Below are 230,686 nucleotides of genomic sequence, written 5' to 3'. Positions count from 1 at the left end.
AACAAGAGCGATCTGGAGCTGCCGGGCGGCTGATGACCTGCGGCTTTCCCAGAAGTCATCCGTTCGGGTGACGGAGTTTTCCACAACCGCCGAGTAGTCCCCCAAGATCAACAGCGGGGGCCGGAACGCGTGACGGTTGGCGCCGGAGGAGGTGCCGACATGAACGCACGAGAGGCAATCGGCAAATACGGCGAGGACCTGGCCGCCCGGCGGCTCGCCGAGGCCGGGATGACGATCCTGGAGCGCAACTGGCGCAGCGGGCGGTCCGGCGAGATCGACATCGTGGCGCGGGACGGGGACGCGCTCGTCGTCTGCGAGGTGAAGACCCGCAGGGGCGGTGCGTACGAGCATCCGATGGCCGCGGTGACCGCCGAGAAGGCGGCCAGGCTGCGGGCCCTCGCCGAACACTGGGTCCAGGCCCACGGAGGAGCCCCGCCGGGCGGTGTCCGCATCGACGTCGTCGGCGTTCTCCTGCCCCGCCGGGGCGCCGCCTCGGTCGAGCACGTGCGGGGGGTGGCCTGAATGGCGTTCGCCCGCACCTGCTCCGTCGCCCTGGTGGGCGTCGAGGGCGTGGTCGTCGAGGTCCAGGCCGACCTGGAACCCGGAGTGGCGGCCTTCACCCTGGTCGGCCTCCCGGACAAGAGCCTGACAGAAAGCCGCGACCGGGTACGCGCGGCGGTGGTGAACTCGGGTGCCGAGTGGCCGCAGAAGAAGCTCACCGTCGGACTCAGCCCGGCGTCCGTTCCCAAGGCCGGCTCGGGCTTCGACCTGGCCGTGGCCTGCGCGGTGCTCGGCGCCGCCGAACGGATCGATCCCCGCGTCCTCGCCGACATCGTCATGATCGGAGAGCTGGGGCTGGACGGCCGGGTGCGACCGGTACGGGGCATCCTGCCGGCCGTCCTCGCGGCGGCCGACGCGGGGTACGAACAGGTGGTCGTGCCCGAGTGCGCCGCCGCCGAGGCCGCACTCGTCCCCGGTGTGTCCGTACTCGGGGTCCGCAGCCTGCGCCAGCTCATCGCGGTCCTCGCCGAGGAGCCCGTACCCGAGGAGGAACCGGACGGGCCGGGGCGGCCCGACCCCCTGCTGGCCGGGCTGCGCGTGCCGGGCACGGGCGCGGCCACCGGCATGCACAGCGTCGGCGCCGCACAGCACGACCACGATCACGACCTGGCGGACGTCGTGGGCCAGACCGCCGCCCGTACGGCCGTGGAGGTGGCCGCCGCGGGCGGACACCACCTGTTCCTGGAGGGGCCGCCGGGCGCGGGCAAGACCATGCTCGCCGAACGGCTGCCCGCGGTGCTTCCCCGGCTCACCCGGGAGGACTCGCTGGAGGTCACGGCGGTGCACTCGGTCGCCGGGCTGCTGCCACCGGGCAAGCCGCTCATCGACGTCGCTCCCTACTGCGCGCCCCACCACTCGGCCACGATGCAGTCACTCGTCGGCGGCGGCCCCGGCATCGCCCGGCCCGGGGCGGTGTCCCTGGCCCACCGAGGCGTGCTCTTCCTGGACGAGGCCCCCGAGTTCCACAGCCAGACCCTGGACGCCTTGCGGCAGCCACTGGAGTCGGGGCACGTCGTCATCGCGCGCAGCGCCGGTGTGGTCCGCTTCCCGGCGAGGTTCCTGATGGTGCTGGCGGCCAACCCCTGCCCCTGCGGCCGGTTCTCGCCGCGCGACTCGCTGTGCGAGTGCCCGCCGTCGGCGATCCGCCGCTACCAGTCCCGGCTGTCCGGACCGCTGCTGGACCGGGTCGACCTCCGTGTGGAGGTCGATCCGGTCACCCGGGCCCAGCTCACCGATCCCGGCGCCCGGGGGGAGCCCACCGCGATCGTGGCCGCCCGGGTACGGCAGGCCCGGGAGCGGGCGGCGGCCCGCCTCGCCGGCTCGCCGTGGCGCACCAACAGCGAAGTGCCCGGCCGTGAACTGCGCAGCCGGTACCACGCCGCCCCCGGGGCGATGGACGAGGCCGAACGCGGCCTGGAGCGCGGCGTGCTCACCGCCCGCGGCATCGACCGGGTGCTGCGCGTCGCCTGGACGATCGCCGACCTCGTCGGGCACGACCGCCCGGACGCCACCGATGTCGCCCTGGCCCTGCATCTGCGCACCGGCGTCCCGCGAGGGGTGCCGATGGCCATCGGGGCGCTCACATGACCGGCGGTGCGGAGGACCCCGGAGACGCACTGCTCGGCCGGGTCTTTCTGGCGCGGGTCATCGAGCCGGGGGACGAGGTCGCGGGGCGGTGGGTGCGGGAGTTCGGGGTGGGGGAGGTGGTGCGGCGGCTGCGCCGTGGGGGCGAGACCCTGCCGGGGGTGACCGCCACCCGGTGGGCGGGGCTGCTCGCGCGGGCCGGGCGGGCCGAGCCGGAGCGGGACCTCGCGCTCGCCCGGGCCGCCGGGGCGCGGTTCGTGTGCCCGGGGGACGCCGAGTGGCCCCGCCAGCTCGACGACCTCGGCGACGGCCGGCCCCTCGGACTGTGGGTGCGCGGCCGGCCCAGCCTGCGGATGTGGGCGCTGCGCTCCGTCGCCGTGGTCGGCGCCCGCGCCTGCACCGAGTACGGCACCCACACGGCGGCCACCCTCGCCGCCGGCCTCGCCGAGCGCGGCTGGGTGGTGGTGTCGGGCGGCGCCTACGGCATCGACGGCGCCGCCCACCGGGGCGCCCTCGCCGCCCGCGGCGCCACCGTCGCCGTCCTGGCCTGCGGGGTCGACCAGCCCTACCCCCGCGGCCACGCCGCGCTGATCGGCCGGATCGCCCACCAGGGACTGGTGGTCGGCGAGCTGCCACCCGGCGATCACCCGACCCCCAGCCGGTTCATCCTCCGCAACCGCGTCATCGCCGCGCTGACCCGGGGCACCGTCGTCGTGGAGGCCGCCCGCCGCAGCGGCTCGCTGGCCACCGCGCGGGCCGCACAGCGCCTCGGCCGGTTCACCATGGGCGTGCCCGGCCCGGTCACCAGCGCCCTCTCCGCGGGCGTGCACGACCTGCTGCGCGGCGAGGCCACCCTGGTCACCGACGCCACCGAGATCATCGAACTCGTCGGCGCCATGGGCGATCTCGCACCCGTCCGGCGCGGCCCGGTGCTCCCGCGCGACCTGCTGGAACCGCCCGCCCGCGGGGTGCTCGCCGCCCTGCCCGCGGGCCGCGCCGCACCCGTGGAGGAGATCGCGCTCGGCGCGCGCACCACCCGGGAGGACGCGATCGCGAGGCTGTACGAGCTCCGAGCGCTTGGCTATGTCGAACGACACGGCGATGGCTGGAAGTTGACACGCCAGGCGGTGATCTCGGTCCGCGATGGTCACCCGCTGTGCTGACCGACCGTGTTCGGCTGTCCGGGGGAACCCCCTACAGCCTTGGCGTTTCCCGGAGTTGACGCCTCCGGCCGGTCACGGAGAGCGAGCCGCGCCCCGGGGTCACCCGCCGGGCGTGAGCCCCCGCGCACGGGTGGAGCCGTCTTGTTCGCACACCGCGACTCCGCAGTCACGCTACGCTCACGAAGGAGCGACGCAGACCGCGTCAACCCGACATCAGACCGACACCTCACCCAGTCAGCCCCCTTCTCCGCACCGACCCCACTCCCTCCCACTTCACAGCACATCACGGCACTTCACGGCAGAACGGCACAAGGCGACGAATGCCCCAGCACACCTCCGGGTCCGACCGGGCGGCGATCCCCCCAGCCGCCCGCGACGGTGGCAGCGCCCGACCGCCCGCACCCTCGACGCTCGACGAGCTGTGGCGGTCGTACAAGGCGACGGGGGACGACCGGCTGCGGGAGCAGCTGATCCTGCACTACTCGCCGCTGGTCAAGTACGTGGCGGGCCGGGTCAGCGTCGGCCTGCCGCCCAATGTGGAGCAGGCCGACTTCGTCTCCTCGGGGGTGTTCGGGCTGATCGACGCGATCGAGAAGTTCGACATCGACCGCGAGATCAAGTTCGAGACGTACGCGATCACTCGGATCCGCGGCGCCATGATCGACGAGCTGCGGGCGCTGGACTGGATCCCCCGCTCGGTGCGGCAGAAGGCGCGCAACGTCGAGCGCGCCTACGCCACCCTGGAGGCGCGGCTGCGGCGGACGCCGACGGAGGGCGAGGTCGCCGCCGAGCTGGGCATGGAGGTCGACGAACTGCACGCCGTGTTCAGCCAGCTGTCACTGGCCAACGTGGTCGCCCTGGAGGAGCTGCTGCACGTCGGCGGCGAGGGCGGGGACCGGCTCAGCCTGATGGACACGCTGGAGGACACCGCCGCCGACAACCCGGTGGAGGTGGCCGAGGACCGCGAACTGCGCCGCTTCCTGGCCCGGGCGATCAACACCCTGCCCGAGCGGGAGAAGACGGTCGTCACGCTCTACTACTACGAGGGGCTCACCCTCGCCGAGATCGGCAACGTCCTCGGCGTCACCGAGAGCCGGGTCAGCCAGATCCACACCAAGTCCGTGCTCCAGCTGCGGGCCAAGCTGGCCGCCTTCGGCCGCTGAGCCTCCCGTTCCCCGGGGCCTGTCCGTAAAGTGGTCGGCGTGCCAAGGATTCGAGCGGCCTCCGTGGCCGAACACCGGTCGATGCAGCGAGCCGCCCTGCTGGACGCGGCGCGGACCCTGCTGTCCGAGGGCGGGACGGAGGCGCTGACCTTTCCCGCGCTGGCCGAGCGGACGGGACTGGCGCGATCGTCCGTGTACGAGTACTTCCGCTCCCGGGCCGCGGTGGTCGAGGAGCTGTGCGCGGTCGACTTCCCGGTGTGGGCGGCGGAGGTCGAGGCGGCGATGGAGCGGGCCGACTCGGCCGCGGGCAAGGTCGAGGCGTATGTACGCCGGCAGCTCGCGCTGGTCGGCGACCGGCGGCACCGGGCCGTGGTGGCCATCTCCGCGAGCGAACTGGACGCCGGGGCGCGGGAGAAGATCCGGGCCGCCCACGGGGGCCTGATCGCGATGATCGTCGAGGCGCTCGGGGAACTGGGGCACGAGCAGCCCCGACTGGCGGCGATGCTGGTGCAGGGCGTGGTGGACGCGGCCGTGCGGCGCATCGAGCTGGGCGCCGCCGAGGATCCCGCAGTGGTGACGGAGGCGGCCGTGAGCATGGCCCTGCGGGGCGTCCAGGGCTGACCCCGGCCGAGCCGGCCGGACGCGCGGCGGCCGCACCGGCCCGACAGGGCCTACGCGGTCGGCGGGGCGGGCAGCAGTCTCGACGGCCCCCCGTTCAGCAGCCACGGGGGCAGCAGCGACAGCGGGTCCAGATAGGTCCCGCCCCGCAGCAGGCCCCAGTGGAGACAGGGCGCCGGGCCGCAGTGGGCGCCCGGCTCCAGCGTCCCGACCACCTCGCCGGCGTCCACCTCGTCGCCCACGCCCACCGAGGCCCGTACCGGCTCGTACGTCGTGCGCAGGTCCGTTCCCCGCAGCTCCAGCGAGACCACGCCCCGGCCCGCCACCCGGCCCGCGAACAGCACCCGGCCGGGGGCCACCGCGCGCACGGGCGAGCCCGGCGGGGCCGCCAGGTCCACTCCCCGGTGCCCGGGGCCGTAGTCCGTCGGCGGCGGCTGCCAGCCGCGCAGCACGGGGGGACGGGTGCCGACCGGCCAGGCGCGGGCCAGGGCCGGAACCCGGGGCAGGGAGGCCGCCGGCGGGGCCGGGGGCGGGGCGCCGGCCCAGGCCGAAGGGGTGAGCAGGGCCGCCGCCAGCACCAGCGGCAGGGCCGTCCACAACGTCACGTAGCGCATGCCGTACACCGTCCCGCGCCCCGCCGCCCGCCGCCGGAGCCTGTGGACTACTCGCCGGTTGTGGACAGTGCCGTCACCCGGCGCCCCGTCGGTCCCGTACACTTCTTCTGGCGATCCGGGTCACCGGGTCGACTTCGCACGCCCCGGTACGGCGGCCGGCAACGGTTCCTACCAAGCGCCCCTCGGTCCTTAGCGGCACGGCGCGTCGCGGGCGTCAGGCGCGACCGCCGTCCGGCGGACGCGGCACAACCGAGAACACCAAGGAGAAACGGCCATGGCCGTCGTCACGATGCGGGAGCTGCTGGAGAGCGGCGTCCACTTCGGTCACCAGACCCGTCGCTGGAACCCGAAGATGAAGCGCTTCATCTTCACCGAGCGCAACGGCATCTACATCATCGACCTGCTCCAGTCGCTGTCGTACATCGACCGCGCCTACGAGTTCGTCAAGGAGACCGTCGCCCACGGCGGCACGGTCATGTTCGTCGGCACGAAGAAGCAGGCGCAGGAGGCCATCGCCGAGCAGGCCACCCGCGTCGGCATGCCCTACGTCAACCAGCGCTGGCTGGGCGGCATGCTCACCAACTTCTCGACCGTCTACAAGCGTCTGCAGCGCCTCAAGGAGCTGGAGCAGATCGACTTCGAGGACGTCGCGGCCTCCGGTCTGACCAAGAAGGAGCTGCTGGTCCTCTCCCGCGAGAAGGCCAAGCTGGAGAAGACCCTCGGCGGTATCCGCGAGATGCAGAAGGTGCCCAGCGCCGTCTGGATCGTGGACACCAAGAAGGAGCACATCGCCGTTGGTGAGGCCCGGAAGCTGAACATCCCGGTCGTCGCGATCCTCGACACCAACTGCGACCCCGACGAGGTCGACTACAAGATCCCGGGCAACGACGACGCGATCCGCTCCGTCACCCTGCTCACCCGTGTGATCGCCGACGCCGTCGCCGAGGGCCTCATCGCCCGTTCCGGCGTGGCCGCCGGTGACAAGGGCGAGAAGGCCGCGGGCGAGCCGCTCGCCGAGTGGGAGCGCGACCTGCTGGAGGGTGAGAAGAAGGCCGAGGAGGCTCCGGCCGCCGACGCCGCCGCCGAGGCCCCTGCCGCCGAGGCCCCCGCGGCTGAGGCCCCCGCCGCCGAGGCGCCGGCCGCCGAGGGCGAGCAGGCCTGACGCCGGTCCGTCAGCGTTCGACAGTGGGGGCGGTAGCGCTTCCGGCGCGTTGAAAACCGCCCCCGCTGCTCACCCGTAGGTCAGCCCGTACGCGGGCCGCGACTAGAGCTAGGTCGCGACCGTGCGGATCTCAACGAGAAAGACTCACAGACTCATGGCGAACTACACCGCCGCCGACGTCAAGAAGCTCCGTGAGCTCACCGGCGCCGGCATGATGGACTGCAAGAAGGCGCTGGACGAGGCCGAGGGCAACGTCGAGAAGGCCGTCGAGGCGCTGCGTATCAAGGGCCAGAAGGGCGTCGCCAAGCGCGAGGGCCGCTCCGCCGAGAACGGCGCCGTGGTCTCCATCATCGCCGACGACAACTCCTCCGGTGTCCTGGTCGAGCTGAAGTGCGAGACGGACTTCGTCGCCAAGGGCGAGAAGTTCCAGGCCGTGGCCAAGGCCATCGCCGAGCACGTCGCCAAGACGAACCCGGCCGACATCGAGGCCCTGCTCGCCTCCGAGATCGAGGCCGGCAAGACCGTCCAGGCGTTCGTGGACGAGGCCAACGCCAACCTCGGCGAGAAGATCGTCCTGGACCGCTTCGCGCAGTTCTCCGACGGCTACGTCTCCGCGTACATGCACCGCACCATGCCCGACCTGCCCCCGCAGATCGGTGTCCTCGTCGAGTTCGACAAGCCGAACGCCGAGGTCGCCAAGGGCATCGCGCAGCACATCGCCGCCTTCGCGCCGAAGTACCTGGCCAAGGAGGACGTGCCGGCGGACGTCGTGGAGTCCGAGCGCCGCATCGCCGAGGAGACCACCCGCGCCGAGGGCAAGCCCGAGGCCGCGATCGCCAAGATCGTCGAGGGTCGTCTGAACGGCTTCTTCAAGGACGCCACGCTGCTCGGCCAGCCGTACGCGCTGGACAACAAGAAGTCGGTCCAGAAGGTTCTGGACGAGGCCGGTGTCACCCTGAAGCGCTTCTCGCGCATCAAGGTCGGCATCTGAGTCCGTACCACGATCGACGCGCGGCCCCAGGAGGAATTCCGTGAGGAAATCCCGATAGGGTCGACCGCAGTCGTCCGTGCTCATCGCCACACCCCGGCGTGCGGCGGACGGCAGCAGATCTGACGAGGAGGCCATTGCCGCGTATGGGAGCGAAAAGCGACCCCATCGGCAATGGCCTTCTTCGTATGTGCAACACGTGAAAGAGGCGGGATCCCCCATGACCACCAAGGCCCAGAAGAGCGACGACGGCAAAGTACGCGGCCGGTTTCTGCTGAAGCTGTCCGGAGAGGCCTTCTCCGGTGGCGGGGGCCTGGGCGTCGACCCGGACGTGGTGCACAAGATCGCCCGTGAGATCGCGGCCGTCGTGCGCGACGGCGCCCAGATCGCGGTCGTCATCGGCGGCGGCAACTTCTTCCGCGGCGCCGAACTCCAGCAGCGCGGCATGGACCGCGCCCGCTCCGACTACATGGGCATGCTCGGCACCGTGATGAACTGCCTCGCCCTCCAGGACTTCCTGGAGAAGGAGGGCATCCAGTCCCGCGTGCAGACCGCCATCACCATGGGCCAGGTCGCCGAGCCGTACATCCCGCTGCGCGCCGTGCGCCACCTGGAGAAGGGCCGCGTGGTCATCTTCGGCGCCGGCATGGGCATGCCCTACTTCTCCACCGACACCACCGCCGCCCAGCGCGCCCTGGAGATCGACGCCGAGGCGCTGCTCATGGGCAAGAACGGCGTGGACGGGGTCTACGACTCCGACCCCAAGACCAACCCCGACGCCGTCAAGTTCGACGCGCTCGGCTACGGCGAGGTCATCACCCGGGACCTCAAGGTCGCCGACGCCACCGCCATCACGCTGTGCCGTGACAACAGGCTCCCGATCCTCGTCTTCGAGCTTCTCGCGGAGGGCAATATCGCCCGCGCCGTCAAGGGTGAGAAGATCGGCACGCTGGTGGGTGACCAGGGCAGCCGGGACTGACCCGGCATCAACCCGGCCGGTGAGGTGCGGCCCCGTGAGGGGACCGGACTCCGGCCGGGGGATGGACAATGTCCTGCCGGTCGGGAACCGTGCAGGAAGAAGACGCGACGCAGCCGGCCGCCGACCGACGCAGGAACCGCAGCCGGGCCTTACTCAAGACACGCAGGAGCAAGTGGTGATCGAAGAGACCCTCCTCGAGGCCGAGGAGAAGATGGAGAAGGCCGTCGTGGTCGCCAAGGAGGACTTCGCCGCGATCCGCACCGGCCGTGCGCACCCGGCGATGTTCAACAAGATCGTGGCCGACTACTACGGTGCCCCGACGCCGATCAACCAGCTGGCCTCGTTCTCCGTGCCGGAGCCGCGCATGGCGGTCGTGACCCCGTTCGACAAGAGCGCGCTGCGCAACATCGAGCAGGCGATCCGCGACTCCGACCTGGGCGTCAACCCCAGCAACGACGGCAACATCATCCGGGTGACGTTCCCCGAGCTGACCGAGGAGCGCCGCCGCGAGTACATCAAGGTCGCCAAGGGCAAGGGCGAGGACGCGAAGGTCTCGATCCGCTCGGTGCGCCGCAAGGCCAAGGACGCCATCGACAAGCTCGTCAAGGACGGCGAGATCGGTGAGGACGAGGGCCGCCGTGCGGAGAAGGACCTCGACGACCTGACGGCGAAGTACGTCGCTCAGGTGGACGAGCTCCTGAAGCACAAGGAAGCGGAGCTGCTCGAAGTCTGATGAGCGACTCTTCCTGGGGGGCGCCGCCACCGGCGGGGCAGACCGGCTACTGGGGGTCCACCGTGGGTGGGCCTGTCCAGGGGGCTGCCCCGGCGGGTCCCACGTACGATGCGCCTGAGGCGCAGCAGACTCGCCCCATGCCCATCGTGCCCGACGGCCCCGCGTACGGCGGAGACCAGGACGACGACCGGGGGGCCGCTCGGCTGAGCGGCCCCCTGTTCCGAGACGAGACGTTCCAGGCCCGGGAGCTCCCGGCCGAGACCCAGAACCCGGAGCCCATGTCCGACGCCCCGCAGCCGCCGCCGGCACCGGCGCCGCAGAAGAAGAGCGCGGGCCGGGACCTGAGCGCGGCCATAGGGGTCGGCGTCGGACTCGGTGTGGTGATCGTCGCGTCCCTGTTCGTCGTCAAGGCCGTGTTCGTCGGCGTGATAGCGATCGCCGTCGTGGTCGGGCTGTGGGAGCTGACCAGCAGGCTCAAGGAGCGCAAGGAGATCAGGGCGCCGCTCGTGCCGCTCGCGATGGGTGGCGCGGCCATGGTCGTCGCCGGCTATGTGCGCGGTGCCGAGGGCGCGTGGGTGGCCATGGCCCTCACCGCCCTGGCCACGCTGGTCTGGCGCATGACGGAACGGCCGGAGGGCTATCTCAAGGACGTCACGGCCGGTGTCTTCGCCGCGTTCTACGTGCCCTTCCTGGCCACGTTCGTCGCGCTGATGCTCGCCGCCGACGACGGTCCCTGGCGGGTGCTGACCTTCCTGTTGCTGACGGTCGTCAGCGACACCGGTGCCTACGCGGTCGGCTGGCGCTTCGGCAAGCACAAGCTCGCCCCGCGCATCAGCCCCGGCAAGACCCGCGAGGGCCTGCTGGGCGCGGTGCTGTTCGCGATGGTGGCGGGCGCGCTGTGCATGCAGTTCCTGATCGACGGCGGAGCCTGGTGGCAGGGCCTGCTGCTGGGCCTGGCGGTCGCGGCCAGCGCCACGCTGGGCGACCTCGGCGAATCCATGATCAAGCGCGACCTGGGCATCAAGGACATGGGCACCTTGCTCCCCGGTCACGGAGGCATCATGGACCGCCTGGACTCGCTGCTGCCCACGGCCCCGGTGGTGTGGCTGCTCCTGGTGATCTTCGTCGGCTCGGCGTGACTCCGCTCTTCGCCCGCTCCGCGTGAGCGGTACGGCCTCCCGGCCCCCGTCCTGTGCCGCAGCAGGGCGGGGGCCGTCGTCGTGGCCACGGGCCCCTGGCCCACCGGGCGTGGCCGTCGGTCCGTACCCGGATGCCGCAGCAGGAACGGCGGCCCGGTGCCGCGCCCGGCAGACTCCTGACAGGACGGCGGTCGCGCCGCCGCCCGGCGCCGCAGCAGGGAGTGTGCCCGATGCCCCTCGACCCCGCCCCCGCCCCCGCCTCCGCGTCCGTGTGCCCGGCCCACACCTCCGTGTGCCCGGCCTCCGTCTCCAGGTGCCCCTCGTCCGGTTCGGCGTCCCCCGCCACCCCCGCGCCTCCGTCCCCCGCCGGCCCTGAGCCGCCTGCCCCCGCCCCACCCGTGCGGTCCTGGCCCGTGGACGATCTGCCCGGGCTCGACCCCGACCCGTTCCTGGACGACCTGCTGCGCGACGAGCCGGTCGCCCGGATCAGGCTCCCGTACGGCGAGGGCTGGGCCTGGCTGGTCACCCGGTACGAGGACGTCCGCCTCGTCACCTCCGACCCGCGCTTCTCCCGGGCACGGGTCGTCGGCCGCGAGGTCACCACCATGCGCCCGGTGCCGGTCGCCTCGCAGACGGCCGGCCTGCAGTACGTCGACCCGCCCCGGCACACCCGGTTGCGCCGGGTCGTCGCCCGCGCGTTCACCGGGCGGAGCATGCGGCGGCTGCGTCCGCTCGCCGAGCGCCGGGCCGCCGACCTGCTCGACGGGATGGCCCGCGGCGGCGCCCCGGCCGACCTCATGGAGCACCTGCACGGCCCGTTCCCACTCGCCGTGCTCCGCGACTTCCTCGGCGTGGCCGAGGAGGACCGGCAGGACTGGGCCGCGACCGGCGAGGCCCTGCTGTCGGCGGGCGCCGAGTCCGAGGAGCGGGCCCGGGAGGCGGCGCGGGCGACCCGGGAGCGGATCGCCGGACTGCTCCGGCGCCGCCGCGAAAAGCCCCGCGAGGACCTGGCCGGGGTGCTGGCGCGGGCCGCCGCCGAGGGCGAGATCACCGACGACGAGGCGGTCTCGCTCGCGATCGCCGTCCAGGTCAGCGGCGGCCACGCGGTCCGCAACAACAGCGGCTCGATGATGTACGCGCTGCTCACCCACCCCGCGCACCTGGACCGGCTGCGCCGCGAGCCGGAACTGCTGCCCCGGGCCGTGGAGGAGCTGTTCCGCTACGTCCCGCACCGCAACGGCGTCGGCATCCCCCGGATCGCCACCGAGGACGTGGAGGTCGGGGGCCGGCTGATCCGCGCCGGTGACGTGGTCTACAACGCCTATCTGGCCGCCAACCGCGATCCCCGCGTGTTCCCTGGCCCGGACGCCCTGGACTTCGACCGGGACCACCTCGCCCACCTGGCCTTCGGCCACGGCCCGCACCACTGCCTGGCCGCCGTGATGGCCCGCATGGAGGCCGAGGTCATGATCGGCGCCGTCCTCACCCGCTTCCCCGCCCTCCGGCTGGCCGTACCGCCCGAGGAGGTCGAGTTCCAGCGCCGGGGCCTGATCCGCGGCCCGCGGACCCTGCCGGTGACCTGGTGAGGACGGGCTTTCCGGGCCACCGCAGTGGATCTGCGACACTGGAACCACCATGCCCAAGCCCGGAGAACTCACTTTTGTCGCGCCGCGCGGAGCCAAGAAGCCGCCGCGGCATCTCGCCGACCTCACGCCCGCCGAGCGCAAGGACGCGGTGGCCGGGATCGGCGAGAAGCCGTTCCGTGCCAAGCAGCTCTCGCAGCACTACTTCGCGCGGTACGCGCACGACCCGGAGCAGTGGACCGACATCCCCGCCGGTTCGCGTGCCAAGCTCCAGGAAGCGCTGTTCCCGGAGCTGATGACCGTCGTCCGCCACCTGTCCACCGACGAGGGCGCCACCCGCAAGACGCTGTGGCGGCTGTTCGACGGCACGCTGGTCGAGTCCGTGCTGATGCGCTACCCGGACCGGGTGACCATGTGCATCAGCTCGCAGGCCGGCTGCGGCATGAACTGCCCGTTCTGCGCGACCGGGCAGGCGGGGCTGGACCGGAACCTGTCCACCGCGGAGATCGTCCACCAGATCGTGGACGGCATGCGGGCGCTGCGCGACGGCGAGGTGCCCGGGGGGCCCGCGCGGCTGTCCAACATCGTCTTCATGGGGATGGGCGAGCCGCTCGCCAACTACAACCGGGTCGTCGGGGCCATCCGGGCGCTGACCGACCCCGCACCGGACGGGCTCGGGCTCTCCCAGCGCGGGATCACCGTCTCCACCGTCGGCCTGGTGCCGGCCATCCACCGGTTCGCCGACGAGGGCTTCAAGTGCCGGCTGGCGATCTCCCTGCACGCCCCCGACGACGAGCTGCGCGACACCCTCGTCCCCGTGAACACGCGGTGGAAGGTGCGCGAGGTGCTGGACGCGGGCTTCGAGTACACCGAGAAGTCGGGCCGCCGGCTGTCCATCGAGTACGCGCTGATCCGGGACATCAACGACCAGGCGTGGCGCGGCGACCGGCTCGGCCGGCTGCTCAAGGGCAAGCCCGTGCACGTCAACCTCATCCCGCTGAACCCCACGCCGGGGTCGAAGTGGACGGCGTCCCGGCCGGAGGACGAGAAGGCGTTCGTGGAGGCCATCGCCGCCCATGGTGTGGCCGTCACGATCCGGGACACCCGTGGTCAGGAGATCGACGGAGCCTGTGGTCAGCTCGCGGCCACCGAGCGGTAATCTGACCAGGTCCACATATCTTCATATTCCGACAGGGGAGCGCCACAGCGCTGAGAGTGCGGCAACCGGGCCGCAGACCCTCTGAACCTCGCCCAGGTCATTCTGGGTAGGAAGTTCGGTCATCACTCAAGCTGTTGCGCCCTGCCCGGGCCGCCCGCGCGGCGGCCCGGGCAGGGCCGCGTCTCTTCCTGGCCAACCCCCAGGAGGACATCCAGTGCACAACAAGACCCTCGTGGCCGTGGCGGCGGGGCTCGGCCTGCTCGCGCTGTCCGCGTGCGGGGCGACGGACTCCGGGGCGTCCTCGGACCCCAAGACCGTCACCCTCGTCAGCCACGACTCGTGGAACGTCTCCAAGAGCGTCGTCAAGGACTTCGAGAAGCGCTCCGGGTACAAGCTCCGGGTCCTCAAGGACGGCGACGCCGGGCAGGCTGTCAACAAGGCGATCCTGACCAAGGACAACCCGCAGGGCGACGTCTTCTTCGGCGTGGACAACACCCTGCTCTCCCGCGCCCTGGACAACGGGCTGTTCCAGCCCTACGAGCCGAAGGGCGCCGGCTCCGTCCGGCCGGAGAACCGCGTCGACCAGGACAAGCACCGCGTCACCCCCGTCGACACCGGCGACATCTGCGTCAACTACGACAAGGCCTGGTTCAGCGCGCACAAGCTGACCCCGCCGCAGACCTTCGCCGACCTGGCCGAGCCCGCGTACAAGAACCTCCTCGTCACCGAGGACGCGGCCACCTCCTCGCCGGGCCTCGGCTTCCTGCTCGGCAGCGCCGCGGAGTTCGGCGACCAGGGCTGGCCGGAGTACTGGAAGAAGCTCAAGGCCAACGGCGTCAAGGTGGTCGACGGCTGGGAGCAGGCGTACTACCAGGAGTTCTCCGGTTCCTCCGAGGGCAGGAAGGCCGGCGGCGACCGGCCGCTGGTGGTGTCGTACGCCTCCTCCCCGCCCGCCGAGGTGATCTACGCCAAGAAGCGGCCCGCCACCGCCCCGACCGGGGTGGCGCACGGCACCTGCTTCCGGCAGACCGAGTACGCCGGGCTGCTGAGCAACGCGAAGAACCCCGAGGGCGGCAAGGCGCTCCTCGACTTCCTGCTCACCCGGGAGTTCCAGCAGGACATGCCGCTGAACATGTTCGTCTACCCGGTCGTGGAGGGGGCCGCCGTGCCCGCCGACTTCACCGAGTACGGTCCGGCCGCCAAGGACCCCGAGACCCTGGCCCCCGGCAAGATCGCCGCCAACCGCGACCAGTGGGTCTCCGCGTGGAAGTCGCTCGTACTGAAGTGACGGCCAAGGCGCGAGGCCGCCGCGGGAGCGCGACCCGGCTCGGGCTGATGGCCCTGCCCGTCGCGTTCTTCGCGCTGTTCTTCGCCTGGCCCGTCGCCGCGATCGTCACCCGCGGGCTGAGGACGGACGGCACCTGGCACCTGGGGCGGATCGCGGACGTCGTCACCCGCCCCGACATCCGGCACGTGCTGTGGTTCACCACCTGGCAGGCGCTCGCCTCCACCGCGCTCACCCTGCTGCTCGCCCTGCCCGCCGCCTACGTCTTCGCCCGCCTCGACTTCCCCGGCAGACACGTGCTGCGGGCCGTCGTCACCGTGCCGTTCGTGCTGCCGACCGTCGTCGCCGGCAGCGCCTTCCTGGCCCTGGTCGGGCGGAACGGCCTGCTGGACGAGCTGTGGGGGATACGGCTGGACACCACGGTGTGGGCGATCCTGCTCGCCCACGTCTTCTTCAACTACGCGGTCGTCGTCCGCACCGTCGGCGGGCTGTGGGCCCAGCTCGACCCCCGCCAGGAGGAGGCCGCGCGCATGCTGGGCGCCTCGCCGTTCACGGCCTGGCGCCGGGTCACCCTCCCGGCGCTCGGGCCCGCCGTGGCCGCCGCCGCCCTGATGGTGTTCCTGTTCACCTTCACCTCCTTCGGCGTGGTCCAGATCCTCGGCGGCCCCACCTTCTCCACCATCGAGGTGGAGATCTACCGGCAGACCTCCGAGCTGTTCGACCTGAGCACGGCCGCCGTCCTCACCCTCGTCCAGTTCGCCGCCGTCGGCGCGATCCTCGCCGTGCACGCCTGGACGGTACGGCGGCGGGAGACCGCGCTGCGCCTGGTCGACGCCTCCGTCACCGCCCGCCGGCCGCGCGGGGCCGGGCAGTGGGCGCTGCTCGCAGCCGTCCTCGCCACCGTCGCCCTGCTGCTGGTGCTGCCGCTCGGCGTCCTCGTCCGCCGCTCCCTCGACGCACCCGGCTTCGGCTACTACCGGGCGCTGACCGACCCCGACGGCGGTACGTTCCTGGTGGCGCCGGTGCAGGCGGTGTGGACCTCGCTCCAGTACGCCGTCGCCGCCACCGCCATCGCCGTCGTGATCGGCGGCCTCGCCGCCGCCGCGCTGGCCCGCCGGGACGCCGGACGGCTGGTACGGGGCTTCGACGCGCTGCTGATGCTGCCGCTCGGCGTGTCCGCCGTCACCGTCGGCTTCGGCTTCCTGATCGCCCTCGACGAACCGCCGCTGAACCTGCGCCAGTCCTGGATCCTGGTGCCGCTCGCCCAGGCCCTCGTCGGCGCCCCCTTCGTCGTACGCACCATGCTGCCCGTGCTGCGCGCGGTGGACGTACGCCTGCGGGAGGCCGCCGCCGTGCTCGGGGCCTCGCCCTGGCGGGTGTGGCGGGAGGTGGACCTGCCGCTGGTGCGGCGGGCGCTGCTGGTCGCGGCCGGCTTCGCGTTCGCCGTGTCGCTCGGCGAGTTCGGGGCGACCGTGTTCATCGCCCGGCCCGACAATCCCACGCTGCCGGTCGCCGTGGCCCGGCTGCTCGGCCGCCCCGGCGACCTCAACTACGGCCAGGCGATGGCCCTTTCGACCATTCTGATGGTGGTGTGCGCCGTCGCGCTGCTCGTCCTGGAGCGGCTGCGCACCGACCGGACGGGGGAGTTCTAGATGCTGCTGAGCCTGGATGCCGCGACCGTGCGCTTCGGCGGGCGGGCCGTCCTGGACGGGGTCGGCCTGGAGGTCGCCGAGCACGAGGTGGTGTGCGTGCTCGGGCCCAGCGGCAGCGGGAAGTCGACCATGCTGCGGGCGGTCGCCGGGCTGCAACCCCTGGACTCCGGGCGGGTGTTTCTCGACGGCCGGGACCAGGACGGGGTGCCCGCGCACCGGCGCGACGTCGGCCTGATGTTCCAGGACCATCAGTTGTTCCCGCAGCGGGACGTCGGCGCCAACGTGGCCTTCGGGCTGCGCATGCACGGTGTCGCCCGGCGCGAACGGGACGCCGAGGTGGGCCGGTTGCTGGACCTGGTCGGACTGCCGGGGGCCGCCCGGCGGGCCGTGGCCGCGCTGTCCGGCGGGGAGCAGCAGCGCGTGGCCCTCGCCCGGGCGCTCGCCCCCCGGCCCCGGCTGCTCATGCTGGACGAGCCGCTCGGCCAGCTCGACCGCTCGCTGCGCGAACGCCTCGTGGTGGAACTGCGGGAGCTGTTCGGCCGGCTGGGCACGACCGTGCTCGCCGTGACCCACGACCAGGGCGAGGCGTTCGCGCTGGCCGACCGGGTGGTGGTGATGCGGGACGGGCGGATCGCGCAGTCCGGGACGCCCGTCGAGGTGTGGCAGCGGCCCGCCGACGCGTTCGTGGCCCGCTTCCTCGGCTTCGAGAACGTGGTCCCGGCGACCGTCGCCGGCACGGCCGCCGACAGCCCCTGGGGCAAACTGCCGGTGCCCGACGGCTCGGCACAGGGCAGCCGTACGGTCCTGGTCCGCCCGGCCGGGGTCCGGCTGGTCCCCGCCGACCAGGGCCTGCCCTGCACGGTGACCGCCCGCACGTTCAAGGGCTCCCATGTGGCCGTCCACCTCCAGCCGGCGGACGGCCCGCGACTGGAGGCGGCCTGCGCGCTGCGGGACGCGCCCGAGCCCGGCGCCCCGGTCGGCGTGGAGTTCGACGCGGCGGAAATCGCCGTACTGGACTGATCGTTCGCCCTAGGGTGAGGTCATGCCCGAACTCACCCATGACCGCTACTGCGACGAAATAGCCGACCAGGTCGACCGGTTGAGGGCCGTGGTGACCTCCGGCGCCGACCTGTCCGCGACCGTGCCGACCTGCCCCGACTGGTCGCTGGAGGACCTCCTGCGGCACGTGGGCGGCGCCCTGCGCTGGGTGGACGCCCTGGTGCGCGGCCGGGCGCGGGAGAACATCCCCGACGAGCGGGTCCCGCTGTTCGGCGGGCCGGCGCGGCGCGGGGACGCGGCGGCGCTGGACGCCTGGCTCGCGGACGCCGGGGAGCGGGTCGTCGGCGCGCTGCGCGAGGCCGGCCCGGACGCCGAGGTGTGGTCCTGGGCCTGGGCGCCGACCGCCGGTTTCTGGGCCCGCCGGGTGACGCACGAGATCACCGTGCACCGCGCCGACGCCACGCTCGCCGCCGGACTGCCCTACGAGGTCGCGCCGGACATCGCGGCGGACGCGCTGGACGAGTGGCTCCAGCTCGTGGAGTGGGTGCAGCGCAACACGGCCGACGAGCGGGCGCGCGAGCTGCGCGGGCCGGGCCGCTCCCTCCATCTGCACGCCACCGACGCCGACCCGGCCCTGAACGCCGAATGGCTGATCGAGCTGGGCCCGGACGGTGTGCGCTGGCGGCGCGGGCACGAGAAGGCCACGGTCGCCCTGCGCGGACCGCTCACCTCCGTGCTGCTCGCCTTCTACCGCAGGCTGCCGCCGGACGGCCCCGGCCTGGAGGTGCTGGGCGACCGGGAGCTGCTGGAGTTCTGGCTGGAGCGGGCCACGTTCGGCTGAGCCGGGGCCCGGCCGCGCACGCCGGGCCGGTTCGCGCCCCCGCCCCGCTGCCCGCCCCGGTTTCGCGGCGGTCAGCGGCTCAGGGGCAGGGCCGACAGCGCGGCGATCGCCAGGACGAGCGGGCCGAACAGGGCCGGCAGGGCGGCGGCGCGCAGCGCGGCGGCCCCGCGCAGCAGGGCGGGACGCGCGCCCAGGCGGAGCAGCGCGGCGGTGGTGCCCGCGCGGTACTGGCGGGCCTCCACGGCAGCGGTCAGCAGGGTGGCGAGCGTGGAGCCGCCGACGACGAGCGCGCCGAGGGCGGACAGCGGCCCGAAGGCCGGTTCCGGGCCGCCGGACAGCTCGGTCAGCGCGGTCAGGGCGCACCCGGCGGACGCCACCGCGCAGACCACGCCGAGGGGACGGCCGATCCGGGCGGCCTCCGCCATCAGGCCCCGGCCGGCCAGCAACCGCAGCGCACCCGGCCGCCGGGCCTGGAGGAGCCTGCCGCACAGGTGGGTGAGGCCGGGGCCGGCCAGCACCAGGCCGGTGCCGGTGAGGAGCCAGCCGAGGAGGACGGCGAGGGCGGGGACGGGGACGGACCGGCCGGCGTAGGCCTGCGCGGCCAGCCCGGCGGTGACGAGGGCGACGCCCCAGGGCAGACCGGCGGGGGCCCCGGCTCCGGTGTCCGGGACCGGCGGCTCCGGCGCGTCGTCCGGCACCGGACGGTCGCCGCCGTCCGCCTCCAGGACGACGGCCGTCACGGCACGCCCGTCTCCGGCCGCCGCCATACGCCCGTCCCCGGCCGTCGCGGTGCGCCCGCTCCCGGCCGCCACGCCGCGGCCGTCCCCGGCCGCCACCGCCCGGCCGTCACCGGGTGCCGAGGGGAGCCGGGTCCCGAACCTGCCGTAGGCCCCGAACGTCTCCGGTCCGGCCGGGCCGCCCGGGGCACCGAACCGGCCGAACCGCCGCGCGGCCCGGGCCGGTGGGCGGGGGTCGCGCGGCCGGAGCGCCACGGCCACCGCCACCGTCGCCGTGACCGGGGGCACGGTCAGCAGGGTGGCGGCCGCCGGGACCGGGAGGGGGTGCCCGGCGGCCAGGAGCCCGGCCGCCGCGCCGTCGAACGGCAGGCCGGTGAGGTCGCCGCGAAGATGCAGGAAGAACAGCAGGGCCAGCATCGACCCCAGCGAGCAGGACAGGGCCGTCGTCAGCGCCGAGACGGCCATGAGCCGGGCCGGGCCGAGACCCACGGCGGACAGGCCGGGGCGCGGCCGGGTGCCGGGGTCGGTGCGGGCCACCGCGAGCGCCAGGTACACCGTGGCGGCGAGCGGCGCCGCGCACCAGGCCAGCCGCAGCGCGGCGGCGTCGGCGGCCTCCGGGTGGGCCACGGCGCGGCCGAGGCTGGACAGCAGCAGCAGGCCGGTGCCCGCCGAGGCCGCGGCCACCAGCAGGCGGCGCAGCTGGACGGCGGGCCGGGCGGCGCGGGTCAGGCGGAGAGCGAGCACGCGGCCCGGCCTTCCGCGTCGGGGGCGTCCGGCAGGTGCACGGTGTGCACGCGGCGCCCGTCCAGCAGGGCCACCGTGCGGTCGGCGAGGGCGGCGGTGTCGGGGTCGTGGGTGGCGAGGACGACCGTGATGCCGTGCGAGCGGGCGGCCGTGGCCAGGGTGCGCAGCACATGGGTGCGGTCGGCGTGGTGCAGGGGCGCGGTCGGCTCGTCGGCGAACAGCACGTCGGGGCCGGGAGCGAGCGCGCGGGCGATGGCGACGCGCTGGCGCTCGGCGTGCCGCAGCGCGCGCGGGCGGCAGCGTGCCTTGTCGCCGACATCCAGCCGCTCCAGCCACTCCAGCGCGCACACCTTGGCCCGGCGGCGGCCGGCGCCGCGCAGCATCAGGGGTAGGGCGGCGTTCTCCCAGACGTTCAGCTCGGGGACGAGGACGGGCTCGGGGTCGATCCAGCCGAAGCGTTCCCGCCGCAGCCGCTCGCGGGCGGTGGGACCGAGGGTGTGCAACGGTGAGCTGTTGAACCAGACCTCGCCGGAGCGCACCGGCAGCAGGCCGGACAGACAGCGCAGCAGGGTCGTCTTCCCGCTGCCGCGCGGTCCGCTGACGGCGAGGATCTCACCCTGGCGCACACCGAGCGAGATCCCGGCCAGGCCGGGGGAGCCGTCGCGGTGCGTGAAGTGCAGGGAGCGTGCCCAGAGCACGTCGTTGTCCGGTGGGGCCTCCATGGCGTACACCTCGGTTCTGATCCGTTTTCCCGGGCCTCGTTCCCCCATATGGGCGAACGAAGCCTGGGCCGATCGGTCACTGGCACGCTAGGCAGCTCCCGGACGGGAGCCCGGACAGCACGCGGCCCCGGGCCGCCGTTCTCACTCGAACGGACGGGCACCGGGGCCGGCTCGGTCATCCGGTCGGATGATCAGAGCTTGGTCCACGCCTCCGTGAGGGTGGCCCGCAGGATCTGCTCGATCTCGTCGAAGGTCTCCTGGGTGGAGATCAGCGGCGGGGCGAGCTGGATGACCGGGTCGCCGCGGTCGTCGGCACGGCAGTACAGGCCGTTGTCGAACAGCGCCTTGGAGAGGAAGCCGTACAGGACGCGCTCGGTCTCCTCCTCGTTGAAGGACTCCTTGGTGTTCTTGTCCTTCACCAGCTCGATGCCGTAGAAGAAGCCGTTGCCGCGGACGTCGCCGACGATCGGCAGGTCGTGCAGCTTCTGCAGGGTCTGCAGGAAGGCGCCCTCGTTGTCCAGCACGTGCTGGTTGAGGTTCTCCCGCTCGAACAGGTCGAGGTTGGCCAGGCCCACCGCGGCGGAGACCGGGTGGCCGCCGAAGGTGTAGCCGTGCAGGAAGGTGTTGTCGCCCTTGTAGAACGGCTCGGCGAGGCGGTCGGAGATGATGCAGGCGCCGATCGGGGAGTAGCCCGAGGTCATGCCCTTGGCGCAGGTGATCATGTCCGGGACGTAGCCGAACTTGTCGCAGGCGAACGTGGTGCCGAGGCGGCCGAAGGCGCAGATGACCTCGTCCGAGACCAGCAGGACGTCGTACTTGTCGCAGATCTCGCGCACGCGCTGGAAGTAGCCGGGGGGCGGCGGGAAGCAGCCGCCGGCGTTCTGCACCGGCTCCAGGAAGACCGCGGCGACGGTGTCCGGGCCCTCGAAGAGGATCTGCTGCTCGATCTGGTCGGCGGCCCAGCGGCCGAAGGCCTCGGGGTCGTCGCCGAACAGCGGCGCGCGGTAGATGTTGGTGTTCGGCACCTTGTGCGCGCCCGGCACCAGCGGCTCGAAGGGGGCCTTCAGGCCCGGCAGGCCGGTGATGGACAGGGCGCCCTGCGGGGTGCCGTGGTAGGCGACCGCGCGGGAGATGACCTTGTACTTGGTGGGCTTGCCGGTCAGCTTGAAGTACTGCTTGGCGAGCTTCCAGGCGGTCTCGACGGCCTCGCCGCCGCCGGTGGTGAAGAAGACCTTGTTCAGGTCGCCGGGGGCCTCGTTGGCCAGGCGCTCGGCCAGTTCCACGGCCTTCGGGTGGGCGTAGGACCACACCGGGAAGAAGGCCAGCTCCTGGGCCTGCTTGGCGGCGGTCTCGGCGAGTTCCGTGCGGCCGTGACCGGCCTGGACCACGAACAGACCCGCGAGACCGTCGAGGTAGCGCTTGCCCTTGTCGTCGTAGATGTAGGTGCCCTCACCCCGGACGATGGTCGGGACGGGGGAGTTCTCGTACGAGGACATGCGGGTGAAGTGCATCCACAGGTGGTCGTACGCGGTGCGGCTGAGGTCCTTGGTGCTCACGGTTATCGGGTCCTCACGGTTATCGGGTTCCCCACATGTAGGTCTGCTTCTTGAGCTTCAGGTAGACGAAGCTCTCGGTGGAGCGCACCCCGGGCAGGGCCCGGATGCGTTTGTTGATGACGTCCAGCAGGTGGTCGTCGTCCTCGCAGACGATCTCGGCGAGGATGTCGAACGAGCCCGCGGTCATCACCACGTACTCGACTTCCGACATGTCAGTCAGCGCGTCCGCGATCGACTCGACATCGCCCTCGACGTTGATCCCGACCATCGCCTGCCGGCGGAAGCCCACGGTCAGCGGGTCCGTGACGGCGACGATCTGCATCACGCCCTGGTCCAGCAGCTTCTGCACGCGCTGGCGCACGGCCGCCTCGGACAGGCCGACGGCCTTGCCGATCGCGGCGTACGGCCGGCGGCCGTCCTCCTGGAGCTGCTGAATGATGGCGAGGGAGACGGCGTCCAGCTGGGGACTGTTGCCGTTCCTTGACTCGCGGGACGAGTCCCTCTGGTCTGCGCTTCGACTGGCCACGACCTCACTGTGCACCAGGTCTCGACAGTTTCGCAAGGCCCAATCGATGAAATCCGTTGTTTGGGAGTCGCGACCTTGCGGATTTCGCAGATGGAGTGCCGGTGGGGGTGTTGAAAACGTGGGTACGGCGATTAGGGTGGGTGTCTCAGCGATTGGACAGCCAGAACCAGATCAGGAGGCCGGCAGTGAGCACCGAGCTGCGTCGTCTGCGCAACTACATCGACGGTGAGTTCCGGGACGCCGCCGACGGACGGACCACCGAGGTGGTCAACCCCGCGACGGGCGAGGCGTACGCGACCGCGCCGCTGTCCGGGCAGGCGGACGTCGACGCCGCCATGGAGGCCGCCGCCCGCGCCTTCCCGGCCTGGCGTGACACCACCCCCGCCGAGCGGCAGAAGGCCCTCCTGAAGATCGCCGACGCGTTCGAGGAGCGCGCCGAGGACCTGATCGCGGCCGAGGTGGAGAACACGGGCAAGCCCATCGGGCTGACCCGCTCCGAGGAGATCCCGCCGATGGTCGACCAGATCCGCTTCTTCGCGGGCGCGGCCCGGATGCTGGAGGGCCGCTCGGCCGGCGAGTACATGGAGGGGATGACCTCCATCATCCGCCGCGAGCCGGTCGGCGTCTGCGCGCAGGTCGCGCCGTGGAACTACCCGATGATGATGGCCGTGTGGAAGTTCGCCCCGGCCATCGCGGCGGGCAACACGGTCGTGCTGAAGCCCTCGGACACCACCCCCGCCTCCACGGTCCTGATGGCCGAGATCATGGGTTCCGTCCTGCCCAAGGGCGTCTTCAACGTCATCTGCGGCGACCGCGACACCGGCCGCATGATGGTCGAGCACGAGACCCCGGCGATGGCCTCCATCACCGGCTCCGTGCGCGCGGGCATGTCCGTCGCCGAGTCCGCCTCCAAGGACCTCAAGCGGGTCCACCTGGAGCTGGGCGGCAAGGCCCCGGTCGTGGTCTTCGAGGACACCGACATCGCCAAGGCCGCCGAGGACATCTCCATGGCGGGCTTCTTCAACGCAGGCCAGGACTGTACGGCCGCGACCCGCGTCCTCGTCCACGAGTCCATCCACGACGAGTTCGTGGCCGCGCTCGCCAAGGCCGCGACCGAGACCAGGACCGGGCAGCCGGACGACGAGGACGTCCTGTACGGCCCGCTGAACAACCCCAACCAGCTCAAGCAGGTCTCCGGCTTCATCGACCGCCTCCCGGCCCACGCCAAGGTCGAGGCGGGCGGCGAACGGGTCGGCGACAAGGGCTACTTCTACGCCCCGACCGTCGTCTCCGGCCTCAAGCAGGACGACGAGATCGTCCAGAACGAGGTCTTCGGCCCGGTCATCACCGTCCAGTCCTTCACCGACGAGGACCAGGCCGTCGAGTACGCCAACGGCGTCCAGTACGCCCTCGCGTCCTCGGTGTGGACCAAGGACCACGGCCGCGCGATGCGCATGTCCAAGCGGCTCGACTTCGGCTGCGTGTGGATCAACACCCACATCCCGCTGGTCGCCGAGATGCCCCACGGCGGCTTCAAGAAGTCCGGCTACGGCAAGGACCTGTCCGCGTACGGCTTCGAGGACTACACGCGCATCAAGCACGTGATGACGTCCCTGGACGCGTAAGCACCGCGCGCGGCGGCACGGCCCCGGACGGGCCCACCATCCTGTCCGGGGCCGTGCCGTGTTTTCCGGCCGGACCTGATCGACAAGGTGTCGGACAGGCGCCGGACCGCTCGACGCAGCGTCGATTGTCGCTCCGGGCGACGAAACGGCATGCTTCCGGGGTGCTCCAGACTTCCTCTCCCGTGTCCGCGCCGTCCCGCCGTTCCCTGCTCGCCGCCCTGGGCGTCACCGCCGCGCTCGGTGCGCTGTCCGGGTGCGGGGTGCCCGCCGCGTACGTCAAGCCCGCGGACCGCTCCGCGCCCGACGCGTCCGCGGCCGACAAGAGGCTGACCTGGGCCAACTGGCCGTTGTACATCGACACCGACGACGCCAACCCGAACCGGCGGCCCAGCCTGGAGGGGTTCGCCGAGCGCACCGGGATCTCCGTCGACTACGTGGAGGAGATCAACGACAACGACGAGTTCTTCGGCAAGATCAGCCCCTCGCTGATGAACCACCGGTCCACCGGCCGGGACCTGATCGTCATCAGCGACTGGATGTGCGCCCGGTACGTCCGGCTGGGCTGGGTCCAGGAGATGGACCGCGCCCACCAGCCCAACGTGGCGCGCCACCTGGACCCGCTGCTGCGCTCGCCCGCCTTCGACGAGGGCCGCCGGTTCACCGTGCCGTGGCAGTCCGGGATCACCGGCATCGCCTACAACCGGCGCAAGCTCGGCCGGGACATCCGGCACGTGAAGGACCTCTGGGCATCCGACCTCAAGGGCCGGGTGACCCTGCTGTCCGGCCTGGACGAGGCGTTCGCGCTGCTCATGCAAGGCGATGGCGTGGACATCACCCGCTGGACCGCGGACGACTTCCACCGGATGTGCGACCGGATCGAGCGGGAGGTGCACCGGGGCCAGATCCGCCGCTTCACCGGCAACGACTACACCAAGGACCTGGTCAGCGGGGACGTGCTGGCCTGCCAGGCGTACTCCGGCGATGTCATCCAGCTCCAGGCCGACAACCCCGACATACGCTTCGTCGTCCCCGAGGAGGGCGCCGAGCTGTGGTCGGACTCGCTGATGATCCCCAACCGGGCCCGCCACAAGGCCAACGCCGAGCGGCTGATCGACTACTACTACCAGCCCGAGGTCGCCGCGAAGCTCGCCGCCTGGGTCAACTACGTCTGCCCGGTCCCGGCCGCCCGGGAGGTGCTGGCCGCCGACCCGGACAAGGACACCGCGGCCCTCGCCGACAACCCCCTGATCTTCCCGGACCCCGTGATGCGCGAACGCCTGGCCGTCGCCCGCGACATCACCTCCGCACAGCGCCCGGAGTTCACCCGTCGCTGGAACGGCATCGTGGGCCTGTGAGCCGCCGGCCCCGGCGCGCGGGGCAGGATGAACCCATGGCCAAGGACACGAACAAGGGCAAGGACAAGGGCGAGGACAAGGCCTTCCCGTTGCCGCGCGGGGCGACGGGTCTCCCCGGCCCGGGGGACACCGGCCCGCTGCCCGAGACCGACCTGCGGACGTTCCGCAGCGCCCTGTACGAGGCCGCCCGGATCGCCGGGGGCACGGTGGGCGAGGTGGAGGAGCGGTCCCGTCCCCGCTCCTTCCACCTCGGGTCGGTCCTCGACCGCGCGGGCGAGACCGTCGTCCTGTGCCACGCCCACCACCCGTGGATCGCGTTCGCCCCGGAACGCCGGAACTGGTACGACGAGGAGTTCCTCGCACCGCCCCCATGGGCCCGCGCCTTCACCGACGCAGGACTCACGGTGCTCGGCCGGGAGCGGCTCACCGCACCGCTGTCCGCCGTGGACACCTCGGCGCTGACCCGGGACGAGTGGCGCGGCATCCGCCTGTACCACCTCACCACGCTGGGCGGAGTGCTCTTCAACGCCTTCGACTGACACCACCGGGACCGCCGCGGTCACACCTGCTCGTCCAGCGCGCGGCTCACCGCCGCCGCCGTCCGGCGCACGGCCGGGGCGAGGCGGGGGGAGTAGGCGGTCGTCGGGGCGGTCAGGGAGACGGCCGCCACGGGAGCGCCGGACCGGAACACCGGTGCCGCGAAGGCCAGTTCGCCCAGCCGGTGCTCCTCATGGGCCTCGGCCAGACCGGCCGCGCGGACCCGGGCCAGGTGGGCGGCGAGCCGGCCCGGGGCGGTGAGGGTGCGGGGGGTGTGCCGCTCGGCGGTGGCCGGGGCCGGGAGCAGACCGTGGGCCAGCAGGACCTGGCCCGCGGCCGTGGCGTGCGCGGGCAGCCGTGCGCCGGTGACCAGGCACAGGGCGGTACCGTCGGCCGGGATCACCACGTCCGCGTGTCCGCCGGTGCGCGCGGTGAGGGCGCGCAGCGCCGGCAGGGCCGTGTCCAGCAGGCCGCGCGGGCAGGGGGCGGCGGCGCCGAGCGTACGGATCCGGGTGCCGAGGCGGTAGGAGCCGTCCGCGCCCCGCTCCAGCCCGCCCCAGGCCACCAGTTCCCGCACCATGCGCAGCGCGGTCGGCACGGGCAGCCCCGTGCGGCGGGCGATCTCCGTCAGGCGCAGCGTGACCGGCGCGTCCACGAACGCGTCCAGCACCGAGAAGACCCGCCCCGCGACACTCTCCGCCATCCGTCCCCCGTCCGCCCGCGTTTTCGCCCAGTGAAAGCCGGGCGTTGCCGCCGGCCGGCCCCGCCCGCGAGGGTCAACGCATGAACCTCGATCTCTCTTCCGACCAGTTGCTGTCCACCACCCGTGCCGTCCGCCACCGCCTCGACCTCACCCGTCCGGTGCCGCGCCGGCTGCTGGAGGAGTGCGTGGACCTGGCCGTCCAGGCGCCGAGCGGACGCAACCGGCAGCGCTGGCACTTCGTCGTCGTCACCGACCCCGGGCGGCGGGCCGCCCTGGCCGACGTGTGGCGGGCCGGGGTGACCGCGCCCGGCGCGAGCGAGCCGCTCCCGGAGCGGGACGTGCGGCGGGCGTCCGTGGCCCGGATGGACCGGGTGTACTCCGGCACCGCGCACCTGTACGCGCACCTGCACGAGGTCCCGGCGCTCGTCGTGCCGTGCGTGGAAGGCCGTACAGACCACGCCCCGGTCCTGCGCCAGGCCGGCACCTGGGGTTCGATCCTGCCGGCCGTGTGGAGTTTCATGCTCGCCGCCCGCGCCCGGGGCCTGGGCACCTGCTGGACCACCGGGAACCTGGTGGACGAGCGGGAGTCGGCCCGGGTGCTCGGGATCCCGTACGACGACGTGATGCAGGCGGCGCTCATCCCCGTCGCCTACACCCTCGGCACCGACTTCCGGCCCGCGCCCCGCGTCCCCCGGGACCGGGTGCTGCACTGGGACCGGTTTTGAACGCGTTCAATTCTAGGCGTACGCTCCTCCCATGAGCGACAGAGCCGCCCTGCTCAAGGGCATCCGCGCCTGGTTGATCCTCTTCGTCGTGTGCCTCGTCCTCAGCGGGGCCACCGCCTTCCCACTGGTGCACGAACTGCGCTGGACCGAGAGCGCGTTGCGGGCGCTGTCCGTGCCGGAGCACCTGCCCGGCCTGATGGCGTGGATCTCCCGGGTGCGCGAGGGGCTGGACACCGTCGACGCCGAGTACCCCTTCGTGCTGTACGGCACCGACTGGCTGGCCTTCGCCCACCTCGTCATCGCGGTCGCCTTCTACGGCCCGTACCGCGACCCCGTCCGCAACATCTGGGTGATCGAGTTCGGGATGATCGCCTGTGCCGGGATCATCCCGCTCGCCCTCGCCTGCGGCCCCGTCCGCGGCATCCCCTTCTGGTGGAGCCTGATCGACATGTCCTTCGGGGTGTTCGGCGTCGTCCCGCTCTACGTCGTCCGGAAGAGGATCAAGCGGCTGGAGGCGCTCGGCACCCCGCCCGCGCCCCCGGCCGCCGCGCCCGTCAGCGGCTGAACGCGGGGAACGCGAAGCGCTCGGAGGCGGCCCGCTGGCCGTCGCCCTTGGCGTCCGTGGGGTTCGCCGAGAGGACGAGGGTGCGGGACAGGTCCCTCGTCGCGGCGATCGCCGCGGTGTAGCCCGGGCGTGAGCCGCCCTTGCCCCAGACCTCCTTGCCGTTCACCTCGAGGCGCTCCAGCGCCGCGCCGTAGTGCGCGCCGGGCACGTCGGGCACGGTGAACATCTCGCGCAGCTGCGGCTCGGGCACCACCCGGCCGCGGAACAGCGCGACCAGGAACCGCTCCAGGTCGGCGGTGGTCGAGATGAGGTCACCGGCCGCGAAACGGTCGGTCACGTTCCAGTCGGTCACATCGACCAACCGGCCGTCGATCCAGTCGTAGCCCCGGTTGTGCGGGCCGCGGATCTCGGTGTCCCCGGCGGCGGGGAAGTAACTGTGCCGCATGCCGAGCGGCCGGAAGATCCGCACCTGCGCCTGGTGGGCGTACGAGTCGCCGGTCACCTTCTCGATGAGCAGGCCGAGCACGGTGTAGTGGATGTTGCCGTAGGTCTGCTTCGTGCCCGGGGAGTAGGCCGGGCCCTTGGCGACGGACGCCGCGACGACCTGTCGCGGCGTCAGCGTCTCGAAGCGGTGCGGGTAGCCCTCCTCGACCGTGTCACCGAGGGACGCGCCCGGCTTGAGGCCGCTGGTGTAGTTCAGCAACTGCCGTACGGTGACGGGCTCCTTGAAGTCCTCGGTGAGCAGGCCCGGCATATACCGCTGCACGGAGCCGTCGAGGTCGATCCGGCCCTCCGCGGCCAGTTGCAGCACGATCGCCGCGGTGACCACCTTCGACACCGAACCGGCCCGGAACCGCGCGTCCTCAAGGGCCGGCGCTCCCGTGCGGACGTCCCGGACGCCCGCCGTGCCCCGCCAGCTGCCGTGGCCGCCGACCCGGACCAGCGCGGCCGTGATGTCGTGATCGGGCAGCCCGGCGAGCGCGGCGGACAGGGCCTTGGTGTCCGGGCCGGACGTGACCCTGGCGGACGCGGACGCGGACGCGGACGCGGGGGAGGCGGAGGTGGGTGCGGCGAACGCCGGCGCGGCCGCCGAACCGGCGGCCAGCGCGGCGACGAGTCCGGCGGCCACGAGGGCGGTACGACGGCGGGTACGGCTGGACGTGCTGGTACCGCGGGTGCGGCGCATGGCGGGCTCCTCGAGCATGATCGGTTGCGGCTTCCCGATCATCCTCGGACGGCGGCCCACCGCCCGGAATCCTCATCGAGGAGGGCACGCGACCCTCGCGCGACCCCGAACAACCGCCGGTGCGCGTACGGGAGTCGTCAGGGATGGCCCCTACGGGAGGGGGTCCCGGACGTCACCGGCGTAACGCTCCTGCGCCGCCATGACCTCGTCGCCGTGCTCGAAGGCCCACGCCCCGAACGCGTCGATCGGCCCGAGCAAGGTCCGTCCCAGAGAGGTGAGTTCATACTCCACTCGGGGCGGGGCGCCGCCGTACGCCCGGCGGGCCACCAACCCGTTGAACTCCAGCCGCCGCAGCGTCTCGGTCAGCACCTTCGGGCTGATCCCGCCGATGCGTCCGCGCAGCGCGCCCGGCCGGCACGGGCCGTCCCTCAGGGCCCACAGCACCACCGAGTTCCAGGTGTTGGCGAGCAGATCGAAGGCCAGGCGGGCCCGGCAGTCGGCGAGGAAGGGCTGGTCATGGCTCACGTACCGAATGGTGCCCGAGCGGCTTCCTATTGTCGTGCCCGAATTCCAACGGACAAGCAACGGGAGGCAGTTGTGCGCATCGGAATGCTCGGTGCCGGAGCCATGGCACGGACGCTGGGCGAACAGTGGGAACGCGCTGGACACGACGTGGTCGCGGGCAGCCGGACACGGGGCGGCCTGCGTGCGGCGGCGGAGCACGGTACGGACGCGATGCTGCTCGCCGTGCCGTACGCGGCGGCCGTGGACGTCGTCGCCGGACTCGCCGACACCCTGGCCGGACGGGTGCTGATCGACTGCACCAACCCCGTCGGCCCGGATTTCGGGCTGCTCACGGCCGGCGGCCCGGCCGCGGCCGAGCGGATCGCCGCCGCCGCGCCCGCCGCCCGGGTGGTCAAGGCGTTCAACCTGTGCCACGAGAGCGTCTGGCGGCTGACCCCGCCGGTCTTCGCCGGCCGCCCGCTCGCCGTCCCCATGTGCGGGGACGACGCGGACGCGCTCGCCGTCGTCCGGCGGCTCGTCAGCGACCTGGGCTGCACGCCCCTGTACGCCGGCGGGCTGGACCGGTCCGGGCTGGTGGAGGCGACGGCGGCGCTGCTGATCCGGCTGTGGGTGGGCGAGGGCGCGGACGCGCAGGCGATCGCGCCGCCGCTGGAGTTCGCCGGGGTCAGCGGGAGCGCAGCGCGTGCAGGACATCGATCCGGTTCGTCGTGATCGAGTCCACGCCCAGCTCCAGCAGCCTGCTCATGGAGCGGCGGGTGTCCGGGGTCCACACGGACAGCAGGCACCCGTCGCGGTGGACCCGCGCGGCCAGCTCCCGGTCGACCAGCGAGAAGCGGTAGTTGAGCCAGCGCGGGCGCACGGCGGCGAGCAGCGCCGGGCGGGGCGGGGCCAGGGTCGTCCAGGTCAGGGCGATCTCGGCGGCCGGGTCGGCGGCCCGGACGGCGAGCATCGCCTCGGCGCCCGCGCTGTAGTAGACGCGGTCCCGCGCGCCGCTCTGCCGGATCACGTCCAGCGTCCGCTCGACCGTACGGCGGCCGACCGGACCGCACAGGTCCACCATCACCCGGCTGTCACCGGTCGCGGCCAGCGCCTCGGCCAGCGTCGGCACCGCGCCCCCCGTCAGCCCGCGCAGCTCCTCCGCGGACAGCGCGGACAGCGGCCGGTCGACCTCCCACAGCCGGCGCGGCGTCTCGTCGTGCAGCAGCACGGGCACGCCGTCCCGGGTGAGCCGTACGTCGATCTCGACGGCGTCCGCGCCCTGCCCGAGCGCGGAACGCAGCGAGGCGAGGGTGTTCTCACGGAAACGGTAGGGGTCGCCGCGGTGGGCCACGGCGGTCACGGTCTGCATGCGCCCCATTGTGGCCGTGCGGCGACCGGGAGCCGGGGGCGGGGGCTCAGCCGGCGAGCCAGGCGCTGGTGTAGTCGTCGATCTCCCGGGTGATCCGGGCCTTGCCCGCCGGGTCCAGGAAGGAGACCTCGACGGCGTCCTTCGCGAGCGCGGCGAGGCCCCGCTCGTCCAGCTCCAGCAGCCGGGCGGCTACCGCGTACTCGTTGTTCAGGTCGGTGCCGAACATCGGCGGGTCGTCGGAGTTGATCGTCACCAGCACCCCGGCCCGGGTGAACTCCTTGATCGGGTGCTCCTCCAGGGTGCGGACCGCGCGGGTGGCGATGTTGGAGGTGGGGCAGACCTCCAGCGGGATGCGGCGCTCGGCGAGGTACGCCAGCAGCTCCGGGTCCCGCGCGGAACTCGTGCCGTGCCCGATGCGCTCGGCGCGCAGGTCGCGCAGCGCGTCCCACACCGTCTCCGGGCCGGTCGTCTCCCCGGCGTGCGGGACGGAGCGCAGACCGGCGGCGATGGCCCGGTCGAAGTACGGCTTGAACTGCGGCCGGGGCACGCCGATCTCCGGCCCGCCGAGCCCGAACGACACCAGGCCCTCCGGGCGGATCCGGTCCTCGGTGGCCAGCCGCGTCGTGACCTCGGCCGCCTCCAGCCCGGCCTCGCCGGGAATGTCGAAGCACCAGCGCAGCACGGTCCCGAATTCCGCCTCGGCGGCCTTGCGGGCGTCCTCGATCGCGTCCATGAAGGCCCGCTCGTCGATGCCCCGCCGGGTGGAGGAGAAGGGGGTGATGGTCAGCTCCGCGTACCGCACCTGCTGCCGGGCCAGGTCGCGGGCCACCTCGTAGGTGAGCAGCCGGACGTCCTCCGGGGTGCGGATGAGGTCCACGACCGACAGATAGACCTCGATGAAGTGCGCGAAGTCCGTGAAGGTGAAGTACTCGGCGAGGGCCTCGGGGTCGGCGGGGACCTTGGAGCCGGGGTGGCGGGCGGCCAGCTCCGAGACGATGCGGGGGGAGGCGGAGCCGACGTGGTGGACGTGCAGTTCGGCCTTGGGCAGTCCCGCGATGAAGGCGCGCAGATCGCGGTCGGCGGTGCCGGTGGCGGGTACGGCGGTGTCGGTCAAGGAGTCCTCCGCGGGAACGGCGCCCGTGGACCGCGGCGAGCGGCCCGGGCGCGGTGATCGGCTGATCGGTGGCGCGGGTTCATCGTAGGCCCCGGGGCGGCGGTGTCCCGTGCGGCCCGTAGCATGACGGGACCGTCCAGGAGAGGGGTCCCTTCACCATGTCCGACGAGGCGCCGCAGTCCACGCCCGGGGAGCAGACCACGCCCCCTCACGGGCCGACGGAACCGGCTCCCGGGCACGGCCCTTCGACCACCCCTCGGACCTCCCAGGACGACGCGACCCCTCCGGTCTCCCTGGACAAGGCCCCGGCCCCGGCACCGACGGCGTCCCCTGGGGACCGGATACCGGGGGCGGAGAAGCCCGGGGCGGACCGGATACCGGGGGCGGAGGAGGCCGGGGCGGGCCGGATACCGGGGGCGGACAGCGCGCCGGCGCCCTCGGCACCCGTAGCGGACCAGGAAGCGACGCCCGCAGCGGCCGGAGCCGACGTGACATCGGCGTCCGCCGTACCCGGAGCGGACCGGGCCCCCGTCCAGGACACGCCCCCGGCTCCCGCCCCCGCCTCGGTTCACGACCAGAAGACCCTGACCTCGCAGCCGCCCTCACCGCCGACGGCCCCGGAGCCGCCCGCCCCCGCCGACAGGACGTTCGTCGACGCCCCGCCCGCTCCCTGGGCCGCCCCCGCCGACGGAACCGGCGCTCCGTCCCCCGCGTCACCCCTGCCCCCGGCGCCGGCCCCCGCCCCGCAGGCCAACCCCTTCGCGGCACCCGAGTCCACCCCCCGGCCGGGGCCCTTCCCGCACCCCGCCCCGGCCCCGAATCCCTTCGCCCCGCCCGCCGCCGGACCGACGGCCCCGGCCGCCTACCCCTTCCCCCACTCCGGCCCCGCCCCGGCCCCGAACCCCTTCGCGCCCCCCGCCCCCGGCCCGGCGGCCCAGGCCCACCCCTTCGCCCAGCCCGCGGGACCGGAACCGGTGCCCCCGCCGCCCATCGCCCCCGACGGTCCCGGGCAGGTGCCGTACGGCTACCCGGGCACCGTGCCGGCCTACGGCTACCCGGGCCCGCCGCACCCCCCGTACGCCGCCGCCCCCTACCCCGCCGGCAACGGCTACGGCTGGCCCGGCATGCAGGCGCCCCCGAGCAACGGCATGGGTACGGCCTCCCTCGTGCTCGGCATCCTCTCGGACATCGGCTTCCTGGCCTGGCCGCTCGCCCTGGTGCTGGGCATCCTCGCGATCATCTTCGGCGCGCTCGGCCGGGGGAAGGCGAAGCGGGGCGAGGCCACGAACCCCGGGGTGGCCCTGGCCGGCCTGATCTGCGGCGCGACGGGCGTCGTCCTGGTGCTGATCGTGTTCGCCGTCCTGATAGCGGCGCTCGGCTGACCGCCCGCCGCCGACCGTGGGCCCGGACCGTCGGTCGCCGGTCTGCGAGCAGTCGGCGGTACGACCCCAGCCGTAAGCGGCCCAGCCACGGCGAGCGTTCGACCCACCCGCGACCCACCCGCGCCCGCGCACGCCCCGTCAGCCCCAGGCGCCCCGTCCGGCGAGCGTTCGACGCCACCGCCACCGCCACCGCCACCGCCGGCCGTGGGCGCTCGCTCTGTCGGTCGTCGCCCCCGTCAGTCGGCGGTGGCCTGCCCGCGACCGCCGGCGCCCCACCCCCGGCGAGCGTTCGGCGCCCCGCCGCTCAGGCCCCCGCGCCCGCCAACCGCTCCCGGGCCTCCATCAGGGCGAAGCCCAGGAGGTTCAGGCCCGGCCACCGCTCCGGGATGGACGCCGCCTCGTCGTCGGCCGTGAGACCTATGCCCCAGACGCGGTCCACGGGGCTCGCCTCCACCAGTACCCGGTCCCCGGTGTTCAGCAGGAACTGCCGGAGGCCGTCGTCGGCGGCGAACTTGTGCACGCTGCCCTCGGTCACGATCCGGAACCGCTCGCGCCGCCAGGTCTCCTCGTCGAAGCCCTGGACCAGCCGCCCGGCCTTCTTCGCGGCGGCGGGGTGCTCCGCGGCGAGCACCCGGCGCTCCGCCTCCGCGTCCCCGAACAGCCGGGCCTTGCCGGCCATCATCCAGTGCTCCGCCGTCGCGTACGCCACCCCGTCCACCACGAACGGTGACGGCCACCACTGGCTCAGACAGCTCGCGCCGATCCGTCCGTCCGGCCGCGGCCGGTGACCCCAGAAGTGCAGGTACTTCACCCGGGTCCCCGCCCGGACCTCCCTGATCAGGGATTCCACCCCGTCGATCTTCCCCATGCACGCGAGTCTGGCACGCACCACTGACAATCCGTCCGCCGTTTTGCCCCCCGACTCGACAACTGGTCGACAGATTCCGTCGCGTAACCAAAAGGCAACAACGGAATCACTTGTTGGTGCCCTATGGCTCTGTCAGGATCGGCACTCAAATCGAGCTGGAGCTACGCCACCCACCCCCGGGACGGGGCGTACGGCGGAGGAGAGCGACATGCACAACCCGGGCACCGCCACCCCGGAACGATTCCCCGCCCAGGACCGGTTCGCGGACGGCGCGCAGTTCATCGCCGGCCGGCCGGCCAAGGGCACCTCGGGCCGCCACCACGCCGTGGTCGACCCCGCCACCGGCCGGGAGGTGTACCGCTACGAACTGGCCGGCCCCGACGACGTGGACGCGGCCGTCGCCGCCGCGCGGGAGGCGTTCCCGGGCTGGGCCGCCGCCACCCCGGGCGAGCGCGCGGAGGCGATGCACCGGTTCGCCGGTGTGCTCGCCGAACGCGCCGAGGACCTGGCCGGCGCCGAGTCCCTCCAGTGCGGCAAGCCGCTGAAGCTCACCCGTGAGTTCGACGTGCCGGGCACGGTCGACAACACCGCCTTCTTCGCGGGCGCCGCCCGGCACCTCCAGGGACAGTCCGCCGGTGAGTACTCCGGGGACCACACGTCGTACGTCCGGCGCGAGCCCATCGGGGTGGTCGGCTCCATCGCGCCCTGGAACTACCCGCTCCAGATGGCCGCCTGGAAGATCCTCCCGGCGATCGCCGCGGGCAACACCGTCGTGCTGAAGCCCGCCGAGATCACCCCGCTGACCTCGCTGATGTTCGCGCGGGCGGCCACGGACGCGGGCATCCCGGCCGGGGTGGTCAACATCGTCACCGGCACCGGGAAGGAGGCCGGCGAGCACCTGGTCGGGCATCCGGACGTGGCCATGACCTCCTTCACCGGGTCCACCGCGGTCGGTCGGCGCGTCGCCGAGATCGCCACCGCCACCGTCAAGCGGCTGCACCTGGAGCTGGGCGGCAAGGCGCCCTTCGTCGTCTTCGACGACGCCGACCTGGAGGCCGCCGCGCACGGCGCGGTCGCGGGCGCGCTCATCAACAGCGGCCAGGACTGCACGGCCGCCACGCGCGCGTACGTGCAGCGTCCGCTGTACGAGGCGTTCGTGGAGCGGACGGCGGCGCTGATGGAGACCGTCCGGCTCGGCGACCCGTTCGCGCCCGGCACCGACCTCGGGCCGCTGATCTCGCACGCCCAGCGCGACCGGGTGGCCGCCTTCGTGGACGGGGCGCGCGGCTACGCGCGCGTGGTCACCGGCGGCGAGGCGCCCGGGGGAGAGCTGAAGGACGGCGCCTACTACCGGCCCACCCTGATCACCGGCGCCGCCCAGGACAGCGAGATCGTCCAGTCGGAGATCTTCGGCCCGGTCCTGGTCGTCCTGCCCTTCGACACCGACGACGAGGGCCTGCGGCTGGCCAACGACACGCCGTACGGCCTGGCCGCCTCCGCGTGGACGGGCGACGTCTACCGTGCGAACCGGGCCACCCGCGAGATCAAGGCGGGCTGCGTCTGGGTCAACGACCACATCCCGATCATCAGCGAGATGCCGCACGGCGGCTACAAGGCGTCGGGCTTCGGCAAGGACATGTCGGCGTACTCCTTCGAGGAGTACACGCAGATCAAGCACGTCATGTTCGACAACACCGCGGTGGCCGCCAAGGACTGGCACCGCACCGTCTTCGGGGACCGCTAGGTCCTGTCGACGAACTCCCGCCGTCCGCCCGGAGGGCGGGCCGCGCGGCGTCAGGTGCGTGCTCTGGGGGTCCCCCCGGCCGGAGGCTGGGGGAGTGCCGGGCCCTGGCCCTCGTACTGGGCGTACTTGGGTCTGGGTCCGGTGCGGCGAGTGGGGGCACCCCCTGCTCGAAGAGCTTGGGGGAGCGTGCATGGCGTCGCGAGGCAGGCGGGAGTTCGACGACAGGACCTAGAGACCGACCAGGCCACTGACCAGGCCGATCCCTCCCGGAAGGGCACCACGCGCATGGAGCAGTACGAGCCCGAACGCCCGACCCCGCCCCGAGCGGCCGCCCCGCGGCGCGGGCCGCGCGGCGGCGGGGCCGTCCTGGCCCGCCGGTCGCTGCTGCGGGCCGCCACCGGCGGCGCGCTCGCGGCCGGCGGCCTCGGGACGCTCGCCGCCTGCGGAATCCCCGCGGCGGGCAGGAGCCAGGGCGGCACCTCCGCCCAGGACCACTCGGCCACGGAGAAGGTGGTCAACTTCTCGAACTGGACCGAGTACCTCGACGTCGACGACAGCGGCAAGCACCACCCCACCCTGGAGACCTTCCGCAGGCGGACCGGGATCAGCGTCGACTACACCGAGGACATCAACGACAACAACGAGTTCTTCGGCAAGATCAAGCCCCAGCTCGCCGCCGGGCGGGACACCGGCCGGGACATCATCGTCCTCACCGACTGGCTGGCCGCCCGGATGATCCGCCTCGGCTGGGTCCAGAAACTGGACCCGTCCAACCTGCCGCACGCCTACACCAACCTCTCGGCCCAGTTCCGCGACCCGGACTGGGACCCCGGGCGGGCGTACTCCTACCCCTGGCAGGGCATCTCCACCGTCATCGCCTTCAACAGGAAGGCGCTGGACGGCATCGAGGTGCGCTCGGTCTCCGACCTGCTGGACAACCCGAGGCTCAAGGGACGCGTCGGCTTCCTGTCGGAGATGCGCGACAGCGTGGGCATGACCCTGCTCGACATGGGCAAGGACCCGGCGCGGTTCACCGACGACGACTACGACGCGGCGATCGCCCGCCTGCAAAGGGCCGTCGACAAGGGCCAGATCCGCCGCTTCACCGGCAACGACTACACCTCCGACCTGTCCAAGGGCGACTTCGCCGCCTGTATCGCCTGGGCGGGTGACGTCGTTCAGCTCAAGGCGGACAACCCGGACATCGACTTCGTCATCCCCGACAGCGGCTATGTGACGTCGACCGACAACCTGTGCATCCCCAACAAGGCCCGCCACAAGACGAACGCCGAACGGCTGATCGACTTCTACTACGAGCCCGCGCAGGCCGCCGCGCTCGCCGCGTACATCAACTACGTGACACCGGTCGACGGGGTGAAGCCCTACCTTGCGAAGATCGACCGGGACGCGGCGGACAATCCGCTGATCGTCCCCGACCAGGCCATGCAGGCGAAGTCCCATGCCTTCCGCTCCCTGAGCCAGAAGGAAGAGACGGCCTACGAAGGAAAGTTCGCGAAGCTCACAGGGGCGTGACGACGATGAAGACGACACCAGACAACAGCGGCGACGTCCGCCTCTCCGGAATCTCCAAGACCTACGGCTCCTTCACCGCCGTGCACCCGCTGGACCTGACCGTGCCCGAGGGCTCCTTCTTCGCCCTCCTCGGCGCCTCCGGCTGCGGCAAGACCACCACCCTGCGCATGATCGCCGGCCTGGAGGAGCCCACCACGGGCACGGTCCGGCTCGGTGAGCAGGACGTCACCCACCTGCCGCCGTACAAGCGGCCGGTCAACACGGTCTTCCAGTCCTACGCCCTCTTCCCGCACCTCGACATCTTCGAGAACGTCGCCTTCGGTCTGCGCCGGCGGGGCATCAAGAGCGTCAAGAAGCAGGTCGAGGACATGCTGGAGCTGGTCCAGCTCGGCGAGCAGGCGCGCAAGAAGCCGCACCAGCTCTCCGGCGGCCAGCAGCAGCGGGTCGCCGTGGCCCGCGCCCTGATCAACCACCCCAAGGTGCTGCTGCTGGACGAGCCGCTGGGCGCCCTCGACCTGAAGCTGCGCCGCCAGATGCAGCTGGAGCTCAAGCGCATCCAGACCGAGGTCGGCATCACCTTCGTCCACGTCACACACGACCAGGAGGAGGCCATGACCATGGCCGACACGGTCGCCGTGATGAACGGCGGCCGGGTCGAGCAGCTCGGCGCGCCGGCCGACCTGTACGAGAACCCGCGGACCACCTTCGTCGCGAACTTCCTCGGCACCTCCAACCTGATCGAGGCCGAGGTGGACACCCGCGGCGGCGACGACCTCGTGCTCAAGGCGGGCGACGCCAAGCTGGTGCTGCCCGGCGCCCGGTGCACGGCCCCGACGACGGCCGGCGGCAAGGTGCTGGTCGGCATCCGCCCGGAGAAGATCTCGCTCACGCACGCCGACGACGCGGGGGAGATCCCGGCCGGCCGTAACCGCCTCACCGGGAAGATCGCCGACGCCAGCTTCATCGGCGTCTCCACGCAGTACGTCGTCGACAGCCCGGTCTGCGCCGGTCTGTCGGTGTACGTGCAGAACGTCGAGCGCGACGGCCGGCTGGTGCCCGGCGCCGACGTGGTCCTGCACTGGAGCCCGGCCCACACCTTCGCCCTGGACGCGGCCCAGGCCATCGACGCGGGCACCGAGGAAGAGGTCGCCGCCTGATGTCCACGCTCACCGAGGCGCCCCCGCCGCTCAGCCCCGCCCCGCCCGAGGAGAAGCCCCCGCGCCGGCGCGGTCGGTTCACCCCGTACTGGCTGCTGCTGCCCGGCATGCTGTGGCTGGTCGTCTTCTTCGCGCTGCCGATGGTCTACCAGGCCTCCACGTCCGTGCAGCAGGGCTCCCTGGAGCAGGGCTACAAGGTCACCTGGCACTTCGCGACCTACTGGGACGCGCTGAGCGCGTACTGGCCGCAGTTCCTGCGCTCCGTCTGCTACGCCGCCGCCGCGACCGTGCTGTGCCTGCTGCTCGGCTACCCGCTGGCGTACCTCATCGCCTTCCGGGCCGGCCGCTGGCGCAACCTGATCATGATCCTGGTGATCGCGCCGTTCTTCACCAGCTTCCTGATCCGCACCCTGGCCTGGAAGACGATCCTCGCCGACAACGGCCCGGTCGTGCACACCCTGAACACGCTGCACCTCCTGGACCTCACCGACTGGCTCGGCTGGACGGCCGGCGACCGGGTGCTGGCCACCCCGCTGGCCGTGGTGTGCGGACTGACGTACAACTTCCTGCCGTTCATGATCCTGCCGCTGTACACCTCGCTGGAGCGGATCGACGGGCGGCTGCACGAGGCGGCCGGCGACCTGTACGCCCGGCCCTGGACCACCTTCCGCAAGGTCACCTTCCCGCTGTCCATGCCGGGCGTGGTCTCCGGGACGCTGCTGACCTTCATCCCGGCCGCCGGCGACTACGTCAACGCCGAACTCCTCGGCTCCACCGACACCCGGATGATCGGCAATGTCATCCAGACGCAGTTCCTGCGCGTCCTGGACTATCCGACGGCCGCCGCGCTCTCCTTCATCCTCATGGCCGCCATCCTGGCCATGGTCACCCTCTACATCCGCCGGTCGGGGACGGAGGACCTGGTCTAAATGCCCTTCCTGAACTGGCTCAAGCGGCATCTGGTCGTCATCGCCGGTCTGCTGACGCTCGCCTATCTGCTGCTGCCGAACGTCGTCGTCACGGTGTTCTCCTTCAACAAACCGAAGGGGCGCTTCAATTACGAATGGCAGCGCTTCTCCGCGGACGCGTGGAAGGACCCGTGCGGGGTCGCCGACATGTGCGGCTCGCTCTCGCTCAGCCTGCGGATCGCCGCCTGCGCGACGGTCGGCGCCACGGTCCTCGGCACGATGATCTCCTTCGCGCTGGTCCGCTACCGCTTCCGCGCGCGCGGCGCCGTCAACTCGCTGATCTTCCTGCCGATGGCGATGCCCGAGGTGGTCATGGCCGCCTCGCTGCTCACCCTGTTCCTCAACATGGGCGCCCAGCTCGGCTTCTGGACGATCCTGATCGCCCACATCATGTTCTGCCTGAGTTTCGTCGTCACCGCGGTCAAGGCGCGCGTGATGTCGATGGACCCGCGTCTGGAGGAGGCCGCCCGGGACCTGTACGCCGGTCCCGTGCAGACCTTCTGGCGGGTCACCCTGCCCATCGCGGCACCCGGAATCGCGGCGGGCGCGCTGCTGTCGTTCGCGCTCTCCTTCGACGATTTCATCATCACCAATTTCAACGCCGGCTCGACGGTCACCTTCCCGATGTTCGTATGGGGCTCGGCGCAGCGCGGAACGCCCGTGCAGATCAATGTGATCGGCACCGCGATGTTCCTCCTCGCCGTCCTGTTCGTCCTGGTCGCGATGGTCCTCGGAAACCGCCGGAACAAGCAGAAGGCATAGGCCGTTCACGGGCCTTGCCGGGAATCCTCTGTAGGGAGTTGAAATCATGGCCCCAAGCGCCATGAGCCGTGGGAAAGACAACTGGATCGCCTCTCTCTCCGAAGCCCAGCCGGTCCCGTACTGGCTGGAAGACCCCGGCAAGCCGGCCGCCGAGCCCGCCCTCACCGCCGCCGAGACCTGCGACCTGCTGGTGGTCGGCGGCGGGTACAGCGGGCTGTGGACGGCGCTGAACGCCAAGGAGCGCGACCCCGGACGCGATGTCGTCCTGCTGGAAGGCCGCGAGGTGGGCTGGGCCGCCTCCGGCCGCAACGGCGGCTTCTGCGCCGCCTCCCTCACGCACGGCCTGCCCAACGGCCTCACCCGCTGGCCCGACGAGATCCACAAGCTGGAGGAGCTGGGCCGGCGCAACCTCGACGAGATCGAGGCCGCGGTCGCCCGGCACGGCATCGACTGCGACTTCGAACGCACCGGCGAGATCGACGTGGCCACCGAGACCTACCAGGCGTGGGAGCTGAAGGACTGGCACCGGGAACTTCAGGAGAAGGGCCTCGCCGACGGCATCGACTTCCTGGACGCCGATGCCGTGCGCGCCGAGGTGGACTCGCCCACCTTCCAGGCGGGCCTGTGGGACCGCCGGGGCGTGGCCATGCTGCACCCGGCCAAGCTCGCCTGGGGCCTGAAGCGCGCCTGCCTCAGGCTCGGGGTGCGGGTGTACGAGCACACGCCCGCCCTCACCCTGAAGCCCTACGGCGCCGGGATGGCCGTACGCACCCCCTACGGCGCCGTCCGCGCCCGCAAGGTCGCGCTCGGCACCAACATCTTCCCCAACCTCGTCCGGCGCGTGCGGTCGTACACCGTCCCGGTCTACGACTACGCGCTGATGACCGAGCCGCTGACCGCCGACCAACTCGCGTCCATCGGCTGGCACAACAGGCAGGGACTGGGGGATTCGGCGAACCAGTTCCACTACTTCCGGCTCTCCGCCGACAACCGCGTGCTGTGGGGCGGCTACGACGCGATCTACCCCTACGGCGGCCGGGTGCGCGCCGAGTACGACGACCGGCCCGAGACGTACGCCAAGCTCGCCGGCCACTTCTTCACCTGCTTCCCGCAGCTGGAGGGCGTCCGCTTCACCCACGCCTGGGGCGGCGCGATCGACACCTGCTCCCGGTTCTCCGCGTTCTTCGGCACCGCCCACCAGGGCCGGGTGGCCTACGCGGCCGGCTACACGGGCCTCGGGGTCGGCGCCACCCGGTTCGGCGCGGACGTGATGCTGGACCTGCTGGACGGGGAGCGCACCGAGCGGACCGAGCTGGAGATGGTCCGCAGGAAGCCGCTGCCGTTCCCGCCGGAGCCGTTCGCCTGGACCGGTATCGCCCTCACCAAGTGGTCCCTGGCCCGCGCCGACGCCCACGGCGGCCGGCGGAACCTGTGGCTGCGGACGATGGACCGGCTGGGACTGGGCTTCGACAGCTGAGGCGACCGACGGCTGAAGCGACCGCGAGCTGAGGCGACCGACGGCCGAAGCGACCGACGGCTGAAGCGACCGACAGCTGAGGCGAACCGGCGGCCGAGGTGACCCACCTCACCCGACGGACCTCGTGAACCCGCGTAATGCTCCGGGGCTGCCTCCCTCTCACCTCACGACGCATCCGCGTCCATGACCGAGAGGGAGGCTTTTTCGATGACTGGGGCGAAGACGGCCGTCGCATGGCTGGCATCCGTCGCACCGGACCCCGAGGCATGTCGCCGCGAGTGGGAGCGCAACCCCCTGGGGGTCGCCCTGCTGCCCGCCGGCCGGGCCTGGGACGTCCTGATCCTGCCGGGTGACCTCGGCCACCCGACCCTGGACGTGCTCACCCGCCTGCTCGACCGGCCCGGCCCGGTGCTCGCCGGCTTCGGTGACAGCCGGCTCGGGTTCCTGGTGCCCGCGGGCACCGCGGCCCGCTGGGTCGGCACCGGCGTCCGCACCGCCGGGGCCGGCACCTGGATCGTCGTGCCGTATCCGGGGCGGGTGACCCGGGGCGTGCGCTGGCTGGTGCCGCCGGACGGCTCGGGCACGCTGACCGATCCGGCGCTGCTGGAACTGGCGATGCACGAGGCGGCGGCGGAGCGGGCCCGGCGCGGTGATGCGCACCGGTAACGACCGGACACCTTGACAGCAGGATTGGTCTGGACCAAATTGTGTGCGCTCCGCTCCTCCAACTCCCCCGGCCCCGGAGGCCCCTGTGGAACGCACCAGACGTCGCAGAACCGTCCTCGCCGCGCTCACGGCGGCAAGCCTGGCCGTGCCCGGTGTCACCGCGCTCTCGTCGGCCGCCCGTGCGGCCGACGCGGACGTCGCCGTCAACGGCGGCTTCGAGTCCGGCCTGACCGGCTGGACCTGCACCGCCGGTACGACGGTGAACTCACCCGTGCACAGCGGAAGTTCCGCGCTCCAGGCCACCCCGGCCGGCGGCGACAGAGCCCAGTGCTCGCAGACGGTGACCGTCCAGCCCAATGCTCAGTACACCCTGTCCGGATACGTCCGCGGCTCCTACGTCTACCTCGGCGCGAGCGGCACCGGCACCACCGACGTCTCCACCTGGACCCAGTCCGCCCCCGACTGGCAGAAGCTGAGCACCACCTTCCGCACCGGGGCCGCCACCACCAAGGTCACGATCCACACCCACGGCTGGTACGGCACCGGCGCCTACCAGGCCGACGACATCACCCTCGTCGGCCCCGGCGGCAGCGGCACCACCCAGCCGCCCGCCGCCCCGGCCGGCCTGAAGACCACCACCGTGACCTCCTCCTCCGTCGGCCTTTCCTGGTCGGCGGTGACCGGCGCGACGAGCTACGCGGTCTACCGCGACGGCGTCAAGGTCCAGACGGCGACCGGCACTTCGGCGACCGTATCCGGACTCGCCGCCGCGACGGCGTACGGCTTCCAGGTCGCCGCGGTCAACGAGGCGGGCGAGTCAGCGAAGTCCGCGGTCGTCACCGCCACGACCAGCGCGGGCGACGGCGGCGGAGGTTCCTCCCAGCTGCCCGCGCACGCTCTGGTCGGCTATCTGCACGCCAGCTTCGCCAACGGCGCCGGCTACACCCGGCTCGCCGACGTCCCCGACAGCTGGGACGTCATCGACCTGGCCTTCGGCGAGCCCACCTCGGTCACCTCCGGGGACATCCGCTTCAACCGCTGCCCGGTCACCGAGTGCCCGAACGTGGAGAGCGACGCCGAGTTCAAGGCGGCCATCAAGGCCAAGCAGGCGGCCGGCAAGAAGGTGCTGATCTCCATCGGCGGGCAGAACGGCCAGGTCCAGCTGACCACGGCCGCGGCCCGCGACACCTTCGTCTCCTCGGTCTCGAACATCATCGACACCTACGGCCTGGACGGCCTCGACATCGACTTCGAGGGCCACTCGCTGTCGCTGAACGCGGGCGACACGGACTTCAAGAACCCGACCACCCCGGTGATCGTCAACCTGATCTCGGCGCTGAAGACCCTGAAGGCCAAGTACGGCGCCAAGTTCGTCCTCACGATGGCGCCCGAGACGTTCTTCGTGCAGAACGGCTACCAGTTCTACGGCTCCGGCAAGTGGGGCGGCCAGGACCCGCGCTGCGGCGCCTACCTCCCGGTGATCCACGCCCTGCGCGACGACCTGACCCTGCTGCACGTCCAGGACTACAACTCGGGCCCGATCATGGGCCTGGACAACCAGTACCACTCCATGGGCGGAGCCGACTTCCACATCGCCATGACCGACATGCTCCTGACCGGCTTCCCGGTCGCCGGCGACCAGAACAACGTCTTCCCGCCGCTGCGCCCCGACCAGGTCGCCATCGGCATGCCGGCGTCCACGAACGCGGGCAACGGCCACGTCTCCCCGGCCGAGGTCAACAAGGCCCTGGACTGCCTCACGAAGAAGACGAACTGCGGCTCGTACGCCACCCACGGGACCTGGCCCGCCCTGCGCGGCCTGATGACCTGGTCGGTGAACTGGGACCGGTACGCGAACTGGGAGTTCCAGAAGAACTTCGACGCGTACTTCGGCTGACCACGCGGGCGAGGGCGGCCAGCGGCACGGTGCCCAGGCACCAGCCGGCCAGCACGTCCAGCGGCCAGTGGTAGCCGTGCCGGACCAGGCCGTAGGACACCCCGAGGACCAGGACCCCGCAGCCGGCCGCCAGCGCGCGGCGGGCGGCGGGGGAGCGGAGCCAGGGGAGCAGGAGCAGGGCCGCCGAGCCGTAGGCCACCACCGCCGTCGCGGTGTGACCGGACGGGAAGTAGCCCGTCGCCGGGGGCACCACCGGTGTCCCCGGCCGGTCGGTCCACTCCTTCAGCGGTACGACGACCGCCGGGACCAGCGCCATCAGCACGGCGGCGGTCAGCGGCGGCAGCCACCAGCGGGGGGCTCCCCGGACCCGGCCGAGCCACAGGGCCCCGGCGAGGGCGAGGGCCAGCACCGGCACGGCGACCTGGACGTTGCCGAGGTCGGAGAGGAACTGGGAGAACCCGTCCGGGTGGACCAGGGCCCGGCTCAGCTCGGCGTCCGGCCGCAGCAGCGGCCCGTCGGTGACGACCTGCCAGGTGAACAGGGCGAGGAGGACCACCGGGAGGACCAGGAGCAGCATGGGCCCAGCTTGTCAGGTCGCGGCCGGCCGGGGAGGAAGGAGGTCGGCCGCCCCGGAACAGGGGGGATGGTTCCGAGGCGGCCGTCCGGACCGGGATGCCGCGCGCCCCGGGGGGTTTGGGGCGGCGACCGTCCGATCGGTGAGGAGATCCCGGAGCCGTGAGGCGCCGGATGTGTGCGCGAGGGCACGACCGGATCGAAGCTGGGGAGGCCTCGGCCCGGATCCGTCCACGGTTCCCCGTGGGCGGGGTGTATCTCTCATCGGGAGAGAACTTACGGCAGGCCAGGGCGGTTGGTCAGCAGGAATCTCTTCCTCTCATCCACCCCGCACACGTTCTTCACACGGCCTGCCGCAGCCGCTTCCGCAGGTACGGACCTCTCGGCCCGGCACACGGTCCGACGCGCGGTCGGACGCGTGGTCGGACGCGCGGGTCAGATGCGCGCGAAGCCCTGCTCGATGATGTCGAGACCCTCGTTCAGCAGGTCCTCGCCGATGACCAGCGGGGGCAGGAAACGCAGCACGTTGCCGTAGGTGCCACAGGTCAGGACCAGCAGGCCCTCGGCGTGGCAGGCCTTGGCGAGCGCGGCGGTGGCCTCCGGGTTCGGCTCCTTGGTGGTCCGGTCCTTGACCAGCTCGATGGCGATCATCGCGCCGCGGCCGCGCACGTCGCCGATGATGTCGAACTTCTCGGCCATGGCGGTGAGGCGGGCCTTCATGACCTCCTCGATGCGCTTGGCCTTGCCGTTGAGGTCCAGCTCCTTCATCGTCTCGATGGCGCCGAGCGCACCGGCGCAGGCGACGGGGTTGCCGCCGTAGGTGCCGCCGAGGCCGCCGGCGTGCGCGGCGTCCATGATCTCCGCGCGCCCGGTCACGGCGGCGAGCGGCAGACCGCCGGCGATGCCCTTGGCGGTCGTGATCAGGTCCGGGACGATGCCCTCGTCCTCGCACGCGAACCACTGGCCGGTCCGGCAGAAACCGCTCTGGATCTCGTCGGCGACGAAGACGATGCCGTTGTCGGCGGCGAACTGGCGGATCGCGGGCAGGAAGCCCTTGGCGGGCTCGATGAAGCCGCCCTCGCCCAGTACCGGCTCGATGATGATCGCGGCGACGTTGTCCGGGCCGACCTGCTTGGTGATCTGCTCGATGGCCTGCTTGGCGGCCTCCGGACCGGCGTTCTCCGGGCCGGTCGGCCAGCGGTAGCCGTACGCCACCGGCACGCGGTAGACCTCGGGGGCGAACGGACCGAAGCCGTGCTTGTACGGCATGTTCTTCGCGGTCAGCGCCATGGTCAGGTTGGTCCGGCCGTGGTAGCCGTGGTCGAACACGACGACGGCCTGCCGCTTGGTGTACGCACGCGCGATCTTGACGGCGTTCTCGACGGCCTCGGCGCCGGAGTTGAACAGCGCGGACTTCTTGGCGTGGTCGCCCGGGGTCAGCTCGGCGAGGGCCTCCGCGACCGCCACGTAACCCTCGTAGGGGGTGACCATGAAACAGGTGTGGGTGAAGTCGGCGAGCTGGGCGCTCGCGCGGCGCACCACGGCCTCGGCGGAGGCGCCGACGGAGGTCACGGCGATACCGGAGCCGAAGTCGATGAGGCTGTTGCCGTCCACGTCCTCGATGACACCGCCGCCGGCGCGGGTGACGAAGACCGGCAGCGTGGAACCCACACCCTGGGCGACCACGGCGGTACGGCGGGCCTGAAGCTCCTGCGACTTCGGGCCGGGGATGGCGGTGACGACGCGGCGCTCCTGCGGAAGTGCGGTCATGGGGGCTCCCTGATGATCTTGCGTACCGGGCGGTCCGGGTGGTTCCGGGCGGTGCGTTTACGGACGCATACCTTCTTTTCTCGCAGGCTAAGACCGGTTCCGAGGGGTGGGCATGCTCCATGTGGGCGTTGTCGACGCGTCCCCTTGTCCGCGGTGGACATAGCCCGCCCGGACCGCTGTGGCCCGCTTCGGCCGTGTAAGCGGTGAACTCCCCTTGCCGGGGCGTTAGATTGGCTCGCTGATGGCGGACGGAACGGCTGGTCAGGGGGCAGGGTCGATGGACACCGACGGCACACGGGACGCACGCGAAACGCCTGCGACACCGGTACCGCACCCGACGGGGCCCCGGGACGCGCCTGCGGCACCGCCGGGCACGCCGTCGTCGTACCGAGGCTCCGCCGTGCCGCCGCGTCCGGCGCGGGCTCCGCACGTGCCCGGGGCGGACAGCCCTCCCCCCTACGCCCCGCCCGCCGCGCCGCCCCGCTCACCCGTCGCCGACTGGCTCGACGAGCCGCGCCCCGCGGTCGGGCCCGGCGTCTGGCGCTACGGCTACCGGCGACCCAAGGCCACGAGCCAAGAGCAGCGCCTGGCCCCCGTCACCATCGTCGGCTTCTTCGTTCCCCTGGCGGCAGGGCTCTTCCTGTGGTCACTGTGGCGGCACGGCAGCATCCCCTATCAGTGGGCCGTCCTGAAGTTCTTCACCCCGGACGACTGGTGGTGGGCAGGGACCACGTCACCGAAGAGCTACCAGGGAGTCGAGGCGATCACGGTCGCCGACGGCGTGGCCTTCGCCCTCATCGTCTTCGCCATGGCGCGCCTGGGCAGCTGGTCCGACGTCATCCGGCACGTCGTCACCCGCCGCCCACAGCCCGCGCGCGCTTGGATCGCGGCGTTGGGCGCGCTCATCGCGCTGGCCTTCGTCTTCCCCGGCGCCTTCGGACTCGGCTGGGACCCGCTGCCCGTTCAGCATCCGCTGTTCTCCCTCATCGTCCTGATCACCGGCGGCTACAAGGTGTTCGCGTCGGTGCTGTTCACGGACGCGCTGTACGCGCTCATCACCGCGCTGGTGCTGTGGCCGTTCGCCCGGATCGGCGGCTGGTGGGCCCTCGCGAAAGAGCTGATCGCGGCCCGTACTCGTGCCAAGGGCGTCCAGAGCGCCGAGCCCCGTGTGGAGCGGCGGCCGTCCCACTGGCCCGAGCTGCGGGAAGCCGGTCAGCACCAGGCCGCGGACGTGCTCACCACAGAGGTGCACGCGGGCCGGATGAACGACGTGGACTGCGCGAGGGTCGGCCACATGTGGACCGCGGCCCGGGCCCGCGCGCGACTCTCCCCCTTCACCGAGGCGGTGCTCCGCGACGGCGCCGCCGCCTGGACCCATCCCTCCGGCGCCCGCGACCTGCCGGGCCGGTCCGCCCGCCACGATCTGCTGACCGGCCAGGTCCGCATCGGGCAGTGGGCCGCCGGAGAACGTACCCCGAGCGCCTACGGGGGAGCCGGAGCGGCGCTCGGACCCGACACCCTCGGCACCTCGCTGCTGGCGGTGGGGCCCTCCGGCTCCGGCAAGACCCGTCATTTGATCGGGCCCGTCGTGGAGTCGCTCGGCCTGCAGGCCCTCGCCGGGCAGTGCTCGGTCGTCGCCGTCTGCGCGGCCGGCACGCCGCTCGGTCCCGACTCCGCCTACGACGTCGTCGTACGCCTCGGAGACCCCGCGTCCGTGTACGACCTCGACCCCTACGCGGACTCCGACGACCCGGACGAGGCGGCGGCCTTCCTGGCGGAGGGGCTGGCCGGCGACCTGGACGTGGTCAGCGGGCAGCGGTCCGTCACCGCCCTGGCCCAGCTCCTCGGCCCCTACCGGGCGGCGTACGGACGCTTCCCGACGCTGCCGCAGCTCCGGGAGCTGCTGGAAGGCGATCCGTCGGTCCTGGCCGCGCTGCGCGCCGCGCTCGCGGGGGACGAGCACTCCCTGATGCGCCGCGAGCTCGACGCGCGCGCCCGGCAGTCCGGCGGCGCCGGCGATCCCGGCCCGGTTCTGGCCGACCGCCTGGCCGTGCTGGACCGGCCGGCGTTCGCCGCGTTCTTCGGCGCCGACCGGGGGCAAGCCCGGCCGTTCTCGCTCCGTGCCGTCGCCCACCATCCGCTGCGGGTACGGATCGACCTACCCGACCGCGGATACGACGAGGCCGCCCGGCTGATCACGCGGTTGCTGCTGGCACAGTTCGGTGCCGTGGCGATGGCGGGCGAACGGAGTCACTTCGCCTGCCTGGTGCTGGACGACGCGACCGGTGCCGTGACGGCCGAGTCGGTCCGCCGCATCCAGCGCCTGCGCTCGCGCAACGCCGGCGTGGTGCTCGCCCTGCGTACCGTCGGGGACGTGCCCGAGGCGCTGCACGGACCGCTGTACGCGGCCGTCGGCTGCCGCATGGCCTTCTCCGGAGTCACCACCTGGGACGGCAGCCGGTTCGCGGAGGCCTGGGGCACCCAGTGGGTGGAGACGCGCGACGTGGCCCAGCACACCGTCTTCGCGGACCAGCCCATGACCCGCGCGATCCATGCCCTGCGCAAGCTGGTGACCGGCAAGGCGGTGACGACGGAGGCCGTCACCGTCCGTCAAGTGGAGCGTGAGCGGTGGTCCGCGTCCGAGTTGGCTCATGGGGTGCCGCCGGGGCACGCGGTGTTGTCGTTGACCACCGTGCGCGGCGAGCACGCGCCGCCGCTGCTGGTCGATCTGCGGGGGTGAGCGGTCGTACGGTGAGGCAGAATCGGGGTGGGCCGTTCATACACCGCGGCCAAAAGATCACCGGATCCCTCACCGTGAAGGCCCCATGCCCCCGACTCTCGCCTCGCTCGTCAACCACTCCGCGCTGAAGCTGACCGTGCGCGCGGGCGAGGACCACCTCGACGTGCCCGTCCGCTGGGCGCACGTCAGCGAGCTGGCCGACCCCGTGCCCTACATGGAGGGCGGCGAGCTGCTGCTGATCACCGCGCTCAAGCTGGACGCGGAGGACCGGGAGGCCATGCGGCGGTACGTGCGCCGGCTGGTCGGCGCCGGTGTCGTCGGGCTCGGGTTCGCCGTCGGCGTGAACTACGACGAGACGCCCGAACCCCTCGTCGACGCCTGCGCGCAGGAGGGCCTGCCGCTGCTGGAGGTGCCCCGCCGCACCCCGTTCCTCGCCATCAGCAAGGCCGTCTCCGCGGCCATCGCCGCCGACCAGTACCGCGCCGTCACGGCCGGCTTCGCCGCCCAGCGGGAGCTGACCAAGCAGGCCCTCGGCGCCGGCCCCGAGGGCGTCCTCGGCGCGCTCGCCGCCCAGGTCGACGGCTGGGCGGCGCTCTACGACGCCTCGGGCGCCGTCGTCGCCGCCGCCCCGGAGTGGGCCGGCCGGCGCGCCGCCCGGCTCACCGCCGAGGTGGAGCGGCTGCGCGAACGCCCCGCCCCCGCCTCCTCCGTGGTCGGCGGACCGGACCACGAGGACCGGGTGGAGCTGCACAGCCTCGGCACCGGCCGCCGCCCCCGCGCCGCGCTCGCCGTCGGCACCGCCGCCGCCCTCGGCACCGCCGAACGGTACGCCGTCCACTCCGCCATCGCCCTGCTCACCCTCACCACCGAACGCTCCCGCTCCCTGCACGCGGCCGAGCAGCGCGTGGGCGCGGCGGTGCTGCGCATGCTGCTCGCCGGGGAGCCGGACCACGCCCGGGCCGTCGCCGGCGACCTGTACGGCGCGCTGCTGGACGCACCGTTCCGGATGATCGTCGCCGAGTCCGCGTCCGGCCCGGCCGGCGAACACCTGGGCGAGCTCGCGGAGACCGTGGAGTCCGCCGCGGCCCGGGCCGGGGAGGCCGTGCTGGTGGTGCCCGAGGGGGAGCGGCTGGTGGTGCTGGCCGCCGACGAGGGCGCGGCGGTGGCCGCGTGCACCGCCCACGCCGCCGCGCGCGAGGCCGAGCGGGCGCGGCCCGAGCAGGGGCGGGCGGACGAGGACGGCCTGGTCGTGGGCCTGTCCGCGCCCACCGGGCCCACCGCGGCCTCGGCGGCGTACAAGCAGGCCGAACAGGCGCTGTCGGTGGCGCGGCGGCGGGGCCGGGTGTTCGTGGAGCACGAGCAGCTGGCGGCCGGGTCGGTGCTGCCGCTGCTGGCCGACGACGCGGTGAAGGCGTTCGCCGACGGGCTGCTGCGGGCGCTGCACGAGCACGACGCCACCGGGCGGGGGGACCTGGTCGCCTCGCTGCGGGCGTGGCTGTCCCGGCACGGCCAGTGGGACGCCGCCGCGGCCGACCTGGGCGTCCACCGGCACACCCTGCGGTACCGGATGCGGCGGGTCGAGGAGATCCTCGGGCGCAGCCTGGACGATCCCGACGTCCGCATGGAGCTGTGGCTGGCGCTGAAGGCGACGACGACGGAGTGACCGAGGGCCCCTTGTCCCTCCGGCTGCGGTCACCGCACCGGTGCCTGTCCTTCCGGCCGCCGCCCCGCGCCGATTACCTCGCCAAACCGGCGCACCCCCCGCAGCGACTGCTACGACTCGGACAAACGACCCCCGGCCGCCCCCGCCCTACCGTGGACCACGCAAGCCAAGCACACCCCCAACGCGGAAGGGCCGGGACTCGTACATGACTTCCACCCATGCCTTCTGGCTCGCCGGCCGCCAGGTCACCGGCGAGGACAGCTTCGACGTCACCTCCCCGTGGGACGGCCGGCTCGTCGGCTCGGTCAGCGTGCCGAGCGAGGCCCAGGTCGAGGAGGCCGTGGCCGCCGCGTACGCCGTACGGGACGAGTTCGCCGCCACCCCGGCGCACGTACGCGCCGCCGCCCTGGACCACGTCAGCAAGCGGCTGGCCGAGCGCACCGAGGAGATCGCCCAGCTGATCTCCGCCGAGAACGGCAAGCCGATCAAGTGGGCCCGGGGCGAGGTCGGCCGCGCGGTCTCGGTGTTCCGGTTCGCCGCCGAGGAGGCCCGCCGGTTCAACGGCGGCGAGGCCCAGCGGCTGGACACGGACGCCGGCGGCCAGGGCCGGCTCGGGCTCACCCGCCGCTTCCCCAAGGGCGTCGTGCTCGGCATCGCGCCGTTCAACTTCCCGCTGAACCTGTGCGCCCACAAGGTCGCCCCGGCCATCGCCGCCGGCGCCCCGATCATCCTGAAGCCGGCCCCGGCCACCCCGCTGTCCGGCCTGATCCTCGGTGACCTGCTCGCCGAGACCGAGCTGCCGGCCGGCTCCTGGTCGATCCTGCCGGTCCCGAACGACCGCATGCCCGCCCTGGTCCAGGACGAGCGCCTGCCGGTCATCTCCTTCACCGGGTCCGACAAGGTCGGCTACGCGATCATGGACTCGGTGCCGCGCAAGCACTGCACCCTGGAGCTGGGCGGCAACGGCGCCGCGGTCGTCCTCGGCGACTACGCCTCCGACGCCGACCTGGACTGGGCCGCGACCCGCATCGCGACCTTCTCCAACTACCAGGGCGGCCAGTCCTGCATCTCGGTGCAGCGGGTGATCGCCGACGCGTCGGTGTACGACCGGCTGCTGCCGCGCATCGTCGCCGCCGTCGAGGCCCAGGTCACCGGCGACCCGTCCGACCCCAAGACCGATGTCGGCCCGCTGGTCAGCGAGGACGCCGCCAAGCGCGTGGAGTCCTGGGTGGACGAGGCGGTCGCGGCCGGCGCCACCCTGCTCACCGGCGGCGAGCGGGACGGCGCCACCTACGCGCCCACCGTCCTCGCCGACGTCCCGGCGGACGTCACGATCGCCTGCGAGGAGGTCTTCGGCCCCGTCCTCACCGTGCGCAAGGTGGACGGCGAGGAGGAGGCGTTCGCCGCGGTCAACGACTCCAAGTTCGGCCTCCAGGCGGGCGTGTTCACCCACGACCTCCAGGTCGCCTTCCGCTCCCACCGCACCCTCGAGGTCGGCGGTGTGGTGATCGGCGACGTCCCGTCCTACCGCGCCGACCAGATGCCGTACGGCGGCGCCAAGCAGTCCGGCGTGGGCCGCGAGGGCGTCCGGTACGCGATGGAGGACTACACCTACGAGCGCGTACTGGTCCTCACCGGTCTCGCGCTCTGACCTGCCACGGACAGGTCAGGAACAGAACGGCCGCAGCCCACTGTGCGGGGGCTGCGGCCGTTCGCATGTGCGGGGCACCAGACCCTGTTAATGGGAACCGTTTTCAGCTAGCCTGGTGGTGGACCGCCGATCCGAAGGGGCCCGGTGCCGCTGCCTTCCGGTGCCGGGCCCCTTCCTGGTGCCGGGCTTCTCCGGACCCTCAACCGGAGAAGCCGACGTGCGCGAGCCGGACGGGGCCGCGCAGTCCGAGGCGGACGTCGTGGACGCCCTCGGCGGTGAGGGCGGTCGAGAGGGTGGTGTAGGCGTACGGGCCCGCCGTGGGGGAGTCCAGGGTGAGCGCCGCCAGGGCCGGGCCGCCGTCCAGGGAGATCTCCACCGTGCCCTCGCCCGCCACCCGCACGGTCACCTCGCGTATGCCGGTGCCGAAGTCGCAGGATGCGTAGACCAGTTCGGCCGTCGTGCCGTGTGCCGGGGTCACCGCGTCGCCCGCCGTCTTCGTGCGGTCCACGATCGCCGCGCCGGACTGCTCGTCGAAGTCCGCGGCGGCCAGGCCGTGTTCGCGCACCGCGCGCGGGGCCGGCGGCTCGCCGTCGAGGCGCACGGTCGTCCGCAGCCGCACGTCCTCGCTGGACGCGCCCAGCAGCAGCTCGTACGGGCCCTCCTCCAGCCGCCACGCGCCCCGCCGGACGTCCCAGAACTCCAGTGCGCCGAGCGGGATTTCGAAGGAGACGGCGGCCGTCTCGCCGGGGGCGAGGGTGATCCTGCGGTGCGCCAGCAGCTCGCGGCGCGGGCGCGGCACCGACGGCTGGACCGCCCGGCCGTAGAGCTGGACCACCTCGTCCGCCGCCCGGTCCCCGGTGTTGGTGACCGCGCACTCCACGAGCACCGAGTCCGCCGTCACGCGGGCGGCCGGGCCGGTGTAGGCGAAGGAGGCGTACGACAGGCCGTGGCCGAAGGGGAAGAGCGGGGTGCCCTCGAAGTACAGGTAGGTCTGGCGGCTGCCGATCACGTCGTAGTCGAGCAGGCCGGGCAGGTCGGCGTCGGCCGCGTACCAGGTCTGGGGCAGCCGCCCGGCCGGACAGACGTCGCCGGCCAGCACCCGGGCCAGGGCCGTGCCCGCCGCCTGCCCGCCGTGCGCCGTCCAGAGCACGGCCGGCAGCCGGGCCGTGTCCACCGCGTACGGGTACGCCGACACCAGCGCCAGCACCGTGCGCGGGTTGGCGGCGCGGGCCGCGTCCAGCAGCCGCCGCTGGTGCTCCGGCAGCAGCAGGGTCGTACGGTCCTCGGTCTCCCGGCCGTTGATGTGCGGGTCGTTGCCCGCCACCACCACGACGACGTCCGCCCCGGCCGCCGCCCGGGCCACGGCCTCCTCGCCCCGCTCGACCGTGACGACCTCGAAGACATCGCCCTCCTCGGCAACCTTCACCCCGTCGGCGGCGACCCGTACCCGGCGGCCCGTACCGAGGTGCTGGAGGAGGTGACCACCGGCGTGTGGTTCCAGGCGGAACGTCTCCCGCACGACCCAGCCGCCGGGCTGGTCGGCGGAGGCGCGCACGAAGCCGTCCTCGGCGACCGAGAGGTAGCGGCCGTCGGGGGCGCGCAGGGTCAGCACCCCCTCGCCCCAGTCGACCAGCGCGAACTCGCTGCCGGTGGCGTCGGTGGTGAGCGGCGGCAGATCGGTGCGCCCGGACAGCAGCGCCGGGTCCAGCGCGCCCTCGGCACCGCGCGCCCGGTCCGGGGCGTCCGCCGCCGGCACCGCCAGGAACGCGCCGGACGCCGTCCGCAGCCGGACGCGGTCCACGCCCTCCGCGAACTCCACTCGCCGCGCCCCGAACCGCTCGTACAGGCCCTCCAGCGGGGTGGACCGGCGCAGGAAGCTGCCGCTGTACCAGTCGAGCTTGCACTCGTCGGCGAGCGGGCCGACGACCGCGATCCGGGTGTCCGGGGCCAGCGGCAGCAGGTCGCCGTCGTTCTTCAGCAGCACGATCGCCTGCTCGGCGGCCTCCTGGGCGAGCGCCCGGTGCTCCGGGGTGTCGAACGCGCCGGTGGTCGCGTGCGGGTCCCGGTCCGGGTCGAACTCGCCGAGCCGGAACCGTACGGAGAGCTGGCGGCGCACGGCGGCGTCGATGTCCGCCTCCGTCAACAGGCCCCGCGCCAAGGCCCCCTTGACCCGCGCGGTGATCGGCGAGCCGTCCGTGCCGTGGTCGGTGAAGCTGTCCACGCCGGCCAGCAGGGCCGCCGCGGTGGCCTCCTCGTGGGTGTCGAAGTAGTGCTCGGCGTCGACCAGGTTGGACGGCGCGCCCGCGTCCGAGCAGACCAGCAGCTCCTCGTCGGTCCAGGTGCGCAGATGCTCGCGCAGATACGGGGAGACGTGGTTGGGGCGGCCGTTGACCAGGTTGTAGGCGGGCATCACCCCGGCCACCGCGCCCGCCCGGACCGTCTCCCGGAAGGCGCGCAGGTCGTACTCGTGCAGCACCCGCGGGCGCACGGAGGCCGACGAAGTGGCCCGGTCCGTCTCGTTGTTGTGCGCCAGCCAGTGCTTGAGCACGGGCGCGGTACGCCAGTACAGGGGGTGGTCGCCGCGCAGGCCCCGGGTGTACGCCGTGGCGATGGCGCTGGTCAGCTTCGGGTCCTCGGCGTAACCCTCCTCGTTGCGGCCCCACAGCGGGTGGCGCAGCAGGTTGACCGTGGGCGACCAGACGTTCAGGCCGACGCGGTCGTCCCGGGCGCGCATCGCGCGGGCCTCCCTGCCCACGGCCTCGCCGATCCGCCGGACCAGCTCCGGGTTCCAGGTCGCGCCGAGGCCGACGGCCTGCGGGAACACGGTCGCCGGGCCCATCCACGCCACCCCGTGCAGCGCCTCCTGGCCGGTGCGCCAGGCGGCGACGCCGAGGCGCTCCACGGCGGGCGCGAACTGGTGCAGGAAGGAGATCTTCTCGTCCAGGGTGAGCCGCCCCAGCAGGTCGTCGACGCGCTTCGCGAACGGCAGACGAGGATCGCGGAAAGGCGGTGCGGACGGCGAGTCAACGGTCACGAGCGATTCCCCTTGCGCATGGAGCGGCTGACGCTTTCGAAGCGCTTCGATGCTCAATGCGCCGGAGCGGGGTGTCAAGGTGCCGGTCCGAAACAGGGCCGGTATGTCTCCGGCAAGGCGAGGCGCGGAGCGAACTACGAGGCCCTCCTGGCATCTGAGGAAACTTGGGATCGACCCTTGTGCGCCCCCAGGTGTTCACTTAACCTCGCAGCAACATCGAAGCGCTTCGACGGCTGTCCACGCCCCTCGCGCTTCCGCTCAACCGATCCACCGCTCGGCCGATCCACTGAAGACACCGCGACCGACGGCCCGCCGCCGGGTGTCCCGGTGCGCCATGAAGGGTTGACGCAATGACGCCGAACGCCGCCTCCTCCGCCCCCAGCAGGAGAAGCTTCCTCGCCTCCACCGCGGTCGCCACCGCGGCGGTGGCCGGCGGACTCCCGCTGCTCACCGCCTGCGGCGGCGGGCAGGAGGGCCGCAAGGAAGGCACCACCTCGGGCAAGGCGGCCCGGAAGATCCTCCCCGCGTACGTGGCATCGAGCGTCGTCGCCCCCGACATCCCCGCGAAGAACGGCTCCTCGGCCGGCTTCACCAAGGCCATCGCCCCCGACCGGCTCAAGACCTCGGTGCCGAGGAAACTCGGCAGCGGCGGCGAGCTGACGATCATGGCACCGCTGTGGGGCACCCCGCCGGACAACGGCAACCCGTACTACACGGCCATGAACGAGGCCATCGGCGTCAAGACCAGGTGGCAGAACCAGGACGGCAACACCTACGACGAGAAGCTCGGCGCGATCCTCGCCTCCAGCGACATCCCGGACGTCGTGGTCGTCCCCGGCTGGAACCTGAACGGCAAGATCCCCAACGCCGTCAACGCCAAGTTCGCCGACCTCGGCCCCTACCTGTCCGGCGACAAGGTCAAGGACTACCCCAACCTCGCCGCCGTCCCCACCGACGCCTGGCAGCGCTGCATCTTCGGCGGACAGCTGCGCGCGATCCCGCTGCCCGGCTCCTACGTCCCCAACATCGCGCCCTTCTACCGCAAGGACGTCTTCGACGAACGCGGCTGGCAACTCCCCAGGAGCACCGACGAATTCCTCGCCTGGGCGAAGGAGGCCACCGACGCCAAGGGCGGGGTGTGGGCCTGCTCCGACATGAAGTGGACCGCGTTCAACGCCTTCGGCGTCCTCAACGGCGGTGACAAGGCGCTGTGGTGGAACCTCCGGGGCGGCAAGCTGATCAACCGCATCGAGACCGAGGAGTACCTCGAAGCCCTGGAATGGGCCCGCAAGCTGTTCGCCGCCGGGGTGGTCCACCCCGACGACAAGGCCGGCAAGACCGCCAACCCGGCCGGTACCCGCTTCACCGCGGGCAAGCTGCTCGTCTACAACAACGACCTGTCCGACTGGTTCGGCAAGACCTCCGAACAGCACGCCCAGAACCCGGACTTCGAGATGGCCGCGATGGACATCTTCACCCACGACGGCGGCGACCCCGTGCTGTGGGCGGGTCAGCCCTGCAACATCTTCACCTTCGTCAACCGGAAGGCGTCCGAGCAGAAGATCAAGGACTTCCTCGCCATCGCCAACTTCTGCGCCGCCCCCTACGGCACCAAGGAGCGGCTGCTCGCCGAATACGGCGTCGAGGGCACCGACTTCACCCTGGACAGGAAGGGCGTGCCCACCAAGACCACGAAGGGCGTCAACGAGGTCCTCGGCGCCTTCGACTACACCGGCAAGCCCGCCGCCTACGTCGCCCACCCCGACTTCCCCGAGGTCACCCGGGGCATGGTCGAGTGGCAGCAGCGCATGGGCGCCTTCACCAAGAAGTCCTCCTTCTACGGCCTGACGATCACCGAGCCGGGCCGCTGGTCCAACCTCGCCGACGACTTCGAGCAGTTGGAGGACGACGTCGTGCGCGGCCGGAAGAAGATCGGCGACGTGCAGCAGGCGGTCTCCGAGTGGAAGAAGCAGGGCGGCGACGACCTGCGCGACTGGTACCGCGAGCTGCTCGACACCACCGGTTCGGCGCGGTGACCAGCACGGTCCCCCGCAGTGGCACCGGGGCGAAGCGGAAACCGGCGGCGTCCGGCGGCGCCACCGGCCGCCGGGAGCGGGCCCCGCGGGTCGGCCTGCGCACCAGGCTGCGGCGCGACCGCACCCTGATCCTGATGACCCTGCCCGTGGTGCTGCTGCTCCTGGTCTTCAACTACGTCCCGATCCTCGGCAACGTCGTCGCCTTCCAGGACTACGACCCCTACCTCAGCGACAACGGCTTCATCGCCGTCTTCCAGAGCCCCTGGGTCGGCCTGGAACAGTTCGAACGGGTCGTCCAGGACGCCGGGTTCTGGCACGCCGTGCGGAACACGTTCGTCCTGTTCCTGCTCCAGCTGGTGCTGTTCTTCCCGATCCCGATCGCGCTGGCCCTGCTCATCAACAGCGTGGTCCGGCCCCGGGTCCGCGCCGTCGCCCAGGCGGTCATGTATCTGCCGCACTTCTTCTCCTGGGTGCTGGTCGTCACCGTCTTCCAGCAGATCTTCGGCGGCGCCGGCGTCCTCGCGCAGGCCCTGCGCGAACACGGGCACCCGGGCTTCGACATCATGACCGACCCGGCGGTCTTCAAGTACCTGGTGACCGCCGAGATGGTCTGGAAGGACGCCGGCTGGGGCATCATCGTCTTCCTCGCGGCCCTCGCCGCCGTCCCCCACGACCTGTACGAGGCCGCCGCGATGGACGGCGCCGGGCGCTGGCGCCGCATGTGGCACATCACGCTGCCCGCGCTGCGCCCGGTGATCGCCCTGCTGCTGGTGCTGCGCGTCGGCGACGCCCTCACCGTCGGCTTCGAGCAGTTCCTGCTCCAGCGGCAGGCGGTCGGCCCGGACGCCTCCGAGGTGCTGGACACGTACGTGTGGTGGAACGGCATCCGCAACCAGGACTTCAGCTACGCGGCGGCGGCCGGCCTGATCAAGGGCGTCGTCGGACTGTCCCTCGTCCTCGTGGCGAACAAGGCGGCCCACCTGATGGGCGAGCAGGGGGTGTACAAGAAGTGAGCGCCGTGGTCGACCGGCCGGTGCCGGAGGGCGTGCGCGAGCGGAGCCGGTGGGCCGCGCCGCCCCGGCCGGTCTGGGAGGAGGAGCCGGCGAAGGCCGGGCTCGCCGCGAAGGGGCTGGTCCTCGGGATCGCGTGCTTCGCCGTGCTCTTCCCGCTGTGGATCGTCATCGTCACCAGCCTGTCCCCGAAGAAGGTCATCGACGACACCGGCGGGCTCGTGGTGATCCCCAAGGGCATCACCTTCGTCGCCTACCAGGAGCTGCTCGGCGGCGGCCAGGTGCAGCGGGCCGCGCTGGTCAGCGTCGGGGTGACCCTCGTCGGCACGCTGTTCAGCATGACGGTGTCGGTGCTGTGCGCCTACGGCCTGTCCCGCCGGGACTCGCTGGGCCACCGCTGGATCCTGATGACGCTGCTCGCCACGATGTTCTTCGGCGCCGGGCTCATCCCGACGTACCTGCTGGTGCAGGCGCTCGGCCTCACCGACACCTATCTGGCGCTGATCCTGCCGAGCGCGGTGAGCGTGTTCAACATCCTCGTGCTGCGCGGGTTCTTCATGGGCATCTCGCCCGAACTCGTGGACAGCGCGCGGATCGACGGGGCGGGGGACTGGCGGATCCTGTGGCGGATCGTGCTGCCGCTGTCCCGGGCCGTGCTCGCGGTGATCACGCTGTTCTACGCGGTCGGGTACTGGAGCGCGTGGTTCAACGCGTCGATCTATCTGACCGACCAGAAGATGATGCCGCTGCAGAACGTGATGATCCAGCTCGTGCAGAAGCAGGAACGGCCGGTGGGGCTGTCGGCCCAGATCAACACCGGGCAACTGTCGCCGCTGGCCGTCCAGATGGCCGTGATGGTCCTGGCCCTGCTGCCGGTGGCCGTCCTCTCGCCGTTCGTCCAGAAGCATTTCCGGAAGGGGATGCTGACGGGGGCGGTGAAGGGGTGACCGGGGCGCCCATGGAAGGGGGCGGTGCGGTTCGTCGGCGACCGCGGATCCGTCGTGGCTGATCGCGCGGTTCCCCGCGCCCCTTCGGGGCGCTGCCCCGCGCTCCGGCGCCCTGCGGGCCCCTGTCGGACCACCCACCCAGACTCCCCAGCCGAGGTACCCATGCCCACCCGCAGAACCGTCCTCGCCGGAACGGCGGCCGCCGCCGCACTGGCAGGCATGCCCACCCACGTACACGCGGCCGAAGCCGAACGGCAGCCGTACCGCTGGCGCACCGCCGTCATCGGCGGTACCGGATTCGTCACCGGTCTCCTCTTCCACCCCACCACCCCCGGCCTGGCCTACGCCCGCACCGACATCGGCGGGGCCTACCGCTGGGACCGGGACACCGACCGCTGGACCCCCCTGACCGACCACCTTGGCTGGGACGACTGGAACCTGCTCGGCGTGGAGGCCCTGGCGGTCGACCCGGCCCACCCCGACCGGCTGTACCTGGCGCTCGGCACGTACACCCAGCCCTGGGCCGGCGACGGAGCCCTCCTGCGCTCGGAGGACCGCGGCCGCACCTGGCACCGTACCGCCCTCCCCGTCCGGCTCGGCGCCAACGAGGACGGCCGCGGCACCGGCGAACGGCTCCTCGTCGACCCCCGCGACAGCGACACCCTGTGGCTGGGGACCCGCCACGACGGGCTGCTCAAGTCCACCGACCGGGGCGTCAGTTGGGTGAGACAGACCACGTTCCCGCCCACGCCGAGCGGCACCGGCCAAGGTGTCACCCTGCTCGTCGCCGCCGGCCGTGCCCTCTACGCCGGCTGGGGCGACGGCGACGGCACGAGCGCGCGCCCGAACCTGTACCGCACCACCGACGGCGCCACCTGGGAAGCCGTCCCGGGGCAGCCGGCCGGTGCCTCCGCCAGGGTTCCGGTACGCGCCGCCCACGACCCCCGCGCCCACGCGCTGTACGTCACGTACGCCGACGCGCCCGGCCCCAACGGGCAGAGCACCGGCAGCGTGCACAGGCTGGACACGGTCACCGGTGCCTGGAGTGATGTCACCCCGGTCGTCCCGGGCGGCGCCGACACCTTCGGCTACGGCGGGGTCGCCGTGGCCGCCGGCCGGCCGGGCACGGTCGTGGTGTCGACCAACAACCGCTGGTCGGCGGTCGACACGCTGTACCGCAGCACGGACGGCGGCCGCAGCTGGGTCTCCCTGAAGGACACGGCCGTACTCGACGTGTCCGAGACGCCGTACCTCAACTGGGGCGCGGGCTCACCGAAGTTCGGCTGGTGGATCCAGGCAGTGGCCGTGGATCCGTACGACAGCGCGCACATCCTCTACGGCACCGGCGCCACCGTCTACGGCACCCGCGACCTCGTCCACTGGGCGCCCCGGGTCCGCGGGCTGGAGGAGACCTCGGTCCGGCAACTGATCTCGCCGCCCACCGGCCGGGCCCACCTGATCAGCGGCAACGGCGACATCGGCGTGCTGTACCACGAGCGGCTGACCACCTCCCCGAAGCCCGGCATGGCCACGAACCCCGTCTTCGGCACGGCGACCGGTCTCGCGCTGGCCGTGGCGAAACCGTCGTACGTCGTGCGCACCGGCTGGGGCGACCACGGCAACGGCGCCTTCTCCACCGACGGCGGACGCACCTGGACGCCGTTCCCGGCCCAGCCCGCCCTCGCCGAAGATGCCCCCGGCCCCATCGCCGTCAGCGCCGACGGCAGCGTGCTGCTGTGGAGCTTCGTGCACGGGGACGGCACCAAGCATCCCGCCCACCGCTCGGCGGACGGTGGGCGCACCTGGGCCGAGGTGCCGTCCTTCCCCAAGGGCGCCACCCCGGTCGCCGACCCCGTCGACCCGGCCGTCTTCCACGCCTACGACACCGACACCGGGACCCTGTACGCCAGTACCGACCACGGGCGCACCTTCGTCGCCCGGTACGCACAACTGCCCTCCGGAGACAGCCAGTTCCAGCTCGCGGCGGCCCCGGGGCGGACGGGTGACCTGTGGGTGAGTGCCAAGGAACACGGGCTGTACCGGTCCACCGACGCGGGGGCGGGCTTCACCAGGGCCGACGGGATCCGGGCCTCGTACACCGTCGGGTTCGGCAAGGCCGCCCCCGGCGCGAGCTACCCGGCCGTCTACCACGTGGGCGCGCTCCCCGGCTCCGGCGTGGCCGTCCTGCGCTCCGACGACGGCGGCCGCACCTGGGTCCGCGTCAACGACGACGCCCACCAGTGGGGCTGGACCGGGCAGACCGTCACCGGCGACCCGCGCCGGTACGGCCGGGTCTACCTCGGCACCAACGGGCGGGGCATCCAGTACGGGGAGCCCGCATGAGGCCGGCCCTCGCCGACGTCACCCGGGGCCGCATCCTCTTCGGCGGCGACTACAACCCCGAGCAGTGGCCGGAGGAGACCTGGCAGGAGGACGTCCGGCTGATGCGGGAGGCCGGGGTCAACTCCGTCACGCTCGGCGTCTTCTCCTGGTCCCGGCTCGAACCGGAGCCGGGCGCGCGGGAGTTCGGCTGGCTGGACCGGCTGATGGACCTGCTGCACGAGCACGGCGTCGGGGTCGTCCTCGCCACGCCCACCTCCTCCCCGCCGCCCTGGATGGGCCGGCTGCACCCGGACACCCTGCCCCGGGACGCCGACGGCCGCATCGAGTGGTGGGGCGGGCGGCAGCACTTCTCGCACTCCAGCGCCACCTACCGCCGGTACGCCGCCGCCATCACCGAGGACCTGGCCGCCCGTTACGCCCGCCACCCGGCGCTGATCATGTGGCACATCAACAACGAGTACTGCACCTTCGACCACGGCGACGAGGCCGCCGCCGCCTTCCGCCGCTGGCTACGGGAGAAGTACGGCACCCTGGACGCCCTCAACTCCGCCTGGGGGACGGCCTTCTGGAGCCAGGGCTACGACACCTGGGACGGCATCCTGCCGCCGCGCCGCCCGCACTACCTGAAGAACCCCGCCCAGGTGCTGGACTTCCGGCGGTTCACCTCCGACATGCTCCTGGAGTGCTGCACCGCCGAACGGGACATCGTCCGCCGGCACACCCCGCACCTGCCGGTGACCACCAACTTCATGCCGCTGTGGACCGGGCAGGACGGCTGGCGCTGGGCCCGCGAGGAGGACGTCGTCTCCGTCGACCTGTATCCCGACCCGCGCGACCCGCTCGGCGCCCAGCGCGCCGCGCTGGTGCAGGACCTCACCCGGTCGCAGGCGCGCGGGCCGTGGATGCTGATGGAACAGGCGGCCGGGCCGGTCAACTGGCGCGGGGTGAACCACCCCAAGCCGCGCGGGCTGAACCGGCTGTGGTCCTTCCAGGCCGTCGCCCGCGGCGCCGACGCCGTCTGCTACTTCCAGTGGCGCCAGTCCCGGCAGGGCGCCGAGAAGTTCCACTCCGGGATGGTCAGCCACGCGGGGCCCGAAGGGCGTACGTTCCAGGAGGTCAAGCGGCTCGGCGCCGACCTCGCCCGGGTCGCGGACCAGGTCTCCGGCACCCGGATCACCGCCGACGTGGCGATCCTGCACGACTGGCACTCCTGGTGGGCCGCGGACCACGAGGGGCGCCTGTCGACTCTGGTCGACTACCCCGAGGTGCTCACCGCCTGGCACCGCGCCCTGTGGGAGGCCAACCTCACCGCCGACTTCGCCCACCCGGAGGACGACCTGTCCGGCTACCGGCTCGTCGTCGCCCCGCAGTCGTACCTCCTCACCGACTCCGCCCTCGCGAACCTCCTCGCGTACACCCGTGCGGGCGGCACCCTCGTCTGCGGCTTCCTCACCGGCGTCGTCGACGAGGACGACCGGGTCCGCCCCGGCGGCATGGACGCCCGGCTGCGCGAGCTGTTCGGCATCCGCACCCTGCACGAGTGGTGGCCGCTGGAGGCGGGGGAGACCGTCGCCTGCGAGGGATTCCGCGGCACGCTGTGGTCGGAGGAGATCGAGCCGGAACCCGGGGCCGCCGAGACCGTCCCCTACCGGGGCGGGGAACTGGACGGGCTGCCCGCCGTACTGCGCCGGGACCGCGCCTGGTACCTGTCCACGCTGCCCGAACCGGAGGCGCTGCGCTCCCTGCTGGCCCGCGTCGCCGCCGCGGCCGGGGTCCGGCCGGTGCTGGACGGACTGCCCGGGACGGTGGAGGCGGTGCGCCGGGGGGAGCTGCTGTTCCTGCTGAACCACGGGCGGGAGCCGGTCACCGTCCCGGTCCCGGGCACCCACCGCGACCTGCTCGGCGGTACGGACGTCACGGACACGGTCACCCTCGGCCGCCACGGCGTGGCGGTGCTGCGGTCATGAGCGCCACGCCGGTCCACGGCACCTGGGAACCGGCCCCGGCCGCGCGCTGGGAGGACGCCTTCCTGAGCGGCAACGGCCACCATGGCGCCCTTGTGTTCGGTGACCCGGACGACGAGCGGGTCATCGTCACCCAGCACACCCTCGTCCGGCCCAACGGCGGCGAACACGCCCGGCCGCCCCGGCTGGCCGCCGCCCTGCCCCGGCTCCAGGACCGGCTGCTCGCCGGCGACCTCACCGCCGCCGAACGCTTCACCGACGGCCGTCCGCTCCAGTGGGTGCAGCCCTTCCACCCCGCCTTCCAGGTCCGGGTGCGCCGTCCGGCGGGCGGCGGGCGGGAGGTGCGCCGGGCCGTCGACTTCACCAGCGGCGAGGTCACCGCGACCGGCCGCGGCGCCGTCGGCCGGGTCTTCGTCTCCCGCGCGGACGACGTGATCGTGCACGAGGTCACCGCCGGCGACCTGGCCGTCACCCTGGACCACCGGCTGCCGGGCGCCCCGGCCGGGCTGCGGGTCGGGCACGGCGCGCTGCTCACCGCCGAGGGCGCCCTGCTGAGCCTGCGCGTGCGGTACCCGGACAGCGACCGCGCCTACACCGGCGTCACCCTCGTCGCCGTCACCGGCGGCCGGACGGAACTCACCCCGCCGGGCGTCCGCGTCACCGGCTGCCGTTCCGCGCTGCTGCTCACCCGGGTGCTCCGGCACACCGGCGAGGCGGACGTCATCGCCGAGTCCCGGCGCCTCCAGGACCTGCTCGACGGCACCGAACGCCCCTACGACGGCCTGCTCGCCCGCCATCTCGTCCACCACCGCCCCGCCTATCTGCGGGCCGCCCTCGACCTCGGCGCCGATCCCGCCGAGCGCGCCCTGCCCGGCTCCGCACTGCTCGAGCGCCCGCACAGCCCGGCCCTGCTGGAGCGGCTGTTCGCGGCCGGCCGCTACCACCTGCTCTCCAGCAGCGGCCACCACCCGCCCCGGCTCACCGGACTGTGGACCGGCGACTGGGACACCGCCTGGTCCGGGGCATTCACCACCAACGCCAATCTCAACCTCCAGACCGCCGCCGCGCCCGCCGCCGCACTCCCCGAGGTCACCGAGGCGCTGGCCGCCTTCGTCGCCCGGCAGCTGCCGCACTGGCGGGCCAACGCCCGCGCGATCTTCGGCACCCGGGGAGCGGTCGCGCCCTCGCACAGCGACGGCGAGTCCGGGCTGACGTACCACTTCAGCCGCGAGTACCCGCTGCACCTGTGGACCGCGGGCGCCGACTGGCTGCTCAAACCGCTGGTCGACCACGACGAGATCCGCGGCGAGCACGATCCGCGCACCGCCGCCGCCCTCGCCGAGGCCGCCCTCTTCTACGAGGACTTCCTCACCCGCACCGACGGCGACGGCCGCCTCGTCGTCGTGCCCTCCTACTCCCCGGAGAACCGGCCCGCGAACGGAAGCTGGGGAGCGCTCAACGCGGCCATGGACCTCTCCGCCGCCCGGCACACCCTGCTCACCGCCGCCCGCTACCACCCCGAACAGGCCGCTAAATGGCGGGCGTTGGCCGAGCGGCTGCCCCCGCACCGGATCAACTCCGACGGTGCCCTGGCCGAATGGGCCTGGCCCGGCCTCCACGACACCTACGACCACCGCCACCTCAGCCACCTCTACGGCGTCTGGCCCCTGGAGGAGATCACCCCGTACGACACCCCGCGCCTGGCCGCCGCCGCCCACCGGGCGCTCCGGCTGCGCGGCGCCGAGAACGACTCCGCCCACGGCCATCTGCACCACGCCCTGATCGCCGCCCGGCTTGGCGACGGGGACCGGGCCGGCCGTGCCCTGCGCCGGGTCCTCGACGGCGACTTCTTCCACGCCTCCCTGATGAGCGCCCACTACCCCCGCCGCGCCGTCTACAACGCGGACGCCGCGCACACCCTCCCCGGAGTGCTCATCGAGACGCTCCTGCAGTCCACCCCGGACCGCCTGATCCTGCTCCCCGCCGTCCCGGACACCTGCCCGCGCGGCGAACTGCGCGGCATCCGCACCCGGTTCGGCGCGGAGGTCGACCTCGCCTGGGGCCCCGACGGCGCCCGGGCGGTCGTACGGCCCGGCCGCACCGGCCGCGTCGAACTGCGGACTTCCTCCGGCACCGAACCCCTCGAACTGGTCGCCGGGGAAGACCGCGTCCTCACCCTGAGGGCGCGGTGAACACTCCCCACACCCCCACCCATGGAAGGGACGCCATGGCAACGAGCACCATCAGCAGGGTCGCCAAGGCCCTGATCGCCCCCGCACTCGCCCTCGGCGCCACCGTCGGCCTCGCCTCGGCACCGGCCTCCGCCGCCGTCTGGAACACCTGCGACCAGTGGGGCAACACCACCCTGAACGGCTACACCCTCTACAACAACATCTGGGGCTCAGGCGCCGGCAGCCAGTGCGTCTGGGCCAACTCCGGCACCAACTGGGGCGTGCACGCCGACCACCCCAACACCGGCGGCATCAAGTCCTACCCCAACGCCAAGAAGGTGATCAACAAGCCGATCACCTCCCTGACCTCGCTCACCAGCACCTACAACGTCACCGTTCCGGCGTCCGGCGCGTACAACACGTCGTACGACATCTGGGACACGGACTACGACTACGAGATCATGCTCTGGGTCAACAAGACCGGACCCGTCGGCCCCCTGGGCACCGCGCAGGGCAACGTGACGCTGGGCGGGCACTCCTGGGCCGTCTACAAGGGCAACAACGGCGCCAACGAGGTCTTCTCCTTCATCCGCACCTCCAACTCCGCCTCCGGCACGGTGAACATCCTGCCGATCCTGAAGTGGATCAAGGACACGAAGGGCTGGTTCGGCAACGAGACCATCGGTGACGTCCAGTTCGGCTACGAGATCACGTCCTCGTCCGGCGGTCTGGACTTCACGACCAACAACCTGACCGTCAGCGGCGGTTGACCCACCGGGACCGGCCCCGCGCCGTCAGGACGCGGCCGGCGCCGGTCCCGAACTCGCCCGCCGGGTCAGCTCGGGCGCGAGCAGGACCACCTCGTCGCCGCCGCGCCCGTCCAGCTTGGCCACCAGGCGCTCCACGGCCCGCCGGCCCATCTCCTGGGCCGGGATGGCCACCGAGGTCAGCCGCACCGACGCCTGCACGGCGACCTGGTCCGGGCAGATCGCGACCACGGACACGTCCTCGGGCACCGCCCGGCCCTGCTGGCGCAGCAGCGCGAGCAGCGGCTCCACCGCCGACTCGTTCTGCACCACGAACCCGCTCGTCGCCGGGCGCTCGTCGAAGACCCGGGCCAGGGTGAGGGCCATCGCGTCGTAGCCGCCCTCGCACGGCCGGTGCAGCAGCCGCACGCCCGTCTGACGGGCCGCGGAGCGCAGCCCGTCCAGGGTGCGCTCGGCGAAGCCGGTGTGCCGTTCGTAGACCGCCGGGGCCTCGCCGATGACGGCGATGTCGCGGTGCCCGAGCCCGGCCAGGTGCTCCACGCACAGCGCGCCGGTCGCGCTCCAGTCCAGGTCCACGCAGGTCAGACCGCCGGTGTCGGCGGGCAGCCCGATCAGTACGGAGGGCTGGTCGGTGCCCCGCAGCAGCGGCAGCCGCTCGTCCTCCAGCTCGACGTCCATCAGGATCATCGCGTCGGCCAGCCCGCTGCCGGTGACCCGGCGCACCGCGTCGGGGCCCTCCTCGCCGGTGAGCAGCAGGACGTCGTAGCCGTGCGTGCGGGCGGTGGTGGCCACGGCGATGGCGATCTCCATCATCACCGGCACGTACAGGTCGGTGCGCAGCGGGATCATCAGCGCGATGATGTTCGACCGCTTGCCGGCCAGGGCGCGGGCGCCCGCGTTCGGGTGGTAGCCGAGTTCCCGGATGCTCCGCTCGACCCGCTGCCGGGTGGTGGCGGAGATGGACCGCTTGCCGCTGAGGACATAGCTCACCGTGCTCGCCGAGACTCCGGCGTGCTGGGCGACCTCGGCGAGGGTGACCATCCGGCTCTCCAAGCTTTGTGAAGCGCTTCGACACCGCGCTTTACCAACAGGGTGGGTGAGGGTGGGAATGACCCTAACGCCAAGGGAGTCGGGCTGTCCATAGCTGTCGAAGCGCTTCGACAACGCTGCTCAACCCCTGTTCCCGGCCTCGTCCCGGCAACCTCCGTGCCGGGCCCCGGCCACCGAAGGTCCACGCTAGACCCGGCCGGCTCCGTCCGAGTGGTGGGCCCCGCCCGTTTCAGGTACCAACGATCCAGTAGCACCGGTCGGTGCCGATCGGTCCCGGTCGTCCTTCTCCGCGGCGAGGTGAGCCTCGATGTCCGCCACCACCACCCCACGCACCACCGTCACCGAGCGCGAGGCCCGCCGGGTGGCGGAGGCCGCACGGCAGCGGGACTGGCGGGGGCCCAGCTTCGCCAAGGAGCTGTTCCTCGGGCGCTTCCGGCTCGACCTCATCCACCCGCACCCGCTGCCCGACGAGGAGTCCGTCCGGCGCGGCGAGGAGTTCCTGGCGAGGCTGCGCGCCTTCTGCGAGACGGAGATCGACCCGGCCCGCATCGAGCGCGAGGCCCGCATCCCCGACGAGGTGGTGGCGGGCCTGAAGGAACTGGGCGCCCTCGGCATGAAGATCGACCCCCGGTACGGCGGCCTCGGCCTCACCCAGCTCTACTACAACAAGGCCCTCGCCCTGGTCGGCTCCGTCAGCCCCGCCGTCGGCGCGCTGCTCTCCGCCCACCAGTCGATCGGCGTGCCGCAGCCGCTGAAGCTGTTCGGCACCCAGGAGCAGAAGGACGCCTTCCTGCCCCGCTGCGCCCGCACCGACATCTCGGCGTTCCTGCTCACCGAGCCGGACGTGGGCTCCGACCCGGCCCGGCTGGCCACCACGGCCGTACCCGAGGGCGACGAGTACGTCCTGGACGGGGTGAAGCTGTGGACCACCAACGGGGTGGTCGCCGATCTGCTCGTCGTCATGGCGCGGGTGCCGGAGTCCGAGGGGCACCCGGGCGGCATCACCGCGTTCGTGGTGGAGGCCGCCTCCGCGGGCATCACCGTGGAGAACCGCAACGCCTTCATGGGCCTGCGCGGCATCGAGAACGGCGTCACCCGCTTCCACCGGGTCAGGGTCCCGGCGGCACACCGGATCGGCCCCGAGGGCGCCGGTCTGAAGATCGCGCTGACCACGCTGAACACCGGCCGGCTGTCGCTGCCCGCGATGTGCGCGGGCGCCGGCAAGTGGTGTCTGAAGATCGCCCGCGAGTGGGCGGCGGAGCGCGAGCAGTGGGGCAAGCCGGTCGCGCTGCACGAGGCCGTCGGCTCGAAGATCGCGTTCATCGCGGCGACGACCTTCGCCCTGGAGGCGGTGCTCGACCTGTCCTCGCAGATGGCCGACGAGGACCGCCACGACATCCGCATCGAGGCCGCCCTCGCCAAGCTCTACGGCTCGGAGATGGCCTGGAGGATGGCCGACGAACTGGTCCAGATCCGCGGCGGACGCGGCTACGAGACGGCCGATTCCCTCCGGGCGCGCGGCGAACGCCCGGTCCCGGCCGAGCAGATCCTGCGCGACCTGCGCATCAACCGCATCTTCGAGGGCTCGACGGAGATCATGCACCTGCTGATCGCCCGGGAGGCGGTGGACACCCACCTCTCGGTCGCCGGCGACCTCATCGACCCCGACAAGTCCCTGGCCGACAAGGCGAGGGCGGGCGCGAACGCGGGAGTCTTCTACGCCAAGTGGCTCCCGAAACTCCTCGCGGGGCCCGGTCAACTCCCCACGTCGTACGCCGAGTTCCGGCACGACATCGACCTCTCCGGGCACCTGCGCCACATCGAGCGCACCGCCCGCAGGCTCGCCCGCTCCACCTTCTACGGCATGTCCCGCTGGCAGGGCCGGATGGAGTCCAGGCAGGGCTTCCTCGGCCGGGTGGTGGACATCGGCGCCGAACTGTTCGCGATGAGCGCGGCCTGCGTACGCGCCGAGCGGCTGCGCGCCGAGGGCAGGCACGGCCGCGAGGCATACCAGCTCGCCGACGCCTTCTGCCACCAGGCCCGCGTCCGAGTGGACGAACTGTTCACCCGCCTGTGGACCAACACCGACGACCTGGACCGGACGCTGGTCAAGGCGGTCCTGGCCGGCTCCCACACCTGGCTGGAGGAGGGCGTCCTCGACCCGTCGGGACCGGGCCCGTGGATCGCCGACGCGACCCCCGGACCCTCGGCGCGCGAGAACGCCCGCCGCCCCTACGGGAGTTAGCAGTACTTGTCGCTCGGGTCCCGAGTCGTCCAGGAGCAGGAGGCGACCTTGCCGCCGTTGGCCTTGGTCAGGGTGGCCGTGTCCTTGTCGTTGTTCCAGACGTAGGCGCGGCGGCCCTGGTACCGGTCGGCCGCGGTGTTCGTGCCGCTGCCGGTGTGGATCTTGAGGTACTTCCCGGCGCCGATCTTGATGTTCGGGAAGACGTACTTGTGGTTGGAGGCGTCCTTCAGCACCCAGCCCTTGAGCGAGACGGCCTGGCCGCTGGTGTTCTTCAGCTGGACCCACTCGCCGTTCAGGCTCTTGTTGGAGCGGTTGTCCGAGCCGGGGCTGTCGAACCACACGCGGTGGATCTTCACACCGCCGGCGGCCTGGGCCGGGGTGCTGAGCAGGGTGCCGGTGAGCAGGGCCGCGCCCGCGAGCGCGGGCAGGGCGGCGCGGAGGCGCACAGAGCGCATGGAGATATCCCCCCAGGATGTCGTCCGTGAATCATGCGGAACGAAGTGTTTATCACAAGATCTTCATGCTGGTTTCACAGGAGGAATTCCGGCCACCGCACCCACCCGGGGGACGCACTGTCCGGCCCGCCGCCGCTTGCCGCAACAATGGGAGGATGACCGACAGTCCCGCCCATCCGGCACCCCTCGCCGATCCGCACCTCGTCTACGACCCCGTCGCCGCCGACGGACCCAAGGACGTGGTGATCCTCGGCTCCACCGGATCCATCGGCACCCAGGCCATCGACCTCGTGCTGCGCAACCCCGACCGCTTCCGGGTCACCGCCCTGTCCGCGAACGGCGGCCGGGTGGCCCTCCTCGCCGAGCAGGCCCACCGGCTGCGGGTGCGGACCGTGGCGGTCGCCCGCGAGGACGTCGTACCCGCGCTGCGCGAGGCGCTCGCCGCCGCGTACGGCACCGAGCCGCTGCCCGAGATCCTCGCCGGGCCCGACGCGGCCACCCAGGTCGCCGCCTCCGAGTGCCACACCGTCCTGAACGGCATCACCGGCTCCATCGGCCTCGCCCCGACCCTGGCCGCCCTGGAGGCGGGCCGCACCCTCGCGCTCGCCAACAAGGAGTCGCTGATCGTCGGCGGCCCGCTGGTCACCGCGCTCGCCAAGCCCGGCCAGATCATCCCGGTGGACTCCGAGCACGCGGCCCTCTTCCAGGCCCTCGCCGCCGGCACCCGCGCCGATGTGCGCAAGCTCGTCGTCACCGCCTCCGGCGGCCCCTTCCGCGGCCGGACCAAGGCCGAGCTGGCCGGCGTCACCGTCCAGGACGCCCTCGCCCACCCCACCTGGGCGATGGGCCCGGTGATCACGGTGAACTCCGCGACGCTGGTCAACAAGGGGCTGGAGGTCATCGAGGCACACCTGCTGTACGACATCCCCTTCGACCGCATCGAGGTCGTCGTGCACCCCCAGTCGTACGTCCACTCGATGGTCGAGTTCACCGACGGCTCCACGATCGCCCAGGCGACGCCCCCCGACATGCGCGGACCCATCGCCATCGGCCTCGGCTGGCCCGAACGCGTCCCCGACGCCGCTCCCGCCTTCGACTGGAGCAGGGCCTCCACCTGGGAATTCTTCCCACTGGACAACGAGGCCTTCCCCTCCGTGAACCTCGCCCGGCACGTGGGCCGGCTCGCGGGCACGGCCCCGGCGGTGTTCAATGCGGCCAACGAGGAGTGCGTCGCGGCCTTCCTGGACGGCGCGCTGCCCTTCAACGGGATCATGGAGACCGTCACCCGGGTGGTCGAGGAACACGGCACGCCGGTCACGGGAACTTCGCTCACCGTGTCGGACGTCCTCGAAGCGGAGACCTGGGCCCGGGCCCGGGCCCGCGAACTCACAGCCACGACGGCGACCGCGGAGGCGCGTGCATGACGACCTTGATGTTCATCCTCGGCATAGTGGTCTTCGTGATCGGCCTGCTCGTCTCCATCGCCTGGCACGAGCTGGGACACCTGTCCACGGCCAAGCTCTTCGGCATCCGCGTGCCCCAGTACATGGTCGGCTTCGGCCCCACCATCTGGTCACGCAAGAAGGGCGAGACCGAGTACGGCATCAAGGCCATCCCGGCCGGCGGCTACATCCGCATGATCGGCATGTTCCCGCCCGACGACCAGGGCCGCGTCGCCGCCCGCTCCACCTCCCCGTGGCGCGGCATGATCGAGGACGCCCGCTCGGCGGCCTACGAGGAACTCCGGCCCGGCGACGAGACGCGCATGTTCTACACGCGCAAACCGTGGAAACGGGTCATCGTCATGTTCGCCGGGCCCTTCATGAACCTGGTCCTCGCGATCGGCCTGTTCTTCTCCGTGCTGATGGGCCTGGGCGTCCAGCAGCAGACCACCACCGTCGCCTCCGTCTCGCCCTGCGTCATCGCCCAGAGCGAGAACCGCGACACCTGCGCGAAGTCCGACAAGCCCTCCCCGGCCCAGGCCGCCGGCCTGCACGCGCGCGACAAGATCGTCTCCTTCGACGGCAGGCCCACCAAGAACTGGGACACCCTCTCGGACCTCATCCGGGACAGCGCGGGCAAGAACGTGCCGATCGTCGTGGAGCGCGACGGCAAGCGGCTCACCCTGCACGCCGAGATCGCCACCAACCTGGTCGCCAAGAAGGACTCCAACGGTGGCTACGTCCAGGGCGAGTACGTCAAGGCCGGCTTCCTCGGCTTCGGCGCCGCCACCGGCGTGGTCAGGATGGACTTCGACGACTCCGTGTCCTGGATGACCGACCGGGTCGGCGACGCCGTCGACTCCCTCGCCGCGCTGCCCGGCAAGATCCCCGCCCTGTGGGACGCCGCCTTCGGCGACGGCCCGCGCGAACCGGACTCCCCGGTCGGCATCGTCGGCGCCGCCCGCATCACCGGCGACATCGCCACCCTGGACATCCCCGCCTCCCAGCAACTGGCGATGTTCGTGATGATGCTCGGGATGTTCAACCTCTCCCTGTTCCTGTTCAACATGCTCCCGCTGCTCCCGCTGGACGGCGGGCACATCGCGGGCGCCCTGTGGGAGGCCCTGCGGCGCAACCTGGCCAGGGTGCTGCGCCGCCCCGACCCGGGCCCGTTCGACGTCGCCAGGCTCATGCCGGTGGCGTACGTGGTGGCCGGGATCTTCGTCTGCTTCACCGTCCTGGTGCTCATCGCGGACGTCGTCAATCCGGTGAAGATCTCCTAGCCACCCGGTGTTCACGCGGCCCGGAACCCCCGGGGTTACGGGCCGCGCGGGCGCGCGCCGGTTTTACGGGTGTGATGTGTGGCGCGCGCCCCGGTGCCGTAATCTCGGACCCTGGAGCCCGCCGTTCACGGGACCCGGATCCTGAACCACGACTTGGGGTTGCACAGCAGATGACTGCGATTTCTCTCGGCATGCCGTCCGTTCCGACCAGGCTCGCCGAGCGCCGGAAGAGCCGGCAGATCCAGGTCGGAAGCGTGGCGGTCGGCGGGGACGCGCCGGTCTCGGTCCAGTCGATGACCACGACCCGTACGTCCGACATCGGCGCCACCCTCCAGCAGATCGCCGAGCTGACCGCCTCCGGCTGCCAGATCGTGCGTGTGGCGTGCCCCACGCAGGACGACGCGGACGCCCTGGCGACCATCGCGAAGAAGTCGCAGATCCCGGTCATCGCCGACATCCACTTCCAGCCCAAGTACGTCTTCGCCGCCATCGAGGCCGGCTGCGCCGCGGTCCGCGTCAACCCCGGCAACATCAAGCAGTTCGACGACAAGGTCAAGGAGATCGCCAAGGCCGCCAAGGACCACGGCACCCCGATCCGGATCGGCGTCAACGCCGGCTCCCTGGACCGGCGCCTGCTCCAGAAGTACGGCAAGGCGACCCCCGAGGCGCTGGTGGAGTCCGCCCTGTGGGAGGCGTCCCTCTTCGAGGAGCACGACTTCCGGGACATCAAGATCTCCGTCAAGCACAACGACCCGGTCGTCATGATCGAGGCCTACCGCCAGCTCGCCGAGCAGTGCGACTACCCGCTGCACCTCGGTGTGACCGAGGCCGGCCCCGCGTTCCAGGGCACGATCAAGTCGGCGGTCGCCTTCGGCGCGCTGCTGAGCCAGGGCATCGGCGACACCATCCGCGTGTCCCTCTCGGCCCCGCCCGTGGAGGAGATCAAGGTCGGCATCCAGATCCTGGAGTCCCTGAACCTGCGCCAGCGCGGCCTGGAGATCGTCTCCTGCCCGTCCTGCGGCCGGGCCCAGGTCGACGTCTACAAGCTCGCCGAAGAGGTCACGGCCGGTCTGACCGGCATGGAGGTCCCGCTGCGGGTCGCGGTGATGGGCTGCGTGGTGAACGGCCCCGGCGAGGCCCGCGAGGCCGACCTCGGCGTGGCCTCCGGCAACGGCAAGGGCCAGATCTTCGTCAAGGGCGAGGTCATCAAGACCGTCCCCGAGTCCAAGATCGTGGAAACCCTCATCGAGGAGGCCATGAAGCTGGCCGAGCAGATGGAGAAGGACGGCGTGACCTCCGGCGAGCCGTCGGTATCGGTAGCGGGCTGACCGCTCCCGCCTCTGTGAGTCCCGTCACCGCTGGGTGGCGGGACTCAGCCATACTTCGGCCCAGACGGTCTTGCCCGGCTGCCTCGGCGCGACGCCCCACTTGTCGGCGAGCGCCTCGACCAGCACCAGCCCGCGCCCGGACTCGCCGGAAGGCTCCCGCACCTCGGGCAGCCGCTCGGTACGCGTGTCCGACACCTCCAGCCGCAGCGAGTCGTCGGAGGCGGTGAGCCGGATACGGAAGTCCCGCCGGGGTACGTGCCCGTGCCGGACGGCGTTGGACGCCAGCTCGGCGGCGATCAGCGTGAGGGTTTCGTTGGCGGGGCCGTCGTTTGAAACGACAGCGGATCGCCCCGCCGAGTCAAAGCGCTGAGGGGCCTCATGATCGGGTGACAGGTTCTTCAAAAGTTCTTCATGGTTTCCGGCCTACCGTCACCCTGTCTGCCGCATCCGCGGTCGGGCGGGACAGGAGGAATGGGAGAGTCAATGAGGACGAACCGGCTATTACTGGCCGCGGCGGCATCGGTCATGGCCTTCGCGCTGACCGGCTGTGGCAGTGATGACGGCGGTGCGAAGGTCCCTTCGGCGGGCGGTGCCGGCACGTCCGCCTCGGAGAGGGCAAACGGGGGTGGTGCAGAGGATGAACTGGCCGTCTACGTGAAGGGCCAGCGCGAGTGGGTGAAGTGCATGCGAGACAACGGCATCGACGTCCCCGACCCGGACGAGTCCGGGCAGGTCGACCTCTCCGGGCAGGGTCTCGCCCTCAAGAAGAATCCCAAGTTCATCGATGCTTCTGAGAAGTGCTCCGCGAAGAAGCCCGCCGTCCCCGAGAGCGTTGAGGCGGCCAACCGGCCCAAGCTCACCCCTGAGCAGATCAAGACCAAGCGCGAATACGCCGAGTGCATGCAGAAGAACGGCGCCCAGGACTTCCCCGACCCGGGCCCCGACGGCTACGGCGGCGACAACAACTCCGGTGAGCCGGAGTGGGATCAGAGCTCGGCCGGTGCGCAGCGGGCGACGCGCGTCTGCGCCCCCATCATCGGCAATCCGACCAACCCGCCGGCGGGCAAGGGCTGAGGATGACCGAGACGGTGACGCACATCGATGACGAGCCCCGAAAGGCGCCCACGCCGCCGCGCGGCAGGCGGGGTCGGCGTACGGCGCTGATCGCCTGCGCCGTTGTCGTGGTGGCGGCGGTCGCCGTGGTCGGCGCGCTCGGACTTGGCGGCGGGGATGACGGAGACCCGAGCGCCCCGCCCCGATCCGGCTCCGTCGTTTCGGTGACCCGGGCGACGCTGACCGAACGCACTTCGCTGGAGGGTCAGTTGGGGTACGGCACGGAGCTTCCGTTGCCTGTGAAGGCGCAGGGGACCGTCACCTGGCTGCCCAAGACGGGCGCCACGGTCGAGCGCGGCGACGAGTTGCTCCGGGTCGACGACCGGCCGGTGATCCTGATGTACGGGAGCCTGCCGATGTACCGGTCCCTGGGGCTGGCGACCCAGGAGAACGAGCAGGGGTCCGACGATCAGAACCCGGACGAGCAGCAGCAGAATGACGGAGGAGGGGCCGGCAAGTCCCCGAACCCCTCCGGGGCGCAGGCGCCGGGGGGCACCGGCACCGATAGGGGCCACGGCTCTTCCCGGGCGCCGCGCGAACTGAAGGGCATGGATGTCATGCAGTTCGAGGCAAACCTCGCCGCCCTGGGCTACACCGGCTTCACTGTGGACGAGAAGTTCACGGACCTCACAGCCGCCGCCGTCAAGCGTTGGCAGAAATCGCTCGGAGTGGCCGAGACCGGCACGGTCGACGTGGGCGACGTCATCTACTCCGCGAGCAAGGTACGGATCGGTCAGCCCGGCACTCGGCTCGGTTCCGCCGTCGGGGAGAACACCCTCACCTACACAGGAACAACTCGTAAGGTGACCGTCAACGCCTCCGCGACAGAAGCTGCTTGGGCCGTCCGTGGCGCACGCGTCACGGTCCGACTACCCAACGGCGACTCCGCGCAGGGCGAGGTGGCGACGATCGGCAAGCAGGCGACCGCACCCGAGGGTGGCGGAGGCGAGGGCGGCGGGACGGCCCAGCCCGCCACGATCCCCGTGACCATCACCATCGAGGACCAGAGGGCCGTCGGTCGGTTGGAGAGCGGACCCGTCACGGTCGAGTACGTGGGCAAGGAGGCCAGGGACGTGCTGACCGTTCCCGTCTCCGCGCTCGTCGCCCTCGCCGAGGGCGGACACGGCCTGGAGACCGCGGACGGACGATTCGTTGCCGTGAAGACCGGGATGTTCGCAGACGGTAACGTCGAGGTCAGTGGCGCCGCCGTCCGCGAGGGCATGAAAGTGAGGATCCCCGAGTGAGCGGCGCGACGACGGTTGTGGAGTTCGACGCGGTCTCCAAGACCTACCCGGGCGGCGTGGCCGCCGTACGGGACGTGAGCCTGCGCATCGGGCGGGGCGAACTGGTCGCGATCGTCGGCCCCTCAGGCTCAGGTAAGTCGAGCATGCTCAACCTCATGGGCAGCCTCGACCGACCGTCCGCAGGCCGGGTCCTCGTCGACGGCCACGACATCGCGAGCCTGTCGGACCGGGAGGTCTCCGCCCTGCGGGCCACCCGGATCGGCTTTGTCTTCCAGCAGTTCCACCTGGCCGTGGGCGTCCCCGTACTGGACTCGGTCGCGGACGGCCTGCTCTACGCGGGCATGCCCTTGCGCCGACGCCGAGCCAAGGCGTCGGCCGCCCTGGAACGGGTCGGGCTCAGCCATCGCGTCCACCACCTCCCGCATCAGCTCTCCGGCGGCGAGCGCCAGCGCGTCGCCGTGGCCCGCGCCGTGGTCGGCGGACCGTCGGTGCTGCTGGCGGACGAGCCGACCGGCAACCTCGACTCGGCGTCGGGCGCTGCGGTGCTGTCCCTGCTGCGCGAGCTGAACGCCGCGGGCACGACCGTCGTCGTCATCACCCACGACCGTGAGATCGCCGCCGAGCTGCCACGCCGCATCGAAATGCGTGACGGCCGCCTGGTCGCCGACATCGAGCAGAGCACGACGATCGGGGCGCCCCGGTGACGGACCACACGACCGACTCCTCCCGGCAGGATGGCCGGGAGGCGGACCCCGAGACCGTCCGGATCCGAGCGCTGCCGCCCGGGTTCCCGGCGCACGAAGCCCGGGAACCGTCACGGACGCGGGCTGGTCTGCGCGCTGCCCGGCTCGGCCCCGCGGACGTCATCCGGCTCGGCGGGACCGGCCTGCGGACCCGCCCGCTGCGGGTATTCCTGTCCGCCATCGGCATCGCCATCGGCGTCGCCGCCATGATCGCGGTGGTCGGGATCTCGGGCTCCGGACAGGCGGAGGTGGACCGTCGGCTGGACGCACTCGGCACGAACCTGCTGCGGGTCGCCCCGGGAGAGACTCTCGACGGCGCCGAGGCCAAGCTCCCTGCGGAGTCCGTGGCGATGATCGGACGGGTTCCACCCGTGCAGCAGGTCGCCGCCACCGGGTCGACAGGGGCGCACGTCTACCGCAACGACCGCATCGCCGTCGGCCGCACCGGCTCCCTCGACGTCCTGGCGGTCGGCTCCGGCCTGCTCCCGGCCGTCGGCGGTCACGTCAGCAAGGGCCGCTGGCTGGACTCCGCGACGGAGGAGTACCCGGCCGTTGTGCTCGGCGCGACCGCAGCCCAGCGGCTCGACGTGTACACCCCGGGCACCCGGGTCTGGCTGGGCGGCCGCTGGTTCTCGCTGGTGGGCGTCCTCGATCAGGTGCAGCTCGCGCCGGAACTCGACAGTGCCGCACTGGTCGGCTGGCCTGCGGCCAAGACGTACCTCCGCTTCGACGGACATCCGTCGACGATCTACGTCCGGGCGGAGGAAAACCAGGTCACATCGGTTCGGGCGGTGCTCCCGGCCACGGCCAATCCCGCGAAGCCCGGCGAGGTGCAGATCTCCCGGCCCTCCGATGCGCTCGCAGCCCGCGAGGCGACCCGGTCGGCGCTCACCGGGCTGCTGCTCGGCCTTGGTGGCGTCGCGCTCCTGGTCGGTGGGGTCGGCGTCGGCAACACCATGGTCATCTCGGTCCTGGAACGCCGACCGGAGATCGGTCTGCGCCGGGCCCTAGGGGCGACGAAGGGCCAGATCCGCACCCAGTTCGTGACGGAGTCCCTGCTGCTGTCGCTGATCGGCGGCCTAGGCGGAACCGTGCTCGGAACGCTGATCACGGCCGGGTACGCCTTCAGCCGGGACTGGCCGACGGTCGTCCCCGTATGGGCGAGCGCCGCCGGCGTCGGCTCGACGCTGCTCATCGGCGTGATCGCCGGTCTGTACCCGGCCGTCCGCGCGAGCCGGCTGTCACCGACAGAGGCGCTGTCCGGTACATGAGCAGGACATCGTTCGGGGCGGGGCCGGAACCCCCAGCACACGTACGAGCCGTCACCGAGCATTCCGTACGAGGCAGGGGCGGCCTCATAGGAGACCGCCCCTGATGTGCTTTTATCGCGACGTGCTCAGCGCTCGCGCGGCATCAACACGGGGTGAAGCTGCCACCGTTGCTCAGCAGGTCGTCACGGACCCAGCCGTAGACGCCGGTCGCGTCGTTGCGCAGGTAGGCCCCACGAACCGCCGTCCTGGTACGAGGCGCCGGTGCCGCAGTCGGCGTGCACAGCGCCCGGGGTAGCGGCGGCTATCGGGACGGCCAGGACGGCCATGGCGACGGCAGGGAGAATTGCCACGAGTCGATGCTTCATTATGAAACCCCCCAACGATGTCGTTCGTTGACGCTGCACCCAGACGCCTGACGGCGCCCAGCGGAAATGCGGCGGCCTTCGTATTAACCGAAATGCGACTGCCGTAGCAACGATCACCTTCCGATGATTCTGAAGAAATGATTGGCTCAGAGAGAAACGGGTGACAATTTCGTCAGCCGATGGCTGTCCCGTGGCTGGGAAAACCCCATCGAAGGAGTCCTGGTGAGCGCGCATGTCTCGAAGTCCGTGACGGGAGGGGCGCGATGAGCTTCCGGCTTCGGGTGCTCTGTGTGCTGATGCTGATTGCTGTGACTGCCACGGCCGCCACCGCCTGGCTCACCCTTCGGCAGGCCAACCGACAGGTACAGGAGGCCGTCGCGGCCGGCCAGAAGGAGGTCTCCCAGGTCATCGGCGAGCTGCGCGCGTACGGATTCGCGCATGGCACCTGGGAGGATTTCGCACCGGTGGTCGGCGCGCTGTCCAAGGACACCGGGCAGCGCGTCCTGGTCACAACGGAGACCGGCGTCCTGCTCGCCGACTCCGACACCCTCGCGGGCCGCGAGTCGCGCCCGCCGGGCAGTCAGCCCCCGGTTCTGGTCGACCCGCGCCCGGTGCTGCGATTCGACCGGGGTCTGGTGCCGAGCACGGTCGCGAAGCTGACCGCGGTGGCGATCGTCGAATACCGTGCGGCGGCGGCCGACGCGGCCTGCCTGACCCGGGCGGGGGCGGAGATGACGGTCCGAACCAACCGTACGGGCATCCCCGTGGTCACCGTTGAGAGCCGGCCGACCCAGTGCGTGGAGCCCCAGCCCGGCCGCGATCCTCAGCGAGCCCTGGATCTGGCCGCGGCCAAGGCGTGCGAGGCCGACCGGCAGCTCGTCCCGTGCCTCCAACGCGTCTTCAACGAGCGCACTGCCTCCGTCGCCCCACCCCGTCTCGAAGTGCGCCTCGGATACCAGGACGAGTCCCCGCCCACGATCGCCGCCGCCCCCACCATCGCCGTAGCCGTCGGGGTCGCGCTCGCCGCGATCCTCGGGGCGCTGCTGCTGAGCCGGGCCGTGCTGCGGCCCGTGCGGGCCATGACGCTCGCTGCCGAGGGACTCGGCGAGGGGGATCTGGAGCGACGCGTTCCGGTCACCGGGCGGGACGAGATCGCCCACCTTGGCAGAGCGTTCAACCGCATGGCGGACTCCATTCAGGCCGGCGAGGATCGCCAGCGCCGTCTCACCGGCGACATCGCGCACGAGCTGCGCACTCCGCTCGCCAACCTGCGTGGCTACCTGGAGGCCCTGCGGGACGGGGTCATCGAGCCGACGCCCGAACTGCTCGACTCCCTCCACGAGGAGGCGCTGCTCCAGCAGCGGATCGTGGACGACCTCCAGGATCTCGCGCTCGCCGAAGTCGGCGCGCTCACGTACCACCGCTCCGAGGTCAACCTGCGAGATCTCCTCGAATCCACCCGCACTGCGTACCGCGCCCGCGCCGGGACGGCGGGCGTGTCGCTGGAGGTGGAGGCCCCGCACCCGGTGTACGTGACCGCCGACGCGGACCGGCTCCGCCAGGTCGTCGGCAACCTCGTCGGCAACGCGTTGCGCGCCACGCCGTCCGGCGGGCGCGTGACACTGGCCCTCGTACCGCACGGCGAGCTGGCCGTCGTCGAGGTGCGGGATACCGGCAACGGGATACCGGCGGAACACCTGCCGCACCTCTTCGACCGCTTCTGGCGGGCGGACGCGTCACGGGGGCGGGCAACAGGCGGCAGCGGCCTCGGCCTGTCGATCGCCCGGCAGATCGTGACCGACCACCGGGGCACCATCGACGTGGCAAGCACGGTCGGGGTGGGCACAACGTTCACCATCACCCTGGGCGCGCGCCCGGTCCCACCCCTCTGAATCACTCAGGTCCTGGCGCCCTGAAGCCGTGCGCGTCTCGGGACGCCGAAAACGTTCTCCCGGGGCTCCGAAACCACGCGCGTGCGGCGCCTCGGACTCGCTCAGGTTCCATCCACGAGCCGGTAACCCCGTCCATACACCGTCTCCAGCAGCCTCGGGCTTCCCGGTACCTCCAGCTTCCGCCGCAGGTTCATCACGTGCGCGTCGACCGTCCGCTCCAGCACGTCCTGATCGAAGCCGAAGACACGCTCAATGATCTGTGCCCGGGTGAAGACCCGCCCGGGCTCGCGCGCCAGCGACTCCAGGATGGAGAACTCCCTCGCAGTCAGCGTCACCGGCCGGCCCGCGACCCGGGCCTCGAACCGCGCGGTGTCCAGCTCTACCTCGCCGACCCGCAGCAGCGTCGTCCCGGCCGATGCCGACTTCCTGGCCCGCCGCAGCAGCGCCCGTACCCGCGCGGTCAGTTCGCGCGGGCTGTAAGGCTTGGTGAGGTAGTCGTCTGCGCCGAGGTCGAGCCCGAGCAGCATGTCCTCCTCGGTCGTGCGGGCAGTGAGCAGAAGGATGGGGACGTCCGCGGTGCCCGGCTCGGTTCTCAGGATGCGGCACACGTCGAGACCGTCAACGTACGGCAGCATCACGTCAAGCACGATCAGATCGGGCCGGATCGACCGCGCCTTCTCCAAAGCGGCGCGACCGTCGGCCACGACCTGCACCGCATTGCCCTCCCGTTCCAGATAAATCCGGATCAGCCTAGACTGTTTCTCGTCATCCTCAGCGACCAAGATCCGAGCACTCAACGCTTCCCCCCAACGAGCTCCTGCGAGTTCCAGCACCGTAATACAGAACTGGCCGAGCATTTCGGTCACCGGACACCGGTCGCCCGTCGACAGGCTGGATTCTCGACAGACGTCACCCTGAGCTGTTACCAACCTCATGGGGAGAGGGCGGTAACCCGGCACCAGGCATGCGGAAGGCTGCTGTTGGCTCGAAAACATGGTGATCGGCCGTCACCTTTGGCCGGCGGCCGATCTGCGTGTGGTGGTGCTGTTCGGGCATGACGGGCACCGTGCGGGTCGTTGGGCTCGTTACGGCTACGCGTGATGGTTGTCGTCCGTACGTCCTGTGTGCCGCCGATGTGTCGGGCGGGCCGACGCATCTCGTCGTCCGTGCCGTGCGCCGGGGCCGGCAGTGGGCGGCCGGCCGCTTCCTGATCTGCGCGTGCCGTTACGGAAAGGGATGTCCCGACCCGGTCACGGGGCTGTCCCGCCCGGCTGCCGCGCGGCGGACGGCGTTCCGGTGGGAGGACCTGGTCGGCCGGCGAGAGGTGTTGCCGTCCACGCCGTGCGCCGCCTGCCATCTGGCCGTCGTCCGGCGGGCGGAGAAGTTGCTGACCTCGGCGACGCGTTCGGGGGCATGCCGTACTTCTCTCACGCGGCTCCGTATCGGCGGCAGGGGATCGGGGCGGCCGTGCGGCGCGTGCGGCAGGCCCGTTACGGCTGGGCGAGCGGATCTGTCGTACTGCGGGCCGCCGTGCCGGCAAAAGGCGTACCGGCGCCGCACCGCCGCCCGCCGCACGGCCCTGTACCGGCTGGAGACCTCCTACCCGGACGGGCCGCAGGGGGAGGAGACGGCTCTGGCCCGCCTTGCCGCCCTGGACAAGGTCGTCGCATTTCCACGGGTAGCGCGTCCATATGTGCAATCGGGTTTGACGGCGGACCGAATGCCCCTCTCCACCCGGTGACCACCCGAAGCACCGACTCGGTCGTCCCCGGCACCTGGTACTACGATTGGGGGCGCCGAAGACCGCCCCCAAGGCGATATCGCCTGGCACACCCGAACCACCCTCTGGGGGCGCAACAGCCTGGGCACAACTGCTTCCACCACTACGACCTCGAGACCGCCCGATACATCGCTCTGGATCCCCTTGGGCTCGCACCGGCACCAAACCCCGATGCTTAGGTGCACAATCATCAGACGTGGGCAGATCCGGGATACTTGGGAGCAATGAGTTGCGGGCTTCTTTGAAGGCTGATAAACCGAAGGGCGCGCGTTTCGGTGGCGGGCAGTTCCTTTCCGGCGTGTAGCCGGGAACGAAGGCGCCCGGTCAGCGTCCCGATGTCTACGTGATAGGGCTCATGGAATATTGGAAGGTCGACTGGCTGCATGACTTCCAGTCGGAACCGACAAGGATCTACAGTGAGATCGGTCATGACGGCTACGAGGTGCGCAAAGTCCAGCATCACCGGGACGGCCGGAGGCTGAAAGCTGACGGATTTCATGAGTCTGCCGAGATCGGGCTGAGTGAAATCCCGGTAGGCGCTATTGAGGATGTGGCCGGTCAGCCCGAGTTCGCCGCATCTACGATCACCCCGGAAGAGTTCGAACGAGTGTGGCGGGACGCTTCCTGGCCGACCGGGGCCCGGAATCAGTCGGGAAGTGAGACCCCAGGGACCTGAGGGAAGGCTTCCGCGCGGAAAGGGCCCCCCGCTCCGGGGCGCCGCACAAGCGCACGAGGTACAGTGCCGGGACCAGCAGAACCCCACCGTGAGGCCCCGTAGTGTTGACCCAGACCACCACCCGGGTCCTGGAACCGAACGACCTGGACGCGGCGCTCGCCGTGCTCGACCGTGAGCCGGTCGCCAATGCCTTCGTGACGTCCAGGGTCCGGGTCGCAGGACTGGACCCCTGGCGGCTCGGCGGCGAGATGTGGGGCTGGTACGAGGACGGCATGCTCACGTCCCTCTGCTACGCGGGCGCCAACCTCGTCCCCATCTGCGCCACCCCGCGCGCCGTGCGCGCCTTCGCCGACCGCGCCCGCCGGGCCGGCCGCCGCTGCTCCTCCATCGTCGGCCCCGCCGACGCCACCGCTGAGCTGTGGCGGCTGCTGGAGCCTCACTGGGGCCCCGCCCGCGACGTCCGCGCGCAGCAGCCGCTGATGGTCACCGACCGCATGCCCGACGACATCGCCCCCGACCCCTACGTCCGCCGCGTCCGCAAGGACGAGATGGAAACGATCATGCCGGCGTGCGTGGCGATGTTCACCGAGGAGGTCGGCGTCTCCCCGCTGTCCGGCGACGGCGGCCTGCTCTACCAGGCCCGCGTCGCCGAACTCGTCGGCTCCGGCCGCTCCTTCGCCCGCGTGGACGAGCGGGGCCGGGTCGTGTTCAAGGCGGAGATCGGCGCCGCCACCCCCCAGGCCTGCCAGATCCAGGGCGTGTGGGTGGCACCCGAGTACCGGGGAAGGGGCCTCGCGGCCCCCGGCATGGCCGCCGTGCTGCGCTACGCCCTCGCCGACTTCGCCCCCGTGGCGAGCCTCTACGTCAACGACTTCAACACCGCGGCGAGAAGGACGTACCGGCGTGTGGGCTTCGAAGAGGTCGGCGCCTTCATGAGTGTGCTCTTCTGACACCCCTGTACGCTCCCCGCATGGACCCAGTGATCGGCCCCCTGGACCTCACCGCGCACGTCGACGAGGCGTTGGCCGTCCAAGCCGTCGCCTTCGGCCTGGGCCCGGAGGAGGTCGCCGTACGCCGGCAGATCGTCCAGCGCCACATGCAGTACCAGGGCGCCCGGGCCTACGGCGCGACCGCCGGCGGCCGGCTCGTCGGCTTCGTGTACGGCATGCCCAACAGCCGCACCCACTGGTGGTCCACCGTCGTGGAGCCCCATCTGCGCGCGGGCGGCAACGACTTCTGGCTGGACGACTCCTTCGTCATCACCGAACTGCACGTCCACCCCGACCACCAGAACCGGGGCATCGGCCGGAAGCTGATCACCACCATCACCGACACCGCCGACGAACCCCGCTCGATCCTCTCCGCGATCGACGTCGACAGCCCCGCCCGGGGCCTGTACCACTCCCTCGGCTACACCGACCTCGCCCGCCAGGTGCACTTCCCGAGCGCCCCCCGCCCGTACGCCGTGATGGGCGCCCCGCTGCCGCTGCGCAGGCGATAACCGATTTCCACCGGCGCGGGCGGCCCGGATAACCTCCATGCCACCACCTTTACCCGGCAGGAGTACGAGAACCATGGCCAAGGCACCGGTCCAGCGCATGTCCCAGTTGATGGCGAAGACGCTGCGCGACGACCCGGCGGACGCCGAGGTCCTCAGCCACAAGCTCCTCGTCCGCGCCGGCTACGTCCGCCGCACGGCGGCCGGCATCTGGAGCTGGCTGCCCCTCGGCAAGAAGGTCCTCGCCAACGTCGAACGCGTCGTCCGCGAGGAGATGGACGCCATCGGCGCCCAGGAGGTCACCCTCCCCGCCCTGCTGCCCCGCGAGCCCTACGAGGCGACCGGCCGCTGGGACGAGTACGGCCAGGAACTGTTCCGACTCAAGGACCGCAAGGGCGGCGACTACCTCCTCGGCCCCACCCACGAGGAGATCTTCACCCTCCTGGTCAAGGACCAGTGCACGTCCTACAAGGACCTGCCGGTGATCCTCTACCAGATCCAGACCAAGTTCCGCGACGAGGCCCGCCCCCGCGCCGGCATCCTGCGCGGCCGCGAGTTCCTGATGAAGGACTCGTACTCCTTCGACCTGGACGACGAGGGCCTCGGCGCCTCCTACGCCCTGCACCGCGAGGCATACCAGCGGATCTTCGCCCGCCTCGGCCTCGACTACCGCATCTGCGCGGCCACCGCCGGCGCCATGGGCGGCTCCAAGTCCGAGGAGTTCCTCGCCCCGGCCGAGGCCGGCGAGGACACCTTCGCGGACTGCCCGAACTGCGACTTCGCCGCCAACACCGAGGCGATCACCTACCAGCTCACGCCGGTGGACGGCTCCGCCGTGCCCGCGCTGGAGGAGATTCCCACCCCCGACACCCCGACCATCGAGACCCTGGCCGCCTCGCTCGGCGTCCCCGCCTCCGCCACGCTGAAGAACCTGCTGGTCAAGGTGGACGGCGAGATCGTCGCCGTGGGCGTGCCCGGCGACCGCGAGGTGGACCTGGACAAGGTCGAGGCGCACTTCGCCCCGGCCACCGTCGAGATGGTCACCGAGACCGACTTCGCCGCCCACCCCGAGCTGGTCCGCGGCTACGTCGGCCCGCAGGGCCTGGGCGAGAAGGTCAAGTACATCGCCGACCCGCGCGTGGCCCCCGGCACCGCCTGGATCACCGGCGCCAACAAGGAGCACACGCACGCGAAGAACGTCGTCGCCGGCCGTGACTTCGAGGTCGACGAGTACGTGGACGTCGTCGTCGTCCAGGACGGCGACCCCTGCCCGAAGTGCGGCACCGGCCTGAAGCTGGACCGCGCCATCGAGATCGGTCACATCTTCCAGCTGGGCCGCAAGTACGCCGACGCCCTCAAGCTGGACGTCCTCGGCCAGAACGGCAAGCCGGTCCGCGTCACCATGGGCTCCTACGGCATCGGCGTCTCCCGCGCCGTCGCCGCGCTCGCCGAGCAGACCGCCGACGACAAGGGCCTGGTGTGGCCCAAGGAGGTCGCCCCGGCCGACGTGCACGTGGTCGCCGCCGGCAAGGCGCTCCAGACCGAGCTGGCGCTGGACGTCGCCGGGAAGCTCGCCGACGCGGGCGTCCGCGTCCTGGTGGACGACCGGGCCGGGGTCTCCCCGGGCGTGAAGTTCACCGACTCCGAGCTGATCGGCGTCCCCCAGATCCTGGTCGCCGGCCGCCGCGCCGCCGAGGGCGTCCTGGAGCTGAAGGACCGCAAGACCGGCGAGCGCGAGGAACTGACGGTCGAGGAAGCCATCGCCCGTCTTACGGCCTGACCCCCCGGTCACCGGCGGCGGCCCGGCCCGCCGCCGGTCGCCTGGCCTGCCGACGACGCCCTCGGGGACTTCCCCGGGGGCGTCGCTGCGGTCGGCTGCCGTACCGGCCGTAGCCGGTCGGCCGTGTCCCGGGGCAGTCGCCCCTTCGGCCGGCCGCCACGGCCGGCCGCTGCTCCGGCCAGTTGTTGCCACGGGCAGTCGTCCTACAGTCGGCCATTCCTCCGGGCAGCCGCCGCCGTCGGCGGTGCTGCGGCCGGTCGCCTCTCCGGGACAGTCGTCGTCGCGGTCAGCCGCCGCTCGGACCGGCCGTCGTCGCGGTCGGCTGCGGCTCGGGGCAGCCGCCCTCCGGACAGCCGCCCTCCGGACAGCCGCCCTCCGGACAGCCGCCGCTACGGACAGTCGCGCCACGGCACCGTCGCCACCCAGGCCGGCCGTGGCTACGTCCCGTCGGCCCCCGCTACAGCCAGCCCGCGAACTCCAGCAGCAGCTCCGCGTCCGTCGGGCGGCCCACGCGGAGGGCACGGACTCCGGACTCCACCGCGCGGAACAGTGTCCAGCCGCGCAGGCGGTCCTGGTCGACCTCCAGGGACTCCGCGAGCCGCTTGATCCGGCGGCGGGTGGTGGCCGGGCCGGCCGGCTGGGCGATCAGGTCCTCCACCCGGTCCCGGACCAGCCGCGCCAGGTCGAAGGCGCTCTCGCCGACCACCGGGTCCGGGCCCACCGCGAGCCACGGCATCCGCTCGCCCGACAGCACCTTGCTCTGCCGGAACGTGCCGTGCAGCAGCCGCTCCTCGGGCGGCGCGGCCAGCAGTTCCTCGCGGGCGGCGAGCGCCGACTCCACCAGCGGCGCCACCTCGGGCTCGGCCCCGGCACTCGCCCGCATCGCCGCCGCCTGCCGCCCGGTGCGCTCGGCGACGGTCTCGAAGGCGTGCCCGGCCGGCGGCTCCACCCACAGCTTGCGCAGCGTCCCCGCCGCCTCCAGCAGCGCCTTGGCCTCCGGCAGCGAACGCACCGACACATCCGGGTGCAACCGCTCCAGCAGCAGCGCCCCGTCCCGCCTGCCGTCCTGCGCGCCGTCCTCCAGCAGCTGTACGGCGCCCAGCCCGGCCCAGTGCGCCAGCGCGGCCCGCTCGCTCTCCGGGCGGGCCCGGGGCGGTGCCAGCTTCAGCACGGCCGGGGTGCCGTCCGGCCGCCGTACCAGCAGCACCAGGCTGCTGCGCCCGCCCGGCACCCGCACCCGCTCCACGGTCAACCCGCGCCGGGCGGCGGCCTCCTCGGCCGCCGCGGGCAGCCGCGCCAGCCAGTCGTCCCCGGCCGGTGCCGTCTCACCGAGCGCCCGCACCAGACGCGGCGGCGCTTCCCAAGCCATGCGCGAGTCGTTCCCTTCCTGTGGGTCCTTGTCGGTTCCCGGTCCGTCCTCCAACGGGCGTACGGGCCTCCTGCCGGTGTCTCAGTGCCTCGCCGGAGCCGTGGCGGACGCGGCGGACGCGGTGGCCGACGGTGTCGTGCCGGCCGCGCCGGTCCGCTCGTCGGTCCGTTCACCGGACCGTTCGGCGAGCCCAGGGAAGGCTACGCTCCGCCCGCTCCAGCGCACCGCCCGCACCGCGGTCTCCCGCAGCGCCCCGGCCGCGTCCGCCCGCCGCGCCCCGGTCGCCGCCCGCACCAGGTCCGAGTAGACCCCGGCCAGCCGCTCCTCCAGCCGCGCGGCCAGCCGCTCCGCCGCCGCCCCGTCCCGGACCGGGAACGGCAGCTCGTACGCGGCGCTCGCGGCGACCGGGGCGGCGCCGAGGTCGCGCACCGCGCGCACCAGCGCGTCCCGGCGCGCCCGGTGGGCGTCGTACGCCGTCCGCGCCTCGGCCCGGCGCCGTTCGCCGATCCGCCCGCCGACGACCCCGTAGCCGTACACCGCCGCGTGCTCCGCCGCCAGCGCCGCCTGGAGCGCGGTCACCTCGGCCTGCTGTGCCTCTTCGCTCACCTGGCCACCTCCGTCAGCAGGTACGCGTGCGCGGCCCCGGCCGCCGCGACCGACGCCAGCAGCCGCGCCAGCTCGCCCGGCACCTGGAGCAGCTCCTTGGCCCGCCGGTCGGCCAGCGCGCGCTCGGCGGCGGCCAGTTGGGCCACGGCGTCCTTCTCGGCGGCGGGCACGGGGGCGGGCGCGGCCGAGGACTTCGACGCCGCCGGTGAGGGCTTCGTACCGTCCTCGAACGCCGCCGCGTGCGCTGCGACCTCGGCCCGCAGCGGGCGCAGCCGGTCGGTCAGGGCGGGATGCGCGGCCAGCACGGCGTCGTAGCGCGCCAGCAGGCCCCGGCTGTCCCGCGCCGCACGCGCGCGTGCCCGCGTGCCGGCCGACGGGCCGTCGGCGCCGGAGTCCGCTCCGGCCGAGCAGCCCGCCAGCAGGGCGGCGCCGGCGGCCGAGGCCAGCAGGGTTCTTCTGCGCGGCCCCGAGGGGATGCGCGACGGCGGGGGGTACGGCACGGCTGACGTCCTCGGGGGGCTCGTACGAACACACGGGCGGGACGGCGCCCGCCGTTGATCACGGTACCCGCGCATCCGCCCCCCGCATGTCACCGGCTCAGCCGTCCCACCCGGGGGCACCCGGCCGTACCGGCACGCGGCCCCGGGCTCCGCTGCGAAGCACCCCCCGCCGGAGGCAGTACCCTTTGACCAGACACGCGACCCATCCCACAACAGCACACGCGGCCGAGGAGTCACCCGGATGAGCACCACCCAGAGCGAGAGGCTGCGAGAGCTGCTGGAACCGCTCGTCACCTCCCATGGGCTGGATCTCGAAGAGATCGCCGTGGACTCCGTAGGACGCAAGCGGGTGCTGCGCGTCGTCGTCGACTCCGACACCGGAGCGGACCTGGACCGGATCGCCGATGTGAGCCGCGCGCTCTCGGCGAAGCTGGACGAGACCAATGCGATGGGCGAGGACGCGTACGACCTGGAGGTCGGAACCCCCGGCGCGGAGCGCCTCCTCACCGAGCACCGGCACTTCGTGCGCGCCACCGACCGGCTCGTGAAGTTCCAGCTCACCGAGGGCGGCGAGCTGGTCGCGCGGATCCTGGAGGTCGACGAGGAGGGCATCGCGGTCGAGGTGCCCGGGGTCAAGGGGCGCAAGGCCACCACCCGCAGACTCGGCTTCCCCGAGATCGCCAAGGCGCGCGTGCAGGTCGAGTTCAACCGCAAGGACAGCAAGAAGGACATGAAGGAAGAGGAGGAGGCGTAGCCGTGGACATCGACATGAGCGCCCTGCGGGGTTTGGTCCGGGAGAAGGAGATCTCCTTCGACCTGCTGGTCGAGGCGATCGAGTCGGCCCTCCTCATCGCCTACCACCGCACCGAGGGAAGCCGCCGACACGCGCGCGTGGAGCTCAACCGGGAGACCGGGCATGTGACCGTGTGGGCGAAGGAGGACCCCGAGGACCTCGCCGAGGGCCAGGAGGCCCGCGAGTTCGACGACACCCCGTCCGGTTTCGGCCGTATCGCCGCCACCACCGCCAAGCAGGTGATCCTGCAGCGGCTGCGCGACGCCGAGGACGACGCGACGCTCGGCGAGTACGCCGGCCGCGAGGGCGACATCGTCACCGGCGTGGTCCAGCAGGGCCGCGACCCGAAGAACGTGCTCGTGGACATCGGCAAGCTGGAGGCCATCCTGCCGGTGCAGGAGCAGGTGCCCGGCGAGACCTACCCGCACGGCATGCGCCTGCGGTCGTACGTCGTCCGCGTGGCCAAGGGCGTGCGCGGCCCGTCCGTGACGCTCTCCCGCACCCACCCGAACCTGGTGAAGAAGCTCTTCGCCCTGGAGGTGCCGGAGATCGCCGACGGCTCGGTGGAGATCGCCGCCATCGCCCGTGAGGCCGGTCACCGCACCAAGATCGCCGTACGGTCCACCCGTTCGGGCCTGAACGCCAAGGGCGCCTGCATCGGCCCCATGGGCGGCCGGGTGCGCAACGTGATGGGCGAACTGAACGGCGAGAAGATCGACATCGTCGACTGGTCGGACGATCCGGCGGAGATGGTCGCGAACGCCCTGTCACCCGCCCGGGTGAGCAAGGTGGAGGTCGTGGACATGGCCGCCCGCTCCGCACGGGTGACCGTGCCGGACTACCAGCTGTCGCTGGCGATCGGCAAGGAGGGCCAGAACGCCCGCCTCGCCGCCCGTCTCACCGGCTGGAGGATCGATATCCGGCCAGACACCGAGCAGGCCGGCGCGTAGCCGCACACCGCACCGAGGGTGCCCGGACCAGCCCCGGAGCCGCACGGCGGACCCGGGGCCGGGGAACAGATCCCGGCCGCCCGACGCTGAGATCACGACAACAGCCGTTCGATTCTTGCCCCAAAGGGGTGAGGTCGGTACGGGGAGGTAGACTTAACCGTGTCTGGCCGGACGCACGCCCGAGCATGCCCTGAACGCACCTGTGTGGGGTGCCGGGAGCGGGCGGCCAAGAACGATCTCCTGCGGATCGTGGGAATCGAGGACGCGTGCGTCCCCGATCCTCGCGGTACGCTGCCCGGCCGGGGTGCCTACGTACACCCCGCCCTGGTCTGTCTCGACCAGGCGGTACGCCGCCGGGCGTTCCCGCGGGCACTGCGCGTCCCGGGAGCGCTCGACACAAAGGCGTTGCGTCGATACGTCGAGCGGACAACAGTTGCCGAGCAGGCAACGCAGTAAGACGTGCCGTACGGAACCCCGTACGGTCTGGTACCTCGCGAGTCGAAAGCAGGTCGAGATTGCGATGAGCACTCGATGAGTACGCGATGAGTACGCCCATGAACTAGCGACGGTCCGGCTTCAACCCGGACCTCAAAGGAGCGAAGTGGCTAAGGTCCGGGTATACGAACTCGCCAAGGAGTTCGGTGTTGAGAGCAAGGTCGTCATGGCCAAGCTCCAGGAACTCGGTGAATTCGTCCGTTCGGCGTCTTCGACCATCGAAGCGCCGGTTGTACGTAAGCTGACCGACGCCTTCCAGGGCGGTGGCAGCGGCAAGTCCGCGAAGCCCGCCCCGCGCAAGGCCTCCCCCAAGCCCGCCGCGCCCTCTCCGGCGCAGGCGGCGCGTCCCGCTGCCCCGGCCCCGCGGCCGGCTGCGGCTCCCAAGCCCCCGACGGCGCCCGCTGCCCCGCAGCCGGCCGCTCCGTCGGCCCCCGCGGCGTCCTCGCCGGCCCCGGCTCCGGGTCCGCGCCCGGTGCCCGGTCCCAAGCCCGCGCCGCGCCCGGCCCCGGCCGCCCCGGAGTTCACCGCTCCGCCGGCCGCCCCGGCCGCGCAGACCCCGCAGGCTCCGGCCGCGCAGGGTCCGCGTCCCGGCGGCGCCCGTCCCGGCGCCCCGAAGCCCGGCGGCAACCGTCCCGCTCCCGGCCAGGGCCAGGCGCCCCGTCCGGGCCAGGGCGGTCAGCGTCCCGGCGGCCAGGCCCCGCGTCCGGGTGCCCGTCCGTCCGGTCCGCGCCCGGGCAACAACCCCTTCACGTCCGGCGGCAACGCCGGCATGGCCCGCCCGCAGGCCCCGCGCCCGCAGGGCGGCCCGCGTCCCGGCCCCGGCGGTCCCGGCGGCGCCCCGCGTCCGCAGGCGCCCGGCGCCCAGGGCGGCGGTCCGCGTCCGCAGGCTCCCGGCGGCTCCCGGCCGTCCCCGGCCGGCATGCCCCGCCCGCAGGGCGGCCCGCGTCCCGGCCCGGCCGGTCCGCGTCCGAACCCCGGCATGATGCCGCAGCGTCCCGCTGCCGGCCCGCGTCCCGGCCCCGGTGGCGGCGGTCGCGGTCCCGGTGCCGGTGGTCGTCCCGGTGGCGGCGGCGGTCGTCCCGGCGGCGGTTTCGCCGGTCGTCCCGGTGGCGGCGGCGGCTTCGCCGGCCGTCCGGCCGGTCCCGGTGGCGGCGGCGGTGGCTTCGCCGGCCGTCCGGGTGGTCCCGGCGGTGGCGGCGGTGGCCGTCCCGGCTTCGGCGGCCGTCCCGGCGGTCCCGGTGGCCGCGGTGGCACGCAGGGCGCCTTCGGCCGTCCCGGCGGTCCGGCGCGTCGTGGCCGCAAGTCGAAGCGGCAGCGGCGCCAGGAGTACGAGGCCATGCAGGCCCCGAGCGTCGGCGGCGTGATGCTGCCGCGCGGCAACGGCGAGACCATCCGTCTCTCCCGCGGCGCGTCGCTCACCGACTTCGCGGAGAAGATCAACGCCAACCCGGCGTCCCTCGTCGCGGTCATGATGAACCTCGGCGAGATGGTCACCGCGACCCAGTCCGTCTCCGACGAGACCCTCCAGCTCCTCGCCGACGAGATGAACTACGCGGTTCAGATCGTCAGCCCGGAGGAGGAGGACCGCGAGCTGCTCGAGTCCTTCGACATCGAGTTCGGCGAGGACGAGGGCTCCGAGGAGGACCTGGTCGTCCGTCCGCCGGTGGTGACCGTCATGGGTCACGTCGACCACGGTAAGACCCGACTGCTCGACGCGATCCGCAAGACGAACGTCATCGCGGGCGAGGCCGGCGGCATCACCCAGCACATCGGTGCCTACCAGGTCGCGACCGAGGTCAACGGCGAAGAGCGCAAGATCACCTTCATCGACACCCCGGGTCACGAGGCGTTCACCGCCATGCGTGCCCGTGGTGCGAAGTCGACCGACATCGCGATCCTGGTCGTCGCGGCCAACGACGGCGTCATGCCGCAGACGGTCGAGGCGCTCAACCACGCCAAGGCGGCCGACGTGCCGATCGTGGTCGCGGTCAACAAGATCGACGTCGAGGGTGCCGACCCGACCAAGGTGCGCGGTCAGCTGACCGAGTACGGCCTCGTGGCCGAGGAGTACGGCGGCGACACCATGTTCGTCGACATCTCCGCCAAGCAGGGTCTGCACATCGACTCGCTGCTGGAGGCCGTGGTCCTCACGGCCGACGCCTCGCTCGACCTGCGGGCCAACCCGAACCAGGACGCGCAGGGCATCTCGATCGAGTCCCGTCTCGACCGCGGCCGCGGTGCCGTGGCGACGGTCCTCGTCCAGCGAGGCACGCTGCGGGTCGGCGACACGATGGTGGTCGGCGACGCCTACGGCCGTGTCCGCGCCATGCTCGACGACAACGGCAACAACGTCGCCGAGGCCGGCCCGTCGACGCCGGTCCAGGTCCTCGGCCTGACCAACGTCCCGGGCGCGGGCGACAACTTCCTGGTGGTGGACGAGGACCGTACGGCCCGTCAGATCGCCGAGAAGCGCGCCGCCCGCGAGCGCAACGCGGCCTTCGCCAAGCGCACGCGCCGCGTGTCGCTGGAGGACCTGGACAAGGTGCTCAAGGCCGGCGAGGTCCAGCAGCTGAACCTGATCATCAAGGGTGACGCTTCCGGTTCCGTCGAGGCCCTCGAGTCCTCCCTGCTCCAGCTGGACGTCGGCGAAGAGGTCGACATCCGCGTCCTGCACCGCGGCGTCGGTGCGGTCACGGAGTCCGACATCGACCTGGCGATGGGCTCCGACGCCATCGTCATCGGCTTCAACGTCCGTGCGGCCGGCCGTGCCGCGCAGATGGCGGAGCGCGAGGGCGTGGACGTCCGGTACTACTCGGTCATCTACCAGGCGATCGAGGAGATCGAGGCGGCCCTCAAGGGCATGCTCAAGCCGGAGTACGAAGAGGTCGAGCTGGGCACGGCGGAGATCCGCGAGGTCTTCAAGTCGTCCAAGCTGGGCAACATCGCCGGTGTGCTCATCCGGTCGGGCGAGGTCAAGCGCAACACCAAGGCGCGCCTCATCCGCGACGGCAAGGTGGTCGCGGAGAACCTCACCATCGAGGGCCTGCGTCGCTTCAAGGACGACGTCACCGAGATCCGCGAAGGCTACGAGGGTGGTATCAACCTCGGAAACTTCAACGACATCAAGGTCGACGACGTCATCGCGACGTACGAGATGCGCGAGAAGCCGCGGGCGTAACGGCCGACGGCATCCGAAGCTGGCCGGCGGGATCTCGGTCCCGCCGGCCAGCGCGCCGTTTTCCGGCCCCGGCCGCCTCCAGGGCGGCCGGGACGGGCGGCACGGCGGTTCCGGGCACCGGAAAACCCGGTCGAGCCGTCGTCGGGCACGGGGTAACGTGGCTCCAGGCCATCGATCCCGTACCGGCGGGTAAACCCGGCACGAACATGTACGTGGGGACTCTGTCCTTCGACCTCCTCCTCGGCGACGTCCACTCGCTGAAGGAGAAGCGCTCCGTCGTCCGCCCGATCGTCGCCGAGCTCCAGCGGAAGTACGCCGTGAGCGCGGCCGAGGTGGACCACATGAACCTCCATCGGCGGGCGGTCATCGGCCTCGCCATGGTCTCCGGCGACGCGGCGCACCTCACCGACGTACTGGACCGGTGCGAACGGCTGGTCGCCGCCCGCCCCGAGGTGGAGCTGCTGTCGGTCCGACGCCGCTTCCACGGCGAAGACGACTGACGACGACCAGACCACAGAACGCAAGCAAGAAGAAAGAACGGGAGACGGACCAGTGGCCGACAACGCGCGGGCGAAAAGGCTGGCGGACCTCATCCGGGAGGTGGTGGCCCAGAAGCTGCAGCGCGGGATCAAGGACCCGCGGCTCGGCTCGCACGTCACCATCACGGACACCCGGGTCACGGGTGACCTGCGGGAGGCGACCGTCTTCTACACGGTCTACGGCGACGACGAGGAGCGGAAGGCCGCCGCGGCGGGCCTGGAGAGCGCCAAGGGCATCCTGCGCTCCGAGGTGGGCCGCGCGGCCGGGGTGAAGTTCACCCCCACCCTGACCTTCGTGGCGGACGCCCTGCCGGACACCGCCCGGACCATCGAGGACCTCCTCGACAAGGCCCGGCAGTCCGACCAGAAGGTGCGCGAGGCGGCCACCGGCGCGACGTACGCCGCCGGTGCCGACCCCTACCGCAAGCCGGCGGACGACGAGACCGACACGGACGGCGACGCCACCGAATGACCCAGAAGCACACCACGCCCGACGGCCTCGTCATCGTCGACAAGCCGTCGGGCTTCACTTCGCACGACGTGGTCGCCAAGATGCGCGGGATCGCCAGGACCCGCCGTGTCGGCCACGCCGGCACCCTCGACCCGATGGCGACCGGCGTCCTGGTCCTCGGGGTCGAGCGCGCCACCAAGCTCCTCGGGCACCTCGCGCTCACCGAGAAGGAGTACCTGGGCACCATCCGCCTGGGGCAGACCACCCTCACCGACGACGCCGAGGGCGAGATCACCTCGTCCACCGACGCCTCCAAGGTGACCCGGGACGCCATCGACGCCGGTATCGCCAAGCTGACCGGCGACATCATGCAGGTGCCGTCCAAGGTCAGCGCCATCAAGATCGACGGCGTGCGGTCGTACAAGCGGGCCCGCGAGGGCGAGGACTTCGAGATCCCCGCCCGGCCGGTGACCATCTCCTCCTTCGCGGTCTACGACGTCCGGGACGCGGTCGCCGAGGACGGCACGCCGGTGCTCGACCTGGTGGTGTCGGTGGTCTGCTCCTCCGGCACCTACATCCGCGCCCTCGCCCGCGACCTGGGCGCCGGTCTCGGCGTCGGCGGCCACCTCACCGCGCTGCGCCGCACCCGGGTCGGCCCCTACAAGCTGGACGCGGCCAAGACGCTGGACCAACTCCAGCAGGACCTGAGCGTGATGCCGATCGCCGAGGCCGCCACCGCCGCGTTCCCGCGCTGGCAGGTCGACGCCAAGCGGGCCCGGCTGCTGCTCAACGGCGTCCGGCTGGAGATCCCCGACGAGTACGCGGGCGCCGGTGCGGTGGCCGTGTTCGACCACGAGGGCCGTTTCCTCGCGCTCGTCGAAGAGCACCGGGGCAAGGCCAAGAGCCTGGCCGTCTTCGGCTGAGCCGGCCGGGACGCCGTAGGGCCCTGCCGCAGCGGCCGTGCCGTATCAGCCGTGCGGTGCCGTAGCGGCCGTGCCGTGACGGGCCGTGCTGTCAGGGGCCGCCGCAGGGCGTCTGCCGTGGAGCGGCGGCCGGCCATGAGCCGGGCCCTGCCGCCGCTCCACGGTCCCCCCTCTTCCCCCTCCCTAAGGTTCTCCAGCAACCCCCGACTATTCACCCGACCGGCCGGGCGCTCGGAGCGAACCGGGGGAGCGGAAGGGGGCGCGTTCGCGTGAGAACGGTCCCGCCGTTCCCCTCCTGCCTACCGTCGGGGCAGGGCACAGGGACGGGCGGGGAGGTACGGCCATGGCGGAACGGGGCCCGCGCTCCGAAGGCGGGCGCCGGGAGCGGGAGGAACACGGGCGGCCGGAGCCCGGCGCACCGGCCAGGGCGGGCGGCTTGCCCGACCTCGTCCGGCCCACCGGCTCCGACCCCGCCCTCGTACGCATCCGCGACCTGGCCGGCCGCCCCCTCGGCCTCGGCTTCCTCGCCGACCACGAGGGCACCCTGCTCACCGGTCACGAGACCGTCGACGGCCGCGCCCGGCTGCTGCTGGACGCCCCCGGACAGCGCACCCGCACGGTCACCGCCGACGCGGTCACCCCGCTGCCCCGGCTGGGCCTCGCCCTGATCCGCACCGAGGGCCTCGGCGCGGACCCGCTGCCGCTGACCGTACGGGACCGGATCGACGCGGGCACCTACGTACGGGTCGCCGCCGGCTGCTGGCGGGAGGCGCGGGTACTGGCCGCCACCCGGGCCACGTACACCGCCGGGGACGGCCCCCACCTCCTCGACGACGTGCTGGAGCTGGCCATCGGCACGGCCGGACGCGACGCGCTCAGACCCGGCGGCGGGGCGGCCGGGGGACCGGTGTGCGACGCGCGCACCGGCGCGGTCGTCGGCGTCCTCGGCACCGTCCTGCGCGCCGCCGGGCGCGAGGCGGGCTTCGCCGTCCCGCTGCGGCCCGCCGCCGACGCCCTCGCCGGACTCCTCGCCCGCAACGCGGCCACCGTGCCCGCCTACGGCGCCGACCTCAACCTCGCCGGCATCCTCCAGCTGACCACGACCTCCGTGGGCCAGGACGGCCCCCCGGGCGCCGTCGACCCGATCGAGCGCCCCGGCATCGCGCGGGAGCTGGCCGCCTTCACCGCCGGCGACCGGCCCGTGCTCGGCCTGGTCGGCGCCCCGGGCAGCGGCCGTACGACGCAGCTCGCGGCCCTCGCCGCCCGCCGCGCCCGGGGCGAGCGGCCCGCGCCCACCCTGTGGCTGCGCGGCGCCGACCTGGCGGACAGCGACGGCTCGGTGGCCGACGCCGCGCGCCGCGCCCTGGCCCGCGCCGCCCGGATCGTCGCCGCGTCCCGCGCCGTGCGCCCCGAGGACCTGGGCGACGTCACCCCGGAGCACCTGGCCCGCCTCGCCGCCCGGGCCGGCCGCCCGCTGCTGCTCCTCCTCGACGGCCCCGAGGAGATGCCCCCGGCCCTCGCCCACCGCCTGCCCGAGTGGACCCGCGGCACGGCCGACTGGCTGCACGGGACCGGGGCCCGCCTGCTGGTCGCCTGCCGGGAGGAACACTGGGAACGCGCGGGGCGGGCGTTCCCCGCCGACCTGCTCCACACCCCGGCGGGCGAGGCGGGCCCCGCTTCCGTGGCCGCCGCCCCCTTGCCCCCCTGCCTCCCCGTCGGCGACCTCACCGCCGGTGAGGCGCGCCTGGCCCGCGCCCGGTACGGCATCGCGGACGGCGTCCTCGCCGAGCGGGACGCCCGGCATCCGCTCACCCTCCGGCTGCTGTCCGAGGTCCGGGCCGCCGCCCCGGCCGCCCCGCTCGCCGGGCCCCTGGACCGCCACGACGTGTTCGCCGCCTACCTCGACCTGGTGTGCCTGCGCGTCGCGGTCCGGCTCGCCGCCGCCCGCGGGCTGCGCGGCACGGCCGTACGGCGGCTGGCCGCGCGGGTGGCCGGGCAGGTGCACGAGGCGGCCCGGCGCAGCCTCGGCCCCGGGCAGGGCGAACTGGACCGGGAGTCCTTCGAGGCCGTGTTCCCCTGGGGACCCGCCCCGGCCCGCCTCGGCGCGGGCACCGGCTGGGCCTCCGCCGTTCTCGCCGAGGGCCTCCTCGTGCCGGCCGGCGGCGGCTACCGCTTCGCCCACGAGGATCTGGCCGACTGGCTGCACGGCATGCACCTGGACCTCGACGAGGCCCTGCGCGCTCTGGTGCACGCGCCCGGCGAGCGGCCCGAGGGGGCGCGCCCGGTTCCGGTGCCGCACCACCGTATCGGCCCCGTCGTCCAAGCCCTGCTGTTCCTCGGCCGCCAGCACGGCAGTAGTCAACTCAGCGCCCGCTTACGCGAGTTGGCGGATGTTCTGGAGTGTGACACCGGCTCCTGGTGGGCCGCCCGGCTGCTCGCCCGCACCCTGCTCCAGGTCCCGGACGCGACGCCGTACACCGAGGTGCTGCGGCTGCTCGCCGACCGGGTCGCCGCCCGGCGCCAGGACCGGCGGCCGGTACCGGCCGAGTTCGGCCCCGCCTTCTGGACCGCGCTGCCCATCTCCGACACCGAGCGCCTGGACCTGCTGCGCCGCCTCGTGCCGGCCGACCCGGCGCCGTCCGCGGCGTCCGCCCGCTGTCTGGACGCCGTCGCCGGACTGCTCGCCGCCGCCCCGGAGGCCGTACAGCCCCTGCTGACCCGTTGGTTCACCGACGAGCGCCCGCTGTCCGCGACCCCGCACGCCACCGTGGCCACGGCCGCGCAGGCGCTGCTGCACACCCACCGGCACCGCGCCCCGGACGACCTCACCGAGGTACTGGTGGCCTGCCCCCACCCACGCGCGGAGGAACTGCTCGACGCCCTCGCCGAGGACGAGCCGTCGGCCGTCTGCCGGGCCGCCGCCCGCTGGGCGCACGACGAGCGCCCCGCCCGCCGGGCCGCCGCCGTCACCTACGCACTGCGCGCCGCCCCCCACGCCCGTACGGCCGCGGAGCGCGCGCTGCTCGGCAGCGCCGCCCGCGCCCTGCTCGCCCGCCCCGCCGACCACACCCTGCACGGCGCCGCCCTCGCCGTCCTGGTCCACGACCCGGACACCCGCGACCGCCATCTGCCCACGGCCCTGCGCCACTTCGCCGACGGCGACCCGCGCATCCCGCCCGGCGCCCTCGCCCCGGCCCTGACCACCCACCCCGAACCGGTCCTGGACGCCTTCCGCGCCCGGCTCCGCGCCCCCGAGGACGCCGACCTGCGCACCCTCACCGGGATCACCACCCCGGCCCTCGCCCGCCCGGTCGCCGCGCTGCTCCAGGAGGCGGTTCGGCTGCGACCGGAGACCGCCGGGCGCCTCGCCCGCCGCGTCGACCGCCGGCTCGGCCTCGGCGCCGCCGCGCGACCCGTCCTGCTGCCGCTGGTCACCGCCCTGCTCGACGGCGGTCCCGAACCCCTTCGGGCCTCCCTCGCCACCGTCCTGGCCGGCCCCGGCACGCCCGCCTCCCGTCCGCTCCGCCGTGAGCTGCTGGAGTTCCTGCTCGACCGGGAGCGGGACCCGGCCGTCCTGGACGCCGTCCTGCGCGCGGCGGCGGCCCGGGACGACACCGGGACGGGGCCGGGGGAGGAGGAGACCCGGGACTTGGTGCACCGCGCCGGCCTGCTCCTCGTCCGCACGCCCGAGGGTGCCGCCCGCTGCGACCGGGGCCTGGCCGACCTCGTCCGGCACGTGCCCGGCTTCGCCGCCCGCCTGGCCCGCTGGCTGACCGACGCCCCGGACGACTGGGCCGCGCTGATGGGCCCCGGCACCCGCCGCATGATCGAGAACCTGGCGGGCGTGCGCGTGCCGGCGTGATCGGGAACCTGGTGGGCGTGCGCGTTCCGGCGTGATCGGGAACCCGGCCGGATGGGCGCGTACCCGCGTGATCCAGAACGTGGCGGGCATGCTCGTACCCGCGTGAGGGACGAGCGGGTGGGCGTGCGCGTAGCGGCCTGGGCGGATACGGGGCATACGCGCACCGTCCGGGCGCTGCCGCCGACGTGCGCCCCGTCACAGCCCCCATGCCGATGCTGGCGCGGAGCACCCGGCATGGCACCCTTAGACCTGCACAACGAGGTCAGGACAGACACGGACAAGGGTTCGAGGAGCGGTCACAGTGCAGCGCTGGCGTGGCTTGGAGGACATCCCCCAGGACTGGGGGCGCAGCGTCGTCACCATCGGTTCCTACGACGGCGTCCACCGCGGCCACCAGCTGATCATCAAGCACGCCGTCGACCGCGCCCGCGAACTGGGCGTGCCGGCCGTCGTCGTCACCTTCGACCCGCACCCCAGCGAGGTGGTCCGCCCCGGCAGCCACCCCCCGCTGCTCGCCCCGCACCACCGGCGCGCCGAGCTGATGGCCGAACTGGGCGTCGACGCGGTCCTCGTGCTGCCGTTCACCACCGAGTTCTCCAAGCTGTCGCCCGCCGACTTCGTGGTGAAGGTGCTGGTGGACAAGTTGCACGCCAAGGCGGTCGTGGAGGGCCCCAACTTCCGCTTCGGCCACAAGGCGGCGGGCAACGTCGAGTTCCTCACCGAGCAGGGCAAGACCTACGACTTCGAGGTGGACGTCGTCGACCTCTACGTCACCGGCGAGGCGGGCGGCGGCGAGCCGTTCTCCTCCACCCTGACCCGTCGCCTGGTCGCCGAGGGCGATGTCGCGGGCGCCCGCGAGATCCTGGGCCGCCCGCACCGCGTGGAGGGCGTCGTCGTCCGCGGGGCCCAGCGCGGCCGGGAAATGGGCTTCCCGACGGCCAACGTCGAGACGCTCCCGCACACCGCCGTCCCCGCCGACGGCGTCTACGCGGGCTTCCTGCACGCCCAGGGCGAGGCCATGCCGGCCGCCATCTCCGTGGGCACCAACCCGCAGTTCGACGGCACCGAGCGCACGGTGGAGGCGTACGCCATCGACCGCGTCGGCCTCGATCTGTACGGGCTGCACGTCGCCGTCGACTTCCTCGCCTACGTGCGCGGCCAGGCGAAGTTCGAGTCGCTGGAGGCCCTGCTGGAGCAGATGGCCGTGGACGTGCAGCGCTGCCGGGAGATCGTGGCGGCGGAGCGGTAGGCAGAGGGTCCCGCGACGCTTTTACGAAGCGAAAGGGCGGCCGGTGCGATGCGCACCGGCCGCCCTTTCGCCTGTCCTGCCCGCTACTGCTGCGGTGGCTGCTGGCCCTGGCCGGGGTACGGCTGAGGCTGGGCCTGCGGTTGCGCCTGCGGCTGCCCGGGCTGCGGGTAGCCGCCCGGCTGGGGCTGCGGCTGGCCCGGGTACGGCTGCGGCTGGCCCTGCTGCGGCGGGTACGGCTGCTGCGCCGGGGCGTACGGCTGGCCGGGCGCCTGCGGGTACGGCTGGCCCGGTGCCTGGGGATACGGCTGAGCCGTACCGTACGGCTGCTGGCCCGGCGCGGCCTGGCCCGGCGCGGCCTGGCCCGGCATCGGCGGGGCGGCCACCGGCGGCGGGTTGCCGTCGCTCGTCCACAGCCCGTGCGCCTGCTGGTGCCGGGTGAAGTCCTCGGCGACCAGCGCGGCCAGGTTGAAGTACGCCTCGCGGGTCTTCGGCCGCATCATGTCGAGGTCGACCTCGGCACCGGCGGCCAGGTGCTCGTCGAAGGGCACGACGACGACCCCGCGCGTACGGGTCTCGAAGTGCGCCACGATGTCCTCGACCTTGATCATCTTGCCGGTCTCGCGGACCCCGGAGATCACGGTGAGGGACCGGGAGACCAGGTCGGAGTACCCGTGCGCGGACAGCCAGTCCAGCGTCGTACTGGCACTGCTCGCGCCGTCCACCGAGGGCGTGGAGATGATGATCAGCTGGTCGGCGAGGTCCAGCACCCCGCGCATCGCGCTGTACAGCAGACCGGTGCCCGAGTCGGTCAGGATGACCGGGTACTGCCGGCCGAGGACGTCGATCGCCCGCCGGTAGTCCTCGTCGTTGAACGTGGTCGAGACGGCCGGGTCCACGTCGTTGGCGATGATCTCCAGACCGGAGGGGGCCTGGGAGGTGAACCGCCGGATGTCCATGTACGAGTTCAGGTACGGGATGGCCTGGACGAGGTCACGGATGGTGGCCCCGGTCTCCCGGCGCACCCGGCGCCCGAGCGTGCCCGCGTCCGGGTTGGCGTCGATGGCCAGGATCTTGTCCTGCCGCTCGGTGGCCAGGGTGGAGCCGAGCGCGGTCGTCGTGGTCGTCTTGCCCACGCCGCCCTTGAGGCTGATCACCGCGATCCGGTAGCAGGACAGCACCGGCGTACGGATCAGCTCCAGCTTCCGCTGCCGCTCGGCCTCCTCCTTCTTCCCGCCCAGCTTGAACCGGCCGCCGGCCGCTGCGGGCCGGCCGCTCTTGGCCTTCTGCTTCTTGTTGTTGAGCAGCCGGTCCGAGGACAGCTCCACGGCGGCGGTGTAACCGAGCGGCGCGGCACCGGGGTTGGTCGGCTGCCGCTGGTCGTGCCGCACGGGCTGCGGCCACGCCGCGCCGGAACGCGGATCGACCGGAGCCTGCGGCACACCGGACTCCGGGCCCTGCGGCGGCTGGGGGAAGCCGTAGCCGCCGGGCTGGGCCGGGGGGTTGGGCGCGCCGGGCGGCGGGAAGCCGTAGCCGCCGGGCGGGGTGGGGCCGTTGGGGTTCGGCGGGGTCGGGCCGCCGGGGTTCGGCTGGGGTGCCGGGGGCTGAGGGAAGCCGTAACCACCCGACTGGGCCGGGGAGTTGGGTGCGCCGGGCGGCGGGAAACCGTAGCCGCCGGGCGGCGTGGGGCCGTTGGGGACCGGCTGCGGACCGGCCGTCGGCGCGGTGAGCCGGTTCGGGTCGTTCGGCTGCTGCCACGCGGCGGGCGCGGGCTGCGGGGCCTGCGGCTGGAACGGCGGCTGCGCACCGGGCGCACCGGCCTGGCCCTGGCCGTCCACCGGCGGCTGCGGCTGCGGTTGCTGACCCGGCATCGGCCCGGGCTGCTGCGGCCACTGGGCGGCGGGCGCGGGAGCGGCGGGCTGGTACGCGGGCGGCAGCGGAGGCACCCCCTGCTGCGGCGCGGGCGGCGCCGTCCAGCCGGGCTGGGCCCCCTGCGGAGCCGGGGGAGCGGGCGGCGCGGCGGCGTACGGGGTGCCGGGTGCGGGCTGGGGAGCGCCGGGCTGCGGGGTCGCCGGGGGCGGCGGGAAGCCGTACCCCCCGGGCTGGGGCACACCGGTCTGCTGGGGCGCAGGGGGTTGCGGGAAGCCGTAGCCGCCGGGCTGCGGGGTTGCCGCCGGGGGCTGGGGGAAGCCGTAGCCGCCGGGCTGAGGAGCGGCCGGGGACTGGGCGGCCGGGGACTGGGCGTCCGTGGGCTGCTGGGCGGCGTCGCCCGAGGCATCGACGGCCACGGCCGGGGCATCGGCACCCGGGGCACCGTCACTCGCGGTGCCGCCGTCCGGGGTGTCCTCGCCCGGGGCGCTGTCCCGCGGTGTGCCGTCCTCCGATGCGCTCTGCTGAGCCGTACCGTCCGCCGGTGCGGCGTCCGAGGGCGCCGAGGCGTCGGTCCGCGAGGAGTCGGCGGCGCCCTCTCCGGCGCCCCCTTCCTGGGCGGTCGCCTCGGCAGGCTTGTCGTCCGTGCCCTCTTCCGCCACGGAAGCGTCAGCGGCGGCGGGGGCCGCGTCCCCCTGACCGTCTCCGCCTTCCTCGGCCGGAGAGCCACCCGACGTATCGGCGTCCGACGCACCGGCGTCCGAGGCGACGGAGTCCGACACCACGGAGTCCGGCGCGACGGCGTCCGAGCCGGCGGCCTCGGCCACCGCACCCCCGCCGTCCTCCCGGTCCCCGGAGTCCCCGGCACCCGCGCTCCCGGCCGAACCGCCGTCGCCCTCGGCCGGCTTGACCTCGGCCGCCACGCGCTCGGCGAACTCGGCCATCTCACGCTTCAGAGCGGCCGCGGAGAACCGCATGGTTGCCCCGCTCTCCAGGTCCCCGTTGTCCGTCTCAGGCGGAACCCCGGCGGGGGCGCCCGGCGCCTCCTGCCCAACCGGCTGCTGCGACTGCTGTGGCTGCTGCGGCTCGAAGCCCTCGGGCAGCCGCGGCATCGGAATGGGGCCACCGACCGGCGGCGCGGGCTGCGCGGGCGGGGCGTACGGCGCACCCTCAGGGGCGTACGGCGCCCCCTGCGGAGGCGTGCCCGAAGGTCCCTGCGCGGGAGCGGACGGCGGCGAATACGCGGTCCCCTCCGGCGGGGTGAACGGAGTGCCCGGCGGCGGGGTGAACGGAGCCCCCGGCGGCGGCGCGAACGGAGTGCCCTGCGCGGGCGTGCCCGTCGGCTGGGCGGCAGGCGGCGTGGCACCGGGGGCGGGGGCCGGAGCCTGGGCCGGCGGGCTCGTCGGGAACGACGGCACTGCGGAGCCGCCCGCGGCGCCCGGGTCCGCGGAACCGGTGAAACCGCCCGCGCCTCCCGACGTACCGGAGGCGTTCTGCGTGTACCAGGCGGGGGGAGCGTAGTCGATGGTGAACTCGCCGGTGGTCTCGACGGCCTCCGCGTCGGGCTGGTCATCGCCGGGTGTGTCCCAGCCCCCGCGCATCCCGTCCCGATCGCTGCTCACAATTCCTCCTGGTGTGGTCGAGCACCCTCATGCCGTGCCGGGGCGACCATGTCGTGTCGTACCGAGTCGTCCGTAGTCGTTCGAGGCGGTCCGACTCACCGGACCTCCCCCCCGGGACACCGACGTCCGGCCCACGGGTCCTGCCATCGCGCCCGCTCCCAGCCTAATCACCGGACACCGCACCTCGGCAGGCCCGCCCGCCTGTCCGCCCCCGCCCGGCAGGCCGGAGCCCGCCCCAAGACGCCCCAACCGTCCCACCGGTCCACCAGGACACCCGAACAAAAGGGACGCGCAAGGGCAGTTCAGTCCATCCGGCGCGGTGTGCCCAACAATCCGATCTCGGCGTCCGTGGGTTGCGTCAGCACGTACTGCCGGTCACGGTCGGTGCACCACAGGGTGACGCCGTCGGGCAGCGCGGGCAGCGACTCCACCTCGGTCCGCGACAGCCCCATCGTGCGCCCGAGTTCGGCCGCCTCGTCCGGCGAGACCCGCTGGATGCCGGCGAGCCGCGCCTGCCGCAGCAGCCGGGGCGCGACCGGGCTGAGATACGGCAGCAGGGTCAGCACCGACTGCCAGGGGCCGGAGACGACCCGGCCGCGCGGGGGCCGCATGCCGCAGTCCCGCACCACCAGCACCGGCGTGCCGGCGGAGGCGCCCTGCGGCGGAACCCGCCCGACGTCGTACACGGACAGGCCGTTCTGCCCGCCGCCCATCGCGTGCACCATCTGCATCCAGGCCTGCGGCCGGCCGGTCTCCACGGCGACCCGGGCGCCGGTGGCGGCCGAGCGCAGCGCCAGCACCTGCGCGGTCCACAGGCCGCCGATCAGGACGACGTCGTAGGGCGTGGGCCGGTTGATGCCCAGCACGGCCGGCTGTCCCTCGGCGTCGACCCCGGCCACCACCCCGTCGTCCCCGATGGGCAGGGCGAGCGCGTCCAGTTGCGGCACGGGCAGGGCGTGCCGGCCGTGCCGGGGCCCGATCAGGCCCAGCCCGTGCCGCAGCCGGTCCACCGTCCGCCGCAGCCCGGACGGCTCCGGGGCGCCGGGCGCCGCCCGGCCCGGCACCGGGGAAGTCGTCGGAACCGTCGTCACCGCGCACCTCCGAGGGGCAGAGTGGCCAGCATGCCGGGCAGCTGCTCGCGGTCGAGCCGGGCCAGACCCGCCCCGGACTGCCGGGCGGCGGCCTCCAGCGCGCGCCGCGCCGCCACGAGTTCGTCGTCACTGCGCCCGGTCACCCGCAGATGCCCGCACAGCGACACTTCCTGCCGCTCCCCGGGCGCGAGCGTCAGACTGAAGGTGGTCGCCAGGGCCGGTATCGCCGTGACCCGGGCGACGAACTGGGGCAGGGACTCGGCCGGGCCGTCGCCCAGCGGGGGCCAGCGCCGCACCCAGTACGTGGTGTGCCGCCGGTTGTCACAGCGCCAGCTGCGCCCCGACTCCTCCGTGCGCCGCTCCCGGGTCTCACTGCGCCCCGCCTCCGCGGTGACCAGCGGGTTGGCGCACGCCGAGGTGGCGAGCGCGGCGACCAGCTCCTCCTCGTCCAGCACCCGGGCGCGGAACCCGGCGCCGGTGAGCCGGCTCGCCAGGTGGTCGGCGGCCCGTACGACGCACTTCTGCGCGCCCTCCAGCCCGCCGCCGCGCGCGGCCACGGCCTCCGCGCACAGCTCGGGATCCAGCTTCAGCGCGATCCAGGTGATGCGCACGGCCGGGGCGCCGGTCTGCTCCTGCAACGGGATGTAGTTGGCGACGGCCACCGACTGCTGCGGCAGGTGCAGCGCGGGCGCCGGCTGCGTGTGCAGCACGATCTGCGCGGACTCCAGGCGGATGCCGTCCACCTCCAGCGCGCCCCGCACCAGGCCCAGCGGCAGCGGCTGGCGGCTCCGCTCGGCGCGCAGCGCGGTCGCGTCGGCCTCCACCTGGAGCACGGCCGTGACGAACGTGCCGTCCCCGACGACGCCGACCGGCCGCCGGTCGCGCGCGTTGTACGAGTACGTGCGCAGGGCGGGCTCGCACTCCACCGCCGGGACCAGTCCGGGCTCGGTGCCCGGCGGTATCGGGGTGTTCGCGGCCCGCTTCTGCCGCGCCCGCAGCTCCCGCGCGGTGGCGAGCCACTCCGGCAGGGACCGGCCCCGCCGCCGTACGAAGGCCAGCAGGAGCAGCACCAGCGCGACCACCGCCGCCGGCACCAGGGCCGCCATGCCGACGGCCCAGCCGACGAGCAGTACGGCCGCCGCCAGCTCCACCAGCACAAGCCGTTGCAAACGGAACGACCCGGCCTGGCCCGGCCGTTGCCTGAGCCCGGGCGTGACCTGCCGGCGGTCCGCGCCGCGCCGGGCGGACGCGGCGCGCGGCGCGGACCCGGACCGGGCCGCACGGCCTCGTGCCGCCGACCGGCCGCGCGCTCGCGTCCGCGTTCCGGAAGCCATCACTGCATCCCCCCGATTTGCTCACAACTCGCTGGAACCAGGCCACTGAACAAGGCCCTTGAGGGCCCAGGTACCCTACCCGCTCCACGAGACCCGCTCCGTACCAGGCATAGTAGGGGCCGGGTCCGACAACGGAGGGCGGGGGAGCGTGGTCCCCGGGCGCGCTCCGCGTGAGTCACGGGGAGAAACAGGCACAGATGGCATCTCGGCGGGACCAACTCAACGCCTACACCTTCGCGAAGCGCCGCATGCTCGCGTCGTTCGTGCAGTCGTCACCGGATGCCTCCGACGAGGGAGCGCCCCGGCCGCTGCGCGCCATCCTGCCCGGCGCGATCGTCGGCGTGGTCGTGCTCGCGGCCTTCGGTGCCTGGGGGATGTTCAAGCCGACGGCCCCGCAGGGCTGGAACACGCCCGGCCAGAAGGTGATCATCGCCAGCAAGTCCACCACCCGGTACGTCGTGCTGAAGACCGAGGACAAGGTCCAGCTCCACCCCGTCCTCAACATGGCGTCGGCCAAGCTCGTCCTCGACACCCAGAGCGACGTCGACGTGGTCACCGTCGACGAGTCGGTCCTCGACAACGGCAAGATCCCGCACGGCGTCACTATCGGCATCCCCTACGCCCCCGACCGGCTGCCCTCCGGCAAGGAGGCCGGCGCGGCCAAGGAATGGGCCGTGTGCGAGCGCCCGAGCGGCAGCGGCGGCTCCGTCCAGAAGGCCGCGTTCGTCCTGGCCGAACGGGACCGGGACAAGCTCCGGGGCGGCCGGCAGAAGCTGCGCGGCGGCGAACTCCTCTACGTCGCCACCCCGGACAAGAAGCGGTACGTGATCGACGCGCACGGCCGGGCCTATCCCGTGGACGCCGGTGACAGCCTGCTGCTCCAGACCATCGTGGGCGCCGACCGCACCCCGCAGCGGGTGACCAAGGAGTGGATCGACACCCTGCACCCGGGCGACCCGATCAGCTTCCCGTCGGTCACCGGGGTGCCCGGCGCCGCCGCGAACGCCCCCGGCCAGCTGGACCCCGGGGCCAACCGCGTCGGCATGGTGCTGCGGGCCCCGGTCAACGGCCAGGAGCAGTATTTCGTGGTCCTGCCCGGCCGGGTCGCGCCCGTCTCCGACTTCGTCGCCCAGCTCCTGCTGGCCAGCACGGACCTGGTGAGGCTCGGCCAGGCCGGGCACGCCCAGGAGGTCAGCGCGGGCGCCATCACCCGGGGCGAGCCGTTCGCCGCCGAACACACCTGGCCCACCGAGAAGCCCCGCGCCGTCAACAACCCGGCCACGGCCGACGGCAGCCGCAACACCGTCTGCAACATCCTCAACCACGTCGACCCCGACAACGGCGCCACCACCCTGAGCACCTGGGCCGGCACCGACTTCCCCGCGGTGCTGCCCACCGGCTCCTCCAGCGCCTACGTCACCGCCGGCTCCGGCCAGCTCTACCGCCAGTTCCAGGGCCGGGAGACCAAGGCCGGCCCGGTCTTCCTGGTCACCGACACCGGCCTGCGCTACGCGCTCCAGTCCAACGACGACAGCGCCGGCGAGGACAAGGGCATCGGCGTCACCGACAAGCAGCGCAAGCAGCTCCAGCAGGAGGCCAAGCTCGCGCAGACCCGCCTCGGCTACGCCGACGTGAACCCCGCGCCCATCCCCGCGCCCTGGTCCAAGTTCCTGCCGACCGGCCCCCGCCTGTCGACCGCGGCCGCCCGCCAGCCGCAGGGCTCCTGAGGGGCACGCCGATGACGTCCACGTTCCGCACCCGTACGCCCTTGGCCCGTACGACCCTGACCGGGACCCGTACGACCCGGAGCCGTACGACCCCGACCCGTACGACCCCGACCCGTACGACTCTCGTGGTGGCGACCGCGGTGGCCGCCACCCTCCTGACGGCACCCGCGGCGACGGCGGACTCCGCCTCCGACCAGTGCACGTTCGACAAGACCAACCACAAGTACGCCGGCACGCCCTGGGCCCTGCAACGCGTCAACCTGGACGAGCTGTGGACCCAGTCCAAGGGCAAGAACGTCAGGGTCGCCGTCATCGACACCGGCGTGGACACGGCCAACCCCCAGCTCGCGCACGCCGTCGACGCGTCCCGGGGCGCCAACTTCCTGCCCCCCAAGGACAAGAAGGGCCAGCCCATCGACCGGGGCAACAGCAAGGGCACCACCGACACCGTCGGGCACGGCACGCGGGTGGCGGGCATCATCGCGGCGCGCCCCATGAAGGGCACGGGCTTCGTCGGCCTCGCCCCCGAGGCCACCATCATCCCGATCAAGCAGAACGACGCGGACGGCAACGGCACGGCCGCCACCCTCGCCCAGGCGATCCGGCACGCGATCCAGGTCAAGGCCGATGTCATCAACATCTCCCAGGACACGGCCAACGCCGCCCTCCCGGACCCCGTCCTCCAGCGCTCGGTGAACGAGGCCCTGGGGGCCGGCATCGTCGTGGTCGCCTCGGCGGGCAACGACGGCCTGGGCGGCAACCGGAAGAAGACGTACCCGGCGTCGTACCCGGGAGTCCTCGCGGTGGCGGCGTCGGACCGCAACAACGAACGCGCGGCCTTCTCCCAGTCCGGCGACTTCGTCGGCGTGGCGGCCCCGGGCGTCGACATGATCTCCACCGTCCCGAAGGGCGGCCACTGCCCGGACAACGGTACGAGCTTCTCCGCGCCCTACGTGGCCGGCGTGGCCGCGCTGATCAAGGCCAAGCACCAGGACTGGACGCCCCGGCAGATCGTGGCGCAGATCGAGCAGACCGCCGAACGCTCCATCGCCGGCCACGATCCCCTGGTCGGCTGGGGCGTGGTGGACCCGGTCCGCGCCCTCACCGAGGACGACCACCCGATAGAGTCCCCGCACCCCGACCCGGGCCTCACCCACGCGGAGGCCCCCACCCCCGCCGAGCTCACCCTCGGCGAGACCCCGCGCGAACGCACGGCCCGCATCGCGACCTACGTCGCCGTGGCCGTGGCGGTCCTGGTGGCGGGCCTGAGCGGCGGAGCGGTGGCGGTACGCGACGCCCGCCGCAGGCGCCGCGGCCTGCGGGAAGGCACCTGATGGACGCGCTGGACCAACTGAACGTCCTGGGCCTCGCCCTGGCCGCCGTGCTGGTGGCCATGGCCTGCGTGAAGTCGGACCGCGTGCGCTCCTGGCGCGCGAGCGTCAACCCGTCGGCACCCGACCTGCCCGACTCCGCCTTCGTCGCCGCCCGGGTCCTCTTCCTGAGCCTGGCAGGCGTCGGCGTCTACCTGGCCGCCCAGGGCTTCGGCGTCTCCGATGACGCCTCCTGGAGCGACGGCGAACTGACCAGCGCGGTCCGGCAGACCACCGACGACCTGAACGGCTACACCTTCCAGGCCGACGAATCGGGCACCCCGCTCGCCTTCCCCGACTACGCCTCCCTGATCGAGGACAAGGTCCTCCAGTACGGCGGCGGCGACGCCCCCGGGTACGGGGTGGCGGTGGACCCGGCCGAGACCAACACGCCCGCGAAGGCGTCCTTCACCATCACCGCCGACGGCACGGACACCGCCTTCTGCACCCGTCTCACCCGCACCCGCTCCAAGAAGGACGACTACACACCCCCCGGCATCACGGGCGGCGAGGGAACCCTCACGTACCAGGGGTACCGCCTCACCACGTCCCTGGAAAAAGGCGAGTGCTGACGCAGGCGGCTTCCCCGTCCCACCCGAAAGAGTGACGGCACGGACGGGAGCCGCCGACGCGACCGTCCCGGACCCCGAATCCCCCTAGCGCGCGGAGGCCGCCATCCCCGCCGACGGCCTCTCACCCGCCTCCGCCTGCCCGGCCCGCCACGCGAAGACGTCGGCGAACCTGTTCATGTAGGTACCGGAGGCCCGGAGCGGGTCGGCCGGGGGGCATCGGTGACCAACATCTTCCCGTCACCGTTGACGAAGCAGAACGTCTCGTACGTGCGGTCCGCGTCGTCGACACGGCGATGCATGACCTGATCGTCGAAGGAGTACGAGGACTTGTCCGGCAGGACCTTCCGCAACGCGCCGGCCGACCCGGCCGGGTCCCCCAGGGTCTTACAGACAGCCGAGTCCCTGATCTCGCCCCTCTGCTCTTCGAACGGGGGAGCGCCGCATGCGTAGGTGAGTCCCAGACCGAGACCCACCACACCTATGACACCACCGGTGAGCGACAGCAGGGATCGATTACGCATGGTCTCGGGTGGTCAGGGCACGGCAAGCGTCACTCTTGCCCACGGCCGTTGCGTATCCCTTGACGAAATCGCGCACCGACGACGCCTTCACGTCGTGCGAGGTGCGCACAGTGGCCCAGACAGTGCTGTTCGCCGAGGCGGAGCCGGGACACTCGACGAGACTGACGGCACCGGTCTTCGAGTAGATGGTGTGGCCGCCGTCTGCCCGGGTGTCGGTCGGTTCGACGCCGTAGGCGGACGAAGCGACGTCACCGGCGCTGGTGTTCGCATCGTGCTTCTCGATGCTGGTGGACAGGACGACCTTTCCGTCCACCAGCATCCGGCAGCGCTTGACGCCGACCGACGATGTCGGCTGGGCGCCGACCTTCTCTCCGGGAGGCAGCAGCGGCTCCAGCAGAGAACGGGCCACTTGGGTGCCGCAGACATCGCTCGGCACGGCGTACTCACGCGTGGGCGACGAGGACGAGCAGGAGGTAGTCAACCCGACCAGCAGCCCTGCCCCCAGAAGAGCGACTACGGAGCGGACTCGGCGCCCGCAGATGTCGTGCATATCGCCTTCCAACGCAGTTCTGGCCGGTGACGACATCGTCCCCGTGGGAGATGAATAATGGGTGCCTACGAGCACTCACGGGACTGCTTTACCGCGTTGGTGAAGGCGGCCGACAACTTCTTCATGGCAGCGGTCTCACCGAGATCCGAGTCATTGACCTGAATCGAGGTGTACAGCAGATGCCGGGCGTGTTCCGGGTTCTTACATCCTTTGACCAGCTTGACGGCACCTGTGGCGGTATAGAAGAAGTCATCGTCAACTGACTGCGCCGCTTTTTCGGTCTCCGGATTGGCTGTGACGACGGTCGAGACGTCAACGTCCTCCTCCCACCACTGGAGTTCCGCCATCACAGCCCATGTGCCATCCACGTCCACCCGGCACATTTTCCTGGAAGGCACTGGACGCGATTCCCCGACCTCGACCGTCTTGCCCCCCGGAAGAAAGGGAGAAAGAAGGTCCGGGTCCACCGCCACACCACACAGGTACTTGGGAGCGGCGTATTCTCTCTCCGCGCCGGTTCCTGAACAGCCGGCGATCGTGCCCAGTGCCGCGAGCACCGCTGTGGCAGCCAAAGCTTGCCGAGTCATCGGATTCCCAGTCTCCTGCCGGCAACCGTGTCGTGCGTTCCACTCAGTGGCAAGCGCCTGATCGCTGCACCGCCTCCGTGTACTTGGTGATCAGCTGCTTCATGGCTGCGGCATCACTGTGCTCGGAGTCGGTCGCCAGCACGGCCGTATAGAGGATCTGGTCACGGCTGTTGCGGCAGCCTTCTGTCTTTCCGAACGCCTGGTTTCCCGAGTATGCGAACCGACCGTCCTCTGTCTGCTGTCCCACCTTGTCAAGGGTCAGGCCTTTGGCGAATTGGAGCACTGACATGTCGTTCCACCACTCCTGCGCGGTGTAGACGACCCGCTTGCCGTCGACGGAGACAGCACAGCGCGTGGCTTTGGCGGAAGCGACTGTGACCTCGGTCGAGACCTTCTTCCCGGGCGGGAGGAACTTGGCGAGTGCCTCGGCGTCGATAGTGGTGCCACACGCGGTTCGAGGCAGGGAGTACTCGCGCTCCGGCTCGTCCTCGGAGCAACTCGCGAGTGTGAGGAGGAGAACGGAGACCGCGATGGCAGCCCCGGTACGGCGGCCCGGGAAAGGACCCGAAGTCACATTCATGGCATTCTCGTCATGGCTCGATGTCAGGAGGTCGTTCTGCTGCCGGGCGCCTGACCCTGCAGAATGTCGTTGGCATTGATGTAGCCCTGCCGAGCCCCTTCACGCGACCACGTACCGATGTCGTCCCCGTTCGACAGGTGGTAGCGCTTGGCGGCCTCTTGCGCGCCTATTGCCACATACTCGTTGTTTTTCTCCAGGCCGGCCTGCCAGCGGCTTCCCATTTCATCGGCGGCCTTCTCGAGGGCATGCCCTTCGGCGTCCTTGTAGATGCGCTCCAGAAGAACGCTGGTGGCCGTACCGGCCCCACTGCCGACAGCCGCGCCGACCCAGGGAGTCGCGATGAACGACGTGCCGACACCCACGACCGTTCCCACTCCGCCCGAGATCGCGTTCTTGCGCTGGGAGACGCTGTAGTCGAAGTCGTGATCCTTGTCGCCGGCAGGCTTCGCGATTTCTTCCTGCCGCCCGAGGCCGAGGACGCCCGACACTTCGCCGGAGCGCTGGGCGATGTACTTGACCGTGGTCTCCTGATCCTGGGAGAAACGCTGATCCGCCGGCAGATCCGGATTCAGGTGATACTCCATCAGCTTGGACATGTACGCCTGCTGCCCCACCTCGACGGCTGCGTAGCCTCGCGGATCCTGCCCCACGGCAAACAGGAACTTGCTCACATCCCGGTGCTTGACCTCGGAATCGGCGCCGGCGATCGGATAGAGCTTCTCGATCTGCTTCCAGTCCTCCGAGTCCCGGCTCACGTCTGTCGTGGCGCGGTTGATGTCCGGAAGGTATTCGGAAGCGATCTGCCCCATGCTGTCGGACATGACATTGTGATCAGTGAGCCGTTCAGGGTCGTCTCCTACCGACGAGACGATGGCGTTGAACAGCTTGGCCTGTTCCTTGGTGTGGGGAGCGGTGTCCTGAGTGGGGATCTCTCCCGCGGGATGCCCGGTCGTGGCGGCTTCCAATGCGGACGCGAGGTTGTTGTAGCCGTCCGTGCTCTCGCCGCGGCTCAGGTCGCTGTTGCTCTCCTGCGGCCAGTGACGGTCCTCGAAGAGGTACTTGAAGTTGGAGACCGCGGTCTTGTGGTCGCCGTCCTTCGGGATGAAGTCGTCGTTGAAGAAGTCGGTCGCGGCGCCAGGGTTGTTCGAGAGGCCCTTGAGGTAGCCCGACAAGGGGTCGAAGCCGGAGTCCCCCTTCATGTGGTTGAGATAGGGGCTGGGCCCTATCCGCTGCCAGGCTGTGTGCTTTCCGTCATGCGTGAACTTCCGCTCGGTCTCCATGAGGCTCTTGCCGTACTGCTTCATGAAGTCGTCGTCGTAATCACCGACGCGCATGAGGTTGCTCATGACCTGGAACCCGAGCAGGCCGCCGCGCTTGCCGCCGACCTCCTGGTCGCCCATGTCGACCATGCGCCGCTTCCACTCGGTCATGTCGGCCGTGTCGCTCTGGCTGGCCGTGGCGAGCGTGAGACCGAGGTTCTTCTGCAGCTCTCCCAGCTGGTCACGGCGTTCATGGTGCACGTCCCAGGCGACCTGGGGGTCACTGACGTCGGCCCAGAAGGACAGAGTCTTGGCCGGCCCGAGGTCCTTCGCGAACCGCTCCGAGAACAACGGATCATCGTGGTACTTCTTGAGTCCCGCGTTGAGCCGGTCGAAGTCCTTCACCGACAGGTCGTCGATGTCCTTCTTGGCCAGCTTCGCCAGCTCGTCGGCTTCCTTGACGGCCGCTGCCGCGCTGTCCCTGTCCTTGTAACTGGCGTCCGAGAACCCCATCCGGGCCTGGTCGACGATCGCCGTGAGAACGTCCTTGGCCGAGTTGTCGCTCTCCGTGGCCTTGCTGAGGATGCCCTGGATCTCGTCGCGGAGGTCGTCGACGTCCTTCTGGTTGGTCGCGCTCTTGTTGCCGCTCGGGTCCGAGCCCCAGTCGGGCCGGGTGTTGCCCGTGACCGTGAACTTGCCGCCACCCGCGTCGGCGACGGTCAGGTTCTTCTTCTGACCGCGCGAGACGGCGTCCGTCAGCTGCTGGTGGAACGTCTTCAACTCGTTCCGGGTGTCGAGCAGGATCTTGTAGATGGTGGTGGCCTGCGTGTGGGCGTCGCCGAACTCGCCGGCCGTCTTGCCGATGAACTGCTTCGAGACCTGGGCGTTCACACCGGCCCAGTCGGCCGCGTTGGCGGCCTTGTGCAGATCGTCCTCGGCGTCCTTCTTCAAGTCCGCGAGGTGCTTGACCAGTGTCGACCAGTCGCTGACGGCGTCGTCGAGGAGCTTGAAGTTGGCGTGGTAAAGAGCGTTGAAGTCCATTGGAGCTCGTCCCGGGGATAGCGTGGCGGCGGTGTGATCGTCTGCGTCGTCAACAACCCGACGCCGCTATTCCTTCTTCTTGCCCTTGTCCTTGCCGTCGTCCCCGTAGTCGTTCTTCTTGCCCGGCGCCCCCACCCGTTCGTCGAACCCGTCGTCCAGGGCGTCGATGCTGCTCATCTGGCGCTGGATGTAGTGCTCGTCGTTCGCGTGCACGGCCTTGGTGGTCTGCATGTGGTTGGAGATCTGGGCGCAGGCGTCCATCAGGGACTTCAACTGCTCTTCCCAGCGGTTCGACACGTGCTGGAGGCCGGCGCCGAGGGCGAAGCCCTGCTTGGTGAGGTCGCCGGCCGCGGAGTCGCTGCTCGGGGTCGCCACGCGGGCCTTGTCCCACAGCTGGTCGTACAGATGGTGGGCCGCGCTGCCGATCTTCTCCAGGTCCTTGTGACCGACCTTGAGGTCACCGGTCTTGCTGGGGAGGACATAGGGACCGTACGTGCCACCGCCCCCGTCGACATGGTTGAGCCGCATCTGTGCCGACTGCCCCTGGGCAGCCTCCGCCTTGAGCTGCTCCCATTCGTCCCAGGCCATGGAAGGGCCCCTTCCCCCGTGGTTAGTCCGGTGCCGGCACAACCTAGCAACCAACGCCATGGAAAATGTGTGCCATGTCCGCCATGTGCGACCTGTCGGTCGTGAAAATTCGGCGGAGGGCGCTGCTCAGGGGCATCGTTCCGGGGTTGCCGAGTTCCGCTCCGGGCCACTCGGACAGCTTCGGCCACCACGCGCGTGTGAAGCTTCTGCGTAGAAAACGAAACCCTTCTGTCGTTATTGACCGCCTTGTCGGTATCCGGTGGCTCATGAGTCGGTCACTTCGGGACAGCTTCGCAACTGAACCGTCGAGAAGTTCAGTTGGCCGACATTTCGGCAGTGACTACAGTGGTCCGCGACGGACCGGTGGTGCGGCCGGGTGCCGGCCCGGTCCGTCCAGCTCTACCAACGGGGAAACGGGGAAGGGGTCGCGGTGGGCGACGGTGGCGGCTCGGGCATGAGGCGTGGCATCGATGCGCTGAGTAAGTTCAAGAAGGATGTCGACAAAGCGCTGAGGGCCTTCGAGGGTGCTCCCGGCAGTCCGTCCAGGCTCGCGGAGCACACGCTCAGTGCCAGCTCCTTCGGCGGGTCGAACATCCCGTTCCACGAAGCGACCGAACTGCACTCCAAGTACGAGCAGGTGCACGAGCGCCTTACCTCGCTATCGCAGAACCTCGGCCTGCAGATCGAGGCGTTGACGCTCGCGGCGCACGCGGCCGACGTCACGTACGACGGCACCGAGGAAGAGGTGCGGCGCCGTTTCTGGGCGATCCACTCCCACCTCGATGAGGAACACCGGACGGCGACGCAGAAGGACGATCCCGCTGAGCAGCAGCGGGGCCACGCCGGTGAGTACGGTGGCGGCAAGGGATCCCTGGGGGGCGATCTCCAATGAGTGACAACTGGCAGCAGAAGCCTGAGTACAAGACCGATGTCGAGCAGGCCAACCGTCAGGTCGCCGCCGTCAACGGGATCAGCCGTCTGCAGAACGTTTTCCGGGGCACGCCGATGGGGTCGGCGCTGTCCTTGGGCAGGACCGACTTCGAGGACCACGATCTCAACGCGATGATCGACCTGGTCCAGCACGGCAAACCTGAGGACCTGGAGGCGGCCAGCAAGGCGCTCTGGGACGCCCGGAAGGCCATCCACGACGCCGCGACGGACCTGGAGACGAACCTCAAGGGCGTCGACTGGGAAGGCGAGGGAGCACAGCAGTTCCACTCGTGGACCAGCGGCCTCATCGGCTGGACCAAGGGCCTCGCCACCTTCGCCGATATCGCCGCCACGGAGATCTCCGCCGCCGCCACGGGGCTGGCCTCCGTGCGCAACTCCATGCCGCCCCGGGACACCCGGCCCGCGAGCGAACAGAAGCGGCCCAAGGACCTGCCCAAGGCCAAGCAGGTCGACGGCGACCCGGACTACGCCGCAGCGCTCAAGGTCGAGAAGGACCGGCAAGAGGCGATCAACCAGGTGAACCGGTTGGCCTCGTTCTATTCGGTGTCCGCGGCGGGGCTGGGGGTGGCGCTGGATGCCGATCCGAAGCCGTACAAGCCGATTCCGGATGTGGGGGTGCCGAAGCCTTCCGGGAGAATCACGGGTCCTACGCCGGGCCATGCGGGATCCTTCGTGCCGCCTTCTCTGCGTGACGGCGTAGCGAGCAGCCATGGAGGCGCCACGGGGGGGCATGCCGAGCCGGCTACCCCGCGCGGAACAGGAACCGGTGGTCACGTACCGCCTCTCCGAGAAGTGCACGACCCCGGCGTGCCCTCCGGCCACGAGGTCGGTACGGAGATCAACACCACGACCACCCTGCCCCCGCAGGTACCCACCGCTCCGGCCCCCGGTTCTCCGACGCCCACTGTGCCGTCGGCCAATGGCGGAGGACCGATCCCGCCACTGCCCACCGGGCCGATGGGGCCTCCCGTCACGCCGACCGGTCGTACCCCCGGCTACAGGCCGGGCGGCCCTCCCCCGGTGACCGCGCAGGGGCGTACCGGCCCCACGGGTGCCGGAACCGGCCGAGTGCCGCAGGGGCCGGCGGGTCAGCCGGGGCGTACCGTCTCGACCGGGCGTGTCCCGCAGGGGCCGGTGAGCCAGGCCGGGCGACCCGCCCCGGGCGCCCGTGGACCGCAGGGCCCTATGGGGCAGCCCGCCCGTGCCATGGGACACCCGTCGCCGACGGGTCAGCCGGGTGCACGTGGGCCCGTCCAGTCCGGGCGTACCGCGGCAGGACGCCCCGTCACCGGAGGCACGCCGAGGACGACCGGAACCCCCGGAGGACGTCCGGGAACAACCGGCCCCACCGGTCCGGCGCGCAACGGCGTCGTGGGCGGCAAGCCCGTCACGGGTCGTACGTCCGGAAGCACGGCCAATCCCCGTGTCCCGCGCGGTATGGTCGTCGGCGCCGAGGAACCGGCCTCCGCCGCACCGGCGAAGGGCGCTTACGGCCAGCGTGGAGTCGTGGGCGCCCCTACGGCCAAGCCGCAACCCGGTGTGGGGCAGGCCGTACTGCGGTCGGCGAGCAATCCCGAGGGTGTCATCGGCGCGACGCGCAACGCCACCGGATCCCCGCTCAAGGGCTCCGAGCCCGGCGCCGCGGGGCTGGGTCGTGGTGCGGTCGGCGGTCGACAGGCTCCGGCCGGTGAGACCGGTCGCGCTGGCGGACCTGCTTCGACGGAACAGCACCGCTCGTCGCAGCAGCGGCGTGACGAGTCTCAGAAGAGCGACTGAACACGAGCGAGGACGTACACAGGCATGAAGCCAGGGACCGGCCGACGCGGCACGAGGACCGCCTTCTTCACGAGGCGGAACGCGAGACGGCTGTCTGCTGTGTGCTCGGTACTGGGCACGCTGGTGATCGCGTCGGCGGGCCTGGCCCCCGGAGCCGCGGCTGCGGAGGATGTTCAGTCCAAGCAGTGGTATCTGGACGCGATGGGCGCCGACGAGATCTGGGAGCACAGCACGGGCAAAGGGGTGAAGGTCGCTGTCGTCGACACTGGCGTGAATCCGGATACACCTTCCCTCAAGGGGCAGGTGCTGGTCGACGAGGTCCCAAAGGCCGCGAAGTACCACGTCACCCAGGACTATGACGGCCATGGCACATCGATGGCCGAAATCATCGCCGGTACTGGGGCTGGCGGAGGGATCAAGGGCCTTGCTCCCCAAGCGAAAATCATTCCGATTCGTGTGGGACTCGATCAGCTGAAGGACCAGGACGAGCGGGCGAAGTCTCTTACCTCTGCCAAGGCGATCAGAATTGCCGCCGACACGGACGCCAAGATCATCAACTTGTCCATCGGAAGCGAGTACTACGAATCCGAGGAGGAGGACGCCGTCAAGTACGCGGCCTCCAAAGGTAAGTTGGTTTTTGCCGGCACGGGCAATGAGGGGAACAAGGGGAACAAGCCCAGCTATCCTGCCGCGTACCCGTATGCCATCGGTGTCGCGGCCATTGACAAGACCGGCACGGTCGGCAAGTTCTCCAACTACGGAAACCTGGCGGACCTCGCGGCACCGGGGCTCAACATCCCGGGCTGGTGCGACACCTCGTTCACCAAGTACTGCAGCACCGAGGGCACCAGTAACGCCACCGCCATCGCCTCCGCCTCCGCAGCCCTGGTCTGGTCCGCGCACCCCGACTGGACGGCCAACCAGGTCCTCCGCTCGCTCATCGACACTGCCCTTCGTAAGTGGCCCAAGGCTGAGCCCAGCAAGTACCTCGGCTACGGTGCTGTCCGTCCCCGGCGGGTGCTGATCAACAAGGGCATCAACCCGGGCCCGGCCAACAGGGATCCCCTGGCCGCCGAGAACGGGACGGACCCGGACGAGGACATCACGGCCACCGTGAGTCCTTCGACCGCGCCCTCCGGGTCGTCGTCGAAGCCGACGGACAAGACCGACCCGGCCAGCGGTCCCACCTCCGCTGCCGCCGCCAAGGACACCGATTCCGGTAGCGGCACCCAGACCTGGGTGATCATCGGTGCCGTAGCCGCCGTACTCGTCATCGGAGGCGCCGGTTTCGCCGTGCTGCGCGCACGCCGTAACGCCTGAGCGGTCTCCCGCATACCTGCTCATTCGCCGAGTGAGCAGAGACCCACTTGCCGTCAGTGCTGACGCCCGTCATATGACTCAGCGTTCGGCAAGGTCAGTTCACAGAGAAAGGCATGGATATGGCGACGCAGCGCCAGAAGGTAAGTGACAAGGACATCATCGTCCTCGAAAAGGAGCTTCTGCACCGTTTCGAGGGCATCAAGGGTCAGCTGAAGGAGCTGCAGGCCCTGATCGACAGCCTCGAAGGCAACTGGAAGGGTATCGGCGCGGGCGCGTTCAACGCGAAGCAGACCGAGATCAACGAGCGCATGGTCCGTATCGGCAACATCCTCGCCAAGTTCATCGAGGCCATGAGCACCACCCGGAAGATCAAGGACGGTACGGAGGACGAGGTCCGTTCGCAGGTCCAGAGCATCGACGTCAACGTCGGCGGCTCGACCTCGGCCCTGTCCAGCTACTGATCCCCGCCAGGTCACCACTTCTCAGCAACGGAGCAATCATGGGCGTCAACAACAGCGGCGAGCTCGAGGTTTCCTACGGCAGTCTCGACCAGACGGCCACCCAGCTGGCCAACCACGCGCGGCGGCTCGAAGAGGGCCTCGAGGCCATCAAGCAGAAGGTCGCCGGCGTCGCCAGCATGTGGGAGGGCGAGGCCCACAACGCGTACACCGAGCAGCAGGCCGCCTGGGACCGCGAGGCTCAGGGCATCCACGAGGCCCTGGTCCAGATCGGCAAGGTCGTGCACGCGGCCGGCGGTGACTACCAGGGCGGCGACCGCAAGGCCGCCAGCTACTTCATGTAGGCGACACCGGCACGGCAGAGCGAAAGGGTGGGCACGCACGGGAGGTGCCCACCCTCTGTCGTACCGGACGGACGGGCGCGACGAAATGCGTGCCGCACAGGGCGCGAGTGTGCTCACCGAGGACGGCTGGGCGAACGTCCCATGGCACGGCGGCGGGTAGGCCCGTACACCCCTGATCACCGCCCTTGACGACGCGCTGGCCCCCGCGGGCTGCGCGCTCGACGCGACGCCCCCGATGAACCAACCCCTGGCCGCCTTACGTACCGCCATGGGCCACTCCCCGGCCGGGGAGCCGACTCTCCCCGGAGCCGATCGGCCTCCCTGCACTTCACCTGGGCGGTCTCCCACGATCTGCCCCCGGCGTCGTACCTCTCCTCTCCCCGCCCCGCCCCGGTCCAGTCGGGCGGTGCTGTCGAACAGAGACCTCGGCCGGTGACCGGTCCGTCCAGGCATGGGGTGTCACCCCCGCTGCAAGACAGAGCACGCGCTCCCGTGGAACGCCGGATCCCGGCAGTCGTGCGACTGCCGGGATCCGGGATGTGCTTGGTGCCGCGGGTCGGGAAGCGCCTCAGTACTCCACTTCCACCAACCCCGTCTGAACCAGCGGCTTGCCCCGCTTGCGGGAGACGAAGACGCCGCGGCCCGGTGGCATCGGGCGGTGGCGGACGCCGCCGAGGATGTCGCCCTCGGCCGGGTCGCCGGCCAGGACCAGGCCCTGGGCGCCGAGTTCCTTCATGCGCTGCATGAACGGCTCGTACGAGGCCCGGCCCGCGCCCGCGGAGGAGCGGGCGATGATGAAGCGGACGCCGACGTCGCGGGCGAACGGCAGCATCTCCGTCAGTCCGCTGAGCGGGTTGCCGCTGGACGTGGAGACCAGGTCGTAGTCGTCGATGACGACGAACACCTGCGGCCCCCGCCACCAGCTGCGGTCCCGCAGCTGCTGCGGCGTGACGTCCGCCGTCGGCGTGCGGCGCTGCATCAGGTCGGCCAGCGCCGCCATGTGGTGGTCCATCTGGCTGGACATCGGGATGTACTCCGCCAGGTGCGACGCGGGCGTCACGTCCAGCAGGGCGCGGCGGTTGTCGACGACGAAGAACTTCGCCTCGTCGCCGCCGTACCGCAGCGACAGCTGCCGGATCAGCAGCCGCAGCAGGTTGGACTTGCCGGACTCGCTCTCGCCGAAGATCAGGAAGAACGGGTCCTGGTCGAAGTCCACGAACACCGGCTCCAGGTTCTCCTCGTCCAGCGCGAACGCGACGCCCCGCCGCGGGAACCGGTCGCCCGGAGGCAACTCGGCCGCGTCCAGCCGGCGCGGCAGCAGCCGTACCTTGGGGGCGCCCGGCGCCTGCCAGTGCCGCCCGACCTCCGTGGTCAGCGCGGCCGTGGCCTCGGCCAGGTCCGTGTCGGAGGTGAGGCCGTCGATCCGCGGCACCGCCGCCATGAAGTGCAGCTTCTGCGGGGACAGACCGCGGCCGGGGACGCCCGCGGGCACGTTCGCCGCCACCTTGCGGTCGATCTCCGAGTCCATCACGTCGCCCAGGCGCAGCTCCAGGCGGTTCATCAGGTGGTCCTTGAGGTTGGCGCGGACCTCCATCGAGCGGGACGCCGTGATGACGAGGTGGATGCCGTAGCCGAGGCCGCGCGCGGCGATGTCCAGCACCGCCGGTTCCAGGCCCTCGTAGTCCGTACGGAAGTTGCCCCAGCCGTCGATGACCAGGAAGACGTCGCCCCAGGGCTGGTCGGTGACCGAGATGTCGCCGCGGGCGCGCCGCGCGCGGTAGTCGGCGATCGAGGCGATGCCGGCCGTGCGGAAGTACTCCTCGCGGCGGGTGAGGACGCCGTACACCTCGGAGACCGTACGGCGCACCCGCTCCGGGTCCAGCCGGGAGGCGATCCCGCCGACGTGCGGCAGGCCGTCCACCGCGGCCATGCCGCCGCCACCGAAGTCGAGGCCGTAGAACTGCACCTCGTGCGGGGTGTGGGTGAGCGCGAAGGCGCAGATCAGGGTGCGCAGCAGGGTGGACTTGCCGGACTGCGGGCCGCCGATGACCTGCATGTGGCCGGCCGCGCCCGAGAAGTCCAGCATGAGGCGGTCGCGGCGCTGCTCGTACGGCTTGTCGACCAGGCCGGCCGGGACCACCAGGCGGCCCGCGCCCTCGTAGTCCGGCTGGGTCAGGCCGCGGCCCGGCACCGCCGTCAGGCCCGGCAGCAGCGCGTCCAGCGCGGGCGGGCTCTCCAGCGGCGGCAGCCACACCTGGTGGGCCGCCGGGCCCTGCGCCTCCAGCCGGCGCACGATCACGTCGAGGACGGTGTCGGCCAGGGCCTCGTCCACCTCGGGCTCGGAGTCGGTGCGCTGCTGCGGGATCGCGGTGTACCGCACCGGCACCTCGGTGGCCGTGAACAGCACCGGGCGGCGGTCCACCGGGAGCGGCCCGCCGGGCAGGGCCGTCTGCCGGCCCCCGGAGCGGTACACGCCCGAGACGTAGGCGGCCTTGAACCGGACCATCTCGTCCGTGCCGTACTTCAGGAAGCCGGAGCCGGGGACGTTCGGCAGTTCGTAGGCGTCGGGGACGCCGAGCGCGGCGCGGGACTCGGCGGCGGAGAAGGTGCGCAGACCGATCCGGTACGACAGGTAGGTCTCCAGGCCGCGCAGCCGGCCCTCCTCCAGGCGCTGCGAGGCCAGCAGCAGGTGCACGCCCAGCGAACGGCCGATGCGGCCGATCTGCACGAACATCTCGATGAAGTCGGGCTTGGCGGTCAGCAGCTCGCTGAACTCGTCGATCACCAGCACCAGGGACGGGATCGGCTGGAGCGGGGCACCGGCCGCGCGGGCCTTCTCGTAGTCGTGGATGTTGGCGTAGTTGCCCGCGTCGCGCAGCAGTTCCTGGCGGCGGTTCAGCTCGCCGCGGATGGAGTCGCCCATGCGGTCGACCAGGGTCAGGTCGTCCGCGAGGTTGGTGATGACCGCCGCCACGTGCGGCATCTGCGCCATGCCGGCGAAGGTCGCGCCGCCCTTGAAGTCGGCGAGGACGAAGTTCAGCGTTTCCGAGGAGTGGGTGACCGCGAGGCCCAGCACCAGGGTGCGCAGCAGCTCCGACTTGCCGGAACCGGTCGCGCCGACGCACAGGCCGTGCGGGCCCATGCCCTCCTGCGCGGCCTCCTTCAGGTCCAGCATCACGGGCCGGCCGTCCTCGCCGAGACCGATCGGCACCCGCAGGCGTTCGGCGAGCGCGCGCGGGCGCCAGGTCCGCTTGGTGTCGACGGAGGCCGCGTCGCCGAGGCCCAGCAGGTCGGTGAACTCCAGGTTGGCCAGCAGCGGCTCGTCGTCGTCGCCGCCGGAGGCCATGCGCAGCGGCGCCAGCTGCCGGGCCAGCGCCTCGGCGGACTCGTAGGACAGCGCGTCCGGGCTGCCCTCGTACACCTCGCCGTGCCCGGACTCCAGGCGCAGCAGGCCGGGCTGGACGACGATGGACAGGTCGCCGCCCGCCGTGGTCAGCTCGCCCGGCACCACCTCCAGGACCGTGACGCCCTGCAGGCCCTCCGGGTTCGCCAGCACCGAGTCCGGCAGCAGGGACAGGTCGTCCAGGACGAGCACGATGTGCGGCTCGTCCAGCAGCGGCGCGGCGGCGGGGTGGAAGCGCGGCCGGCCGGTCAGCCGCGTGGCCAGCAGGTCCTCCAGCTCGCGCGGGTCGGAGCCGATCAGCCGGCGGGAACCCGCGCCGTCCACCGTGCCGGACGCCTGGGCGTGCGGCAGCCACTTCACCCAGTCCCAGTGCGCCAGCGCCTCCCGGCCCGCGGCCACCGCGATGACCAGGTCCTGCGGGGAGTGCAGCGAGGCCAGCGAGCCGACCAGGGCGCGGGCCGAGGCCCGTACGGACCGCGACTCGCCGCTGACCGTGACGTGGTAGAAGGCGCGCAGCGAGACCGCCATCGGCAGGTCGCCGACGGTGCCGTGCGTGGCGAGGAAGCGCTGCATCGCGCCCGCGGTCAGCGGCTCCAGTTGCTCGACCGGCCCCGTCTCCGGGGCGATGAGCGGGGACGCCAGCGGCTGCGCGCCCAGCCCGATGCGGACGTGCGCGAAGTCCTCGTCGCCGGGCCGCCGCTCCCACACCCGGCTGCCCTCGGCGACCAGTGCCCACAGCTGCTCGGGGGAGGGGTGCAGGTAGTACTGCGCGTCCCGCTGCTTGCGCGCGGTGGCCACGGCGGACCTGCGGGTCTGCGACAGATAGCTGAGGTAGTCGCGGCGCATGTCGGCCAGCTGGCCCTGCGAGCCGCGGCGGAAGCGGACCACCATCGCGACGGACATGGCCACCGTCGAGGCGATCATGATCATGCCCATGATCTTCATGAACGGCTGGCCGTTCGTGAAGAAGAAGACCACCGAGCCGCCCATGCCCAGCGTGGGCAGGAGCTGCATCAGCACGCTCTCCTGATGCCCCCGCGGCAATTCGGGCGGTGGCTGGACAACGACCTCTTCCGTGGGCACTTCGGACGGAAGCGCCCTAGGGGGGCGCTTGACGACAATCTGGCTCACCGCTCACCAATTCCCTTGCCCGACCCAGGCTTTCCGCCCGCCGCCCCGTGTCCGGCGGGCGCGGGCCGCCGCGTGATCCTACTGAGTTCACGCGGGGCGGGTGGGCGGTAGGGTGCCGGATGTTCGCGTGAGCACACGCCGAAGAGGCCGGATATACCGGGACGAACTCCTCGATGAAGAGGCGGGAGGACCCCGGAATCCGGTCCTGCGGCACCCGGGTCGCCGCGCACCGGGCAAACCGGCACGGGACCTTCACGACATAGCCGCACCACCACCACCGAACACGACACAGCACCAGCACGAGCACCAGCACTGAGTACGACACAGCGCCAGCACCACCGCTGAGCACGACACAGACGCATCACCACCACCACTGAGGGGGAGCAGCAGGTGAGCATGACGGCCGCCGCCACCGGCGGACCCGGGACGGGAGCCCCTTCCGGGTCCGGCACCGGACTCGGCTTCTGCCGGGTCACCATCGTCGCGCCGGACAGCCGTATCGACGTGGCCCTGCCCGACGACGTCCCGGTCGCCGACCTCTACCCGGAGATCCTCCGGCTGTCCCAGCAGAGTCCCGCGGCCGGCGCCCCGGTCGGCTACCACCTCGTCCGCACCGACGGCACCGTGCTGGACAGCGCCCGGTCCTTCGCCGCCCAGCGCATCCTCGACGGCGAACTGCTCACCCTGCGCCCGTTCGCCGAGTCCCTGCCGCCGGCCGTCTTCGACGACGTCGCCGAGGCCGTGGCCTCCTCCGTCACCAAGCGGCACAAGCTGTGGAGCGGCGACCTGACCCGGGCCGCCGGGCTCGTCGGCGGCGGTGTGCTGCCCGCGCTGCTCGCGTTCGTCGCCTGGACCGCCGACCCGCGCCACGACATGCACGGCCTGGCCGGCATCCTCGCCGCCGTCACCGGCGTCCTCCTGGTCGTGCTCTCCGCCGTCCGCGCCCGCGTCTACGACGACCGCGGCTCGGCCGTCGCCCTCGGCCTCGGCGCGCTGCCCAACATCGGCGTCGCCGGCAGCGGACTGCTGCCGCTGAGCGCCGGCGAGGGCATCGGCAGACTCCAGTTCCTGCTGGCGTGCGCGGCCGTCCTCGTCGCCGCCCTCGTCCTCGCCCTGTGCTCACCCCACGGCGACGGCCCCTTCGTCGCCTTCGTCTTCGCCTCCGCGGTCGCCCTGGTCGCCGTCTTCATCGCGACCCTCACCGACTGGGCCCCCCGGGAAACCGCCGCCCTGTGCGCCCCGGTCGCCGTCTGCGCCCTCGCCTTCCTGCCCGGCATGTCCATGCGGTTCGCCCGGCTGCCGATCGGCTTCGAGAACCCCAGCGGCGGTACCGCCCCCCGCCCCGCCTACGGCAACGAGCCCGCCGCCCAGGAGCCGGTGGACACCGAGCGCATCGAGGCGCAGGCCCGGCGCGGCCACGAACTCCTCGTCGGCATGGTCGGCGGCTGCGCGCTGCTCGCCGTCGGCGCCACGGCCGTGCTCGGCTTCTCCGACGACGTCTGGGCCCAGCTGCTCGCCCTCGCCACCGGCATCGCCATGCTCATGCGTGCCGGCATGTTCCGCTACACCGCCCAGGTCGCCCCCGTGCTCGCCGCCGGCCTCACCTGCCTGGTGCTGCTCGGCCTCGGCCTCGCCCTCAACCCGCCGCAGCACGTCATGCGCGCCGCGCTGGCCGGCGACCGCACCGACCTCGACATCCGCACCATCTGGCTGATCGCGGCCATCGCCCTGGCCACGGCCCTGGTGACGGCCCTCGGCCTGATCCTGCCGCGCGGCGGCCCGACCCCCTTCTGGGGCCGCTTCCTGGAGATCTCGGAGGGCTTCGTCCTGCTCACCCTGATCCCGCTCGCCCTGGCCGTCTTCGACGTCTACGCCAAGGCCCGCGCCATGACCAGCTGACGGGGTCGACGGGTTCGACGGGTTCGCGACACGGAAAAGGGGCGGCACGCGCGCGTGCCGCCCCTTCCTGCTGTGCCGCTCACTGCACGTCCAGGCCCCCGTTGTGCGCCATCGGCTTCAGATCGAACTCCCCGTCGCGCGCCCCCAGCACGAACGCGGTCCACTCCGCCTCCGTGTAGCGCAGTACGGTGTCCGGGTCGAGGGAGGACCGCATCGCCACCGCGCCACCGGGCAGGTACGCGATCTCGACCCGCTCCTCGTGCTCCTCCGTACCCGGCGCGCAGTGCCACTCCACGCCCGAGATGTCGAGCGCGTACAGCTCGTCCCGCTCGCGCTCCTTGCGCGCCTTCATCTCCGCTTCCGTTTCCGCCATCTGCGGCGACCCCTTCCCGAGGTAGGTACGATCCCGGGGCTCACCCTAGTGGCGCACGCCACCGCGCCGGCGGCGTTCGCCGCCCTGGCGTAAGCCGCCCGCCATCGCCTGGTACCCTGAGTGACGGCCGTTTGTGTACGCGCCCCCGGAACCGTTCGCTGTTCTGGAGGCCGCGCCCAGCGGATCCCCGCCTCCCGAGTAACGGAAGCTCCCCCGAGATGTAGACCGGGGGCACTCGGTGGCCACTCACACACCATGAGGAGTACGCGTGTCGCTCGACGCCGCTACGAAGAAGCAGATCATCGCCGAGTTCGGTACCAAGGAGGGTGACACCGGCTCCCCCGAGGTCCAGGTCGCTCTGCTCTCCCGTCGGATCTCCGACCTGACGGAGCACCTCAAGACCCACAAGCACGACCACCACTCCCGCCGTGGCCTGCTGATCCTGGTCGGCCAGCGCCGCCGGCTGCTGCAGTACCTGGCGAAGAAGGACATCCAGCGCTTCCGTGCGCTGGTCGACCGCCTCGGCATCCGCCGCGGTGCGGCCGGCGGCGCCAAGTAAGTCGCCATGAGGGGAGCGGTTCCCGACGCCTCGGGGACCGCTCCCTTTGCCGTATGCGGGGCTGAGCCGCGCACACGGTGACCACGGTCGTACACGTGGAAACGTGCGGAGTGTCACTCACGCTTTGTAGTGTGGTAGCACAACGCACCGCGTAGAAGACAGAACGAGGAGAAGCGCACCCAGTCGCCGCCGGTCCTCGGTAGTGGCCCCCGGGGAAAACGCCCCGGGTGCTTCGATCGAAGACCGGCCCGCACCGCACGGAGCGCCTCTCCACACGCCGTCCCCCTGCCACACGGGCAGGCACAGGACGAAGACGAGGAGAAAACGCTAGTGGAGAACGAGACCCACTACGCCGAAGCCGTCATCGACAACGGCCCCTTCGGCACCCGCACCATCCGCTTCGAGACGGGCCGCCTGGCCAAGCAGGCCGCCGGCTCCGCCGTGGCGTACCTGGACGACGACACCATGGTGCTGTCGGCCACCACCGCCTCCAAGAACCCCAAGGACCAGCTCGACTTCTTCCCCCTCACGGTGGACGTCGAGGAGCGGATGTACGCCGCCGGCAAGATCCCCGGCAGCTTCTTCCGCCGTGAGGGCCGGCCGTCCGAGGACGCCATCCTCACCTGCCGCCTCATCGACCGCCCGCTGCGCCCGTCCTTCAAGAAGGGCCTGCGCAACGAGATCCAGGTCGTCGCCACGATCATGGCCCTCAACCCCGACCACCTGTACGACGTCGTGGCGATCAACGCCGCGTCCGCGTCCACGCAGCTGGCCGGCCTGCCCTTCTCCGGCCCGATCGGCGGCGTCCGCGTCGCGCTGATCAGCGGCCAGTGGGTCGCCTTCCCGACCCACACCGAGCTGGAGGACGCCGTCTTCGACATGGTCGTCGCCGGCCGGGTCCTGGAGGACGGCGACGTCGCGATCATGATGGTCGAGGCCGAGGCCACCGAGAAGACCATCAAGCTGGTCGAGGGCGGCGCCGAGGCGCCGACCGAGGAGGTCGTCGCCGCCGGTCTCGAGGCCGCCAAGCCCTTCATCAAGGTGCTGTGCCGCGCCCAGGCCGACCTCGCCGCCAAGGCCGCCAAGCCGACCGCCGAGTTCCCGATCTTCCTGGACTACCAGGACGACGTGTTCGAGGCCCTGACCGCGGCCGTCCGCCCCGAGCTGGCCCAGGCGCTCACCATCGCCGGCAAGCAGGAGCGCGAGGCCGAGCTGGACCGCGTCAAGGCGCTCGCCGCCGAGAAGCTCCTGCCGGAGTTCGAGGGCCGCGAGAAGGAGATCTCCGCCGCGTACCGCTCGCTCACCAAGCAGCTGGTCCGCGAGCGCGTGATCAAGGAGAAGAAGCGCATCGACGGCCGTGGGCTGACGGACATCCGCACCCTGGCCGCCGAGGTAGAGGCCATCCCGCGGGTCCACGGCTCCGCGGTGTTCGAGCGTGGCGAGACCCAGATCCTGGGCGTCACCACCCTGAACATGCTCCGCATGGAGCAGCAGCTGGACACCCTCTCCCCGGTGACCCGCAAGCGCTACATGCACAACTACAACTTCCCGCCGTACTCCACCGGCGAGACCGGCCGCGTCGGCTCCCCGAAGCGCCGCGAGATCGGCCACGGCGCCCTCGCCGAGCGCGCCCTGGTGCCGGTCCTGCCGGCGCGCGAGGAGTTCCCGTACGCGATCCGCCAGGTGTCCGAGGCGCTCAGCTCGAACGGCTCGACGTCCATGGGCTCGGTCTGCGCCTCCACCATGTCGCTGCTGAACGCCGGTGTGCCGCTCAAGGCCCCGGTCGCCGGCATCGCCATGGGCCTGATCTCCCAGGAGATCGAGGGCGAGACGCACTACGTCACCCTCACCGACATCCTCGGTGCGGAGGACGCCTTCGGCGACATGGACTTCAAGGTCGCCGGCACCAAGGAGTTCGTGACCGCCCTCCAGCTCGACACCAAGCTGGACGGCATCCCGGCCTCCGTCCTGGGCGCCGCCCTCAAGCAGGCCCGCGACGCGCGTCTCCACATCCTCGACGTGATGATGGAGGCCATCGACCGGCCCGACGAGATGTCCCCGAACGCTCCGCGGATCATCACCGTGAAGATCCCGGTGGACAAGATCGGCGAGGTCATCGGCCCCAAGGGCAAGATGATCAACCAGATCCAGGAGGACACGGGCGCCGAGATCACCATCGAGGACGACGGCACGATCTACATCGGTGCCGCCGACGGTCCCTCGGCGGAGGCCGCCCGCGCCACGATCAACGGCATCGCCAACCCGACGATGCCCGAGGTCGGCGAGCGCTACCTGGGCACGGTCGTCAAGACCACCACCTTCGGCGCGTTCGTCTCCCTGCTGCCCGGCAAGGACGGTCTGCTGCACATCTCGCAGATCCGCAAGCTCGCCGGCGGCAAGCGCGTGGAGAACGTCGAGGACGTCCTCGGCGTGGGCCAGAAGGTCCAGGTCGAGATCGCCGAGATCGACTCCCGCGGCAAGCTCTCCCTCATCCCGGTGATCGAGGGCGAAGAAGGCGACGAGAACGCGAAGGACGACGCCGAGCAGTGACGTCCCGTAGCTCCAAGGCGACGGCCCGCCCCTCTTCGGAGGCGCGGGCCGTCGCCCGTACCCAAACCCTCATCCAGGGCGCCGGCGGCATCGGCACGGTCCGCAAGACCACCCTCCCGGGCGGCCTGCGCATCGTCACCGAGACGCTGCCCTCGGTCCGCTCCGCGACCTTCGGCATCTGGGCCCACGTCGGCTCCCGCGACGAGACCCCGTCCCTGAACGGCGCCACGCACTACCTGGAGCACCTGCTCTTCAAGGGCACGGCCCGGCGCAGCGCGCTCGACATCTCCGCCGCGCTCGACGCGGTCGGCGGCGAGATGAACGCGTTCACGGCCAAGGAGTACACGTGCTACTACGCGCGCGTGCTCGACACCGACCTGCCGCTGGCCATCGACGTGGTCTGCGACATGCTGACCGGCTCGCTCATCCTCGAAGAGGACGTCGACGTCGAACGCGGCGCGATCCTCGAAGAGATCGCCATGACCGAGGACGACCCCGGCGACTGCGTGCACGACCTGTTCGCGCACACGATGTTCGGTGACAACGCCCTCGGCCGCCCGGTCCTCGGCACGGTCGACACGGTCAACGCCCTCACCGCCGACCGCATCCGCCGCTTCTACAAGAAGCACTACGACCCGACCCACCTCGTGGTCGCCTGCGCCGGCAACATCGACCACGCCAAGGTCGTCCGCCAGGTCCGCGCGGCCTTCGAGAAGGCCGGCGCCCTGAAGAACCCGCAGGCGCGGCCCATCGCCCCGCGCGACGGCCGCCGTACGATCCGCACCTCCGGCAAGGTCGAACTGCTCGGCCGCAAGACCGAGCAGGCGCACGTCGTCCTCGGCATGCCCGGCCTCGCCCGCTCCGACGACCGCCGCTGGGCCATGGGCGTGCTCAACACCGCCCTCGGCGGCGGCATGTCCTCCCGCCTCTTCCAGGAGGTCCGGGAGAAGCGCGGCCTCGCCTACAGCGTGTACTCGTACACCTCCGGCTTCGCCGACTGCGGACTGTTCGGTGTCTACGCCGGCTGCCGGCCCAGCCAGGTCCACGACGTGCTGCGGATCTGCCGCGACGAACTCGACCAGGTGGCGCGCGACGGCCTCTCGGACGACGAGATCGCCCGCGCCATCGGCCAGCTGCGGGGCTCCACCGTCCTCGGCCTGGAGGACACCGGCGCGCTGATGAACCGCATCGGCAAGAGCGAGTTGTGCTGGGGCGAGCAGATGTCCGTCGACGACATGCTGGCGAAGATAGCCGCAGTCACCCCGGACGAGGTCCGTTCGGTCGCCCGCGACATCCTGGGACAGCGTCCGTCGCTGTCGGTCATCGGCCCGCTCAAGGACAAGCAGGCCGCCCGGCTGCACGACGCGGTCGCCTGAAACACCACCGGTTAGGAAGCAGGAACATGAGCAAGCTGCGCGTGGCGGTCCTCGGCGCCAAGGGCCGGATCGGATCCGAGGCGGTCAAGGCGGTCGAGGCCGCCGAGGACATGGAACTGGTCGCCGCCCTCGGCCGGGGCGACAAGCTGGAGACGCTGGCCGAGACCGGCGCCCAGGTCGCGGTCGAGCTGACCACCCCCGCCTCGGTCATGGGCAACCTCGACTTCTGCGTGCGCCACGGCATCCACGCGGTCGTCGGGACCACCGGCTGGACCGACGAGCGCCTCGCGCAGCTGAAGGGCTGGCTCGACCGGTCCCCGGAGACCGGCGTGCTCATCGCGCCGAACTTCTCCATCGGCGCCGTGCTCACCATGAAGTTCGCGCAGCTGGCCGCGCCGTACTTCGAGTCGGTCGAGGTGGTCGAACTGCACCACCCGAACAAGGTGGACGCCCCCTCCGGCACCGCCACGCGCACCGCCCAGCTCATCGCCGAGGCCCGCCGGGCGGCCGGCACCGCCCCGGCCCCGGACGCCACCGCCACCGCCCTCGACGGCGCCCGGGGCGCCAGCGTGGACGGCGTCCCCGTGCACGCCGTACGGCTGCGCGGCCTGCTCGCCCACCAGGAGGTGCTGCTCGGCGGCGAGGGGGAGACCCTGACCGTCCGGCACGACTCGCTGCACCACAGCAGCTTCATGCCGGGCATCCTGCTCGGCGCCCGCCGCGTGGTGACCACTCCGGGCCTCACCTTCGGCCTGGAGCACTTCCTGGACCTGAGCTGAGCCCGAACACGTCATGCGCGCGAAGATCACCTACCTCGTCACGGCCGCCGTCCTGGTCTTCTACTTCGTCCTGGTCGGCAGCCGTGGCGTGATGCTCATCCAGACCGGCACGCTCATCACCGTCACCTTCGGCGTGGCGGTGCTGATCCTGCCGGTCATCGGCCTGTGGTTCCTGTGGAAGAACACCGAGTTCGTCCGCAAGGCCAACCAGCTGGCCGCCGAACTGGAGGCCGAGGGCGGCCTGCCGGTGGACGAGCTGAGACGCCTGCCCAGCGGCCGGATCGACCGTGACTCGGCCGACGAGGTCTTCGCCAGGCGCAAGGCCGAGACGGAGACGTCCCCCGGCGACTGGCGCTGCTGGTTCCGCCTCGCCGTCGCCTACCACGACGCCCGCGACACCCCGCGGGCCCGCAAGGCGATGCAGCGGGCCATCGCCCTGCACGACGGAAAGCCCGTACGGGCCTGACACGGGCCCTGTGGCGCCCGGCCGTACCCGCGGGCGCCACCGCCCACCCATCGAGCCGCCCCGGGGCCCCTGCGAGCCTTCGGGGCGGTCAGCCGCGCCGGCACCGCGCCCCCGACGGCTCCGGGGGGCTCAGCCGCGCCCGCACTCCGCCGCCCACGCCTCCACCGTGTCCGCCGCCCGGTCGAAGGCCATCGGCCGGCCCAGGAAGTCCAGGGTGTGCGTGGTCAGCAGCGGCGGGGTGTCGTCCGGCGGCAGGTCCGTGCGGACGAGGGCCAGCGCCTGCCCCTGCACCGTGCGCGGCATCCCCAGCCAGCGCACCGGCCGCTGCACCGTCCGCACCGACACCACCCGCTCCCACGGCAGCGTCCGCGTCAGCAGGAAACCGGTCCGGCGCAGCCCGCGCCGGCTCACCCACACCCCCACGCGCAACAGCCGCAGCGCGCCCGCGATGATCAGCAGACCCGCGACGAGCACCGCCACCGCGCTGGGCACCGAGCCGGTCAGCGCGGTGAGCACCGAGCCGAACAGCATGAACGAGGCGAGCAGCAGCCACAGGGCGGCCAGCCCCACCCGCCAGGGCCCGGGCCGGTAGGGGCGCCGCCAGCGGTCCGGGTCGTCATGGGGCAGCGCGCTCTCGGCTGCCGTCTCGAAGCTGCGGTCGGCTGTCAGAAAGGGCAGGGGCACGGCTGGTCCTCACTCGGTCCTCGCGGGGGCTGTGCCCGGTGAGGCTATCCGGCCGGGTGTGCGCCCACCAGCCGTGCGCGTCCGGAAGGGGCGGCGCCCCGCGCTCAGCGCTCCTGGGACGCCTGGGACTGCTGAGCGGGCGCGTCGGAGGGCGTGGAGAGCGCGGGCATGCCGGCTATCAGGGCCCCGACGATCCCGGCGACCAGGGTGAGGCCCAGCAGCCAGCGCCCGGCCAGCTCGCCGAAGGACGCCCGCTGACGGGGCGGAGGGGTCACATTGCTGCGGAACCTGTCCGCCTCGGCCAGGAAGGCGAAGGGTACGGGCTCTCGCCGACGAAGCATCGCGGCTGACGCTCCTTTCGGGGATCGAAGATCGAACGGGCACGCTTCACCGGTAAGGACGTCCGAGTGACGCAAAAGGTGCCCCATGTCCGGAAAAAATCGCAGGGAAGGTCACTTTCGTTCGCGGCCGAGTCCCCCCGTACAGTGGGCGCGAACCTCAAGCAGCAGTGGGAAGGACCTGTCCAACCGTGACCCGCACCCCCGATGAGCCGAAGATCGACCTGCGCAGTGATGTCACCGTCGAACTGGTCAAGCACAGCGCGACGGACTCCGACGTGCTCTTCGCCGCCCGTGTGTCGACCTTGGGGGAGCAGTCCCTGGACGAGCTGAACAAGGACCCCGACCGCTCCAAGGGCCTGATCAACTACCTGATGCGCGACCGGCACGGCAGCCCGTTCGAGCACAACTCGATGACCTTCTTCATCAGCGCCCCGATCTTCGTCTTCCGCGAGTTCATGCGGCACCGCGTCGGCTGGTCGTACAACGAGGAGTCCGGCCGCTACCGCGAGCTCCAGCCGGTCTTCTACGTCCCCGACGCCGGCCGCAAGCTGGTCCAGGAGGGCCGCCCGGGCAAGTACGTCTTCGTGGAGGGCACCGAGGAGCAGCACGCCCTGGCCGGACAGGCCATGGAGGACGCGTACCGCCAGGCCTACGCCGCCTACCAGGAGATGCTCGCCCAGGGCATCGCCCGCGAGGTCGCCCGCTCGGTCCTCCCCGTCGGCCTCTACTCCTCGATGTACGCCACCTGCAACGCGCGCTCCCTGATGCACTTCCTCGGCCTGCGCACCCAGCACGAGCTGGCCAAGGTGCCCTCCTTCCCGCAGCGGGAGATCGAGATGGTGGGCGAGAAGATGGAGGCGGAGTGGGCGAAGCTCATGCCGCTGACGTACGCCGCCTTCAACGCGAACGGACGTGTGGCCCCGTAGCGAAGCTTTGTTCCCGCACCGGGAACGGGCGTACGGACCAGCCTGGCGAAGTGTCCGTATTGCGGCATTTAGAGAAGTTCATCTAGCCTGATCAAACGGACCCGGCACTGCTTGAACCCCCGAGCAGGCAGTGCCGGGATCCATCTTTGTCCTGACTTTCCCGACACCCCGAGAGCAGACCCCGCAGCGCGCACCGAGTAGCGTGTCACCTATGGCTCCGACCTCGACTCCGCAGACCCCCTTCGGGCGGGTCCTCACCGCCATGGTCACGCCTTTCACGGCGGACGGCGCACTCGACCTCGACGGCGCGCAGCGGCTCGCCGCCCACCTGGTGGACGCAGGCAACGACGGCCTGATCGTCAACGGCACCACCGGCGAGTCCCCGACCACCAGCGACGCGGAGAAATCGGACCTGGTACGAGCCGTCCTGGAGGCCGTCGGCGACCGCGCCCACGTCGTCGCCGGCGTCGGAACCAACGACACCCACCACAGCGTCGAGCTGGCCCGCGAGGCCGAGCGCGTCGGCGCCCACGGACTGCTGGTCGTCACGCCGTACTACAACAAGCCCCCGCAGGAGGGCCTGTACCGGCACTTCACGACCGTCGCCGACGCCACCGGCCTGCCGGTCATGCTCTACGACATCCCCGGCCGCAGCGGCGTCCCGATCAGCACCGAGACCCTGGTCCGGCTCGCGGAGCACCCCCGGATCGTCGCCAACAAGGACGCCAAGGGCGACCTCGGCCGCGCCAGCTGGGCCATCGCGCGGTCCGGCCTCGCCTGGTACTCCGGCGACGACATGCTGAACCTCCCGCTGCTCTCGGTCGGCGCGGTCGGCTTCGTCTCGGTCGTCGGCCACCTGGTCACCCCCGACCTGCGCGCCCTGGTGGACGCGTTCGTCTCCGGCGACGTCGTCAAGGCCACCGAGATCCACCAGAAGCTGCTGCCGGTCTACACCGGCATGTTCCGCACCCAGGGCGTCATGACCACCAAGGCCGCGCTCGCCCTCCAGGGCCTGCCCGCCGGACCGCTGCGCTCGCCCATGGTCGAGTGCTCCGCCGAGGAGATCGCCCAGCTCAAGATCGATCTTGCTGCCGGCGGGGTACAGCTCTGATTAAAGACTTGGCACCACAGCACGGGCTTCACAACTGAATCGACAACCGCAGACGCAGGCCACCGGTGCCTGCACCCCACACAAACAACTGCTTCTGCACGAACGTCACGCGCGCCACGTGCCCGACCGGTACGTGGCGCGCGTGTTTGAGGAGAGTCTTTTGAGTCATCCGCATCCTGAACTCGGCCCGCCCCCGCCGCTCCCCGAAGGCGGCCTGCGGGTCACCCCGCTCGGCGGCCTCGGCGAAATCGGCCGGAACATGACGGTGTTCGAGTACGGCGGCCGCCTGTTGATCGTCGACTGCGGAGTGCTCTTCCCCGAGGAGGAGCAACCCGGAATCGACCTGATCCTGCCGGACTTCTCGTCCATCAGGGACCGCCTCGACGACATCGAGGGCATCGTCCTCACCCACGGTCACGAGGACCACATCGGCGGTGTCCCGTTCCTGCTCCGCGAGAAGCCGGACATCCCGCTGATCGGCTCCAAGCTCACGCTCGCCCTGATCGAGGCGAAGCTCCAGGAGCACCGGATCCGCCCGTACACCCTGGAGGTGGCGGAGGGGGACCGCGAGCGCGTCGGCCCCTTCGACTGCGAGTTCGTCGCCGTCAACCACTCCATCCCGGACGCCCTGGCCGTCGCCATCCGCACCCCCGCCGGCATGGTGGTGCACACCGGCGACTTCAAGATGGACCAGCTCCCGCTGGACAACCGCCTCACCGACCTGCACGCGTTCGCGCGGCTGAGCGAAGAGGGCATCGACCTCCTCCTCAGCGACTCCACGAACGCCGAGGTCCCGGGCTTCACCCCGCACGAGCGCGACATCTCCAACGTCCTGCGGCAGGTCTTCGCCGGCGCCCGCAAGCGGATCATCGTGGCGAGTTTCGCCAGCCATGTCCACCGCATCCAGCAGATTCTGGACGCGGCGCACGAGTACGGCCGCCGGGTCGCCTTCGTCGGCCGCTCCATGGTCCGCAACATGGGCATCGCCCGCGATCTGGGCTATCTGAAGGTCCCGGCGGGCCTGGTGGTCGACGTCCGGGCGCTGGACGACCTGCCTGACGAAGAAGTGGTCCTGGTCTGCACGGGTTCCCAGGGCGAGCCGATGGCGGCCCTGTCCCGCATGGCCAACCGCGACCACCAGATCCGCATCGTGGAGGGTGACACGGTCATCCTCGCCTCCTCGCTGATCCCGGGGAACGAGAACGCGGTCTACCGCGTGATCAACGGCCTGACCCGCTGGGGCGCCAACGTCGTCCACAAGGGCAACGCCAAGGTGCATGTCTCCGGCCACGCGTCCGCGGGCGAGCTGCTGTACTTCTACAACATCTGCCGCCCGAGAAACCTGATGCCGGTCCACGGCGAATGGCGCCACCTGCGGGCCAACGCCGAGCTGGGCGCCCTGACCGGCGTCCCGCACGACCGGATCGTCATCGCCGAGGACGGCGTGGCGGTCGACCTGGTCGGGGGCAAGGCCAAGATCTCCGGCAAGGTCCAGGCCGGTTACGTCTACGTCGACGGCCTCTCGGTCGGCGATGTGGGCGAGCCGGCGCTGAAGGACCGCAAGATCCTCGGCGACGAGGGCATCATCTCGGTCTTCGTCGTCATCGACGCCTCCACCGGCAAGATCACCGGGGGCCCGCACATCCAGGCCCGTGGCTCCGGCATCGAGGACTCCGCGTTCGCCGACGTCCTCCCGAAGATCACGGACTCCCTGGAGCGGTCCGCCCAGGACGGCGTGGTGGAGCCCCACCAGCTCCAGCAGCTGGTCCGCCGGACCCTCGGCAAGTGGGTCTCGGACACCTACCGCCGCAGGCCGATGATCCTCCCGGTGGTCGTGGAGGTCTGACGCCCCGTCGGCACTGACCTGGAGCGGGGCGCCCCGATTTGCATCGGGGCGCCCCGCTCCAGTACGTTTACGGCTCCGCCCACCCGGGAACCCCAGCACTTCACGTGCCGGACATGGTTGCCCGGAGCGGGTGGGAAAACCGGCTCAGAACTTCTGATAAAGTCGGTACCGCCGGAAAGGGAAACGCGAGAGCGAGAACCTGGAAAGCACCGAGGAAATCGGATCGAGAAAAGATCTGATAGAGTCGGAAACGCAAGACCGAAGGGAAGCGCCCGGAGGAAAGCCCGAGAGGGTGAGTACAAAGGAAGCGACCGTTCCTTGAGAACTCAACAGCGTGCCAAAAGTCAACGCCAGATATGTTGATACCCCGTCTCCAGCATCCGCTGGGACGAGGTTCCTTTGAAAAAACACAGCGAGGACGCTGTGTGCGAGAGGACTATTCCTCCTCTCGCACCGCTCTCGTGATGTGTCACCGGATTACCGGTAAACATTCACGGAGAGTTTGATCCTGGCTCAGGACGAACGCTGGCGGCGTGCTTAACACATGCAAGTCGAACGATGAACCTCCTTCGGGAGGGGATTAGTGGCGAACGGGTGAGTAACACGTGGGCAATCTGCCCTGCACTCTGGGACAAGCCCTGGAAACGGGGTCTAATACCGGATATGAGCCTGGGAGGCATCTCCCGGGTTGTAAAGCTCCGGCGGTGCAGGATGAGCCCGCGGCCTATCAGCTTGTTGGTGAGGTAACGGCTCACCAAGGCGACGACGGGTAGCCGGCCTGAGAGGGCGACCGGCCACACTGGGACTGAGACACGGCCCAGACTCCTACGGGAGGCAGCAGTGGGGAATATTGCACAATGGGCGAAAGCCTGATGCAGCGACGCCGCGTGAGGGATGACGGCCTTCGGGTTGTAAACCTCTTTCAGCAGGGAAGAAGCGAAAGTGACGGTACCTGCAGAAGAAGCGCCGGCTAACTACGTGCCAGCAGCCGCGGTAATACGTAGGGCGCAAGCGTTGTCCGGAATTATTGGGCGTAAAGAGCTCGTAGGCGGCTTGTCACGTCGGTTGTGAAAGCCCGGGGCTTAACCCCGGGTCTGCAGTCGATACGGGCAGGCTAGAGTTCGGTAGGGGAGATCGGAATTCCTGGTGTAGCGGTGAAATGCGCAGATATCAGGAGGAACACCGGTGGCGAAGGCGGATCTCTGGGCCGATACTGACGCTGAGGAGCGAAAGCGTGGGGAGCGAACAGGATTAGATACCCTGGTAGTCCACGCCGTAAACGGTGGGCACTAGGTGTGGGCAACATTCCACGTTGTCCGTGCCGCAGCTAACGCATTAAGTGCCCCGCCTGGGGAGTACGGCCGCAAGGCTAAAACTCAAAGGAATTGACGGGGGCCCGCACAAGCGGCGGAGCATGTGGCTTAATTCGACGCAACGCGAAGAACCTTACCAAGGCTTGACATACACCGGAAAGCATTAGAGATAGTGCCCCCCTTGTGGTCGGTGTACAGGTGGTGCATGGCTGTCGTCAGCTCGTGTCGTGAGATGTTGGGTTAAGTCCCGCAACGAGCGCAACCCTTGTCCCGTGTTGCCAGCAGGCCCTTGTGGTGCTGGGGACTCACGGGAGACCGCCGGGGTCAACTCGGAGGAAGGTGGGGACGACGTCAAGTCATCATGCCCCTTATGTCTTGGGCTGCACACGTGCTACAATGGCCGGTACAAAGAGCTGCGATACCGTGAGGTGGAGCGAATCTCAAAAAGCCGGTCTCAGTTCGGATTGGGGTCTGCAACTCGACCCCATGAAGTCGGAGTCGCTAGTAATCGCAGATCAGCATTGCTGCGGTGAATACGTTCCCGGGCCTTGTACACACCGCCCGTCACGTCACGAAAGTCGGTAACACCCGAAGCCGGTGGCCCAACCCCTTGTGGGAGGGAGCTGTCGAAGGTGGGACTGGCGATTGGGACGAAGTCGTAACAAGGTAGCCGTACCGGAAGGTGCGGCTGGATCACCTCCTTTCTAAGGAGCATCTAGCTGCCGCAAGGCAGCCAGAGCCACTACGTCGGCGAATGTTCGACGGTGGTCAGCTCATGGGTGGAACGTTGACTACTCGGCACACTTGACCTTCTGGTCTTCCTAGTACTGCTTCGGCGTGGAACGGAACGGCCGGGTGGCGAGGGTGTCGGGCACGCTGTTGGGTGTCTGAGGGAATGAACTTTCCTCAGTTGCCGGCCCCGGTAAAGGCTCGCTTCGGCGGGTTGTGACGGGTGGCTGGTCGTTGTTTGAGAACTGCACAGTGGACGCGAGCATCTGTGGCCAAGTTTTTAAGGGCGCACGGTGGATGCCTTGGCACCAGGAACCGATGAAGGACGTGGGAGGCCGCGATAGTCCCCGGGGAGTCGTCAACCAGGCTTTGATCCGGGGGTTTCCGAATGGGGAAACCCGGCAGTCGTCATGGGCTGTCACCCTTGCCTGAACACATAGGGCAAGTGGAGGGAACGCGGGGAAGTGAAACATCTCAGTACCCGCAGGAAGAGAAAACAACCGTGATTCCGGGAGTAGTGGCGAGCGAAACCGGATGAGGCCAAACCTACGACGTGTGAGACCCGGCAGGGGTTGCGTCGTGGGGGTTGTGGGATCTCTCTTCCACGGTCTGCCGGCCGTGGGACGAGTCAGAAACCGTTGATGTAGGCGAAGGACATGCGAAAGGTCCGGCGTAGAGGGTAAGACCCCCGTAGTCGAAACGTCAGCGGCTCGTTTGAGAGACACCCAAGTAGCACGGGGCCCGAGAAATCCCGTGTGAATCTGGCGGGACCACCCGCTAAGCCTAAATATTCCCTGGTGACCGATAGCGGATAGTACCGTGAGGGAATGGTGAAAAGTACCGCGGGAGCGGAGTGAAATAGTACCTGAAACCGTGTGCCTACAAGCCGTGGGAGCGTCGGAGTGGAGCTTGCTCCACTCTCGTGACTGCGTGCCTTTTGAAGAATGAGCCTGCGAGTTTGCGGTGTGTTGCGAGGTTAACCCGGGTGGGGAAGCCGTAGCGAAAGCGAGTCCGAATAGGGCGATTCAGTAGCACGCTCAAGACCCGAAGCGGAGTGATCTAGCCATGGGCAGGTTGAAGCGGAGGTAAGACTTCGTGGAGGACCGAACCCACCAGGGTTGAAAACCTGGGGGATGACCTGTGGTTAGGGGTGAAAGGCCAATCAAACTCCGTGATAGCTGGTTCTCCCCGAAATGCATTTAGGTGCAGCGTCGTGTGTTTCTTGCCGGAGGTAGAGCACTGGATAGGCGATGGGCCCTACCGGGTTACTGACCTTAGCCAAACTCCGAATGCCGGTAAGTGAGAGCGCGGCAGTGAGACTGTGGGGGATAAGCTCCATGGTCGAGAGGGAAACAGCCCAGAGCATCGACTAAGGCCCCTAAGCGTACGCTAAGTGGGAAAGGATGTGGAGTCGCAGAGACAACCAGGAGGTTGGCTTAGAAGCAGCCACCCTTGAAAGAGTGCGTAATAGCTCACTGGTCTAGTGATTCCGCGCCGACAATGTAGCGGGGCTCAAGCGTACCGCCGAAGTCGTGTCATTGCAGCATGTACTCCCAACGGAGGCTGTGATGGGTAGGGGAGCGTCGTCTGCCGGGTGAAGCGGCACTGGAAGGTAGTCGTGGACGGTTGACGAGTGAGAATGCAGGCATGAGTAGCGATACAAACGTGAGAAACGTTTGCGCCGATTGACTAAGGGTTCCTGGGTCAAGCTGATCTGCCCAGGGTAAGTCGGGACCTAAGGCGAGGCCGACAGGCGTAGTCGATGGATAACCGGTTGATATTCCGGTACCCGCTGTGAAGCGTCAAACATCGAATCCAGTGATGCTAAGGCCGTGAAGCCGTTCCGGACCCTTCGGGGAATGGAAAGTGGTGGAGCCGCTGACCCAAGTTGGTAGTAGGTGAGTGATGGGGTGACGCAGGAAGGTAGTCCATCCCGGGCGGTGGTTGTCCCGGGGTAAGGGTGTAGCCCGAGTGGTAGGTAAATCCGCCGCTCATGCAGGGTGAGACCTGATGCCGAGCCGATTGTGGTGAAGTGGATGATCCTATGCTGTCGAGAAAAGCCTCTAGCGAGTTTCATGGCGGCCCGTACCCTAAACCGACTCAGGTGGTCAGGTAGAGAATACCGAGGCGTTCGGGTGAACTATGGTTAAGGAACTCGGCAAAATGCCCCCGTAACTTCGGGAGAAGGGGGGCCACGCCTGGTGATGAGCTTTGCGCTCTGAGCTGGGGGTGGCCGCAGAGACCAGCGAGAAGCGACTGTTTACTAAAAACACAGGTCCGTGCGAAGCCGTAAGGCGATGTATACGGACTGACGCCTGCCCGGTGCTGGAACGTTAAGGGGACCGGTTAGCTCACTTTCGGGTGGGCGAAGCTGAGAACTTAAGCGCCAGTAAACGGCGGTGGTAACTATAACCATCCTAAGGTAGCGAAATTCCTTGTCGGGTAAGTTCCGACCTGCACGAATGGCGTAACGACTTCTCGACTGTCTCAACCATAGGCCCGGTGAAATTGCACTACGAGTAAAGATGCTCGTTTCGCGCAGCAGGACGGAAAGACCCCGGGACCTTTACTACAGTTTGATATTGGTGTTCGGTTCGGCTTGTGTAGGATAGCTGGGAGACTGTGAAGCTCGCACGCCAGTGTGGGTGGAGTCGTCGTTGAAATACCAGTCTGGTCGTGCTGGATGTCTAACCTGGGTCCGTGATCCGGATCAGGGACAGTGTCTGATGGGTAGTTTAACTGGGGCGGTTGCCTCCTAAAGGGTAACGGAGGCGCCCAAAGGTTCCCTCAGCCTGGTTGGCAATCAGGTGTTGAGTGTAAGTGCACAAGGGAGCTTGACTGTGAGACCGACGGGTCGAGCAGGGACGAAAGTCGGGACTAGTGATCCGGCGGTGGCTTGTGGAAGCGCCGTCGCTCAACGGATAAAAGGTACCCCGGGGATAACAGGCTGATCTTCCCCAAGAGTCCATATCGACGGGATGGTTTGGCACCTCGATGTCGGCTCGTCGCATCCTGGGGCTGGAGTCGGTCCCAAGGGTTGGGCTGTTCGCCCATTAAAGCGGTACGCGAGCTGGGTTTAGAACGTCGTGAGACAGTTCGGTCCCTATCCGCTGTGCGCGTAGGAGTCTTGAGAAGGGCTGTCCCTAGTACGAGAGGACCGGGACGGACGAACCTCTGGTGTGCCAGTTGTTCTGCCAAGGGCATGGCTGGTTGGCTACGTTCGGGAGGGATAACCGCTGAAAGCATCTAAGCGGGAAGCCTGCTTCGAGATGAGGACTCCCACCCACTTGATGGGGTAAGGCTCCCAGTAGACGACTGGGTTGATAGGCCGGATCTGGAAGCACGGTAACGTGTGGAGGTGACCGGTACTAATAGGCCGAGGGCTTGTCCTCAGTTGCTCGCGTCCACTGTGTTGGTTCTGAAACCACGAACAGCCCCGTATGGCCACATACGGTGCGGCATTGTTCGACAGTTTCATAGTGTTTCGGTGGTCATAGCGTGAGGGAAACGCCCGGTTACATTCCGAACCCGGAAGCTAAGCCTCACAGCGCCGATGGTACTGCAGGGGGGACCCTGTGGGAGAGTAGGACGCCGCCGAACAAATTTTGATAAAGGTCGGATCCTGAACTTCGGTTCAGGGTCCGACCTTTTTTTGCTGTGCGTAACGTGTCGTTCACGTTCCGAGCACAGCATCCCGGCATGGGAACCGCAGCGCTGCTCAGGGCCGCCGGAGTCGGAGTCGGTGACGAGGTCGTCGTGCCGGCCTTCGGGAACGTCGAGGTCGCCGAGGCCGTGGCCCTGGCGGGCGCGCTCCCGGTGTTCGCCGACATAGACCCGGTGACCTACTGCCTCGCCCCGGACGCGGTCGAGGCGGCCGTAACCCCCCGTACCGCGGCGGTCGTTGTCGTGCACCGCTTCGGACGGCGGGCCGACATAGGGCGGTTGTGCCGGCTCGGGCAGCGGCACGGGCTGCTGGTGCTGGAGCACGGCGAGTCCGAGGCGCCGTACGACGAGATAGCCCGGCGCCGGGAGCGGGCCGCCTATCTCGACGCCAGACTCAAGGGCGTACGCACGCCGGACGGCGGGGACGGGCACACCTATCAGCAGTACGTCGTGCGGGTGCCGGGCAACGGCCGGCCCGACCGGGACGCCTTCGCGCGGGCCCTGCGGGCCAGGGGAGTGGAGTGCCGGGTGCCGGTGAAGACACCCGTGCACCGGCTGTCGGCCTTCCGCCGGTGCGTGTCGCTGCCGGAGACCGAGCGGGCCGCCGACGAGACACTCGCGCTGCCCGTGGACGCCGCTCTCACCAAACGCGACATGCAGCGGACGGCCGCCGCCTGCAACGCCCTCGGCGGACTGCTCCAGCCCGCCTTCTGAACCAGTCCCGAACGAATTTGGGAACCACGGCCTGTTCGGGGTACAGTTTCTTTGTCGCCGCGAGGGAAACCTCGCAAACGACAGGCCCCTATAGCTCAGTCGGCAGAGCGTCTTCATGGTAAGGAGAAGGTCAACGGTTCGATTCCGTTTGGGGGCTCGGTCAAAAGGCCCCACCCTTCCGGGTGGGGCCTTTTTCGTGTTTCCTCACGCCTCCTGGTGAATGCCCGGGACGCGCATCGCCAGAATCGCCATGTCGTCCGACGGGGCGTCAGAGGCGAACCGCTCGACCGCGCGCATGATGCGCGCAGCGACCGCACCCGCCGTCAGACCCGTGCACGTGGTGAGGACATCGGCGAGGCCGTCGTCGCCCAGCATGCGCGAGCCCTCACGGCGTTCGGTGACCCCGTCCGTGACGCAGAGCAGCACGTCCCCCGGGTCCAGGGTGACCGTCTCCTCGTGCAGCTCCAGGTCCTCGATGACGCCCAGCAGCGGCTGCGGTTCGGCCGCGGCCGTCACCGTGCCGTCCTGGCGCAGGCGCAGCGGCAGCGGATGGCCGGCGCAGACCACCTTCAGCTCGGCGCTGCCGTCCGCCCGCGTCCGCAACTCGCCGTAGAGCAGCGTCAGGAAGCGGCTGCGGTCTCCCTCGTCGAGGATCGCGGAGTTCAGGCGCTGCAGCACCGCCGGGCCGGACAGGCCCTCGCGGGCCAGCAGGCGCAGGGCGTGCCGGGCCAGGCCGGTGACCGCCGCCGCGTTGGGGCCCGTACCGCAGACGTCGCCGATGGCGAAGCCGTACGCGCCGTTGCCGATGGGGAAGACGTCGTAGAAGTCGCCGCCGACCTCGTTGCCCTCGCCCGCCGCGCGGTAGATGACCTCGACCTCGACGCCGTCGATCTGCGGCAGGCCCGGCGGGAGCAGGCTGCGCTGGAGGGACTGGCTGATGGCCGTGCGCTCCGAGTACAGGCGGGCGTTGTCCAGGGCGAGGGCGGCCCGGCGGCTCAGGTCCTCGGCGAGTTCCAGGATCTCCTGGCGGAAGTGTTCGTCGGTGGGCTTGCCGAGGGTCAGCATGCCGATGACGCGGTTGCGGGCGACCAGCGGCAGGACCACCGTCTCCCCGCCGACCGCGGCGGCCGTGGACAGCGTCGGGCCGATGCCGGAGGCGATCCGGTGCGTGGGCCCGCCGGCCAGGCCCAGGCTGCGCATGGAGGTGCGCAGGGCCGCCTGGTGGGCGACCTCGCCCGGGGCCGTCCAGACCCGGGCGCCGGGCGTCGGCACCGGGTCCGGCGGCGGGATCTTCGACAGCAACGACTTGATGCCGTCGATGAGTTCCTCGTCCTCGTGCAGGACGTAGGACAGATACGGCTCGGACGCCTGGTCGGCGATCGTGTACACCGCGCACCAGGTGGCCAGGGTCGGGACCGTCATCTGGGCCATCAGGGCCAGCGTCTGGTCCCGGTCCAGGGTCCCGGCCAGCAGGTCGGACGCCTCCACCAGGAAGCTCAGCGATCCGCGGCGCAGCCGTTCCAGCTCGCCGAGGCGGGCCGATTCGACGGCCAGGGCGATCCGGTCGGCGGCGAACTGCAGGCGCAGCGCCTCCTCGTTGGTGTACCGGCCGGGTGCCTCGGCGGCGACGCCCAGGGAGCCGGTGAGGCGGCCCTCGACCTTCAGCGGGACGGTGACGACCGAGCGCATGCCGGTGCCGGCGAGCAGCGGTACGGCCCCCGGGACGGCGGCGAGGTCGTCGTGGACGGCGGGCATGCGGGCGGAGCCGTAGCGGCCGGGGCCCGCCTCGACCGGTACGCGCGCGAAGCGCTGGCGGGCGGAGGGCAGTCCGGTGGAGGCGCGGACCTCCAGCTCGGTCTCGTCGTCGGTGGCCAGCAGCAGGAACGCGGAGTCGCCGTCGAGCATGTCGCGGGCGCGTTCCACGGTGCGCTGGAGCAGTCCGTCGAGGTCGTCCGGGGCGGGGGAGCCGATGAACACCTCGAAGGGGTCGGTGCTCTGGCCGTCGGAGGACGGGGTCTGGTCGCCGACCGGGACGCGGGGCGGCGTCTGCAGGACGGCGCGTTCGTGGTCGCGGACCAGCAGGCACACGGTCGAGGGTTCGCCGCCGGTGTCACGGACCCGCAGGTGGGAGGCGTAGACCTGGGCCACGCGGCCGTCGGCGCGGCGGATGCCGTAGGTGCCCTCCCAGCGGGAGAGCCGGAGCGCCTCGGCGATGCCGGTGCCGGTGCCCGGGGTGTGCGGCCAGGCCGCGAGGTCGGTGAGGGGCTTGCCGATGACGTCGGAGGCCGGGTAGCCGAACAGTTCCTCGGCGTCCTCGTTCCAGGCGCTGATGCCGCCCTTGCGGTCGATCTGGAGGACGGCGACGCGGACCCGGCCGTCGGCCAGCGGCAGCAGGTCGGCGGGCAGCGCGGGCCCGGCGGTTCGGGTGCCGACGGGCCGTTCGGGGAGGTTGAGCTGGAACCAGACGTTCTTGTGGGTGGGGGTGTAGTCGACGCCCCAGCGGGTGGCCAGGGCCGCGCAGAGCTGGAGGCCGCGGCCGCCCTCGCGGTCCGGGCTGCCCATGGAGACGGCGGAGCTCTGGAGCGGGACCTCGCGCTCCGGGTAGCGGTCGGAGACCTCGATGCGCACGCCGTCCTCGGTGCGCAGGCACAGCACGTCCGCGTGCGTGCCCGCGTGGACGACGGCGTTGGTGACCAATTCGCTGGTCAGAACGACCGCGTCGTCCACGATGTCGGCGAATCCCCAGCCCTGGAGGGTGTCGCGGACGAAGGACCGGGCGGTCGCGACGGAGCGCCCGACGGGTTCGAAACTGGCGGCCGCACGCGCGGTGATCACAGAACTCCTCGGCCGGTCGTCGGCATGCAGGGCTGTCTCGCCGGGGGGCTCGTGCCGCTGCTGCGGCATCAGCTCGCCCGTCGGCTGTGGGTCCGGGGGCTGCCCCCCGGGGATCAGTCCGGTGGTCATGATGTCCGGCCGCCCCTCCGATGCCCGCTCGTACTCGTGCCACCGCCCAGACCGGTCGGACCGGTGCGGCTGGACAGCCGCATGCAAGGTTACTTACCTTCGCGGTCCGAGCGGATGCCGGTCTTCGGTGTTTACGCCCCCAGGGTGTGCGGACGATGTGCGAAGCTGCCGAACTGTTATGGCCGGGTTCGGCCGGGGTGAAACACTGGGCAAGCTTCTGATGAAGGTCGGTCCGGGCCGCGTGTGCCGGGCGCACGGCGGGCAGCAGCCTCTGGTGTGGCCGGATCCTGTCCGGCGGACATACGCGGAAGCAACCGGTACGCGGACGCGGTCGGTATGCCGGTGACCGGCACGCCGGGCCGAAGCGGCCGAGCACAGCAGTAACGGTCTACCCCTCCGGGAGGGACACAGTGGAGTCTGGCGCGGCGACGCGAGGCACGAAGACGCGCGCGAAAGGCGGACCGTCCCTGGGCAGGAGCGGCGGCACCACGACGGTGGACACGGCCGCCCTGAACCGGCTGCTGGCGGCCCTCGTGGCGATGCGGGACGGCAACTTCCGCAAGCGGCTGACGGTCTCCGGAGACGGCGTGATGTCGGAGATCGCGGCGGTCTTCAACGAGGTGGCCGACCGGAATCTGCACCTGACCGGTGAGCTGTCCCGGGTGAGGCGCATGGTGGGGCGTGAGGGAAAACTCACGGAACGGCTGGAGACGGGCGCCTGTGAGGGGTCCTGGGCGACCGCCATCGAGCACTCCAACGCGCTGGTGGACGACCTGGTCTGGCCCGTCTCGGAGGTCAGCCGGGTGCTGACGGCGGTCGCCGAGGGCGACCTGTCGCCGCGCATGGAGCTGCGGACGCAGGCGCCGGACGGCGGTACGGGGCATCCGCTGCGCGGGGAGTTCCTGAAGGTCGGCCGGACCGTCAACAACCTGGTGGACCAGCTCTCGACGTTCACGGACGAGGTCACGCGCGTGGCCAGCGAGGTCGGCACCGAGGGCAAGCTCGGCGGGCAGGCCCGGGTGCGCGGGATGTCGGGTTCGTGGAAGGACCTGACCGAGTCCGTCAACACGATGGCGGACCGGCTGACCGCCCAGGTGCGGGACATCGCCCTGGTGACCACGGCGGTGGCCAAGGGCGATCTGTCCCGCAAGGTGACCGTGCATGTCGCCGGCGAGATGCTGGAGCTGAAGAACACCGTCAACACGATGGTGGACCAGCTCTCGGCCTTCTCCTCGGAGGTCACGCGGGTGGCCCGGGAGGTGGGCACCGAGGGCATCCTGGGCGGCCGGGCGCAGGTGCCCGGGGTGGCCGGCGTGTGGAAGGAGCTGACCGACTCCGTCAACACGATGGCGGGCAACCTGACCGCGCAGGTGCGGGGGATCTCGCAGGTGACGACGGCCGTCGCCAGCGGTGATCTGTCACAGAAGGTGACGGTTCCGGCGCGGGGCGAGGTGGCGCGGCTCGCCGAGACGATCAACCAGATGACCGAGACGCTGCGGATCTTCGCGGACGAGGTCACCCGGGTGGCGAACGAGGTCGGCGCGGAGGGGCGGCTCGGCGGTCAGGCGAACGTGCCGGGCGCGGCGGGGACGTGGAAGGACCTGACGGACTCCGTCAACACGGTGTTCCGGAACCTGACGACGCAGGTGCGGGACATCGCGACGGTGACGACCGCCGTGGCGAACGGTGATCTGTCGCAGAAGGTCACCGTGGACGTGGCCGGCGAGATGCTGGAACTGAAGAACACCGTCAACGGCATGGTGGACCAGCTGTCGTCGTTCGGTGCCGAGGTGACGCGGGTCGCGCGGGAGGTCGGTGTCGAGGGCGAGCTGGGCGGCCAGGCGCAGGTGCCGGGCGCGGCGGGCACGTGGAAGGACCTGACGGACTCCGTCAACACCGCGTTCCGCAACCTGACCGGTCAGGTGCGCAACATCGCCCAGGTGACGACGGCGGTGGCGAACGGTGATCTGTCGCAGAAGGTCACCGTGGACGTCTCGGGCGAGATGCTCCAGCTGAAGAACACCGTGAACACCATGGTGGACCAGCTGTCGAGCTTCGCCGACCAGGTCACGCGGATGGCCCGGGACGTGGGTACGGAGGGCCGGCTGGGCGGTCAGGCCCGGGTGGACGGCGTGTCGGGCACGTGGAAGGAGCTGACGGATTCCGTCAACTTCATGGCCGGCAACCTGACGTCGCAGGTGCGGCAGATCGCGCAGGTGACGACGGCGGTGGCGCGCGGTGACCTGTCGCAGAAGATCGACGTGGACGCGCGCGGCGAGATCCTGGAGCTGAAGAACACGATCAACACGATGGTGGACCAGTTGTCCGCCTTCGCCGACCAGGTGACCCGGGTCGCGCGGGACGTGGGCACCGAGGGGCGCCTCGGCGGTCAGGCGCAGGTGCCGGGTGTCGCCGGTGTGTGGCGGGACCTGACCGACTCCGTGAACGGCATGGCGGGCAACCTGACGGCCCAGGTGCGCAACATCGCGCAGGTCGCCACCGCCGTGGCGCGCGGTGACCTCTCCCAGAAGATCACCGTGGACGCGCGCGGGGAGATCCTGGAGCTGAAGAACACGCTGAACACGATGGTGGACCAGCTGTCGTCGTTCGCGGACCAGGTCACGCGGGTGGCCCGTGAGGTGGGTACGGAGGGCATCCTCGGCGGGCAGGCCGAGGTGCAGGGGGTCTCCGGCACCTGGAAGGACCTCACGCAGTCCGTGAACTTCATGGCGAACAACCTGACGATCCAGGTGCGCAACATCGCCGAGGTGACGACGGCGGTCGCGAAGGGTGATCTGTCGAAGAAGATCACTGTTGACGCGAAGGGCGAGATCCTTGAGCTCGTCACGACGGTCAACACCATGGTTGATCAACTGTCGAGCTTCGCCGAGCAGGTGACCCGGGTGGCCCGCGAGGTGGGCACCGAGGGCATCCTGGGCGGCCAGGCGCACGTGCCGGGGGTCACCGGCATCTGGAAGGACCTCAGCAACAACGTCAACCTGATGGCCAACAACCTGACCATGCAGGTGCGCAACATCTCGCAGGTGGCCGCTGCCGTTGCCAACGGCGACCTGACGCGGCAGGTGACGATCGAGGCGCGGGGCGAGGTGGCGCAGCTCGCCGACACCATCAACACGATGGTCAAGACGCTGAGTTCGTTCGCCGACCAGGTCACCAAGGTGGCCCGTGAGGTGGGCACGGACGGCATTCTCGGCGGTCAGGCGCATGTCCCGGGCGTGGCCGGCACCTGGAAGGACCTCACCGAGTCGGTGAACCAGATGGCGTCCAACCTGACCGGTCAGGTGCGCAACATCGCCATGGTCACCACGGCCATCGCCAAGGGTGACTTGACGAAGAAGATCGACATTGACGCCCGGGGCGAGATCCTTGAGCTGAAGACGACGATCAACACGATGGTCGACCAGCTGTCCAGCTTCGCCGAGGAGGTCACGCGCGTGGCCCGCGAGGTGGGCACGGAGGGGCAGCTGGGCGGTCAGGCACGCGTGCGTGACGTGGACGGCACCTGGCGTGACCTGACCGAGTCCGTGAACGAGATGGCCGAGAACCTGACCCGGCAGGTGCGGGCCATCGCGCGCGTGGCGACCGCGGTGACCCGGGGCGACCTGAACCTGAAGATCGACGTGGACGCGGCCGGCGAGATCCAGGAGTTGCAGGACTACATCAACAAGATGATCGCCAACCTGCGCGACACCACGATCGCGAACAAGGAGCAGGACTGGCTCAAGGGCAACCTGGCCCGTATCTCCTCCCTGATGCAGGGCCGCCGGGACCTGGAGGACGTGGCCTCGCTGATCATGAGCGAGCTGACGCCGGTGGTGTCCGCGCAGCACGGCGCGTTCTTCCTGGCGATGCCGCTGATGGAGGGCAAGGGCGTCGGCAACGGCGAGGACGACTACGAGCTGCGGATGCTGGGCTCGTACGGCTACTCGATGGGCTCCATGCCGACGTCGTTCCGGCCCGGTGAGGCGCTGATCGGCACGGCCGCGCAGGAGAAGCGCACGATCCTGGTGGACAGGGCGCCCAGCGGCTATCTGAAGATCTCCTCCGGGCTCGGCGAGGCCCCGCCCGCGCAGGTGATCGTGTTGCCGGTGCTGTTCGAGGGCAAGGTGCTCGGCGTGATCGAGCTGGCGTCGTTCACGCCGTTCACGCAGATCCAGCGGGACTTCCTCAGCCAGATCGCCGAGATGATCGCGACCAGCGTCAACACCATCTCGGTCAACACCAAGACCGAGAAGCTGCTCAAGCAGTCGCAGGAGCTGACCGAGCAGCTGCGGGAGCGGTCGGCCGAGCTGGAGAACCGGCAGAAGGCGTTGCAGGCATCCAACGCCGAACTGGAGGAGAAGGCCGAGCTGCTGGCCCGGCAGAACCGGGACATCGAGGTGAAGAACACCGAGATCGAGGAGGCCCGGCAGGTCCTGGAGGAGCGCGCCGAGCAGCTCGCTGTGTCGATGCGCTACAAGAGCGAGTTCCTCGCCAACATGTCGCACGAGCTGCGCACCCCGCTCAACTCGCTGCTGATCCTGGCGAAGCTGCTCGCGGACAACGCCGAGGGCAATCTCTCGCCGAAGCAGGTGGAGTTCGCGGAGACCATCCACGGCGCGGGCTCCGACCTGCTCCAGCTGATCAACGACATCCTGGACCTGTCGAAGGTCGAGGCGGGCAAGATGGACGTCTCCCCGACCCGGATCGCGCTCGTCCAGCTCGTGGACTACGTGGAGGCCACCTTCCGGCCGCTGACCGCGGAGAAGGGCCTGGACCTGTCCGTGCGGGTCTCCCCGGAGCTGCCGGCGACCCTGCACACCGACGAGCAGCGGTTGTTGCAGGTGCTGCGCAACCTGCTGTCCAACGCGGTGAAGTTCACCGACTCCGGTTCGGTGGAGCTGGTGATCCGGCCCGCCGGAGCGGACGTGCCGGACTCCATCCGGGAGCAGTTGCTGGAGGCCGGTTCGCTGGCGGATCCGAACGGCGAGCTGATCGCGTTCTCGGTGACGGACACCGGCATCGGCATCGCGGCCAGCAAGATGCGGGTGATCTTCGAGGCGTTCAAGCAGGCGGACGGCACCACCAGCCGCAAGTACGGCGGCACCGGGCTCGGGCTGTCCATCTCGCGGGAGATCGCGCAGTTGCTCGGCGGTGAGATCCACGCGCAGAGCGAGCCCGGGCGCGGTTCGACGTTCACGCTGTACCTGCCGCTGCACATGAGCGAACTGCCGCCGCAGGGCTACCAGCAGTCCGCGCCCGCGCTGGAGGCCGGCGACCTGGTGGCCTCCGAGGCCCATCTGTCCTCGGAGCTGTCCGCGGTGGAGATCGAGACGCCGGCCGAGGTGAAGTCGTACCAGGAGACGCAGAACGGCCCCGCCGCGCTCTTCCGGCGCCGGCGGCGCTCCCTGCCCGAGGAGACGCAGCGGGCCGAGCAGTGGACGGCCGTCCCCGAGCAGGAGCAGCCCGCGCCGCCCGTGGCGCGGTTCGGCGGCGAGAAGGTGCTGATCGTCGACGACGACATCCGCAACGTGTTCGCGCTCACCAGCGTCCTGGAACAGCACGGGCTGTCGGTGCTGTACGCCGAGAACGGCCGGGAGGGCATCGAGGTCCTGGAGCAGCACGACGATGCGGCGGTGGTGCTGATGGACATCATGATGCCGGAGATGGACGGGTACGCGACGACCACGGCGATCCGCCGGATGCCGCAGTTCGCGGGTCTGCCGATCATCGCGCTCACCGCGAAGGCGATGAAGGGCGACCGGGAGAAGGCGATCCAGTCGGGCGCCTCCGACTACGTCACCAAGCCCGTCGACCCCGATCACCTGCTGTCGGTGATGAGCCAGTGGATGCGGCCGGAGTGAGTGTGGCGGGACGTTCCGCCGGGGCGCGCCCGGAAGGACGGGGGATCCCGCGGCGCGTGCGGGGAGTTGCTGCATGATGGGGGCCGGGAACACACGGGAATCCGGGATTCCGGGAACCATCCGGGATCCCGCCGCGTTTCCGGTACGTGCACAGTGACATCGCGGTGACAGGGTGTGGCGACAGGCGGGGTGCGGCTACGATGACCGGCACAAGGACGGGCGGCGAAAGGGAGTCGTCCCCTGGGGCGGCGCCCGGTGTACCGCCGGGGCGAGGAGGGCGGGCCATGGTGCAGAAGGCCAAGATCCTCCTGGTCGATGACCGGCCGGAGAATCTGCTGGCGCTGGAGGCGATCCTCTCGGCGCTCGATCAGACACTGGTGCGGGCATCGTCCGGGGAGGAAGCGCTCAAGGCACTGCTCACGGACGATTTCGCGGTCATCCTGCTGGATGTCCAGATGCCGGGCATGGACGGTTTCGAGACGGCCGCGCACATCAAGCGGCGGGAGCGGACGCGGGACATCCCGATCATCTTCCTCACGGCCATCAACCACGGCCCGCACCACACCTTCCGTGGCTACGCGGCGGGCGCGGTGGACTACATCTCCAAGCCGTTCGACCCGTGGGTGCTGCGCGCGAAGGTCTCGGTGTTCGTCGAGCTGTACATGAAGAACTGCCAGCTGCGGGAGCAGGCGGCGCTGCTGCGGCTCCAGTTGGAGGGCGGCGGCAAGGGTGGGGTGGCCGGCAAGGAGTCGGCCGGGCTGCTCGCCGAGCTGTCCGCGCGGCTCGCGGCCGTGGAGGAACAGGCGGAGGCGCTGTCCAAGCAGTTGGACGACGACTCCGCGGACGCGGCGGCGGTGGCGACGGCGGCCCATCTGGAGCGCAAACTCACCGGATTGCGCCGTGCCCTGGACGCGCTGGAGCCGGGCACGGGCGGTAGCGGTGCTTCGGTGCCGTCGCAGAACTGACCGAGCCCGTTCCGCAGATGCGGATGAGTGTGCGTCAATTTCGCTCCCCGGCAGGCACGACACGAACGGGTGAAGCTGTGGGCACACGTGTCCGCCGTCGTCTCCCCCGGTAACCTCACAACCATGGCCTCACGTCCCTCCGCAGCCAAGAAGCAGCCCGCCAAGAAGGCCGCTGCTCCCGCGAAGGCTCCGGCGAAGAAGGCCGTCGCGAAGAAGGCCCCGGCCAAGAAGGCGCCCGCCAAGAAGGCCGTGGCGAGGAAGGCCGCGCCGCCGAAGCCGGCGCCCAGCCCCACCGGGGGCGTCTACCGGGTGGTGCGCGCCCTCTGGCTGGGCCTCGCGCACGCCGTCGGCGCCGTCTTCCGCGGCATAGGGCAGGGCGCGAAGAACCTCGACCCGGCCCATCGCAAGGACGGCGTCGCGCTGCTGCTGCTCGGCATCGCGCTGATCGTCGCCGCGGGCACCTGGGCGGACCTGCGCGGGCCCGTCGGCGACCTGGTGGAGATCCTGGTCACCGGCGCCTTCGGCCGGCTCGACCTGCTGGTGCCGATACTGCTCGCGGTGATCGCCGTACGGTTCATCCGGCACCCGGAGAAGCCGGAGGCCAACGGACGGATCGTGATCGGCCTGTCCGCGCTCGTCGTCGGCGTGCTCGGCCAGGTCCACGTCGCCTGCGGCTCGCCCGCGCGCAGCGCCGGCATGCAGGGCATAAGGGACGCCGGCGGCCTCATCGGCTGGGCGGCGGCCACCCCGCTGACGTACGCCATGACCGAGGTGCTCGCCGTACCCCTGCTGGTGCTGCTGACGATCTTCGGGCTGCTCGTGGTGACCGCGACCCCGGTCAACGCCATCCCGCAGCGGCTGCGGCGGCTCGGCGTACTGCTGGGCGTGCTGCACGACCACCAGGCGGACCGGTTCGCCGCCGAGGAGGCGGCCTACGACGAGCAGTGGCGGGAGGCGGCGCCCGCGCGCCCGCGCAGGCGCTCAGGCGCCCCCCAGGCGTACGACCCCGAGGGCGCCGAGGCCACGGCCCTGGCGCAGCGCCGCGGGCGTCCCAGGCGCTCCGCGGTGCCCCAGCCGGATCCGCAGCGGCACCCGGACGCCGTGGACGTCGCCGCGGCGGCCGCGGCCGCGCTGGACGGCGCCGTGCTGCACGGCATGCCGCCCTCCCCGCTGGTCGCCGACCTCACCCAGGGAGTGGGCGCGGGCGAGCGCGAGGACACCACCCCGGTGCCCACCCCCGTACCCGCGCCGGCGCCGGTGCCCGCCGCCCGCCCGAAGAAGGAGAAGCCCGAGCCCGCGGCCGTACCGGACCTGACCAAGGCCGTTCCCGACCTGACGAAGAAGGCCCCCGAGGCGCCCCGTGAGCTGCCCGCGCGGGCGGAGCAGCTCCAGCTGTCCGGGGACATCACCTACGCGCTGCCCGCCCTGGACCTGCTCCAGCGGGGCGGCCCCGGCAAGGCGCGCAGCGCCGCCAACGACGCGGTCGTCGCCTCGCTCACCCAGGTCTTCACCGAGTTCAAGGTCGACGCGGCCGTCACCGGCTTCACCCGCGGTCCGACGGTCACCCGTTACGAGGTGGAGCTGGGCCCGGCCGTGAAGGTCGAGCGGATCACCGCGCTGACCAAGAACATCGCCTACGCGGTGGCCAGCCCGGACGTGCGGATCATCAGCCCCATCCCCGGCAAGTCCGCGGTGGGCATCGAGATCCCCAACACCGACCGGGAGATGGTCAACCTCGGCGACGTGCTGCGCCTCGCGGAGTCCGCCGAGGACGACGACCCGATGCTGGTCGCCTTCGGCAAGGACGTCGAGGGCGGGTACGTCATGCACTCGCTGGCGAAGATGCCGCACATGCTGGTCGCCGGTGCCACCGGCTCCGGCAAGTCGTCCTGCATCAACTGCCTGATCACCTCGGTGATGATGCGGGCGACCCCGGAGGACGTCCGGATGATCCTGGTCGACCCCAAGCGCGTGGAGCTGACCGCCTACGAGGGCATCCCGCACCTGATCACGCCGATCATCACCAACCCCAAGCGGGCCGCCGAGGCGCTGCAGTGGGTGGTCCGCGAGATGGACCTCAGGTATGACGACCTGGCCGCCTATGGCTACCGGCACATCGACGACTTCAACCGCGCTGTGCGCGAGGGCAAGGTCGAGTCGCCGCCGGGCAGCGAGCGCGAGCTCCAGCCGTACCCGTACCTGCTGGTGATCGTGGACGAGCTGGCCGACCTGATGATGGTGGCCCCGCGGGACGTCGAGGACGCCATCGTGCGCATCACGCAGCTCGCGCGCGCGGCCGGCATCCACCTGGTGCTCGCCACCCAGCGCCCGTCGGTCGACGTGGTCACCGGTCTGATCAAGGCCAACGTGCCCTCCCGGCTGGCGTTCGCCACCTCCTCGCTGGCCGACTCGCGGGTCATCCTCGACCAGCCGGGCGCCGAGAAGCTGATCGGCAAGGGCGACGGCCTGTTCCTGCCGATGGGCGCCAACAAGCCGACCCGTATGCAGGGCGCGTTCGTGACCGAGGAGGAGGTCGCGGCCGTCGTCCGGCACTGCAAGGAGCAGATGGCGCCCGTCTTCCGGGACGACGTCACCGTGGGCACCAAGCAGAAGAAGGAGATCGACGAGGACATCGGCGACGACCTCGACCTGCTGTGCCAGGCCGCCGAGCTGGTCGTCTCCACCCAGTTCGGGTCGACGTCCATGCTCCAGCGCAAGCTGCGCGTCGGCTTCGCCAAGGCGGGGCGGCTGATGGACCTCATGGAGTCCCGCAACATCGTCGGGCCGAGCGAGGGCTCCAAGGCGCGGGACGTCCTGGTGAAGCCGGACGACCTGGACGGTGTGCTCGCGATGATCCGGGGCGAGACCGAGGGGTGACGCGAAGGGCCGTTCGGTCCAGCCGGTTGCGCCGGGTGGCCGAGCGGCCGTGACCCACCCGTTAGGGGGCATGGGGCAACCGTTTGGGTTTGCCGTACGTCCAGTTGAGCGAAAGGTCAGGTAAGGACCTCGCCCCGGGGTACCTGCTTGTCCGACCATCGGCATGTCGTGCCAATCCGTTGGCGTACAAAGTCATACCGTCCGGTTGCCCCACCCTTTCGTCACCCCCCTAGACTGAGCTTCCAGCACAGGTGGCTATACGCTCGAAAGGCGCCCCCGTGTCCCTCGGCAACTCCCCTGAAGACGAGCGTCCGTTCCGAGACGAGTCCCAGGAAGCCCGACCTTCCGTGGGCCGCGCCCTGAAGCAGGCGCGGATCGCGGCCGGGCTGACCGTGGACGACGTCAGCACCGCCACTCGGGTCCGTATCGCCATCGTGCGCGCCATCGAGGCGGACGACTTCGCCCCCTGCGGCGGCGACGTGTACGCCCGCGGGCACATCCGTACGCTGGCCAGGGCCGTCCACCTCGACCCCGAGCCGCTGATCGCCCAGTACGACGCCGAGCACGGCGGCCGTCCCGCGCCCACCCCCGCCGCGCCGCTGTTCGAGGCGGAGCGGATCCGGCCCGAGCGGCGTGGCCCGAACTGGACGGCGGCGATGGTCGCCGCCATCGTCGTCGTGATCGGGTTCGTCGGGTTCACCGCGTTCAAGGGCGGCTCCTCCTCCGGCGACTCCAAGTCCCACGTCGCCGAGGGCAGCCCGTCCAGCGCCGGCACCAGCGCCCCGGCCCCGCCGAAGAAGGACAAGCCGGTCCAGCCGACCGGCGAGCCCTCCGACAGCGCCATCGCCGCCGCTCCCCAGGACAAGGTGACCGTCCAGGTCAGCGCGCCTAACGGACGCAGCTGGATCTCCGCCAAGGACCACAACGGCCGGATGCTCTTCGACGGGCTGCTCAAGCAGGGCCAGTCGAAGACCTTCCAGGACAACTCCAAGATCAACCTCATCCTCGGCGACGCGGGCGCGATCGAGCTGTACGTCAACGGCAAGAAGATCGAGGACACCTTCCGGCCCGGCGCGGTCGAGCGTCTCACCTACACCAAGGGCGACCCCGTGGCGGGCTGACGGGCCGCGCGGCACGGGATGTGACGGAGTCGGCCGGGCCCGGCCAACCCCGTCGACGAGGGCTGTCGGTGAGACAAAGTAGTCTTGAGCACATGCCTGAACGCCGTACCGTCGCACTCGTCACTCTCGGCTGCGCTCGTAACGAGGTGGATTCCGAGGAGCTCGCAGGCCGTTTGGAGGCGGACGGCTGGCAGCTCGTGGACGACGCCGCGGACGCCGACGTCGCCGTGGTCAACACCTGCGGCTTCGTGGAGGCCGCGAAGAAGGACTCCGTCGACGCCCTGCTGGAGGCCAACGACCTCAAGGGCCACGGGAGAACCCAGGCCGTCGTGGCGGTGGGCTGCATGGCCGAGCGGTACGGCAAGGAACTGGCCGAGGCGCTGCCCGAGGCCGACGGCGTGCTCGGCTTCGACGACTACACGGACATCTCCGACCGCCTGCAGACCATCCTGTCCGGCGGCATCCACGCCTCCCACACCCCGCGCGACCGGCGCAAGCTGCTGCCGATCAGCCCGGCCGAGCGCCAGGAATCGGCGGCGTCCGTCGCGCTGCCCGGCCACGCCCCGGCCGATCTGCCGGAGGGCGTCGCCCCCGCCTCCGGGCCCCGCGCGCCGCTGCGCCGCCGCCTGGACGGCTCCCCGGTCGCCTCGGTCAAGGTCGCCTCGGGCTGCGACCGGCGCTGCTCCTTCTGCGCCATCCCGTCCTTCCGCGGCTCCTTCATCTCCCGCCGCCCCAGCGACGTCCTGAACGAGACCCGCTGGCTGGCCGAGCAGGGCGTGAAGGAGATCATGCTGGTCTCCGAGAACAACACCTCCTACGGCAAGGACCTGGGCGACATCCGCCTGCTGGAGTCCCTGCTGCCGGAGCTGGCCGCGGTGGACGGCATCGAGCGGGTCCGGGTGAGCTACCTCCAGCCGGCCGAGATGCGCCCCGGGCTGATCGACGTCCTCACCTCGACGCCCAAGGTCGCCCCGTACTTCGACCTGTCCTTCCAGCACTCCGCGCCGAACGTGCTGCGCGCCATGCGCCGCTTCGGCGACACCGACCGGTTCCTGGAGCTGCTGGACACCATCCGGAGCAAGGCCCCCGAGGCCGGCGTGCGCTCCAACTTCATCGTCGGCTTCCCCGGCGAGACCGAGTCGGACCTGGCCGAACTGGAGCGCTTCCTGAACGGCGCCCGGCTGGACGCCATCGGCGTGTTCGGCTACTCCGACGAGGAGGGCACGGAAGCGGCGACGTACGACACCAAGCTGGACGAGGACGTCGTCGCCGAGCGCCTGGCCCACATCTCCCGGCTGGCCGAGGAACTGGTCTCGCAGCGCGCCGAGGAGCGCGTCGGCGAGACCGTGCGGGTCCTGGTGGAGTCGGTGGACGAGGAGGAGGGCGTCCACGGCCGTGCCGCGCACCAGGCGCCGGAGACCGACGGCCAGGTGCTGCTCACGAGCGGCGAGGGCCTCACCGTCGGACGTATGGTCGAGGCGAAGGTGGTCGGCACGGAAGGTGTCGACCTGGTGGCCGAGCCGCTGGCCGGCTCGCTCGCGTGTAGTGAGGAGGCGGGCAGATGACCGGAGTCCCGGCATCCGCCGCGGGCGGCTCCTCCGGCGCGCACCGCGCCCGGGGCACCGCCGCCGCTGCCGACGGCGCCCGGTCCGAGGTCTCCGGTTCTGCTTCAGGTCCCGCCGACGAGGGCGGCAAGGCCGCCCGTGGCGGCAAGATCACGGCTGCGGCCGTCAACCAGGCCAGTGTCTGGAACGTCGCCAATCTGCTGACCATGCTGCGGCTGCTGCTGGTCCCCGGTTTCGTGGCGCTGATGCTGGCGGACGGCGGCTACGACCCGGCCTGGCGCTCGCTGGCCTGGGCCGCCTTCGCCATCGCCATGATCACCGACCTGTTCGACGGGCATCTGGCGCGGACGTACAACCTGGTCACCGACTTCGGGAAGATCGCCGACCCCATCGCCGACAAGGCGATCATGGGGGCGGCGCTCATCTGTCTGTCGGCCCTGGGCGACCTGCCCTGGTGGGTGACGGCCGTGATCCTCGGCCGGGAACTCGGCATCACCCTGCTGCGTTTTCTGGTCATTCGCTACGGCGTGATCCCCGCCAGCCGCGGCGGCAAGCTGAAGACCCTCACCCAGGGCGTGGCCGTGGGCATGTACGTCCTGGCGCTGACGGGGTGGCTGGCCACCCTGAGGTTCTGGGTGATGGCCGCGGCGGTCGTCCTCACGGTCGTGACGGGCCTCGACTACGTAAGACAAGCCATTGTGCTGCGCCGGCGGGGAATCGCCGAGCGCGCGGCGGCGTTGGAGGAGAAGGACGCGTGAGCTCCCAGGCCACCGAACTGGTGCGACTACTGACCGTGAGGGGCGAGACCCTTGCCGTCGCCGAGTCGCTGACCGGTGGTCTGGTGGCGGCGGAGATCACCGGGGTACCCGGGGCGTCCCGGGTGTTCCGGGGCTCGGTCACCGCCTACGCCACCGAGCTCAAGCACGGGCTGCTCGGCGTCGACGGCCCCCTGCTGGCCCAGCGCGGTGCGGTGGATCCGCAGGTCGCGGGGCAGATGGCGGCCGGAGTCCGCACGCTTCTCGGTGCCGACTGGGGCATCGCGACCACCGGAGTGGCGGGCCCCGACCCGCAGGACGGCAAGCCCGTCGGGACGGTCTACGTGGCCGTGGACGGACCCCTCACCGGCCGGTCCGGTTCTGCCGGTGGCGGAAAAGTCCGGGCGCTGCGGTTGAACGGCGGCCGTGCGGAAATTCGTATGGAGAGTGTACGGAGCGTACTCGCAGTGCTGCTGGAGCGGCTTGCGGGCGAACAGACTGGGAATGAGCGGGCACAGGATACGGAACGGAACGGGGGGTTTTGATGTTTGCAGCCCTGAGTGAACACGACATCGCTCCCCGCACGGCCGCGGCGCAAGGCGGTACGGTGGGGCGAGAAGGATGCGGCTACGCGGTCCGAGGAGGGAGCCACCGATGATTCTGCTCCGTCGCCTGCTGGGTGACGTGCTGCGTCGGCAGCGCCAACGCCAGGGCCGTACTCTGCGCGAAGTCTCCTCGTCCGCCCGAGTCTCACTCGGCTATCTCTCCGAGGTGGAGCGGGGGCAGAAGGAGGCTTCCTCCGAGCTGCTCGCCGCCATCTGCGACGCGCTGGACGTACGGATGTCGGAACTCATGCGGGAAGTGAGCGACGAGCTGGCGCTCGCCGAACTGGCCCAGTCCGCCCGCGCCACCGAGCCTGTGCCCACGCCGGTCCGGCCGATGCTGGGTTCCGTGTCGGTGACCGGTGTGCCACCGGAACGGGTGACCATCAAGGCGCCCGCGGACGTGGTCGCGGCGTGAGGTCCGCGCGCGCGGCCTGACACCCCTGAACGAACGAAGCCCCGGCCGGGCCTCTCCGGATCCCTCCGGACAGCCCGGCCGGGGCTTCTTGTCTGCCCGTGGAGGCTTTTCTCCCTGTAGATCCCGTTTGCCGGTGTTGTGCCGTGCGGTCATCGTGGGAGGGACGTGACGGCGCCGAAGCACCGGAGGAAGCGGATGTACGTCGTGAAGAGCCCGTTGGCCGACGCGGACCTGAAGGTCGTGTCCGAGGCGCTTCAGGGCGCCCTGATGGACCTGGTGGACCTCGCGCTGACCGGCAAGCAGATCCACTGGAACATCGTCGGCCCCCGGTTCCGCTCCATCCACCTCCAGCTGGACGAGGTCGTCGCCTCCGCCCGCACCCACTCCGACACCGTTGCCGAGCGGGCGTCGGCGCTGGGCGTACCGCCCGACGGCCGCGCCGCCACCGTGGCCTCCGGCAGCGGCATCAAGACGGCTCCGGCGGGCTGGATCAAGGACACGGACGCGGTCTCGGCGATGGTGGACGCGCTGGGCTCGGTGATCACCCGGATGCGGCAGCGGGTGACCGCGACCGAGACGCCCGACCCGGTCTCCCAGGATCTCCTCATCGCGATCACCGCGGATCTGGAGAAGCACCACTGGATGTTCCAGGCGGAGAACGCGTAGCGGGGGCGGCCGGGGAATCCCGCGGTCTGCCGGCGCCGAGTGGTCCGGCGGTGCATCGGTGAGCCCGTGGTGCGCCTCCCGCGCGGGGCGGGCGACGGTCTAGCGTCCGGCTGGAGGTGATGGCGGGCATGGCAGGACGCATAGTGCGCCGGGGGGTCGCGCTCGGGCTCGGGGCCCTGTGGTGGTGGGCCGCGCTGCGGCTGGCCGTGGGGGAGGACCCGGGCGTGCTGGAAGCGGCCGTCGCGGCCGGCGGCTGGGGGCTGAGCCTGCTGCCCGTGCACTGCGTACCCAAGGCGCGCGCGGCCGGGGCCGTGCCGGCGGGGCGCTGGGAGGCCGCCTGGCGGGCCGGGGACGTCACCAGGGCATCGCCACACCCCCGTTCGGGCGAAGTATCTGACCCGTCGTGAACGCCGACGCGTCCGAGGCCAGGTACAGCACCGCGTGCGCCACGTCGTCCGGCTCGCCGACCCGGCCCAGCGGTGCCATGCGGGTCATCACGGCCTCGGTGTGCGCCTGGGCCGCACGGCCCGGGCGGGCGGTCATGGGGGTGCGGATCCAGCCCGGGGCGACCGCGTTGACCCGGACGCCGTGCGGGCCGAGCTCGGTGGCCGGCGTCTTCGTCAGCTGGACCACGGCCGCCTTGGCCGCGCCGTAGCAGAGCAGCCCGGCGCCGCCGGTGTCGACCGCGCCGGAGGCCATGGTGACGATGCTGCCGCGGGTGCCGTGGGCGAGCATCAGCCGGGCCGCCTCCTGGCAGGCGTACAGCACTCCCTTGAAGTTGACGTTCAGCACCCGGTCCAGGTCCTCGTCCCGGGTCTTCAGGACCGTGGCGCTGTGCATGATCCCGGCGATCGCGGCCAGCACGTCCAGCCGGCCGCAGGAGCGGACCGCCTCGGCGAGCCCGGACCGGTCGGTGACATCGACGGTGTGGACCCGGGCCGTGCCGCCGCGGTCCTCGATCAGCGCGGCGGTGCCGTCCAGGCCGTCCGCGTCCCGGTCGGCGCAGTGCACCCGCGCCCCCGCCTCGGCGAGCAGCACGGCACAGGCCCGGCCGATGCCGCTGCCGGCTCCGGTGACGAAGGCGGTGCGTCCGGTGAGGTCGTACGCGCTCAGGGCCATGACGGGGACGGTACGAGCATTTCTGACGGTCCGTGAATCAGCATGACCGTTCAGGGAGTGCGAGGGCGGCGGGGGTACTTCTCCCGCCAGCGCTGCGGGGAACCGGGAGCCGGGGCGGGGCCCGGCTGGCAGGTGGGGCACCAGTAGGTGGGGCGTTCCTGGGAACCGTCGCCCTGGTCGGCGACCCGGACGGAGGTGTGGCAGCGCAGGCACGGCCGGGGCGCGCGGCCGTAGACGAACAGGTCGTGCCGGGGCACTCCGGTGGTCTGCCGGACCGGGCGGTCACGGTTCGCCTCCAGCAGCCGCTTGGCCAGGCCCGGCAGCTTCCGGGCACGGTCGGCGGGGAGCGCGCCGACGGGCAGCCACGGGGTCACGCCGAGCAGGAAGCACAGCTCGCTCTTGTAGACGTTGCCGATGCCGGCCAGATTGCGCTGGTCCAGCAGGGCTTCGCCGAGCGGCCGGGCGGGGTCCGCCAGGAGGTTGGCCAGGGCGCGCTCGGGGTCCCAGTCCGGGCCGAGCAGGTCGGGGCCGAGATGGCCGACGACCCGCTCCTCGTCCGCCGTGCGCAGCAGTTCCAGGACCTGGAGGCGGTAGCCGACGGCCGCGCGGTCGGTGGTGGACAGGACGGCGCGGATCTGGTGGGCCGGCCCGCCCCGCCAGCGCTCGCCCGCGTCGTACACCTTCCACGCGCCCTCCATCCGCAGATGGGTGTGCAGGGTCAGGCCGTCCTCGAAGCGGGTCAGCAGGTGCTTGCCGCGCGGGATGGTGTTCAGGACCGCGCGGCCGGCCAGGTCGACCGTCGCGTACTTGGGCACGCGGAAGTCGCTGCGGGTCAGCACCTTGCCCGCGAGGGCCTCGTGCAGCCGCCGCGCGGCCTGCCAGACCGTGTCGCCTTCGGGCATGCCTCAAGCCTGCCACGTGGCTGTCGGGGGTGCCGGTGCCGTCGTGCGGGCCGGGGCGGCCTCACGGTCTCAGGCGCAGGCCGCGCGGTGTCGCCACGAACCCGGCGGTCTCCAGGAGGGCGCCTGTGGGGGACGTCAGGGCCTGCGCGCCGTTGATCCGCTCCACCGTGACCGTGCCGAGCGCGCCCGCGCGGGCCGCCGTGGCCAGCGCCTCGGCGGCCGCGCGCAGACGGGGGTCGTCCGTCGCGGCCGTGTCCGGGGTGGCGGGCCAGACCAGCAGCGTCTTGCCGCCGCGCTCCATGTAGAGCGTCAGCTCGCCGTCCACCAGCACCACCAGCGAACCCGCCTTGCGGCCCGGCTTGTGCCCGGCGCCGGCCGGCGGCTCCGGCCAGGGCAGCGCGGAGCCGTAGGCGTTCGCGGGGTCGGCCGCGGCGAGGACCACGGCGCGGGAGCCGGGTGCGGCGCCCGTACGGCCGTGGCCGTGACCCCCGCGGGCGCGGTGCGGGGCCGCGCCGGGGGCGGCGCCCGGGCCGTAGGCGGGGCCGGTGCCGCGGGGGCCGCCGTAGCCGGGGGAGACGAACGGGTCCGCGGGGCCGCGGGACGGGAACGGGTCGCCGTCGGCGCCGGTGCGGTCGTCCGGCGGCCAGGTGAAGTCGCCGTCCAGGCCGGGGTGGGTGAAGCCGCCGTCGGCCGCGTCGAAGGGCCCGGGGGCGGGGGCGTGGTCGTGCGGGCCGCCGTCGGAGCGGTGGGGCGCGCGGGCTTCCCGGGGTCCCTGGGGGCTGTCGAACGGGTCCGGGAAGTCTTGCTCGGCGAAGCCGTTCGTGGCGCCCGGTGAGTGGAAGCCGCTCGCCGAATCCGTCCAGCCGAAGCCGTTCCCCGGTCCCGGGGAGCCGAAGCCATTCACCGAGCCTCGGGTGTCGAAACCGTTCGCGGTTGCCGCCGTGCCGAAGCCGTCCGCCGTGCCCGGGGTGGCGAAGCCGTTCCGGTCGGCCGGGGCGGGCAGGCCCTCGGTGCGCTCGCGGGCGTTCGCCACCGCGCGCAGGCGGTCCACCGCGCCGTCCATCGCGAACTGGGCCGCGCCCAGTCCCTCCACCACGTAACCGCGCCGGGTCTGGCCGCTCTCCTCGAACACCGACAGCACCCGGTACACCGCGGAGAAACCGCCCTCGACCCCCTCCGCGGCGACCGCGCCCCGGGTGACCACGCCGTGCCGGTCCAGGAGCGTACGAGCCAGCGCGTGCGCGCGCACCGTGGCGTCAGGCTCGGCCGCCGGCAGCAGCGACCAGCGGCCCGCGACGGTCGGCGGGCCGGTGCGGGAGGCGGTGCGCGCGGCGGCCGTCAGGGAGCCGTAGCGCCCGCGCGGAACGGCGCGCTTGGCGCGGTGCGCGGTGGAGCCCGCCGTACGTCCGGAGCCCAGCAGGGCGCGCATCGGCGCGAGGGTGTCGTTGGTGAGCCGGCCGGACCAGGCGAGGTCCCACAGGGCGTCGGCCAGCTGCGGATCGGTGACCTCCGGGTGGGTGGTGGCGCGGACCTGGTCGGCGATCTGCCGGAAGAACAGCCCGTACCCGCCGGACAGGGTGTCCAGGACGGACTGGTGGAGCGCGGTCAGCTCCAGCGGGTGGGGCGCCGGGAGCAGCAGCGGGGCCGCGTCCGCCAGGTACAGGGAGACCCAGCCGTCCTTGCCGGGCAGGGCGCCCGCACCGGCCCACACCACCTCGCCCGCGGCGGTCAGCTCGTCGAGCATCGAGGGCGTGTAACCCGCCACGCGGGAGGGCAGGACCAGCTTCTCCAGCGCGGAGGCGGGCACGGACGCGCCCTGCAACTGCTCGACGGCCCGCACCAGGCCGTCGACGCCGCGCAGTTCGTGGCCCCTGCCGATGTGCTGCCACTGCGGCAGGAACTGGGCGAGCGCGGCGGGCGGCACCGGCTCCAGCTCGTGCCGCAGTGCCGCCAGCGAGCGGCGGCGCAACCGGCGCAGTACGGCCGCGTCGCACCACTCCTGGCCGATGCCGGCCGGATGGAACTCGCCCTGGACGACCCTTCCGGCCGCGGCCAGCCGCTGCAGCGCGCCCTCGGTGACCGCGACGCCGAGCCCGAACCGGGCCGCCGCCGTGGCCGAGGTGAACGGGCCGTGCGTACGGGCGTGGCGCGCGAGGAGGTCACCCAGCGGGTCCTTGACCGGCTCGGTGAACGCCTCCGGGACACCGACCGGCAGCGCCGTGCCGAGCGCGTCGCGCAGCCGGCCCGCGTCCTCCACGGCCGCCCAGTGGTCGGCGCCCGCGATCCGCACCTTGATGGCCCGGCGCGCCCCGGCCAGCTCCCGCGCCCACTCCGGGTCCGCGCCCCGCGCCGCCAGCTCCGCGTCGGTCAGCGGGCCGAGCAGCCGGAGCACGTCGGCGACGCCCTCGACGTCCTTGACCCGGCGGTCCTCGGTGAGCCACTGCAGCTCGCGCTCCAGCTCGGTCAGCACGTCGGCGTCGAGCAGTTCGCGCAGCTCCGCCTGGCCCAGCAGCTCGGCCAGCAGCCGCGAGTCCAGGGACAGCGCGGCGGCGCGGCGCTCGGCCAGCGGGGAGTCGCCCTCGTACAGGAACTGGGCGACGTACCCGAAGAGCAGGGAGCGGGCGAACGGGGACGGCTCGGGGGTGGTGACCTCGACCAGGCGCACCTTGCGGGACTCGATGTCACCCATCAGCTCGACCAGCCCGGGCACGTCGAAGACGTCCTGGAGACATTCGCGGACGGCCTCCAGGACGATCGGGAACGAGCCGAACTCGCTCGCCACCTGGAGCAGCTGGGCGGCGCGCTGGCGCTGCTGCCACAGCGGGGTGCGCTTGCCGGGATTGCGGCGCGGCAGCAGCAGCGCGCGGGCGGCGCACTCCCGGAACCGGGAGGCGAACAGCGCCGAACCGCCGACCTGGTCGGTGACGATCTGGTCGACCTCGCCCTTGTCGAAGGCGACGTCCGCCGCGCCGACCGGGGCCTGCTCGCTGTCGTAGGCGGTGCCCGCCTTCGCCGGCTCCTGGTCGAGCAGGTCCAAGCCCAGCAGATCGGCGTCGGGCAGGCGCAGCACGATGCCGTCGTCGGCGTGCATGACCTGCGCGTCCATGCCGTACCGCTCGGACAGGCGGGCGCCGAGGGCGAGCGCCCACGGGGCGTGGACCTGGGCCCCGAAGGGCGAGTGCACCACGACCCGCCAGTCGCCCAGCTCGTCGCGGAAGCGCTCCACGACGATCGTGCGGTCGTCGGGGACGTGACCGCATGCCTCGCGCTGTTCGCTCAGGTACGACAGCACGTTGTCCGCCGCCCACGCGTCCAGGCCGGCCGCCAGCAGCCGCGGCCGCGCGTCGTCCCGGGGCAGCGAGCCGACCTCGCGCAGGAACGCGCCCACCGCGCGGCCCAGCTCCAGCGGGCGGCCCAGCTGGTCGCCCTTCCAGAAGGGGAGCCGGCCCGGCACGCCCGGCGCGGGCGAGACCAGGACCCGGTCGCGCGTGATGTCCTCGATCCGCCAGGAACTCGTGCCCAGTGTGAAGACATCGCCCACGCGGGACTCGTAGACCATCTCCTCGTCCAGCTCGCCGACCCGGCCGCCGCCCTTCTTGGGGTCGGAACCGGCGAGGAAGACCCCGAACAGACCGCGGTCCGGGATCGTGCCGCCGGAGGTGACGGCCAGGCGCTGGGCGCCGGGACGGCCGGTGACCGTGCCGGCCACGCGGTCCCACACCACGCGCGGGCGCAGCTCCGCGAACGCGTCGGACGGATAGCGGCCCGCGAGCATGTCCAGCACCGCCGTGAACGCCGACTCGGGCAGCGAGGCGAACGGGGCCGCGCGGCGGACCAGGGCCAGCAGGTCGTCGAACTGCCAGGTGTCCAGCGCCGTCATGGCCACCAGTTGCTGCGCGAGCACGTCCAGCGGGTTCGCGGGCACCTTCAGCGACTCGATGGCGCCCGAGCGCATCCGCTCGGTGACCACGGCCGCCTGGACCAGGTCGCCCCGGTACTTCGGGAAGACGACACCGGTCGAGACGGCGCCGACCTGGTGGCCCGCGCGGCCCACCCGCTGGAGCCCGGAGGCGACCGACGGCGGGGACTCGACCTGCACGACGAGGTCGACGGCGCCCATGTCGATGCCCAGTTCCAGGCTGGAGGTGGCTACCACCGCGGGCAGCCGGCCGGCCTTCAGGTCCTCCTCGACCAGGGCACGCTGCTCCTTGGAGACCGAGCCGTGGTGCGCACGGGCGATCACCGGCGGCGCGCCCTGGGCCGCGCCCGAGCCGCCCATCAGCTGGGCAGGGGTGTGATGCTCGCCCAGGGTCTCGCCGGTCGCCCGTTCGTACGCGATCTCGTTGAGCCGGTTGCACAGCCGTTCCGCCAGGCGGCGGGAGTTGGCGAAGACGATCGTGGACCGGTGGGCCTGCATCAGGTCGGCGATCCGCTCCTCCACATGCGGCCAGATCGACGGCCGCTCCCCGCCCTCGGCGGCGTCGGCGGCCGGGGCACCCCCCAACTCGCCCATGTCCTCGACCGGGACCACGACGGAGAGGTCGAACTCCTTGCCGGACTCCGGCTGGACGATCTCCACCTTGCGGCGCGGCGACAGATAGCGGGCCACCTCGTCCACCGGGCGCACGGTCGCCGACAGGCCGATCCGGCGGGCGGGCTTCGGCAGCAGTTCGTCCAGCCGCTCCAGGGAGAGCGCGAGGTGCGCGCCGCGCTTGGTGCCCGCGACCGCGTGCACCTCGTCCAAGATCACCGTCTCCACGCCCGTGAGCGCGTCGCGCGTGGCCGAGGTCAGCATCAGGAACAGCGACTCGGGGGTGGTGATCAGGATGTCCGGCGGGCGGGTGGACAGGGCGCGGCGCTCGGCGGCCGGGGTGTCGCCGGAGCGGATGCCGACCCTGATCTCCGGCTCGGGCAGGCCCAGCCGCACCGACTCCTGGCGGATGCCGGTCAGCGGGCTGCGCAGATTGCGCTCCACGTCGACGGCCAGGGCCTTCAGCGGGGACACGTACAGCACCCGGCAGCGCTTCTTCGGGTCGGCCGGGGGCGGTGTCGAGGCCAGTTGGTCCAGGGCGGCGAGGAACGCGGCCAGCGTCTTGCCCGAGCCGGTCGGGGCGACCACCAGCACGTCCGAGCCCGCACGGATGGCCTGCCACGCGCCCGCCTGGGCGGCGGTGGGCGCGGAGAAGGCCCCCGTGAACCAGCCGCGGGTCGCGGGGGAGAAGCCGTCCAGGGCTCGGTGTGCGGAGCTGACCATGCGTCCATCGTGCACCCACCCACTGACAAACGCCGTGACCTGGGAAGACGGGGTGGAGCGGAGGGTGGCGAGCGGGGCGTGGGAGCCGGAAAAGGGGCGTGCGGCGGACGGGCCGGACGGGACAATGGGCGTATGGCGGGTTCCAGCGAGCGGGCACGGCACTGGCGGTATGCGGAGCTGCCCGGGGTCGACCTGCTGCGGGCCCGGTACGTCCGCAAGAACTTCATCCGGCACACCCACGAGAACTTCGTCATCGCGGCCATAGCCGACGGCGTCGAGGTCTTCCACCACCGCGGCTCGGTCGTCTCCGCGGGCGCGGGGGCGCTCGCGCTGGTCAACCCGGACACCCCGCACACCGGCCGGGCGGGAGGGCCCGAAGGCTGGCGGTACGGCGCGCTGTACCCCTCGCCCGACGTCGTCGCCGAGATCGCCGCCGAGACCACCACCCTGCGGGGCACGCCCGGCTTCGTCAGCCCGGTCCTCGACGATCCCTACGCCGCCCGTCTGGTCCACCAGGTGCTGCGCGCCACCGACGAGGGCAACGCGCTGGCCGCCGACACGCTCCTGCGGGTGGCCGTGACCAGACTGCTGCGGCTGAACGGCGGTGCGCTGCCCGAGCGGCGGACCCGGACGGCCGGTGCGCTGATCGCCGCACGCGCGCGTGCCGTGCTGGAGGAGCGGATGACCCGGCCGCCGACCCTGGAACGGCTGGCCCGCGATTTGGGGACCAGCCCGTTCGCCCTGCTGCGGGCGTTCAGCGACGCCTATGGCATGCCGCCGCACACCTGGCTGACCGACGCCCGTGTGCGCCGCGCCCGGCTGCTGCTGGACGCGGGGACGGCCCCCGCCGAGGCGGCCGTCGCCGTCGGCTTCACCGATCAGCCCCACCTCAACCGGCACTTCACCCGGATCGTCGGCGTGCCTCCGGGCGCCTACCAGCGGGGGCACGCGAACCCGGACGGACATGGGCGTGCGCCGGGCGAGCGCAAGAACGTACAAGACGCCGACCGGCCGTCGTCCGTACCGTCCCGGGCGTGACACAGCACATAGCACTCACGGAAACAACCGACGGCACGAAGAAGCCGGACGCGGCCGTCGTACGGGACGCCCTGGGGGTCGGCGTCGCGGTGGGCCTGTCCGGCTTCGCCTTCGGGGTGACCTCGGCCGGCAGCGGACTCGGGCTGCTCCAGACCTGCGCGCTCAGCCTCCTGGTGTTCACCGGCGCCTCACAGTTCGCCCTCGTCGGGGCGCTGGCCGCCGGCGGCAACCCGTTCACGGCCGCGGCCGGCGCCTTCTTCCTGGGCGTGCGCAACGCCTTCTACGGGCTGCGCCTGTCGCAGGTGCTCGCCCTCCCGCGCGCGGTACGGCCGCTGGCCGCCCAGTGGGTGATCGACGAGACCACGGCGGTGACCCTGGCGCAGCCGACCCGGCGGGCCGCGCGGATCGGCTTCACGGTCACCGGGCTCAGCCTGTACGCGCTGTGGAACCTCACCACGCTGCTCGGCGCGCTGGGGGCCGAGGCGATCGGCGACACGCGCGCGTGGGGCCTGGACGCGGCGGCACCCGCGGTGTTCCTGGCCCTGCTCGCGCCGATGCTGAAGACGGCCACCGAGCGCGCCGTGGCGGGCCTGGCGGTCCTGCTGGGCCTCGGTCTGCTCCCGGTGCTGCCGGCCGGCGTGCCGGTGCTGGTGGCGGCGCTGGCGGCGCCGCTCGCTCTCGTCGCCGAGTCCCGGCGCGGCGGCGGTGCCGGCGGGCACGCACCGGACGGTCCGCCAGGACCGGACGGCCGGCGCGCGCCGCGGGACACGGGCGGGACGAGCGGTGCGGAGGAGGGCCGGTGAACATCTGGATCGCGATCATCGGGACCGCCGTCGGCTGTTACGCCGTCAAGCTCGCCGGACTGCTCGTCCCGGCGCACGCCGTCGAGCGGCCGTACGTGCGGCGGCTGGCCGCGCTGCTGCCGGTCGCCCTGCTCGCCGCGCTCACGGCCCAGCAGACGTTCGCCGACGGGGCCACGCTCATGCTGGACGCCCGGGCCGCGGGGCTCGGCGCCGCGGCCGTGGCACTGCTGCTGCGTGCGCCGTTCCTGCTGGTCGTGGCGGCGGCCGTGGCGGTGACGGCGGGCCTGCGGGCGATCGGCGGGTGAGCCGGCCGGGCCCGGTCCGCCAGGGCGGGGCCGGGCCCGGGGCGGTGGCTCAGCCCACGAAGCGGCCGTAGGCCCGCAGGGTGCGCAGGGCCTCGATCGTCACCGCGGGGCGCGCCTCCAGCGTGGGCGCCGGGGCCCACTGCCGCCAGGTGACGGGCCAGCCCCCGTCCTCCTGCTGCCCGGCGGCCAGGTGGTCCAGGGAGCGCGCCATCTCGTCGTCCGTGAACCACGCGCGCGCGAGCGAGTCCGGGCTCCGGGCGAAGTCGTGCGGGAAGTGGTGCTCTTCGGGGGCGTAGCCGGCGGCGACCGGGAACGCGTCGAGACGGTCCGGGTCCAGCGCCGCCAGCCGCTGCTCCCGCACCAGGCGGCCCAGCCGGTCGGCGGCGGCCTGGGCTCGCGGGCGGTCGGGAGCGGAGTCCAGGAAGGCCACGGCTGCCCGCACCTCGTAGGGGTGCGACTTCTCCAGGGTCTCCACCGCCTGCCAGCAGTAGTCGGTGGCCCGGAACAGCCAGGCGTGCCACACCTCGTTGCGGTGCAGCAGCCCGACCACCGGGCCGGTGGACAGCAGCTCGCTGGGCGGGTTGTCGACGACCGTGAGGAACGGTGCCGTCGGATACCCGCGCTGGCCGGGATGGACCGCGGGCAGGGCGCCGTCCGGGGTGGAGACGGAGGTCAGATAGCGGCACACGCGCTCCACCCGCTGCCCGCCGCAGCGCCCGACGGCGTCCAGCACGCGCAGGGCGCGCGCGGTGTGCAGGGGCTGGCTGACGGGCCCGCGCAGATCGGGCTCCAGCGCGTGCCCGTACCCGCCGTCCTCGTTGCGGTACGCCTCCAGCGCCGTTTCCACGGCGTCCGGGCAGCCGTGCAGGAAGTGGTGGGCGAAGAGACGCTGCTCCAGCACGCGCGCGGTGAGCCACATGAACTGTTCGGCGCGGAAGAGCGGGGAGTGCGCCGGGGGCGTGGAGGGGAGCGGGGAGACTCCTGAATCTGCCATGGGTCAGACCGTAGGGCGGAAAGCGGTCCCGGCAGGCGCTCCGGGGCAGGCCCACCCCCGGGGGCGGGATACTGGAGTCATGCGGTTGACGGTCTTCTGGCAGCGAATGGCGGAACACTTCGGTCCGGGGTACGCCGAGACCTTCGCGCGCGATCACGTGATGTCCGAACTGGGCGGACGAACGGTGAACGAGGCGCTGGACGCGGGCTGGGCGGCCAAGGACGTGTGGCGCGTGGTCTGCGCGGTCATGGACGTGCCGGGCGAGAGGCGCTGACGGGGCCGCCCCGGGACACCGGGTGTGACACAGACCACGGGAAACGCCGGATTCGCCGGTATGCGCCGGTCGGAAAATCGACAGTACGGTTCCGATCCGCCGCGAGGAACGCGCACGGGCCCCGGTTGTCGGTGGCGTGGGCGAGACTGGGCGAGTGGCACCCACTGACGAGGAATCCCTGGCACCCACCGCCGAGGACGGCGAGCCGTCCGTCCGGCAGGCAGCACCGCCCGTGACGACCCCGCCCGGCCGCTCCCCGCTGGCCGGCGCCGTCGCGCCGGGCGGCCGGATGCCGCGCTGGCTGCCCCGCGCCATGGTGCTCGCGCTCGCGCTGATCGCCGCTTTCCAGCTGGGCAGCTGGGCCTTCCACCAGCTGACCGGACTGTTGATCAACATATTGATCGCGTTCTTCCTGGCCCTCGCGGTCGAGCCGGCGGTGAGCCGGATGGCGGCCCGTGGCATACGCAGGGGGCTCGCCACCTTCCTGGTCTTCTTCGGGCTGACCGTCGTCATAGCCGGGTTCGTCACCCTGCTCGGCTCGATGCTGGCCGGCCAGATCATCAAGATGGTCGAGGGCTTCCCGGAGTACCTCGACTCGCTGATCAACTGGACCAACCAGACCTTCCACACCGAGCTCAAACGGGTGGACATCCAGGAGGGCCTGCTCCACTCCGACTGGCTGCGCAAGTACGTGCAGAACAGCGCGGCCGGCGTCCTCGACGTGTCCACCCAGGTGCTCGGCGGGCTCTTCCAACTGCTCACGGTCGGCCTGTTCTCGTTCTACTTCGCCGCGGACGGCCCCCGGCTGCGGCGCGGGTTGTGCTCCGTCCTGCCGCCCGCGCGCCAGGCCGAGGTGCTGCGCGCCTGGGAGATCGCCGTCGACAAGACGGGTGGCTATCTCTACTCGCGCGGTCTCATGGCGCTCATCTCCGGGGTCGCGCACTACATCCTGCTGGAGATCATGGGCGTGCCGTACGCGCCCGTGCTCGGGGTCTGGGTGGGCCTGGTCTCCCAGTTCATCCCCACCATCGGGACCTACCTCGCGGGCGCGCTGCCGATGCTGATCGCGTTCACCGTCGACCCCTGGTACGCGGTGTGGGTGCTGGGCTTCGTCGTGATCTATCAGCAGTTCGAGAACTACATGCTCCAGCCCAAACTGACCGCCAAGACCGTCGACATCCACCCGGCGGTCGCCTTCGGCTCGGTCATCGCCGGCACCGCACTGCTGGGCGCGGTCGGCGCGCTGATCGCCATCCCGGCGGTGGCCACCCTCCAGGCGTTCCTCGGGGCGTACGTGAAGCGGTACGCCGTCACCGACGACCCCCGGGTGCACGGGCACCGCAGCAGGACGCCGTCCGGCCCCGGCGCGCTCACCCGCGCGCGACGCCTGTTGCCCGGCCGCCGCCCCGGCGGGCGGGCAGGAGCGTAGACGCTCGCCGCCCTGGGGGACGGGCAGGAGGGGTGCAGGACGCTCGTACGGACCGGCGTCGCGACCGTTAGTTCCGGGGTGTGCGGGGGCGGCGGCGCCCGCCCCGCCTGCTTCATGAAGATCGGAGCACGCCCGGGCCGCGGGTCTGCCACGGGCAGGTCGGAGGAGGGACTGCTGCGGCTCCGGCACCGTGGGCTCGGGGCGGTTCAGCTCGTGCTCCGCGGTGTGCCGGCGTGCTCCGCGCCGGTCTTTCGTCCTGAACCGGAGCGGCCGGCGGTCCGCTTGACACAAAAATCGAACATCCATTCTTATTGAGGCTCAGGCCAGGCTGCCGACTGGGGTATTTGCCCTGCCGTGCCAGGAAATGTCCCATAGTTATCCACAGGCGGGCCTGCGTCGGGGCGCGTTGTCAGTGGCAGGCGTTAGCGTCTTTGACGTGAAGCGATCGACTCAAGCAAACCGGGTGGAACCCATGGCAGGAACCGACCGCGAGAAGGCGCTCGACGCCGCGCTCGCGCAGATTGAACGGCAATTCGGCAAGGGCGCGGTCATGCGCATGGGCGAGCGGTCGAAGGAGCCCATCGAGGTCATCCCGACCGGCTCGACCGCGCTCGACGTCGCCCTCGGCGTGGGCGGCCTGCCGCGCGGCCGTGTCGTGGAGATCTACGGACCGGAGTCCTCCGGTAAGACGACCCTGACCCTGCACGCCGTGGCGAACGCGCAGAAGGCCGGCGGCCAGGTCGCCTTCGTGGACGCCGAGCACGCCCTCGACCCCGAGTACGCGCGCAAGCTCGGCGTCGACATCGACAACCTGATCCTCTCCCAGCCGGACAACGGCGAGCAGGCGCTGGAGATCGTGGACATGCTGGTCCGCTCCGGCGCCCTCGACCTCATCGTCATCGACTCGGTCGCCGCGCTCGTCCCGCGCGCGGAGATCGAGGGCGAGATGGGCGACAGCCACGTCGGTCTGCAGGCCCGCCTGATGAGCCAGGCGCTGCGGAAGATCACCAGCGCGCTCAACCAGTCCAAGACCACCGCCATCTTCATCAACCAGCTCCGCGAGAAGATCGGCGTGATGTTCGGCTCCCCCGAGACCACGACCGGTGGCCGGGCGCTGAAGTTCTACGCCTCGGTGCGCATCGACATCCGCCGCATCGAGACCCTGAAGGACGGCACGGAGGCGGTCGGCAACCGCACCCGCTGCAAGGTCGTCAAGAACAAGGTCGCGCCGCCCTTCAAGCAGGCCGAGTTCGACATCCTCTACGGCCAGGGCATCAGCCGCGAGGGCGGCCTGATCGACATGGGCGTGGAGCACGGCTTCGTGCGCAAGGCCGGCGCCTGGTACACGTACGAGGGCGACCAGCTCGGCCAGGGCAAGGAGAACGCGCGCAACTTCCTCAAGGACAACCCCGACCTGGCCAACGAGATCGAGAAGAAGATCAAGGAGAAGCTGGGCGTGGGTGTCCGGCCGGAGGAGCCCGCCGCCGAGCCGGGCGCCGACGCGGCGGTCGCCACCGCCGCGGCCGGGGACGCCGCCAAGTCCGCAGCCGTTCCGGCAGCCGCCAAGGCGACCAAGCCCAAGGCCGCCGCGGCCAAGAGCTGACCCGTGACACGGCGAACCGACTGGGCCGAGTACGAGTACGCCCTCCCCGGTGCCCCACGGGGGAGGGGCACCGGCGGCTACCCGGACTCCGCTCCGGCCGGTGACGACGGACACCGGGACGGCGGGTTCGGCGAGCGTGGCGAGCCCGGGAGACGCGAGCGGTACCGAGGGCGGCGGGAGTACGAGGGACCCGACGCCTACGGCAGATCCAGCTCCCACGACGGCACCGGCGGGCACGGGGACGACGGTGGCCCGGACACGGGCGACGCGGGTGGTGAGCCGTACGGGGGCGGTGCGCCGCGTGGCCGGGGCTTCGGGGGAAACGGCGGCGCGCGGGGCGGGGGCCGCGGGCGTGGCCGGCGGCGCGGTTTCGGGGACGCGCCCGGTGAGGACGAAGGCTCCCCCTCCTCGGCGAGGGACGAGCGGGGGGAGTCTTCAGGGGACCCGGCTGAGCGGGCCCGGGCGATCTGCCTGCGCCTGCTCACCGGGATCCCGCGCACCCGCAAGCAGCTCGCGGACGCCCTGCGCAAACGGGAGATCCCCGAGGACGTCGCCCAGGAGGTGCTGGACCGCTTCGAGGAGGTCGGGCTCATCGACGACGGAGCCTTCGCGGACGCCTGGGTGGAGTCCCGGCACCACGGGCGGGGTCTCGCCCGCCGCGCCCTCGCCCGGGAACTGCGGACCAAGGGCGTCGACTCGGCGCTGATCGAGGACGCCGTCGCCCAGCTCGACTCCGAGCAGGAGGAGGCGACCGCCCGGGAACTCGTCGCCCGCAAGCTGCGTGCCACCCGGGGCCTGGACCGCGACAAGCGGCTCCGCCGCCTCGCGGGCATGCTCGCCCGCAAGGGCTACCCCGAGGGCATGGCCCTCCGCGTCGTCCGCCAGGCGCTGGAGGAAGAGGGAGAGGACACCGAGTTCCTGGGGGACGGGGACTTCTGAGCCAGGGGACGGACCGGCGTCCTCGGGAGCACGGGGCCTGTTGATCGCTCGGGGATGCGGGGGCTACCCCTGATCGGCGTGGGCGTGGGCGTGGGCGTGGGCGTGGGCGTCGGCGTCGGCGTGGGTGCCGACGTGGCTGTCCGGTCGGTGTGGCTGTCGGCGTCGGCCGGGGTGGGGCTAACCCCCGCCCCGCGAGGGTGGGGTGCCCCCTGCCGAGACGCCGGGTCGCCGGAGTGCTCTCCCGCCCCCTGAGCGGTGACTCTGTTACGCGCGCCCCGCGCACGCGACCGACGCGTGCGCGCGTACAACAGAAGAGAGCCCGTCCCCATGATGCTGCGATACGCCCTGCGGACCGTCCGGGCCCGGAAGGCCGGTTTTCTCGGCGCCTTCCTCGCCCTGATGTGCGCCGCGGCACTGATCACCGCGTGCGGCACGCTCCTCGACACCGGCCTGCGGGGCGCCATCCGTACCGAGCGCTATGCCGCCGCGCCCATCGTGGTCAGCGCGGACCAGCAGGTGCACCGGACCACCGTCAAGCACAAGCACGGCAAGACCAAGGTCAAACACAAGGCGAAGCCCATCGCCGAGCGCGCCTGGCTTCCCGCCCAGCTGCGCGACAGGCTCGCCCGCACCCCCGGCGTGGCCCGGGTCGTCCCCGAACTCACCTTCCTCGCCCAGCCGTCGACCCCGGCCGGCACCGGCGGCCGTCCCGGCTACGGCCACGCCTGGGACTCCGCCGCGCTCACCCCGTACCGGCTGACCACGGGCCGCGCGCCCACGGCCTCCGGTGACCTCGTCATCGACGCCGATCTCGCCGCACGGGCCCGGCTCCGGCCCGGCGACCGGCTCACCGTGCAGTCCACGCGGGCCCCGCGGAGCTACCGCATCACCGGTATCGCCACCCCGGCCACCCCCGTGCGCCACCAGACCTCCCTGTTCTTCACCGCCGCCGAGGCCCGCCGGCTGGCCGCGCACCCCGGGCAGGTCACCGCGTTCGGCGTGCTGCCGGACCAGGGGGCGGACCCCGAGCGGGTGCGCCAGGCCGTGGCGCGGGCGCTGCACGGCACCACGGCCCGGGTCGGCACCGGCGACGCCCGCGGACCCGTCGAGTTCCTGGACGCGGCCGCCGCCCGCACCCGGCTGATCAGCATGGGCGCGGCGATGGGCGGCACCTCGCTGCTGGTGGCGGTGCTGGTGGTCGTCGGCACCTTCGCGCTCACCGTCCAGCAGCGCCACCGTGAACTGGCCCTGCTCCGGGCCATCGCCGCCACCTCCGGGCAGATCCGCGGGCTGCTCGGCCGGGAGGCGCTGATCGTCGGCGCGGCGGCGGGCGCGGCCGGCGCGCTGCTCGGACTGCCGCTGGGCGGCTGGCTGTTCTCCCGGTTCGTCGCGCTGGGCGCCGTACCCGACACGCTCGAACCGGCCGTCGGTGTCCTCCCGCCCGTCGTGGCGCTCGCCGCCACCCTGCTCGCCGCCTGGGCGGCGGCCCGGATCGCCGGCCGCAGGATCGCCCGGATCCGCCCGGCCGAGGCCCTGGCCGAAGCCAGGACCGAGCCCACCCGGCCCGCCCTCGGCCGGATCGCCGCCGGGCTGCTGCTCCTGGCCGGGGGAGTCGTCCTCGTCATCGTCCTCGCCTCCCTGCGCACCGAGCCCGCCTCCACCCCCGTGACCTTCCTCGCCGTCGTCGTCCTGTCCACCTCCGTGGCCCTGCTCGGTCCGCTCCTGGTCAGGGCCGGCGCGCTGCTGCTGGCCGGCCCCCTCCGGCTCACCGGGCACGGCGGCCGGCTCGCCACCGCCAACCTGCGCGGCAACGCCGCCCGCATGGCCTCCGTCGTCACCCCGCTGACCCTGCTCGTCGGCATGACCTGCACCGTCCTGTTCGTCCAGGCCACCCTGGGGGACGCCGCCCGTACCCAGGTCCGCGAAGGCGTCCGGGCCGACTGGGTCGTGGCCGCGCAGGGGCCCGGCGTCCCCGGCGAGGCCGCCGAGCGACTGCGCGCACGGCACGACACGGTCACCGAGGTGGTCCGCACCACCGTTCGCGTCGGCCTGGACAAGTACCCCGCGCAGGGCGTCACCCCGGCGGGCCTGACCCGCACCTGGGACCCCGAGGTCACCGCCGGCTCCCTCGGCCGGCTCGGCCCCGGCACCGTAGCCGTCAGCGAAGTGGCCGCCGACCAGCGGCATCTGTCGCCGGGCAGCACCCTGGAAGTCACGCTCGGCGACGGCACACCCGCCACGCTCACCGTCGCCGCCGTCTACGCCAAGGGTCTCGGCTTCGGCGACCTCACCTTCGACCACGACCTCGTGGCCCGCCACGTCGACAACCCGCTCGCCTCCTCCGTCCTCGTCAGCACGAGCCGTACACAGGGAGAACTGTCGGCTACCCTCCGTGAGTTCCCGGGTGTGCGGGTTCTTTCGCCGGCCGCCGCCGATGCCCTCCAGGCCGACCAGCAGCGGACGAACGCGGAGGTCAACTACCTCGCCATGGGGCTGGTACTGGCCTTCACCGCCATCGCCGTCGGCAACACGCTCGCCATGTCGGTCGCCGAACGGGTACGGGAGTTCGCGCTGCTCCGCCTCGCCGGCGCGACCCGGCGGCAGGTCCTGCGCATGCTGCGCACCGAGACGCTGTCCGTACTGTTCCTCGCCACCTTCCTCGGCAGCGGGATCGCCCTCGCCGTGCTCACCGCCTTCAGCCTCGGCATGACGGGCCGGGCCGCGCCCACGGTCACCCCGCTGCTCTACGTCGCCGTCGTCGGGTTCGCCGGTGTTCTCGCGCTGGTGGCCAGTGCCGTGCCGGGGCGCACGGCGCTGCGGGTGCGGGCGGTGACGGTCGCCACGGCGAGGGAGTGACACCGGTGGCCGTGGCGCGTACCCATGTCCGCAGCGCCTGTGCTGTCCTCAGGCCGCCGCCGGCTCCACCGGCAGGCCCTCCGCCCGCCACGCCTGGAAACCGCCCACCAGGTCCGTCGCCCGGTGCAGGCCCAGCTGGTGGAGGGAGGCGGCGGCGAGGCTGGAGGCGTACCCCTCGTTGCAGATCACCACGATGCGCAGGTCGTGGCCGGTGGTCTCGGGCAGACGGTGGCTGCCCTGCGGATCGAGGCGCCACTCCAGCTCGTTGCGCTCGACCACGACGGCACCCGGGATGAGTCCGTCCCGTTCGCGCAGGGCCGCGTACCGGATGTCGACCAGCAGCGCGTCACCGACGAGAGCCGCCTTGTGCGCCTCCCGCGCCTCGATGCGCCGGTAGCCCGCGCGGACCCGCTCCAGCAGCTCGTCGATGCCGGGGGGCCGTTCGCCGGTCGTTCCGGTTGCCGTCGGCTGTTCGCCGGTGCCGCTCACTGCCAGTCCTCCGGGCGTTCGACCTGCTCCAGGCGCAGGACCTGGCCGGTGCGGCTGTAACGACGGATGTGGGGGAGCGGCGGGTAGTAGGCGTGGACGGAGATCGCGTGTCGCTCCGTGGACTCGTTGAGCACCTCGTGCACATGGTGGCGGCCGAAGCCGCGGCCCTGTCCGGCGGGCAGCCGGCGTACGCGGTCCACTCCGTCGGTGAGTTCCAGGGTCTTCCAGCCGTCGGTGGGCAGCCGGGCGGCGAGGGAGTTCTCGGTCAGCTCGCCCGAGGCGGTGAGGAAGGCGCCGACCGAGTCGGCGTGGTCGTGCCAGCCGGTGCCGGTGCCGGGCGGCCAGCCGATCAGCCATGCCTCGCTGCCGCCGGGCCCCTTGAGCCGCACCCAGGTGCGGCCCTCCGGATCGAGCGGGAGGGAGGCGATCAGCTCGGCGTCGGCCGCCGTACGCCGGACGAAGTCGAGGAGGTCCGCCTGCGTGGGCGGCGTGGCCGCGGTGGACACGGACGCGGGCAGGGGGGAGGGGACAGACACGGGCACCGTCCTGGAAGTTCGCGGAAACGGGCGCGCGACGGCGCCCGGTGAGAAAAGGGAGGCGAATTCAGCAGGACGGGCGACACACGCAGCCCGCGTAGCGGACGAGGTCCATATGGACCCTCCGCCACAGGCGCACGTAGGTGTCGGTCACGATCGGGAGTACAGCATGCCGGCCCACCTTGGTCAACCGAGTGTCACCCCGTGGACGGAGAGCGGGAGCGTGCAATCGGCGCAGGCCGGAGGCGGACACCACCCGCGCAGCGCCCGGCGCGGCCGGAGGCCGGGCACCTTCGTGCGCGCCTGGCGCGGGCCGGGTTCGGAAGTCTTCGTTCGTGCCTGGGGCGGGCCGGGGTAGGGCTCCTTCGTGTGCGCCTGGGCGGGCCGTGCTTGGGCACCTTCGTGCGCGCCTGGGGCGGGGCGGACCGCCCCGGAGCCGGGCCCCTCCCGGCCGCCCCGAGCGGAGCGTCAGCGCAGGCCCGAGCCCGCTTCCGCCGTCGCCGCCCGCTCACTCATCGGCTGCTCCGTCTGCTCCCGCTCCGGCTCCCGCGCCTCTTCCGCCCCCGGCTCCGCCTCCGGTGCCGAGCCTCCCAGCGTGGCCTCCGCCGCCGTGTACAGGTCGGCGGGGCGGACCCCGCTCAGCGCGGTGACCAGGTGGCCGTCGGGGCGTACCAGCAGCACGCTGTGCGCCGGCGCGCCCGGGTAGCTCTCGGCGACCAGCAGCTCGGCGGGGTGCGGGAGCGCGGTCACGGCCGCCGCGAGCCGGGGCATCACGCCGGCGGACACCCAGTGCTTGCGGTCCCACACCCCCGTACCCGGCGCGATCAGTACGACCAGCAGCGCGCCGCGGCCGAGCCGGTCCCGCAGCTGGACGAAGGAGCCGTCCTCGGCCGTGACCCGGACGTCGGTCACCTGGGCGCCGGGCGGGGTGTCGACGGGGATCGCCGCCTCCAGGTGCCGGGGCATGAGCGGCGAGCCGGCGTGGCCGCCGGACGCGCCCAGCGCACCGCGCCCCAGGTGGCCGTCGGTGAACTGCGCGTCCTGCCCGCGCGCCGCGCCCGGGACGATGCCGCGCAGCCCGCCGCCGCGCAGCACCGGCAGCGCCTGGTCGGCGGCGCGCAGCCGGGCGGCGACCACCGCGCGCCGCTCGGTCTGGTAGCTGTCCAGCAGGGCCTCGTGCGGGCCGTGGTGCCAGGCCGTGGCCAGCTTCCAGGCGAGGTTGTCGGCGTCCCGCAGGCCCTCGTCGAGCCCCTGGGTGCCGAACGCGCCGAGCAGATGGGCCGCGTCCCCGGCGAGGAAGACCCGGCCGGCGCGCCACCGGCGGGCCAGCCGGTGGTGCACCGTGTGGACACCGGTGTCGAGCAGGTCGTACGCCGGTGCGTCACTGCCCGTCCAGCCCGTGAGCGTCTCGCGGACGCGGGTCAGCAGGAGCTCGGGCGTGACCAGGTCCTTGCCCGGCGGCAGCAGCCAGTCCAGGCGCCAGGCGCCGTCCGGGAGGGGGCGGGCGGTCACCTCCCCGGCCGAGGGCCCGGACGACCGCCACGGCGGCATCCGGTGGAGCAACGCCTGACCTTCCCAGGGAAGTTCCGTCCGCAGTGCGGCGACCGCGTGCCGTTCCACCGCCGTGCGGCCGGGAAAGCGGATGTCCTGGAGCTTGCGCACGGTCGAGCGGGGGCCGTCGCAGCCGACCAGGTAACTGCCGCGCCACCAGGTCGCCTTCGGGCCGCGGGTGTGCGCGGTGACACCGTCCCGTTCCTGTTCGACGGCGTCCAGGCGGCTGTCGGTGGCCACCTCGGCCAGCGGTTCGCCGGCGAGGGCGGCGCGCAGGGCGTTCGTCACGATGTGCTGGGCGATGTGCAGGGGGGCGGCGGGGTCGTCCTCGGCGAAGGTGATCTCGGTCATCACCTGCTTGCGCCTGACGGACCGCCATCCGGCCCAGCGCACTCCGTGGTCGCCGAGCGCCACCCCGGTCAGCCGTTCCAGCAGGGCGGCCGTGTCCTCGCGCAGGACGACGGTGCGGGCCGGGCGGGGTTCTTCCTTGCCGGGGCCCTCGTCCAGGACGACGACGGGCACGTGCTGACGGGTCAGCAGCAGGGCGAGCGCGAGTCCGACGGGTCCCGCTCCGACGATGATCACCGGGTCCATGGTGCGACGCCCCCTGCCCGTGACGATGCCCTGACGGAGACAAGTGAACAGGAAGGAGGAGCGGGGTGCACGATCACAAAACGTATGCAACCTATTGGCAGAGTTCGCGTCAAGCGACCGGGGGCAGTGGCGATCATGCCGCTGCCCCCGGGTGGTGCGTTCGGGTCTGACTTTCCGTCAGGCCGAGGTTCCGGTGCCCGCGTGGCCCGGGATCTCGGTCGTCTTGTCGACGCTCAGCACCGCGCCGGTCGACTTCTTGCGCCGCCGCAGCCGGCCCTCCAGCCAGCTCGCGAAGGTGGTCAGCGAGAAGTTGATGATCAGGTAGATCACGGCGACGATCGTGAAGGAGGCGATCGTGTTGGCGCCGTAGTAGCCGCTCATGGTGCTCGCCGAGGCGAGCAGTTCGGGGAAGGTGAGGACGGCGCCGCCGAGTGCGGTGTCCTTCACGATGACCACCAGCTGGCTGACGATCGCGGGGAGCATCGCGGTGACCGCCTGCGGCAGCAGGACGACCCGCATCACCTGTCCCTTGCGCAGACCGATCGCCATGGCCGCCTCGGACTGACCTTTCGGCAGCGAGAGGATGCCCGCGCGGACGATCTCGGCCAGGACGGACGCGTTGTACAGCACCAGGCCGGTGACGACCGCGTAGATCGGCCGGTCGTCCGAGCTGACGTCGGTGTACTGGGAGAAGAGCGCCAGACCGAAGATCATCAGGACCAGGACGGGGATCGCGCGGAAGAACTCCACGACGACCGCCGCCGGCACCCGCACCCACACGTGGTCCGACAGCCGGGCGATGCCGAGGACGGCGCCCAGGGGCAGCGCGATGACCATCGACAGCGCCGCCGCCTTCAGCGTGTTCTCCAGGCCGGGCCATATGTACGTCGAGTACGCCTCGGTGCCGCCACCGAGATAGGGCTTCCACAGCGCCCAGTCCAGCTGGTGCTTCTCGTCCAGTGAGGTGTACACCCACCACACCAGGGCCGCGAACGCGACGAGGAAGACCACCGTGTAGAGGATGTTGCGCCGCTTGGCGCGCGGCCCCTGGGCGTCGTACAGGACCGAAGTCATCGCTTCACCGCCACCTTCTTGCCCACCCAGCCGAGGATCAGGCCGGTCGGCAGGGTCAGGCAGCAGAAGCCGAAGGCGATGATCGCGGAGATCAGCAGCAACTGCGCCTCCTTCTCGACCATGTCCTTCATCACCAGTGCCGCCTCGGCGACGCCGATCGCCGACGCCACTGTCGTGTTCTTCGTCAACGCGATGAGTACGTTGGCCAGCGGGCCGACGGCCGCGCGGAACGCCTGCGGCAGCACGACCAGGAACAGCACCTGGGTGAAGTTCAGGCCGATGGCGCGCGCGGCCTCCGCCTGGCCGACCGGCACCGTGTTGATGCCGGAGCGGATCGCCTCGCACACGAAGGCCGACGTGTAGACGATCAGTCCGAGGACGGCCAGCCGGAAGTTGGCCGTGTCCACGATGTCGCCGGCGCCGAGCTTGATCCCCAGCGTCTGGTACAGGCCGAGCGAGGAGAACAGGATGATCACCGTGAGCGGGATGTTCCGCACGGTGTTCACGTAGGCGGTGCCGAAGCCGCGCATCAACGGCACCGGGCCCACCCGCATGGCCGCCAGCAGGGTGCCCCAGATCAGGGAGCCCACGGCGGACAACAGGGTGAGCTGCACCGTCGTCCAGAAGGCGCCCAATACGTCGTAGTCGTCAAGAAAGTCGAACACGTTCTCCCGCGCTTCCGCGTGTAGGAATGCCCGGGTGCGCCGCCCTCAGGGACGGCGCACCCGCCGGGCGTTGCCTCAGCTCTTGATGTCGCCGATCTTCGGGGCGGGCTCGTTCTTGTAGCCGGCCGGACCGAGGTTCGTGTCCACGGCCTTCTGCCAGGAGCCGTCGGAGACCATCGCCTCAAGGGCCTTGTTGATCTTGTCCTTGAGGTCGCTGCCCTTCTTGACACCGATGCCGATGTTCTCATTCGTCAGCTTCAGGTTGCCGAGCTTGAACTTGCCCCGGAACTGGGACTGCGAGGCGTAGCCGGCGAGGATCGAGTCGTCCGTGGTCAGGGCGTCGATCGCCTTGTTCTGGAGACCGGTCAGACAGGCGGAGTACGTCGGGTACTTCTGGAGCTGCGCCTTGGGGGCCAGCTTCTCCTTGACGTTCAGTGCCGAGGTGGAGCCGGTGACCGAGCACAGCCGCGCCTTGTTCAGGTCCTGCGCCGACTTGATGGAGGTGTCGTCCGCGCGGACCAGCACGTCCTGGTGGGCCAGCAGGTACGGGCCGGCGAAGTCGACCGACTTCTGGCGCTCCGGGGTGATGGAGTAGGAGGCGACGATGAAGTCGACGTCACCGCGCTGGAGCATGGTCTCGCGGTCGGCGCTCTTCGACTCCGTCCACTCGATCTGGTCCTCCTTGTAGCCGAGCTTCTTGGCGACATAGGTGGCCACGTCGACATCGAAACCCGAGTAACCCTTCGGCGTCTTCTGGCCGATGCCCGGCTGGTCGAACTTGATGCCGATGGTGATCTTCTTGCCACCGCCGGAGCCCTTGTCGTCCTTGTCGCCGCCGCACGCGGTGGCGGCCACGGACAGGGAGAGGAGGACGGCCGAGGCGGCGGTGACCTTGCGGAGCTTCATCGTGAACATCCTTCTGAGTGGTGAGGAACGAGTCCCTGGGGCGCGGGCGGCGCCGGGCCGTGCCGGTCAGTGGTGCAGGATCTTGGACAGGAAGTCCTTGGCCCGGTCGCTGCGCGGGTTGCTGAAGAACTGGTCGGGTGAGGATTGTTCGACGATCCGACCGTCCGCCATGAAGACGACCCGGTTCGCGGCCGACCGCGCGAAACCCATCTCGTGGGTGACGACGATCATCGTCATGCCCTCGCGCGCGAGCTGCTGCATGACCTCCAGGACCTCGTTGATCATCTCGGGGTCGAGCGCGGAGGTCGGCTCGTCGAACAGCATGACCTTCGGGTCCATCGCCAGCGCCCGCGCGATCGCCACCCGCTGCTGCTGACCGCCGGACAACTGGGCGGGGTACTTGTCGGCCTGGGTGCCCACGCCGACCCGGTCCAGCAGCGCCCGGGCCTTCTCCTCGGCCTTCTTCTTGTCCGCCTTGCGGACCTTGACCTGACCCAGCATCACGTTCTCGAGCACGGTCTTGTGCGCGAACAGGTTGAACGACTGGAACACCATCCCGACGTCCGCCCGCAGCCGGGCCAGCTCCCGGCCCTCGTGCGGCAGGGGCTTGCCGTCGATCGTGATCGCGCCCGAGTCGATCGTCTCCAGGCGGTTGATGGTGCGGCACAGCGTCGACTTACCGGACCCGGAGGGCCCGATGACCACGACGACCTCGCCGCGGGCGATCGTCAGGTCGATGTCCTGGAGCACGTGCAACGCGCCGAAGTGCTTGTTGACGCTCTTCAGGACGACCAGTTCGTCGGACGCGGCCACGTCTTCCTTGGCCACCGTTACTTTGGTCATCGCTCTCGGGCTCCGTCCTCCTCGGGTTTCCGAGGACAGTAGTGAGGCGCTGTGACCTGCGTCATCACATCTGAGGGAGATCTGAGCATCACGATCCGGTAGCAATCGGACACGTGTCGTAGCACTTAGGGCCGGCGCGCGTATCGGCCGGATAACGGAAGGGGCGGGCAACCCGAACCCCCTTGACGCCGTCCTCTTCCATCGGCGTCACTGCCATGGTGCACGCGCGCGTGCCCGTGATCTACAAGACCGACGGAAACCGAGAGCGTACGACCGCTGAACCGGAGGGGGCCTGAATGAGACTGCTGCTCGTCGAGGACGACAACCACGTCGCCGCGGCCCTGTCCGCCGTCCTCGCGCGCCACGGCTTCCAGGTCACCCACGCGCGCAGCGGCGAGGAGGCCCTCCAGGCACTCGTCCCCGAGGGCAACGGCTTCGGCGTCGTCCTGCTCGACCTCGGCCTGCCCGACCAGGACGGCTACGAGGTCTGCGGCAAGATCCGCAAGCGCACCAGCACCCCGGTGATCATGGTGACCGCCCGCGCCGACGTACGCTCCCGCATCCACGGCCTCAACCTGGGCGCCGACGACTACGTGGTCAAGCCGTACGACACCGGGGAACTGCTCGCCCGGATACACGCCGTCAGCCGCCGCACCGTCCCGGAGGACCCCGTCAGCGCCGGTGAGAGCGCCCTGCTGCTCGGCCCCGTCCGGATCGAACTGCCCACCCGCCAGGTCAGCGTGGACGGCGCGCTGGTCCAGCTGACCCGCAAGGAGTTCGACCTGCTCGCCCTGCTCGCGCAGCGGCCCGGCGTGGTCTTCCGGCGGGAGCAGATCATCAGCGAGGTCTGGCGCACCAGTTGGGAGGGCACCGGCCGCACCCTGGAGGTGCACGTCGCCTCCCTGCGCGGCAAACTGCGCCAGCCCGCGCTGATCGAGACCGTACGCGGCGTCGGCTACCGGCTCGTCGCCCCGGCCGCCTAGCGGGGACGGGTGCGCACACGCCTCCTCCCGCTGCTCATCGTGCTGCTGGCGGCCGTCCTGCTCGCGCTCGGCATCCCGCTCGCCGGCAGCCTCGCCGCCGCCCAGCAGCAACGGGTCGTGGTCGACCGGATGGACGACGCGGCCCGGTTCGCCGCGCTCGCCCAGTTCGTCACCGACGGACCAGGCGGATCGCGCCGCACCACCACCGACGAGCGCCGGGCGAGTCTGCGCAGCGAACTGGAGAGCTACTACGACGTCTACGGCATACGCGCGGGCGTCTTCTACCGCAAGGGTACGGAGGCGATGGCCAACGCGCCCGGCGACTGGTTCGTCCCGCGCGCGGGTGAGGTACGCCGGGCGTTCGACGAGGCGCTGCTCAGCCGGCGCAGCCACGATCCGCCGCAGGCGTGGCCCTGGCAGCACAGCCGGCTCGTCGTCGCCTCACCGGTGATCCGGGACGGGGACGTCGTCGCCGTCGTGGTCACCGACTCGCCCACCGAGCAGCTGCGTTCGCGGATCCTGCACGGCTGGCTGGTCATAGGCGCCGGGGAGATCGCGGCCATGCTGCTCGCGGTCGGCGCCGCGCTCCGGCTGACCGGCTGGGTGCTCAAGCCGGTCAGGGTCCTGGACGCCACCACGCACGACATCGCCACCGGGCGGCTCAAGTCCCGCGTCGCGGTGGCCGGCGGGCCGCCGGAACTCAGACGGCTGGCCCGATCGTTCAACGAGATGGCGCACAACGTCGAGGCCGTGCTGGAGCAGCAGCGCGCCTTCGTCGCCGACGCCTCGCACCAGTTGCGCAACCCGCTCGCGGCGCTGCTGCTGCGCATCGAACTGCTCGCCCTCGAACTCCCCGAGAACCACGCCGAGATCGCCTCGGTCCGCACCGAGGGCAAGCGCCTCGCGCAGGTCCTGGACGACCTGCTCGACCTGGCGCTGGCCGAGCACGCCGAGGCCGACCTGGGGCTGACCGACATCGGCGCGCTGGCCGGGGAGCGGGTGGCCGCCTGGGCACCGGCCGCCGGGGCCAAGGGCGTGCGCCTGACCGGGAACTGCCCGCCCACCACCGCCTGGGCCGACCCGATCGCCCTGTCCAGCGCCCTGGACGCGGTGATCGACAACGCCGTGAAGTTCACCCCCGAGGGCGGCACGGTCGAGGTCGCCGTCTCCGCCGACGGCCACACCACCACGGTCGTCGTCACGGACACCGGGCCCGGCCTCACCGACGAGGAACTCGCGCGCGTGGGCGACCGGTTCTGGCGCAGCGGCCGGCACCAGAACGTCAAGGGCTCGGGCCTGGGCCTGTCCATCACCCGCGCCCTGCTCGCGGCGGGCGGCGGCTCGGTCGACTTCGCCCACCACGAGCCACGCGGACTCCGCGTCACCGTCAGCGTGCCACGGCACCCACCGGCCACCGAGCCGGCTCCGGGCGCCCGCTAGGACTTGTCCGGCCGATCATGTGACTACTTTGCGCTCGGGTCGTTGATGTGGACATGGGGCGGGGTGATCTGACGGATGCCGAGTGGGAACGGCTGCGGCCGTTCCTGCCGGTCAGTAACAGGCGTTGTGGCAGGTGGCGGGACCACCGGCAGGTGATCGACGGGATTCTGCATCGGGTGCGGACCGGGGTGCAGTGGCGTGACCTGCCCGAACGGTTCGGGCCGTGGAAGACCGTCTACGAACGCCACCGGCTGTGGTCGGCCGACGGCACCTGGGAGCGTCTGCTCCAGCAGGTCCAGGCCGCGGCCGACGCGGCGGGTGAGATCGACTGGGACATCGCGGTGGACTCCACCATCGTGCGTGCTCATCAGCACGCGGCCGGAGCCCGGACCGAGCCGCCGCCGGCGTCAAAGGGGGCCGAAGAGATGGAACACCAGGGCGAAACGCCGTGGCAGAGCCTGCTCGCCCGCCTGGTGGAGGTGGTGCTGGAGGTGAGGGCCTGGGGCGCTCGCGGGGCGGGTTCACCAGCAAGCTCCACCTGAGCGCGGACGGTCGCTGCCGCCCGTTGTCTGTGGTGGTCACCGGCGGGCAGAGGGCGGACTGCACCCAGTTCAAGCCGGTCCTTGAAAAGATCCGCGTCCCCCGGACCGGACCGGGCAGGCCGCGCAAGAAACCCGACAGCCTGGCGGCCGACAAGGCTTACAGCAACGGACCCTGCCGCGAGTACCTGCGACGGCGGGGCATCCGCCACACGATCCCCGAGAAGACCGACAGCCAGGCCGCCCGCCTGCGAAAGGGCTCGCGTGGCGGACGGCCACCCGGCTTCGACGAAGACCGCTACAAGAAACGCAACACGGTCGAGCGGGCGATCAACCGGCTGAAGCAGTCCCGGGCAGTCGCCACCCGCTACGACAAACGCGGGTACGTCTTCCTCGGCACCGCCACAGCGGCAGCCCTGATCATCTGGCTGCGAACTTGATCGCCCGGACAAGTCCTAGTAGTGCTTCGTTAGGTTCTGGGCTGTCTGCGGCTTCTCCGAGGGCTGGGCAGGGGTCGTCCGCAGGTGGCGCAGGTACCGGTCCAGCACCTCAGCAGGTCCTGAAGAGCGTCGAGGACCTGGTAGAGGGTCAGGCCGGTATGCGGGCTTTTGGGTCGTGCCGCCTGAGGGTGAGGAAGGCTTGTGCGGCGGTGACGAGGGTGACGTGATGGTGCCAGCCGCGCCAGGTGCGGCCCTCGAAATGGTCCAGTCCGAGGCCGTGCTTGAGCTCGCGGTAATCGTGCTCGATCCGCCAGCGCATCTTGGCCCACCGCACCAGGTCAGCGACTGGTGTGGTGGCGGGCAGGTTCGATATCCAGTAGTCCGTCGGGGTGTCCTGGCCGTCCGGCCATTCGATGAGGAGTGTCTGGACGGGCAGGACGCCGTCCCACTGGTTGCGGCCGCCGCCGGCCTCCTGAGCTGCGGCCAGGGACTGCTTGCCCGCGGGCCGCACGGTCAGCACCGCGAACCGTGAGGTCATCGCGCCTTTGCTGCCCTGCCTCCAGGTCACCTCGGTGAACTGCTTGGCACCCGCCTGCGCGGCGAGGACGCAGACGGCTCGCGGTGGGGTGCGGTAGCGGGGAAGGGTGGGTGGTCCGAGCCCGCCATAAGCAGGCTGGTGCGGCTCGGCATCCTCCAAGTGAGCGACTTCCTTCCCGTTCAGGGCCAGGACATAGGACAGCCCTCGCGCCTGGAGGCCGAGCCGGAACGGGGTACTGACGCCGTAGCCGGCGTCGGCGACCACGACCGGCGCCTTCAACTGCCACTGGGCGAGCGTGTCCAAAAGGCCGAGCGCCAGACGCCACTTCTCCCGGTGCACCACGTCGTCGGGGACTCCTGCCCTGCGGCACCGGTCCGGCTCGTCCGTCCACTCACGCGGCAGATACAACTGCCACTGCAGCGGGCATGAGGCGGTGTCGGTGGCGGCATGGACACTGACCGCGACCTGGCAGTTCGCCCGTTTGCCGACCGCTCCGCAGTACTGGCGGGCCACACCCACCGACGCGGTGCCGCACTTGGGGAACGACACGTCGTCGATCACCCACACCTCAGGGCGGATGGCCTCGCACAACCGCTCGGCGATCCGCCGCCTCACCGGTAAGGGATCCCACGGCGACTGGTTCACGAACTGCTGCAGGGCCTGCATGTTCCCGTCCGGCAGACGCTCGGCCATCGGCTGGATGGACTTGCGCCGGCCATCGAGCATCAAGCCTCGCAGATAGCACTCGCCCCACCGCCGCTGATCCCGCCGCGGAAACGACCCGAACACATCGGCAACGAACTCCGCCAACTCGCCCCGGAGCCGTTCCGCTTCCCCCAACCTCACTCCAGGAAGCTGCCCACCATCAGCCGTGATCACTCAACGTAACGAAGCACTACTAGGCGAACGGCGCGCGCCGAACCCACCCCGAACCCACCCCGAGCCGCCCGGGCCGTACCGCGTACGCCGGTCGTCCGTCAGGGCTTGACCGACCGGTAGTAGCGCCGGGCGCCCTCCTGGAGCGGCAGCGGGCCGGTGTAGATGGCGGTGCGCAGGTCGACCAGTTGCGCGGAGTGGACATGGGCGCCGATGCCGTCCCGGCTGTCGATCACCGTGCGGGTCACCCACTCGGTCAGCCGGGGATCGACGTCCGTACGGGTCACCAGCACGTTGGACACGGCGATGGTCGGCACCTCGGCGCCCCGCTGCACGTTCGGGTAGGCCGACTCGGGGATCTTCGTGGACCGGTAGTAGCGCGCCCACTCGCCCTGGCCGTGCAGCCGGGCGACCAGGTCGTCGTCGATCGGCACGAACTGGAAGGCACCCTTCTGCGCCAGTGCGGCCAGCCCCTTCGTGGGCAGCCCGCCGGACCAGAAGAAGGCGTCGATCTTCCCCTCCCGCAGCCGACCCGGCCCGGTGTCGATGCCGTCCGAGGAGGGGGTGATGTCCTCGCGGGGATCGATATCGGCGGCCCGCAGCACCCGCTCCGCTATCAGCCGCACCCCCGAATCCGGCTGTCCGATCGCCACCCGCTTGTGCCGCAGGTCCCCGACATCGTTGATGCCCGAGCCCGGGGCCACGATGAGCTGCACGTAGTCGTCGTAGAGCCGGGCCACTCCGCGCAGCCGCTCGGCGCCCTTGCCCTGCCGGAGCCCGTACGCCGCCACCGCGTCGGCCGCCGCGATGGTGAAGTCCGCCCGCCCGGACGCCAGCCGCTCCACGTTCTCCTGGGAACCGGCGCTGTGGAGCAACTTCACCGTCAGCCCGGGCATGTCCTTGCCCATCTCGGTGCGCAGCCGCTCGCCGTACTCCTGGTACCCCGCGGGGCGTACCGGTGCTGAACACGATCGTCCCGCTCGGCGGCTTCTCGCCGAGCGGCAGCAGCCACCACAACAGCAGCCCGAGGGCCACGACACCGACGGCCGCGCCTCGCAGCGCCGCGCGCCTGCCGACCCGGGGGAACCTCTTGGACATGCGGCGATCCTGCCAGCAGGGCCCCGGAGGTGACCAGAGGCGGGGTCGCGGTGATCGCGGCCGGCGGGCGTTGTCGGTGCCGCCCGTTAGAGTCGCCGCATGAGCACTTCGCCCGCCCGCCTCGTCCACGAGTTCCACAGCGCCTTCGGCCTCGACGTCCGCGACACCCCGACGGAGGTGGACCCCGGCCTGGCCGCCCACCGGGGCGAACTGCTCGCCGAGGAGGCCGCGGAGGTCGCCGAGGTCTCGGTCCGAGGCCCGCTGGACCACCTCGCGCACGAGCTGGCCGACGTGGTGTACGTGGCCTACGGCACGGCCCTGGTGCACGGCATCGACCTCGACGAGGTGATCGCCGAGATCCACCGCGCCAACATGAGCAAGCTCGGCCCGGACGGACAGATCGCCCGCCGGGCCGACGGCAAGGTCCTCAAGGGCGAGCACTACCGCGCCCCGGACGTCTCCGCCGTACTGCGCCGCCAGGGCTGGATACCGGGCGGCGACGGCGCCTGACACCGGCCGGTCGGCAGCACCCGGGCGGGGTGGACCGGCCTGCCGCCGACGCACACCCGCGGGGCTGGGGAGCACCGGGGGAGCGTCGGCCGGGGTGGGCCGGTGTCCTGTCGGCGCGTGCCTGCCGGGCCGGGCCGCTCGGCATCCCGTGGGCGTACGCCTGCCGGGCCGGGTCGTTCAGTGTCCCGTCCGTGTACGTCCGCGTATGTCCGCCCCGTCGGCGCCGGTTCGGGCGGTGCGGGTCAGAGGCCCTTCAGGCCCGTGCCGCCCAGGCGGGTCAGCAGGGCCGTGAGGCGGGCGAGATCCGCCGGGGGCCAGTCCGGGGCGGCGAAGATGTCGGCGGCCGTCTCCCGGGCCGTGGCCAGCATCTCCGTCAGCCGCCGCCGGCCCGTCCCGGTCAGCGCCGCGTACGCCACGCGCGCGTCCCGGGCGTCCGGCTCCCGGGTCACCAGCCCGATCCGCTCCAGCGGAGCGAGTCCGCGCGTGACCCCGGAGGCGGTCAGCCCCAGCGCCTCGGCCAGGTCGACCCGGCGCATCCGGGCGCCGGGTGCCTGTGCCAGCCGGAGCAGCAGCGTGAAGTCGGCGAGGCTGACGCCGTGCAGCCCGCCGAGCCGCGCGTCGAAGCGCCGTACCAGCGCCGTCTGGGCCCGTACCAGCCGCAGCGCCGCGTCCAGCGCCTCCTCGCTCATCGCGCCCGCCTTCCCTTGCCGACTCCTTGACTGCTCAAGTTTATGGGCGCGGTTCAGGAGCCGGCCGCCCGGGCGGCGCGGCGCTGTCGCTTGCCCAAGGGCGCCTGGAAGAGGTCCTCGGCGGTGGACCGCAGCTGCTTGTAGCCGTAGCCGCGCTCGGTGAGCCAGGCCGTGGCCGCCTCCTCGGCCCGCTCGGTCGCCTTGAGGATGTCCTCCTCCTTCTCGCCCGTGGCGGAGAACCGGAAGACGAAGGCGGGCCGGGCCGCGATGTCGTAGGTGAGGGTTCCCTCGGGCGTGAACGCGGCGCGCAGGACGTCGTGTTCGGCGGCGTCGGCGAGGAGGGCGGCGCGCTGGGCTTCGGTGAGGCCGTCGAAGGCGCCGCGGACGGTGATGCGGAAGGTCCGTGTGGTCATCCCGCGACTGTAGGCAGGGCGGAGCGGGAACCTCCACCGGGTTTCCGGGCGCCGTCCGGCAGGCCGGGGCCCGGACCCGTCGGCCCCGGTGCACGGCCGGAATCCGGCCGCGGGCGCCGGTCCGGAGGTTCCGCCCGGTCGGTGCCGGGGCGAACACCGGGCGAGGTCCGGGCCGGCCGTTCACCGGGCCGGATACCGGTGCTTACCTGAACGTGGCGGAACTACGGGGTGGAGGCGGGGTGGACCTCGGGGAAGCGACCGCGCCCGTGGTCGCGGTCGTGGGAGTCGTCGGGACGCTGTTGTCCGCGCTGCTGACCCAGCGCGCCGCCGACCGCGGCCGGCGGCGCGAACTGGACCTCGTCGAGCGGGTACGGGAACGGCGCCGGCACGCCCAGGAACTGCGCGCCTGCTCCGTGGCCCTCAACGCCTCCGCCCGGCAGTACCTGGCCGCGCTCACCGACCAGGTGCACGCGCTGGGCCGGGACGAGGAACTGCGGACCGTACGGCAGCGGCTCACCCAGGCGCGCGACCAGTACCGGGACGTGTACGCCGAGGCCCAGATGCGGCTGCCGGAACGGGTGCTGGACCTGGTGGCCGACCTCAGCCACGACCTGGGGGCGGTGTACGGCATGGTCCGGCGCCTGGACGACGGCATCCCGCGCGCCGGGGACTCGCCCGAGGCCGTACGGGCGAGCATCGACGACCTGTGGGGTCGGCTACGGCGGACGCGGCGCGAGATACGGACCGAACTGGGCGCGTACGGGGCGGACTCGGGGCGGTGAGGGCCGACCCGGTACCGCGGCGGGCCCGCCCCGGTGGGCCCAGATCGTGCGGGCTCAGCGCTTGGTGACCGGTGACTGGGCGTTGCGGACCGGGATGACGGGGTCCTGGTCGGCCAGGGCGCGCGGCCGCAGGACGGCGAGCAGCGGACCGGCCATCGCCGTCGTCACGACCGCCATCACGACCATCAGCGAGTACAGGCGCTCGTTCAGGACGCCGAGTTGCAGACCGGCGGTCAGAATGATGAGTTCGGTGAGGCCCCTGGTGTTCATGAGAGTGGCGAGAACCGCCGACTGGCGCGCCGTCACACGGAAGGCCCGGGCGCTCAGGAACGCTCCGACGAATTTCCCGCTGACCGCGACGAGCAGAATGAGCGCGAAGTCCAGCCAGCCCGACCCGCCCAGATCCGACAGATCGACTTTCAGGCCCACGATGATGAAGAAGACCGGTTGCAGCAACTGGCCGCTCACATCGCCGATCCGGTCGACGATGTCCGCGCGCAGCCGCTCGGTGGATTCGGATTCCTTCGGCATCACCACGCCGAAAAGGAAAGCGCCGAAAATGAAATGCAGGCCGATCCGCTCGGTGATCGCGCCCGAGACGAGAAGCCCCGCGAGGACGACCGTCAGCACCGCCGGGGTCAGCCGGGAGCCGGCGGCGGCGACCAGCCTGCGCAGCAGCGGACGGACCACCCACACCATCACGCCGGCGTACGGCACGAGCAGCAGCAGGAGCCACTGGTCGCCACCCCCTCCGCCGACCAGGGCCACCACGGCGGCGAGCATGCACCAGGCGAGCACGTCACCGATCGCGGCGCAGGCCAGCGCCAGCCCGCCGATCGGGGTGTGCTGCATCCTCCGGTCCGTGAGGATCCGGGCCAGCACCGGGAAAGCGGTCACCGACATCGCCGTGCCCATGAAGAGCACGAAACCCAGCCGGTGCCCCTGGGCGTGGTCGTCGGCCAGCCCCAGGGCGAGCAGCGTGCCGAGTCCGAACGGCAGCAGGATGCAGGAGACCGCCACGGTGACGGCCAGCCGTCCGGTGCCGCGCAGGATCTTCCGGTCCAGTTCCAGACCCACGATGAACATGAATACGGCCATGCCCACATCGGCGAGCGCGGTGAGCATCGGCCGTACCTCGGGGGGAAACAGGAATTCCGGCACGGAATGGCCCAGGAAAGTGGGGCCGAGCAGAATTCCCGCGAGCACCTCTCCGATGACCGCGGGCTGGGATAATCGCTGCGCCGCGGCGCCCAGTATCCGGGCGAGCACGATAATGAGGGCGAGGTCGCAAAAGAGCGCGAACAACTGGTTCGTAGTCATCGGTACCTGCCTTGACGACGGGCCGCGTGTGCCGCCCGGAACTATTGAGGTGCCGTAGACGTGCCCAGCAATGCTTTGTCGTGCGCGTCCGCTTTGTCAACGCCGCCATCCGGCTGGCCGGATCAGGACAGCGGGTCCCGGCAGGCGGGCCGTGGCCGTCGGCAGACGGAAAAGCGCCGCCTCCCCGGGTGCGGGCCGGGGAGGCGGCGCCTGGCGTGCGCGGCCGTCAGGAAGTGCTCTGCGCCGTGACGCAACCGATCGATCCGGCGGGCAGGTTGTTGCCCGTGGAGGTGGCGGTGAAGCCGAACGTGGTACTGCCGTCGGCCGCGATGACCCGGTTGTGATCCGCGTTGCGGACCGTGACCGTGCCGTCGGAGGCCGTGGACTGCGTTCCGTTCCACACGCTGCTGATCTTGGTGCCGGTGCCCGGTTTCCAGGCCACGGACCAGCCGTCGAGCGGGGCGGTGCCGTGGTTCATCACCTCGACGGACGCCTGGAAGCCGCCGTTCCACGCGCTGACCACGGAGTAGGTGGCCATGCAGGAACCGGTGTGCGGGTCCGTCGGGTCCGGGGTGGGCGTCGGGGTCGGAGTCGGGGTGGGCGTGGGCGCCGGGGTGGGCGTGGTGCCGGAGCCGCCGATGCCCGTCACCTCGCCGTGGCCGCCGTCGAAGACGATGTCGGAGCAGGAGAAGAAGTTCTCCTGGCTGTCCGAGCGGACCCACTGGATGAACATCAGGGCGTCACCGGAGCGCCCGGCGGGCAGCTGCATGTCCCAGTAGTAGTGGCCGCCGTCGGTGCCGGCCGAGCCCTGCTGGGGCGGGTTGGTGACCGTCTGGATCAGGTCGAGGTCGGCCCAGCGCAGCGCACTGGTCGGCGACCAGCCGGGCTTGGTGAGGTACACCCGGAAGCTGCCCGGGTGCGCCGCCCAGTTGCTGTACTGCGCCTTGATCGTCGCCCCGCTGGTCAGGTGGGTGCGCGGCCAGTCCGAGCGAGCGGCGTTGTACGCGGAGAAGTCGTACGGCGACCGGTCGCCGGCGCTGCACAGGGTGCCGTCCGGGACGTAACCGGCGCCGCGGCCACCGGCGTTGGAGTCGAGCACGGCGAACCAGTTGTACAGCGGTGTCCCGCCGCTCTTGGCCACCGCGTCCTTGCAGGCGGGGTTGGTCGGGTTCATCCCGCCGGTCCCCGTGTGGCCGTCCAGGTAACACAGATAGGTACGGGAGCCGGGCAGCATCGCCACGCCGTGCGCCTTGGCGCTGCCCTGTCCCAGCAGGGCCAGGCCGAGCGCGGCCAGCAGGGTCGACAAGGCCGCCACGACCGTCAGGAGCCTGCCGCGTCGGGCCACGATTCTCTCCTTCCGTTGGATCGGACGGGCGGTACGCCCCGGGAGGGTGCCGTCCGGTGGGTTTGTCATGTGCGCTCCTCGGGGTGGGTGCGTGGGGGACGGGACGCGGGGGGCTGCGTCACGCGGTGGTGCAGGCGGTTCCGTTGAGGCTGAACCCGGTGGGCTCGGCGAAGGTGCCGCTGTAGGCGCCCTGGAAGCCGAAGGCCACCCGGCCGCCGGCCGCGATCTGCCCGTTGTGAGCCAGGTTCGTGGCCGTGACCGCGCCGGACGACGGCGTGATCCCGACGTTCCAGGCGCTGGTGACGCGCTGTCCGGAGGGCAGGGTGAAGGCGAGCCGCCAGCCGTCGACCGGGGTCGCGGAGGTGTTGGCGACGGTGACGTCGGCGGTGAAGCCGCCCGGCCAGGCGCTCGTCGCGTACGTCACCTCGCAGGCCGCGGGGGTCCCGGGGCCGCCCGGGCCGCTGCCGCCGGTGTTGACCGTGGAGGAGAACGAGTTCACGGCGAGCCCGGCGCCGTTCTGCCAGGGCTCGAAGCCGGCCTGCACGCTCGTCAGGTACCAGTTGTTCTGCGCCAGCCCGCGGGCGACGGCCTGCCGGGCGAAGTCCATGACGTCGAAGCTCCAGCTGGTGATCGCCGACGGGGCGACGAAGGACAGCACGTCGTTGGAGCCGTTGTTGCCGGACCACACCTGCCACTGGCGCCCGGCCACGGTGGCCGTGCCGACCTGCGAGCCCACCGGCTGGATCGGGCCCACCTTGTTGAACCAGACCATGATCTCGGTCCGGCTGACGCCGTCGGTACGGGGCGTGGGGTCGAGCCAGATGTCGTACGCCGCGTCGTACACCGCGTTGCTCACATAGGAGTACGAGATGCCGGTGGGCGCGCTGGAGATGGTGCTCAGCTGGGCCGGAAGGTTGGTCCCGGGCGAGCAGTTGGTGTAGTGGCAGCCGTTGAAGACGGACGGGTACGACTTCGGGGCGCCGTTCGTCGGGACCGAGCCGTCGGCCTGGGTGATCCGGAAGCCGCTGTCCGTGACGTTGATGCACTGGGTCTCGCTGGTGCCCCAGCGGTTGTTCTGGACGACGTAGCGGCCCTGGATCGTCGTCGAGCCGTACTGTTCGCAGATCGCGGTGTCGGCCTGGGCCGCCGGGGCCGTGGTGAGCAGGGCCGCCAGTGCGGCGAGCGCGGCGAGCAGCGCGCCGACCAGACCACTCGCTCCACGGACGGGGTGCGTTGACGGTCGCATGCGGGTCCTCTCGGGGACGGTCGGATGCGGGAGCGCTCCCGCGCAGATGGGAGCGCTCCCATTACCTCCGTTGGGCAGGGACTGTAGGGAGAGTTCATGTCCCTGACAAGGTGTTGGACGGCAATGTGTCGAAGAGGTTTCGAAGGCGCAGGTGGCTGGGGGGTGCCGATAGTTTCGGAAGGCGGCGATTTCTGGGAGCGCTCCCGGGAGCGGGGGTGCCGACCGGCTCACGGGAGGGGAACGACGGGGTTCTCCGGGCGGGGGCGGGAGCCGGTCCGGGGGGCTTGGTGGGGGTGGGCGGGGCTCGGGAGGGACCCCATGGCCCCACCTGGACCAGCGCGAAGCCCCCAGCCCCGGAAGGCCGCCGAGGGTGGGCGCGGCCACCGCACCGCCGAGCGCTCGGCAACCACCGCGTGTACGGGTCGTAGCCCCGAGCCGGGACCCGGTTGCTCGGCCGTGCCGTGCCCCCTCGTTCGGCTGTGCCGTGCCCCCTCGCTCAGCCGAGCCGTCGTCGCTCGGCCGTTCCGTGCCTCCTGGCTCAGCCGTCGCCTCCTGGCTCAGCCGTTCCGCCGGCCGGGCCCCGGTCGCCCGGCGTTGTCCGTCCTCGGGCCGTGCTCCGGGGCTCGGCGGCGGCGTCAGGCCGAGTCGCGTCGTATCAGCTCTGTGCGGAGGATGACATGGCGCCAGGCCACGGCCGGTTCCTCCAGTTCCTCCAGCAGGAGCCGGACCATCGCCCGGCCGATCTCCGCCAGCGGCTGGCGGACCGTGGTCAGGCGGGGCTCGGTCTGTTCGGCCAGCGGGAAGTCGTCGAAACCGATGATGGCGACGTCCTCCGGCACCCGGCGTCCCGTCGCGTGCAACTCCATCAGCGCGCCGGCCGCCGTGGTGTCCGACGCGGCGAGCACCGCGTCGATCTCCGGGTGCCGCTCCAGCAGCCGGGCCATGGCGCGCCGGCCGCTCTCCTCGGTGAAGTCGCCCTCGGCGATCCAGGACTCGTCGGTGCTCAGCCCGGCCGCCGCGAGCGCCTGGCGGTAGCCGCGCAGCCGGGACTGGGCGACGTACATGTCCAGCGGCCCGGTGATCGTCGCGATCGCCTTGTGGCCCGTGGCCAGCAGATGGGTGACCGCGCTGCGGGCGCCGCCGGCGTTGTCCGCGTCGACGTAGCTGACGTGCTCGTCGCCCGAGCGGCGGCCCAGCATGACGGTGGGCAGTCGGGCCTCGGCGAGCATGTCCGGCAGGGTGTCGTCGGCGCGCACCGAGACCAGCAGCGCGCCGTCCACCCGGCCGCCGCGGGCGTACTCCAGGAAGCGCTTGCGTTCGGTGTCCGAGCGGACCATCGTCAGCAGCAGCTGCATCCCGGTGTCGGCCAGCGCGTCGCCGAGCGAGCTGACGATCTCCGAGAAGAAGGGCTCCGCGAACAGCCGCCAGTCCGGCTCCGTCACGACCAGCGCGACCGCGTCGGCACGCCGGCCGGCCAGGGTCCGGGCCGCGAGATTGGGCACGTACCCCAGTTCGGCGATGGCCTGCTGCACGGCCTGGCGCGTCGATTCCCTCACCCCCGCCGCGTTGTTGACGACGCGGGAGACCGTGCCCCGGCCCACTCCTGCGCGGGCGGCCACCTCCTCCAGCGTCGGCGTGTCAGGGCGCCGCCTGTTCATTGACCACCTCCCCCCACGAGATGCCCGATCTTACGATTCGCGGGGCATCGCGCACACGGATTCTGCCGACGACGACCGGTATGGCGCCCACCGCCCGGGGGCCTGCGGCCGCGTCGACCGCTGCCCAGGAGCGCGGCGGCGAGCCCCGCGCCGCCACGGACGCCCGGCGGTCCGGACCACCAACTCGGCGTGAAGTCGCTGGTTCGGTCGTGATGCGGGCGGTCCCGGGGCCGGAGCCGGAGCCGGAGACAGGGCGGGAGCCGGTCTGGGTCGGAGGGCCGAGCGGTCACCGGAGGCGGGTGCGCGGCGCGGGGCCGGGCGGCCGTCGGACCCGGTGTCCGGCTGGTCGCCGCACGTTCGCGGGGCCGTACCCGCCCCGGATCCGGGCAGTCGTTCGCGACGCCCGGGTATCGGCGCCGGTACCGGATGCGGCCGTACGGAGAGGATGTCCCGCCGCTCCCGGGGCGCTGGCCGGAAGTCGTCACTCCAAGATCACCGGGCCCTAAGCTCGGAGCCGCTGGGCGCACTCGTCGATCTTGGTGAAAGGGACCGGAACTGGTGGAGGACAAGAGGGTTGTCATCGTGACCGGCGGAGGCTCCGGCATCGGACAGGCCACGGCCCGGCTGCTCGGCGAGGCCGGGCACCACGTGGTGGTCTCCGGTCGGCGGACCGAGCCCCTGGAGCGCCTCGCGAAGGAGACCGGCGCGCTGGCGCATCCGTCGGACATCGGGGACGCCGAAGCGGTCGAGGGACTCGTCCGGGCCGCCCTGGACGCGCACGGACGGCTCGACGGAGTGGTGCTGAACGCGGGCATCGGGCGCGGCGGAGCCGTCGGCGACATGTCGCTGCGCGACTGGGACGACGTGATGCGCACCAACCTCACCGGCCCGCTGCTCCTGCTGCGCGCGGCGATCCCGCACCTGCTGGAGTCCAAGGGCGCGGTGGTCGCCGTCGCCTCGGTGTCCGCGCTGCGCAACGGCACGAGCAACGCCCCGTACGCTACCTCCAAGGCGGCCCTGCTCCAGCTGTGCCGTTCCGTCGCCGTGGACTACGGACGGCAGGGCGTGCGGGCCAACACGGTGTGCCCGGGATGGGTGCGCACCGAGATGGCCGACCGGCGGATGGTCCGCTTCGCGGAGGAGGAGCGGCTGCCCGGCGGCCTGGAGGACGCCTACGCGGAGGCGACCAGGCTGCTGCCCCAGGGTCGGCCCGGCGAGCCCCGCGAGGTCGCGGAGGCGATCGCCTGGCTGCTGTCCCCGGCGGCGTCCTACGTCAACGGAGCGGTGCTCACCGTGGACGGCGGGGCGACGGCCCTCGACCCCGGGACGCTCGGGTTCGACTACCGCATCACGCCACGCGGCGCCACCCTCGGCTGAGCCGGGCACCGTCGCCCCGCCCCGGCAGTCCGGACCACCGCCGACGTCGCTTCGACCGACTCCGGACGCCGTCAGCGCGGTCCGGCCGGGACCGGGGCTCGTCAGCGTGGTCCGGCTGGGTCCGGGCGGCGGCCTTGCGGTTGGGCCGGGTCGGGGCGGCGGCTCTGCGGTTCGGCCGGGTCGGGGCGGCGGCACCGTGGGTCGGTGGGGTCCGGGTGGCACAGCGGTACGGCTCGCCCAGGCGTCGGCACCCCGGTCCGGGCGGGTCCCGCCGCCGTCAGCGTGTCCCCGCTTCCCTCACCGCCCGTGTGGTCCCACCGGGTTCCGCACCGTCAGCGTCGGTCCCGTCGGATTCGGTCACCGCCCGCGTGTTCTAGCCCAGTTCCGCAAACCTCAGCGTCGCTCCCGCTGAGTCCCCCGACCCTCAGCGTCGCTCTCACTGAGCTCCGCCCCCGTCAGCGCGTCTCCGCGTGGCCCGCGGCCGGAGACGGCTGTGCGTGGCAGGGCAGTGCGTCGGTCATGGCGGGCCACATGCGGGCGATTCCCAGCAGGGTCTCGGAATTGCCGTGTGTGACCCCGGGCAGCGGGCGCGGGTCGGACGGCGGCACCCCGACGAGCACGGCACGGCGGGCCTGGCCCACCGCGCCGGCCAGCGCCGCGCAGGCGAGGCGGTCCTCCGGCACCCCGGCCCGCCGGGCGTGCCGGTGCGCCTGCTCGTAGGCGTCCGGCCGCACGTACTGCTGGAGCGTGAGCAGCGCGTCGTACGTCTCGATGGTCTGCCGGTGTGCCTGGAGCACCGGTGGGTAGCGCGGCCGGAGCACCTCCTGGAGCCGGGTGCGCCGGGGCCTGGCGAGCGCCACGTGGGGGACCGCCGTGACCAGGTCCCGCCACAGCGGCCACAGCCGCCAGGAGGTCCGCAGCGCGGCGGCCGACCGGGCCAGCGCGGTCGCGGTGGGCACCAGCAGCGACGCCGCCCGCAGGAAGCCGTGCGCCCCCATCACCATGGACAGCCACGGCAGCACGGCCGGCGCGAGGCCGTAGAGGTGGCCGAGGTAACCGCACCAGAAGACCAGGGCGAGGACGCTGCCCACCGCGAACAGCCGCAGCGACCACACCAGATCGCGTCCCGTCGTGCGCAGGCTGTAGCGCCAGCACACCACCAGGGCGACGGCGTCGCCGAGCACGTGGGCGACGCTGAGGATGAGCCAGTAGGCGGCCGTCGCGGACGCGGGCCGCTGCGCGGAGGCGGCCCCGATCGGCTCACCGGCCCCCAGCAGATCCAGTACGAGCAGCGCCGCCAGGGCCGTCGTCAGCCCCACCACCACCGAGCGGCGCAGCCGCGGGGAGCGGCGGCAGTCCACCACGAAGAGCAGGACCAGCCCCGCGCTGAGGACCCCGATCAGATTGCGCGCCAGCGACACCGTGTGGACGTCGACGCCGGCGGACGTGAGCGCGGTGACGACCCCCCGCTGGAAGAGCGTGATCGCGGTGGCCGCCGCCAGCACGGTGATCCACAGCCCCCGCAGCCGCGGCTCGCGCAGCGCCGGGCGCGCCCGCCAGACCAGGGCGCACCACAGAGCGACGACGCTGGCGAGTCCGACCCGGGCCGCCAGCTCACTCACCGGCATCGGCGGTCACCCCCAGGAACGCGCCGAGGCGTCCCAGGGGGCCCGCCACCCGGCCGGTCTTCCCGGCGCTCTGGATCAGGCTGGCGATCATCTCGGCTTCTTGTTCCTCGGTGGTCGTGTAACTGGTTCTGGCCATCAGCCGCCTGACGAGATGGGGCGTGGGAACCTCCGGCAGCCGGCCGGCCGGCGGCTCGCCGTCGTCCGTGAAGCTCCGGTGGTGATCGCACAGCACATGGCCGATCTCGTGCAGGATGATGTGCTCCTGGTGCAAGGGAGCGGTCCTGGTCTCGTAGAACACGTAGTCGGCGTCCTCGGTACCCAGCCACAGCCCGCACGCCCCGGTGGCCGCCGCCTGCTCGGGCAGCTCCCGGAGCACGAGCGGACGGCCTCTCAGTTCCTCCACCCGCGCGCGAAGCTCCTCCAGGGTGAGTGACCGGTCCACCCCGAGATCCCGCAGGATCGCGGCACACCTGCGCTGCAGCGCCGTATGCTCGCTCGTTCTCCTCACCTGACGTCACCCCCGTTCGCTGTTCTCACCGGCCGGAACGGCTGCGGCGGCTCCCCGTTCCGGACGCGGCGGGGGCGACGGCGGACTCGCTTGGGCGTCTCACTCGCTCGGAGACCTCCTCGTCGGTGAAGTGGTCCGGTGTGACTCCGGAATGGCTTTGCCGGTACGGATACCGGCCGTGTCCCGGGGGCAAGCTGCCGACCCACCTAAGCAGGTCGCCCGCCCTTTTGCACACGCCCGCCCGGGCTTTCGGTCGCCCTTTGGCGGAAAACCTCTCCTGCCCGCGTGGCCTTGGTGAACGCCGCTCCGGCAAACATGTGTGACTGCCGTCACAGGCGGCGGGGGCGGGTGTGTCATCGTCCCTGACCGCCGTGCCGGGCGGCCGTGCCACCTGGGAACTCCCGGGACACCGGCCGCCATGGACCGCCTACCCTGGAACGCATGACCAGCAGCAGCGACCGGAGCCCGGCAGTGGACGTTCCCGCCCCCAAGAGTTACGAGATCCGCACCTACGGGTGCCAGATGAACGTCCACGACTCCGAGCGATTGGCCGGGCTGCTCGAAGAGGCCGGATACGTGCGGGCCCCCGAGGACGCGGACGGGGACGCCGACGTCGTCGTCTTCAACACCTGCGCGGTCCGGGAGAACGCCGACAACCGGCTCTACGGCAACCTCGGCCGGCTCGCGCCGAGGAAGGCGTCGCGCCCGGGCATGCAGATCGCGGTCGGCGGCTGTCTCGCGCAGAAGGACCGCGACACCATCGTGAAGAAGGCGCCCTGGGTGGACGTCGTCTTCGGCACGCACAACATCGGCAAGCTGCCCGTCCTGCTGGAGCGCGCCCGCGTCCAGGAGGAGGCGCAGGTGGAGATCGCCGAGTCCCTGGAGGCGTTCCCCTCCACGCTGCCGACCCGCCGCGAGAGCGCCTACGCGGCCTGGGTGTCGATCTCCGTCGGCTGCAACAACACCTGCACCTTCTGCATCGTCCCGGCGCTGCGCGGCAAGGAGAAGGACCGCCGCCCCGGCGACATCCTCGCCGAGATCGAGACCCTGGTCGGCGAGGGCGTCTCGGAGATCACGCTGCTCGGCCAGAACGTCAACGCCTACGGCTCCGACATCGGCGACCGCGAGGCATTCAGCAAGCTGCTGCGCGCCTGCGGGAACATCGAGGGCCTGGAGCGGGTCCGCTTCACCTCCCCGCACCCGCGCGACTTCACGGACGACGTGATCGCGGCCATGGCCGAGACCCCGAACGTCATGCCCCAGCTGCACATGCCGCTCCAGTCCGGCTCGGACACCGTCCTGAAGGCGATGCGCCGCTCCTACCGCCAGGAGCGGTACCTCGGGATCATCGAGAAGGTGCGGGCCGCCATCCCGCACGCCGCGATCACCACCGACATCATCGTGGGCTTCCCCGGCGAGACCGAGGAGGACTTCGAGCAGACGCTGCACGTCGTCCGCGAGGCCCGGTTCGCCCAGGCGTTCACCTTCCAGTACTCCAAGCGCCCCGGCACCCCCGCCGCGACCATGGAGAACCAGATCCCCAAGGAGGTCGTCCAGGCGCGCTACGAACGGCTGGTCGCCCTCCAGGAGGAGATCTCCTGGGCGGAGAACAAGAAGCAGGTCGGCCGCACGCTGGAGCTGATGGTCGCCGAGGGCGAGGGCCGCAAGGACGGCGCCACCCACCGCCTCTCCGGCCGCGCCCCCGACAACCGCCTGGTCCACTTCACCAAGCCCGACCAGGAGGTCCGCCCCGGCGACGTCGTCACCGTCGAGGTCACCTACGCCGCCCCGCACCACCTCCTCGCCGAGGGCCCGGTACTGGCCGTGCGTCGTACGCGCGCGGGCGACGCCTGGGAGAAGCGCAACGCGGCGGAGGCCGCCAAGCCGGCGGGCGTGATGCTGGGCCTGCCGAAGATCGGCGTGCCCGAGCCGCTCCCGGTGACCGCGGGCAGCGGCTGCGGCTGCGACTGACTCCTGCCCCGCGCAAGGGCCGTACGGGGGCCCGGGCGCCTGGAGTCGTACGAGGGTCCGGGCGCCCGAGGTCGTACGGGTGCCCGGGCGTCTGAAGTCGTACGGGTACCCGGGCATCCGGGCCGTACATCCTCGGTGACCCAGGGTGGTGCCCGGCCGGTCGGCGCGGGGAGTTAACCTGCCGACCATGCTTGTCGCCGCCGCAGTCTGTCCCTGCCCTCCGCTGCTCGTGCCCGAGGTCGCCACGGGTGCCGCACCAGAACTGGACGCCGCCCGCGCGGCCTGCTCGGACGCGCTCGGCGTGCTCGCCGCCGCCCGCCCCGACCTGCTGGTGGTCCTCGGCACCGCCGAGCCGGGCGGGCGCGGCCCGTTCCCACAGGGCACCCCGGGCACGTTCCGCGGGTTCGGGGCCGACGTGGACGTGCGTCTGGGCCCCGCCACCGACGCCCCCCTGGAGCGCGAGCTGCCGGCCTCGCTGGCCGTCGGCGCCTGGCTGCTGGAGCGGACCGGCTGGGCGGACGCCCCCATCGAGGGGCTCGGCGTCGCCGACACGCTGGAACCCGAGCGGTGCGCCGAGACCGGCCGGGAACTGGCCGGCCGGGCCGAACGCGTGGCACTGCTGGTGATGGGCGACGCCAGCGCCTGCCGCACCCTCAAGGCACCCGGGTATCTGGACGAGCGCGCGGCACCCTTCGACGCGGAGGCGGCGCGGGCGCTCGGGGCCGCGGACCTGGCGGCCCTGCGGGCGCTGGACCCCGCGCTCGCCCGTGAACTGAAGGCGGCCGGGCGCGCCCCTTGGCAGATCCTCGCCGGCGCGGCGCACGGGGTCCGCCTCACCGGCACCCTGCTGTACGAGGACGCGCCGTACGGCGTGGGGTACCTGGTCGCTACCTGGTCCTGAACTCCCTCATGTACCGGACTTCCTCATGAAGTCGGCGGTGGTCCCTCCGGGCGGGTCGGAGTCGCCGGGTCGGGGGGCGGCGGTGTGCCCGTGGGGCCGTTCTTGTGCGCGAGGCGGTCCATGGCCTCCTTGGCCTTGCCCGTGCCCGCCTGGATCCTGTCGCTGTACTTGCCCTTGGTCCGCTCGTCGACGGCCTTGGCGGCCTTGTCGATCCCGTGCTGGACCTTGTCCCCGTGCTGCCGAGCGAGGTCCGAGACCTTGTCCTTGGCCGGGCCCAGCTTGGCCTTCATGTTGTCCATCAGACCCATGGTCCACCTTCCCTCGCGGGGGGCTGCCCGCGGACGTCCTCACCGACCGCGCCGTCCGCCCGCCGAGAACCCGGCACATGCGGACGTACCCACTTCATACGGTACTCGTACGGGCGATTCGCCGCGTCGCCCGGTACGTACCCACCTCACCCACCTCGTATCCCCCGGATGCGCTGTGCATGCGCACGGGCACTCGATGACCTACTCCTTCGAGGCGCCTCCCGGGCGTTTGCGAGACTGGTGCGGTGAGCAGTGCACCCGTCGCCCCCCGCGTCATCGCCGTCGTAGGACCCACCGCGGCCGGAAAGTCCGATCTCGGTGTCTTCCTGGCCCAGCAACTCGGCGGCGAGGTCGTCAACGCCGACTCCATGCAGCTGTACCGGGGGATGGACATCGGTACCGCCAAGCTGACGCCCGAGGAGCGCGGCGGCGTTCCGCACCACCTGCTGGACATCTGGGACGTGACGGTCACCGCCTCGGTCGCCGAGTACCAGAAACTGGCCCGCGCGCGGATCGACGCGCTGCTCGCCGAGGGCCGCTGGCCCGTCCTGGTCGGCGGTTCCGGCCTCTACGTCCGGGGAGCCGTCGACAACCTGGAGTTCCCCGGCACCGACCCGGAGGTCCGGGCCCGGCTGGAGGAGGAGCTGGCGCTGCGCGGCCCGGGTGCCCTGCACGCCCGGCTGGCCGCCGCCGACCCCGAGGCCGGCCGCGCGATCCTGCCGAGCAACGGCCGCCGGATCGTCCGCGCGCTGGAGGTGATCGAGATCACCGGCCAGCCCTTCACGGCCAACCTGCCGGGCCACGACTCGGTGTACGACACCGTCCAGATCGGCGTCGACGTCGCCCGCCCGGAACTGGACGACCGCATCGCGCGGCGCGTCGACCGCATGTGGGAGGCGGGCCTCGTGGACGAGGTGCGCGCACTGGAGGCGCAGGGCCTGCGCGAGGGGCGCACGGCCTCGCGCGCGCTCGGCTACCAGCAGGTACTCGCGGCGCTGGCCGGGGAGTGCACCGAAGCGGAAGCGCGGGCCGAGACCGTGCGTGCCACCAAGCGCTTCGCGCGCCGCCAGGATTCGTGGTTCAGGAGGGATCCCCGGGTGCACTGGTTGAGTGGGGCCGCGGCGGATCGCGGGGAACTTCCGCAGCAGGCCCTGGCGTTGGTCGAACGACCGGTTACAGCCTGATCACGTCATGGCATCGGGATGCGCCGCCGGTCATCGCGGCCTGCGGCGCCGTGCCATCATCGAGCTTCGATCGACCAAGTGGAGCCTAGTTGGGAGGGCGCGTGGCGATGGAGGCCGGCCCTCGCGACACCGCACAGAGTACCGAGCCCGTCACCACGGAGAGTGACGACCCCGGCCCGGGCGCGGACCATCCGCACGAGTACCACCCCCGGGCGAACGGCTCCTCCCCGGACGGCACCCACGCCGACCGTCCGCACGGCGACCCGCACGCCCACGGACCGACGGACGACCGCCCGCCAGGAGACGCTCTGACCGCGGGCCCTCCCGCTGCCGGCCCTGCCGCCGGCCTGCCTCCCGCCGACCCCCTGGCCGCGGACCGCCTGGCCGACGACCGTCTCGCCGACGACGGACCCGACGACACCCAGGGCGGCGTCACCGCCGACGGACCGGCGCCCGAGGAGATGTACCCGGGCGGCCCGGAGGTCGAGGTCGAACTGCGCCCGCAGCGCCGGCTGCGCATCTGGCAGCTGGCACCCATCGTGGGACTCGGCGCCGTCGGCTCCCTGATGTTCGCCTTCCCGCTCGCCTTCGACTTCGGTGACAGCGGTGCCGTCATCGCCATGCTCGGCCTACTGATCTGCTCCTGCGCCGCGGGCTGGGGCATGATGGCCGCCCGCCGGGTCGGCTACACCTGGCCGGGCCTGCCCCCGCGCGGCTCGGGCCGCCGCCCGGACTGGCGGGTCGTCCTCGGCTACGTCCTCCTGGTGGCCGTGGTGGTCGTCCTCGCCGTCTGGCGGGTGGCACGGCTCCGCTGAGCCGCCCGGTCCGCCCCGGCCCGCTGTCGGTGCCCTCCCGTACGATCGAGGAATGAGCACACGGATCGCCTTCCTCAAGGGTCACGGCACGGAGAACGACTTCGTGATCCTCCCGGACCCGGAGAACGCCCTCGACCTGTCCCCGGCCGCCGTGGCCGCGCTGTGCGACCGGCGTGCGGGCATCGGAGGCGACGGCGTGCTGCGCGTCGTCCGGTCCGCGGCGCACCCGGAGGCCCGGGCGATGGCCGGCGAGGCCGAGTGGTTCATGGACTACCGCAACGGCGACGGCTCGATCGCCGAGATGTGCGGCAACGGCACCCGTGTGTTCGCGCGCTACCTCCAGCACGCCGGACATGTGACCGAAGGCGACCTGGCGATCGCCACGCGCGCGGGCGTGAAGACCGTCCACATCGCGAAGGACGGTGACATCACGATCGGCATGGGCCGCGCCCGGCTCCCCGAAGGGGACGTCACGGTGACCGTCGGCGAGCACAGCTGGCCCGCGCGCAACGTCAACATGGGCAACCCGCACGCGGTGGCCTTCGTGGCCGACCTGGCGCACGCCGGCGATCTGTACGCCGCGCCGCCGGTCAGCCCGGCGAGCGCCTACCCGGACGGTGTGAACGTCGAGTTCGTCGTCGACCGGGGCCCCCGGCACGTCGCCATGCGCGTGCACGAGCGCGGCTCCGGCGAGACCCGCTCGTGCGGCACGGGCGCGTGCGCCGTCGCCGTGGCCGCCGCCCGCCGGGACGGCGCCGACCCGGCCGTCACCGGCACCCCGGCCACGTACACCGTCGACGTGCCCGGCGGACGCCTGGTCATCACCGAGCGGCCGGACGGCGAGATCGAGATGACCGGACCCGCCGTGATCGTCGCCGAGGGCGAGATCGACGCCGAGTGGCTGGCCCAGACGCTCGGCTGAGACCGAAAACTTAAACCTCGATTTCGTCGCTCGAATGGGTGATCCGTTTCACGCTCGGCCGGAGGCGGTCGGTCGGGCGTGGCGGGCTCGGTAGCATCAAGCACCGGCACGGACGGGGGAATGCCGCCAACCCTGAGCCGCGTGTGCCCCGGGACTCCGTCCGCCGGTCCACGAGCCGGAGGTGCCCATGAGTGCGGAGGCCACGAACCCTGCGACCGCTGGTCTGCCGACGCCCCCGGTGCCACAGGCGCTCACCGCGTCCACGGCACCCGCGGCGCCGCGCAGAAAGGCCCGGCCCCGGATCGACCTGCGCCGGCTCGGCCGCGCCGCGCTGCTCGGCTCCGCCACCCGCGACAAACTGCCCGACGCGATCGGCCACGTCGTGGAGGCGCACCGCGCCCACCACCCCGACGCCGACCTCGAACCCCTGCGCCGCGCCTACGTCCTGGCCGAGTCCTCGCACCGCGGCCAGACCCGCAAGAGCGGCGAGCCGTACATCACGCACCCGCTCGCCGTGACCCTGATCCTCGCCGAACTCGGCGCGGAGACCACGACCCTGACGGCCTCTCTGCTGCATGACACGGTCGAGGACACCGATGTGACGCTCGAACAGGTGCGGGAGCAGTTCGGCGAGGAGGTGCGTTACCTGGTCGACGGCGTCACGAAACTGGAGAAGGTCGACTACGGAGCCGCCGCCGAACCGGAGACCTTCCGCAAGATGCTCGTCGCCACCGGCAATGACGTGCGCGTGATGTCGATCAAACTCGCCGACCGCCTGCACAACATGCGCACCCTCGGCGTGATGCGCCCCGAGAAACAGGCGCGGATCGCCAAGGTCACCCGTGACGTCCTCATCCCGCTCGCCGAGCGCCTGGGCGTGCAGGCCCTCAAGACCGAGTTGGAGGACCTGGTCTTCGCCGTCCTCCACCCCGAGGAATACGCCCGCACCCGCGAACTGATCGCTGAGAACGCCGCCCGCCCCGGCGACCCGCTCGCCGTGGTCGCCGAGGAGGCGCGCGGGGTACTGCGCGAGGCCGACATCCCGGCCGAGGTACTCATCCGCCCCCGGCACTTCGTCTCCGTCCACCGGGTGGCCCGCAAACGCGGCCGGCTGCGCGGCACGGACTTCGGCCGCCTGCTGGTGCTGGTGAACGAGGACGCGGACTGCTACGCCGTCCTCGGCGAACTGCACACCTGTATGACGCCGGTGGTCTCGGAGTTCAAGGACTTCATCGCCGTACCGAAGTTCAACCTCTACCAGTCCCTGCACACCGCGGTCGCCCGGCCCGACGGGCAGATGGTCGAGGTCCTCATCCGCACCCACCAGATGCACAAGGTCGCCGAGGCCGGTGTGGTGGCCCTCGGCAACCCGTACGCGCCCGCCCCCGAGTCCGGCGCCTCCGACGCCCCCGCGCACGACGCGTCCCCCGCCGAGGGCGAGCGCGTCGACCCCACGCGTCCCGGCTGGCTCTCCCGTCTCCTCGAATGGCAGCGGGCCGCCCCCGACCCCGACACCTTCTGGTCCACCCTGCGCGAGGACCTCGCGCAGGACCGGGAGATCACCGTCTTCCGCCCCGACGGCGGCACGCTCGGCCTGCCCGAGGGCGCCACCTGCGTGGACGCCGCCTACGCGCAGTACGGCGAGGACGCGCACGCCTGTATCGGGGCCCGGGTCAACGGCCGGCTCGCCACCCTCAGCACGGTCCTGCGCGACGGCGACACCGTCCAGCTCCTGATGGGCCAGGACCCGGCGTCCGAGCCGTCCCGCGAATGGCTGGACCACGCCCACACACCGGCCGCCCGCATCGCCATCCAGCGCTGGCTGGCCACCCACCCCGGCGGCGGCGACGGCACGGACGACGACGCCGCGACCGAGCCGGACGACCGCGCCGCCGGCCCGGCCCGGACCGCCGCCGCGGCGCGCGCGACCGCTGCCCGTACGAACTCGGCCCGGGACGGCGAGGCCACGGCCGCCGCCCCCGCGGAAGCCCCGCGCGCCCGGCGCGCCGACGTCCTCGCGGACCGGCCCGGCGCCGCCGTACGCCTCGCCAAGTGCTGCACGCCCGTGCCTCCGGACGAGATCACCGGGTTCACGGTGCGCGGGGGAGCGGTGACCGTGCACCGCGTGGAGTGCGCGGTGGTGGCGCACATGAAGGGCCTGGGGCGCGCGGAGACCGGGGTGCGCTGGGGGGACACCGCCGAGTGCCGGGTCACCCTGGTCGCTGAATCGTTCGGCCGCCCGCATCTGCTCGCCGACCTCACCGAGGCGATCGCCCTGGCGGGCGCCGAGATCGTCTCCGCCACCGTCGAACCGCCCAGCCAGCAGCGGGTGCGCCACACCTACACCCTCGAGCTCCCCGACGCCTCCCGCCTCCCGGCCCTGATGCGCGCCATGCGGGACGTACCAGGGGTGTACGACGTGAGCCGCGCCCAGCACCAGGCACCGGCCCCCTGAAGACACCACTCCGGATCACAGTGTCCTGCCGCTCGTCGCACCGCCCCCGACTACGGCACCCGCCCACCCATCGCACCGCCCCCCTGACGACGGCGTCCGCCCTACCCGTTCGAGTGGGCCGGACGCGCGTCTCCGCCGTGCGGGGGGCTCGCCCTGGTAGCGGTGGTCCATGCCGCTCACCCCCCGCCTCCGCCGCCACCCCCGGCCTAAGCCCGGCTCCTCCCCGCTCACCCTCCGGACGCAACCGGAGACCTTCCCGCACGCCTCGCCCTCCCCGAGCGAGCCCGGCACCGTCACCCCCCGCCGCGCCCCCTCCGGAAGGACCCGGTACCGCAAGGCGGCCCTGCTCGCCTCCGCCGTCTCGCTCTGCCTGGTCGCCGCCGCGGCCCCGGCCGAGCCCCTCGGGGTGGGCGACCGGCTCTACCCGTACCTGGGCAACCCCGGCTACGACGTCGACTCGTACACCCTGGACTTCACCTACACCGCCCAGGACAAGCCGCTGGAGGCCGTGACCACCATCGACGCCAGGGCCACCGCCGACCTGGAGCGCGTCAACCTCGACTTCACCCACGGCACCGTCCGCTCGGTCGAGGTCGACGGGCTCCCGGCCGCCTTCACCAGCGCCGGCGAGGACCTGGTCGTCACCCCGCGCCACCCGCGGGCCGAGGGCCGCCGGTTCCGGATCACCGTGCGGCACACCAGCGACCCCGTCTACGGCAAGGACCAGCAGGGCGGCTGGGTGCGCACCGCCGACGGGCTCGCCATGGCCAACCAGGCCGACGCCGCCCACCTGGTGTTCCCGTGCAACGACCACCCGTCCGACAAGGCCGTGTTCGCCTTCCGGATCACCGCGCCCAACGCCTACACGGCCGTCGCCAACGGCCTGCCCACCGGAGCCGCCCGGCACGGCGCCACCACCACCTGGACCTACCGCCACCGGCACCCCATGGCCACCGAACTCGCCCAGGTCTCCATCGGCCGCTCCGCCGTGGTCCGCCGCCAGGGACCGCACGGGCTGCCCCTGCGCGACGTCGTCCCCGCCGCCGCCCGCGAGGCCCTCGAACCCTGGCTGGCGAAGACGCCGGACCAGATCGCCTGGATGGAGGGCAAGGTCGGCCGGTACCCCTTCGAAACCTATGGCGTGCTCATGGCACAAGCGTCCACGGGCTTCGAACTGGAGACCCAGACCCTCTCCCTCTTCGAGAAGAGCCTGTTCACCAGTCCCGGCTACCCCGCGTGGTACCTGGAATCGATCATGGTGCACGAGCTGTCCCACCAGTGGTTCGGCGACAGCGTCACCCCGCGCGCCTGGTCCGACGTCTGGCTGAACGAGGGACACGCCACCTGGTACGAGGCGCTGTACAGCGAGGAGACCGCGAAGCGGCCGCTGGAGACGCGGATGAAAGGCGCGTACGGCGCCTCCGACCGCTGGCGCGCGGCCGGCGGCCCGCCCGCCCGGCCCAAGCCGCCCGCCCCCGGCCAGAAGATCGACCTGTTCCGGCCCAACGTCTACGACGGCGCCGCCCTCGTCCTCTACGCCCTGCGGCAGGAGATCGGCCGCCCGGCCTTCGAGCGGCTGGAGCGGCTCTGGGTCCAGCGGCACCGCGACGCCACCGCCACCACCGCCGACTTCGTCCGGCTGGCCTCCGCCGTCGCCGGCCGCGACCTCGACGGCTTCCTGCGGCCCTGGCTGTACGGCGAGAAGACCCCGCCGATGCCCGGCCACCCGGACTGGAAGCCGGCCGCGGCCCCCAAGGCGGCCGAGCCCCACCTGAGGCGATAACCCGGTGACGAGACGTGCCGTCCCGTGCGACCATCTACGGGTCGGCGCCCGGACGGGACACGGGAATCTCCCGGGGTACCCGTACGTTGAACAAGGCGAGCGGTCGGGTAAGACCGCCGTACCGACGCCGTAACGGCAATCCCATCGACGTAAGGATCCAATGACCTCCTCTTCTTCCCCTTCCCAGGACACCAAGCGCCTCGCGCACGCCTATCCCGAGGGTCTTCGGGCCGATGCCCTGATGGAAGAGGACGTCGCCTGGAGCCACGAGATCGACGGCGAGCGGGACGGCGACCAGTTCGACCGCTCCGAGCGCGCGGCCCTGCGCCGCGTGGTGGGCCTGTCCACCGAGCTGGAGGACGTCACCGAGGTCGAGTACCGCCAGCTCCGCCTGGAGCGGGTCGTGCTCGTCGGCGTGTGGACCACCGGCACCGCGCAGGACGCCGACAACTCCCTCGCCGAGCTGGCCGCCCTCGCGGAGACCGCGGGCGCGCTCGTGCTCGACGGCGTCATCCAGCGCCGCGACAAGCCCGACGCGGCCACCTACATCGGCTCCGGCAAGGCCGCCGAGCTGCGGGACATCGTCCTCGAAACGGGCGCCGACACTGTCATCTGCGACGGTGAGCTGAGCCCGGGCCAGCTGATCCAGCTGGAGGACGTGGTCAAGGTCAAGGTCATCGACCGTACGGCCCTGATCCTGGACATCTTCGCCCAGCACGCCAAGTCCCGCGAGGGCAAGGCGCAGGTCGCGCTCGCGCAGATGCAGTACATGCTGCCGCGACTGCGCGGCTGGGGTCAGTCGCTGTCCCGGCAGATGGGTGGCGGTCGCGGCGGCCTCGCCACGCGTGGCCCCGGTGAGACCAAGATCGAGACGGACCGGCGCCGGATCCGCGAGAAGATGGCGAAGATGCGCCGGGAGATCGCGGACATGAAGACCGGCCGCGAGGTCAAGCGCCAGGAGCGCCGGCGCAACAAGGTGCCGTCCGTGGCCATCGCGGGCTACACCAACGCCGGCAAGTCCTCCCTGCTCAACCGCCTCACGGGTGCCGGCGTCCTGGTCGAGAACGCCCTGTTCGCGACCCTGGACCCGACCGTCCGCCGGGCCGAGACCCCGAGCGGCCGGCTGTACACGCTGGCCGACACCGTCGGCTTCGTCCGGCACCTGCCGCACCACCTGGTCGAGGCGTTCCGCTCCACCATGGAGGAGGTCGGCGACTCCGACCTGATCCTGCACGTGGTGGACGGCTCGCACCCGAACCCGGAGGAGCAGCTCGCCGCCGTGCGCGAGGTGATCCGGGACGTCGGCGCCACCGGCGTGCCCGAGATCGTCGTGATCAACAAGGCAGACGCGGCCGACCCGCTGGTGCTCCAGCGGCTGCTGCGGGTCGAGAAGCGCTCGATCGCCGTCTCGGCGCGCACCGGCCAGGGCATCGCGGAACTGCTCGCCCGGATCGACGACGAGCTGCCCCGCCCCGCGGTCGAGGTCGTGGCGCTCGTGCCCTACACCCACGGCAAGCTGGTCGCCCGTGCGCACGCCGAGGGCGAGGTCCTCTCCGAGGAGCACACCGCGGAGGGCACCCTGCTCAAGGTCCGGGTGCACGAGGAACTGGCGGCCGACCTGGCGCCGTACACGCCGGTCTCCGCCTGACCCGCGCAGGTACGAGGGCCCGTCACCCCACCCGGGGTGACGGGCCCTCGTCACGCTCGTCGCGGTGGCCCGCTCACCGTCCGGCGAACTGCTCGCTCACCGACTCGTACAGGCTCTTGGCCACCTCGCCCAGCCGGGGACCGGCCAGCCAGCCCGCGTTCACCGGGCCGATGGACGTGTTGGACACCAGCGCCGGCTTGCCGTCGGCACCGGTCTCCACCCAGCCGCCGCCGGACGAACCGCCCGTCATCGTGCAGCCGATCCGGTACATCGTCGGGTCGGACCGCTCCAGGGAGAGCCGGCCCGGCTCGTCCTGGCACTGGTACAGCAGCCCGCCGTCGTACGGCGCCGCCGCCGGGTAACCGGACGCCGTCACGCTGCCCACGTTCGCCACGGCCGGCGCGTCGAAGTCCACCGGCAGCGCCCCGCCGACCGTCTCCTCCAGCGACTTGCCGCCGCTGCCCTGCTCCGGCGTCACATGGATGACGGCGAAGTCGTACGCGGCACCGGCACCGCCCGTCTTGCCGCCCTCGCTGATCCACTGCTGCGAGGTCTTCGCCGCGTCGGCCCACCACACGCCGTACGGGGCGACCTGGGACCGGCTCGCGTTCTGCAGCGCGGCCGCCGACAGGGCCTGGTCGTTGTACGACGGCACGAAGGCGAGGTTTCGGTACCAGCCGCCCTTCTTCCCGGCGTGCACACAGTGACCGGCCGTCCAGACCAGGTTGGACTTGCCCGGGTGGGCCGGGTCCCGCACGACCGTCGCCGAGCAGACCATGGTGCCCTCGGGCGAGTCGAAGAGCAGCTTGCCCGACGTGGCCGCGTTGGCGTGGTACGGCGCGTCGACCGCCTGCGCCGTCACCGGCTGCGGCGTCGGGTCCGTCACGCCCTGGTCACCGGAGAGGTCGTTGTCGTCGACGCCCTGGTCCGGCTCCTCGGCCTCCCGCATCCGGTCCGGGTCCCACAGACCGCTGATGACCGGGTTGACGAAGTCGTTGGCCTCGCGCAGCCAGTCGTCCTTGTTCCAGTCCTTCCAGGCGCCGTTCTTCCACTTGTCGATGTCGATCCCGTGTTCCTTGAGCCTGCGCTTGAGGTCGTCGGGGATACGTATCTTTCCGTCACCGGAGCCCGCAGCGCTCGCGGTGGCGCCCGGGTCGCCGTTGTCGGCCCCGCCGCTGTCACAGGCGGTGGCGGTCAACGCCAGCGCCGAGACGAGGGCGACCGCCGTCAGCGAGGCCGAGGTGCGGCGACCGCCCCTTCCTCGCCGAGCGGTGAACGACGGCCGTATGGATCGCATGGTCTTGACTCCCCCTGCTGTGAAAGGAACTCGGCGCTTCGGCCCCGGCCCCGGCGGCGAACCCATGGACGGTTCCTGCCGGTTCCGCGACCTTCTGGGAACGGCATCACACACTATGCGGTCGCCGTGGGGGAGTTCTGCCCGGACGGCAACGGTTCCGTCACAGGCTGCCTGAACAGGGCCGAACCGTGCCGGGTGCCCCGCTGCGGCCACCCCTGCCGTACGCCGTCCGCCCGTTCTCCGGAAGGGCGACGGGAAGGCCGACCTCACTTCCGGCCAAGGATCTCCGGGCCACCCCGTAACCGGCCGAACGGTCGGCGGTTGTAGCCGGTGGAACCGGCCGTCTGGGTCCGGTCCCCGAGCACCGACTCGCCCTTGACCAGCCAGGAGGACAACGCGCCGTGGCCGTAACGGAGTCGATGGCCGGAGCCGCATCCGGAGAAACGCGCGACCCGCTCGAGGGCATCCTCAGACGCCAGTCGGCGCGCGAGTCCTCGGCGCGGACCTACGCCCGCGCCCTGCCCATCGTTCCCGTCCGGGCCCGGGGGCTCACCATCGAGGGCGCCGACGGCCGCCGTTACCTGGACTGCCTCTCCGGCGCGGGCACCCTCGCCCTCGGCCACAACCACCCGGTCGTGCTCGAAGCGATCCGCGGGGTCCTGGACTCGGGCGCCCCGCTCTCCGTCCTCGACCTCGCGACCCCGGTCAAGGACGCCTTCGTCACCGAGCTGTTCCACACCCTCCCGCCCGGCCTCGCCGACCGCGCCCGGGTCCAGTTCTGCGGGCCGGCCGGCACCGACGCCGTCGAGGCCGCCCTCAAACTGGTCCGGGCCGCGACCGGCCGCTCCGGCGTCCTCGCCTTCGCCGGCGCCTACCACGGCATGACCGCCGGTGCCCTGGCCGTCTCCGGCGGCGCCCCCGACGTCCAGGTGGCCCGCCTGCCCTACCCGCAGGACTACCGCTGCCCGTTCGGCATCGGAGGTCCGACCGGCGCCGAACTCGCCGCCCGCTGGGCCGAGTCCCTCCTCGACGACCCCAAGTCCGGTGTGCCGAGGCCGGCCGGGATGATCCTCGAACCCGTCCAGGGCGAGGGCGGCGTGATCCCCGCGCCGGACGACTGGCTGCGCCGTATGCGCCGGCTCACGGCGGACCGCTCCATCCCGCTGATCGCCGACGAGATCCAGACCGGGGTCGGCCGGACGGGAGCCTTCTGGGCCGTCGACCACAGCGGCGTCACCCCCGACGTCATGGTCCTGTCCAAGGCCATCGGCGGCAGCCTCCCGCTGGCCGTGATCGTCTACCGCGACGACCTCGACACCTGGCAACCCGGCGCCCACGCCGGTACCTTCCGCGGCAATCAGCTCGCCATGGCCGCGGGCACCGCCACCCTCGCCTACGTCCGCGAGAACGCCCTCGCCGAACGCGCCGCCATCCTCGGCTCCCGCATGCTGAACCGGCTCGCGGACTTCGGCCGTGAGCACGCGTGCGTCGGGGACGTACGGGGCCGCGGCCTGATGATCGGCATCGAACTGGTCACCCCGGAGCCGGAGCAGCCTGAGCCGGGGGCACCGGAGTGCGGGGCCGGAGGACCGGACGGCCGTTTCGCCGCCCGCACGCCGTACCCGCCCGCGCCCGGACTCGCCGCCGCCGTGCAGCGCGAGTGCCTCCGGCGCGGACTGATCGTCGAACTGGGCGGCCGGCACGCGTCCGTGGTCCGGCTGCTTCCGCCGTTGACGATCAGCGACGAACAGGCGGAGGCGGTCCTCGACCGCCTGACCGACGCGATCACGGCGGCGGCCCGCGACCACGAGAGCCACGGCCCTGACCGGCGTGACCACGGCGGCGGCCCGCGACGCTAAGAGCCACGGTCCTGACCGGCGATGACACCCCGGCAGCGCCCGGCGCACCGGGTGAAGACCACGCGCGCCGCACCCGCCCACCGACTCCGGGAACCTGCTCCGGACCGTCACCGCCTTTTGCCCCAGCTCCGCCCTCCTTCCGGGCACCCGGCCGACACCGACCGCCGGCCGCACCTCACAGCCGTCCCGCACGCCGTCCCGCCCGCCCGACAAGGCGCCGGGGCGGCGACCGCACCAGCCCCTGACACCCCGCACCCCAGCCCCAGAGGAGCCGTCATGAACGCCACTCCCCACCCCGACGGCCGCTCCGGCGCCCCCGACGACCAGGGAGACACCGGCATCCCGCCCGCCGCCGTACCGCTCACCGACTCCGTCCCCCAGCAGAAGAGGCGGGCGGCGGACACCAGCCGACGGACGGTGCCCGGCCCCGACCCGCTGGACGACCCCGACCCGCACACCGCCGCCCAGGCCGCCGCCGTCGAGAACCTCCTGCGGTGCTGGGTCCGCGAGACCGGCCTCGCCGCCCCCGCCACCGCGAGCCTCACCGTCCCGCTGCCCGCCAGCGGCACCGCCCTCATCGCACCGGTGCGGTACTGGTCCCCGACGGGCTGGCACCGCTTCGACCCACTCCGTCTCGCCTCCGCACCCGGCACCGCGCCACCCGTCGACGCCGTGACCCTCGCGGCACTCCTGGCCAGGGAAACCCCCGCCCCGCCGACCCCGGCCCCCACCACACCCGGCCCCCGCGCCGACCGGGACAGCGGCACCGGTTCCGGCGGCACCAGCCGCACGCCCGCGGCCCCCACCGGCCCCCGCCCGGGAGGCGAGGCCACCACCGATGGCTCCGAAGCCGGCCTGGGCCCCGGTTCCCGCGGCGGCCCCGCCCCTCTCACCCGCCCCGCGGCCGGCGGCGATCTCGTCGCCAGGGTCGCCGACTCCGTCCGCCGCACCGCCGAGTTCATCCGGTACCGGCGCGCACACCCCGCGGACACCCCCGACCTGTTCCTCAGCGCCGAACAGGCCCTCCTCCTCGGACACCCGCTGCATCCGGCCCCCAAGAGCCGGGAGGGCCTGACCGAGGCCGAGGCCGACCGGTACTCACCGGAGTCGCACGGCTCCTTCCCCCTGCACTGGCTCGCCGTCGCCCCCTCCCTCCTCGCGACCGACTCGGCCTGGACCGAGCGCGGCCGTCCCGTCCCCGCCGGCCGGCTCGTCCGGAGCCTCGCCGGAACCGACCTGCCGCTGCCCGACGGCTACACCGCCCTGCCCCTGCACCCCTGGCAGGCACGCGAGGTACGGCACCGCCCAGCCGTCGCCGCGCTGCTCGACTCCGGGCTGCTCCGCGACCTCGGGCCGCTCGGCGCTCCCTGGCACCCCACCTCCTCCGTGCGCACCGTCCACCGCTCCGGCGCCCCCGCGATGCTCAAGCTCTCGCTGGCCCTGCGCATCACCAACTCCCGCCGCGAGAACCTGCGCAAGGAACTCCACCGAGGAGTCGAGGTGCACCGGCTGCTGCGCACCGGCCTCGCCGGGCGGTGGCACACGGCCCACCCGGGCTTCGACATCGTCCGCGACCCGGCCTGGCTCGCCGTGGACGACCCGGACGGCCTGCCCGTGCCGGGACTCGACGTGGTGATCCGGCACAACCCGTTCACCCCGGCCGACGACGTCGGCTGCGTCGCCGGACTCGTGTCCCCCCGCCCCCTCGCCGTACCGCCTCCCAACACCCCCGAACCATGTGTCACTTGGCCGGTGCGGTCGCGCCTGGCCCACCTCCTCGCGCGGCTCACGGCACGTACCGGCCGGCCCGTCGGCGCCGTGGCGACGGAGTGGTTCCTGCGCTACCTGGAGCACGTCGTCCGCCCCGTCCTCCGGCTGGACGGCGAGGCCGGCATCGCCCTCGAAGCCCACCAGCAGAACACGCTGGTCCTGCTGGACGGCGACGGCTGGCCCATCGGCGGCCGTTACCGCGACAACCAGGGCTACTACTTCCGCGAGTCACGGCGGACCGAACTGGCCGCACGGCTGCCCGGCATCGGCGACCGCAGCGACACCTTCGTCCCGGACGACGTCGCCGACGAACGCCTCGCCTACTACCTCGCCGTCAACAACGTGTTCGGCCTGATCGGTGCCTTCGGTTCCCAGCGCCTCGCCGACGAGCGCCTGCTCCTCGCCGCCTTCCGCCGCTTCCTCACCACCCTGGCCTCGGGTCCCGCCCCGCTGCGCGGCTCCCTGCCCGGCCGCCTGCTCGACTCACCCGTGCTGCGCTGCAAGGCCAATCTGCTGACCCGACTGCACGGCCTGGACGAACTCGTCGGCCCGGTCGACGCCCAGTCCGTCTACGTCACGATCGCCAACCCCCTTCATTCCTGAGCGGCATCCGCACATGACCCACCTCGTCTCCTGACCCCCCCGTCTCCTGTCCCGCCTCGTCTCCTGAGAGGAGAGCACCGTGCCCCCCACCGACCTGACCGCCGGAACCGGTCCCGCCCCAGCCCCTCCGAGTGCCGGCCCACGGCCCGGTACGAGGGGTCCCCGGCACTCCCCGTTCGGCCCGTTCACCGCGGAGGACGACGACCCGGGCGGCGAGGACACCCTGGACCTGCGTCTGCCCGCCGAGTTCCTCGCCCTCCGCGCCGGGGTGACGACCGGTCTCCTCGGCCGGATCGCCACGTGGGGCGCGGTCCCCACTCCCGTCGGCTCCTTCCGGCTGGTGCCCGTACGCGTCGACCGGGACCTGCCGCTCGTCCACCGCTGGATGAACGACCCGGCCGTCGCCGCATTCTGGGAACTCGCCGGGCCCCCGCACCGGACGGAGGACCACCTGCGGGCCCAACTGCACGGCGACGGGCACTGCGTACCGTGCCTCGGCGTACTCGACGGCACCCCGATGAGCTACTGGGAGCTCTACCGGGCGGACCTCGATCCACTGGCCCGCAGCTATCCGGCCCGCCCGCACGACACCGGGATCCATCTCCTCATCGGCGACGCGGCGGACCGGGGCCGCGGAGTGGGCACCGCCCTGCTGGGAGCCGTGGCCGACCTGATCCTCGACCGGTGCCCCGCCTGCCCACGGGTGGTAGCGGAACCCGATCTTCGCAACACCCCCTCCGTCGCCGCGTTCCTGCGCGCGGGTTTCCGGTTCGCCGCCGAGATCGACCTGCCCGGCAAGCGGGCCGCCCTCATGATCCGGGACCGGGTCCTGCGCGATGTGCTGTAGCGCCGCGTGATCGCGCGCTCACCATGAGATACGAACGGCGGCGGCCCGGTGTTCCCGGAGTCCGGAAAAAATCGGCGAGCAGGTGCCGCCGTCTGTGGAGGAGCCGCCCGTCCGCCCCTCGTCTCAGCCGCCCCGACCCCACCCCAGGAGCCCCGGCCGTGATCCTGCCCGCCGTCCCCGTCACCGCCCCCCGTTTGTCAGTGCGGGGCCGTAGGGTGGTCAGGCTATGACGAAGCCCTCCCTCTCCGAACTCCTGCATGCCGCCGTCGCCGCCGTCGGCGGCACGGAGCGCCCCGGCCAGGTGACCATGGCCGAAGCGGTCGCCGAGGCGATCGACGACGGATCCCACCTGCTGGTCCAGGCCGGTACCGGCACCGGTAAGTCGCTGGGCTATCTCGTGCCCGCGCTCGCGCACGGAGAGAGAGTGATCGTCGCGACGGCCACGCTCGCCCTGCAACGCCAGCTCGTGGAGCGGGACCTGCCGCGCACGGTCGACGCCCTGCACCCGCTGCTGCGCCGCCGCCCCGAGTTCGCCATGCTCAAGGGCCGGTCGAACTACCTGTGCCTGCACCGCCTGCACGAGGGCATGCCGCAGGAAGAGGAAGAGGGCCTGTTCGACCAGTTCGAGGCGGCCGCGCCCACCAGCAAACTGGGGCAGGACCTGCTGCGGCTGCGGGACTGGGCGGACGAGACCGAGGACGGCGACCGGGACGACCTCACCCCCGGCGTCTCGGACCGCGCCTGGGCCCAGGTGTCGGTGTCCTCACGGGAATGCCTGGGCGCGTCGAAGTGCGCGTACGGCGCGGAGTGCTTCGCGGAGATGGCCCGGGAGCGGGCGAAGCTCGCCGAGGTCGTGGTCACCAACCACGCCCTGCTGGCCATCGACGCCATCGAGGGCGCCCCGGTGCTGCCGCAGCACGAGGTACTGATCGTGGACGAGGCGCACGAACTGGTCTCCCGCGTCACCGGCGTCGCCACCGGCGAACTCACCCCCGGCCAGGTCAACCGCGCCGTGCGCCGCGCCGCCAAACTGGTCAACGAGAAGGCCGCCGACCAGCTCCAGACCGCCGCCGAGGGCTTCGAGCGGCTCATGGAACTCGCTCTTCCCGGCCGTCTGGAGGAGATCCCGGAGGACCTCGGCTACGCCCTGATGCAGCTGCGGGACGCGGCCCGCACGGTGATCTCGGCCATCGGCGCGACCCGCGACAAGTCAGTCCAGGACGAGGACGCGGTCCGCAAGCAGGCGCTGGCCTCCGTGGAGACGGTCCACGACGTGGCGGAACGGGTCCTGAACGGCTCGGAGTGGGACGTCGTCTGGTACGAGCGGCACGACCGGTTCGGCGCCTCCCTGCGGGTCGCCCCCATGTCGGTCTCCGGCCTGCTCAGGGAGAAGCTCTTCGCCGACCGGTCCGTCGTCCTCACCTCGGCGACGCTCAAGCTGGGCGGCGACTTCAACGGCGTCGGCGCCTCCCTGGGACTCGGCCCGGAGGGCACCCAGAGTGAGGACCTGCCGCAGTGGAAGGGCATCGACGTCGGCTCGCCGTTCGACTACCGCAAGCAGGGCATCCTGTACGTCGCCAAGCACCTGGCGCGCCCCGCGCGTGACGGTGAGCGCGCCGACATGCTGGACGAGCTGACCGAGCTGATCCAGGCGGCCGGCGGGCGCACCCTCGGCCTGTTCTCGTCCATGCGGGCCGCCCAGCTCGCGGCGGAGGAGCTGCGCTCCCGCATCCCTGAGTTCCCGATCCTGCTCCAGGGCGAGGAGACGCTCGGCGAGCTGATCAAGAACTTCGCCGCCGACCCCAAGACCTGTCTCTTCGGCACGCTGTCGCTCTGGCAGGGCGTCGACGTCCCGGGCCCCAGCTGTCAGCTGGTCGTCATGGACAAGATCCCGTTCCCGCGCCCCGACGATCCGCTGATGAGCGCGCGCCAGAAGGCGGTGGAGGACGCGGGCGGCAACGGCTTCATGGCGGTCGCGGCCACCCACGCGGCGCTGCTCATGGCGCAGGGCGCCGGCCGCCTCGTCCGGGCCTCCGGGGACCGGGGCGTGGTCGCCGTACTGGACCAGCGGCTGGCGACCGCCCGCTACGGCGGTTTCCTCAAGGCGTCACTGCCGGACTTCTGGTACACCACGGACCGTAATCAGGTCCGCAGGTCGCTCGCGGCGATCGACGCGGCGGCGAAGGAGGCGGAGGGGAAGTGACCGGGGTGGCCGGTCCGCGGCCACCGCATGGCAGGCGGCGCCCGGCGACGGCCTGGAGAAAGGGCAGGGCCCCGGAACCGGCGCAGGGGTTCCGGGGCCCGGTCAGGGAGTGAGCCGGGTGGGGCTCGGTGTCCGCGGCGGTCAGACGCGCCGCAGCACGGCGACGACCTTGCCCAGGATGGTCGCGTCGTCGCCGGGGATCGGCTCATAGGCCGCGTTGTGGGGGAGGAGCCAGACGTGGCCGTCCTCGCGCTTGAAGCGCTTGACGGTGGCCTCGCCGTCGAGCATGGCGGCCACGATGTCGCCGTTCTCGGCGACCGGCTGGCGGCGCACGGTGACCCAGTCGCCGTCGCAGATCGCGGCCTCGATCATGGAGTCGCCGACGACCTTGAGGACGAAGAGTTCGCCGTCACCGACGAGCTGGCGGGGGAGCGGGAAGACGTCCTCGACGGACTCCTCCGCGAGGATGGGGCCACCGGCGGCGATGCGGCCGACGAGCGGGACGTACGACGCGGCGGGCTTGCCGGCGGTGTCCGTGGGCTGCACGGTGACCGTCTGGTCCGATCCGCGGACCTCGTAGGCGCGCGGGCGGTGGGGGTCGCGGCGCAGGAAGCCCTTGCGCTCCAGTGCCATCAGCTGGTGGGCGACGGAGGAGGTGCTGGAGAGGCCGACGGCCTGACCGATCTCCCGCATCGACGGCGGGTAGCCGCGCCTCTGCACGGAGTCCCTGATGACCTCGATCACCCGGCGCTGCCGGTCGGTGAGTCCGGAGCTGTCCGCCCGGATGCCTGGAGGTCGGCCCGGCAGGGAGCGCTTGTGTCCCTCGGGATTCGTGGCTTCGTTCATCGCGTGTACCGGCTCGACTCGGCCCTGGGAGCGGTCCTGGGCGGTGATGGTGGCACTGTCTGCGGTGGTGGTCACGGCGGCCCCTCTCGATGGTCTCCCTGCTGCACAACGGTAGTTGCTTTCGAAAGGTTGCGCCAAACACACGTTCGAGTGAAAAAGTGCGTTTCGCCTGACGTAATCAGGTGTCCGGGTGTATAGCTGGCGCGACACTCGACGGACAAAAGCGCCCATTGTTGTACTCTTCACCGCTGGAGTCGCTCGCCTCGTGCGCGGCGCCCCCAGTCTGCCATCCGGAATGTCGCAGTCCGGTATCCGGGGCCCTTTCCGTGCGGCCGCGCCACAGGCGCTCCCCGCGGCGCCCACCGTATCCCCATGAGCGCGCGGTGGTGCGCCCGCGCGCTCGCGCGTCCCCGCGGGCCGCCGCCGGCCTCCCGGGGTGCCGTTCCGGCGCGACACGCGTGTCTGCCTTGGTGAATGAGCCAATCCCCACATGTAGTGGTTGGATGGCTACAGCGGCCCACAAGTTGTGGTCCCCCCGGTCGGAGACGGCTCACCGATCGCCTATGCTTAGGGCTGCTTCGCGAGGCCTGTGTGTCCAGCGAGGCTGACGAGTCTGCTGTGAGGAGGGTTGGAGAACATGCACTGCCCCTTCTGCAGGCACCCCGACAGCCGCGTGGTCGACAGCCGTACGACCGACGACGGCACGTCCATCCGCAGGCGCCGCCAGTGCCCTGACTGCTCCCGTCGTTTCACGACCGTGGAGACGTGCTCGCTCATGGTGGTGAAGCGGTCCGGAGTCACCGAACCGTTCAGCCGTACCAAGGTCATCAACGGCGTGCGCAAGGCGTGCCAGGGACGGCCGGTCACCGAGGACGCGCTCGCCCAGCTCGGGCAGCGGGTCGAGGAGGCGGTGCGCGCGACCGGAAGTGCCGAGCTGACCACCCACGACGTGGGACTGGCCATACTCGGCCCCTTGCAGGAGCTGGACCTCGTCGCCTATCTGCGGTTCGCCTCCGTCTACCGGGCGTTCGATTCGCTCGAGGACTTCGAGGCCGCCATCGCGGAGCTGAGGCAGGCGACGCGCCCCGCCGCGGACGAGGAAGACGCCGGCGCGGGGAGCCAGGAAGACCATCGCGGGCCGGCCGGGACCACGCAGGTTCCCGAGCCCGCGCACGCCGCCGACTGACCGGCGGACCGGAATCCGGACGGAGAACCGGGTTCCGGCCGCAACGGCGGTGAACGAAGACCTGTCGCGGGCGTTGGCTGAGGGTGCCCGCGACGCAAGACGGAAACATGTGCCCACGGGAACAACGGGGGCATTTCAGGGCGTTTTCGCCCGTAGGGAGGCGGCATGACAGAGACGGCGAGCGGTCCGGCACGAGGTTCCCGCGCCAAGGGAGCCAAGGGCAGCAAGGGACTGCGCATCGAGCGCATCCACACCACCCCCGGCGTGCACCCGTACGACGAGGTGGCGTGGGAGCGCCGTGACGTCGTCATGACCAACTGGCGCGACGGCTCGGTGAACTTCGAGCAGCGTGGCGTCGAGTTCCCCGACTTCTGGTCGGTGAACGCGGTCAACATCGTCACCAGCAAGTACTTCCGTGGTGCCGTCGGCACCCCGCAGCGCGAGACCAGCCTCAAGCAGCTGATCGACCGCATCGTGAAGACGTACCGGAAGGCCGGTGAGGACCACAAGTACTTCGCTTCGCCCGCCGACGCCGAGATCTTCGAGCACGAGCTGGCGTACGCCCTCCTGCACCAGATCTTCAGCTTCAACAGCCCCGTCTGGTTCAACGTCGGCACCAAGCAGCCCCAGCAGGTCTCGGCCTGCTTCATCCTGTCCGTCGACGACTCCATGGAGTCGATCCTCGACTGGTACAAGGAAGAGGGCATGATCTTCAAGGGCGGCTCCGGCGCCGGCCTGAACCTCTCCCGGATCCGTTCCTCCAAGGAACTGCTCTCCTCCGGCGGCAACGCCTCCGGCCCGGTCTCCTTCATGCGCGGCGCCGACGCCTCCGCCGGCACCATCAAGTCCGGCGGTGCCACCCGCCGCGCCGCCAAGATGGTCGTGCTCGACGTCGACCACCCCGACATCGAGGACTTCATCGAGACCAAGGTCAAGGAAGAGGAGAAGATCCGCGTCCTGCGCGACGCGGGCTTCGACATGGACCTGGGCGGCGACGACATCACGTCCGTCCAGTACCAGAACGCCAACAACTCGGTCCGTGTGAACGACGAGTTCATGAAGGCGGTCGAGGAGGGCGGCCGGTTCGGCCTGCGTGCCCGCATGACCGGTGAGGTCATCGAGGAGGTCGACGCCAAGGGGCTCTTCCGCAAGATCGCCGAGGCCGCGTGGGCCTGCGCCGACCCGGGCATCCAGTACGACGACACGATCAACAACTGGCACACCTGCCCCGAGTCCGGCCGGATCACCGCGTCGAACCCGTGCAGCGAGTACATGCACCTGGACAACACGTCCTGCAACCTGGCCTCGCTGAACCTGATGAAGTTCCTGAAGGACGACGGCAAGGGCGACCAGTCCTTCGAGGCCGAGCGCTTCCAGAAGGTCGTCGAGCTGGTCATCACCGCGATGGACATCTCGATCTGCTTCGCGGACTTCCCGACCCAGAAGATCGGCGAGAACACCCGCGCCTTCCGCCAGCTCGGCATCGGCTACGCCAACCTCGGCGCCCTGCTGATGGCCACCGGCCACGCCTACGACTCCGACGGCGGCCGCTCCCTGGCCGGCGCCATCACCTCGCTGATGACGGGTACGGCCTACCGCCGCTCCGCCGAGCTGGCCGAGGTCGTCGGCACCTACGACGGCTACGCCCGCAACGCCGACGCCCACAAGCGCGTCATGAAGCAGCACTCCGACGCCAACGCCACGGCCGTGCGCATGGACGACCTGGACACCCCGGTCTGGGCCGCCGCCACGGAGGCATGGCAGGACGTGCTGCGGCTCGGCGAGAAGAACGGCTTCCGCAACTCCCAGGCGTCCGTCCTCGCGCCGACCGGCACCATCGGCCTCGCGATGTCCTGCGACACCACCGGTGTCGAGCCCGACCTGGCGCTGGTGAAGTTCAAGAAGCTCGTCGGCGGCGGCTCGATGCAGATCGTCAACGGCACCGTCCCGCAGGCCCTGCGCCGCCTGGGCTACCAGGAGGAGCAGATCGAGGCGATCGTCGCCCACATCGCCGAGCACGGCAATGTGATCGACGCCCCCGGTCTCAAGCAGGAGCACTACGAGGTCTTCGACTGCGCCATGGGCGAGCGCGCCATCTCCCCGATGGGCCACGTCCGCATGATGGCCGCGATCCAGCCGTGGATCTCCGGCGCCATCTCCAAGACGGTCAACATGCCGGAGACGGCGACCGTCGAGGAGGTCGAGGAGATCTACTTCGAGGCCTGGAAGCTGGGCGTCAAGGCGCTCGCGATCTACCGCGACAACTGCAAGGTCGGCCAGCCGCTCTCCGCCAAGAAGAAGGAGACGGCGGACGAGAAGAAGGCCGAGGAGCCCGCGGCCGTCGAGACCAAGGTCGAGAAGGTCGTCGAGTACCGTCCGGTCCGCAAGCGCCTCCCGAAGGGACGTCCCGGCATCACCACGTCCTTCACCGTCGGCGGCGCCGAGGGTTACATGACGGCCAACTCCTACCCGGACGACGGCCTGGGCGAGGTCTTCCTGAAGATGTCCAAGCAGGGCTCCACCCTCGCGGGCATGATGGACGCCTTCTCCATCGCCGTCTCCGTCGGCCTCCAGTACGGCGTGCCCCTGGAGACGTACGTCTCGAAGTTCACCAACATGCGCTTCGAGCCGGCCGGCATGACGGACGACCCGGACGTGCGGATGGCGCAGTCGATCGTCGACTACATCTTCCGCCGCCTGGCGCTGGACTTCCTGCCCTTCGAGACCCGCTCCGCGCTCGGCATCCACTCCGCCGAGGAGCGCCAGCGGCACCTGGAGACCGGCTCCTACGAGCCGGCCGAGGACGAGGTGGACGTCGAGGGCCTGGCTCAGTCGGCGCCGCGCGCCCAGGAGCTGAAGGCGGTCGCCACGCCGAAGGCCGAGAGCGAGGCGGCCAAGCCCGCCCCGAAGCAG

The 230,686-nt window shown here is 71.8% G+C and carries 177 protein-coding genes, 1 tRNA gene, 3 rRNA genes and 2 pseudogenes (2 of these 183 cut by a window edge); 124 read left to right on the top strand and 59 right to left on the bottom strand.

Annotation, left to right across the window (positions count from 1 at the left end; translation table 11 throughout):
• The 6 genes from ACSURM_RS11085 to ACSURM_RS11060 all read left to right on the top strand — a co-directional run.
• Nucleotides 1-33 carry the 3' portion of a DUF2469 domain-containing protein gene (locus ACSURM_RS11085; protein WP_014675276.1) on the top strand. The gene continues 276 nt to the left of window position 1, outside the view, so the window shows 33 of its 309 coding nt (coding positions 277-309); its start codon lies off the left edge, out of view; its stop codon occupies nucleotides 31-33.
• Nucleotides 34-129: 96 nt separating this feature from the next.
• A complete protein-coding gene (locus ACSURM_RS11080; RefSeq protein WP_436954839.1) occupies nucleotides 130-522 on the top strand; it encodes a YraN family protein in 393 nt (130 codons plus the stop codon).
• The gene (locus ACSURM_RS11075; RefSeq protein ID WP_436954838.1) at nucleotides 523-2,148 is read left to right on the top strand and encodes a YifB family Mg chelatase-like AAA ATPase; all 1,626 of its coding nucleotides are present in this window, start codon (nucleotides 523-525) and stop codon (nucleotides 2,146-2,148) included.
• A complete protein-coding gene (gene dprA / locus ACSURM_RS11070) occupies nucleotides 2,145-3,308 on the top strand; it encodes a DNA-processing protein DprA (protein WP_436954837.1) in 1,164 nt (387 codons plus the stop codon). The genes ACSURM_RS11075 and dprA overlap by 4 nt, the downstream gene beginning before the upstream one ends.
• A 320-nt stretch (nucleotides 3,309-3,628) precedes the next feature.
• Nucleotides 3,629-4,471: an RNA polymerase sigma factor WhiG gene (gene whiG / locus ACSURM_RS11065; RefSeq protein WP_030785101.1), complete on the top strand. Its 843-nt coding sequence runs from the start codon at nucleotides 3,629-3,631 to the stop codon at nucleotides 4,469-4,471.
• A 63-nt stretch (nucleotides 4,472-4,534) separates the two neighbouring features.
• Nucleotides 4,535-5,092 carry a TetR/AcrR family transcriptional regulator gene (locus tag ACSURM_RS11060; protein ID WP_436961035.1) on the top strand — a complete coding sequence of 186 codons (558 nt, stop codon included), beginning with the start codon at nucleotides 4,535-4,537 and terminating at the stop codon, nucleotides 5,090-5,092.
• A 50-nt stretch (nucleotides 5,093-5,142) separates the two neighbouring features.
• Here the strand turns inward: ACSURM_RS11060 and ACSURM_RS11055 are convergent, their stop codons facing one another.
• A complete protein-coding gene (locus ACSURM_RS11055; RefSeq protein ID WP_436954835.1) occupies nucleotides 5,143-5,703 on the bottom strand; it encodes a murein hydrolase activator EnvC family protein in 561 nt (186 codons plus the stop codon).
• A gap of 274 nt (nucleotides 5,704-5,977) precedes the next feature.
• Here ACSURM_RS11055 and rpsB point away from each other — a divergent pair, with 274 nt between their 5' ends.
• The 11 genes from rpsB (at nucleotide 5,978) to ACSURM_RS11000 (ending at nucleotide 18,223) form a co-directional block, all read left to right on the top strand.
• Complete coding sequence (gene rpsB / locus ACSURM_RS11050; protein WP_030785090.1) at nucleotides 5,978-6,865, top strand: 30S ribosomal protein S2; 888 nt, start codon at nucleotides 5,978-5,980, stop codon at nucleotides 6,863-6,865.
• A gap of 154 nt (nucleotides 6,866-7,019) precedes the next feature.
• A complete protein-coding gene (tsf, locus tag ACSURM_RS11045) occupies nucleotides 7,020-7,856 on the top strand; it encodes a translation elongation factor Ts (RefSeq protein WP_436954834.1) in 837 nt (278 codons plus the stop codon).
• A 217-nt stretch (nucleotides 7,857-8,073) separates the two neighbouring features.
• Complete coding sequence (gene pyrH / locus ACSURM_RS11040) at nucleotides 8,074-8,832, top strand: UMP kinase (protein WP_030785074.1); 759 nt, start codon at nucleotides 8,074-8,076, stop codon at nucleotides 8,830-8,832.
• Nucleotides 8,833-9,007: 175 nt separating this feature from the next.
• Nucleotides 9,008-9,565: a ribosome recycling factor gene (gene frr / locus ACSURM_RS11035; RefSeq protein WP_359046153.1), complete on the top strand. Its 558-nt coding sequence runs from the start codon at nucleotides 9,008-9,010 to the stop codon at nucleotides 9,563-9,565.
• Complete coding sequence (locus tag ACSURM_RS11030) at nucleotides 9,565-10,704, top strand: phosphatidate cytidylyltransferase (RefSeq protein ID WP_436954833.1); 1,140 nt, start codon at nucleotides 9,565-9,567, stop codon at nucleotides 10,702-10,704. Before frr ends, ACSURM_RS11030 begins: the two co-directional genes overlap by 1 nt.
• Before the next feature lie 413 nt (nucleotides 10,705-11,117).
• Nucleotides 11,118-12,290, top strand: coding sequence for a cytochrome P450 (locus tag ACSURM_RS11025; RefSeq protein ID WP_436954832.1), 1,173 nt, complete (start codon nucleotides 11,118-11,120; stop codon nucleotides 12,288-12,290).
• A 49-nt stretch (nucleotides 12,291-12,339) separates the two neighbouring features.
• On the top strand, nucleotides 12,340-13,446 hold the full coding sequence (gene rlmN, locus ACSURM_RS11020) for a 23S rRNA (adenine(2503)-C(2))-methyltransferase RlmN (RefSeq protein ID WP_344349252.1): 1,107 nt from the start codon (nucleotides 12,340-12,342) through the stop codon (nucleotides 13,444-13,446).
• A 214-nt stretch (nucleotides 13,447-13,660) separates the two neighbouring features.
• Complete coding sequence (locus ACSURM_RS11015; RefSeq protein ID WP_436954831.1) at nucleotides 13,661-14,734, top strand: thiamine ABC transporter substrate-binding protein; 1,074 nt, start codon at nucleotides 13,661-13,663, stop codon at nucleotides 14,732-14,734.
• Between the two features lie 47 nt (nucleotides 14,735-14,781).
• Entirely contained in the window at nucleotides 14,782-16,383 is a 1,602-nt protein-coding gene (locus tag ACSURM_RS11010; RefSeq protein ID WP_436954830.1) for an ABC transporter permease, read from the top strand.
• A complete protein-coding gene (locus ACSURM_RS11005) occupies nucleotides 16,384-17,403 on the top strand; it encodes an ABC transporter ATP-binding protein (RefSeq protein WP_436954829.1) in 1,020 nt (339 codons plus the stop codon).
• Between the two features lie 22 nt (nucleotides 17,404-17,425).
• Nucleotides 17,426-18,223 carry a maleylpyruvate isomerase family mycothiol-dependent enzyme gene (locus ACSURM_RS11000; protein WP_436954828.1) on the top strand — a complete coding sequence of 266 codons (798 nt, stop codon included), beginning with the start codon at nucleotides 17,426-17,428 and terminating at the stop codon, nucleotides 18,221-18,223.
• A 71-nt stretch (nucleotides 18,224-18,294) separates the two neighbouring features.
• Here the strand turns inward: ACSURM_RS11000 and ACSURM_RS10995 are convergent, their stop codons facing one another.
• The 4 genes from ACSURM_RS10995 to ACSURM_RS10980 all read right to left on the bottom strand — a co-directional run bounded on the left by ACSURM_RS10995 (nucleotide 18,295) and on the right by ACSURM_RS10980 (nucleotide 22,523).
• Nucleotides 18,295-19,704, bottom strand: a complete 1,410-nt coding sequence (locus ACSURM_RS10995) for a hypothetical protein (protein ID WP_436954827.1) — start codon at nucleotides 19,702-19,704, stop codon at nucleotides 18,295-18,297.
• Nucleotides 19,686-20,426, bottom strand: a complete 741-nt coding sequence (locus tag ACSURM_RS10990) for an ABC transporter ATP-binding protein (RefSeq protein ID WP_436954826.1) — start codon at nucleotides 20,424-20,426, stop codon at nucleotides 19,686-19,688. Before ACSURM_RS10990 ends, ACSURM_RS10995 begins: the two co-directional genes overlap by 19 nt.
• Nucleotides 20,427-20,617: 191 nt before the next feature.
• Nucleotides 20,618-21,982 (bottom strand): aspartate aminotransferase family protein, encoded by a 1,365-nt coding sequence (locus tag ACSURM_RS10985; protein WP_289971173.1) that lies wholly within the window; start codon nucleotides 21,980-21,982, stop codon nucleotides 20,618-20,620.
• Nucleotides 21,983-22,001: 19 nt separating this feature from the next.
• Entirely contained in the window at nucleotides 22,002-22,523 is a 522-nt protein-coding gene (locus ACSURM_RS10980) for an Lrp/AsnC family transcriptional regulator (protein ID WP_030785039.1), read from the bottom strand.
• 170 nt (nucleotides 22,524-22,693) lie between these two features.
• On the opposite strand from ACSURM_RS10980, the gene ACSURM_RS10975 reads away from it, so the two are divergent.
• The 3 genes from ACSURM_RS10975 (at nucleotide 22,694) to ACSURM_RS10965 (ending at nucleotide 26,027) form a co-directional block, all read left to right on the top strand.
• Nucleotides 22,694-24,133: a gamma-aminobutyraldehyde dehydrogenase gene (locus ACSURM_RS10975; protein ID WP_436954825.1), complete on the top strand. Its 1,440-nt coding sequence runs from the start codon at nucleotides 22,694-22,696 to the stop codon at nucleotides 24,131-24,133.
• A 161-nt stretch (nucleotides 24,134-24,294) separates the two neighbouring features.
• Nucleotides 24,295-25,488 (top strand): ABC transporter substrate-binding protein, encoded by a 1,194-nt coding sequence (locus tag ACSURM_RS10970; protein ID WP_436954824.1) that lies wholly within the window; start codon nucleotides 24,295-24,297, stop codon nucleotides 25,486-25,488.
• A gap of 35 nt (nucleotides 25,489-25,523) precedes the next feature.
• Complete coding sequence (locus tag ACSURM_RS10965) at nucleotides 25,524-26,027, top strand: hypothetical protein (protein WP_436954822.1); 504 nt, start codon at nucleotides 25,524-25,526, stop codon at nucleotides 26,025-26,027.
• Nucleotides 26,028-26,047: 20 nt separating this feature from the next.
• Here the strand turns inward: ACSURM_RS10965 and ACSURM_RS10960 are convergent, their stop codons facing one another.
• Nucleotides 26,048-26,728 (bottom strand): IclR family transcriptional regulator, encoded by a 681-nt coding sequence (locus ACSURM_RS10960; protein ID WP_436954821.1) that lies wholly within the window; start codon nucleotides 26,726-26,728, stop codon nucleotides 26,048-26,050.
• Nucleotides 26,729-26,808: 80 nt separating this feature from the next.
• Here ACSURM_RS10960 and ACSURM_RS10955 point away from each other — a divergent pair, with 80 nt between their 5' ends.
• Both ACSURM_RS10955 and ACSURM_RS10950 read left to right on the top strand, forming a co-directional pair.
• Nucleotides 26,809-27,453: a nitroreductase family protein gene (locus ACSURM_RS10955; protein WP_436954820.1), complete on the top strand. Its 645-nt coding sequence runs from the start codon at nucleotides 26,809-26,811 to the stop codon at nucleotides 27,451-27,453.
• Between the two features lie 31 nt (nucleotides 27,454-27,484).
• Nucleotides 27,485-28,018: a hypothetical protein gene (locus tag ACSURM_RS10950; protein WP_436954819.1), complete on the top strand. Its 534-nt coding sequence runs from the start codon at nucleotides 27,485-27,487 to the stop codon at nucleotides 28,016-28,018.
• On the opposite strand, the gene ACSURM_RS10945 is transcribed toward ACSURM_RS10950, so the two are convergent.
• A complete protein-coding gene (locus tag ACSURM_RS10945; RefSeq protein ID WP_436954818.1) occupies nucleotides 28,008-29,204 on the bottom strand; it encodes a serine hydrolase domain-containing protein in 1,197 nt (398 codons plus the stop codon). The two genes, ACSURM_RS10950 and ACSURM_RS10945, sit on opposite strands and share 11 nt — an antisense overlap.
• 150 nt (nucleotides 29,205-29,354) lie before the next feature.
• Entirely contained in the window at nucleotides 29,355-29,729 is a 375-nt protein-coding gene (locus tag ACSURM_RS10940; RefSeq protein WP_391340699.1) for a winged helix-turn-helix transcriptional regulator, read from the bottom strand.
• A gap of 72 nt (nucleotides 29,730-29,801) precedes the next feature.
• Between ACSURM_RS10940 and ACSURM_RS10935 the strand changes: the two genes are divergently transcribed.
• The gene (locus ACSURM_RS10935) at nucleotides 29,802-30,440 is read left to right on the top strand and encodes an NADPH-dependent F420 reductase (protein ID WP_436954817.1); all 639 of its coding nucleotides are present in this window, start codon (nucleotides 29,802-29,804) and stop codon (nucleotides 30,438-30,440) included.
• Here ACSURM_RS10935 and ACSURM_RS10930 read toward each other — a convergent pair.
• Nucleotides 30,394-31,077, bottom strand: a complete 684-nt coding sequence (locus ACSURM_RS10930; RefSeq protein ID WP_436954816.1) for a glycerophosphodiester phosphodiesterase — start codon at nucleotides 31,075-31,077, stop codon at nucleotides 30,394-30,396. The genes ACSURM_RS10935 and ACSURM_RS10930 overlap by 47 nt on opposite strands.
• A 46-nt stretch (nucleotides 31,078-31,123) precedes the next feature.
• Nucleotides 31,124-32,257 (bottom strand): adenosine deaminase, encoded by a 1,134-nt coding sequence (locus tag ACSURM_RS10925; protein WP_436961034.1) that lies wholly within the window; start codon nucleotides 32,255-32,257, stop codon nucleotides 31,124-31,126.
• Nucleotides 32,258-32,679: 422 nt separating this feature from the next.
• Between ACSURM_RS10925 and ACSURM_RS10920 the strand changes: the two genes are divergently transcribed.
• The gene (locus ACSURM_RS10920) at nucleotides 32,680-33,573 is read left to right on the top strand and encodes a DUF4190 domain-containing protein (protein WP_436954815.1); all 894 of its coding nucleotides are present in this window, start codon (nucleotides 32,680-32,682) and stop codon (nucleotides 33,571-33,573) included.
• Nucleotides 33,574-33,877: 304 nt separating this feature from the next.
• Here the strand turns inward: ACSURM_RS10920 and ACSURM_RS10915 are convergent, their stop codons facing one another.
• Nucleotides 33,878-34,441 carry an NADAR family protein gene (locus ACSURM_RS10915; protein WP_436954814.1) on the bottom strand — a complete coding sequence of 188 codons (564 nt, stop codon included), beginning with the start codon at nucleotides 34,439-34,441 and terminating at the stop codon, nucleotides 33,878-33,880.
• 208 nt (nucleotides 34,442-34,649) lie between these two features.
• On the opposite strand from ACSURM_RS10915, the gene ACSURM_RS10910 reads away from it, so the two are divergent.
• The 8 genes from ACSURM_RS10910 to ACSURM_RS10875 all read left to right on the top strand — a co-directional run bounded on the left by ACSURM_RS10910 (nucleotide 34,650) and on the right by ACSURM_RS10875 (nucleotide 44,645).
• A complete protein-coding gene (locus tag ACSURM_RS10910) occupies nucleotides 34,650-36,185 on the top strand; it encodes a gamma-aminobutyraldehyde dehydrogenase (protein ID WP_436954813.1) in 1,536 nt (511 codons plus the stop codon).
• 285 nt (nucleotides 36,186-36,470) lie between these two features.
• Nucleotides 36,471-37,718 (top strand): polyamine ABC transporter substrate-binding protein, encoded by a 1,248-nt coding sequence (locus ACSURM_RS10905; protein WP_436954812.1) that lies wholly within the window; start codon nucleotides 36,471-36,473, stop codon nucleotides 37,716-37,718.
• A complete protein-coding gene (locus ACSURM_RS10900) occupies nucleotides 37,715-38,875 on the top strand; it encodes an ABC transporter ATP-binding protein (RefSeq protein WP_436954811.1) in 1,161 nt (386 codons plus the stop codon). Before ACSURM_RS10905 ends, ACSURM_RS10900 begins: the two co-directional genes overlap by 4 nt.
• A complete protein-coding gene (locus ACSURM_RS10895; RefSeq protein WP_436954810.1) occupies nucleotides 38,875-39,804 on the top strand; it encodes an ABC transporter permease in 930 nt (309 codons plus the stop codon). The genes ACSURM_RS10900 and ACSURM_RS10895 overlap by 1 nt, the downstream gene beginning before the upstream one ends.
• Nucleotides 39,805-40,605 (top strand): ABC transporter permease, encoded by an 801-nt coding sequence (locus ACSURM_RS10890; RefSeq protein ID WP_436954809.1) that lies wholly within the window; start codon nucleotides 39,805-39,807, stop codon nucleotides 40,603-40,605.
• 46 nt (nucleotides 40,606-40,651) lie between these two features.
• Nucleotides 40,652-42,082 (top strand): NAD(P)/FAD-dependent oxidoreductase, encoded by a 1,431-nt coding sequence (locus ACSURM_RS10885; protein ID WP_436954808.1) that lies wholly within the window; start codon nucleotides 40,652-40,654, stop codon nucleotides 42,080-42,082.
• Nucleotides 42,083-42,289: 207 nt separating this feature from the next.
• Nucleotides 42,290-42,748, top strand: coding sequence for a hypothetical protein (locus ACSURM_RS10880; RefSeq protein WP_436954806.1), 459 nt, complete (start codon nucleotides 42,290-42,292; stop codon nucleotides 42,746-42,748).
• A gap of 85 nt (nucleotides 42,749-42,833) precedes the next feature.
• Entirely contained in the window at nucleotides 42,834-44,645 is a 1,812-nt protein-coding gene (locus ACSURM_RS10875; RefSeq protein WP_436954805.1) for a chitinase, read from the top strand.
• On the opposite strand, the pseudogene ACSURM_RS10870 reads toward ACSURM_RS10875, so the two are convergent.
• A pseudogene (locus ACSURM_RS10870) lies at nucleotides 44,587-45,222 on the bottom strand (phosphatase PAP2 family protein); the annotation flags it as partial. The gene ACSURM_RS10875 and the pseudogene ACSURM_RS10870 sit on opposite strands and share 59 nt — an antisense overlap.
• A 431-nt stretch (nucleotides 45,223-45,653) precedes the next feature.
• The gene (gene gabT / locus ACSURM_RS10865; RefSeq protein WP_436954804.1) at nucleotides 45,654-46,988 is read right to left on the bottom strand and encodes a 4-aminobutyrate--2-oxoglutarate transaminase; all 1,335 of its coding nucleotides are present in this window, start codon (nucleotides 46,986-46,988) and stop codon (nucleotides 45,654-45,656) included.
• Nucleotides 46,989-47,265: 277 nt separating this feature from the next.
• Here gabT and ACSURM_RS10860 point away from each other — a divergent pair, with 277 nt between their 5' ends.
• The 3 genes from ACSURM_RS10860 (at nucleotide 47,266) to ACSURM_RS10850 (ending at nucleotide 53,042) form a co-directional block, all read left to right on the top strand.
• On the top strand, nucleotides 47,266-49,728 hold the full coding sequence (locus tag ACSURM_RS10860; RefSeq protein ID WP_436954803.1) for an ATP/GTP-binding protein: 2,463 nt from the start codon (nucleotides 47,266-47,268) through the stop codon (nucleotides 49,726-49,728).
• Nucleotides 49,729-49,813: 85 nt separating this feature from the next.
• Nucleotides 49,814-51,391, top strand: a complete 1,578-nt coding sequence (locus tag ACSURM_RS10855; RefSeq protein ID WP_436954802.1) for a PucR family transcriptional regulator — start codon at nucleotides 49,814-49,816, stop codon at nucleotides 51,389-51,391.
• A gap of 205 nt (nucleotides 51,392-51,596) precedes the next feature.
• Nucleotides 51,597-53,042: an aldehyde dehydrogenase family protein gene (locus tag ACSURM_RS10850; RefSeq protein WP_436954801.1), complete on the top strand. Its 1,446-nt coding sequence runs from the start codon at nucleotides 51,597-51,599 to the stop codon at nucleotides 53,040-53,042.
• A 199-nt stretch (nucleotides 53,043-53,241) separates the two neighbouring features.
• Here the strand turns inward: ACSURM_RS10850 and ACSURM_RS10845 are convergent, their stop codons facing one another.
• Nucleotides 53,242-56,076, bottom strand: a complete 2,835-nt coding sequence (locus ACSURM_RS10845; RefSeq protein ID WP_436954800.1) for a glycoside hydrolase family 3 C-terminal domain-containing protein — start codon at nucleotides 56,074-56,076, stop codon at nucleotides 53,242-53,244.
• A 350-nt stretch (nucleotides 56,077-56,426) separates the two neighbouring features.
• Between ACSURM_RS10845 and ACSURM_RS10840 the strand changes: the two genes are divergently transcribed.
• From ACSURM_RS10840 to ACSURM_RS10810, 7 genes are all read left to right on the top strand, one after another.
• Nucleotides 56,427-58,112: an extracellular solute-binding protein gene (locus tag ACSURM_RS10840; protein WP_436954799.1), complete on the top strand. Its 1,686-nt coding sequence runs from the start codon at nucleotides 56,427-56,429 to the stop codon at nucleotides 58,110-58,112.
• Nucleotides 58,109-59,125 (top strand): ABC transporter permease, encoded by a 1,017-nt coding sequence (locus tag ACSURM_RS10835; RefSeq protein WP_436954797.1) that lies wholly within the window; start codon nucleotides 58,109-58,111, stop codon nucleotides 59,123-59,125. Before ACSURM_RS10840 ends, ACSURM_RS10835 begins: the two co-directional genes overlap by 4 nt.
• Entirely contained in the window at nucleotides 59,122-60,069 is a 948-nt protein-coding gene (locus ACSURM_RS10830) for a carbohydrate ABC transporter permease (protein WP_359046251.1), read from the top strand. The genes ACSURM_RS10835 and ACSURM_RS10830 overlap by 4 nt, the downstream gene beginning before the upstream one ends.
• 162 nt (nucleotides 60,070-60,231) lie before the next feature.
• Complete coding sequence (locus tag ACSURM_RS10825) at nucleotides 60,232-62,412, top strand: 1,4-beta-glucanase (protein WP_436954796.1); 2,181 nt, start codon at nucleotides 60,232-60,234, stop codon at nucleotides 62,410-62,412.
• Complete coding sequence (locus ACSURM_RS10820; protein WP_436954794.1) at nucleotides 62,409-64,379, top strand: beta-galactosidase; 1,971 nt, start codon at nucleotides 62,409-62,411, stop codon at nucleotides 64,377-64,379. Before ACSURM_RS10825 ends, ACSURM_RS10820 begins: the two co-directional genes overlap by 4 nt.
• Nucleotides 64,376-66,568: a glycosyl hydrolase family 95 catalytic domain-containing protein gene (locus ACSURM_RS10815; RefSeq protein ID WP_436954792.1), complete on the top strand. Its 2,193-nt coding sequence runs from the start codon at nucleotides 64,376-64,378 to the stop codon at nucleotides 66,566-66,568. Before ACSURM_RS10820 ends, ACSURM_RS10815 begins: the two co-directional genes overlap by 4 nt.
• A 35-nt stretch (nucleotides 66,569-66,603) precedes the next feature.
• Nucleotides 66,604-67,317, top strand: a complete 714-nt coding sequence (locus ACSURM_RS10810) for a glycoside hydrolase family 12 protein (RefSeq protein WP_436954791.1) — start codon at nucleotides 66,604-66,606, stop codon at nucleotides 67,315-67,317.
• A gap of 24 nt (nucleotides 67,318-67,341) precedes the next feature.
• Here ACSURM_RS10810 and ACSURM_RS10805 read toward each other — a convergent pair whose 3' ends face one another.
• Nucleotides 67,342-68,355 (bottom strand): LacI family DNA-binding transcriptional regulator, encoded by a 1,014-nt coding sequence (locus ACSURM_RS10805; RefSeq protein WP_436954790.1) that lies wholly within the window; start codon nucleotides 68,353-68,355, stop codon nucleotides 67,342-67,344.
• A 316-nt stretch (nucleotides 68,356-68,671) separates the two neighbouring features.
• Between ACSURM_RS10805 and ACSURM_RS10800 the strand changes: the two genes are divergently transcribed.
• The gene (locus tag ACSURM_RS10800) at nucleotides 68,672-70,609 is read left to right on the top strand and encodes an acyl-CoA dehydrogenase family protein (protein WP_436954789.1); all 1,938 of its coding nucleotides are present in this window, start codon (nucleotides 68,672-68,674) and stop codon (nucleotides 70,607-70,609) included.
• On the opposite strand, the gene ACSURM_RS10795 is transcribed toward ACSURM_RS10800, so the two are convergent.
• A complete protein-coding gene (locus ACSURM_RS10795) occupies nucleotides 70,606-71,064 on the bottom strand; it encodes a lamin tail domain-containing protein (RefSeq protein WP_436954788.1) in 459 nt (152 codons plus the stop codon). The two genes, ACSURM_RS10800 and ACSURM_RS10795, sit on opposite strands and share 4 nt — an antisense overlap.
• A 155-nt stretch (nucleotides 71,065-71,219) precedes the next feature.
• Between ACSURM_RS10795 and dxr the strand changes: the two genes are divergently transcribed.
• From dxr to ispG, 3 genes are all read left to right on the top strand, one after another.
• On the top strand, nucleotides 71,220-72,488 hold the full coding sequence (gene dxr / locus ACSURM_RS10790; RefSeq protein WP_436954787.1) for a 1-deoxy-D-xylulose-5-phosphate reductoisomerase: 1,269 nt from the start codon (nucleotides 71,220-71,222) through the stop codon (nucleotides 72,486-72,488).
• Entirely contained in the window at nucleotides 72,485-73,789 is a 1,305-nt protein-coding gene (locus tag ACSURM_RS10785; RefSeq protein ID WP_436954786.1) for a M50 family metallopeptidase, read from the top strand. Before dxr ends, ACSURM_RS10785 begins: the two co-directional genes overlap by 4 nt.
• Nucleotides 73,790-73,959: 170 nt before the next feature.
• The gene (gene ispG / locus ACSURM_RS10780) at nucleotides 73,960-75,117 is read left to right on the top strand and encodes a flavodoxin-dependent (E)-4-hydroxy-3-methylbut-2-enyl-diphosphate synthase (protein ID WP_167513042.1); all 1,158 of its coding nucleotides are present in this window, start codon (nucleotides 73,960-73,962) and stop codon (nucleotides 75,115-75,117) included.
• A gap of 24 nt (nucleotides 75,118-75,141) precedes the next feature.
• On the opposite strand, the gene ACSURM_RS10775 is transcribed toward ispG, so the two are convergent.
• A complete protein-coding gene (locus tag ACSURM_RS10775; RefSeq protein ID WP_436954785.1) occupies nucleotides 75,142-75,519 on the bottom strand; it encodes an ATP-binding protein in 378 nt (125 codons plus the stop codon).
• 81 nt (nucleotides 75,520-75,600) lie between these two features.
• Between ACSURM_RS10775 and ACSURM_RS10770 the strand changes: the two genes are divergently transcribed.
• The 5 genes from ACSURM_RS10770 (at nucleotide 75,601) to ACSURM_RS10750 (ending at nucleotide 81,745) form a co-directional block, all read left to right on the top strand.
• Nucleotides 75,601-76,191 carry a hypothetical protein gene (locus ACSURM_RS10770; protein ID WP_436954784.1) on the top strand — a complete coding sequence of 197 codons (591 nt, stop codon included), beginning with the start codon at nucleotides 75,601-75,603 and terminating at the stop codon, nucleotides 76,189-76,191.
• Nucleotides 76,192-76,193: 2 nt separating this feature from the next.
• A complete protein-coding gene (locus ACSURM_RS10765; RefSeq protein WP_436954783.1) occupies nucleotides 76,194-77,474 on the top strand; it encodes a peptidoglycan-binding protein in 1,281 nt (426 codons plus the stop codon).
• On the top strand, nucleotides 77,471-78,178 hold the full coding sequence (locus ACSURM_RS10760; RefSeq protein WP_436954782.1) for an ABC transporter ATP-binding protein: 708 nt from the start codon (nucleotides 77,471-77,473) through the stop codon (nucleotides 78,176-78,178). Before ACSURM_RS10765 ends, ACSURM_RS10760 begins: the two co-directional genes overlap by 4 nt.
• Nucleotides 78,179-78,249: 71 nt before the next feature.
• Nucleotides 78,250-79,488, top strand: a complete 1,239-nt coding sequence (locus ACSURM_RS10755; protein WP_436961032.1) for an ABC transporter permease — start codon at nucleotides 78,250-78,252, stop codon at nucleotides 79,486-79,488.
• A 628-nt stretch (nucleotides 79,489-80,116) separates the two neighbouring features.
• A complete protein-coding gene (locus ACSURM_RS10750; protein WP_436954781.1) occupies nucleotides 80,117-81,745 on the top strand; it encodes a sensor histidine kinase in 1,629 nt (542 codons plus the stop codon).
• A 101-nt stretch (nucleotides 81,746-81,846) separates the two neighbouring features.
• On the opposite strand, the gene ACSURM_RS10745 is transcribed toward ACSURM_RS10750, so the two are convergent.
• Complete coding sequence (locus ACSURM_RS10745) at nucleotides 81,847-82,542, bottom strand: response regulator transcription factor (protein ID WP_436961030.1); 696 nt, start codon at nucleotides 82,540-82,542, stop codon at nucleotides 81,847-81,849.
• A 1,338-nt stretch (nucleotides 82,543-83,880) separates the two neighbouring features.
• Between ACSURM_RS10745 and ACSURM_RS10740 the strand changes: the two genes are divergently transcribed.
• From ACSURM_RS10740 to ACSURM_RS10725, 4 genes are all read left to right on the top strand, one after another.
• Nucleotides 83,881-84,201, top strand: a complete 321-nt coding sequence (locus tag ACSURM_RS10740; protein WP_436954779.1) for a DUF6881 domain-containing protein — start codon at nucleotides 83,881-83,883, stop codon at nucleotides 84,199-84,201.
• A gap of 101 nt (nucleotides 84,202-84,302) precedes the next feature.
• A complete protein-coding gene (locus tag ACSURM_RS10735) occupies nucleotides 84,303-85,151 on the top strand; it encodes a GNAT family N-acetyltransferase (RefSeq protein ID WP_436954777.1) in 849 nt (282 codons plus the stop codon).
• A gap of 20 nt (nucleotides 85,152-85,171) precedes the next feature.
• On the top strand, nucleotides 85,172-85,702 hold the full coding sequence (locus ACSURM_RS10730; RefSeq protein WP_436954775.1) for a GNAT family N-acetyltransferase: 531 nt from the start codon (nucleotides 85,172-85,174) through the stop codon (nucleotides 85,700-85,702).
• A gap of 73 nt (nucleotides 85,703-85,775) precedes the next feature.
• The gene (locus ACSURM_RS10725; protein WP_436954773.1) at nucleotides 85,776-87,479 is read left to right on the top strand and encodes a proline--tRNA ligase; all 1,704 of its coding nucleotides are present in this window, start codon (nucleotides 85,776-85,778) and stop codon (nucleotides 87,477-87,479) included.
• A 457-nt stretch (nucleotides 87,480-87,936) separates the two neighbouring features.
• On the opposite strand, the gene ACSURM_RS10720 is transcribed toward ACSURM_RS10725, so the two are convergent.
• The 3 genes from ACSURM_RS10720 to ACSURM_RS10710 all read right to left on the bottom strand — a co-directional run bounded on the left by ACSURM_RS10720 (nucleotide 87,937) and on the right by ACSURM_RS10710 (nucleotide 89,954).
• Nucleotides 87,937-88,848 carry an aminoglycoside phosphotransferase family protein gene (locus ACSURM_RS10720; protein ID WP_436954771.1) on the bottom strand — a complete coding sequence of 304 codons (912 nt, stop codon included), beginning with the start codon at nucleotides 88,846-88,848 and terminating at the stop codon, nucleotides 87,937-87,939.
• Between the two features lie 81 nt (nucleotides 88,849-88,929).
• Nucleotides 88,930-89,454, bottom strand: a complete 525-nt coding sequence (locus ACSURM_RS10715) for a ferritin-like domain-containing protein (RefSeq protein ID WP_436954769.1) — start codon at nucleotides 89,452-89,454, stop codon at nucleotides 88,930-88,932.
• Complete coding sequence (locus ACSURM_RS10710) at nucleotides 89,451-89,954, bottom strand: hypothetical protein (protein WP_436954767.1); 504 nt, start codon at nucleotides 89,952-89,954, stop codon at nucleotides 89,451-89,453. Before ACSURM_RS10710 ends, ACSURM_RS10715 begins: the two co-directional genes overlap by 4 nt.
• A gap of 241 nt (nucleotides 89,955-90,195) precedes the next feature.
• Between ACSURM_RS10710 and rimP the strand changes: the two genes are divergently transcribed.
• From rimP to ACSURM_RS10665, 9 genes are all read left to right on the top strand, one after another.
• Nucleotides 90,196-90,708: a ribosome maturation factor RimP gene (rimP, locus tag ACSURM_RS10705; RefSeq protein WP_391343821.1), complete on the top strand. Its 513-nt coding sequence runs from the start codon at nucleotides 90,196-90,198 to the stop codon at nucleotides 90,706-90,708.
• Nucleotides 90,709-90,710: 2 nt separating this feature from the next.
• Nucleotides 90,711-91,697 (top strand): transcription termination factor NusA, encoded by a 987-nt coding sequence (nusA, locus tag ACSURM_RS10700; protein ID WP_381555694.1) that lies wholly within the window; start codon nucleotides 90,711-90,713, stop codon nucleotides 91,695-91,697.
• Nucleotides 91,698-91,856: 159 nt separating this feature from the next.
• Nucleotides 91,857-92,153 (top strand): YlxR family protein, encoded by a 297-nt coding sequence (locus ACSURM_RS10695; RefSeq protein ID WP_359046289.1) that lies wholly within the window; start codon nucleotides 91,857-91,859, stop codon nucleotides 92,151-92,153.
• 145 nt (nucleotides 92,154-92,298) lie between these two features.
• Entirely contained in the window at nucleotides 92,299-95,370 is a 3,072-nt protein-coding gene (gene infB, locus ACSURM_RS10690; protein ID WP_436954764.1) for a translation initiation factor IF-2, read from the top strand.
• A gap of 206 nt (nucleotides 95,371-95,576) precedes the next feature.
• Nucleotides 95,577-95,870, top strand: coding sequence for a DUF503 domain-containing protein (locus tag ACSURM_RS10685; protein WP_030619068.1), 294 nt, complete (start codon nucleotides 95,577-95,579; stop codon nucleotides 95,868-95,870).
• 52 nt (nucleotides 95,871-95,922) lie between these two features.
• The gene (rbfA, locus tag ACSURM_RS10680) at nucleotides 95,923-96,381 is read left to right on the top strand and encodes a 30S ribosome-binding factor RbfA (protein WP_189997542.1); all 459 of its coding nucleotides are present in this window, start codon (nucleotides 95,923-95,925) and stop codon (nucleotides 96,379-96,381) included.
• The gene (gene truB / locus ACSURM_RS10675; RefSeq protein WP_436954762.1) at nucleotides 96,378-97,283 is read left to right on the top strand and encodes a tRNA pseudouridine(55) synthase TruB; all 906 of its coding nucleotides are present in this window, start codon (nucleotides 96,378-96,380) and stop codon (nucleotides 97,281-97,283) included. Before rbfA ends, truB begins: the two co-directional genes overlap by 4 nt.
• 343 nt (nucleotides 97,284-97,626) lie before the next feature.
• Nucleotides 97,627-101,145, top strand: coding sequence for a trypsin-like peptidase domain-containing protein (locus tag ACSURM_RS10670; protein WP_436954761.1), 3,519 nt, complete (start codon nucleotides 97,627-97,629; stop codon nucleotides 101,143-101,145).
• Between the two features lie 301 nt (nucleotides 101,146-101,446).
• On the top strand, nucleotides 101,447-102,394 hold the full coding sequence (locus ACSURM_RS10665; RefSeq protein WP_436954760.1) for a bifunctional riboflavin kinase/FAD synthetase: 948 nt from the start codon (nucleotides 101,447-101,449) through the stop codon (nucleotides 102,392-102,394).
• Nucleotides 102,395-102,477: 83 nt separating this feature from the next.
• On the opposite strand, the gene ACSURM_RS10660 is transcribed toward ACSURM_RS10665, so the two are convergent.
• From ACSURM_RS10660 to eccE, 3 genes are all read right to left on the bottom strand, one after another.
• Nucleotides 102,478-105,882 carry an SCO5717 family growth-regulating ATPase gene (locus tag ACSURM_RS10660; protein ID WP_436954759.1) on the bottom strand — a complete coding sequence of 1,135 codons (3,405 nt, stop codon included), beginning with the start codon at nucleotides 105,880-105,882 and terminating at the stop codon, nucleotides 102,478-102,480.
• Nucleotides 105,883-106,184: 302 nt separating this feature from the next.
• Entirely contained in the window at nucleotides 106,185-106,973 is a 789-nt protein-coding gene (locus tag ACSURM_RS10655) for a hypothetical protein (RefSeq protein WP_436954758.1), read from the bottom strand.
• Nucleotides 106,970-108,307, bottom strand: coding sequence for a type VII secretion protein EccE (eccE, locus tag ACSURM_RS10650; protein ID WP_436954757.1), 1,338 nt, complete (start codon nucleotides 108,305-108,307; stop codon nucleotides 106,970-106,972). Before eccE ends, ACSURM_RS10655 begins: the two co-directional genes overlap by 4 nt.
• A gap of 197 nt (nucleotides 108,308-108,504) precedes the next feature.
• On the opposite strand from eccE, the gene eccB reads away from it, so the two are divergent.
• From eccB to ACSURM_RS10635, 3 genes are read left to right on the top strand one after another with little or no spacing between them, the layout of a single operon-like run.
• Nucleotides 108,505-110,034 carry a type VII secretion protein EccB gene (gene eccB / locus ACSURM_RS10645; RefSeq protein ID WP_436954756.1) on the top strand — a complete coding sequence of 510 codons (1,530 nt, stop codon included), beginning with the start codon at nucleotides 108,505-108,507 and terminating at the stop codon, nucleotides 110,032-110,034.
• 11 nt (nucleotides 110,035-110,045) lie between these two features.
• A complete protein-coding gene (gene mycP / locus ACSURM_RS10640; protein ID WP_436954754.1) occupies nucleotides 110,046-111,368 on the top strand; it encodes a type VII secretion-associated serine protease mycosin in 1,323 nt (440 codons plus the stop codon).
• A complete protein-coding gene (locus ACSURM_RS10635; RefSeq protein ID WP_436954753.1) occupies nucleotides 111,368-111,976 on the top strand; it encodes a hypothetical protein in 609 nt (202 codons plus the stop codon). Before mycP ends, ACSURM_RS10635 begins: the two co-directional genes overlap by 1 nt.
• Before the next feature lie 513 nt (nucleotides 111,977-112,489).
• On the opposite strand, the gene ACSURM_RS10630 is transcribed toward ACSURM_RS10635, so the two are convergent.
• From ACSURM_RS10630 to ACSURM_RS10610, 5 genes are all read right to left on the bottom strand, one after another.
• On the bottom strand, nucleotides 112,490-112,933 hold the full coding sequence (locus ACSURM_RS10630; protein ID WP_436954752.1) for a hypothetical protein: 444 nt from the start codon (nucleotides 112,931-112,933) through the stop codon (nucleotides 112,490-112,492).
• A 179-nt stretch (nucleotides 112,934-113,112) separates the two neighbouring features.
• Entirely contained in the window at nucleotides 113,113-113,634 is a 522-nt protein-coding gene (locus ACSURM_RS10625; protein WP_436954751.1) for a hypothetical protein, read from the bottom strand.
• Nucleotides 113,635-113,677: 43 nt separating this feature from the next.
• The gene (locus tag ACSURM_RS10620; protein ID WP_436954750.1) at nucleotides 113,678-114,214 is read right to left on the bottom strand and encodes a hypothetical protein; all 537 of its coding nucleotides are present in this window, start codon (nucleotides 114,212-114,214) and stop codon (nucleotides 113,678-113,680) included.
• Nucleotides 114,215-114,237: 23 nt separating this feature from the next.
• Nucleotides 114,238-116,514: a hypothetical protein gene (locus ACSURM_RS10615; RefSeq protein ID WP_436954749.1), complete on the bottom strand. Its 2,277-nt coding sequence runs from the start codon at nucleotides 116,512-116,514 to the stop codon at nucleotides 114,238-114,240.
• A 66-nt stretch (nucleotides 116,515-116,580) separates the two neighbouring features.
• Nucleotides 116,581-117,102, bottom strand: a complete 522-nt coding sequence (locus tag ACSURM_RS10610; protein WP_436954748.1) for a hypothetical protein — start codon at nucleotides 117,100-117,102, stop codon at nucleotides 116,581-116,583.
• Nucleotides 117,103-117,532: 430 nt separating this feature from the next.
• On the opposite strand from ACSURM_RS10610, the gene ACSURM_RS10605 reads away from it, so the two are divergent.
• The 5 genes from ACSURM_RS10605 (at nucleotide 117,533) to ACSURM_RS10585 (ending at nucleotide 121,951) form a co-directional block, all read left to right on the top strand.
• Nucleotides 117,533-117,994 carry a hypothetical protein gene (locus ACSURM_RS10605; protein ID WP_436954747.1) on the top strand — a complete coding sequence of 154 codons (462 nt, stop codon included), beginning with the start codon at nucleotides 117,533-117,535 and terminating at the stop codon, nucleotides 117,992-117,994.
• A complete protein-coding gene (locus ACSURM_RS10600) occupies nucleotides 117,991-119,829 on the top strand; it encodes a hypothetical protein (protein ID WP_436954746.1) in 1,839 nt (612 codons plus the stop codon). The genes ACSURM_RS10605 and ACSURM_RS10600 overlap by 4 nt, the downstream gene beginning before the upstream one ends.
• A 99-nt stretch (nucleotides 119,830-119,928) precedes the next feature.
• Complete coding sequence (locus ACSURM_RS10595) at nucleotides 119,929-121,149, top strand: S8 family serine peptidase (protein ID WP_436954745.1); 1,221 nt, start codon at nucleotides 119,929-119,931, stop codon at nucleotides 121,147-121,149.
• Nucleotides 121,150-121,268: 119 nt separating this feature from the next.
• Nucleotides 121,269-121,610, top strand: a complete 342-nt coding sequence (locus ACSURM_RS10590; RefSeq protein WP_359046356.1) for a WXG100 family type VII secretion target — start codon at nucleotides 121,269-121,271, stop codon at nucleotides 121,608-121,610.
• A 38-nt stretch (nucleotides 121,611-121,648) separates the two neighbouring features.
• Nucleotides 121,649-121,951 carry a WXG100 family type VII secretion target gene (locus tag ACSURM_RS10585; RefSeq protein WP_189997523.1) on the top strand — a complete coding sequence of 101 codons (303 nt, stop codon included), beginning with the start codon at nucleotides 121,649-121,651 and terminating at the stop codon, nucleotides 121,949-121,951.
• Between the two features lie 568 nt (nucleotides 121,952-122,519).
• On the opposite strand, the gene eccCa is transcribed toward ACSURM_RS10585, so the two are convergent.
• Nucleotides 122,520-126,485 (bottom strand): type VII secretion protein EccCa, encoded by a 3,966-nt coding sequence (gene eccCa / locus ACSURM_RS10580; protein WP_436954744.1) that lies wholly within the window; start codon nucleotides 126,483-126,485, stop codon nucleotides 122,520-122,522.
• A 396-nt stretch (nucleotides 126,486-126,881) separates the two neighbouring features.
• Between eccCa and eccD the strand changes: the two genes are divergently transcribed.
• A complete protein-coding gene (gene eccD, locus ACSURM_RS10575; protein WP_436961028.1) occupies nucleotides 126,882-128,384 on the top strand; it encodes a type VII secretion integral membrane protein EccD in 1,503 nt (500 codons plus the stop codon).
• 79 nt (nucleotides 128,385-128,463) lie between these two features.
• Here the strand turns inward: eccD and ACSURM_RS10570 are convergent, their stop codons facing one another.
• The gene (locus ACSURM_RS10570) at nucleotides 128,464-128,757 is read right to left on the bottom strand and encodes a DUF397 domain-containing protein (protein ID WP_030619136.1); all 294 of its coding nucleotides are present in this window, start codon (nucleotides 128,755-128,757) and stop codon (nucleotides 128,464-128,466) included.
• 268 nt (nucleotides 128,758-129,025) lie between these two features.
• On the opposite strand from ACSURM_RS10570, the gene rpsO reads away from it, so the two are divergent.
• The 5 genes from rpsO to ACSURM_RS10545 all read left to right on the top strand — a co-directional run bounded on the left by rpsO (nucleotide 129,026) and on the right by ACSURM_RS10545 (nucleotide 134,487).
• Nucleotides 129,026-129,316 carry a 30S ribosomal protein S15 gene (gene rpsO / locus ACSURM_RS10565; RefSeq protein ID WP_030784803.1) on the top strand — a complete coding sequence of 97 codons (291 nt, stop codon included), beginning with the start codon at nucleotides 129,026-129,028 and terminating at the stop codon, nucleotides 129,314-129,316.
• Between the two features lie 330 nt (nucleotides 129,317-129,646).
• A complete protein-coding gene (locus ACSURM_RS10560) occupies nucleotides 129,647-131,866 on the top strand; it encodes a polyribonucleotide nucleotidyltransferase (RefSeq protein WP_436954742.1) in 2,220 nt (739 codons plus the stop codon).
• The gene (locus tag ACSURM_RS10555; RefSeq protein ID WP_436954741.1) at nucleotides 131,863-133,242 is read left to right on the top strand and encodes a M16 family metallopeptidase; all 1,380 of its coding nucleotides are present in this window, start codon (nucleotides 131,863-131,865) and stop codon (nucleotides 133,240-133,242) included. Before ACSURM_RS10560 ends, ACSURM_RS10555 begins: the two co-directional genes overlap by 4 nt.
• Before the next feature lie 26 nt (nucleotides 133,243-133,268).
• Nucleotides 133,269-134,021 carry a 4-hydroxy-tetrahydrodipicolinate reductase gene (dapB, locus tag ACSURM_RS10550; protein ID WP_289972429.1) on the top strand — a complete coding sequence of 251 codons (753 nt, stop codon included), beginning with the start codon at nucleotides 133,269-133,271 and terminating at the stop codon, nucleotides 134,019-134,021.
• A 13-nt stretch (nucleotides 134,022-134,034) separates the two neighbouring features.
• Entirely contained in the window at nucleotides 134,035-134,487 is a 453-nt protein-coding gene (locus ACSURM_RS10545) for a tetratricopeptide repeat protein (RefSeq protein WP_436954740.1), read from the top strand.
• A 129-nt stretch (nucleotides 134,488-134,616) separates the two neighbouring features.
• Here the strand turns inward: ACSURM_RS10545 and ACSURM_RS10540 are convergent, their stop codons facing one another.
• Entirely contained in the window at nucleotides 134,617-135,171 is a 555-nt protein-coding gene (locus ACSURM_RS10540) for a hypothetical protein (protein WP_436954739.1), read from the bottom strand.
• 104 nt (nucleotides 135,172-135,275) lie between these two features.
• Complete coding sequence (locus ACSURM_RS10535) at nucleotides 135,276-135,512, bottom strand: hypothetical protein (protein WP_436954738.1); 237 nt, start codon at nucleotides 135,510-135,512, stop codon at nucleotides 135,276-135,278.
• A 188-nt stretch (nucleotides 135,513-135,700) separates the two neighbouring features.
• Between ACSURM_RS10535 and thyX the strand changes: the two genes are divergently transcribed.
• The 8 genes from thyX (at nucleotide 135,701) to ACSURM_RS10495 (ending at nucleotide 145,971) form a co-directional block, all read left to right on the top strand.
• Nucleotides 135,701-136,438 carry an FAD-dependent thymidylate synthase gene (gene thyX / locus ACSURM_RS10530; RefSeq protein WP_436954737.1) on the top strand — a complete coding sequence of 246 codons (738 nt, stop codon included), beginning with the start codon at nucleotides 135,701-135,703 and terminating at the stop codon, nucleotides 136,436-136,438.
• 211 nt (nucleotides 136,439-136,649) lie between these two features.
• Entirely contained in the window at nucleotides 136,650-137,549 is a 900-nt protein-coding gene (dapA, locus tag ACSURM_RS10525) for a 4-hydroxy-tetrahydrodipicolinate synthase (RefSeq protein ID WP_436954736.1), read from the top strand.
• 160 nt (nucleotides 137,550-137,709) lie between these two features.
• The gene (locus tag ACSURM_RS10520; protein WP_289972424.1) at nucleotides 137,710-139,395 is read left to right on the top strand and encodes a ribonuclease J; all 1,686 of its coding nucleotides are present in this window, start codon (nucleotides 137,710-137,712) and stop codon (nucleotides 139,393-139,395) included.
• Between the two features lie 490 nt (nucleotides 139,396-139,885).
• A 16S ribosomal RNA gene (locus tag ACSURM_RS10515) occupies nucleotides 139,886-141,412 on the top strand.
• A gap of 295 nt (nucleotides 141,413-141,707) precedes the next feature.
• Nucleotides 141,708-144,829, top strand: a 23S ribosomal RNA gene (locus tag ACSURM_RS10510).
• Nucleotides 144,830-144,920: 91 nt separating this feature from the next.
• Nucleotides 144,921-145,037: ribosomal RNA gene (rrf, locus tag ACSURM_RS10505) — 5S ribosomal RNA — on the top strand.
• The 16S, 23S and 5S rRNA genes sit together here, the layout of an rRNA operon.
• A 114-nt stretch (nucleotides 145,038-145,151) precedes the next feature.
• On the top strand, nucleotides 145,152-145,814 hold the full coding sequence (locus ACSURM_RS10500; RefSeq protein WP_436961026.1) for a DegT/DnrJ/EryC1/StrS family aminotransferase: 663 nt from the start codon (nucleotides 145,152-145,154) through the stop codon (nucleotides 145,812-145,814).
• 84 nt (nucleotides 145,815-145,898) lie between these two features.
• Nucleotides 145,899-145,971 (top strand) — tRNA-Thr (locus ACSURM_RS10495).
• A gap of 47 nt (nucleotides 145,972-146,018) precedes the next feature.
• Here ACSURM_RS10495 and ACSURM_RS10490 read toward each other — a convergent pair.
• Complete coding sequence (locus ACSURM_RS10490; RefSeq protein ID WP_436954735.1) at nucleotides 146,019-148,778, bottom strand: SpoIIE family protein phosphatase; 2,760 nt, start codon at nucleotides 148,776-148,778, stop codon at nucleotides 146,019-146,021.
• A 410-nt stretch (nucleotides 148,779-149,188) separates the two neighbouring features.
• On the opposite strand from ACSURM_RS10490, the gene ACSURM_RS10485 reads away from it, so the two are divergent.
• The 10 genes from ACSURM_RS10485 to ACSURM_RS10440 all read left to right on the top strand — a co-directional run bounded on the left by ACSURM_RS10485 (nucleotide 149,189) and on the right by ACSURM_RS10440 (nucleotide 164,018).
• Nucleotides 149,189-154,642: a HAMP domain-containing protein gene (locus ACSURM_RS10485; protein ID WP_436954734.1), complete on the top strand. Its 5,454-nt coding sequence runs from the start codon at nucleotides 149,189-149,191 to the stop codon at nucleotides 154,640-154,642.
• A gap of 284 nt (nucleotides 154,643-154,926) precedes the next feature.
• Nucleotides 154,927-155,607: a response regulator gene (locus tag ACSURM_RS10480; protein WP_030785604.1), complete on the top strand. Its 681-nt coding sequence runs from the start codon at nucleotides 154,927-154,929 to the stop codon at nucleotides 155,605-155,607.
• A gap of 123 nt (nucleotides 155,608-155,730) precedes the next feature.
• Nucleotides 155,731-158,484: a DNA translocase FtsK gene (locus ACSURM_RS10475; RefSeq protein WP_436954733.1), complete on the top strand. Its 2,754-nt coding sequence runs from the start codon at nucleotides 155,731-155,733 to the stop codon at nucleotides 158,482-158,484.
• Nucleotides 158,485-158,762: 278 nt separating this feature from the next.
• Nucleotides 158,763-159,605: a helix-turn-helix domain-containing protein gene (locus ACSURM_RS10470; protein ID WP_436954732.1), complete on the top strand. Its 843-nt coding sequence runs from the start codon at nucleotides 158,763-158,765 to the stop codon at nucleotides 159,603-159,605.
• A gap of 92 nt (nucleotides 159,606-159,697) precedes the next feature.
• Nucleotides 159,698-161,170 (top strand): 30S ribosomal protein S12 methylthiotransferase RimO, encoded by a 1,473-nt coding sequence (rimO, locus tag ACSURM_RS10465; protein ID WP_359046619.1) that lies wholly within the window; start codon nucleotides 159,698-159,700, stop codon nucleotides 161,168-161,170.
• Nucleotides 161,167-161,928, top strand: a complete 762-nt coding sequence (gene pgsA, locus ACSURM_RS10460; RefSeq protein WP_359046617.1) for a CDP-diacylglycerol--glycerol-3-phosphate 3-phosphatidyltransferase — start codon at nucleotides 161,167-161,169, stop codon at nucleotides 161,926-161,928. The genes rimO and pgsA overlap by 4 nt, the downstream gene beginning before the upstream one ends.
• Nucleotides 161,925-162,470 carry a CinA family protein gene (locus ACSURM_RS10455; protein ID WP_436954731.1) on the top strand — a complete coding sequence of 182 codons (546 nt, stop codon included), beginning with the start codon at nucleotides 161,925-161,927 and terminating at the stop codon, nucleotides 162,468-162,470. Before pgsA ends, ACSURM_RS10455 begins: the two co-directional genes overlap by 4 nt.
• Nucleotides 162,471-162,579: 109 nt before the next feature.
• The gene (locus ACSURM_RS10450) at nucleotides 162,580-162,945 is read left to right on the top strand and encodes a helix-turn-helix domain-containing protein (RefSeq protein WP_030608842.1); all 366 of its coding nucleotides are present in this window, start codon (nucleotides 162,580-162,582) and stop codon (nucleotides 162,943-162,945) included.
• Nucleotides 162,946-163,140: 195 nt separating this feature from the next.
• Nucleotides 163,141-163,611, top strand: coding sequence for a Dps family protein (locus ACSURM_RS10445; RefSeq protein ID WP_436954730.1), 471 nt, complete (start codon nucleotides 163,141-163,143; stop codon nucleotides 163,609-163,611).
• A gap of 128 nt (nucleotides 163,612-163,739) precedes the next feature.
• Nucleotides 163,740-164,018 (top strand): hypothetical protein, encoded by a 279-nt coding sequence (locus ACSURM_RS10440; RefSeq protein ID WP_436954729.1) that lies wholly within the window; start codon nucleotides 163,740-163,742, stop codon nucleotides 164,016-164,018.
• Here the strand turns inward: ACSURM_RS10440 and ACSURM_RS10435 are convergent.
• From ACSURM_RS10435 to ACSURM_RS10425, 3 genes are all read right to left on the bottom strand, one after another.
• Nucleotides 163,966-164,730 carry an SDR family NAD(P)-dependent oxidoreductase gene (locus ACSURM_RS10435; RefSeq protein WP_436954728.1) on the bottom strand — a complete coding sequence of 255 codons (765 nt, stop codon included), beginning with the start codon at nucleotides 164,728-164,730 and terminating at the stop codon, nucleotides 163,966-163,968. The genes ACSURM_RS10440 and ACSURM_RS10435 overlap by 53 nt on opposite strands.
• 50 nt (nucleotides 164,731-164,780) lie before the next feature.
• Nucleotides 164,781-165,632, bottom strand: a complete 852-nt coding sequence (locus ACSURM_RS10430) for an Fpg/Nei family DNA glycosylase (RefSeq protein WP_436954727.1) — start codon at nucleotides 165,630-165,632, stop codon at nucleotides 164,781-164,783.
• Between the two features lie 61 nt (nucleotides 165,633-165,693).
• Nucleotides 165,694-170,886, bottom strand: coding sequence for an ATP-dependent helicase (locus ACSURM_RS10425; RefSeq protein ID WP_436954726.1), 5,193 nt, complete (start codon nucleotides 170,884-170,886; stop codon nucleotides 165,694-165,696).
• Nucleotides 170,887-171,018: 132 nt separating this feature from the next.
• On the opposite strand from ACSURM_RS10425, the gene ACSURM_RS10420 reads away from it, so the two are divergent.
• Genes ACSURM_RS10420 through ACSURM_RS10410 form a run of 3 tightly spaced genes read left to right on the top strand, consistent with a single transcriptional unit; the run spans nucleotide 171,019 to nucleotide 173,032 of the window.
• A complete protein-coding gene (locus tag ACSURM_RS10420; RefSeq protein WP_436954725.1) occupies nucleotides 171,019-171,924 on the top strand; it encodes an AraC family transcriptional regulator in 906 nt (301 codons plus the stop codon).
• Nucleotides 171,921-172,727, top strand: a complete 807-nt coding sequence (locus tag ACSURM_RS10415) for an AzlC family ABC transporter permease (protein ID WP_436954724.1) — start codon at nucleotides 171,921-171,923, stop codon at nucleotides 172,725-172,727. The genes ACSURM_RS10420 and ACSURM_RS10415 overlap by 4 nt, the downstream gene beginning before the upstream one ends.
• Nucleotides 172,724-173,032 carry an AzlD domain-containing protein gene (locus ACSURM_RS10410; RefSeq protein ID WP_436954723.1) on the top strand — a complete coding sequence of 103 codons (309 nt, stop codon included), beginning with the start codon at nucleotides 172,724-172,726 and terminating at the stop codon, nucleotides 173,030-173,032. Before ACSURM_RS10415 ends, ACSURM_RS10410 begins: the two co-directional genes overlap by 4 nt.
• A gap of 49 nt (nucleotides 173,033-173,081) precedes the next feature.
• On the opposite strand, the gene ACSURM_RS10405 is transcribed toward ACSURM_RS10410, so the two are convergent.
• Nucleotides 173,082-174,026: a hypothetical protein gene (locus ACSURM_RS10405; protein ID WP_436954722.1), complete on the bottom strand. Its 945-nt coding sequence runs from the start codon at nucleotides 174,024-174,026 to the stop codon at nucleotides 173,082-173,084.
• Between the two features lie 79 nt (nucleotides 174,027-174,105).
• On the opposite strand from ACSURM_RS10405, the gene ACSURM_RS10400 reads away from it, so the two are divergent.
• From ACSURM_RS10400 to ACSURM_RS10380, 5 genes are all read left to right on the top strand, one after another.
• Nucleotides 174,106-174,300 carry a DUF3046 domain-containing protein gene (locus tag ACSURM_RS10400; protein WP_145487455.1) on the top strand — a complete coding sequence of 65 codons (195 nt, stop codon included), beginning with the start codon at nucleotides 174,106-174,108 and terminating at the stop codon, nucleotides 174,298-174,300.
• 178 nt (nucleotides 174,301-174,478) lie between these two features.
• Nucleotides 174,479-175,729, top strand: coding sequence for an AI-2E family transporter (locus tag ACSURM_RS10395; protein WP_436961024.1), 1,251 nt, complete (start codon nucleotides 174,479-174,481; stop codon nucleotides 175,727-175,729).
• 472 nt (nucleotides 175,730-176,201) lie between these two features.
• Nucleotides 176,202-177,332: a recombinase RecA gene (recA, locus tag ACSURM_RS10390; protein WP_359046595.1), complete on the top strand. Its 1,131-nt coding sequence runs from the start codon at nucleotides 176,202-176,204 to the stop codon at nucleotides 177,330-177,332.
• A 3-nt stretch (nucleotides 177,333-177,335) separates the two neighbouring features.
• On the top strand, nucleotides 177,336-178,271 hold the full coding sequence (gene recX, locus ACSURM_RS10385; protein ID WP_436954721.1) for a recombination regulator RecX: 936 nt from the start codon (nucleotides 177,336-177,338) through the stop codon (nucleotides 178,269-178,271).
• Nucleotides 178,272-178,598: 327 nt separating this feature from the next.
• Nucleotides 178,599-181,127, top strand: coding sequence for an FtsX-like permease family protein (locus ACSURM_RS10380; protein ID WP_436954720.1), 2,529 nt, complete (start codon nucleotides 178,599-178,601; stop codon nucleotides 181,125-181,127).
• Between the two features lie 48 nt (nucleotides 181,128-181,175).
• Here ACSURM_RS10380 and ACSURM_RS10375 read toward each other — a convergent pair whose 3' ends face one another.
• From ACSURM_RS10375 to ACSURM_RS10340, 8 genes are all read right to left on the bottom strand, one after another.
• A complete protein-coding gene (locus tag ACSURM_RS10375; protein ID WP_436954719.1) occupies nucleotides 181,176-181,616 on the bottom strand; it encodes a rhodanese-like domain-containing protein in 441 nt (146 codons plus the stop codon).
• Nucleotides 181,613-182,152: a cysteine dioxygenase gene (locus ACSURM_RS10370; protein WP_436954718.1), complete on the bottom strand. Its 540-nt coding sequence runs from the start codon at nucleotides 182,150-182,152 to the stop codon at nucleotides 181,613-181,615. The genes ACSURM_RS10375 and ACSURM_RS10370 overlap by 4 nt, the downstream gene beginning before the upstream one ends.
• Nucleotides 182,153-182,219: 67 nt before the next feature.
• Nucleotides 182,220-182,291 carry a putative leader peptide gene (locus ACSURM_RS10365; protein ID WP_309544753.1) on the bottom strand — a complete coding sequence of 24 codons (72 nt, stop codon included), beginning with the start codon at nucleotides 182,289-182,291 and terminating at the stop codon, nucleotides 182,220-182,222.
• Between the two features lie 329 nt (nucleotides 182,292-182,620).
• Nucleotides 182,621-184,297: an FAD-dependent monooxygenase gene (locus ACSURM_RS10360; RefSeq protein WP_436954717.1), complete on the bottom strand. Its 1,677-nt coding sequence runs from the start codon at nucleotides 184,295-184,297 to the stop codon at nucleotides 182,621-182,623.
• A gap of 177 nt (nucleotides 184,298-184,474) precedes the next feature.
• Nucleotides 184,475-185,371 (bottom strand): amino acid ABC transporter permease, encoded by an 897-nt coding sequence (locus ACSURM_RS10355; RefSeq protein WP_436954716.1) that lies wholly within the window; start codon nucleotides 185,369-185,371, stop codon nucleotides 184,475-184,477.
• The gene (locus tag ACSURM_RS10350) at nucleotides 185,368-186,036 is read right to left on the bottom strand and encodes an amino acid ABC transporter permease (protein ID WP_436954715.1); all 669 of its coding nucleotides are present in this window, start codon (nucleotides 186,034-186,036) and stop codon (nucleotides 185,368-185,370) included. Before ACSURM_RS10350 ends, ACSURM_RS10355 begins: the two co-directional genes overlap by 4 nt.
• Before the next feature lie 75 nt (nucleotides 186,037-186,111).
• Complete coding sequence (locus tag ACSURM_RS10345) at nucleotides 186,112-186,942, bottom strand: glutamate ABC transporter substrate-binding protein (RefSeq protein ID WP_436954714.1); 831 nt, start codon at nucleotides 186,940-186,942, stop codon at nucleotides 186,112-186,114.
• 66 nt (nucleotides 186,943-187,008) lie between these two features.
• On the bottom strand, nucleotides 187,009-187,785 hold the full coding sequence (locus tag ACSURM_RS10340; protein WP_359046579.1) for an amino acid ABC transporter ATP-binding protein: 777 nt from the start codon (nucleotides 187,783-187,785) through the stop codon (nucleotides 187,009-187,011).
• Between the two features lie 296 nt (nucleotides 187,786-188,081).
• On the opposite strand from ACSURM_RS10340, the gene ACSURM_RS10335 reads away from it, so the two are divergent.
• The 3 genes from ACSURM_RS10335 (at nucleotide 188,082) to ACSURM_RS10325 (ending at nucleotide 191,187) form a co-directional block, all read left to right on the top strand.
• Nucleotides 188,082-188,768: a response regulator transcription factor gene (locus ACSURM_RS10335; RefSeq protein WP_436954713.1), complete on the top strand. Its 687-nt coding sequence runs from the start codon at nucleotides 188,082-188,084 to the stop codon at nucleotides 188,766-188,768.
• 9 nt (nucleotides 188,769-188,777) lie between these two features.
• Nucleotides 188,778-190,208 (top strand): sensor histidine kinase, encoded by a 1,431-nt coding sequence (locus ACSURM_RS10330; protein WP_436954712.1) that lies wholly within the window; start codon nucleotides 188,778-188,780, stop codon nucleotides 190,206-190,208.
• A 53-nt stretch (nucleotides 190,209-190,261) separates the two neighbouring features.
• A protein-coding gene (locus ACSURM_RS10325) for an IS5 family transposase (protein ID WP_436952712.1) occupies nucleotides 190,262-191,187 on the top strand; the annotation gives its coding sequence in 2 pieces (ribosomal slippage) (nucleotides 190,262-190,639 and nucleotides 190,642-191,187; 924 coding nt in all).
• Between the two features lie 148 nt (nucleotides 191,188-191,335).
• Here ACSURM_RS10325 and ACSURM_RS10320 read toward each other — a convergent pair.
• Nucleotides 191,336-192,571, bottom strand: a complete 1,236-nt coding sequence (locus ACSURM_RS10320) for an IS701 family transposase (protein ID WP_436954711.1) — start codon at nucleotides 192,569-192,571, stop codon at nucleotides 191,336-191,338.
• Between the two features lie 131 nt (nucleotides 192,572-192,702).
• Nucleotides 192,703-193,699, bottom strand: a pseudogene (locus ACSURM_RS10315) (TAXI family TRAP transporter solute-binding subunit).
• A 99-nt stretch (nucleotides 193,700-193,798) separates the two neighbouring features.
• On the opposite strand from ACSURM_RS10315, the gene ACSURM_RS10310 reads away from it, so the two are divergent.
• Nucleotides 193,799-194,209: a MazG nucleotide pyrophosphohydrolase domain-containing protein gene (locus ACSURM_RS10310; RefSeq protein ID WP_359046571.1), complete on the top strand. Its 411-nt coding sequence runs from the start codon at nucleotides 193,799-193,801 to the stop codon at nucleotides 194,207-194,209.
• Between the two features lie 242 nt (nucleotides 194,210-194,451).
• On the opposite strand, the gene ACSURM_RS10305 is transcribed toward ACSURM_RS10310, so the two are convergent.
• Together ACSURM_RS10305 and ACSURM_RS10300 are read right to left on the bottom strand one after the other, a co-directional pair.
• A complete protein-coding gene (locus ACSURM_RS10305; protein ID WP_436954710.1) occupies nucleotides 194,452-194,898 on the bottom strand; it encodes a MarR family winged helix-turn-helix transcriptional regulator in 447 nt (148 codons plus the stop codon).
• Nucleotides 194,899-194,951: 53 nt separating this feature from the next.
• Nucleotides 194,952-195,311 (bottom strand): DUF6204 family protein, encoded by a 360-nt coding sequence (locus ACSURM_RS10300; RefSeq protein ID WP_436954709.1) that lies wholly within the window; start codon nucleotides 195,309-195,311, stop codon nucleotides 194,952-194,954.
• A gap of 239 nt (nucleotides 195,312-195,550) precedes the next feature.
• On the opposite strand from ACSURM_RS10300, the gene ACSURM_RS10295 reads away from it, so the two are divergent.
• A complete protein-coding gene (locus ACSURM_RS10295) occupies nucleotides 195,551-196,093 on the top strand; it encodes a hypothetical protein (protein ID WP_436954708.1) in 543 nt (180 codons plus the stop codon).
• 54 nt (nucleotides 196,094-196,147) lie between these two features.
• Here ACSURM_RS10295 and ACSURM_RS10290 read toward each other — a convergent pair whose 3' ends face one another.
• From ACSURM_RS10290 to ACSURM_RS10275, 4 genes are all read right to left on the bottom strand, one after another.
• Nucleotides 196,148-197,413: a cation:proton antiporter domain-containing protein gene (locus tag ACSURM_RS10290; RefSeq protein ID WP_436954707.1), complete on the bottom strand. Its 1,266-nt coding sequence runs from the start codon at nucleotides 197,411-197,413 to the stop codon at nucleotides 196,148-196,150.
• Nucleotides 197,414-197,639: 226 nt separating this feature from the next.
• Nucleotides 197,640-198,758, bottom strand: a complete 1,119-nt coding sequence (locus ACSURM_RS10285; RefSeq protein ID WP_436954706.1) for a lytic polysaccharide monooxygenase — start codon at nucleotides 198,756-198,758, stop codon at nucleotides 197,640-197,642.
• Between the two features lie 118 nt (nucleotides 198,759-198,876).
• The gene (locus ACSURM_RS10280; protein WP_436954705.1) at nucleotides 198,877-200,004 is read right to left on the bottom strand and encodes a GH12 family glycosyl hydrolase domain-containing protein; all 1,128 of its coding nucleotides are present in this window, start codon (nucleotides 200,002-200,004) and stop codon (nucleotides 198,877-198,879) included.
• A 635-nt stretch (nucleotides 200,005-200,639) separates the two neighbouring features.
• Entirely contained in the window at nucleotides 200,640-201,662 is a 1,023-nt protein-coding gene (locus ACSURM_RS10275; protein WP_436954704.1) for a LacI family DNA-binding transcriptional regulator, read from the bottom strand.
• 558 nt (nucleotides 201,663-202,220) lie between these two features.
• Between ACSURM_RS10275 and ACSURM_RS10270 the strand changes: the two genes are divergently transcribed.
• Nucleotides 202,221-203,039: an SDR family NAD(P)-dependent oxidoreductase gene (locus ACSURM_RS10270; RefSeq protein ID WP_436954703.1), complete on the top strand. Its 819-nt coding sequence runs from the start codon at nucleotides 202,221-202,223 to the stop codon at nucleotides 203,037-203,039.
• Between the two features lie 455 nt (nucleotides 203,040-203,494).
• On the opposite strand, the gene ACSURM_RS10265 is transcribed toward ACSURM_RS10270, so the two are convergent.
• On the bottom strand, nucleotides 203,495-204,667 hold the full coding sequence (locus ACSURM_RS10265) for an MAB_1171c family putative transporter (protein ID WP_436954702.1): 1,173 nt from the start codon (nucleotides 204,665-204,667) through the stop codon (nucleotides 203,495-203,497).
• A complete protein-coding gene (locus ACSURM_RS10260; RefSeq protein ID WP_436954701.1) occupies nucleotides 204,654-205,070 on the bottom strand; it encodes a regulator component in 417 nt (138 codons plus the stop codon). Before ACSURM_RS10260 ends, ACSURM_RS10265 begins: the two co-directional genes overlap by 14 nt.
• A gap of 546 nt (nucleotides 205,071-205,616) precedes the next feature.
• On the opposite strand from ACSURM_RS10260, the gene miaB reads away from it, so the two are divergent.
• Both miaB and ACSURM_RS10250 read left to right on the top strand, forming a co-directional pair.
• Entirely contained in the window at nucleotides 205,617-207,146 is a 1,530-nt protein-coding gene (miaB, locus tag ACSURM_RS10255; protein WP_436954700.1) for a tRNA (N6-isopentenyl adenosine(37)-C2)-methylthiotransferase MiaB, read from the top strand.
• A gap of 187 nt (nucleotides 207,147-207,333) precedes the next feature.
• Nucleotides 207,334-208,047, top strand: coding sequence for a class III extradiol dioxygenase subunit B-like domain-containing protein (locus ACSURM_RS10250; protein ID WP_436954699.1), 714 nt, complete (start codon nucleotides 207,334-207,336; stop codon nucleotides 208,045-208,047).
• A 23-nt stretch (nucleotides 208,048-208,070) separates the two neighbouring features.
• On the opposite strand, the gene ACSURM_RS10245 is transcribed toward ACSURM_RS10250, so the two are convergent.
• The gene (locus tag ACSURM_RS10245; RefSeq protein WP_436954698.1) at nucleotides 208,071-208,355 is read right to left on the bottom strand and encodes an antitoxin; all 285 of its coding nucleotides are present in this window, start codon (nucleotides 208,353-208,355) and stop codon (nucleotides 208,071-208,073) included.
• Nucleotides 208,356-208,600: 245 nt separating this feature from the next.
• Here ACSURM_RS10245 and miaA point away from each other — a divergent pair, with 245 nt between their 5' ends.
• From miaA to hflX, 6 genes are all read left to right on the top strand, one after another.
• Nucleotides 208,601-209,539: a tRNA (adenosine(37)-N6)-dimethylallyltransferase MiaA gene (gene miaA / locus ACSURM_RS10240; protein WP_289968192.1), complete on the top strand. Its 939-nt coding sequence runs from the start codon at nucleotides 208,601-208,603 to the stop codon at nucleotides 209,537-209,539.
• Nucleotides 209,540-209,904: 365 nt separating this feature from the next.
• On the top strand, nucleotides 209,905-210,354 hold the full coding sequence (locus ACSURM_RS10235) for a hypothetical protein (RefSeq protein ID WP_436961022.1): 450 nt from the start codon (nucleotides 209,905-209,907) through the stop codon (nucleotides 210,352-210,354).
• 52 nt (nucleotides 210,355-210,406) lie between these two features.
• Nucleotides 210,407-211,276 carry a diaminopimelate epimerase gene (gene dapF, locus ACSURM_RS10230; RefSeq protein WP_436954697.1) on the top strand — a complete coding sequence of 290 codons (870 nt, stop codon included), beginning with the start codon at nucleotides 210,407-210,409 and terminating at the stop codon, nucleotides 211,274-211,276.
• A gap of 187 nt (nucleotides 211,277-211,463) precedes the next feature.
• Nucleotides 211,464-213,731 carry a RelA/SpoT family protein gene (locus tag ACSURM_RS10225; RefSeq protein ID WP_436954696.1) on the top strand — a complete coding sequence of 756 codons (2,268 nt, stop codon included), beginning with the start codon at nucleotides 211,464-211,466 and terminating at the stop codon, nucleotides 213,729-213,731.
• Between the two features lie 169 nt (nucleotides 213,732-213,900).
• Nucleotides 213,901-215,514 (top strand): M1 family metallopeptidase, encoded by a 1,614-nt coding sequence (locus tag ACSURM_RS10220; protein WP_436954695.1) that lies wholly within the window; start codon nucleotides 213,901-213,903, stop codon nucleotides 215,512-215,514.
• 160 nt (nucleotides 215,515-215,674) lie between these two features.
• Nucleotides 215,675-217,162, top strand: coding sequence for a GTPase HflX (gene hflX, locus ACSURM_RS10215; protein ID WP_436954694.1), 1,488 nt, complete (start codon nucleotides 215,675-215,677; stop codon nucleotides 217,160-217,162).
• A 73-nt stretch (nucleotides 217,163-217,235) separates the two neighbouring features.
• Here hflX and ACSURM_RS10210 read toward each other — a convergent pair whose 3' ends face one another.
• Complete coding sequence (locus tag ACSURM_RS10210; RefSeq protein WP_436954693.1) at nucleotides 217,236-218,459, bottom strand: trypsin-like serine peptidase; 1,224 nt, start codon at nucleotides 218,457-218,459, stop codon at nucleotides 217,236-217,238.
• A 401-nt stretch (nucleotides 218,460-218,860) separates the two neighbouring features.
• On the opposite strand from ACSURM_RS10210, the gene ACSURM_RS10205 reads away from it, so the two are divergent.
• From ACSURM_RS10205 to ACSURM_RS10190, 4 genes are all read left to right on the top strand, one after another.
• Nucleotides 218,861-220,318 carry a diaminobutyrate--2-oxoglutarate transaminase family protein gene (locus tag ACSURM_RS10205; RefSeq protein ID WP_436954692.1) on the top strand — a complete coding sequence of 486 codons (1,458 nt, stop codon included), beginning with the start codon at nucleotides 218,861-218,863 and terminating at the stop codon, nucleotides 220,316-220,318.
• 276 nt (nucleotides 220,319-220,594) lie between these two features.
• The gene (locus ACSURM_RS10200; RefSeq protein WP_436954691.1) at nucleotides 220,595-222,691 is read left to right on the top strand and encodes an IucA/IucC family protein; all 2,097 of its coding nucleotides are present in this window, start codon (nucleotides 220,595-220,597) and stop codon (nucleotides 222,689-222,691) included.
• Nucleotides 222,692-222,770: 79 nt separating this feature from the next.
• Nucleotides 222,771-223,538, top strand: a complete 768-nt coding sequence (locus ACSURM_RS10195) for a GNAT family N-acetyltransferase (RefSeq protein ID WP_436954690.1) — start codon at nucleotides 222,771-222,773, stop codon at nucleotides 223,536-223,538.
• Nucleotides 223,539-223,764: 226 nt separating this feature from the next.
• The gene (locus ACSURM_RS10190; protein WP_436954689.1) at nucleotides 223,765-225,741 is read left to right on the top strand and encodes an ATP-dependent DNA helicase; all 1,977 of its coding nucleotides are present in this window, start codon (nucleotides 223,765-223,767) and stop codon (nucleotides 225,739-225,741) included.
• Nucleotides 225,742-225,882: 141 nt separating this feature from the next.
• On the opposite strand, the gene lexA is transcribed toward ACSURM_RS10190, so the two are convergent.
• Complete coding sequence (gene lexA / locus ACSURM_RS10185) at nucleotides 225,883-226,662, bottom strand: transcriptional repressor LexA (protein ID WP_381555916.1); 780 nt, start codon at nucleotides 226,660-226,662, stop codon at nucleotides 225,883-225,885.
• Between the two features lie 562 nt (nucleotides 226,663-227,224).
• On the opposite strand from lexA, the gene nrdR reads away from it, so the two are divergent.
• Nucleotides 227,225-227,773, top strand: a complete 549-nt coding sequence (nrdR, locus tag ACSURM_RS10180; protein WP_436954688.1) for a transcriptional regulator NrdR — start codon at nucleotides 227,225-227,227, stop codon at nucleotides 227,771-227,773.
• A gap of 165 nt (nucleotides 227,774-227,938) precedes the next feature.
• A protein-coding gene (locus tag ACSURM_RS10175) for a vitamin B12-dependent ribonucleotide reductase (RefSeq protein ID WP_436954687.1) crosses the window boundary here: on the top strand, nucleotides 227,939-230,686 show its 5' portion. It continues 144 nt past the right edge of the window; the window shows 2,748 of its 2,892 coding nt (coding positions 1-2,748); the start codon lies at nucleotides 227,939-227,941; its stop codon lies beyond the right edge, outside the window.

The sequence above is a fragment of the Streptomyces sp. SudanB182_2057 genome, from assembly GCF_964272715.1.
GTDB classification, from domain to species: Bacteria; Actinomycetota; Actinomycetes; order Streptomycetales; family Streptomycetaceae; genus Streptomyces; species Streptomyces rubradiris.
Note: the sequence above shows the minus strand (reverse complement) of the source record. Positions and strands in the feature narration are given on the sequence as shown.

Coding starts and splice junctions, on each gene's coding strand:
- dprA (WP_436954837.1), top strand. CDS start 2,145: ATGACCGGCGGTGCGGAGGACCCCGGAGACGCACTGCTCGGCCGGGTC.
- ACSURM_RS10625 (WP_436954751.1), bottom strand. CDS start 113,634: ATGACTCGGCAAGCTTTGGCTGCCACAGCGGTGCTCGCGGCACTGGGC.
- tsf (WP_436954834.1), top strand. CDS start 7,020: ATGGCGAACTACACCGCCGCCGACGTCAAGAAGCTCCGTGAGCTCACC.
- ACSURM_RS10590 (WP_359046356.1), top strand. CDS start 121,269: ATGGCGACGCAGCGCCAGAAGGTAAGTGACAAGGACATCATCGTCCTC.
- ACSURM_RS10635 (WP_436954753.1), top strand. CDS start 111,368: ATGGACGCGCTGGACCAACTGAACGTCCTGGGCCTCGCCCTGGCCGCC.
- eccB (WP_436954756.1), top strand. CDS start 108,505: ATGGCATCTCGGCGGGACCAACTCAACGCCTACACCTTCGCGAAGCGC.
- ACSURM_RS10955 (WP_436954820.1), top strand. CDS start 26,809: ATGAACCTCGATCTCTCTTCCGACCAGTTGCTGTCCACCACCCGTGCC.
- ACSURM_RS10545 (WP_436954740.1), top strand. CDS start 134,035: ATGCGCGCGAAGATCACCTACCTCGTCACGGCCGCCGTCCTGGTCTTC.
- ACSURM_RS10600 (WP_436954746.1), top strand. CDS start 117,991: ATGAGTGACAACTGGCAGCAGAAGCCTGAGTACAAGACCGATGTCGAG.
- ACSURM_RS10965 (WP_436954822.1), top strand. CDS start 25,524: ATGGCCAAGGACACGAACAAGGGCAAGGACAAGGGCGAGGACAAGGCC.
- ACSURM_RS10885 (WP_436954808.1), top strand. CDS start 40,652: ATGGCCCCAAGCGCCATGAGCCGTGGGAAAGACAACTGGATCGCCTCT.
- ACSURM_RS10610 (WP_436954748.1), bottom strand. CDS start 117,102: ATGGCCTGGGACGAATGGGAGCAGCTCAAGGCGGAGGCTGCCCAGGGG.
- ACSURM_RS10855 (WP_436954802.1), top strand. CDS start 49,814: ATGCCCCCGACTCTCGCCTCGCTCGTCAACCACTCCGCGCTGAAGCTG.
- ACSURM_RS11000 (WP_436954828.1), top strand. CDS start 17,426: ATGCCCGAACTCACCCATGACCGCTACTGCGACGAAATAGCCGACCAG.
- ACSURM_RS10335 (WP_436954713.1), top strand. CDS start 188,082: ATGAGACTGCTGCTCGTCGAGGACGACAACCACGTCGCCGCGGCCCTG.
- ACSURM_RS10615 (WP_436954749.1), bottom strand. CDS start 116,514: ATGGACTTCAACGCTCTTTACCACGCCAACTTCAAGCTCCTCGACGAC.
- hflX (WP_436954694.1), top strand. CDS start 215,675: ATGACCTCCTCTTCTTCCCCTTCCCAGGACACCAAGCGCCTCGCGCAC.
- ACSURM_RS10945 (WP_436954818.1), bottom strand. CDS start 29,204: ATGCGCCGCACCCGCGGTACCAGCACGTCCAGCCGTACCCGCCGTCGT.
- ACSURM_RS10890 (WP_436954809.1), top strand. CDS start 39,805: ATGCCCTTCCTGAACTGGCTCAAGCGGCATCTGGTCGTCATCGCCGGT.
- ACSURM_RS10795 (WP_436954788.1), bottom strand. CDS start 71,064: ATGCGCTCTGTGCGCCTCCGCGCCGCCCTGCCCGCGCTCGCGGGCGCG.
- ACSURM_RS10280 (WP_436954705.1), bottom strand. CDS start 200,004: ATGCGACCGTCAACGCACCCCGTCCGTGGAGCGAGTGGTCTGGTCGGC.
- ACSURM_RS11010 (WP_436954830.1), top strand. CDS start 14,782: ATGGCCCTGCCCGTCGCGTTCTTCGCGCTGTTCTTCGCCTGGCCCGTC.
- ACSURM_RS10740 (WP_436954779.1), top strand. CDS start 83,881: ATGGAATATTGGAAGGTCGACTGGCTGCATGACTTCCAGTCGGAACCG.
- ACSURM_RS10480 (WP_030785604.1), top strand. CDS start 154,927: ATGGTGCAGAAGGCCAAGATCCTCCTGGTCGATGACCGGCCGGAGAAT.
- ACSURM_RS10950 (WP_436954819.1), top strand. CDS start 27,485: ATGAGCGACAGAGCCGCCCTGCTCAAGGGCATCCGCGCCTGGTTGATC.
- ACSURM_RS10620 (WP_436954750.1), bottom strand. CDS start 114,214: ATGAATGTGACTTCGGGTCCTTTCCCGGGCCGCCGTACCGGGGCTGCC.
- ACSURM_RS10805 (WP_436954790.1), bottom strand. CDS start 68,355: ATGGTCACCCTCGCCGAGGTCGCCCAGCACGCCGGAGTCTCGGCGAGC.
- ACSURM_RS10730 (WP_436954775.1), top strand. CDS start 85,172: ATGGACCCAGTGATCGGCCCCCTGGACCTCACCGCGCACGTCGACGAG.
- ACSURM_RS10770 (WP_436954784.1), top strand. CDS start 75,601: ATGAGGACGAACCGGCTATTACTGGCCGCGGCGGCATCGGTCATGGCC.
- rpsB (WP_030785090.1), top strand. CDS start 5,978: ATGGCCGTCGTCACGATGCGGGAGCTGCTGGAGAGCGGCGTCCACTTC.
- ACSURM_RS10265 (WP_436954702.1), bottom strand. CDS start 204,667: ATGCCGGTGAGTGAGCTGGCGGCCCGGGTCGGACTCGCCAGCGTCGTC.
- dapB (WP_289972429.1), top strand. CDS start 133,269: ATGAGCAAGCTGCGCGTGGCGGTCCTCGGCGCCAAGGGCCGGATCGGA.
- nrdR (WP_436954688.1), top strand. CDS start 227,225: ATGCACTGCCCCTTCTGCAGGCACCCCGACAGCCGCGTGGTCGACAGC.
- ACSURM_RS10405 (WP_436954722.1), bottom strand. CDS start 174,026: ATGGCAGATTCAGGAGTCTCCCCGCTCCCCTCCACGCCCCCGGCGCAC.
- ACSURM_RS10930 (WP_436954816.1), bottom strand. CDS start 31,077: ATGCAGACCGTGACCGCCGTGGCCCACCGCGGCGACCCCTACCGTTTC.
- ACSURM_RS10290 (WP_436954707.1), bottom strand. CDS start 197,413: ATGACTACGAACCAGTTGTTCGCGCTCTTTTGCGACCTCGCCCTCATT.
- ispG (WP_167513042.1), top strand. CDS start 73,960: ATGACTGCGATTTCTCTCGGCATGCCGTCCGTTCCGACCAGGCTCGCC.
- ACSURM_RS10340 (WP_359046579.1), bottom strand. CDS start 187,785: ATGACCAAAGTAACGGTGGCCAAGGAAGACGTGGCCGCGTCCGACGAA.
- ACSURM_RS10990 (WP_436954826.1), bottom strand. CDS start 20,426: ATGGAGGCCCCACCGGACAACGACGTGCTCTGGGCACGCTCCCTGCAC.
- ACSURM_RS10210 (WP_436954693.1), bottom strand. CDS start 218,459: ATGCGATCCATACGGCCGTCGTTCACCGCTCGGCGAGGAAGGGGCGGT.
- ACSURM_RS10420 (WP_436954725.1), top strand. CDS start 171,019: ATGGCGGGTTCCAGCGAGCGGGCACGGCACTGGCGGTATGCGGAGCTG.
- ACSURM_RS10380 (WP_436954720.1), top strand. CDS start 178,599: ATGATGCTGCGATACGCCCTGCGGACCGTCCGGGCCCGGAAGGCCGGT.
- gabT (WP_436954804.1), bottom strand. CDS start 46,988: ATGACCGCACTTCCGCAGGAGCGCCGCGTCGTCACCGCCATCCCCGGC.
- ACSURM_RS10765 (WP_436954783.1), top strand. CDS start 76,194: ATGACCGAGACGGTGACGCACATCGATGACGAGCCCCGAAAGGCGCCC.
- ACSURM_RS10345 (WP_436954714.1), bottom strand. CDS start 186,942: ATGAAGCTCCGCAAGGTCACCGCCGCCTCGGCCGTCCTCCTCTCCCTG.
- ACSURM_RS10225 (WP_436954696.1), top strand. CDS start 211,464: ATGAGTGCGGAGGCCACGAACCCTGCGACCGCTGGTCTGCCGACGCCC.
- ACSURM_RS10570 (WP_030619136.1), bottom strand. CDS start 128,757: ATGGCGGAAACGGAAGCGGAGATGAAGGCGCGCAAGGAGCGCGAGCGG.
- ACSURM_RS10250 (WP_436954699.1), top strand. CDS start 207,334: ATGCTTGTCGCCGCCGCAGTCTGTCCCTGCCCTCCGCTGCTCGTGCCC.
- ACSURM_RS10670 (WP_436954761.1), top strand. CDS start 97,627: ATGGCGGAACGGGGCCCGCGCTCCGAAGGCGGGCGCCGGGAGCGGGAG.
- ACSURM_RS11055 (WP_436954835.1), bottom strand. CDS start 5,703: ATGCGCTACGTGACGTTGTGGACGGCCCTGCCGCTGGTGCTGGCGGCG.
- ACSURM_RS10445 (WP_436954730.1), top strand. CDS start 163,141: ATGTACGTCGTGAAGAGCCCGTTGGCCGACGCGGACCTGAAGGTCGTG.
- rlmN (WP_344349252.1), top strand. CDS start 12,340: ATGCCCAAGCCCGGAGAACTCACTTTTGTCGCGCCGCGCGGAGCCAAG.
- ACSURM_RS10300 (WP_436954709.1), bottom strand. CDS start 195,311: ATGACCACACGGACCTTCCGCATCACCGTCCGCGGCGCCTTCGACGGC.
- pyrH (WP_030785074.1), top strand. CDS start 8,074: ATGACCACCAAGGCCCAGAAGAGCGACGACGGCAAAGTACGCGGCCGG.
- pgsA (WP_359046617.1), top strand. CDS start 161,167: ATGACCGGAGTCCCGGCATCCGCCGCGGGCGGCTCCTCCGGCGCGCAC.
- ACSURM_RS10585 (WP_189997523.1), top strand. CDS start 121,649: ATGGGCGTCAACAACAGCGGCGAGCTCGAGGTTTCCTACGGCAGTCTC.
- mycP (WP_436954754.1), top strand. CDS start 110,046: ATGACGTCCACGTTCCGCACCCGTACGCCCTTGGCCCGTACGACCCTG.
- ACSURM_RS10825 (WP_436954796.1), top strand. CDS start 60,232: ATGCCCACCCGCAGAACCGTCCTCGCCGGAACGGCGGCCGCCGCCGCA.
- ACSURM_RS10400 (WP_145487455.1), top strand. CDS start 174,106: ATGCGGTTGACGGTCTTCTGGCAGCGAATGGCGGAACACTTCGGTCCG.
- ACSURM_RS10200 (WP_436954691.1), top strand. CDS start 220,595: ATGAACGCCACTCCCCACCCCGACGGCCGCTCCGGCGCCCCCGACGAC.
- ACSURM_RS10815 (WP_436954792.1), top strand. CDS start 64,376: ATGAGCGCCACGCCGGTCCACGGCACCTGGGAACCGGCCCCGGCCGCG.
- ACSURM_RS10425 (WP_436954726.1), bottom strand. CDS start 170,886: ATGGTCAGCTCCGCACACCGAGCCCTGGACGGCTTCTCCCCCGCGACC.
- ACSURM_RS10450 (WP_030608842.1), top strand. CDS start 162,580: ATGATTCTGCTCCGTCGCCTGCTGGGTGACGTGCTGCGTCGGCAGCGC.
- dxr (WP_436954787.1), top strand. CDS start 71,220: ATGACCGACAGTCCCGCCCATCCGGCACCCCTCGCCGATCCGCACCTC.
- ACSURM_RS10475 (WP_436954733.1), top strand. CDS start 155,731: ATGGCCTCACGTCCCTCCGCAGCCAAGAAGCAGCCCGCCAAGAAGGCC.
- ACSURM_RS10960 (WP_436954821.1), bottom strand. CDS start 26,728: ATGGCGGAGAGTGTCGCGGGGCGGGTCTTCTCGGTGCTGGACGCGTTC.
- ACSURM_RS10820 (WP_436954794.1), top strand. CDS start 62,409: ATGAGGCCGGCCCTCGCCGACGTCACCCGGGGCCGCATCCTCTTCGGC.
- ACSURM_RS10800 (WP_436954789.1), top strand. CDS start 68,672: ATGTCCGCCACCACCACCCCACGCACCACCGTCACCGAGCGCGAGGCC.
- ACSURM_RS10720 (WP_436954771.1), bottom strand. CDS start 88,848: ATGGCTTGGGAAGCGCCGCCGCGTCTGGTGCGGGCGCTCGGTGAGACG.
- dapF (WP_436954697.1), top strand. CDS start 210,407: ATGAGCACACGGATCGCCTTCCTCAAGGGTCACGGCACGGAGAACGAC.
- ACSURM_RS10750 (WP_436954781.1), top strand. CDS start 80,117: ATGAGCTTCCGGCTTCGGGTGCTCTGTGTGCTGATGCTGATTGCTGTG.
- ACSURM_RS10440 (WP_436954729.1), top strand. CDS start 163,740: ATGGCAGGACGCATAGTGCGCCGGGGGGTCGCGCTCGGGCTCGGGGCC.
- eccD (WP_436961028.1), top strand. CDS start 126,882: ATGACGGCCGCCGCCACCGGCGGACCCGGGACGGGAGCCCCTTCCGGG.
- ACSURM_RS11005 (WP_436954829.1), top strand. CDS start 16,384: ATGCTGCTGAGCCTGGATGCCGCGACCGTGCGCTTCGGCGGGCGGGCC.
- ACSURM_RS11030 (WP_436954833.1), top strand. CDS start 9,565: ATGAGCGACTCTTCCTGGGGGGCGCCGCCACCGGCGGGGCAGACCGGC.
- rimO (WP_359046619.1), top strand. CDS start 159,698: ATGCCTGAACGCCGTACCGTCGCACTCGTCACTCTCGGCTGCGCTCGT.
- ACSURM_RS10275 (WP_436954704.1), bottom strand. CDS start 201,662: ATGAACAGGCGGCGCCCTGACACGCCGACGCTGGAGGAGGTGGCCGCC.
- ACSURM_RS10880 (WP_436954806.1), top strand. CDS start 42,290: ATGACTGGGGCGAAGACGGCCGTCGCATGGCTGGCATCCGTCGCACCG.
- ACSURM_RS10190 (WP_436954689.1), top strand. CDS start 223,765: ATGACGAAGCCCTCCCTCTCCGAACTCCTGCATGCCGCCGTCGCCGCC.
- ACSURM_RS10905 (WP_436954812.1), top strand. CDS start 36,471: ATGGAGCAGTACGAGCCCGAACGCCCGACCCCGCCCCGAGCGGCCGCC.
- ACSURM_RS10785 (WP_436954786.1), top strand. CDS start 72,485: ATGACGACCTTGATGTTCATCCTCGGCATAGTGGTCTTCGTGATCGGC.
- ACSURM_RS10355 (WP_436954716.1), bottom strand. CDS start 185,371: ATGACTTCGGTCCTGTACGACGCCCAGGGGCCGCGCGCCAAGCGGCGC.
- miaB (WP_436954700.1), top strand. CDS start 205,617: ATGACCAGCAGCAGCGACCGGAGCCCGGCAGTGGACGTTCCCGCCCCC.
- ACSURM_RS10310 (WP_359046571.1), top strand. CDS start 193,799: ATGAGCACTTCGCCCGCCCGCCTCGTCCACGAGTTCCACAGCGCCTTC.
- ACSURM_RS10435 (WP_436954728.1), bottom strand. CDS start 164,730: ATGGCCCTGAGCGCGTACGACCTCACCGGACGCACCGCCTTCGTCACC.
- ACSURM_RS10245 (WP_436954698.1), bottom strand. CDS start 208,355: ATGGGTCTGATGGACAACATGAAGGCCAAGCTGGGCCCGGCCAAGGAC.
- eccE (WP_436954757.1), bottom strand. CDS start 108,307: ATGGCTTCCGGAACGCGGACGCGAGCGCGCGGCCGGTCGGCGGCACGA.
- ACSURM_RS10910 (WP_436954813.1), top strand. CDS start 34,650: ATGCACAACCCGGGCACCGCCACCCCGGAACGATTCCCCGCCCAGGAC.
- ACSURM_RS10895 (WP_436954810.1), top strand. CDS start 38,875: ATGTCCACGCTCACCGAGGCGCCCCCGCCGCTCAGCCCCGCCCCGCCC.
- rimP (WP_391343821.1), top strand. CDS start 90,196: ATGAGCACCACCCAGAGCGAGAGGCTGCGAGAGCTGCTGGAACCGCTC.
- ACSURM_RS10850 (WP_436954801.1), top strand. CDS start 51,597: ATGACTTCCACCCATGCCTTCTGGCTCGCCGGCCGCCAGGTCACCGGC.
- ACSURM_RS11075 (WP_436954838.1), top strand. CDS start 523: ATGGCGTTCGCCCGCACCTGCTCCGTCGCCCTGGTGGGCGTCGAGGGC.
- ACSURM_RS10430 (WP_436954727.1), bottom strand. CDS start 165,632: ATGCCCGAAGGCGACACGGTCTGGCAGGCCGCGCGGCGGCTGCACGAG.
- dapA (WP_436954736.1), top strand. CDS start 136,650: ATGGCTCCGACCTCGACTCCGCAGACCCCCTTCGGGCGGGTCCTCACC.
- ACSURM_RS10725 (WP_436954773.1), top strand. CDS start 85,776: ATGGCCAAGGCACCGGTCCAGCGCATGTCCCAGTTGATGGCGAAGACG.
- ACSURM_RS10915 (WP_436954814.1), bottom strand. CDS start 34,441: ATGGGGAAGATCGACGGGGTGGAATCCCTGATCAGGGAGGTCCGGGCG.
- ACSURM_RS10810 (WP_436954791.1), top strand. CDS start 66,604: ATGGCAACGAGCACCATCAGCAGGGTCGCCAAGGCCCTGATCGCCCCC.
- ACSURM_RS10685 (WP_030619068.1), top strand. CDS start 95,577: ATGTACGTGGGGACTCTGTCCTTCGACCTCCTCCTCGGCGACGTCCAC.
- ACSURM_RS10840 (WP_436954799.1), top strand. CDS start 56,427: ATGACGCCGAACGCCGCCTCCTCCGCCCCCAGCAGGAGAAGCTTCCTC.
- ACSURM_RS10490 (WP_436954735.1), bottom strand. CDS start 148,778: ATGACCACCGGACTGATCCCCGGGGGGCAGCCCCCGGACCCACAGCCG.
- ACSURM_RS10220 (WP_436954695.1), top strand. CDS start 213,901: ATGCCGCTCACCCCCCGCCTCCGCCGCCACCCCCGGCCTAAGCCCGGC.
- ACSURM_RS10305 (WP_436954710.1), bottom strand. CDS start 194,898: ATGAGCGAGGAGGCGCTGGACGCGGCGCTGCGGCTGGTACGGGCCCAG.
- truB (WP_436954762.1), top strand. CDS start 96,378: ATGACCCAGAAGCACACCACGCCCGACGGCCTCGTCATCGTCGACAAG.
- ACSURM_RS10535 (WP_436954738.1), bottom strand. CDS start 135,512: ATGCTTCGTCGGCGAGAGCCCGTACCCTTCGCCTTCCTGGCCGAGGCG.
- ACSURM_RS10360 (WP_436954717.1), bottom strand. CDS start 184,297: ATGGACCCGGTGATCATCGTCGGAGCGGGACCCGTCGGACTCGCGCTC.
- ACSURM_RS10860 (WP_436954803.1), top strand. CDS start 47,266: ATGGACACCGACGGCACACGGGACGCACGCGAAACGCCTGCGACACCG.
- recA (WP_359046595.1), top strand. CDS start 176,202: ATGGCAGGAACCGACCGCGAGAAGGCGCTCGACGCCGCGCTCGCGCAG.
- whiG (WP_030785101.1), top strand. CDS start 3,629: ATGCCCCAGCACACCTCCGGGTCCGACCGGGCGGCGATCCCCCCAGCC.